This is a genomic window from Aeromonas simiae (assembly GCF_014892695.1).
Taxonomy (GTDB): Bacteria; Pseudomonadota; Gammaproteobacteria; order Enterobacterales; family Aeromonadaceae; genus Aeromonas; species Aeromonas simiae.
Genome location: NZ_CP040449.1, coordinates 303002 through 529537, shown reverse-complemented (window position 1 = coordinate 529537; position 226536 = coordinate 303002). Strand labels below are relative to the sequence as shown.

The window sequence follows — 226536 nt, the reverse complement described above, 5'->3', positions numbered from 1 at the left end:
GAATGATGGCCGAACGCTCTCCTTCACCGTGCAACCCAAACGCTATCGTGAGCAGCACATCAAGCTGGCCAACAAGCGCCAGGTCAATCCGCTGGCTCAGGATCTCGAGCGCATCAACCGCGAACTGGCCGAGCAGAATAAGGCCTATGCCACCTTTACCCCCGGCACACCGAGCAACCTACTGCTCGACAGACCGGTCAGCGGCCCGCTCTCCAGCCCCTTCGGCCTGCGCCGCTTCTTTAACGGTGAGGAGCGCAACCCCCACTCCGGCCTGGATTTTGCCGCCCGCCTCGGCACCCCGATCAAGGCCCCTGCCGCCGGAACCGTCATCTTGGTGGGTGATTACTTCTTCAATGGCCGCACCGTCTTCATCGACCATGGTCAGGGTTTCATCAGCATGTTCTGCCACCTCTCCGCCGTTGATGTGAAGGTGGGTGACACGCTGACGCGCGGCGCCGTACTCGGCAAAGTCGGCATGACCGGACGCGCCACTGGCCCGCACATGCACTGGAACGTCAGCCTCAACGGCAGCCGGGTCGATCCGGCCATCTTCATCGGTGCCTTCACCCTCTGAGTCAGACAAGGGGGGGCATCCCCCTGATGCCCCCGGCCTGCCTCTATCGTGTCAGGCCATATGGCTCCCATGCCGAGCCTCACCCAACTCCGGCACAGGGCCCAACACTCGAAAGGCGTTGAAAAGAGTGCAGCCCTAAGCGCTTGCGTATGTCCCCCACAAACCAAAACGGCGCTTTACCCCCCCCCTCCCCTGGCTTAGGCTAGTGAGCACCTGCCGCCCACGGCCAACCCTCCTCCAGGAATTTGACCGAGACGAATCATGCGCCTTTCTCTTTTTTTGTTGCTGTTCCTCCTCGCCTTCCGCCTCGGCGCCGCCCCCCTGCCTGTCATCCCCCAGATTGAGCAGCAGCTTGCCACCGTCCCCCAGGGGGATGCCCCGGAAAACCTGAAGCTGCGCGAAGCACTGCAACAGGCGTTGCAGGCGGCCCGCGAAGGGGAGCGCTACCGCGGTCAGATCCAGAGTTATCAGGAGGCGCTGGTCAGCTACCCGCAAAGATCGCAAGCCCTCAAGGAGCGGTTGCAGGACTGGCGGCCACCCCAGCGCGGTCAGCTCAATCGTCTCAACGAAGCGGACTTGAGCTTGGCCATGAGCAAGAGCAGCAACCGTCAGCTCGAGCTACGGCGCCAGCGCCAGACCCTGGCAGACGAGCTGAGCCAGATGGAGAGCGGCGGCTTTGACTACCACCAGCGGGTGGACGAGCTGCGCCGTCAACTGTTGCAGGTGCGCCAGCAAAACGAGCGGCTGGCCCTGAGCGCCGAGAGCGGCCGCCTCGACGAGGCCAACCGCCTGTTGAACCAAGTCCGCGAGCAGAGCCTGAGCGATCGCATCATGATGCTCGAGCTCGAACAGCTCTCGTCCCCTCAGCGCACCGATCTGGCCAAGCTGCGCCTACAGGAGGTCAACCTCGCCATCACCGACGAAGACGAGTGGCAAGCCAGTCTGTTGGCCCGGCAGAACCAGTTGCGCCGCGAGAAGACCGAACAGGCGCTGGCCGAGAGTGAACGGCTGCGCCAGCAGCTCACCTCGGATCAGCCGCTGTTGCAAGAGATGCAGCAGTACAACCAGACCCTCTCACTGCGCCTGGGGGCCCTCGAAGACGAAATCGACACGGTGCAGCAGGAGCAAAAGCAGGTGGATCTGCGCCTCGGCGAGTTGGGGGAGCTGGGCAATACCCTGCGCGAGCAGTTGGAGTGGCTGCAAGTGAGCAACGCCTATGGGGAGAACCTACGCAGCAAGCTCGGCGATCTGCCGCCCCCCTATCCGCTTGGCAAACTCGAAAATGGAATCGTCCAGACCCGCATTAGCAAACACCAGTATGAGAACGAGCTGGCGGGGCTCGCCGACTTGACCCAGAGCAAGCGCCAGCTGGAGCATGCGGCAACGCTGGATCGCGCCCAGCAACCCCTGCTCGATACCCTGCTCAAGGCGCGCCGCCAACTGCTGACCCGCCTGACCGATGCCGCCGACAGCCTGTTGCAGGAGCAGACCCGCCTCAAACTGCTCTACAGCCGCCAGAACAGCAAGACGGCCGAGATCCGCGAGCAAGGCACCAGCCACCTCTTCTGGCTGCCGGATGTAAGGCCGATCGGGCTGGAGCAACTCACCTCGCTACCGAGCGCACTGACCCTTGCCTTCGCCCTCGGCAACTGGCAGCAGTTACCGCTGGCACTGGCAGAAAACCCACTGCCGACCTTGGTCTTCTCGCTGCTGGCGCTGGCCCTGCTCGGCTACCTCTGGCTGCGCTTGAGCCGGCATCTGGTGGCCTATACCCAGGAGATAGCGCCCCGCATCGGCAAGGTGACCCAGGACAAATTCAGCCTCAGCACCCGTTTGCTCCTGCGCGCCGTGCTGGCTGCCCTGCCGCTGCCGCTGATGTTGATCCTGCTACAGCGCCTGCTGGCAGGCGACTGGGAGTACCCCTTCGCCAATGCGGTGGCCGGCAGCCTTAGTCAGCTCTGGTTCCTGCTGCTGGCGCTGCTGCTGACACGCCACCTTTGTCTCGATCGTGGGCTGCTCAGCCTGCATTTTCGCTGGTCTGAAGCACGGGTACAGAAGATCTGGCGCCAGTTCCGCACCCTGATGCTGGTGCTCATCCCCAGCCTGTTTATCCAGGGAGTGGCCGATGCCTATCCCGAACACGCCTTCTACGACACCATAGGCCGCCTCGCCTTCGTGGTCGGCTCCCTCTGGCTGCTGCTCTTCTTCACCCGCCTCAACCGGGAGCGATTGCCGCTCACCTGGGGGCAGAGCGACATGAGCAAGCCACACCTGTTGCACCACTTCATCTGGAATCTGCTGATGCTGGCGCCACTGCTGGCGGTGCTGGGAGCCCTGCTCGGCTACTTCTATACGGCGCGCACCCTGCTGCGCCAGCTAGAGCTCTCGCTGCTGTGTGCCCTCCTGTTCCTGCTGGTCTACTACCTGGCACGGCGCTGGATGCTGATCCAGCGTCGCCGCCTGCAATTCGAGCGGGCCAAGGCCAAGCGGGCCGAGAAGGTGGCCCAGCGCGGCCAGCAGGAAGAGAGCCAGGGCGAGCAGCACGATCTGGTCGATGACAATCTGGAGCCGGATCTGGACACCATCAGTGCCCAGTCACTCGGCCTGATCCGCACCCTGCTGACCCTGGGCTATGTGGCGCTGATGCTGGTGCTCTGGTCGGATTTGAACGCCGCCTTCCGCTTCCTCGGCGACATCGAACTGTGGCAGGTGAGCAGCACCATAGGCGGCATAGAGCAGCTCAACGGCATTACGCTGCAAGATATCGCCGTGACCGCTTTCATCTTCATCATCACCATCGTCATGGTGCGTAATCTGCCCGGCCTGCTCGAGCTGACCCTGCTGCAACACTTGAGCCTGACCCCTGGCACCGGCTTTGCCATCACCACGGTGACCAAATACCTGATCCTGGTCGTGGGGGCATTGCTCGGCTTCTCCATGCTTGGCATCGACTGGTCGAAGATCCAGTGGTTGGTAGCGGCCCTCTCGTTCGGCCTCGGTTTCGGCCTGCAAGAGATCTTTGCCAACTTCGTCTCGGGCCTCATCATCTTGTTTGAAAAGCCAATCCGCATCGGTGACACGGTCACCATCCGCGATCTCACCGGCACCGTCACCCGCATCAAGACCCGGGCGACCACCATCGTCGACTGGGATCGCAAGGAGATCATCATGCCCAACAAGGCGTTCATCAACGAGCAGTTCATCAACTGGTCGCTGTCGGACGCCATCACCCGGGTCAAGCTGCGCATCCGCATCGGGCTGAGTGCCAACGTCGACGACCTCGAGCCGCTGCTGCATGAAGCCATCCACGACTGCTCTTTGGTGCTCGATACCCCCACCCCTTCCATCTACTTGGTGGAGTTCACCGATTCGGCCCTCATCTATGAGCTGCGGGTCTACGTCAACAGCCTCGACGATCGCATGCCGATCACCCACGAACTGCACAGCAAGGTGCTCGCTCGCCTGCGTGCTCACGGCATGACACTGCCCCACCAACAAGTCGACATTCGCCTGACCCGGGCCTAAAGGAATCGTTATGCAATTGATTGCCCACCGTGGCGCCAGCGGACTGGCGCCGGAAAATACCCTCAAGGCCTTCGCCCTCGCACTCGAGCTGGGGATGAGCGCCATCGAGCTCGACGTGCAGTGGGCCGACGGCGAGCTGTGGGTGTTCCACGATCGCCGTCTCGAGCGTTGCAGCAACGGACGCGGCGTGCTGACGCGCCAATCGCGGGAATACCTGGCCAGCCTGGATGCCGGCGAGGGGGAACACATCCCGACCCTGTGGCAGGTGCTCCAATTGGTTGCCGGCCAGTGCGAGCTGCACATCGAACTCAAGGGACTGCACACGGCCGCCCCGGTGGCCGCCCTGACCCGGCGTGCCGAAGCCGAGCTGGGCTTTCGACCCGAGCAGTGGCTCATCTCTTCGTTCGATCACAAGGAGCTACTCGCCTTTCAGCATGAACGCCCTGATATCCGTCTTGGCGCGTTAATTGCTGGGCAACCACGTCATCTGGCGCGCTTCGCCGCCGAGATGGGGTGCTGGTCACTCAACTGCGATGTGGACTTCACCACCCCGGTACTGGTGCAGGACGCCCATAACCGGGGGCTCAAGGTGCTGGTCTATACGGTTGACGAGATTGAAGAATGGGCGTGGCTTGAAGCGATGGGGGTGGATGGGATCTTCACCAATCATCCAGAGCAGCGCCGCTCAGACAAGGAGGAAATTGAGCTATAGCTTAATCAGCCGTGTACCGTCAGGTTCGCGGGACAGTGGCCGATAACCAGAAGTCACAACACACAACTCTCGCTGTAGGACTCGTATAAGGAAGTACATCATGAATCTGTCGATCAAGAACAAGCTGGTGCTTGCCATCGGCCTCATCATACTGGTCATCACCGGCTTGCAAGTCTGGTACAACACCTCGCAACTGCGCGAAGAGACCCGCAAGCTTATCTGGAATTCCGTTGATATCGCCTCCGTCTCCAACGTTCAGGGGATATCGCGCTGGCTGGATGCCCGCATCGGCATCATTCAGGCCGCCAAACACGCCTTCGCTCAAGACGCCAATCCCGTTAGCTACTTCTCCATGGATGAGCAAGCGGGGGATTTTGATTTAGTCTACGCCGGCACCTCGGATGGCAAGATGATTCAGAGCCATCAGACCAGTTTGCCCGCCGGCTATGACCCACGCCAGCGCCCCTGGTACAAGGACGCCATGGCCGCCGGTAAGCTGGTGATCACCGCCCCTACGCCGATGCCGCCAGCGGCAACCTGGTGATCACCATAGCCGAACCCTTCACCCAGGGAGAGACTCAGGGGGTCATCGCCGGTGACATTGCCATCGATGCGCTGATCCGCGACATCCTTGCCATGGACATGGAAGGGACCTACGCCATCCTGGTCGACAGCAACGGCACCATCATCGCCCATCCGGACAAGAATCTGGCGATGAAGCAGACCACCGAGATCTCCCCCGACCTGACCCCGGCCAAGATCAAGGAGATCGGCAGCGACAAAACCATTTCCGAGATGGTGGTCGGCGGCAAGATGAGTGTCTTCGATCTGACCCAGATCCCCAATACCAACTGGTATTACGGCATCGTCATCGATCAGGAGGTGGCCTATCAGACCGTCAGCCGCATGGTCACTTCAGCCATCTGGCAAGGACTGCTCACCATACTGATCGTCGCCGGTATCTCCTTCCTCGCCATCAGCGGCTCGCTGGCTCCGCTCAAAACGCTGGGTGACGCCATTGCCGACCTCTCTCGCGGCAATGGGGATCTCACCCGCCGCATCAAGATTGAACGGGACGATGAAGTCGGCACGGTTGCTCAGCACGTCAACGCCTTCATCACTCGGATCCACGAGATGGTCAAGGATATCTCCGATTCGTCGGTCGAGCTCAATCAACAAGCCACCTCCTCCTATCAGATGGCGGAGAAGACCAACCAGGGCCTCTCACGCCAGCAGGGCGAAATCTCCCAAATCGCCACCGCCGTGCACGAGATGTCGGCCACCGCGGTCGAAGTCGCCAGCAATGCCGAGCAGACCGCCGAGGCCGCCCGCGCCTCCGCCGGCAGTTGTGAGCAGGGCAAGCAGGTCATTGCCCGCAACCAGCGCTCCATCACCGAGCTGGCCTCCCAGGTCGAGCATGCCTCCAGCATCATCCAAGAGCTGGAGAAGAACGCGCAGGAGATCAACACCATCCTCTCCACCATCCAAGGGATTGCCGAGCAGACCAACCTGCTGGCCCTCAACGCTGCCATCGAGGCGGCACGCGCCGGTGAGCAGGGGCGCGGCTTTGCCGTCGTTGCAGATGAGGTGCGGGTGCTCTCCCAGCGTACCCACAGCTCCACCGTGGAGATCCGCAGCATGATCGAGACCCTGCAACGCAATACCCAAGGGGCTGTCACCACCATGCACGAGAGCCAGCAACTGGCCCAAAACAGCGTGGATGACGCCAGCAGCGCCACCACGGCACTTGAGCAGATTGCCGGCTCCATCGGCCAGATCTCCGACATGGCCACCCAGATCTCCAGCGCCGCCGAAGAGCAACGCGCGGTCACCGACGAGGTGAGCCGCAACATCCAGGCCGTCAAGGACGTCTCGGATGAGCTAGCCGGAGAGGCCAACAGCAGCCGCAATATCGCCAACCAGCTCAAGAACATATCGGGCGAACTCAACGGACAGGTTGGGATGTTCCGGATCTGATCCGTCACCACCCAAGAGGGGCCGAACGGCCCCTTTTTTTATGCTAGTGTATGCATACAGAATCACATTCGTGCATAAACACGGCAAATAAGTGGTGAGCCCTCTCTGACGAGAACGAGCAAACCCTCAACTATCTCAATAAAAACCTTAAAAAATACAGGCCTATTTACCTAAAAAGAGAGGTGTTTCTCATTTTATTCATTGATATGTGCGTATCATGCGGCCCTTATTGAGAACAACGATGACGCAGCGGACAGTCCTCTTTTGGAAGGTAGGGGAACAGTGCTTTTTCCCAGGGATGTAGGGGAGTGTGAATAAATTCACCAAGCCAACGTGTTAAAACAGGCCTGTTTGACTTGCATCAAGCCTGGATTTTTTTCGTAGAGCAAAATCGTGCCCAGCAAACTTATCCCAAAGGAGGCAGATGTGGATATTATCAAGACCGATGTTGCCATCATCGGTGCTGGTGGTGGTGGCCTTCGTGCCGCGATTGCCGTGGCGGAAGCCCACCCCGATCTGAAGATTGCCCTGATCTCCAAGGTCTATCCGATGCGCAGCCACACCGTCGCCGCCGAAGGCGGTGCAGCCGGTGTAGTGCGTGATGACGACTCCCTCGAAAACCACTTCAATGATACCGTCTCCGGCGGTGACTGGCTGTGCGAGCAGGACGTGGTCGATTACTTCGTCGAGCACGCCACTGAAGAGATGATTCAGCTGGAACACTGGGGTTGCCCCTGGAGCCGTAAGCCCGATGGCAAGGCCAACGTCCGCCGTTTCGGCGGAATGAAGATCCCGCGTACCTGGTTCGCGGCTGACAAATCCGGCTTCCACATCCTGCACACCCTGTTCCAGACCTCCATCAAGTATCCGAGCATCCAACGCTTCGACGAGCACTTCTGCCTCGATCTGGTCGTTGAAGAGGGTCGCGTACAGGGCGTGGTGGTGTTTGATATCCAAAACGGCATCACCCGCTTCATCCAGGCCAAGTCGGTCATCTTCGCCACCGGCGGTGCCGGTCGCGTCTATCGCTTCAATACCAACGGTGGCATCGTCACCGGTGACGGCATGGCCCTGGCCTATCGCCATGGTGTTCCCCTGCGTGATATGGAGTTCGTCCAGTACCACCCGACTGGCCTGCCGGGCAGTGGCATCCTGATGACCGAAGGCTGCCGTGGTGAAGGCGGCATCCTGGTCAACAAGGATGGCTACCGCTATCTGCAAGAGTACGGCCTCGGCCCGGAAACCCCGGTCGGCGAGCCGAAGAACAAGTACATGGAGCTGGGTCCCCGTGACCGTCTCTCCCAAGCCTTCTGGCAAGAGCAGCAGAAAGGCCGCGTGTTCGAGTCCCCGATGGGCGACTACGTGCACCTCGATCTGCGTCACCTCGGTGAGAAGTACCTGAAAGAGCGCCTGCCGTTCATCTGCGAGCTGGCCAAGGCTTATGTGGGTGTGGACCCGGTCAAGGAGCCGATCCCGGTTCGTCCGACCGTGCACTACACCATGGGCGGTATCGAGACCAACGGCCAGTGCGCCACCCGTCTGCCGGGCCTGTTCGCCGTCGGCGAGTGTGCCTCGGTCGGCCTGCACGGCGCTAACCGCCTGGGCTCCAACTCCCTCTCCGAGATCGTGGTGTTCGGCAAGGTAGCCGGTGAGTCCGCCGCCAAGCACGCCCTCGAGACCCAGCACGGCAACACCGACGCCCTCGCCGCCAAGGCCAAGGCGCTGATCGACCAGCATCTCGCCCTGATGGACAACGATGGCACCGAGAACCCGGCCGATATCCGCAACGATCTGGGCCGCACCATGGAAGCCGGCGTTGGTATCTACCGCACCGCCGAGCTGATGCAAGAGACCATCGATAAGATTGCCGAGCTCAAACAGCGCTACAAGAAGGTGAAGATCAACGACAAGTCGTCGGTCTTCAACACCGACCTGCTGTACGCCATCGAACTGGGCTACCTGCTGGACGTGGCTGAGTCCATGGCTCACTCCGCCATCAACCGTAAGGAGTCTCGCGGCTCCCACCAGCGTCTGGACGGCTACGAAGAGCGTGATGACGTGAACTTCCTCAAGCACACCCTGGCGTTCTACAACCCCGAAGGGGCACCGAACCTGGAATACTCCGACGTGAAGATCACCAAATCCCAGCCGGCCAAGCGTGTCTACGGTGCCGAAGCAGAACAACAGGAGGCCAAGAAGAATGGCTGAGATGATGGAAATTGAGATCCTGCGCTATCGTCCCGAGCAGGACAACGAGCCCTGGTTCCAGACCTTCCAGGTGCCGTTCGCCAAAGAGATGTCCCTGCTGGAAGCCCTGAACTACATCAAGGACCACCTGGACTCCACCTTAAGCTTCCGCTGGTCCTGCCGGATGGCGATCTGCGGCTCCTGCGGCATGATGGTCAACGGCGTGCCCAAGCTCGGCTGCAAGACCTTCCTGCGCGACTACACCCCAGGCAAGATGCGCATCGAGCCGCTCAACAACTTCCCGATCGAGCGTGATCTGGTGGTGGACATGTCCGACTTCATCGAGAAGCTCGAGAGCATCAAGCCCTACATCATTCCGAAGGAAGAGAAGAGCCTGTGCGACGGTGAGTACTTGCAGACCCCGGCCGAACTGGAGAAGTATCGTCAGTTCTCCATGTGCATCAACTGTGGCCTGTGCTACGCCGCCTGCCCGCAGTATGGCCTGAACAAGCAGTTCACCGGCCCGGCCGCCCTGGCGCTGCTCTATCGCTACAACGCCGACAGCCGTGATGGCGCGGCCGCCGAGCGCATGAAGATCGTCAACGCCGACTCTGGCGTGTGGAGCTGCACCTTCGTCGGTTACTGCTCTGACGTGTGCCCGAAGGGTGTCGATCCCGCCGCAGCGATCCAGCTCGGCAAGGTCGAGAGCGCCAAGGACTACATGATCGCCATGTTCAAGCCGGAGTGAGACCATGAACAACGAAAACAGCAAACGTAAGCCTTACGTCCGCGAGATGAAGAAGGACTGGTGGTTGAAGAACGCCTTCTACACCGGTTACATGATCCGTGAGGGTACCAGCCTGTTCGTCTCCATCTATGCCGTCGTGCTGATGTGGGGGCTGCTGCGCTTGGTGCAGGGGCCCGATGCCTTCAACGCCTGGCTCGAGTCGCTGCAAAACCCGCTGGCCATCCTGTTCCACGTGATCGCACTGGCCGCCTGCCTGTTCCACGCCAAGACCTGGTTCGCACTGGCACCCAAGGCGATGCGGATCTTCAAGGGTGATCAACTGATCCCCGAGAAGCCCATCGTGCTGGCCCAGTACGTAGCTCTGGCGGTGGTATCCGCGCTTGTTCTGATCATCGTGGCATGAGGAGAGAGACCATGAGACGTTCCGATGAACCTATCTACTGGGGTCTGTTTGGTGCGGGCGGTATGGTGGTTGCCATGCTGCTGCCGATCATCGTCCTCATCACCGGCCTGCTGGTGCCGCTTGGCATCATGGACGTGGAAGCCATGAGCTACGAGCGTGTGCTCGAGTTCGCCAGCTCCTGGTGGGGCGCCGCCATCATCCTGGTGATCATCGCCCTGCCGATCTGGCACGGTATGCACCGGATCTACCACGGCCTGCATGACCTGGGGATCCACACCACCAAGCTGCACCACTACGTGTTCTATGGCTTCGCCTTCCTGGTGTCCGCCATCACGGTGGGGCTACTGATGGTGCTGCTGTTCCAGTAAGCCGTCGATAATGAAAAAACCGGGCCCATGGCCCGGTTTTTTTATCTCTAGACGGCGCCATCCCTCTGGAGAGATGTGGCTCGGACAGCTTCTGACCCGCACCGACCATTCGCCCCCATTCGTTGCGAACAATGGGTCTACAATGACCCGGTCATTAACAGAGGAGAATAGACATGGGTATCCTTTCTTGGATTGTTCTTGGCCTTATCGTCGGCATCCTGGCCAAGTGGATCATGCCGGGCCGCGATGGTGGCGGCTTCATCATGACCGTCGTTCTCGGCATCGCCGGCGCCCTGGTCGGCGGCTTCATCAGCACCAGCCTGGGGCTTGGTAGCGTCAACGGCTTCAACGTGGCCAGTCTTCTTATCTCCATTGCCGGCGCCTTGCTGCTCCTGTTCATCTATCGCCGCATCCGCAGCTAAACAGAGACAAGTTCAGAAATGGACGACATACAGGGGCGCGACCACCCCTTATGCTGACAAACGTGGCTCACCTCGACGTCACGCCAATCACTTTCACCATTGGTCAACATTGATTTAGATTTATCGTGCCCCGCCTCTGCGGGGCTTTTTTATCTCCCGATGTGAGAACACTGGCCTGCACACCCAAAATGAGACAGGATAAGCGTTGATAGGCCCTCACTGGGCCACTCGAATTCTTTCATCAGGGACGATGACCATGCTGGGAGTATCCAATTACAGCGCCTTCGTACTGGCCTTCAGTGTGCGGCTGATCCCATGACAGTCTCCCGTCTTCGGCAACACTTTCAGCTCTTTTCCCACTGGCCCTTCCTCACCCTGCGCGCCACAGAGCAAAGCCACCAGAGCTACCACCGCCACCAACATGAGTGCGTCTCGCTGGGGCTCATCACCGAGGGGGAGACCGATTGCCTCCTTGGCCCCCAATCGCACCGCCTTGAGCAAGGGGATATGGTGCTGATCCCGGCCCACCTTCCCCACGCCTGCAATCCCCCACCCGGTGCGCAGCGCAGCTATCTGATGCTCTTTGTCGAAGAGGCGTGGCTCGTCACGCAACTGGGCGGGGATCCTGCCTGTGACACCTACCGCTGTGATGAGTCGGTATTCAAAGAGGGGGAACAGACTGATGAGATGGCTCGGTGGTTGCGGCGGCTTTGTCAGGGGGAGGAGCATGACCTGGCTGTATTGTTACAGTTTTTCATCCAGCATGGGCGTCTGGGCCTGCGTCCAGCCCACACAGAGCTGCTGACATCCACCGAGCAGATCGCCAAGCTGGCAGCGCGCGAAGGCCTCAGTCGAGAGGGCTTCATCCGTCGTATCCGCCGCGAATACGGCCTACCCCCCCATACCCTTCGCAACAACCAGCGTATCGAGCTGGCCAAACGCCTGATCCAGCAAGGCGATAAGCTGGCTGATGTGGCGCTGGCAGTAGGATTTGGGGATCAGAGCCAGTTGCATCGTCACTTCGTCCACTTCTCGGCCGCAACGCCAGGACAGTACCGCAAGTCACTTTTCGCCAAGAAGTGAGTCGCCCCGATGGCCTACCCTGCTCGTCAGGAGGAACCCATCATGTCCGAGATCATTCCCAACGCATTCTTACTGCTGGCGATAAGCCATGCCCTGGCCCTGCTAACACCGGGGCAGGACTTCATGCTGCTGCTAACCGGCACCCTGCGCCACGGTAGCCGCCATGGCCGTCACACCGTATTGGGCATCGCCATCGGTAACCTGGCCTACATCTCCTTGGTCATCCTGCTCGGGGCAGGCATCCGCGAATATCCCCTGCTATTTGCACTGATCCGCTGGGCCGGGATCGCCTATCTGGCCTGGCTAGGCCTGCTCCTGTTGCGCTCTCACCGAAGCCTGTGCTTGGTTCCACCACCCGAGGCAATACAAGAGAGCAGACACGGCATCTGGCTAGGACTTGGCTCTTCACTGCTCAACCCCAAAAATGCGCTCTTCTACCTCAGCCTGATGAGCGCCATCCTCGGGCCAGGCATCACACTGTCACAGCAGCTCTTTGCCGGTCTCTGGATGGCACTGATTGTGCTGTTGTGGAACCTGTTGCTGGTTCACCTGCTCGTACTGCCTGCGCTGCGCACACGCCTCTACGGCTCACTGCAACGCATTGAACAGGTGGCGGGCGGACTGTTTCTGATATTGGCCGGGGGGCTCGTCATGACGCCATAGGCAGAGGCCCCCGCCCCTCACCCCAACAGAGTGAAAAGCTGGTGCGCCGCCACACCAGCACACAGGCCGCCGATGGAGTGGGCGACGATGGCACGGGAGGTAAGGTGGCGATAGCCGAGGGCATCGAGCATGGCGGTGTGGGTGCTCAAAAAGCCGCTCCAGCACATCCCCATGGCGGTGAAGACGGCAATTTCATTGCCACCAATCCACCCCTTGGCGATAAAGGGCGGCACCAGTGACATGGCCGCCCCCACCGCGCCGAGGGAGGTGACCGGAAAGGCGACCAACTCAGGCTGGGTGAAGCCGAACAACAGCTCAAACAGCCCTCCCACCTTGGCAGCCAGTGCCGGCAGCAGGGCCACCCCCTGGAACGCCTCACCGCTGTAGCCTTTCTCCCCCGGCCCGAAGGTAAGCAGCATCACGAAGGTGCTGATGATGAGCACACCGGGGATCACCGCCATGCCAAGCTCAACCCCTGACTTGCCCCCATCGAGCAGGGCGTTGAGTACCCGCAGCCAGATAGGGGTGCGCTCATGTTGGAGCCCCGCGATCCCCTCTTGCGTTACCGGCGCCTCATTAATAGGGGTATCCCCGACCAAGGGACGGATCATCCGCTGCATCAACCGGGTGGAGACGACCGAGCCCACCAGAGCACCGAGCAGGCCGGTCAGTGCCGCCTTGACGGTTGACCCCCCATCGCCAAGCTGCAAGGTCGCCATAAAGGTGACCACGATGAGCCCCATGCCAAACGCGGTACCGAAGTTGGTGAGCGATACCAGTTGCCAGGGGGTGAAGCCGCGACGAAAACGGCTGTCCTTGGCCAGGCTGATGACGGCCGGATTGTCGGAGAAGAAGGTCATGAGAGCGGCCAACGCGGTGCGCCCCGGCAAACGAAACACCGGCCTCATCAACGGCGCCAGCAGCACCTCCAACAGGCGGATAACGCCAAACTCGCTGAGCAGCTGGCTGAGGGCACCGGAAAGTACGGTGATCCCCATGATAAAGAGCACGGTGTTGAGCAACAGTTGGTGGGCGGTATTGAACAGGGTGTTGACCATGGCCGACAACCCCATGTGACTGCCCAGGTAACCGAAAAGGGAACCCAGAACCAGCAACAGCAGCAAGGGTTCACACCAGAGCAACACAGTGGCCAATGAGGGACGGCGCGGAAGGGTTTGATGATCCATGTTATTCCTGTCATCTGGGGAGTACGACCGGATATAACAGATAATGCGGCATGAAATACGACCAGAGGTCGCCATCACCACAACTTATTCCGCCCGCTCGCACGCAGCAAAGGGGGCGGATTATAACAGGCCGGCGACAGCCATAGAATTGCGGTCAGCTTAAATCCCACCGCAGAGAACGTCTCAGGGATAGGTGATCGTCACCCGCTTCACATTAGCCTGTGACAGCGTTTCGGTCTTAATCTGTGCCTGCCACAGGGTGTTGTCACCGCGCTCCAACTGACGCCACGCTATGCTGTGCGGCTGTAGCTCATGATCGCGCCAGCAAAGCATGGAGAGCGACGTTTCGTCATGCTCAACCGCACAGGGCGCTTCGATGATGGCGCCGCGAAAGTGGATCTCCCCCCCCTCTGCCGCCACGACCGAACCACATAACCCACTCAGTCCGAAGAGAAATACAATGACACGCTTCATATAACCACCTTCATCTTGACATACCGAAATGGTTGCCATGACTTCCTTTTACTGGCGAACCGGCGCGGTATGTCACTCCTGTGTGCCATTCCTTTCCTCTGTGCTCCAGAGGGCCGGGTCTACTGCTCACTACTTGATTCCAGCTTAAGTGAGAGTCACTGAACCCAAGCCTTATATCGACGGCAAGTGGTTAAAATAAAGGCTAATTTCCATTTTTCAGGCAAAAAAATAAGCCCGGTCTTACGACCGGGCTTATTGAAGATGGCTCCTCCGACTGGACTCGAACCAGTGACATACGGATTAACAGTCCGCCGTTCTACCGACTGAACTACGGAGGAATTGTAAGTGGTGCCCAGAGACGGAATCGAACCGCCGACACGGGGATTTTCAATCCCCTGCTCTACCGACTGAGCTATCTGGGCAAATGGTGCCGGCTACCGGAATCGAACTGGTGACCTACTGATTACAAGTCAGTTGCTCTACCTACTGAGCTAAGCCGGCACACTTTAAACCATTGTGCATGAACAAATTTTTATTTCATGGCACCAAAATATGGTGCCCAGAGACGGAATCGAACCGCCGACACGGGGATTTTCAATCCCCTGCTCTACCGACTGAGCTATCTGGGCGTGGGCGCTATTAAACGGATTTTAACTCGGCGGGTCAACGGGAAAATTCAGTTTTCATCTCGTTCGTCTTTTTTTTATCCACCGGGCAGCGTTTTGCTAACTCAGCTTCACTCTTCCGGCTCTGTCTCACGCTTACAACGCCACACCTTGGGCTCTTCACCGCGCATCAGGCGCGCCATGTTCTCATGGTGGCGGATCAGGATGAGGCAGGAGAGCAGCGACACCGGCAGGGTGTATTCGGGCTTGAGCAGGTAGGTAAAAACAGGGGTCAGCAGCACGGTAATAATGGAGGCCAACGAGGAGTAGCCGCTCACCAGCAGCACCACAAACCAGGTGACCATCACCAGCCCGCCCATGGTGAAGCCGATAGGGAGCATGGTGCCAAGAGCGGTGGCGACGCCCTTGCCTCCTCGGAAGCGGAAGAAAACCGGGTACATGTGGCCCAGGCAGGCAGCGACGCCGATAAAGCCGAGAAACACCGGCTTGATGTCAAAAAACCAGGCCAGGTAGACCGGGATCAAGCCTTTAAGGATATCGAGGATCAACACGGCAGCGGCGGCGCCTTTGCCACCCAATCGCATCACGTTGGTGGCCCCCGGGTTGTGGGAGCCGAACTCGCGCGGATCCGGTAACCCCGCCGCCCTGGAGATCAGTACGGCGCTGGAGAGGGAACCTCCCAGATAAGCCAGAACAATCATCAAAAAGGTGAGGGCGGTCATCTTGGTCGTTCTTACCGTGCCATGAATGGAGTATGATGCGGGCGTTTGCGGTGCGGCTCACGCCGTTATCGCCTCCGGCAGAAGGTCTGCCAGTGCCTGCATCCTGTTGCTCGCAACAATACGTCAAGATTAAAGAAGAAGTAGTGCTATGGACAAGGTGTTTATTCGCGGTTTGGAGGTTTTGTCCACCATCGGGGTGTACGAATGGGAAAAGGGGATCCGCCGCAAGCTGCTGCTGGATCTGGAACTCGGTTTCGACAACCGTCCCGCTGCCGCCACTGATGACATTCATCTGGCACTGGATTATGCCACCCTCTCCGAGAAGATCGCCCATCACGTGAGCAACACGGTCGTCGAGCTGGTCGAGACCATGGCCGAACAGGTCGCCACCCTGGCCCTGAGCGATGCACGGGTACAGTGGGTCAAGGTGACCCTGACCAAACCGGGCGCCGTGCCCAACTCGGCCGGCGTCGGCGTCGAGATCCTGCGCCACCGCACACCAAACCCGGCCCAACAGTAATGGCCCGCATCTACATCAGCCTCGGCTCCAATGTCGAGCGCGAGCACCATATCCGTGCCGGGCTGGACAGCCTCTATCGCCTGTTTGGCAACCTCACCGTCTCCCGGGTGTTTGAAAGCGAGGCGGTCGGCTTCATCGGCCGCCCCTTCTACAACTTGGTCGCGGCCGCCGAGACCGAGCAGCCCCTCGACCAACTGGCCCATGCCCTGCGCGAGCTGGAATTTGCCCACGGCCGCGCGCTGGATGCCAAGAAGTTCGCCCCACGCACCCTGGATCTCGACCTGCTGCTCTATGATGACACCGTCTGCGAGCAGCCGGTCAGCCTGCCGCGCGGTGAAATCCTCACCAACGCCTTCGTGCTCTGGCCCCTGGCCGAGCTGGCTCCCGATCTGCGCCACCCCCTCGATGGCCGCACCTATGCCGAGCTGTGGGCTGCCTACGACAAGGGGGCGCAGCAGCTCTGCCCCATTGTGTTCAACTGGCAGCCCTGATCGGCAAAACGGGAGGCTAGGCCTCCCGTTTTTATTGCTCACTGCGCGCTTGCCGCAACGCCACCACTACGGCGCTGACCCATCGCGACGCGGGGTCGGCTCACACTCCTCCTGGCCCAACTGGGCAAAGATCAGCGCTGCCAGCATCGACATCACCCCGACCGCCACATAGGTGATGTGGAAGGTGGGCAACCAGGTCTCCTGCTCGCCGTGAAACAGATTGAGCAGGCTGGCTGCGATGGCGATCCCCATGCTCATGGCCAGTTGCATCACCACCGAGAGCAGGCTGTTGCCGCCACTGGCCTGCTCCGGCCCCAGATCCTTGAGGGTCAGAGTGTTCATCGCCGAGAACTGCAACGAGTTGAACGCCCCAAACAGCCCCAACCAGCAGAGCAGGGCCCAATAGGGCAGCCCGGCATCGATGAAGGCAAAACCGCTCATCATCCCCCCCAACAGCAGGGTATTGCCGATCAGGATGCGACGATAACCGAGCATGGGGATCAGCCGGTTGACCAACGTCTTGGTCAACATGGCCCCAAGTACGGTGGGGATCATGGTCATGCCCGCCACGCTCGGCGAAAACCCCAACCCCAGTTGCAGGAAAAGAGGGGTGAGAAACGGCATGGCCCCGCTGCCGAGGCGGGCAAACAGATTGCCGAGGATACCGATGGCAAAGGTGGAGGAGTGAAACAGCGAGAGGGAGAAGAGCGGCCGGGTGGCGCGCGCCGCATAGAGCCAGTAGCCGGCCATGGCCGCCAGCCCCGCCAGCAACATCAGCAGCGAAATGCCCACCGAGAAGCTGCGCTCCCCCATCCCTTGCAAACCGAGGGAGGCCAGCACCAACCCCAGGCTGAACAGAGCAAATCCCTTCCAGTCAAAACCGCTGGTCGGCTGGTAGAGATCCGGCATGAAGCGCCCGCACACCAGCAGCCCCAGCAGCCCCACCGGCAGGTTGATGAGAAACACCCAGTGCCAGGAGGCCACTTCCACCAGCCAGCCGCCGAGGGCCGGGCCGATGAGCGGCCCCACCAACCCCGGTATGGTGACAAATGACATGGCGCGCAGCAGCTCGCGTCCCTGAAAGATGCGCAGCACGGCGAGCCGCCCAACCGGCACCAGCAAGGCACCGCCAATCCCTTGCAGCACCCGGGCCGCCACCAGCAGCGGCAGGCTCGGTGCCACGGCACAGGCCAGCGAGCCTAGGGTGAACAGCAGGATCGCCAGCAGATAGATGCGGCGGGTGCCAAAGCGATCGGCCAGCCAGCCCGAGGCAGGAATAAGCAGCGCCACCGTCAGCACGTAGGCGATGATCACCGACTGCATGCGCAGCGGGCTCTCGCCGAGCGAGGCCGCCATCGCCGGCAGGGCCGTGTTGAGAATGGTGGCGTCCAGTGCCTGCATAAAAAAACCCACGGCAGCCAGCCAGGGCAAAAGCTTACGCTCGAAAGGGGTCAGCATGGACACCTCCTGAATTTACATATCGGGATGACCCAGCGTGGCCCGCAGCCGCTCTTCCAACGTGGGCTCAGGGGATGAAAGGGTCTGCAAGAACAGGGATTCAATGGCCGCGCGATCGCTGCCGCGCACGATAAACACCAGCCGCGACTGGGCCCGCCCTTCCGGCCAATCCCCCAGCGTCTGCAACGGATAGAGCTGGCCGTGTACCCCGTGGATCACCACAGGCTGGCTCTCCCCCTCCAGTTGCAAGATCCCCTTGAGGCGCAGCATGGCGTCGCCGAAGCGAGCCTGCACCGCGTCGATGGCGGCCAGCAACCGGCCCGCCTTGAGCGGCTCACCGATACGCAGGGAGAAACTCTCGACATCGGCGTGTTGGAAGGGCGGAACACCGGCCGCCCCCACCGGCATCTTGTGCGGCTGTGGACGCAGCGGCGAGGCCAGCCCCTGGCGGGGGGCCTCGCTGCGCAGCCAGGCGAGCAGTTGGCGCACATCGCGCCCGGCCTCGGCATTGTAGGCGCCAAGGCGCTCTAGCTCGCTGGCTGGCAGCGCCCCGTTGACCACCCGACGGATCGGAGCCGCCGGATTGAGGCCCTGCAATCGCGCCTCGACCGCCTGCAAGGTCGGCTCGTCGACCAGATCCCCCTTGCTCACCACCAGCAGATCGGCCAGCACCACCTGTTTCACCGCCTCATACTGGGCCGCCAACTGCGCCTCGATATGGCCGGCATCGACTACGGTGACGGTGCCGTCGAAGCGGTAGCGCTGGGCGATGAACCCCTCCTCGCGCAGGGTGAACAGCACAGGCGCCGGGTCGGCCAGCCCTGTGGTCTCAATGATGAGGCGCTTGAAGGGTTTGATCTTCTTTTGCACCGCCTTCATGAAGAGTCCTTGCAGGGCATCGACCAGCGAGCCCTGCACCGAGCAGCAGATGCAGCCCGAGTCGAGCAGCACCACCTGCTCGTCGATCTGCTGCACCAGGTGGTGATCGAGCCCCACCGAGCCGAACTCGTTGATGAGCACGGCGCACTCGCCCAGCTCCGGCTGTTTCACCCAGTGGTTGAGCAGGGTGGTCTTGCCGCTGCCGAGAAAACCGGTCAGCAGGGTCACGGGAATACGCGGGTCGTTCTGATCGGTCAGCATCAAGGGGTCTCCTCGCCCAGTTGGAACAGGTCGCGGGTCCAGCGATTTAGGAAGCGCCCATGGGGATCAAGCTCGCAGCGCAGGGCCAAGAAATCGTGCCAGCGCGGCAATTGGCGCGGGAAGTCATACAGATCGGTCGCCAGATGCTTGCCAAAATGGGGCAGGCCGCCGAGTGGGGCGAGCAGGCGCTGCAACTCGCGCATCTGCTCAAGGGAGCCGCCGACAAACGAGCCGTCCGCCGCCAAATAGACCAAAAAGCCGATCCAGCAGACGGCGCGGCCATGGGCCGGGCTCAGCCAGGCCGTGGAGGGGCCGCAGCAGCGCAGGATGAAGGGATAGTGCAGCACACCGGGGTTGGCCTGCTGCCACTGCTCGAGCAGGGCCAGCGCCTCGTTCATCCGCTCCAGCGGCACCGCCACCTCGCAGTTGATCTGGGGGGCGGGGATCCCCTTGCAGAGGATCTGATAGACGTTGCCCACCAGATCCGAGGCGTCCTTGAAGCGGCGCACCGTCTCGAAGTGCTCGCCGGCCTGCTGCTCGTCCTTGGTGTCGCGGGCCATCTTGCTGAGGGTGCGCTCTATGGTGGCGTTCATCCGCTCGTCGCGCTCGGCCGAGAGCTCGAGCACAGCGTCACCGTTGGCATGATAGCGCGCTGTCTCCTCCTGGGAGGCGGGGTCGACCACCCACAGGTGGCACTCGCCAGTCCAGGCAAACCACCAGCTCTTGACGAAGGCGTGCTCGCGGTTGACCCGCTCGTTGTGCTCGCGCAGCCAGGCGTAGTCGGTGGTGAACTTGGTGCAGCGCATGATGCGGTTGGGCACGGTGGCAAGGCGCACCTCGAGCAGGATGCCGAGGCAGCCCAGCCCCATCACGAAGGCGCCGAAGCGGGGATCGTCGCGCTCCAGCCCGATCACCTCGCCGCTGGCCAGCATCACCCGCAGCCCCAGCACCGCCTCGCACAAGGAGGATTGCCCCAGTCCCTGGCCATGGGTGCCGGTGCTGAGCGCCCCGCCCAAGGTCTGGATGCCGATGACGCCGGGCGACGCCGGCAGCATCCGCCCCATGGCGACCAGCTCGGCATAGAGGGTATCGACCTGAGTGCCGGCGCGGTAGGTCACGCTCTGCGCATCGCAGGCGACCCGGCCGGTGAAGTGGCACAAGTCCACCAGCAAGGCGGTGGGGTCTTGGTAGACACTGTGGATGGGTTCATAGGAGAGGGAAGAGCCGATGAGACGCAGCCGGCGTCCGGGCTCTTGCTGCAACAGCTGCTGCAATTCATGCTCGCTGCGGGGCCGGAACACCTGTTCGAGGCGGGCCAGCGGATTGGTGCCGGACCAGTTGAGCAGCACCTGGCTCTCGCCCAGCGCCTTGATACTGTGAAATGCCTGGAAGTGAACCGTCATCCCCTCTCCTCGCCAGAGTCAAAACCGGAGGTCGATTCTACCGGAAAGCCCCCGCTGCGGCATGTAAAACCACCTTATCAGAGCATACTTATCCGCATCCTGTGTAACCGGGCCGGGGTTCCTGCCGCACGAACGAGGTCGTGGCGGGCGCAGGCCGCGCCCCCACTGCGTGGCACCGGGCCATCGGCTGGGTTAACCCAAAAGAGCCCTACATAGGCCCTCTCGCCACCTCGGTATGCGCTGACGCGTCACTTGGCCTTTACAAATCAATGTGTTAATAACTCTATGCCCCATCTTAAGGAGATGCTTATGCTCGAATGGCTGGATATCACCCAATGGAAACAGGCCATGCTGCACGGCGTGGAGCTGCTGCAATTTATCCTCGAACTCGTCTCGGTTGCCTGCGTCGCCGTCGGGGTGCTCCAGACCGCCCGGTTGGTGCTGCGCGAGCGGGACACCTCACCCGGTTTTTCCCGCATTCGCCTCTGCTTTGGTAGCTGGCTCATCCTGGCGCTCGAGTTCCAACTGGCCGCCGACATCCTGGCCACCACCATAGCGCCCAGCCAGGAGGAGCTGATCCGGCTGGCGGTGATCGCCATCATCCGCACCTTCCTCAACTACTTTCTGGCCAAGGAGCTGGAAGGGCAGCGCGAGCAACAGATCCCGGGATCCTGATCACTCGCCAGGGTCTGGCAGGGTTGCTAGAGTGGGCCCTCCTCCCTCCTGCTGGAGTCCTTCATGAGCATCCCTTACTCCCTGCTCGATCTGGTTCCCGTCGCCCAAGGCTCGAGTCCGGCCGAGGCGTTTCGCCACTCCCTGGATCTGGCGCAGCATGCCGAAGCGCTCGGTTACACCCGCTACTGGCTGGCCGAACACCACAACATGCCAGGGATCGCCAGTGCCGCCACCGCGGTGCTGCTGTGCCACCTCGGTCACGCCACCTCGCGCATCCGGCTCGGTGCCGGCGGGGTCATGCTGCCCAACCACGCGCCACTGGTGGTGGCCGAGCAGTTTGGTACCCTCGCCTCTCTGTTTGGCGATCGCATCGATCTCGGCCTTGGCCGTGCCCCTGGCACCGATCAGACCACCATGCGCGCTCTGCGTCGCCACAAGGAGCAGGGGGTCGACAGCTTTCCACAGGACGTGGCCGAGCTCATCGGTTACTTCGGTACGCAGCCCGGCCCAGTGCAGGCGGTGCCGGGACGCGGCCTCGACGTGCCGGTCTGGCTGCTCGGCTCCAGCCTCTATGGCGCCCAACTCGCCGCCGCCATGGGGTTGCCGTTTGGCTTTGCCTCCCACTTCGCACCGGCCATGCTGCTGCAAGCGCTGGAGCTATACCGTAGCCAGTACCGCCCCTCGGCGCGCTGGCCAAAACCCCATGCCCTGGTGTGCGTCAATCTGATCGCGGCCGACGACAACGCCACGGCGCACCACCTCTTCACCACGTTGCAACAGCAATTCCTGCGTCTTCTACGCGGCGAGGCCGGGGAGCTACCTCATCCGGTCGCCGAGCTGGAAGGCTATGGTGCCCATGAGCTGCTGGCGATGGAGCGCACCCTCTCCCGCTCCTTGGTCGGCAATCCTGAGCAGATCCGCCACCGCATTCAGGCGCTGCTGGCCGAGACCCAGGCCGACGAGCTGATGTTCAACGGCCCCATCACCGATCACTGCGCTCGCAAACGCTCGTTTTCCATCGCCGCCGAGGTGATGCAGAGCCTGTAACGGGAGCCGACTCACGTCAGGGCCGGTCCATGACCGGCTTTTTTATGTCGATTCAAAAATACTTTCTACACAAAACAACAACCCACTCCGAACCCCCCTCTGAAAAATAAAAAAACCAGTAAAAACAGCAAGCAATCGTATAAACCCACCCCTTTCTCTCGCAATTAATTTTGAAAATGACACTTAAAATAGTTAGAGTAGAAAGCAATGCCCTTCTAGGCATCCCTCTTCATTACCCAAAAGGAACCGAATGACCGCAAAACTGGAAACCCGACATCTCTACAAAATTTTCGGTAAGGAGGACCCCTCCGCCGCCTTTGCCCTGCTTGAACAGGGCGCCGATCGCCAAACCATCCAGGCCCGTACCGGGCTCACTCTCGGAGTACAAGAGGTCAACCTCCGCATCGAGGAGGGGGAGATCTTCGTCATCATGGGCCTCTCCGGCTCCGGTAAATCCACCTTGGTGCGCCTGCTCAACCGCTTAATTGAGCCGACCCGTGGCGAGGTGCTGATCGATGGCGAGAACATCACGGCAATGTCAGATGCGGCATTGAGACAGGTGCGCAGAAGCAAGATCAGCATGGTCTTTCAGTCTTTCGCCCTGATGCCGCATCTGACAGTGCTGGACAACGCGGCCTTCGGCCTCGCACTGGCCGGCGTCCCGGCACAGGAGCGTCACGCCGCCGCCCGTCTCGCCCTGGCCCAGGTAGGGCTGGCCAACTGGGTCGACAGCTACCCCGATGCCCTCTCCGGCGGTATGAAGCAACGGGTCGGTCTGGCCCGCGCCCTGGCCAGCGATCCCGATATCCTGCTGATGGACGAGGCGTTCTCGGCACTCGATCCCCTGATCCGCACCGAGATGCAAGATGAGCTGATCCGCCTACAAGGGGAGCAGCGCCGCACCATCGTCTTCATCTCTCACGATCTGGACGAGGCGATGCGCATCGGCGATCGCATCGCCATCATGCAAGATGGCCAGGTACTACAAGTGGGCACACCGGACGAGATCCTAAGCCAGCCTGCCAACGACTATGTGCGCACCTTCTTTCGCGGGGTCGATCCGGCCCACGTCTTCTGTGCTCGCGATATCGCCAGCCGGCGCCAGCTACCGCTGCTACGCAAGGGCAACGACGGCCCGGCCAACGCATTGCGCCAGTTGCGCGAGCAGGAGCGGGAGTTTGGTTACGTGGTCGAGCGCAATCGCCGCTTCGTCGGGGTTGTCTCGGTCGATTCACTGTGTGATGCGGTACGTGAGAAACGGGGGTTGGAGCAGGCGCTGCTCGGCGATGTACAGCCGATCCCGGCGGACACCCCGCTCGGGGAGCTGATAGGCCAGGTGGCCCAATCCCCGTGCCAGATGCCGGTGGTGGAGCAGGATGGCACCTATGTGGGTCTCATCTCCAAATCCACCCTGCTCAACACCCTCGACAGGAGTAGCCCATCATGCTGAGAACACTGACCCTGCTGACCCTGATCGTGGGGCTGGCTCTGACCCTCTTTCCCCCTTATGTCACGGCGGCGGATGCGCCTTTGGCCGCCACTCAGCACAACGAGGATCCGTGGGGCAGCGCTCCCGAGGCAGCCCCTGTCGCCGAGTGGACCCAGCAGATCGCCGCGCCGGAGCCGGCGAAACCGCTGGATCTGCTGCGCCCCTTCGAGCAGGCCCGCCTGCCGCTGGATCGCTGGGCTGAACAGGGCATCGCCGCCTTGGTCGAGCATGGCCGACCGCTGTTCCTGCTGGTCAGAGCGCCGGTTGAGGCGATCCTCGGTGGCATGATCAAGGGATTGCAGGCGATTCCCGCCACCCTGATGATCGCGACACTCGGCCTGCTGGCCTGGCAGTGGGTGAGCGGCCCCATGGCCATCGGCATCCTGGCCGCCCTGACCGGGATCGGCCTCATCGGTGCCTGGTCCGACGCCATGGTGACCCTGGCCCTGGTGCTCACCTCGCTCTTTTTCTGCCTACTCATCGGGCTGCCGCTCGGCATCCTGCTGGCCAGAAGCGAGCGCGCCGGCCGCTGGGTACAGCCCTTGCTCGACGCGATGCAAACCACGCCGGCCTTCGTCTACCTGATCCCGATCGTGATGCTGTTTGGCATCGGCAACGTGCCGGGCGTGGTGGTGACCATCATCTTCGCCCTGCCGCCCCTGGTGCGCCTGACCATGCTCGGTATCCGCCAGGTGCCGGCCGACTTGGTCGAAGCGGCCCACTCGTTTGGCGCCAACCCACGCCAACTGCTGTTCAAGGTGCAACTGCCGCTCGCCATGCCCACCCTCATGGCCGGGGTGAATCAGTGCCTGATGCTGTCGCTCTCCATGGTGGTGATCGCCTCGATGATCGCCGTCGGCGGACTGGGTCAGCAGGTGCTGCGCGGCATAGGCCGGCTGGATATGGGGATGGCCGCCATCGGCGGAGTCGGCATCGTGCTGCTGGCTATTGTGCTCGATCGCCTCACCCAGGCGCTGGGACGCAACCCGCGCCAGCAAGGGAGCTGGCGCAGCCGAGGCCCGGCCGCCCTGCTGCGCCGACTGAGCCACAAAGCCCATCCCGCTCGACACCAAGGAGTAGAAGTATGAAGAAGATAACCGCGAGCCTGCTGCTGGGCTCCCTGCTGCTGGCCGGCCACGCACTGGCCGACGAGACCTTGCCCGGAGCCGGCGTCAAGGTACAACCCATTCAAAGCTCGCTGCCGGAAGAGAGCTTTCAGACCCAACTGGTGAGCAAGCTGCTGACGCGACTCGGCTATGAGGTCGCCGAGGCCAAAGAGGTGGATTACAACGTGGGCTATACCACGGTCGCCGCCGGTGATGGCAGCTTCCTTGCCTACAACTGGTCACCGCTGCACGACGACAAGTATGAGAAAGCCGGTGGCGATCGGCGCTTCTACCGTCAGGGGACCTATGTGAATGGGGCCGCTCAGGGCTATCTCATCGACAAACCCACCGCCGAGCACTACGGCATTCACAACCTAGCGCAGCTCAAAGATCCCAAGATCGCCGCCCTGTTTGACAGCGACGGGGATGGGCTGGCGGATCTGGCCGGCTGCAACCCCGGCTGGGGCTGTGAGCGAGTGATCAACCACCAGCTCGAGGCCTTTGGTCTGACCCAGACGGTGCACCACAACCAGGGCAACTACGCAGCCATTATCGCCGATACCCTGGCCCGCTATCACAGTGGCAAGCCGGTGCTTTACTACACTTGGACCCCCTACTGGGTCAGCGCCGAAATGGTGCCGGGACGTGATGTGGTGTGGCTGGAGGTGCCCTTCTCGGCACAACCGGATGACGCCGCCATCGATACCCGCCTGCCCAATGGCAAGAACTACGGTTTCCAAGTCAACCAAATGCACATTGTCGCCAATAAGGCCTTTGCCGAGGCCAACCCGGCTGCCGCCGCCTTGTTCGCCCAGATGCAGTTGCCTCTGGCCGACATCAACGCCCAGAACGCCCTGATGCGGCAAGGTCAAAGCGCGCCGGCTGACGTGGCGCGCCACGCCGATGCCTGGCTGGCCGCCCACCAGACCTTAGTCGAGCAGTGGCTGAGCCGGGCACGCAGCGCAGCGCGCCCATGAAGCAAGCAGAATAACAAGAGGAGGCTTATCGCCTCCTCTTGTTATTCTGCAAAGTGCCAGCAATTGCGACCCGCCGCCTTACTACGATAAAGCGCCTCATCGGCCCGCTCGAACTGTTGGCAATTTCCCAGACCATTCATGGCCACCCCCATGCTCAAGGAGACCCGGCACTCTCCCTCTCGCCAGCGCTGGGCGCGGGTCTCCCGTTGCAGTTGGGCCAACTGCTCTTCAATTTTTGAACGCTCGGACAACAGCAAGGCTGCAAATTCGTCCCCCCCGATGCGATAGACATGGGTGAAGCCCAGATTTCGCTCCAGCACACCACCAATGCGGCGCAGCACCATATCGCCAAACTGATGGCCGAAGTTGTCATTGATCTGTTTAAAATGGTCCACATCAATGAGCACCATAGAAAACGGCTCATTGTGCTGGGCCAGCTTAAACCTGTCCTCGTCGAAGGCGCGCCGGTTGAAGATGCCGGTCAGCGCATCGATCCGCAGTGCCTGCTTGTGCTCCTGATAACTGATCTCCAGTTCCTCCAAGGTGCCCAGGCTTTTACCCACAAACCAGTTATCACGGTGAGCATGTTCCCCACGTCGCTCCCCTAAGGTGCACAACCGCTCCTGCACCATACCGATTTCAAGCTGAAAGATTCGCAGCAAAGAGCGCAGCCCCAATCCCACCACTAAGAGCAGTAGCAACGCAGGCAATAGCACCAGAGCCAGCACTTCCATCAACACCTGACGAAACAGGTGAGGAGGTAAATAGATGCCCAGCTCCCAACCGACATAGGAGAGTCGATGGGTCAGCGCTACCCCGTGGTAAAGCCAGCTCAGGGTCTCTTCACAGTCAATTTCATCGCCGGTGAGCCCCCGTAACCACTCGGGATGTACGGCGGCAATCATGCGGTTACGCCCTGTGTCCGTCAGGTAGAGGCTCCCCACCTGACTCCCCAGTGCCCGCTCCAGCGACTGCTGCACCCCATCCAGAGGTAAGTCAGCCATCAATACGCCAAGCGGGTGGCCATTCGAAGCGTCGATCCTTCTTACCAGGGTCAGCACCCTGTTCTCAGAACCATATTGGGTGTATGGCCCCACCCACCCTTGCTGTTTTCCCTCTTCTTTCAGCAACGCATACCAAGGGCGCTGCTCGGGCTCAAAACCCAGGGGAGGCACCCATTGGGGATAACTCTCTAAACGACCGGAGCCGAGATGGTAGAAATAGATGAAGTGCTCGTCCATCTTGATGCGATGAGCAGCCCTCCAGCTTGAACTGATGGCCGAGCCGCCTCTGACCAGGGCCTCCCTGTCCAGCGTGTTACCCAACACCTCCAGTTGGCGCTCATTTTCATGAACCAGCTTATACAGGTACGTGGCATCCAGCGTTTGCAGCATCTGCCTGAAACCGTCCAGTTTTACCTGCACATTATTGCGATAGTTAATCAGAGTTATACCGAGGCTGACCAAGGGGATAACAACAGCCAAGACCATAAATATTTTTGTCAATAAATAGTGCGAACTAGGCCGTTTATTTTCATGCATGTCCGAGCCTCCTTCCTAAGGAGAATCACATTAATCACAAAAACCTTAATAAGGCATTAATGCACACATACTTACTAAAAAAAACGAATGCGGCGACATTTTCTGTCACAGAAAGACGATATTGATAGAATATTATGATCCCCCCTCACTGATTATTACATATGAAAATATAAGTAAGATTATGTTTTTAAAGGGATGTCGGCATACCATCAGGACTTAAGTCGTCCCCCTGACGTTAGTTACCTTTGCCCCAGTCATTTGACCCAAAGAGCCTTGAGTGCTTGCCAAGAAATTGAGATGGCAGCGCGGCTGATCGCAAGAGCTGCTCCGACCCTAAGCGGCCTGGACGTACTCACTGTGCAATACATCGAGCGAGGTCTGGCGCTGGGGCTCGAGTCCCTCCAAGCCCTGGCGGCCATATGTGAGATCGCATTCAAGCAACGGCAGGGGAACACCATGCCATCCACATCGGAACAAGGAAGCACGACTGGCATCAGCCATGAAGAGGGGGGCGATGGAGTATGTCCAGGCGCTGCGGGATTTCTGTGGCCATCTCATCACCCATGTAGTGGTGATTGCCGCCCTCTTTGGCATCAATCTGCTCAGCAGCTCGCTGCGATATCTGGGCCGTCGAGCCCATGCTGGGCTGGGGAATCGGGTTGGCGGTACGGCCTTTACTCTGTTCTGGTTGCCACGCCTGTGTGGGCCACCGCGGGCGCGCAACCAAATTGAAACGCGGTTCGACCGCAAGCGGTGATGAAAAAGGGGCCTTATGGCCCCTGTTGTGACTCAGATCCCCGAGCCATCCTGTTCATTACCCTCTTCATGCAGGCCACACTCACGCTTGAGGCCAAAAAAGCGGGTCTGCTCCTCACTCATGCCCGGCTCCCACTTGGTGGTGGTGTGAGTATCCCCCACCGAGAGATACCCCTGCTCCCACAAGGGGTGATAAGGAAGATCGAACTCCTTGAGGTAGTAGTGTACGTCCTTGTTGCTCCAGTCGATGACCGGCAGGAACTTGAAGCGGCCACGCTGGATGGCCAACACCGGCAGCCCCTGACGACTGCCCGACTGCTCCCGGCGCAGACCCGAAAACCAAGAGCAGGCACCGAGATCATGCAGGGCGCGCTCCATCGGCTCAACCTTGTTGAGCTGGTTGTAGCGGGTGATCCCCTCCACCCCTTGCTCCCACAGTTTGCCAAAGCGCGCCTCCTGCCAAGCGGGGCTGAGTTCGGCCCGATAGATTTTCAGGTTGAGGTCGAGGCGCTCGGTCAGCTCATCGATGAAGCGATAGGTTTCCGGGAACAAATAACCGGTATCGGTGAGCACCACTGGGATATCGGGGCGCTCACGGCTCACCAAATGCAGCATCAGGGCTGCCTGGATGCCAAAGCTCGACGACAGGATAGGGGTCCCCGGCAAGTGTGCCAGTGCCCAGCGCACCCGCTCGGGGGCGCTCATCTGATCCAGCTCCCGGTTGTGGGGAGCCAGGGCCTCAATCTGCTCATCCCGAGTCAGGGTGAGCAGGTGGTCGAGATCGAGTGTCATGCTTCTCTCCTGCCTCAAGCGGCGTAGAAATCGACGGCCGAGTTGATGACGGGGGCCACAACCGCAGCGCGGATAACAAAATCACCGAAGCCTTCGCCCGGCTCCCGCTCGCGGGCCCAGCGGCCGATGAGACCATCAAGTTCGCTTAAGATCTGCGCCTCAGTGATGTTCTCCCGGTACATACGCGGGATGCGCGTCCCCTCGAGATTCCCCCCCAGGTGCAGGTTGTAGCGACCCGGCGCCTTACCCACCAGCCCCACTTCCGCCAGCATGGCGCGGCCGCAGCCGTTGGGGCAGCCGGTAACCCGGAAGATGATGGCGTCCTCGGCCAGACCGTGCTTGGCCAGCAACCCCTCGATCTCGCTGACAAAGGCCGGCAGCATGCGCTCGGCCTCGGCCATCGCCAGCGGGCAGGTGGGCAGGGAGACACATGCCATCGACTGCTTGCGCTGCTCGCTCACCCCATCGTCGATGAGGCCATACTGGCGCGCCAGCGCCTCGATGCGGGCCTTCTCGCTGGCCGGAACGCCGGCGATGATCAGGTTCTGGTTGGCGGTGAGGCGAAAATCCCCCTGATGTACCTTGGCGATCTCGCGCATCCCGCTCTTGAGCGGCTTGCCCGGGAAGTCGAGCAGGCGGCCGTTCTCGATAAACAGGGTGAGGTGGTGCTTGCCATCCACCCCTTCCACCCAGCCGAAGCGATCGCCGCGGCTGGTGAACTCATAGGGGCGCACCTCGCCAAATTGAATTCCAGCGCGGCGCTCCACCTCGGCCTTGAAGGCGTCGACGCCAACACGTTCGAGCGTGTACTTGGTCTTGGCATTCTTGCGATTGACCCGGTTGCCCCAGTCGCGCTGGGTGGTCACCACGGCTGCCGCCACCTCCAGCACGTGGGAGAGCGGGATGAAACCAAAGTCGCTCGCCTTGCGTGGGTAGGTGCTGGTGTCGCCGTGGGTCATGGCGAGCCCACCGCCCACCAATACGTTGAAGCCCACCAGCTTGCCGTTTTCTGCAATTGCCACGAAGTTCAGATCGTTGGCGTGAATATCCACATCGTTGTGGGGCGGGATCACGACCGTGGTCTTGAATTTACGCGGCAGGTAGGTCGAGCCCAGGATCGGCTCCTCATCTTGCCCCTGCTTCTCGCCATCGAGCCAAATCTCCACGTAGGCGCGGGTCTTAGGCAGCAGGTGCTCGGAGATTTTCTTGGCCCACTCGTAGGCCTCCTGATGCAGCTCGGACTCCACCGGGTTGCTGGTGCACAGCACGTTGCGGTTCACATCGCCGGCGGTGGCGATGCTGTCGATGCCGGTGCTGTTGAGCAGCTGATGCATCCCTTTAATGTCGCGCTTGAGCACCCCGTGAAACTGGAAGGTCTGACGGGTGGTGAGGCGGATGCTGCCATAGAGGGAGCTCTGCTCGGCGAACTGATCGATCACCAGCCACTGGGCCGGGGTGATGATCCCCCCCGGCAGACGGGCGCGCAACATGACGTTGTGCAGCGGCTCCAGTTTCTGGGCGGCGCGCTCGGGACGGATGTCGCGGTCATCCTGCTGGTACATGCCGTGAAAGCGGATCAGCTGGAAGTTGTCGCCGTTGAAGCCGCCAGTCAGGGGATCTTGCAGATCCTGCTCTATGGTGCCGCGCAGGAAGTGGCTCTCGCGCTTGAGGCGCTCGTTGTCGGAGAGCGGCCCTTCCACCGGGCCGGGAACGGTTTGCTTGCTCATCAGTAGACATCCCTTTGATAACGTTTGGCACGACGCAGTTCGCTCAAATACTCTTCTGCTTCCTCACGGCTCTTGTGACCGTGCTTGGCAATCACCTCCAGCAGGGCCTCCTGCACATCCTTGGCCATCTTGTTAGCATCGCCGCAGACGTAGAAGTGAGCGCCCGCTTCCAGCCACTGATAGATCTCCTGGCCCGCCTCGCGCAGCCGATCCTGCACGTAGATCTTCTCGGCCTGATCGCGGCTGAAGGCCAGCGAGATCTGGCTGAGCAGCCCGCTCTTCACATAGCGCTGCCACTCCACCTGATAGAGGAAGTCCTGAGTAAAGTGGGGGTTGCCGAAAAAGAGCCAGTTCTTGCCCTGTGCCCCTTGGGCCTCCCGCTCCTGCATAAAGGCGCGAAACGGAGCGATACCTGTGCCCGGCCCCACCATGATGATCGGGGTGTCGGGGTTCGCCGGCAGGCGGAAGTTGTCGTTGTGCTCGACGAACACCCGCACCTCGGCCCCCTCCTCCAGTCGGTCGGCCAAATAGGAAGAGGCCGCGCCAGAGCGCAGCGTGCCATCTTGCTGCGGGTAGCGCACCACGCCGACGGTGAGGTGCACTTCATCCTCCACCTCGCTCTGGGCGGAGGCGATGGAATAGAGGCGCGGAGTAAGCGGGCGCAGCAGCCCGATCAGCTGCTCGGCCGTGAGTGCGGTAGGGAAGCGCTTGAGTACATCCACCACTTGGGCAGAGGCCACCAGGGCGTTGATCTGGGCCTTGTCGCCCGCCAGATCTTGGAGCGCCGCATTGCCCGATATATCAGCAAGCCCTGTGATAAAGCCGCCGTGCAGCCGGGTCAGCTCAAAGTGGCGGGTCAGTGCGGCGCGCAAGGTGCCGTGGGCCGTGGCTTCGTCACCGGAAAGCGCGGCCAGGGCCAGCACTTCATCCACTAGCGCCGTGTCGTTGTCAAACCAGACCCCGAGGGCATCGCCCGGCTGATAGTGGAGGCCGGACGCCTCCAGACTGATCTCGATGTGGCGGATATCCTTGGTGGAATCCCGGCCGGTGATTTTCTGATTCACCGACAGCCTGGCCGGGAAGGGGTTCTCCTTGCCGAACTGGCTGTGGCCGACTGCCTGAGCGACGCTGCCCGCCACGCAGGCTGTGGCCGCCCCCCCCAAAGTTGCCGCCAGTGAAGTGAGCGCCTGCTCGCCCCAGCTCGCAGCTGCCGCCTGATAATCCACGTCGAGCAGGGCACTTTCCACCACTCGCTCCCCGCCGGCCTTGGCGAGGAAGGTGTCGAAGTCCTTGGCCGTCTGGCAGAAGAATTCATAGGAGCTATCCCCCAGCCCGAGTACGGCGAACTTGAGGCCGTCGAGCTTGCCGAGCTTGCCCTTTTTCAGCTGCTCGTGCAGATCCACCGCGCTCTCGGGCGGCTCGCCCTCGCCATAGGTGCTCACCACCACCAGCAGGTGGCTCTCCTTCTTGAGCTGCTTAGGCTTGTAGTCGGACATGGCGGTCACGCTGACCGAGATCCCCTTGTCGGCCGCCAGCTTGCGTAAGCTCTCGGCGACGCCTTTAGCGTTACCGGTCTGGGAGCCGTAGAGGATGGTCAGGGAGCCGGACGCGGCAGCCGGGGCCGCCGCTGCGGGTGCGACGCCGCCCTGAGAGAGGCCGTAGAGGTAGCCACTAACCCAGGCCAGCTGCTGGACGTTGAGGCCGGATAGCACCTGGGAGAGCTGCTGCTGCTGCTCATCCGACAGGGGAGAGATACCCTTCAAAGACATAGCTCACTTCTTCCATGGACAGGTTTTTGGGCAGCCTACCCCTCGCTATGAATAACAACAAAGAATAAAAAAGCATTCTTTAGATCTGAAAATGGATATTGGCAGGCTCACCACAGGGCAGCCGACCCAGCAGCTTTCTGCTATGGTAGGGCCCTCAATCACCCCAGTGAGGATTTGCCGTGTTGGAGCAGTACGACGCCCTGATTTTCGATCTCGATGGCACCCTGGTGGACTCCATGCCCCTGCATCTGGATGCCTGGGAGCAGACCGCCGCCGAATTTGGCCTCCCCTTCGATCGCGCCCGCCTCAATGCCATGGGCGGCATTCCGACCCGCAAAATCGTCGCCCTGCTGGCCGCCGAGCACGGCCTCGACATCGATCTGGACGCCTTTACCCGCCGCAAGGTGGCGCTCTATGTGGCCAACATCGACCAGGTGCAGGTCTATCCCCAGATGTGGGAGCTGGTCAAGAGCCAGCATGGCAAACGCCCCATGGGGGTTGGCACCGGCTCGTCACGCCAGCACGCCGAGCAGATCCTGCGCCAGACGGGTCTGGCCGACTACATGGGGGCCTTGGTGAGCGCCGATGACGTGGAGCACCACAAGCCCAATCCCGACACCTTTCTTCAGGTGGCCGAGCAGCTCGGCGCCAACCCGGCGCGCTGCCTGGTCTTCGAAGATACCGAGATAGGTCTGCAAGCCGGCCGCGCCGCTGGCATGGCCACCGTGCTGGCCTGCCAGGGTGAGCTGCAATTCCCGGCTTAAGCTTCCGTCCTATCGACAAAAAAGGAGCGGCCTCGCCGCTCCTTTTCACTCCACCGACTCGCCGGCCCCCGCCTGGTTCTCGTCGGCCGGCGGCTCGCCCCGCCCCTCTGGCTTGGCAAATCCCTTGCTCGCCATGCAGCTGTCAAAGTCCTCACCGCCCGGTCTGCCGCTCTCCTTGCAAGCGTTGAAGGCCGCCTTCATCTCGGCCGATATTTGGGGCAGATCGTCCGGTGGCGTGGGGCGCGTCGCCTCAGCGGCAACCGCACCAAAGGCGCAGAGGGACATGAGCAGGGGCAATGCAATCTTCATGATGCGACTCCTCGCAGAGAGTGAATGGTTCTGAATCCTGGTGCACTTTGTCTAGGCCATCTGGGTGGCGTCGCCATGGTAGCGAAAGGCGCACAGCGGCACCGTCAAGGAGGCGTAAAGATTGTGGCGTGAACGAGCAAAGAGGGGCGCCCCGCGACGGGGCACCCGGCATCACATGACGTTGGTGGATTCGAAAATCTTGTCGGCCGAGGCTTCAACGAAGCCCGGATAGAGGGTGCCGTCGGCCTGCGGGTAGCGCAGGGCGAACTCGTAGAAACAGCTCGGGATGCGCCTTACCCCATCACTGAAGGCCACCTCGGCCTTGTCAGCCATGGTGGCGGACTGCTCCAGCATCACTTGGGGGTCCCCCTTCACCTCGCCGCCGACCGTGTTAAGCACGAAACCGGCCTGCTTCAGGGCGGCATTGACCGCCTGGATGGTGTCAAAACCGGGCAACCGGTTGATGCTGACGGTGAAGTGGTTGGCACGGTAGCCCCAGGCCGCCAGCCAGGCGGCATACTCACTCTCGGCAAGCAGGGTCTGGTAGTCGCCATGGGAGATAAGCCAGGGGGCGCCGGTGTAGAGAAACACCGGGGAGTCGGTCAGGTGATCCGGCATCTGCGCCACCAGGGAGTGAATGATGGCCTGCGCCTGAGGCGACAGCTCCTCCACCTTCAGTTCGCTGATAAATACCTTGGGGGCATCTGGATCGCGGTGTTCGAAGTGCTTGGCATAAAGCTTCTTGGCCTTGAACACATACTGCCCCTTCTCCTCATAGCCCAGCGCCCGGAAGTGGGCGGCCAGCTTCTCCAGCCCCACCTTGGGCAGGTTGAAGGTGCGAAATGCCACGTGATCATTGACGATGGGCTCACCGCCACCGAGCAGGGCGTGTACCTGATGGGCGCTCGGTGTCACCTTGATGTAGCTCTCCCACAGATGGCCGAACAGGCTCTCGATATCCTTTTGCATCTCTCTCTTCCTTTGCTTGCGGGGTACAAACCGGGGCGCCGGCTTGGGGCGCCCCTGATCATCTTCAGAAATGCAGGCCGGGGGACAGCTGATCCGGCAAGGTGGCCTTGCCGTCCTCGACCGAGGCGACCGGATAGGCGCAGTAATCCGCCGCATAGTAGGCGCTGGCGCGGTGGTTGCCCGACGCACCGATGCCGCCAAACGGGGCGGCGCTGGAGGCCCCGGTGATCGGCTTGTTCCAGTTGACGATGCCGGCCCGGATGCGCTTGAAAAAGTGCTGCCAGTCCGCTTCGCTATCCCCCAGCAACCCAGCCGAGAGGCCGAAGCTGGTGGCGTTGCCCATATCGATGGCGGCATCGAAGTCGGTGTAGCGGATCACTTGAAGCAGCGGGCCGAAATACTCCTCATCCGGCAGGGATGCCACCGTCGTCACGTCGATGAGGCCGGGGGAGACAAAGCCGGTGCCCGCTTCCAGATGCTTGAGTTCGAGCAGGGGCACGCCGCCCAAACTCTTGAGATGCTGCTGGGCCGCCACCATGCCAAGCGCCGCCTTCTCGCTGATCATGGCGCCCATAAAGGGCTGCGCCTCATCATCGTAATGGCCGACCTTGATCTGGGCGACCACCTCCAGCAGCCGCTTGAGCAGGGCATCGCCCCGCGCCCCCTCCTCGATGAACAGACGGCGCGAGCAGGTGCAGCGCTGGCCCGAGGTGACAAAGGCCGACTGCACGATGGCATGCACGGCGCCGTCGATGTCGCTCACCCCCTTGACGATAAGCGGGTTGTTGCCGCCCATCTCGAGGGCCAGGATCTTGCCCGGCTGGCCGGCGTACTGCTGGTGCAGCAGATGGCCGGTGCGCGACGAGCCGGTGAAGAACAGCCCGTCGATGCCGGGGTGGCCGGCCAGCGCCTTGCCGGTGTCGACCTCCCCCTGCACCAGGTTGATGACGCCGGCCGGCAGGCCGGCCTCCTGCCAGATCTTGAGGGTCGCCTCGGCCACCAGCGGGGTCAGCTCGGAGGGCTTGAACACGACCGTGTTGCCGGCAATCAGAGCCGGCACTATGTGGCCGTTGGGCAGATGGCCGGGGAAGTTATAGGGGCCGAACACCGCCACCACCCCGTGGGGCTTGTGGCGGACAAAGGCCCTGGCGCCCGGCATGGGGTTTTCGACGGTGCCGGTGCGCTCGTCGTGGGCGCGGATGGAGATGGCCACCTTGCCCTGCATGGCCGCCACCTCGGTGCGGGTCTCCCACAGGGGCTTGCCGGTCTCGCTGGCGATGGTCATGGCCAACGCCTCCTTGTGCTCACCGAGCAGCTCGGCGAAACGGGTGGCAATCGCCACCCGCTCCTCGAGCGGACGATCGCCCCAGTGGTAGAAGGCGGCGCGCGCCGCCTTAACCGCAGCGTCCACCTGGGCGGCACTGGCGGCCTGACCGCGCCAGATCACCCGATTCTTGGCCGGATCGACCGAGACGAATTCTGTTCCTTCACCGGCCAGCCACTGGCCATCGATCAACTGTACGTTCATTCCATGTCTCCTGAGGGAAGGCGGGGCCTGCGGCCCCGCCCATCGCAGTCACTCGAGCTCAACAGCCCGCACCGTGTCACCGTCTTGCACCTTGAGGGCGGCGGCCATCTTGGCCGGTAGGATCGCCTCATGGGTCTCTGGGTTGACGCCGATGGAGCCATAACAGGCGCGGTACTGGCCGAAACGGGTATTGCAGATGAGGAAGGTATGCCCACCGATGGGATCGCCCACCTGGACCGTCAGCCGCCGGCTGCGGCGCACGCTGCGGATATTGTGCAGCTCGCACTCGACGGCGGGGCCGGCGTCAAAGATGTCGACGTAGCCACGATTCACGAATCCCTCGTTGTGCAGCATCCTGATGGCGGGCCGGGTCTTCTCGTGGGTCTTGCCGATGACGGCGCGCGCCGCGTCGGAGAGCAGGTTCACGTAGATGGGGTACTTGGGCATCAACTCGGCGATGAAGCGCTTCTTGCCGATCCCGGTCAAATAATCCACGGTCGGAAAGTCGAGGGAGAAGAAGTGGGTCTGCAACCACTCGTAGAAAGGGCTGTGGCCGTTCTGATCCGAGACGCCGCGCATCTCGGCAAAAATGGTGTTATCAAACAGCTCAGGGTGCTCGGCCAGGAACAGGAAACGGTGCTTGGAGAGCAGCCGGCCATTGAGCCCCTCGCGGGCGCACTCACGTAGAAACAGGGTGCAGATCTCGGTGCTCCCCGTGTAGTCGTTGGAGAGGGTCAGGGTCTCGACCACGTTATAGATGCCGAGTTTGGGCGAGGAGTGCACCACCTTGCCGATGTGGTAGTTGTAAAAGGGTTGAGAGAGGCCGACTGCCGCGTCGATGGCGCTGGTGCCCACCATCTCTCCGGTTTCGAGATCCTCGGCGACGAAGAAGTAGAGGCACTCTCCCTTGCCGGCGGGCTTATCGGAAAAAGTCTGGGTGGAGGCGTCTATCTTGCGCTGTAGCAGCTCGTCGTTGACCGGTAACGAGGTCATGCCGGTGCCGGATTCAATGGCGCAGGTTTTGAGTCCTGCGAAGTCGCGCTGCTCGATGGGACGAATAACCAACATGAATGACAACTCCCTTGATTGACGACAGGCGGGGCTCCCGGCTCCTGCCAGGAGTGGCTCCCCGCCTCAATTCAGGATCAGGCGCCGACGACCTGGGCTACCGCCTTCTCGAAGCGGGCCAACCCTTCACGGATATCCTCTTCAGGCACGATAAGCGAAGGCGCAAAGCGCACTACGCTGGCTCCCGCCACCAGAACCAGCAAGCCTTGATCGATGGCGGCCAGCAGGAAGTCGCGAGAGCGGCCCTTGAAATCTTCGTTGAGCACGGCGCCGAGCAACAGCCCCTTGCCACGCACCTCGCTAAAGCAGTGATACTTGGCGTTGATCGCCTCCAGCCCTTGCCGTATCAGTTGTTCGCGCTGCTTGACGCCGGCCAACACCTGGGGGGTATTGATGATGTCGAGCACGGCCTCGGCCACGGCGCAAGCGAGCGGGTTACCGCCATAGGTGGAGCCATGGGTTCCCACCTTGAAGTGGGCGGCGATGGCGGTGGTGGTCAGCATGGCGCCGATTGGGAAGCCGCCCCCGAGCGCCTTGGCGCTGGTGAGGATGTCAGGGGTGACACCGAGCCCCATATAGGCAAACAGCTCGCCGGTACGCCCCATGCCGGACTGCACTTCGTCAAACACCAGCAGCGCCTTGTGTTTGTCACACAGGGCACGAACCCCCTTGGCGAACTCGTCGGTCGGGCTGATGATGCCCCCCTCCCCTTGCAGCGGCTCCATCACCACGGCGCAGGTGTTGTCGGAGATCACCGCCTCAAGCGCGGCCAGATCGTTATAGGGCACATGGGTAATGTCGCCCGGCTTGGGGCCGAAACCATCGGAATAACACGCCTGCCCCCCCACGCTGACGGTGAAGAAGGTACGACCGTGGAACGCCTGGGTGAAGGCGATGATCTGGGTCTTGTGGGCACCGTAGGTGTCGATGGCGTAGCGACGAGCCAGTTTGAGGGCCGCCTCGTTGGCTTCGGCGCCGGAGTTGCAGAAGTAGATCTTCTCGGCGAAGGTGGCGGCCACCAGCTTCTTGGCCAGGCGCAGCGCCGGCTCGTTGGTCATCACATTGGAGAGATGCCAAAGCTGCTCGCCCTGAGTCTTGAGGGCTTCCACCAGCTTGGGATGGCAATGGCCGAGGCCGCTGACGGCGATACCGGCGGCGAAATCCACATATTCGCGACCTTCCTGATCCCAGACACGTGAGCCTGCACCACGCACCGGGATGATCTTGGCCGGTGCATAGTTGGGAACCATCACTTCATCAAACACTTCACGTGTCACCTGCACTGACATAGCGTTCTCCTTGTCGTTGACAAACAGAATAATTGTTCGCCAAAAAAGTTAAATCCGTGTAAACACGGCGGAATTATCACAAAAAAAAAGTAAAATGTCTGCAACCTAACGGGTTAGGGCACACAATGTTCGATACGCCCTGACAAAATAGGCACCTCCATTGCATAACGGAGCATGCCATCTTGGCAAGGGTCAATTTGGCTGGTGTGATAAGTGAATAAAACGTCAGGAGAAGAAATTTCGTCTAGGTGCTTGATTTGTGGCATAGATCACGGAAATCGCCTATCTGGACAGGAAATTTGCTAACAATTCATGCCCCTGCTGGCTGAGTATGCTTTCCGGATGGAACTGAACCCCTTCGACATCGAGAACTCGGTGGCGCAGCCCCATGATCTCGTCAAAACGGCCCTGCTCGTCGACGCTCCAGGCCGTGACCTCTAGGCAGTCTGGCAGTGAATCCCGCTCCACCACCAGCGAGTGATAGCGGGTGACCGTCAGCGGATCGGCCAGTCCACGGAACACACCGCCACCGTTGTGGCGAATCGCCGAGGTTTTGCCATGCATCACCTGACGCGCCCGCACCACCTTGGCACCAAATACCTGGGCCAGCGACTGGTGGCCAAGGCACACCCCGAGGATCGGCAACCGCCCGGCCAAGTGTTCGATGGCGGCAAGTGAGATGCCGGCCTCATTAGGAGTGCATGGACCAGGGGAGATCACCAGATGGTCCGGCCCCATGGCCTCGATCTCAGCCAGGGTGATGGCATCATTGCGGCGCACCGCCACTTCGGCACCAAGGGCACCGAAGTACTGCACCAGATTCCAGGTAAAGGAGTCGTAGTTATCGATGAGCAGCAACATGAAAGGAAACCACCTGATGACAAGATGACGAGGAAGCGCAAGCGCCATTGTGCTCAGACCATATAAGCCGAGACTGGCGCAACGAGGCGGGAATTCTCGCATAATCGCTTCCTGCTGCGCCATCGTGTGTCGACTAGAGGTATATATTCGATTCGTGAACAACGGCCTAATGCAACCATTCTATCCCCTGACCTCACAGTGAGCGGACACAGGGAATACGCATTAATCCATTCGAATAATGGCAGTTATTATTTTCATCAATAGGGTTATATAACGACTAGCCACCATTAAAACAATAATGCCTCATATGAGAGTTTCATATTTATTATGACTCAAAGCGACACTCTCATATTAGGTAAAGACCCCCAGCGCCCCATCCTATGGCAATAGGGCGTGGATAAAGCAACCGGTAACGATTCAGCGATCCAGCAGACGCCCTTGCTCTAATTCGCGCTCACGCTGACACTCAGCCAGGTAGATAGCGGCTGCGATACTCGGTGCCGTATGATGGCGGTCAATGGCGTTGGACACCATCAATTGCAACGTATTGAGATTCTTGGCTCTGCGAAACTTACGCAACCAGTGTCCCTTATCTTCCAGCTCTTGGACTGGCACATCAATTTGAACTGTCATATTACTCAGTCAGTGAATAAAAATAATTAAATATGTAATTAAAGTGCTCAGGACAGTGCACTTAAATACTGGGGGAAATATAAAAACATAAAAAGAAAGCCGGCTATCTACCCGGCTATCTTCGACTACACCTTCCCAGTATGTCAGGCTCGAGGAACGAAGCCGATCACATCATATACCTTGGTCAGGGTTTTTTCAGCCCTTTCACGCGCCTTTTGTGCTCCGTTGGCGAGGATGGAGAGCAGCAGCGGCTCATCTTGACGCAATTCATGGAAACGCGCCTGCATCGGCTCAAGCAGGGCCACCACCGCATCGGCACACTCGCCTTTGAGATGACCATACATCTTGCCATCGAAGTGTTCGACCAGCTCAGGGATGGAGCGACCGGTGGCACCGGACATCAAGGTCAGCAGGTTCGACACCCCCGGCTTGTTCTCCACATCGAAGCGCACCACGGGCGGGTTATCGGAGTCGGTCACCGCACGCTTGATCTTCTTGGCAATCTGCTTGGGATCTTCCAGCAAGCCGATGAAGTTGGCCTCGTTGTCGTCAGACTTGGACATCTTCTTGGTCGGCTCTTGCAGGCTCATCACCCGCGCCCCTTCGGTCGGAATGAAAGGCTCGGGCATGGTGAAGACATCGCCATACAGGTTGTTGAACCGGTACGCCACATCGCGGGTCAGCTCCAGATGCTGTTTCTGGTCATTGCCGACCGGCACCTGATTGGCCTGATAGAGCAGGATATCGGCCGCCATCAGCACCGGATAACCAAACAGGCCGACGTTGACGTTGTTCTCGTAGCGGGCCGACTTGTCCTTGAACTGGGTCATGCGCGACAGCTCGCCCATCTGGGTGTAGCAGTTGAGGATCCAGCCCAGCTCGGCATGCTGCGGCACATGGGATTGAATGAAAACCGTGCTCTTCTCGGGATCGACGCCGACCGCCAGATAGAGGGCGGCGGCATCCAAGCAGGCCTTGCGCAGCGCCTGCGGATCCTGGCGCACAGTGACGGCGTGCAGATCGACGATGCAGTACAGGCAGTCATAGTCATCCTGCATGTTGACCCACTGGCGCAGGGCGCCCATGTAGTTGCCGATGGTCAGCTGGCCCGAGGGCTGGGCGCCGCTCAGTACGATTGGTTTAGCCATAGTGAATGCGTTCCTGTATCAGCCCGGCAGAAGGGTATCCAGCCCGGCGAAGTGTTCAAAGACCCAGTCAGGGTCGGAGTCCGCGATGGGACGTCCGTAGTTATAGCCATAGGTGAGCCCCACCACCTTCATGCCGGCCGCCTTGGCCGCCAGCACGTCATTCTCGGAGTCCCCCACCATCAAGGTTCGCTCGGTCGCCACCTGCAACTCATGGCAGGCATGCAGCAGCGGGGCCGGGTGGGGCTTTTTCTCGGGCAGGCAGTTGCCACCGAGCCAGAGGGCAAAGTGGCGGGCGATACCGAGGGCCTCCAGAATCGGTGCCACGAAGGCACTCGGCTTGTTGGTCACCACGGCGAGGTGGTAACCGGCTGCGTCGAGGCGGGCCAGCGTCGAGGCAACGCCATCATACATACCCAACCCTTCCAGCAGACAAGCCTGGTAGTGGCGACCAAACGCGGCGCGGGCGGTGGCAAATTGATCCTCTTTCGCCCCCGCATTGGCCAGGGCGCGCTGCACCAGCTTGTCGGCACCGTTGCCAACCCAGGTGCGCACCAAGCCTTCTGGCACCTCGGCAAAGCCACATTCGACCAGCATACGGTTGACGGCCAGCGCCAGCTGCGGGGCGCTGTCGATCAAGGTGCCATCCAAATCGAACAGCACCAGATCAAACGGGCGCTCAGCGGCGGACATGAGCCAGCTCCGCGCGCATCTGATCGATCACCGCCTTGTAGTCCGGCTTGCCGAAGATGGCGGAGCCCGCCACAAACATGTCGGCGCCGGCCTCGGCGATCTCGCGGATGTTGTCGACCTTGACGCCGCCATCGATCTCGAGACGAATGTCACGGCCACTCTCGTCGATGAGACGGCGCACTTGGCGCAGCTTGTCGAGGGTGCCGGGAATGAAGCTCTGACCGCCAAAGCCCGGGTTGACCGACATCAGCAGGATCACATCCAGCTTGTCCATCACGTACTCGAGGCAATGGAGCGGGGTCGCCGGATTCAGCACCAAGCCGGCCTGGCAGCCCTGCTCCTTGATGAGACCGAGAGTACGGTCAACGTGCTCGGAGGCTTCCGGGTGGAAGGTGATGAGGGAGGCTCCGGCCTTGGCAAAATCGGGGACAATGCGATCGACCGGCTTGACCATGAGGTGGACATCGATGGGCGCCTCAATGCCGTAGCTGCGCAGCGCCTGGCACACCATGGGACCGATGGTCAGGTTGGGGACGTAGTGGTTATCCATCACGTCGAAATGGACCACGTCGGCACCGGCAGAGAGCACCTTGGCCACATCCTCACCCAGACGGGCGAAGTCGGCAGAGAGGATTGAGGGGGCAATCAGAAAATCGTTCATCGGCGTCATCCATTGGCAGCTAGGCAAAAAAGCGGCGCAATTTTACCGCAAACCCGCTGGCGAAACGAGGCCGAATCACAGGACCTGGATCACGTCCGCCTGCGGTTCTTCAGGGTACCAGCCCTGCTCTGGCGAAATGCCGGGAGGATAGAGCGCCAACAGCTCGGCCACCTTGTTGCGTCCGTTGCCATTGCGACTGATGGTGCGCTTGACCTGCACCTCATCGAGACGGGCCCCACGATAGAGCTCACGGGTCAGCTCGATGTCATGGTTGCTGATGAGTACAGGGACCCCCTTCTCGGCCGCCGTGTGACGGGCCAGACGAGCCAGCACCGCCTGATCATCCAGGGTGAAGCCACCGGCCGCGTAGCTGGTGAAGCTGGCCGTGGTGGAGAGCGGTGCATAGGGAGGATCGCAATAGATGACCCAGTCCGATTCGGCGCGCCCAATGGCCTCGGCATAGCTCTCGCAGATGAAGGTGGCTTTCTGGGATTTCTCGGCAAACAGCCACAGCTCTTTCTCGGGAAAGTAGGGCTTTTTGTAAGAGCCGAAGGGCACATTGAAGCCCCCCTTCTTGTTGTAGCGGCACAGGCCGTTGAAGCCGTGCCGGTTCAGATAGAGAAACAACTGGGCACGCTCGAAACTGTCGCGCGTGGCATTGAACTGGGTTCGCAGCCGGTAGTAGGCCACCTTGTTGTTGAACTCAGGATCAAACCAGCGGCGCGCCTCCGCAATCAGGCGATCTGGCGTCAGCTTGAGGTGGTTGTAGAAACCGATGAGATCCGGATTGATGTCGTTGAGAACGTACTCGTCAAAATCGGTGTTGAGAAACACCGAGCCGGCGCCGACAAACGGCTCGAGTAACACGCGCCCCTCGGGCAGACGTTCGGCGATCGCTTCGACCAAGGAGAACTTGCCTCCGGCCCATTTCAGGAAGGCGCGTGTTTTTTTCATGGAGATCCGATGCGTGGAGTGAGGCCAGAAAGGGGGCGAAGTTTACCCCCTTTTCCGGGCTATTTCTTCAATTCTTTCTTCACTTGGGCGAATGACTTGGGCCACGGTTGCTCCTTGAGCAGTGCCGGCGGTAACATGCGGATGGCCGCTCGCGCCTGCTCCAGCGAGGCGTGATCCCCTTGCAGCACCACATACCATGGGCTGCCGCGGAACTGGGTCTGGTAAACCCAGACCTTGCCGCCAAGCTGATGGGTAGACACAAATGCCTCAACCGCCTTTAGATTGCTGGCCCCCATCAGTTGCACACTGAAATGGCGGCTGCTTTTCTGGTTGAGGGTGCTCGCCGGCGTCAACGCAACTCGAGTGGCCGCAGTCGGCGTGGCAACCGCAGTGGCCGCCGGCTTGTTGGCCTTCACCACCGGCTTGGGGGCCTCTTGGACAGCGGGCTTGCTCTCGCGGTGCTCTGCGGGCGGCGTCACCGCCTGCTTGCTCGGCACCACCGCCTGCTCGACCTCGGCCGGCAGCGCGCCGCTAGCCGGACGCGTTTTCATCAGCTGTTGCACCACCTCGTCACCGATGACGACGCGGCGCCCTTCATAGTTCTGGCTTTGCGCCGTGATGGTGTCACCTTCGACCTGGTTCGGCAGCGCCGGCTGCTCACTCTTCCACGCACCGGCAGGAGCAGCGGCAGAGCCACCCTCAAGGGTCGGCTGACCTTCGCCTTGCACCGGGGTCTCGGGAACAGGAGGCGGCAAAGTGCCAGCAGGCTGCTCCACCTTGGGCTCCACCGGCTCGTCGGTGCCCATGATGCCGGGAACCAAGTAGGTGAGCGCCAGTAAACCAAGGGCAACACCGGCCAGTACGAGGGCGGCCTTGCGAATAGGAAAGGGTTCTGGGCGTTTACGCGGGCGTCTGTCAGTCATCAGATCCTCCAAAAACGTCATGATGGTTCCGGGATGACCGCCGGCTCGGGCCAGGATCTCCGTCACCTTCTCCTTGGTCAGCAGCAGGGAAGGTACCTTGAGCTGATTACCCTTTTCGTAGAGAAATATTTTCTGTTCGGGGGCGCTCAGAGGCGCCACCTCCAGTTCCAGGGCCGGTATGGTGCGCCCCTTGAGCCGGGTGATCTGCTGTCGGCACCAAGTGTCTCGCCCCGTCACCACAATGGCAAGACGATGCGGCACCGCCAGCGCATCATTGGTCAGCATCAATGCCCACAGCTCCCCCAGCAACTCTTGCGGCAGGAGGTCGATGTTATCGAGCAGGATCACGCAGTGCTGCGTCGTTCCCTGCATCATGCGCAGGAAACTATCAGCAAGGGCATCGGCCGGATTGAAAAGCGGGGTGGGCACAACTTGCCGCAGCAAGACCTCACGAACCTGCTCCATCTTCATGGAGGGGTTCGCAACGAGGGTGATGAGACGCAGTGACTCAGGCAACTGCTCATGCAGTCGCTCGAGCAAGGTGGAACGGCCGGAACCTGCACGCCCACAGAGGAGAACAAAGGGATTATTAAATTCAATCAGATGCTGCAACCGCTCCACCAGCTGACGCTGGCTCGGCAGCTGTAGCTGCTTATGGTCAGCCACGGGAACCTTCGATCACTTGCATCAACTGATCCTCTGTTACGCTAGCGACAACCTCGGCACGGCCAAGACCTGCGGGCAGTACGAGTCGCAAACGCCCCTCCAGCACCTTTTTGTCACGACGCATGTGATGGATGAACTCATTAAATCCCATCTCCTGCGGTGCATGCACCGGAAGGTGTGCAGCTAGCAGCAGACGGCGCACCTGTTCACGCTCGGACTCCGTCATCATGCCACACAGCACCGCAGTATCCGCAGCCAGCATGGTACCGGCAGCGACGGCTTCACCGTGCAGCCAGTTGCCATACCCCATCTCGGCTTCAATGGCATGACCAAAGGTGTGACCCAGATTGAGCAGAGCACGAACCCCGGACTCGGTCTCATCTTCGGCCACGACTTCCGCCTTGATAGCACAGCAACGCAGGATAGCCTGGGTCAGGGCCGGGCCATCCAAGCTCTGCAACCGGGCCATGTTCTGTTCCAGCCAAGAGAAGAAATCGCGATCCCAGATGATGCCATATTTGATCACCTCGGCCATGCCTGCGGCGAATTCACGCTCAGGTAAGGTGGCGAGGCAGTGGGTATCGATAATGACAGCCTTGGGCTGATAGAAGGCGCCAATCATGTTCTTGCCAAGCGGATGATTGACGGCCGTTTTGCCTCCCACGGAGGAGTCAACCTGGGAGAGCAGAGTGGTTGGCACCTGGATGAAGGGCACACCGCGCTGATAACAGGCAGCCGCAAACCCCACCAGATCACCGATGACCCCGCCCCCTAACGCGATCAACGTGGTATCGCGACCATGATTGCCCTCCAGCAGGGCCGCCATGACACGTTCAAAGGTGGCGAGGCTCTTGTGAGCCTCACCATCGGGCAGAATCAGGGTATCCACACGGTAGTCGCCAAGCTGGGCTAGCACCGTCTCCAGATAGAGAGGGGCCACGGTCTCGTTAGTCACGACCATGACTCGCTTACCCTTGATGACCTGACGATAGAGTTCCGGCTGCGTCAGCAGGCCGGCACCTATTGATATGGGGTAGGAACGCTCACCCAGTTCAACGACCAACCTTTCCATGGTATATCCCCGATTACATGCCTATCAGTTTGACGATTTGGTTAGCAACGATCTTGGCGCTTTGCTCGTCGGTTTGTACCACAAAGTCCGCCACCTCTTCATAAAGAGGGTTACGCTCCTCGGCCAGACGCTCGAGCACCTCACGCGGGGGCTCTTCGGTTTGCAGCAGAGGCCGCCGCTTGTCGCGCTGGGTTCGTGCCAGTTGCTTCTCAATGGGGGTCTCGAGATAGACAACGATACCGCGCGCAGAGAGACGATTACGCGTCTCACGGCTCTTGATGGCACCGCCACCCGTCGCCATCACTATGCCCTGTAACTCGGAGAGCTCGCCAATCACGCGCTCTTCGCGTACTCGAAAACCCTCTTCGCCTTCTACATCAAACACCCAGCTGATATCGGCACCACTGCGGCGCTCGATCTCCTGATCAGAGTCGTAAAACTCCATGTGCAGCTGTTCAGCCAGATGTCTGCCGATGGTGCTCTTGCCCGCACCCATGGGCCCTACCAGGAAGATATTGCGTTTCTCAGCCATGTTTTTTCGTTAGTTATTACACACTGTAAGACCCCGGAAAACAGAGCTCCGGGATACCGATGAACCTCATCTTGCGATGGATCAGACGCGGGATTATCTCAGGTGAGCGGGGGACTGGCAACCGGACAACCTAACGCCCCGTCTGCGTTGGGGCGTTAGGTTATAAGTCATTCGTATTCAGGTAGCAAAGGAATTAAAGATTATCGGCCACGATTCTCGGGGTCACGAAGATGAGCAGCTCGCGCTTTTTGTTTTCGCTGACGGTCTTCTTGAACAGGATACCGAGCCCTGGAATATCCCCCAACAGAGGCACTTTGCTGATGTCATTTTTGATAGTCTGCTGATAGATCCCCCCCAGTACCAATGTCTCGCCGTTGTCCACCAGCACCTGGGTCGTGATCGACTGGGCATTGATGGATACCGCGTCCCCCGTTCCCGTCGGCACCGTTTCACCCTTGGTATCCTGCGTCACGGTCAGATCGAGGATAACCCGATTATCGGGGGTAATTTGCGGCGTCACTTTGAGACTCAACACGGCTTTCTTAAACGTCACCGATGTCGCCCCACTGGAGGAGGACTCCACGTAAGGGATCTCGGTTCCCTGCTCAATCAGGGCCGGTTTCTGGTTGGCCGTGGTGACCCGCGGGCTGGCGATGATCTCAGCCTTGCTCTCCTTTTCCAGTGCGGAGAGTTCCAGATCAAGCAGGGTGCCATCGGCAAGCCGGGCGACCTGGAAGGCAATCGTACCCGCCGCGTTGGCCACGGGCAGATTCACGTTGAGGCGATCATCTGCATTGGGGCGGGTAATGGTGCTGCCGCCATCGTTGTTGCCGGAGCCATCGTTACCTTCAATCGAGCCAGAGGTACTGTTGCCATGACCGTCGTTCTTGGTGACCCCCCAACGAACACCAAGCTGCTCATCAAAGCCGTCATCAATGGTCACCATCCGAGCCTCGATCACTACTTGCTTGACCGGAATATCGAGCATATCGAGCATGCGCCGTACATTGGCCAGCACTTCAGCCGTATCCTTGATGACCATGATATTGGTGCGTTCATCCACGCTCACCGCCCCCCGATTCGACAGCAACTTGGTCTTCTCGGACGAGAGCAGTGCTGCCACCTCGCTGGCCTTGGCGTAGTTCACCTGCAAGTATTCAGTTTCAAGCGGTGCTAGATCAGCCACCTGAGTGCGATTTTCCAATTGCTGCTTTTCACGAGCTGCAATCTCTTCAGCCGGAGCAACCAGCAGGATGTTGTTGTCGAGTCGCTTATCGAGCCCCTTAACCTTGAGGATCACATCCAGTGCCTGCTCCCATGGCACCCCATCTAGGCGTAGTGTGATGTTGCCGTTAACAGTATCCGTCGTCACCAGATTGAAATTATTAAAATCGGCGATCAGTTGCAGCACTGTCCTCACAGGGATATTTTGAAAATTCAATGAGATTGGCTTACCACCATACTTCTTGGCCACCTGGGTGCTAGGAAGCTTCTTGTCGACCTGAATAATGAAGAGGTTCTCGGCCTGATCGTAGCGATAGTCAAAAGCCCCGTTAATGCTCAGCTCAAAGCGCGTATCCTTCCCCTGACGAAATGCCTCTATCCGAGTCACCGGTGTCGCAAAATCGGCGACCTCCATAATATTTAGCCACTCGTCCGGTAACTGGGTACCAAAAAACTTCGCGATCACCTTCTGTCCCTGGGCGCTGATGTCCATGGCCGAGGCGCTATTTTCAAGGCGCACCAGAAACTCACCCCGGCCATCCTTGCCGCGACGAAAATCCAAATTGCGTACCGCATTGAAAAATCCCTGAGCCCCGCTGGCAGCGGCCGTTCGCGAGGGATGGCTGGGCATGGCATCAACAGATGGCATGGTCGCGCGTGCAGGCAATGGCTTAGCCAAAGAGGCCGTAGCCACACTCGGGGAAGCCGCGGGCACAGGCTGCGCTGGCTCAGAGCTCCCCATGGAGATACGCACCAGTGACCCCTGTAGATTGGCCCCTTGAAGATCCAGACACTTCGCCCCTCTTAACTTAAGAGGTAGTCTTGGAGCTATGTTCAGTACTAGTCACAACGAGAAGATGGTCGAAGTGTTAACAGGGGCCGAGCGCCGTCGACGCCGGACTCCACAAGAAAAGATCGCCATCGTGCAGCAGACCTTTGAGCCCGGGATGACCGTCTCTCATGTTGCTCGCTTGCACGACGTCAACGCAAACCAGCTTTTCAAATGGCGTAAGCAATTCCAAGAAGGGTCTCTCACGGCGATCACCGCCGGTGAGGATGTTGTTCCTGCTTCCGAGTTGGCTGCTGCCATCAAGCAGATCCGAGAGCTTCAGCGTCTGCTCGGGAAGAAGACCATGGAGAACGAGATCCTCAAAGAAGCCGTGGAGTATGGTCGAGCAAAAAAATGGATTGCGCATGCGCCCTTGTTGCCGGGGGACGACGATTAAGTGCTGTGAGCCAGGCTCTTAATGTATCGCGTGCGCAGCTATCCGTTCGTGTTCATCGAAAACCGGGTTGGCAAGATGGTCGTCATCATCGCCAGCGTGATGATGCAGCCTTACTTGGCCGTATCATGGAGGCGATGGCAGAGCTTCCCTCCTATGGCTATCGCCGGGTCTGGGCGCTGTTACGGCGTCAGTCTGAGGCAACAGAACAACCTGTGGTAAACGCTAAGCGGGTATATCGCGTCATGCGCGAACATGGCTTGCTGCTGGAAAGAAAACCAGCTGCACCATTGGCCCAGCAGGCACATAAGGGGCGTGTTGCCGTCAAGGAGAGCAATCGACGGTGGTGCTCAGATGGCTTCGAGTTTCGCTGCGATAACGGTGAAAAACTACGTGTCACGTTCGCCATGGATTGCTGCGATAGGGAAGCGTTGGACTGGGCGGCCAGTACTGGGGGTTACGATAGTGACACTGTGCAAGATGTCATGCTGAGGTCTGTCGAACATCGCTTTGGGGATTCGTTGCCGGCATCACCGGTGGAGTGGCTGACTGATAATGGCTCGGCGTATCGAGCCCATGAGACCCGCGCGTTTGCACGAGAAATCGGGTTGGAGCCCAGAACGACAGCAGTGAGAAGCCCACAGAGTAACGGTATAGCGGAGAGCTTCGTGAAGACGATGAAGCGAGACTATATCGAGATGATGCCAAAACCGGATAGCCGAACAGCGGTAGGCAATTTGGCTATCGCGTTTGAGCATTATAACGAGCACCACCCGCACAGCGCCTTGGGATACCGTTCACCACGGGAATTTCTGCGCAGTCGGGTATCACAACCCTAAGCGGGAAAAAGTGTCTGGACCTATGGGGTCAAATCCACAGAGAGTGAGCATGAGGAATTGGTAAATATCACCTCATATTCTTCTCCATCGTAGCTGATGGTCATACCTTCCTTTTGGGCTACCCCATCCGCGCCGTGGTTAACCGTCAGCGTACCGCTCGCGACGACTCTATCCTCACCCTCCACGCGGTTCGCAACAGAAGATGTGACCTCGGTGACATCAATCGTCGGTACGTCGTCCACTATGGTGATCACCAAGTCTCCCGACGCCGAGTCGCCAGTCTGATCCGCCACCGTGATGGTGATCGACTCTGTCAGCGTGTTATTACCCTCACCCTCCGCATGCGTCTGTGCCCCGCTGAGCGTGTAGGTATAGTTGATGTCGCCACCCTGGATCCCGGTGATCTGCAGCGTCCCCCGCTCGGTGTCGATGCTCACCCCCCCCTCCGGTAGCGTGGCGTTGCCATCGCTATCCAGCGTGAAGGTCTTGTCGCCGATGGTGACGCTCCCCGCCTCCCCATTCAACGTCACCGTGATGGTGCCACTGATGCTCTCGCGATCACCACTCGGGGAACTCCCTTCATCCAGATCGGATTCATAGACGAGGGCGCCCTCTTCACCCACCCCGGGGAACGTGATGGTGGGCACTTGATTGTCCCCCTGCACACTCACCGTGATGGTGGTGGTCGAGGTGTCACCATCCCCATCCTTCAAGGTGTAGGTGAACTGCTCTTCCACCGCCTCGCCGGCCGGAACATCGGCGGTCAGCACATAGTGGTAACTGCCGTCGGCATTGAGGATCAGGGTGCCGTATTGGCCTTGCAGCTCACTCCCCACATTACCAATGACGGGCCCATCCTGCACACCGACCGCCACGCCCATGATCGTCCCGCCGTCGGCACCAAAGCTGTCGTTGTCCAGCACATTGCCGCGACCCTGCCCATCGATTTCCTGTAGGGCTATCGTATCGGCCATCGCCGTCGGCATATCGTCCACTATGGTGATCACCAAGTCTCCCGACGCCGAGTCGCCAGTCTGATCCGCCACCGTGATGGTGATCGACTCTGTCAGCGTGTTATTACCCTCACCCTCCGCATGCGTCTGTGCCCCGCTGAGCGTGTAGGTATAGTTGATGTCGCCACCCTGGATCCCGGTGATCTGCAGCGTCCCCCTCTCGGTGTCGATGCTCACCCCCCCCTCCGGCAGCGTGGCGTTGCCATCGCTATCCAGCATGAAGGTCTTGTCGCCGATGGTGACGCTCCCCGCCTCCCCATTCAACGTCACCGTGACGGTGCCACTGGTGCTCTCGCGATCACCACTCGGGGAACTCCCTTCATCCAGATCGGATTCATAGACGAGGGCGCCCTCTTCACCCACCCCGGGGAACGTGATGGTGGGCACTTGATTGTCCCCCTGCACACTCACCGTGATGGTGGTGGTCGAGGTGTCGCCATCCCCATCCTTCAAGGTGTAGGTGAACTGCTCTTCCACCGCCTCGCCGGCCGGAACATCGGCGGTCAGCATATAGTGGTAACTGCCGTCGGCATTGAGGATCAGGGTGCCGTATTGGCCTTGCAGCTCACTCCCCACATTACCAATGACGGGCCCATCCTGCACACCGACCGCCACGCCCATGATCGTCCCGCCGTCGGCACCAAATCTGTCGTTGTCCAGCACATTGCCGCGACCCTGCCCATCGATTTCCTGTAGGGCTATCGTATCGGCCATCGCCGTCGGCATATCGTCCACTATGGTGATCACCAAGTCTCCCGACGCCGAGTCGCCAGTCTGATCCGCCACCGTGATGGTGATCGACTCTGTCAGCGTGTTATTACCCTCACCCTCCGCATGCGTCTGTGCCCCGCTGAGCGTGTAGGTATAGTTGATGTCGCCACCCTGGATCCCGGTGATCTGCAGCGTCCCCCGCTCGGTGTCGATGCTCACCCCCCCCCTCCGGTAGCGTGGCGTTGCCATCGCTATCCAGCGTGAAGGTCTTGTCGCCGATGGTGACGCTCCCCGCCTCCCCATTCAACGTCACCGTGATGGTGCCACTGGTGCTCTCGCGATCACCACTCGGGGAACTCCCTTCATCCAGATCGGATTCATAGACGAGGGCGCCCTCTTCACCCACCCCGGGGAACGTGATGGTGGGCACCTGATTGTCCCCCTGCACACTCACCGTGATGGTGGTGGTCGAGGTGTCACCATCCCCATCCTTCAAGGTGTAGGTGAACTGCTCTTCCACCGCCTCGCCGGCCGGAACATCGGCGGTCAGCACATAGTGGTAACTGCCGTCGGCATTGAGGATCAGGGTGCCGTATTGGCCTTGCAGCTCACTCCCCACATTACCAATGACGGGCCCATCCTGCACACCGACCGCCACGCCCATGATCGTCCCGCCGTCGGCACCAAAGCTGTCGTTGTCCAGCACATTGCCGCGACCCTGCCCATCGATTTCCTGTAGGGCTATCGTATCGGCCATCGCCGTCGGCACGTCGTCCATCACCATCACCGGCACTTCCAGGGTATGCTCGTTGCCCTGCCCATCCTTGACCACCACCGTCAGCACGTCGCCCTCAAGCTGGTCATCCCAGTCCTTGCTGTGCGTCAGGCTCCCCTTGAGGGTGTAGACCCACTCCCCCTGTGCGTTCTGACTCAGGGTGCCATTGACCGCCCCGCTCACGCTGACCACCGTGTAGCCATCCGGCACGGCGATGATCGCGCTCTCCGAGCCATCTTGCGCCGAGGTCAGCCCCTTCTCATCCACCAGGATGGGGGCGATCTCGGGTGCCTCGCTCTGGCCTATCACTATGGTGACCGACCCCTTGGCCACGTCGCCGTCACCGTCGGTCACCACCAGGACGATCTCCTGCTTCGCCCCTTGCGGCGCGTTCGGCTTGGCCGTGAAGGTAAAGGTGCCCTGCGCGGGATCGAGGGTGACGAACCCGTGCGCTAGCTCCCAGCGTCCGTCTGACAGTAATGTCCCCCCCTCCACCGTCAGGGTCGCCCCGACCGCATCGGCCCCCAGCTCGTGGCTGAAGCTACCATCGACCGCATAGCCCTCGTTCACGCTCAGCTCTGCGTCCGTCACCGTGATGCTCGGTACGTCGTCGACTATGGTGACATCCAGACTGCCGCTGGCGGACTCGCCACGGCTGTCGGTGACGGTCAGTGGGATCGCTTCTAGCAGGGTGTTGTTACCCTCGCCGGGGGCATGACTCTGGGCTTCTTTGAGTTGGTAGGAGTAGGTGATGACGCCATCGCGAATGGCGGTGATATGCAAGGTTCCGGCCCCGGTCTCGATCTGGAGCCCCCCCTCAGGCAGGGTGGCATTACCATCGGCATCCAGGGTGAAGCGCTGATCCCCGATCTGCACCTCACCGCTCAACCCATGGAGTTCGACGCTAAAAGCCCCTTGGATGACCGCCCCTTGTCCGGGTTGATGCGCACTCCCCCCCGCCAGTTCGGCCTCATAAACGGAGTGAACGGCACTGCCGATGCTGGGGGCCCCCATTTCAGGGGCCGGATCTTCCCCGGTCAGGATATCCCGTAGCCCCAGCCAGTCGGGCCTCTCTTCTTCAGTCCCCTTAGCGTAAGCCGTATCAAACCCGGCTTCTGCTAAGGTGGCTCCCCCGTCACGCGCCAATTCGACATAACCACTGTTAGAGGTACCGGCGCCACCGGTTCCCTCGCCAGCCCCCGCCGCCGGGGCATCGAAATTCAAGGTCGGGTCCTCACCTTGGGCAATGGCCTGCTGGAGCTCGGCGATCTCAGGGTCAAGCACTCCCGGCTCACTAGGTTCCCCCCACTCGCCGCTGGATGTCAGCATGACACTCTGATGAGCCACCAACTCGACCAACTGACCAGCTCCATCTCGAGCTTGTAGCAAGCCATCCGCCCCGGTTTCAATCATGCTTCCCGCAGGGAGGCGATCGCCACTGGTCAGCGGTATTCGCTTGCCATCAAGCAGTAGAGAAACCTCGCCATGGGCCGCCGTGACAACCGCCCCCTGCAACTGAGTTACCGTATCCATCATGCTGTTTCCTTGTTGTTAGCTACATACCAACAAAAATATCAAAAACAGCATTTAATACCATGTACCTTTCCTGCCTTAGACCCAAAAAGAAACGTGACACCTTTCAACTAAATCGAAATATTAAACATGAGTTGAAAATCGATATTTTTAACTAGAGTTTCATTCAGGTTCTGTACTGGTTATCGCCAAACGGATTCACGGCGGGCGATGACCACTATGCTCAAAGCGGGCATCCAGCCCAACCATAGGGTGACAGGAGTTGTGATGAAGAAAATCGTGAGTCTGCTGGCATGGCTGCTAGCCGCCCCGGCCTTGGCATTCCACTGCCCGGCCAACATGAAGCAGATCGATGATCTGCTGGCGCAAAAACCGGCGCTGAGCCAGGCCGATCTCGCCAAGGTGCAGGCCCTGCGGGCCGAAGGGGAGAAGTTGCACAAGGCCGGGGAGCATCAAGCCTCGGTCGACAAGTTGGCCGCAGCGCTCAAATTGCTGGGGCAATAAGCCAAAAAAGGGGCCACACGGCCCCTTTTCTCATCCTCGGCGCATCCCGATATGGGGAATGTCATCCTCGATATAGCCCTCACCCTCAGTCACGAAGCCGTGCTGGCCATAAAAGCCTTGCAGATGTGCCTGGGCCCCCAACCAGATGGAGTGATCCGGCCAGCGCGCCCGACAGTGGCGCACCGCCTCCTCCAGCAATTGGTGGCCAAGGCCTGCGCCACGCCGGGCAGGCGAAGTGACGACCCGGCCGATGGCACTCCCCTGCTCGTCGCTGATGCCGGGGGCCATGAGCCTGGCATAGGCCGCCAATTTCCCCTCCTGCCATCCCAGCAGGTGCCACACGCCCTCTTGGCGATCCAGGCCATCCAGATCCTGGAAGGGACAGGTCTGCTCGACCACGAACACCTCGGCGCGCAGCGCCAGCAACTCATACAGTTCGTCCGTGCTCAGTTCGCTCCAGGGTTTCAGGCTCCAGTTCATCAACGACTCCTTCTTAACGTGAAGGGGCCAGCATACCCGCCATGGCCCCCGGCTTCATTAACCTTGGTTAACGGTACGCAACCGCCTGCGGATGCGACTCAGGCTGATAGGGGTGATGCCAAGATAGGCCGCCACCTGATGATCGGGCAGGCGGGCATCGAGGGCGGGAAAGTGAGTGAGGAAGTGGCGATAGCGCGCCTCGGGGCCGGCGGTGAGCAGCAGCAGCTCTTTTTCCTCCTTGATGCGCAGCTGCACCTCAAGCAGGTGACAGTACCAGCGCGGCCAGAGCGGATCGGCGGTGAGCCTGGCCAGAGGAAACAGCCGCAAGGTGCAGGGCTCCAGCGCTTCCACATGGTAGCGGGCAGGCGCCCCCGAGAGCAGATGGTGGAAGTCGAGAAACTCATCCCCCTCCCAGTAGAACTCCTTGATGTACTCGCGCCCCTCGGCCGCCGTGATGCGGGCGCGCAGCAGGCCGGCACACACCTGCGCCAAGGCGGCTGGGGCGTCACCGACGCGCCACAGACTCTGGCGTGGGGCCAAGGTCACGGTGCGGGAAAACGAGAGGAGGCGCGCGGCCTCCTCGTCGGTACATGCAAAGGGCGGGCGATCCACCGCAAGGCCTCAGGCGCGGCGCTGACGCACCGCCTCAAACAGGCAGACGCCGGTCGCCACCGAGACGTTGAGGCTAGAGACGGCGCCGGCCATCGGAATACTGACCAGCTCATCGCAGTGCTCGCGAGTGAGGCGGCGCATCCCCTTGCCCTCGGCCCCCATCACCAGCGCCATGGGGCCGGTCAGCTTGGCCTGATAGAGATCGTGATCCGCCTCGCCGGCGGTGCCGACGATCCAGACGCCGCGCTCTTGCAGCTCACGCAGGGTGCGCGCCAGGTTGGTCACCTGGATGAGCGGCACCACTTCAGCGGCGCCACAGGCCACCTTGCGCACGATCGGGGTGAGACCGGTCGCCTTATCCTTGGGCACCACCACTGCGTGCACACCGGCGGCATCGGCGCTGCGCAGGCAGGCCCCCAGATTGTGGGGGTCAGTGACCCCATCGAGCACCAGCAGGAAAGGGGCCTCATCCTTGCCACCTAGGGTATCGAGCAAGCTGGCAAGATCGTGTTCGGAAAGGCGCGGCGCCTCGATCACCCGGGCCATGATCCCTTGGTGATTGTTGCCCTCGCTCTTGTCGTCGAGCGCCTTGCGCCCGACCGCCTGCACCCGGATACCGAGGCCTTCCAGCTCGGTCAGCAGGGGCAGCAGGCGCTCATCCTCCCGTCCCTTGAGGGCCCACACCTCGATGAAACGCTCCGGCGCCCGCTCCAGCAGGGAGGCGACCGCGTGAATGCCGTAAATCAGTTCACTGCTCATTGACTGGAAATCCTATCGTGCCCGCATGTGCGTGGCGACATTGATGATGACCGCCCACCGCGGCCACGCTTGCCCGCCAGTATACCGGAACTGGCCGGTGGATTAAGGGGGCGCAATAAAACGGGGGCACGGCCCGTTGCCGAGCCATGCCCCCTTCTTTCACTCAAGATCAGGCCTTGCTGCTACCGCGCGGCTTCTGGCTCGGACGACGGCTGGACGAACGCTCGCCCCCCTTCGACTCCTTGCTGGCGCTGCGCTGGCCACGGCGACGCTCGGTCTTGGCCTTCTCCTTTTTGATCTGGTTGATCTTCTTCACCGCCTGCTTGGTGCCCTTGCCACTGATGTTGAGGGGCTCCTCCACCATGATGAAGTCAATCTTGCGCTCATCGAGGCTGACCGCCATCACTTTGACCCGCACCTTGTCGCCGAGGCGATAGCGGCGGCGGAAGTTCTCACCGATCAGCTGTTGGTGAATGGCGTCAAACTGGTAGTAGTCGTTGGTCAGCGAGCTGACGTGCACCAGACCGTCGATGTGGATCTCGGCAAGGCGCACGAAGAAGCCAAAGCCGGTGACGCTGGCGATGACGCCATCAAACTCGTCGCCCACGTGATCGAGCATGTACTCGCACTTGAGCCAGTCCGCTACGTCACGGGTGGCGTCGTCGGCACGGCGCTCGGTCATGGAGCAGTGCTCGCCCATCGGATCCACTTCGTCGAGGTTGTAGTGGTAGCCCCCACTCGGCGTCCACTTGTGGCGCACATTGCCCTGCTGCTCCTTGGCCACCAGGTACTTGATGGCACGGTGCAAGATGAGATCCGGATAGCGGCGGATCGGCGAGGTGAAGTGGGCGTAGGATTTCAGCGCCAATCCGAAGTGGCCGATGTTGTCGGCCTGATAGATGGCCTGACGCATGGAGCGCAGCAGCATGGTCGAGAGCAGCTCGGCATCCGGACGCCCTTCAAATTTGGCCGCCAGCTCGGCGAAATCCTTCGGCTCGGGCTCAAGGCCGCCGCCCAGCTCCAGCCCCAGCTCGGCGAGGAACTGGCGAAAACCGGTCAGGCGCTCTTCGCCCGGACGGTCGTGCACCCGGAACAGGGCCGCCGCCTCGTGCTTCTCGATGAAGCGAGCCGAGGCTACGTTGGCCAGGATCATGCACTCTTCGATAATCTTGTGGGCGTCGTTACGCACCAGCGGCACGATGCGGTCGATCTTGCGCTCGGCGTTGAAGATGAAGCGGGTCTCTTCGCTTTCGAACTCCACCGCGCCGCGCTGATGACGGGAGTGCTTGAGGGTCTTGTAGAGGTTGTTGAGCTCCTCGATGTGACCGACGATCGGGGCATACTGCTCGCGCAGCTTGGGGTCCCCTTCCAGGATGGCCGCCACCTTGGTGTAGGTCATGCGGGCGTGGGAGTTCATCACCGCCTCATAGAAGGTGAAGCCGGAGAGACGGCCGCTGGCGGAGATGGTCATCTGGCACACCATGCACAGACGATCAACCTGGGGGTTGAGCGAGCACAGGCCGTTGGAGAGCACCTCGGGCAGCATGGGCACCACGAACTCGGGGAAATAGACCGAGTTACCGCGCTGGTAGGCTTCCTTGTCGAGGGCGGTGCCCGGCTTCACATAGGTTGAGACGTCGGCGATGGCCACCCACAGGCGCCAGCCGCCGCCCTTTTTCTTCTCACAGAAGACGGCGTCGTCGAAGTCGCGGGCATCTTCCCCATCGATGGTGATGAGCGGCAGGGAGCGCAGGTCAAAACGCCCTTCCTTGGCCTTCTCGGGTACCTCTTCGGTCAGATTGGCGATCTCCTTGCTGACCTCTTCCGGCCAGGTGTGCGGGATGCCGTGGTTGCGCAGGGCAATCTCGATCTCCATGCCCGGCGCCATGTTCTCGCCCAGCACCTCGATGACAGTACCAAGAGCGTTAAGACGGCCGGTCGGGCGCTGGGTCAGACGCACCACCACCACCTGGCTCTGGCGCGCCCCCTTGTTCTCCCCTTCCGGGATCAGGATGTCTTGGCCGATACGGCTGTCATCCGGCACCACGAAGCCCACCCCATTCTCGATGAAGTAGCGGCCGACGATGTCCATCTCGCGCGGCTTGAGCACCCGCACCAGACGCGCCTCCTGGCGCCCCTTGCGGTCAATCTCGGTCGGCTGCACCAAGGCATAGTCGCCGTGCATCAGGCGCTGCATCTCGCGGTTGTTGAGATAGAGATCCTGACCGCCACCATCCGGGCGCAGGAAACCAAAACCATCGCGATGGCCAAGCACGTAACCCTTGATCAGGTTGAGACGGTCCGGCAGGGCATAGGTTTGATTGCGGGTGAATACCAGTTGGCCATCGCGCTCCATGGCACGCAGACGACGGCGCAAGGCCTCCAAATGATCCTCATCGGTCAGCTTCAGCTCGCGGGCAATCTCCTCGCGTGACATGGGACGCACATGGTCCTCAATGACCTGCAGCAGCAGTTCGCGGCTGGCGATGGGATTTTCGTATTTTTCGGCCTCGCGTTCGAGGAAGGGATCTTGATGAGACATAGGCAGGCCTTCTTGTAGGGTTCCGCCCCATTATATCCCCACAATCAACCACAATGGCAGCCTGCCTTTCCCTATCTGACCGCAACCGAGCGGGAAAATGACCGTTTTTGCCCGGCATCTGACAAAAAGGGGAGCGCCATGCGCTCCCCTGGGTTCCCGAATCACCCTTTACTTGAGACGATTTTTCAGCTCACTGGCCACCTGAGAGAGCGCGGTACGCACTGCCGGCTCCTGGCTCAGGGCATTGAGCAGGCCGTAATCATGGATAAGGCCGTTATAGCGAGTCACCGTGACCTTGACCCCGGCTTCATCGAGCTTGCGACCGAAGGCCTCCCCTTCGTCACGCAGCACGTCGAGCTCGGCGGTCTGGATCAGGGTCGGCGCCAGGCCGGCCAGTTGCTCGTGGCTGGCGCGCAGCGGCGAGGCGAGGATGCTGGCACGATCCTGTTCACTGGTGGTGTAGTTATCCCAGAACCAGCGCATCATTCCCTGGGTCAGGAAGTGCCCTTGCGCATAGCGCTGGTAGGAGTCGGTGCCAAAGTCAGCATTGGTCACCGGCCAGAACATCACGTTGTAGCGGATGGCCGGCGTGCCGTGCTGCTTGGCTTGCAGCGCCACGGCAGCCACCATGTTGCCCCCCACACTGTTGCCCACCAGCGCCAGCCGGCTGCCATCCACCCCGATCTCGGCACCGTGCTCGGCGACCCACTTGGTGGCCTCATAGGATTGAGTGATGGCGACGGGGAAGTGCGACTCGGGCGAAGGATCGTAGTTGACGAATACTGCCGCCATGCCGGACTCCACCACCAGATCCCGCACAAAACGCTCGTGGGTCGGGAAATCCCCCAGTACCCAGCCGCCGCCATGGAAGAACATGAAGGCAGGCAGTACACCGGTGGCCCCCACCGGCTTGATGATGGTCAGGGTCAGCGGTTTACCAAGCGCGGTGATCTGCTTCTCGCTCACGTCGGCGGGGGGCAGTTCGGCCCCCTGCTGGGCACCGATCAACACCTGACGAGCTTCTGCTGGCGTCATCTGCTCCATCGGCTTGCCACCCGCGCCATTTAGGGCAGCAAGAAAAGCGGCCACCCCGGCGGTCGGTAGTGGTTGGTTGGCGATGGTGTGAGAGGTCTGCGACTTGTTCATGATGGTTATCCCGTGTAGTGGTGAAGGTACCGACAGTTACAAGGCCGGCCCGGGAGATGTTGGCAGAGATCATTCAGCAGACAAGCGGCAAAACAGCGATTAACGGGATAGAAAAAAAGCCAAAAAACGATACTGAATTTAATAAATATTTTTGCTTTAAAACCTATTTCTTATAAATATAACGCTCTCATAGATTTTTATTTACTGAGTAAGGATCGTATTCACGATCCCTTTTTCACCGAGTCGCCTTCAATGCACTCCCCCTCTGCCGGTTGACGACAGCCTCTGTCATACTAGGTGCGTCCGTCAGTTATGAGACAGGGTCTCCATGAGCAAGGATTCATTCGCCCAGTCGGCCTCCTACCTGAAACAGGCTGTGCCGCTGATGATCAAATACCAGATCCCGACCACCCCTCCCCACTATGCGGTCTGGTACCACTATGTCGCCGCCACCCTTCCCCCCCTCAATCAGGCCATTGAAGAAACACTGCGCCAGCAAGGCACTTGCTCCCAGGTCACTAGCGAACGCCTCTACCATCAGTTTCTGGCCAGTCAGCAGGAAAAAGATCTAGAGAGCGCCAAGCAAAACCTGGCTAGCGTGGCCAATGAGTTTGCCCACTCGGTGCAAGATGCGCTGGCCGACACCGGCCTGTTTCAGGACATGCTGGATCGTAACTTCAGCAAGCTCGGCCAGATCGAGGAAGAGGGGCTGAGTCTGGAAGAGACCATGGGCGTGCTGCGCGAACTGGTGCGGGAATCACGCGATATCCGCATGGCAACGCTGCACTTTCGCAGCCAGATCAGCAATGCCGAGAAGGAGATCCGCGACCTACGCCAGGCCCTCGACGAGACCCGCCGTCAAGCCAATGAGGACCCCCTCACCGGCCTGCTCAACCGGCGGGCCTTTGAGCTGGAGCTTGATGCCCTGAGCCGCACCGGCAAGCCGTTCTGCCTCATTCTGGCCGACATCGATCGCTTCAAGGCCTTCAATGACGAGTACGGCCACCTGCTCGGGGATCAGGTGCTGCGTGCCTTCGCCCGCCGCTTGCGCGATGCCGCCAAGGAGGGGGTACAGGTTTTTCGTTTCGGCGGCGAAGAGTTCGCCATCCTAGTACCGGGCAAAAATTTACAGCTCTCACGCCAGTTGGCCGAGAGCCTGCGCCGTGCCACTGAAAAACTCTCGGTGCTGGATCGCAAGAGCGGCCGCCGGGTCGACAGCATCACCGCCTCGTTCGGGGTGGCTGAGCACAATGGCCGTGAACATGGGGACGATCTGGTCGAGCGCACCGATCAGCAGCTCTACAAGGCGAAAGAACTCGGCCGCAACCGGGTGATGCCGATGGCCATCTGAGCGCCGAAAAACAAGAAGGGCCGGTCAATGACCGGCCCTTCGCTTATCCGTCAGGCTTACAGCGACTGGAGCTTTTCGGGCGGCAGGGCCAGCTCGTCATTGTGATTGACGCCGATGCCACGGGTCACCACGTTGCCCGCAATGGCCTTGGCCTCATCGAGGGAGTGCATGGCATAGGTGCCGCACTGGTACTCGTTCAGCTCGGGGATCTGCTTTTGATCCTGCACCTTGAGCACATCCTCCATCGCCGCCTGCCAGGCCGCAGCAACGCGCGCCTCACTCGGGGCACCGATAAGGCTCATGTAAAAACCGGTACGGCAACCCATGGGGGAGATGTCGATGATCTCAACATCACTGCCGTTGAGGTGATCGCGCATGAAACCGGCGAACAGGTGCTCAAGGGTATGGATACCGCGCTCGGAGAGGATCTCCTTGTTCGGCTGACAGAAGCGCAGGTCGAACACGGTAATGGTGTCCTTGTGCGGGGTCTGCATGGTCTTGGCGACCCGCACCGCCGGAGCCTCCATGCGGGTGTGATCAACGGTAAAACTGTCCAAAAGCGGCATGTATGACTCCTGAGTGGTGACTAGAACCAGCTTCCGGTGGAGAGCTGGCCCTTGCATTGTCGATATTGGGCACCGTAACGCTGGGCACGGGCCTCTACCTTACGGGCGGCCTGCATCAGCCACCCCTTGCTGCGGTAGCTGCCACGTCGGTAGCCCCCCCAGCCTTCGTGATAATTGAGGTACTGGCCATAGGCATCCCACTTGGAAGTGCCATTGACCCGCTGCGCCTTGTGGGTGTACCACCCCATGAAGTCGATGGCGTCAGCAAAGTCGTCGCGACTGCTCCAGCCATTGCCGGTCTCGCGCTGGTAGTCGTCCCAGGTCTCGTCCTTCACCTGGGCATAACCGTAGGCCGAGCTGGCCCGCCCGGTCGGGATGAACAGGAAGTACTGCATCGGCGGCCTGGCGTCATGCACGAAGGAGGACTCCTGATACATCATCGCCATCACCACCTGCACCGGGGTGCCCCAGCGCTCATTCATCTTGAGCGCCGCCTCGTGCCACTTCGGTTTCTCGCGAAAGATCTGGCACAGGTTCTCCGGCTGGGCTGGCGGCGTGGTACTACAGGCGGTGAGGCCAAACAACAGGCCGCCGGCCAGGGCAAAGCGGGCTCTCATCAGATGGCGTCTTCGTTCTCTTCCCCGGTGCGGATGCGGATCACTCGCTCCACCTCACAGACGAAGATCTTACCGTCACCTATCTTGCCGGTGCGGGCGGTGTTCTGGATAGCCTCGATGCAGGCGTCGAGATCTTCGTCCTGCACCACCAGCTCCACCTTCACCTTGGGCAGAAAGTCGACCATGTACTCGGCACCGCGATAGAGCTCGGTGTGCCCCTTCTGGCGACCAAACCCCTTGACCTCGGAAACGGTCATGCCGTTGATGCCGATGTCGGCGAGGGCCTCGCGCACGTCGTCGAGCTTAAAGGGTTTGATGATGGCTTCGATCTTCTTCATGACTTCTCCTTACCAGTTCTGTCTGCCAAACCCAGAGGTGATGGGGTAGCGGCGATCCTTACCAAAGTTGCGCGCCGAGATGCGCGGCCCGACGGCCGCCTGACGGCGCTTGTACTCGTTGATGTCGACCAGACGGATGACCTTGCGCACCACCGCCTCTTCAAACCCTTCGGCCACCATGTCGGCCACCGAGGCATCCTGCTCCACATAGCGCTGCAAGATGGCATCGAGAATGTCGTAGGGGGGCAGGCTGTCCTGATCCAGTTGATCCGGCGCCAATTCTGCCGAAGGAGGGCGATCGATGACCCGCTGCGGGATCACGTATTCCACCGAATTGCGGTATTCGCACAACTGGAACACCAGCGTCTTGGGCACATCCTTGAGCACGTCGAAGCCACCGGCCATGTCGCCATAGAGGGTGGCATAACCCACCGCCATCTCGCTCTTGTTGCCAGTGGTGAGCACGATGCGCCGGCGCTTGTTAGAGAGCGCCATCAAAATCACGCCGCGGCAACGCGCTTGCAGGTTCTCTTCCGTGGTGTCGCGGGCGGTGCCCTCGAACATGGGGGTGAGCTGGCCCATGAAGGCCTCGTACATGGGCTCGATAGAGACGATATCAAACTCGACCCCCATCCGCTCGGCCTGCTCCTTGGCATCTTCCACGCTCATCTGGGCGGTGTAGCGAAACGGCATCATCACCGCCTGCACCCGCTCCTTGCCCAGCGCATCGCCGGCAATGGCCAGGGTCAGCGCCGAGTCGATGCCACCGGAGAGGCCAAGCACCGCCCCCTGGAAGCCGTTCTTGTTGACGTAATCGCGCACCGCCAGCACCAGCGCCTGATACACCTCGCCAAGAGGGGGCAGACTCTGCTCCGCCTCCCCTTCCGCTTGCGGCTCGGCATCGACAAAGCGCACCAGCGCCTCCTCCTCGGCAAAGGCCGCCAGCCGCTGGGTCAGCGCGCCCGCCCCGTTGAACACCTTGGAGCAGCCGTCGAACACCAGCTCATCCTGACCACCGACCTGATTGAGGTAGACCAGCGGCAAGCCGGTCGCCGCGCAGCGCTCGCTAAACAGCTCGCGGCGCAGCCAGGGCTTGTGCATGTCATAGGGAGAGGCGTTGATGGTCACCAGGATCTCGGCCCCCGCCATCTTGGCGGCCAGGGCCGGGCCCGGTTGCCACAGGTCCTCGCAGATGAGTAGGCCAAGCAGGTGGCCGCGAAAGGGCACCACGCAGGAGTCATCACCAGCGCTGAAATAACGCTTCTCGTCGAACACCCCGTAGTTGGGCAGCTCACGCTTGTAGTAGCGGGCCAGCAGTTGGCCGTTCTCGTAAAGGGAGGCGGCGTTATAGAGCGTCTCCCCCTCGCGCCAGGGGTGGCCGACCAGAATACCGGCCTTGCCACCCCAGGCGGCGAGGCGGTTCAGCGCCGCCTCGACCCGGGTCATCAGATCCGGGCGCAGCAGCAGATCCTCGGGTGGATAGCCGGTGATGGCCAGCTCGGAGCAGACCAGCAGATCGGCACCCAGCTCGTCGCTGCGGCGGGCCGCCGCGATGATCCGGTCACAGTTGTCTTCAATCGCGCCTACCGTAAGATTCAACTGGGCAAGCTGCATAGAGAGGGCTCGAGCCATGGCGATGCGTCTTTAAAGCGAAATGATGGGGAATGATAAAGAAAAGGGGCGCCCTGTACCAGCCGGCAGGGCCCCCCTTCGATGCAGGCGCGGGATCAGCGGTCGACCCTGGCGACCTTGGGCAGGGAGAGGGAGGCCGCCAGCCCCCCCAACTCGGAACGCCCCATGATGAGATTGCCCCGATAAGCCCCCACCAGCTCCGAGACGATGTTGAGCCCCAGACCGGAGCCCGGCACCTTCTCATCAAGGCGCACTCCCCGCTCGATGGCGCGATGCATCTCGTCCTCACTCATGCCGGGGCCGTCGTCTTCAATGCGAAGGCTGATCCAGTCGCCCAGCTCGGCGGTGGAGACGCGGATGTACTGACTCGACCACTTGTAGGCATTCTCTAGCAGGTTGCCCACCATCTCGTCGAAATCCTGCTCCTCAACCCCCACCGCCAGACTGGCCGGAACGTCGATAATGAGCTCCTTGCCGTGATAAAGGCGGGAGAAGGCCCTTCCTATGTACTCGATGCGCGCCTTGAGCGGTGTCGAGACCCCGAGCACCTTGGCCGCGCCGGTCACCCGCGCCTTGCCGAGGTGGTAATCGATATGGCGCTGGATCTGGTCGAGCTGCTCGGTTACCCCGGAGCGCGCCGATTCAGGCAACGACTCCACCTGATTGCGCAGTATGGAGAGCGGCGTCTTGAGGGCATGGGCCAGATTACCGGTATGGGCGCGGGCCCGTGAGAGCAGTTCGCCGTAGTGATGCAGCAGGCGGTTGATGTCCTCGACCAGCGGTTGCACCTCAAGTGGGTAGTGCAGCTCAAACTGCTCTTGATGCCCATTGTGCACACGCACCAGCTCGCGGCGCAGCAGCTTGAGCGGGCGCAATCCGTAGAGGATCTGGAACAGAAAACCGAGGATGAGGCCGGTGGCCGCAAACCCCAACCCGAGGAAAAGGCTGATGCGGGTCTTTTGCAGGGTCTGGTTTAGCACAGTGCTGTCTTTGGCGATCACCAGCCGAAAGGTCTGATCCGAGCCTGGCAACAGCACGCTGCGGGTCATCAGCAGCAGCGGCTCATCACCCGGCCCCTTACCGAGGAACAGATCCTTGTCGCCAAAGGCGGGTTTAAGGCGGCGACTCACCAGCTGGGTATCCCACAGTGAGCGCGACTTCACCACCACGTCTTGCGCCTCGAGCTGCCAATAAAACCCCGAGTAGGGCTGGCGAAAACGGGGATCAGACATGGGCTCGCTCAGCAGTGGCAGGCCATCTTCCCCCAGTTCGAGACGCGAGAGGAGATCAAACAGTTGCAGGCGCAGGCCATCGGCCTCCGCCTCCTGCCAGTAGTTACGCAACATCAGTTGCAGACTGAACCCGGTGGCGGAGAGAAACAGGCCGCACCAGATGAGCGCGATCACCAGCAGGCGACCGCGCAGGGTGCGCACTACCCTCATTCGTTGATCCGATAGCCGAGGCCGCGCACCGTCTCGATGAGGTCAGCGTGGGTCTTCTTACGGATACGGCCGATGAACACCTCGACCGTGTTGGAGTCGCGGTCAAAATCCTGGGCGTAGATGTGATCGATGAGTTCACTGCGTGACACCACCTTGCCCCTGTGCTGCATCAGGTAAGCCAGTACCCGGAACTCGTGGGCAGTGAGCTTAATGGGGGTGCCTTCGTACCACACCTGGGAGGCGGAGAGATCCAGGCGCACTCCCTTCAACTCCAGTACTGGGCTGGCATTGCCGGCAGCGCGGCGCACCAGGGCATGTACCCGAGCCACCAGCTCGGCCATCTGGAACGGCTTGGTGAGATAGTCATCGGCCCCGGCGTTGAGCCCCTCTATCTTCTCGTGCAGTTGGTTGCGGGCAGTGAGAATAAGGACGGGGCAATCGACCCCCTGGCTGCGCCACTCTTTGAGCACACTCAGGCCATCGCGGCCGGGCAGGCCGAGATCGAGGATAATGGCGTCATAAGGCTCGGTGGCCCCGAGGAAGGCCGCATCGCTGCCGTCATGGCAGAGATCGGCGACAAAGCCGGCCTGGCGTAATTGCTCTGCCAGTTGGCCAGCCAGGGTCTGTTCATCTTCAACAATCAGAATTCGCATAGTTCAGGCCATCGCAAAAGATTAGGGAGTGTCGGGCTGAGCCGGCGTATCAAACAGGTGCTCGAGGTGGTGACCCCTGAGGTAGACCATCCGCAGCGTGTCGGCTCGGTAACCCACCTTGATGACATTCTGGGTTCGATCCAGCATCTTGAGCTCGTAGATCCATCGTCCCTGATCCTCTTGCAGATCCACCCGCAGCAGTTCGCCTGGCAGCGTCCGCGCCTGCTTCATCACCTCATTGAACGGCCGCACCGCTCCCTCGCGAATGGCGCGTTGCAGCTCCTGATCGCTCGGCGTTCTAAGCTCGGCCATGGCCAAGCAGGGGAGCAAACAGGTCAGCAGGGAGAAGGCCCTGTTCATGGGTGATTAATCTCCAGGTTCATAACATAATGCCGGTTATAGTGTGCCAGCCATGAATCAGCCATGAATATGATCTCTCGCATTTTTTTACCCCTTTGGGGCCTACTGCCCGGGCTGGCGCTCGGTAATCCGCAGATCCTCGAGATTGAGGCGGTGATCCAGTTGCTGCTCAATCAGGGTTACCACGATATCCGCGAGATCGAGCTGGAAGGGGGTCGTTATCAGGTACAGGCTCTCAATGCCCATGACCGGAAGGTCACCCTCTACCTTGATGCTGACAGCGGCGAACACCTCAAGGAGGTGTCTGCTAACGCCGCCAGTAGCGCAGCAGCCGCGCCCTCCGCCCCCCCAGTAACACCAGCGCCAGCAGCAGATAGATGAACGGCTCGCGCCAGCCGCTCTTAACCGACCACCAGTAGTGGACAGGCACCAGCAGCGCCACCAGATAGACCCAGTTGTGCAGCTGCTGCCAGCGCCGCCCCATGCGGCGAACCAGCGCAGGCAGCGAGGTAATGCCAAGCGCTAGCAGGACAAAGAGCGCCACCATCCCCACCACGATATAGTTCCGCTTCACCAGCTCGGCCCCGATGAGGCGCCACTCCAGTTGCAGATCGAGCAGCATCCAGCTCCCAAGATGCAGGCAGGCCCAGGCCAATGCCCACAGGCCAAGCGGACGACGCAGCCGCATCAGGGCGCTGGTCTTGAGGAATCTGGCCAGTGGCGAGACACACAGGCAGAGCAGCAGCAGGTTGAGCGCCCCCTTGCCCAGCCAGTGAATGATGCCGGGCACAGGGTCACCCCCGAGGAGCCCCTGCGGGATGGCCCAACCCAGCCACAACAGACCGGCCATGGCCCCCATATGTACCAGCAGGTGCAAGGCGCGGGGCAGCCAGCCCGGTAATCTCAGAACCATTGGCGCAGATCCATGCCTTGATAGAGCGAGGCCACCTCATCACCGTAGCCATTGAACGGCAGGGTGGGCTGACGCTTGGCATCGAACGCTCCGCCTGCCCCGATGAAGCGCTCGCTCCCCTGGCTCCAGCGCGGATGATCCACCGCCGGGTTGACGTTGGCGTAGAAGCCATATTCATCCGGCGCTAGCCGATTCCAGGTCGTGGGCGGCATGGATTCCACCAAGCGGATGCTCACTATGCTCTTGATGCTCTTGAAGCCGTACTTCCAGGGCACCACCAGCCGGATCGGCGCCCCGTTTTGCGGTGGCAGCGTCTTGCCGTAAAGCCCCACCGCCAGCATGGCCAGCGGATGCATCGCCTCGTCGATGCGCAGCCCCTCCACATAAGGCAGTGCGATGCCACTTGCCGCGGCATCCGGCATCTGCTGCGGATCGTAGAGGGTCTCGAAGGCCACAAACCTGGCGCGACTAGTGGGCGCTGCCTCACGCAGCAGATCGCCAAGGCCAAACCCGAGCCAGGGGATCACCATGGACCAGGCCTCAACACAGCGGAAGCGATAGATACGCTCCTCAAGCGGGCGGCGGTGGATCAGCGCCCAGACGTCGATGGTACGCGGTTTTTCCACTTCACCTTCGATGCGCAATGTCCATGGCTCGGTGCGCAGGGTACTGGCATTGCGGGCCGGATCGCTCTTGTCAGTGCCAAATTCGTAGTAGTTGTTGTAACTGATGATCTTGCTCTCGGGGGTCGGCACCAGAGTGCTGGGCGAGGCGGGGGTAGCCTTGAGCGGCTTGCCGGGGTTTTCTATCTCGCGTGGAGAGAGCAGATCGAGCAGCCCGGCGCGGGCGGGCAGCGCCAGCGCGGCGGCCCCCAGACCGAGGCCCATGAGAATGCGGCGGCGATCGCGATAGACAGATTCTGGGGTGACGTGCTGCTCGGTGAGGCGCGGTGTGCGTGACATGCATTCATCCTCCGGTGGCGTACACCTCAGATTATCGCACCTAGGGCACCCGCGTCAGTCGCCCTCAGGGGGTAACCAGCGCCGCAGAGACAAACAAGATCGCCAGGATCAGCAGAGGGGGCAGGATCAGGCTCTTGAGCATGAGGTTCACTCCTCGTGGGTTGGGCTGCTAACTATGGTCAACAGCCTCGCACTCTTCCATGAAACTTTTTCGCGAGCGCAAGCGTATTCCATCGCAAGCAAAGGTGAGCCAGATCACGCCACGTTTTTCCTGCGATTGCACCCCATGGCGGGGGGAGTAGGCTTGCCGCCTTTCGTGCACCAGACGGAGTCATACCATGTCACCGCTTATCGCGATCGCCCTCACCACAGGCCTGCTCTCGGCCATATGGGGCTGGTTGGCCACCCTGCTCGGCCTCATCGCCTGGGTCGGCTTTCTCGGCTGCACCAGCTATTTCGCCTCGGAAGGGGGCTATCGGGCCCTGCTCAAGACCCTGCTGTGTAACAGCAGCGGCATGCTGTGGGCGCTGCTGCTGATCCACGGCGACGCCTGGTGGGGCCACGGCACCGCCGGCTACCTGATGACCGGGGTGGTGGCCACCTTGATGTGTGTGCAGGGTCGCCAGCAGTGGCTCTCCTACATTCCCGGCACCTTTGCCGGCTGCTGCGCCACCTTCGGCGCGGCCGGCGACTGGCAGCTCATCCTTCCCTCTCTGGTACTAGGCGCCCTGTTCGGCTGGGCCATGAAGGCCTCCGGCCTGTGGCTGCACCAGCGAACCCAGCCGCGCGAGGCGTTGCCCGACGCAGCCTGACGGATACAAGAAGGGGTGACCATGGTCACCCCTTCTCTATTGCCCCCTACCCCTTCAGCTTGAAGTGGGCCGCCTCGATATCGTGGCGGCTGAGCAGCTTGTAAAAATCGGTGCGATTTCGCCCCGCCATGCTGGCAGCCAAGGTGACGTTCCCCTCCGTGATGCGCAGCAGGCGGATCAGGTACTCCTTCTCAAACTCGGCCCGCGCCTCGTTAAACGAGGGCACCGCCACCTCCACCCCGGAGAGGGCCGACTCTACCATGGCGGCCCCAATCACCGGGCTCGGGCAAAGCGCTGCGAGTCGCTCCACCAGATTAAACAACTGGCGGATATTGCCAGGCCAAGAGGCCTTGGCCAGCATGGCCAGCGCCTCAGGGGCAAACCCCACGGCGGCGCAGCCGTGGCGCAGCTTTACCTCGTCGAGGGCGTGGCGCGCCAGCATGGGGATATCTTCACTGCGCTCCTGCAAGGCCGGCAGAGTAATGTTGGCGACGTTGAGGCGATAGTAGAGATCCTCACGAAACGTCCCCTCCTCCATGGCGGCCACCAGATCCCTGTGGGTGGTGCTGATGACCCGCACCGGCGCCGCATCCTGGCCCGGCGAGAGCACCTCCATCACCTTGAGCAACTTGGCTTGCAGTGACGCGGAAATATCGCCGATCTCGTCAAGAAACAGGATGCCGCCACGCGCTTGCTCGAACAGGCCGGGCTGCGCCTTGCTGCCGAGCAACTGTTTTTCCAGCTCGGCAAACGGAGTGGCGGCGCAATTAACCACCACGAAGGGGTGATCGCGCCGTGGGCTGGAGTGATGCAGCGCCGCAGCCAGCCGGCTCTTACCTGAGCCCGAAGGGCCGCGGATCAGGACGTTGACCTCCATCGCCGCCACACTGCGCGCCTGTTGCAGTGTCTGCTGCAAGCGCGGGCTGCGGGTCGGAAATTTGGCCTCCAGCTCATCGAGCATGGCGGGCCGAGTCAGGTGCAATGCCTGCTCCAGGGTTTGCAGCAGCGTGGTCTTGTCAATCGGTTTGGTGAGGAAGCTAAACACCCCAGAGCGGGTGGCTTCGATGGCATCGGGTATGGTGCCATGCGCCGTCATGATGATGACCGGCATACCGAGCCACTCCCCTTGGATGCGCTCAAACAGGCTGAGCCCATCCATGCCGTCCATACGCAGGTCGGTCAGCACCAGATCTGGCCGCTGCTGGCGCAGGCGGGCCAGCGCCACCTCGCCGCTGTCGGCCGTGTCGACCTCATACCCTTCGCTGCGCAGCCGCATACTCAGCAGTTTGAGCAGGCTCTGATCGTCATCGACCAGCAGGATTCTTCCCTTCATGAGCCCTCCATCAGGGTGAGGTCAGCTTGCGCTGGTTGATCTGTTCATCGATGACCGAGAGTTGCTCGATTTTGGCCTCCAGCGTCTTCACCCTCGCCTTGAGGCGGGTTACCTCACCGCTCTGGCTCGAAGATCGCTTGAGATGGGCCCTGCCCAGAGCAATCCAGGTGCGCAGATAGGCCTGTTCATCAAGCCCGACCTCGGGCAGCAGCAGCTCCAGTTCATCCAGGGCCGCGACACGGCGCTCCCTGGCTTCATCCGGATGGCTGTTGACCATGGCTAGATTGATTTTATTTGCCACATCACGCTGTCCCCGCAAGCGTTGCCGCTCCTGCTTACGCTGCTGTTCACGGCTGTCGAGCAGCCAGTTGCTGTATTGCATGCGCAGTTGTAACTGGTGCATGGCATCCACCTGACGCTGCTCCATCACGGCGGGGGTGGGCGTCGTATCGATGGTCGGCAGCAGCGCACAGCCCCCGAGCAGGAGCCCGGCCCCCAAGATTGCATACTTCATTATCACGTCAGGCATCCAAAATCAGACGAAAACAGACATCTGCATGGGCATCTTCCGCCCATGTCAGCTCCCCGCCCAGGCTACGCGCCGATTCACGGGCAATCGAGAGGCCAATGCCAGACCCCTTGAGCAATCCCTGGCGCCGGCTGTTCCCTTGCTCGAACGGCTCGAAGATGCGCTCCCGGTCGGCCGCAGGGATCGGCGTCCCTTCATTGGCCACTTCGACGACGACCCTAGCCCCCTCCCGGCGGCAACGCAGCCAGATGGTACCCTGCTCAGCCCCATAGCTCACGGCATTGGAAAAGAGGTTATCGAGAATAAGCCCCAGACGATAGGGCTCGCCCAGCACCAGTAGATCCTCTGTGGGCAGCTCGACTCGCATCCCTTTGGCATCGAGATGCAGACGATAGGTCTCGAGCAATGCCATGAATTGCTGCAACAACGACTGTGGGGTACGTTCGAAGCTCTCTTGCTGGCTCAGCCGGTTGAAATCGAGCAGGCGCTCAATCAGGCTCTGCAAGCGCCGGCTGTTGTCGGTCAGCATACCGCAGATCTCGTATTGATCCGATGTCAGAGGGCCGGCCACCCGCTCACTGAGTAGATCGGCCCCCTCCCTCAGACAGGCGAGGGGGGTCTTGAGTTCATGGGAGACGTGTCGCAAGAAGCGGTATTTCTGCTGCTCCAGCTCCTGCAACCGGTCGTGCAGCCAACTCAGCCGCTCCCCCAGCTCCACCAGTTCGGCCGGCCCGTCCACCGGTTCACGCTCCGGCTCGATGCCTGCCCCTAGGCTCAAAATACGGCTCTCTATCTGACGAATCGGGCGCACTGTCAGATAGATAAAGAGCAAGGAGAACAGGGTGGTCGAGATCCCGACCACCCCCGACATCCACCACAGCTCGTGCTGCAAGGTGTTAATGCGTACCTTGGCGCCGGAGACCAGGGTATCCACCCAGGCGTTGGTCGCCTCTTCCAACTGCTGGTGGTGTTCGTTCAGTGAAGCAAAGTGATCGCTGTCCGCCCGCTCCTTGGCGCCCTTGAGATCCTGCGTCCCCTCCAACCAACTGAGATCCTGCTCAATGGCATGGTAGAGCCCGGTCACCGGCACCGAGTTTCGGTGCAGCACCAGCAGCTCCCGGTAGCTGGCCAGCTGCTGATGAAAACGGGTGAGTAAGGTGGCATCCTCTAACACTGCATAGCGGCGCAAGGTGCGCTCCAGCTCTTCGCTTAAGTTGGTCAGTTGGATCGCACGGCGGGTATCCTCAACCACCTTGGTCGACCCCTCCTCCACCATGTTGCTGAAACGGCTGAGGGTGGAGTAGTCATGCCAGATGAGCAGCAGCAACGGCAGCAGCGCCAGCAGATAGCCGGTCGCCACCAGAGTCAGCAATGAGCGGGGATGGAGCTTGCGGCCCACCTTCAGCATGGTCATTCACCTCTTGCAATAGGCCGCCCAGCATAGCGGGCGGCGTCATGAAAGCAAGCCCGGATGGGGCCTCGTGCGCATCTTGCAGTGAGGTGAGCACTCCATCACAGACCCCTGGCGTCCCCTGATATAGGCTGTCGCCAAATCCGGACGAAAAGAGGCGTTCCGGGCGCATGTTTCAGGGAGGAGGCATGTATTACCTGTGCAGCATCGGCTCCAACATCGAGCCGATCCACCACGTCAATCGCGTCATCGGCGAACTGCTCGAGCAGTTCGGGCGGCTCACTCTGAGTTCGGCCATCCGTACCCAACCCGTCGGCATGGTGTCGCAAAACGACTTCATCAACTGCCTGTTCGTCATTCATAGCCCGCACCCCAGAGAGGAGCTCAAACGCCGCTTCATCCAGCTCGAACTGGCCCACGGGCGCGATCGTGGGGATCCGGCCTGCAAGATCCGGGATCGGCCGCTCGACATCGACATCCTGGCCAGTGACGAGGCAGGCCACTTCTTGCATGTCGAGGTCGACGAGTATCTGCGAGATCTGTTGGCCGAGCTGCATGGCATGCCGGTCGAGATAGCGGGCAAAATAGCGCTGAGCCCACAGGGGCGGCGGCTCGATACCCGCCCCCAGATGCTGGAGCGCTCCTAGCCTCAGAAGGTGGCCAGGGCGCGGCCGCCATCGACACGCAGGCTGGCACCGGTCATGTAGTCGTTCTCCATCAACAACTGTACGGCCTGCCAAATGGGGGCCAACCCACCTTCTCGTCCCAGCGGGGTGCGGGCCAGCACCTGCTGGCGCCATGCCTCACCATGCTCGTCGAGAAACAGGATGGGGCCAGGCTCAATCGTATTGACCCGCACTCGTGGCGCCAGCTCACGCGCCGCACTCATGGCCAGGCTGTGCAGCCCGGCCTTGGTGGCCACATAGGCGGCCAGATCAGGGGGGGGGGCGTGAATATAGATGTCGGTGAGATGGATGATGCTGCCACGACCGCTCGCGGCCAGCCGCTCGGCCAGCAGGCGATTGAGCAGAAAGGGGGCCTGCATATGCACCCGGAAGAAGCGTTCAAACTGGGCCAGCTCCCCCGCTAGGGTCGGGGCTCCCGGTTCAAAGGCCGAGGCATTGTGGATCAGCAGATCAAGTGGCCCGGCAACCACCTGCTCGGCCAGGGCTCGCACTTCCTCTTCCCGTTCGAAGTCAGCCTGGATCAGGGTGGCCCCCGCTGCCCTCAGGCTTGCCAAACCTTCGTGCTCACGGCGATATTGCCCCACCACCTGCCAGCCAAGCGCCAGTAACTGCTGGCACAGGTAAAAACCAAGGCGCCTGCCGGCACCGGTTACCAGAGCTCTCATGATTGCACCTCCCTTTACCGGCGAAGCCCTCGCCTCATCAGATTTCTTTCAGCCCAAAACAATCGCTCGGGTCACAACCGTCGCCCCCCGCTTCGGATATGCTGGGCACTACGTGATCCCACAACGTAAGGAGCGTTTCATGAGTACTGAAATCAAACTGGCCATCCTGACCGTGACCGGCGCCTTGCTGCTCATCGCCGTCATCTGTGCCCTGATCATGCTCTGAGATCAGCGCTCCAGCTGATCCAGCGCCTCCTCCAGACACTGCTGTTCCAGCTCGTTGTCCCTGTGTTGTGTCTCCAGCCACGCCCGCTCGTCCTCATCGGCGAAGCGGGCCACCAGCTCGGCGTGCTCTTTGATGAGCGCCTCTTGCTGCTGCGCCGATAGGGGGGGCTGTTGACTGGCCGGCAGGCGCTGCTGCACGCAGATCTCCAGCATCCTGGCCAAGTCAGCGTCCCGATCCGGCCCTGGGGTACATCCGGCCAACAGGCCAACTATCACCATCATGCCGATGCGCATCACCGTCTCTCCTTTGCGAATGTCGCGTTTACAACCGCCGCCAGCGTAGCACGCCGCCACGCCGAGATCAGCGACCCTTCACGTCGCCTTGCGCCAGCGGCTAACGTAGCTCGACATGAGATAAGCCTTTGACGCAACAGGCCATGCTATAGTCTTGCCCGATCCTTTATTCCGCACGGAGCGAATCATGAAGAAGCTGCTCTTGATTGCCTGCGGCCTGATAGTGGCCGTCATCCTCGGGATCGCCACCCTGATCCTCACCATCGACCCCAACCAGTTCAAACCCTTGCTGGCCAGCCAGGTACACAAGAGTACCGGCCGCGAGCTCGTCATCGAAGGGCCCATCGGTTGGACACTCTGGCCCCGTTTTGGCCTCACCCTCGAACGTGCCGCCCTGCGCAACCTCCCTGGCTTTGCCGAGCCGGATCTGCTGCGTGTTGAGGGGGCCACCGCCTCGGTTGCGGTGCTCCCTCTGCTCTCCCACCGCCTTGAGGTGGGTGAAGTGCGCCTAAGCGGAGCCCACTTGCTGCTGCAAACTCGTCCGGATGGCAGCAGTAACCTCGACGCTCTGGCCGGCAGCACATCGGCGCCGCCACACACACAGAGCGACCCCCCAGCCGCGACCTCCACATCGCCCAAGCCAGAGAGCGCCAACTGGCAGATCGATATCGAAGGGATCACCTTGGAGCAGGCCAGCGCCCTGCTGCTTGATGAGCGCAACGGGCAGCGCATTGAGATAGAGAGCCTCAACCTCGAGATCGGGGCGCTGGCCCCCCATAGCTGGTTACCTATCACGCTTGAGCTGTCAGGCCGTGACGACGCGCAGCGCTTCACCCTGCAAGGCAGCGCCGAGCTGCTGCCCGCCGCCGAGCCATTGGCCAGCCAGCTGCGCAACCTGGAGCTGGGGGGCTCGCTGCACAGCCCGTCACTGCGTCTCGACGACTTCCGTCTCAAGGCCGCCGCCTTCGCCCTCGACAAGGCGTCGCCACTGACCCTGAATGCCAAGGGACAGCAGGCCGATCGAGCCTTCGACCTACAACTTGCCACCACCGTCACCTTGGGGCGGACATTGGCGGGGGTCACCCTCCAACAGAGCGATCTCAAAGGCACCCTCAGTGGCCAAGGCGTACCGCGCACACCGCTTGAACTGGGAGCCATGGGCGATCTGAAAATCGCGTTCACGCCATTTAAACTCGATGCCGAGCGCCTCACATTGCAGGCCGCAGATCTGGCGCTGAGCGGCCGCGCAGATGTCACGCTTGGCACAGTTCCGCACCTTCGTTTCGATCTGCAAGGTAAGACGCTCAATCTCGATAGCTGGCTTGGTAGCGCCGGTGCCGCACCGGCCAAGACCACAGCCCCCCCCATCCAGAGCCCTGCCCCTGTCGCCGCCGCAGGCAAACCGGCGACCAGCCAAGGGAGTGGGGAGCCAGATCTCTCCGCCCTCAAGGGACTCGAGCTGGCTGGCAGCCTCAAACTCGAGCGCCTCGAGCATGACACTCTGGTGCTGAGCCGCCCCGCACTCACGCTCGCGCTCAAGGGGGGCGTCCTTGACGTTCAGCACTTCAGCGCAGATGTTGATCAGGGCACCTTGCAAGGTAGCGGCCGTCTCGATGCCAACCCGGCTCAGGCCACTTACCAACTGAACGCCAAAGCAACCGGCCTGCAAGTGCTGCCGCTGCTGCAACGCTTCGCAAAGACCGATCTGCTGTCAGGGCGCGCCAATCTGGATCTGGCCGTCAATGGTCGCGGCCTCTCGGCCCAAGCCCTTCGCAGCGCGATTGAGGGTAAGGCGGCGCTGAAGATCGAGGATGGCGCCCTCCATGGCGTCAACCTGCCGGAGATGGTGCGTGAGGCGCGCGCCACCCTCAAAGGCCAGCGCGCCGACTATGTCAAAGAGAGTCGCAAAACCGACTTCAGTGCCCTCACTGCCGACTTCACCCTGGGAGGGGGCAAAGCCCGCAGCCAGAATATCCAACTGTTCGCCCCGGCGCTGCGGGTGCATGGCAGCGGTGAGACCCATCTGGTCAGCGAGCAGCTCGATTTTCTGTTCAACACCTCGGTGGTCGGCACCAGCAAGGGCCAAGGTGGCCGTGACATCGATGCCCTCAAAGACGTGACCATTCCGGTACGGATCGGTGGCAACTGGAGCCAGCCTACCTATGCGCTCGACATCAAGTCGCTATTGCAGGGTAACAAGGTGCTCGAGGATAAGGCCCGCAAGGAGGCCGAGCGTGGGCTCAACAAGCTGCTCGGCGATAAAGCCGACGATCCCGCCCTCAAGGGGGCGGCCGACAAGCTGCTCAAGGGACTGTTCAGATAATCCCCACCGCCGGCCTCGCCGGCGGTACTTTTTTATGCCGCCCGATAACCACGACGCGCCCCGAGGGGGAATGGCAATGCGCGGTGCGCATGTCACCTCATCAATCAGAAGGCGGGCTCAGGGGGTGACTCCCCAAGGTGGAGCGATCAAGGGCTGACCGAGCCTTCGCGCCAGGCCGGATGCTGCCGCTGCCGATAGTGGCTCGGCGCTAATCCGTAGCGGCGCTTGAAGGCGGTAGAGAAGTGGTACTCATTGGCAAACCCACAGCGGGCAGCCACCACCTTGAGTGGCAGCCGGGTGGAGGCCAGCAGCAGCGCCGCCTCGCGCAGGCGTAGCTGGCCGAGTAGCCCCATCGGCGTCGTCTTTCCCTGCTCACGGCACAGGCGATGCAACTGGCGCGCCGAGAGATGCAGTATCTGCGCCATTTGCGCCACACTCCAGGCTCGGCCCAGTTCGGCACTCAGGGCCGCGGCCAGTGTCTGCCACTGAAGCTCGCCGGGACGGGCTCGTTCCCCCTTGTCGATAAGGCGATGCAGATAGAGACCAAACTGCTGCACCAGCAGGGAGGAGAGCGCCGGATCGGCAAAACGCTCCTGCTCGGCAAAGAGGTTTTCGAAAGTGTGTAGCAACTGCGGATGCTGCGAAGTGCAGCCGTGACGCCAACCATGGGCTGCGCCATCCCAAACAGGGCCAGATTGCATCAACACCCAGAACAGCCGCCAGCGGGGAGAATCCGATGGCAGATAATAATGGAGTGCATGGCCGGCAGGGATAAGCGCCCACTGGCCCGCAGACAAGGTCACGGCCCCTTCTGGGCCGAAGACAGTCCCCTCCCCCTCCAGGGTCAGCAAGAGAGTGTGCACTCGCGAAAAGCGGCGTTCTATCACGTAATGACCGGCCAATTCTGAGCAGCCAACCAGCCAAAGCCCCCCCTCGCCAAGGGCCGGTAGCAGGGCATCGCAACAGATCCTTTCACGGCACTGCTCGTCGACTTCGATGCGCTCAACAACGGCAGTTTCAGACATCATATTGGCGGCGTGGTTCATGGTGGCAACAGAATTGCGAGCATAACATGAAGCCATCGACAGCCAAGGAGAGAGCCATGCACATTACCCACGTAGCCATCTGGGCCCGCGATCTCGAGGCGCTGGCGCACTTTTACTGCAATACCTTTGCCGCCCGCGCCGGTGAGCCCTACCACAACCCGGCCAAGCAGTTCAGTTCTCGTTTCATCTATTTCGAGCAAGGCGCCACGCTGGAGCTGATGCACCGACCCGGCCAGGTCGAGCCGGCCACGGCTTCCGCCTACGGGCTGGCACACCTTGCCTTTGCCCTCGGCTCAGAAGCGGCGGTCAATACCATGACGCAGCGCCTCAAGGGGATGGGATTACCCCATCTGGACGGGCCGCGTCACACCGGCGACGGCTACTACGAGAGTGTTTTCCTCGATCCTGAAGGAAACACCATCGAAATCACCGTCTGAGAAGCACGGCAACACAGGGCCGCCCCAAGCCCCAGCTTTCAGGCATAGACCTTGTCGAGCCCCTCCAGCCGCGCCATCTCCGACAGCCACCAGAGAAGCGGCTCACAACCGCGCTCACTGTTCCACCCCAGATAGGCGGTCTCGCTAACATGACGCCCTTCGATCTCCCGGCTCACCAGCTCTCCCCGTTCGATAAAGGGATGGGCCAGATGACGCGGCAAATACCCACATCCCACCCCGGAGAGCAGCAGTTGTAGTTTGGCATCGAAGTGATCGACCGTGATGGTCTCCTGCCCCGACAGCAAGAACAATCCATTGCGCAGTTTGTTCTTGGCACTGTCTGCCACGACGACGGCTCGGTGCCGCTTGACCTGACGTGAAGAGAGCTTACCCGTCAGCACCGCTAGCGGGTGGTTAGGAGCATGCACAAACAGATGTTCAAGCTGACCTAGCGCTCGACACGCAAATTGAGCATGAGCCGGCGGCAGGCTGAACGCCCCCAGAATCATGTCGGTGCGTCCCTCGACGAGCCCCTCCCAGGCGCCACCAAGAACCTCATGGCTAAAACTGAGTCGCACATGGGGAAACGTACGGTAGAAGCGCTCAAGCAGGGGCATCAGCAGTGTAAAAGGGAACGCACTATCGACCCCGATAGCCAGCGAAAGATTCTGCTCCCCCCCGAAGCTACCCGACTGTAGTTCGAGATCTCGCGCTGCATGCAGGATCTCACGCCCCTTCTCGAGCATCAGTCGACCGGCCTGGGTGAAAGCGATTTTATGTCCAGAGCGATCGAGCAGGGTGATACCAAGATCTCCCTCAAGTTTTTGCACCATGTAGCTCAATGCCGAGGGGGTCTTGTAGAGCTTGGCCGCAGCAGCAGAGAGGCTGCCGTGCTGCTCAATGGCATCAAGAATGGCGAGGACTTCCAGGTTCAGCTTCATCGCAAAATCGCTCTCTTTTATAAATTTTCTGAAAGGGTCACCCAAATAATTGCGATATCTGTATCGGGCTCGCTGGCATAGCATTTCTCTCGAATCAAGAGCCACAGAGCCCAACAACCACTCAATGCCCGAGGTGAATATCATGTCTATTCGTGAACTGATCAATCCGCAGAATTCAGCCCTCATCTTCATCGATCACCAGCCACAAATGGCCTTTGGTGTCACCAACATCGATCGCCAGCAACTGAAGAACAACACGGTTGCGCTGGCCAAGGCCGGCAAGATCTTTAAGGTGCCGACTATCTACACCTCGGTCGAGACCGAAAGCTTCAGCGGCTACATCTGGCCGGAACTGCTGGCCGTTAACCCCGAGAGCAAGCCCATCGAGCGCAGTTCCATGAACTCCTGGGAAGACGAAGCCTTCGTCGCCGCCGTCAAGGCCACCGGCCGTAAGAAACTGATCATCTCCGCCCTGTGGACCGAAGTGTGCCTCACCTTCCCAGCCCTGATGGCACTCGATGCCGGCTACGAAGTCTACGTGGTCACCGACACCTCCGGCGGTACCAGTGTTGATGCTCACGAGCGCGCCATCGATCGCATGGTGCAAGCCGGCGCCGTTCCTGTGACCTGGCAACAAGTCCTGCTCGAGTACCAGCGTGACTGGTCACGCAAGGAAACCTACGACGACGTCATGAGCCTGGTGCGCGAGCACAGCGGTGCCTACGGTATGGGCGTCGACTATGCCTATACCATGGTGCACAAAGCTCCCCAGCGCGAAGTTAAGTAAGCTCTGGCTGGCGGCATCATCAGATGCCGCCAGCACATGAGGATAAACCATGGAAAATGCTGCTACTCTGGTGATCCGCCACCGCATCGCCATTGACGATCGCCCCCGCTACGAGGCCTGGCTGAATCGCATTGTCCCCATTGCTGCCGCCTTCGAGGGACATCAAGGCGTCAACGTAATCCGACCCGCAGATGGAGAAGAAACTTACACCATCTCATTGCATTTTCGTAACCTCGACACCCTCTACGGTTGGAGCCGTTCCGCACAGCGCCAGGCGCTGGTGGAGGAGATCCGCCCGTTGCTTGTCGGCGATGACGATAGACTTGAGGTGCAACAGAGCAGTCAGTTCTGGTTTACCCCAGAAGGCACAAGTACAGCTCCACCACCGGCCTGGAAACAGTTTATCGTCACCCTAGCGGTCATCTTCCCCAGCACCAACCTAGTGCCCTGGATATGGCATCAACTGCTGCCCTCTTTGGATGGCACCTTGCTCGGACATTTCCTGACGGATGCTACCGTTGTCGCCTTAGTGGTCTATCTTTGGATGCCACTGATCACTCGCGCCCTCGCCGGCTGGTTGGCGCCTGCCGACCGACACTGAGAGAATCAATCATGTCTAATCACGCAAGCCTGATCCTGATGAATGGTGATCTGCATACAGTGGATCCCGCCAACCCCCTGGCCACCGCCGTCGCCATCCGCGATGGCAAGTTTGTCGCCGTTGGCAGTGATGCCGAGGTGATGACCCACGCCGGCCCCGAGACCCGTGTTGTCGATCTCAAGGGACACACCGTCATCCCCGGCCTCAATGACTCCCACCTGCACCTGATCCGTGGCGGGCTGAACTACAACCTCGAACTGCGCTGGGAAGGGGTGCCTTCTGTGGCCGAAGCGCTGCGCATGCTCAAGGTTCAGGCCGAACGCACTCCGCACCCCCAATGGGTTCGGGTCGTGGGCGGCTGGTCCGAATTCCAGTTTGCCGAACGCCGCATGCCGACGCTCGACGAGCTCAACCAAGCCGCACCGGATACCCCGGTGTTCGTACTGCACCTCTATGATCGCGCCCTACTCAACCGCGCCGCTCTGCGCGCCGTGGGCTACACCCGCGATACCCCGAATCCGCCGGGTGGTGAAATCCAGCGAGATGCTCAGGGCAACCCGACCGGCATGCTGATTGCCCGTCCCAACGCCATGATCCTCTACGCCACCCTGGCCAAGGGCCCCAAGCTGCCCTACGAAGCCCAAATCAACTCGACCCGCCGCTTCATGCGTGAACTCAACCGGCTTGGTGTCACCAGCGCCATCGATGCCGGTGGCGGATTCCAGAACTACCCCGAGGATTACCAGATCATCGAGGAGCTGGAAAAAGAGGATCAACTCACCATCCGTATCGCCTACAACCTCTTCACTCAGCGTCCCAAGCAGGAGTTGGAAGACTTCCAGCGTTGGACCGACATGCTGGAGCCAGGCAGCGGCAGTGACTTCTATCGCCACAACGGGGCTGGCGAGATGCTGGTCTTCTCCGCCGCCGACTTCGAGGACTTCCTCGAGCCGCGCCCGGATCTCCCTCCCGGCATGGAAGACGAGCTGGAGCGGGTGGTGCGCCATCTGGTCGAGCATCGTTGGCCGTTCCGCCTGCATGCTACCTATGACGAGTCCATCTCGCGCATGCTCGACGTGTTTGAGAAGGTCAACCGCGACATCCCCTTCAACGGGCTGCACTGGATGTTCGACCACGCCGAAACCATCAGCGAACGCAACATTGAGCGGGTTAAGGCGCTCGGCGGCGGCCTCGCCATCCAGCACCGCATGGCCTTCCAGGGCGAGTACTTCGCCGAGCGCTACGGCCAAGAGGCGCTCTCGCATACGCCCCCCGTCGCCCGCATGCTGGAAGCCGGTGTGCCGGTCGGCCTCGGAACCGACGCCACCCGTGTTGCCAGCTACAACCCCTGGACCGCGCTCTACTGGCTGGTCTCCGGCCGCACCGTCGGTGGCTTGCAGATGTATGACGAGCGCAACCGCCTGCCGCGCGAGACCGCCCTCTCCCTGTGGACCAACGGCAGTGCCTGGTTCTCCAGCGAGCAGGGCAAGAAGGGGATGATCAAGGTCGGTCAGCTCGCCGATCTGGCGGTGCTCTCCGAAGATTTCTTCCAGGTACCGGAAGAGTCCATCAAGGGGATCGAGTCCGTGCTGACCCTGGTCGGTGGCAAGATTGTGTTCGCCCAGGGTACCTTCGGCCCGCTGGCCCCGCCCGAGCTGCCGATCCTGCCCGACTGGTCGCCGACCAAGTTGGTGCCCGGCCACTACCGCCCGGCCTCAGCGCAGCAGGCTCTGGTCGGCACTCAACCCCAGGCCCACCAGTGCTGCGGCCCCTGTGGCGTGCACCAACACCAGCATGAGAAGGCCCGCAACGCCTTCATGCCGGTCTCCGATGACCGCGCCTTCTGGGGTGCTCTCGGCTGCTCCTGCTTCGCCTTCTAACCCTCACCCGGGCGCCGCACTGGCGGCGCCCTCTTAACCGGAGCATTACATGACTCAATTCATCAAGCGCCCGGCCGACCAGCTTCACTATTTGCCGGCCAGTGAATATCACCCTGCCAACACCTACTTTCACTTCTCGTTTGCCAACTACTACGACCCGGAAAACATCCACTATGGTGCGCTGCGGGTGGTCAATGACGATGACGTACAGCCACACAGCGGCTTCGACCAGCACCCGCACCGTGACATGGAGATCGTCAGCTACCTGCTGCACGGCAAGCTGACCCATTGGGACAGCGTCACCGACGAAGAAGAGGTGCTTGAGCGTGGCCATATCCAGGCCATCACCGCCGGCACCGGCTTGACCCACTCCGAGCTCAACAAGCACGATGAGTGGACCCGTTTCATGCAGATCTGGATCCTGCCGCCGGCCCAGGGGCTGGAGATCCGCTACGGCAGCGCCAAGCCTGCCGCCAGCGAGCGGGAGAACCGTCTGCTGCACTTGGTCAGCCCACTGCACGGCGGCCTGGATACCCCGCTGCACCTCAACCAAGACGTCAACTTCCATGTCACCGAGCTGACCCGCAGCGATGCCGAGGTGGTGTTCGAGCTGGCCGAGGGGCGTCAGGCCTATGTCAGTTGCATGGAGGGAGGCGTGGAGCTGGAAGGGATGACCTCCCTAGCCGAACGCGACTCGCTGGAGGTGACCGGCCCGGCCACCCTGCGCATGAAGGCCCCCAATGGCCATGGCCATGTCATCATCATCGAGATGCAACGCATGGATGAACGCTACCGTGGCTAACCAGACCGTCTCCCCCTGGGCGCCGTTTCGGCAGCGCGCCTTTCTGGTGCTCTGGCTGGCGACCCTGTTTTCCAATGTCGGCACCTGGATGCACGACGTGGGTGCCGGCTGGCTGATGACCAGCCTGGACCCCAATCCGGGCATGATCGCCGCCGTACAGGCCATGACTACCCTGCCGGTGTTCCTGCTGGCACTGCCGGCCGGCGCCATGGCCGACATTCTCGACCGACGCCGCCTGCTACTGGTGGTAAACGCCATGATGCTGCTGGCGGCAGCCTTCCTGGCCTTCCAGGTACAAAGTGGTAATGCCAGCAGCCACGGCCTGCTGCTCATCACCTTCCTGCTCGGCTGCGGCGCCGCCTTCCTGGCGCCGGCCTGGCAAGCGATTGTGCCAAGCCTGCTGGAGCGTAAAGAGCTGCAAGCCGGTATTGCCCTCAACAGCATGGGGATCAACATCAGCCGTGCCATCGGCCCAGCGCTGGCTGGCCTGCTGATCGCCCAGATCGGCATGGCGATGCCCTTCCTGCTCAATGCGGTCAGCTTCCTGGCCATCCTGGCTGCCCTTTGGTGGTGGCGGGGTGAAAGTGGTACGAGCAATCGGCTACCGGCCGAACGGGTGTTGCCCGCCGTCGTGGCGGGGCTGCGCTATGCCCGCCGCAGCCCGGCACTGATCGGCGTGCTGCTGCGTTCCGCCGCCTTCTTCCTGTTCGCCAGCGCCTACTGGGCCATGCTGCCACTGGTCGCACGTCTGCAACTCAACGGGGATGCCACCCTCTATGGCGCCCTGACCGCCAGCGTCGGTATCGGCGCCGTGCTCGGAGCCCTGTTGCTGCCACGCCTGCGCCGCCGCCTCTCGGGCCACTACATAGTAATGCTGGGCTCCGTCGGTACTGCCCTGGTGCTGTTGGTATTGGCGACCTCCAAGTCTGCGCCACTGGCCCTGCTGGCAGGACTGCTGGCGGGCGCCAGCTGGATTGCCACTTTGTCGAGCCTGATGATCGCCGCCCAGGGGGCACTGCCTGACTGGGTGCGCGCCCGCGGTCTCTCGCTCTACCTGACCGTCTTCTCCGGTGCCATGGCGCTGGGCTCCCTCAGTTGGGGTCAGGTAGCCAGCCATTTTGGGGTGACCACCGCCCTACTGGCGGCGGCCGTCGGCATGCTGCTGCTGATCCCTTTCACCACCCGGATACATCTGGATGCGGGCGAGCGGTCATTGCAGCCAAGCCGCCACTGGCCCGAGCCGGCAGAGGTGGATCCGGCTCACCAGCAGGATGGCCCCGTGATGATCCAGGTTCGCTATCAAGTCATGAGCGATCAGGAAGAGGCCTTCCGGAAATTGCTGCACCAGCTCGGCGAAACCCGTCGCCGTGATGGGGGCCGTGAGTGGCATCTGTTCCGCGATCAGGAGAGCCGAGATTTCATCGAAACCTTCGTGCTCCCCTCCTGGCTCGATCACCTGCGCCAGCATGAGCGGGTCACCGACGAAGAGGCACAGTTGCAGGCGCAGATCCGCGCCCTGTGCCACGACAGCCGGGTAGAGCACTATCTCTCCAGCTAACTGAGAAATATAAAGAGGGCCCGCACTGCGGGCCCTCTTTTTTTGCGCAGATGAAGGGGATGCCTCAGCGGCAAGGCAGGCTCAAGGTCACCACCAATCCCCCCTGAGTCCGGTTCTCGGCCTTGATCTGCCCCCCCTGGCAAATCAAGGCGCGCCGGGCGATCGCCAGCCCCAGTCCATAGCCCTTGCCGACGGCGCCGATGCGCACGAAGGGATCAAACATGCTGGCGAGCTTCTCCTCCTCGATCCCCGGCCCCTCGTCACAGACGCAGATCAGCGCCTGCCCCTCGGCTTCGGCCAGACTGAGGGTGACGCTTTGGCCGGCTCGGCTAAAGCGCAGAGCGTTGCGCACCACGTTCTCCAGCGCCCGCCGCACCAGCTCGGCATTACCGCTGAGAGTGCGGCGGCACTCCCCTTCCAGCCGCACCGCGACGTGGGCGCGCTCCCCTTCAAAACGGGCGTCGGCCACCACCGCCTCGACCAACCCCTGCAAGTCAAAATACCCCAGCTCGGGGGCATGCTCCTGCTCGGCGCGGGCCAGCTCGAGCAGCTCGCCAATCAGCCGATCCATCCGCTCGGTCTCCTGCTCGATGCGTTGCAATGAGGCTGGCACCTTGTCAGCACTCTGCTCGGCCAGCCCCAACGCCAGGCGCACCCGCGCCAGCGGCGAGCGCAGCTCGTGGGAGACATCGTGCAGCAACTGTTCCCGGCCATGCACCAACTGCTGGAGCCGCTCCACCATCAGATCAAAATCGTGGGCCAGGGCGCTTAGCTCGTCGTGACGATGGCGCAGTTGCGGCAGCAGACGCACCGCGAGATCCCCCTGAGCCACCTGGCCGCACCCCTGACGCAGCAGACGCACCGGCCTAGTCAGGTGCCAAGCGAAAAAGATGCTAAACAGCAGCCCCCCCAGCCCGCCTATCCACAGCATGGGAGGCGGGATCTTGAGCCACTGCAAGGGGCGCGAGGGGGGCGTCATTCGCTCACGCAGCTCGCCGACGTGATAGACAAGCTGATAAGTTTGCCCCTGTGGCGACACAACCTGACGGGTCAGCACGGGGGCCGGTGGCCGTGCACCATCCGGTTTCAGTGATGCGGTGGCGCTCGGGGTGGCGATAAGCCGTAGCAGATCGCGCTCATCGATGGGCCAGCTTGCCAACCAGCGTGTCAACGCCGCTTCCCCGCCCACCTCGAACAGGCTCACGGCGGCGGCCAACTGCTGACTGGCGACACGGCGGGCCATCCGCTCTTCCGGGGGCTCCCTGTCATGCAGGCTAAAGCCTATCCACAACAGTTGGCTCACCACTATGATGGCGAGCCAGAAGCCGAGCAGGATCTTCCAGAACAGGCGGCTGGTCAGCAGCATACGAGCTTGTACCCTATGCTGCGGATGGTCTCGATGCTGAGGCTGTCGCCAGCGCGCTGATGCAGCTTCTGGCGCAGGTTGCAGATGTGCACGTCGACGCTGCGATCATACGCCTCGCGTGGGCGACCGATGCCCTGCAACGAGAGCACATCCTTGGTCACCACCTGCTCGGGCGTGCGCAGCAGCAGCTCGAGCATGTTGAACTCGGTGGCGGTCAGATCGAGCGGCAGGGCGCGCCAGGCGCAGGTGCGGTTGGCTGGGCTCAACATCAGTCCCCCTAAGGTCAACACCTCGGGGAGATGGCCCTGAGACTCCTCCCCCACCCGGCGCAGCACGGCGCGCAGCCGGGCCACCAGCTCGCGCGGATAGCAGGGCTTAGGCATGTAGTCATCGGCCCCCATCTCGAGCCCCACCACCCGGTCGATGTTGTCCCCCTTGGCGGTCAGCATGATGATGGGCAGCCGGCTCTGACGGCGCACCTCGCGCAGCACCTCGGTGCCACTCAGATCGGGCAGCATGACGTCGAGCACCAGCGCCGCATAGCGGCCCGAAAGCGCCGCCTCGACCCCTTCTCGGCCGGTGGCCACATGGGTGGTGGCAAACCCCTCTGCACGCAGGTACTCCCCCAGCATGGCACCCAGTTCGAGATCATCGTCGACCAGCAGAATCTTCATCTTTCCTCCTCTTCGGCGAAGGGCGCATTGTCTCCGCTTCCCCTTGCCGTCACAGCAGCCTTTACGCAATCCTTACGCTTCTGGAAGAGAGCCTTAACCGGTAAATGGGATAGAGTCCCACCCTGTCTAGCAAGAGGATACCCGAGCTCATGCCCCGTCTGCACCCACGTCTGCTGTGGTGGCTGTTGCCACTGTTTGCCCTGTTCATCTGGTTCGCGTTTGGCCGCCAAGGCGATGCCGAGAGCGGCGCCCAGTACATCACCGCCAGCGCCGAGCGCCGCGATCTGGAGCAGTCGGTGCTGGCCGACGGCACCTTAGAAGCGCGCAAGCAGGTGTCGGTCGGTGCCCAGGTTTCGGGCCAAATCAAGGCCCTCCATGTCGCCCTCGGCGATAAGGTCAAGGCCGGTGATCTGCTGGCCGAGATCGACGATCTGACCCAGCAGAACAGCCTCAAAGACGCCGAGGCCCAGCGCACCAATCTGGATGCCCAGATCGCCGCCAAGCAGGCGGCACTGCGCAATGCCGAGCTGACCTTCACCCGCCAGCAGAACCTGCTGGCCCGCCGGCTGGTGAGCCAGGCCGACTATGACACGGCCAAGGCCACCTTGGATCAGACCCGCGCCGAGATCCGCGCCCTGCAAGCGCAGCGGGTACAGGCCGAGATCGCCCTCGATACCGCCCGGGTCAATCTCGGCTACACCCAGATCCGGGCGCCACTCGATGGCACCGTGGTCGCCATTCCGGTCGAAGTGGGGCAGACCGTCAATGCGGTGCAAAGCGCCCCAACCCTGATGAAGATCGCCCAGCTCGATACCATGACGGTGGAGGCCCAGATCTCCGAGGCCGACGTGATCAAGGCCAAGGTTGGCATGCCGGTCTATTTCACCATCCTCGGCGCCCCCGAGACCCGCAATGAGGCCACCCTGCGCGCCATCGAGCCGGCCCCCGACAGCATCAACAGCGACACCAGCTCAAGCTCGACGAGCAGCACCAGCACTAGCAGCAGCGCCATCTATTACAACGGCCTGTTCGACGTGCCCAACCCCGACGGCGTGCTGCGCATCAGCATGACGGCCCAGGTCTATCTGGTGCTCGACCGCGTCAGCCAGGCCCTGGTGATCCCGGCGCCAGCACTGCAAGGGGATCAGGTGCAGGTGGTCGACGAGCAAGGACGTGTCAGCGTGCGCCGGGTCAAGGTGGGACTCAACAACAAGGTGCATGCCCAGATCCTGGAGGGGCTCAAGGAGGGGGAAAAGGTGATCGTCAGCACCACGGGCGAGGGGGCCAGCAGCGCTAGCCGTCCACGCATGCGCGGCCCGATGGGATTCTGATATGAGCGTGCTCCTGCAACTGAGCGGCATCGGCCGCACCTTCGGTGAGGGCGAGCAGGCCGCCACCGTGCTCCACGACATCAATCTCTCCATCGAGAAGGGGGAGATGGTGGCCATCGTCGGGGCCTCGGGCTCGGGCAAGTCAACCCTGATGAACCTGCTCGGCTGCCTGGATCGGCCCAGCACGGGTCACTACCGCATCGCCGGCCAGGATACCGCCGACCTCGATGGTGACCAGCTCGCCGCCCTGCGCCGCGAACGCTTCGGTTTCATCTTCCAGCGCTACCACCTGCTCTCTCACCTCAATGCCCGTGGCAACGTCGAGGTGCCGGCCCTCTACGCCGGCATTGCGGCAACCGAGCGCCACCACCGTGCCGATACCCTGCTGACCCGGCTCGGGCTCGGCGACAAGCTCGAGCACAGGCCGAGCCAGCTCTCCGGCGGCCAGCAGCAGCGGGTCAGTATCGCGCGCGCCCTCATCAACGGCGGCGAGGTGATCCTGGCCGACGAGCCGACCGGCGCCCTCGACAGCCACAGCGGCGCCGAGGTGCTGGCGATCCTCAAGGAGCTGCATGCTCAGGGCCACACCATCATCATCGTCACCCACGACATGGGGATCGCCGAGCACGCCGAGCGGATCATCGAACTCAAAGATGGCCGGGTGGTCGACGACCGTCGCCGCGCCCCTTCCACTCCAACAGAGGGCAAGGTGGCCCCGAAGCGCAGCCAGGCGCGCCCCTGGGCCGGTTTTGGCGATGCCCTGCACATGGCCTGGCTCTCCATGGTGACCCAGCGACTGCGCACCTTCCTCACCATGCTCGGCATCATCATCGGCATCGCCTCTGTGGTGACCACGGTGGCGCTCGGCCAGGGGTCGCAGCAGAAGGTGCTGGAGAACATCAACGCCATGGGCACCAGCACCCTGGAGGTGTTCCCCGGGCGCGGCTTTGGCGACATGCGCTCGACCGCCATCCAGACCCTACGCAGCGGCGATGCCGATGCGCTGGCCCAGCTCCCCTACATCCACAGCGTCACCCCCAGCCTCTCCACCAGCACCACCTTGCGCCTTGGTAACGTCTCGGTCAGCGGCAGCGTCAACGGGGTGGGCGAGCAGTTCTTCACGGTGCGCGGCTATCGGTTGATCGCCGGCATGAGCTTCGATGCCGCCAGCGTGACCAGCCTGGCCCAAGAGGTGGTGATCGACGAGAACACCCGCAGCAAGCTGTTTGGCGAAGGGGTCGATCCGCTTGGCCAGGTGATCCTGCTCGGCCCGCTGCCGTGCCGGGTGATCGGCATCGCCGCCAAGAATCAGAGCGGCTTTGGCAGCGACGAGAACCTCAACGTCTGGATCCCCTACACCACCGCCATGAAGCGGATGCTCGGCCAGACCTACCTGCGCAGCATCAGCGTGCGGGTGGCCGATGCGGTACCGCTGGCCGCCGCCGAAGAGGGGATCACCCAACTGCTCGACAGCCGCCACGGCACCCGCGACTTTTTCGTGCTCAACACCGACAGCATCCGCCAGACCATCACCCAGACCAGCGCCACCCTGACCCTGCTGATCGCCATGATCGCCCTCATCTCGCTACTGGTGGGGGGGATAGGGGTGATGAACATCATGCTGGTGTCGGTAACCGAGCGCACCCGCGAGATCGGCCTGCGCATGGCGGTGGGGGCGCGCACTCGCGATATCTTGCAGCAGTTTCTCATCGAGGCGGTGCTGGTCTGCCTGCTCGGCGGGGTGCTCGGCATCCTGCTCTCCCTGCTAGCAGGGCAGTTGTTTGACTACTTCAGCAGCGACTTTCGGATGATCTACTCCCTGCCTGCCATGGGGGCCGCCTGCCTCTGCTCGACCCTGATCGGCCTGCTGTTTGGCTTCGCTCCGGCGCGACGCGCCGCACGCATGGACCCCATCCACGCGCTGGAGCGGGAGTAACCCCAGTCCATCGCGCCGGAAGGACCCGGCGCGAGCGACGACCGGCCCACCCCCACCTGGGCCGGAGCCTGAACACCCGCGCCATGCGGGATTTTCAACCGGGCCACTGGCCCGGTTTTTTTATACGGCGCGCCTGTGTAAAGGGAGTGCAAAAGGGGCGTAAAGTCGATTGAGGGAGGACTGAGTCAGGGCTCTAATGAGCGCGAACCGACCCATTTTGAGGAAAATTGTCATGATCCGAGCCTCCCTGCTGCTGACCCTGCTGATCGCCCCCCTGAGCCAAGCCATGGAGCCCATGCCCAAGGGGCCACACGGCCAACCCCCCCTGCTCCCCCCGGCCGCCCTCTATCAGGCAAGCAAGCAGGGCGGTGACCCTCAGGCAACCGCGGCCGAGTTGACGCAGCTAATCCCGCCCGCCGAGAAGGGCAAACGCTATGAGGTGCAGGTGAGCGTGCGCGAAGTGCGTGAACTCCCCACCCCGCCGGCCCAGACTCAGACCAACAACCGGGAGCGCTGAGATGCGCCGCGCCTGCCTGCTGCTGCTGGCCACCACTCTGGCGCTACCGGCTGCCGCCCGCCCTGGGCGGGGGCCGGATCTGCCGGCTCATCATCACGGCGTGAGTGGCCCCGGAATGAGCGGTACTGGGATGGGTGTGCCCTTCTCGCCGCTGCCTCGCCCCGGTCACCGAGTTGACCACCTACCGACCGGGGTGGCTACCGTGCTCATCGCCGGACTGACCTACTACGTGCTCAACGACATCTTCTACCGCCCTGAAGAACGCGGCTATGTGGTGGTCGAGCGCCCGGCGGCAAGTGTGGTTGAGCCAGCCCTCACCACGGTCGATGTGGACGGGCGGCGCTACTACGTGAAAGAGGGGCGCTACTACCAGCGCGACATCGACGGCCACTACAGCGAGGTGCCACCGCCGGCCGCCTTGCGCTGATCCTGTCACACTCTGTCACACAACCTTCCCCCTACGGCACACTTTGGCTACAAAGCGAGTGTTCAATGGAAGCTCAGAACAAGGAGACGGTATGAACACTCCATCCCTACGCTGGCCCCTCCCCCTCGGGCTCACCCTCATCTGGCTGGCCGGTCTCGATAGCTGGCCCGCCAGCTTCTGGCCGTGGCGCCATGAGTTGTTGATCCTGACCGGTCTCATCGGCCTCGCGGCCATGACCCTCTCCCTGCTGCTGGCGCTGCGTCTGCCACGCCTTGAGGCTTGGTGTGGCGGGCTCGATCGCATGCTGCACTTGCACCGCAGCAGCGCCCTCTGGGCCACCACCACTCTGATCGCCCACTGGCTGCTGGTCGAGGCGCCCAAATGGGCCGTCGGTGCCGGCTGGCTGACCCGCCCTGCCCGCCGCGGCGCAGGGGCCAGAAGCGGCAGCGACGCCCTGCTCCATGACCTTGGCAACACCTTGGGCGAGTGGGGCTTCTACCTGCTGCTGATACTGGTGGTGATCGGCCTGCTGGCCATGGTGCGCTACGAGCGCTTCAAGCTGGTGCACAAGCTCGCCCCCGTCATCTACCTGATGGGGTGGGTGCATGCCCTGTGCCTGCTGCCGCGCATCGGCCCGTTCACTCCGGTTGGCCTGACCCTGCTCATCGGCGGCGGGGTGGGAGCCATCGGCGCGCTCTACTCCCTGTTTGGCCGGGTGGGTAAGGGCGAGCACTACCAAGGGAAGGTGAGCGCCATCATCCCCCTCGATCCTCGCACCCACGAGATCCGCGTCCAGCTCGATACGCCGCTGCGCCACTACCAGCCGGGGCAGTTCGCCTTCTTCGATTTCGCCGAGAGTGGCGAGCCCCACCCCTACACCCTGGTCGATGTGTCGGCGGATGGCCGCACCCTGACCCTGGCGGTGCGTGCCCTTGGCGATCACACCCGCTGGCTGCACCAGCACCTCAAGGCCGGGGATGTGGTCAGTGTGACCGGCCCTTACGGCGCCTTCGTCCTGCCGGGCAAGGGGCAGGCCATGTGGCTGGGCGCTGGCATCGGCGTCACCCCCTTCGTGGCCTGGCTCGAAGCGCTGGCGCGCCGCGGCGAGACCCGCCCCGGCACCACCTTGCTGCAATGCGCGCCGGATCAGGCCAATGCCCCCTACCACGCGCGCATCGCCGAGCTGTGCCGCCAGACCGGGATCGAGTACTGGCTGCACCTGGAGAGCGAGGCGGGCCAACTGGATCTGGCCGAATTCGGCCGCCATCAGCGCGCCCCGGTCTGGTTCTGCGGCCCCGAGCCCATGGCCAACACCCTGGCCGACCACCTGGCGGCGCCACTGCACCGGGAGCTGTTTCGCTTTCGCTGATCCCCTCACCGAGCCCCGCCAGATAGGGGGGCTCTCTGTGCGCCCTGCCCCGCCGCCCTTGTCCGAGGCTTAGGGCCGCCATAGAGTGCTTGACCTAGAGCGCGCTCTAACTTCTAGGATGACCCCATGGCACCGCACCTCACCATCAACGCCGTCGCCAAGCAGACCGGCCTGTCCGCCCACACCCTGCGCTATTACGAGCGTATCGGGCTCATCGCCCCGGTCGGCCGCGCCCCCGGCGGGCAGCGCCGCTATGACGCGGCAGATCTGGCCTGGCTCGATTTCCTGCTGCGCCTGCGCAGCACCGGCATGCCCATCAGCCAGATGCAGGCCTTTGCCCGGCTGCGCGCTGCTGGGGCGGCCACGGTGCCGGCGCGGCGGCAGATGCTGGAGAGCCACCTCGACGAGGTGCTCGCCCATCTGGCGGCGCTGCAACGCAACGCCGACGTCTTGCAGGCCAAGATCGCGCACTACCGCGCGCTGGAGGCCGGTGTGGTGCCCGCGTCATCCACCTAAACAGAGGAGAATCCCTATGAGTTCCACCGATCGCTATCAACGGGGATGGGAGAAGCTGCGCGAGATCGACGGCGAGGTGGGGGAGCAGGTGGTGCAGAGCCTGCACGACATCGCCCCCGACTTCGCCCGTTACCTGATCGAGTTTCCGTTCGGCGATATCTATGCACGCCCTGGGCTCGATTTGAAAAGCCGCGAAATTGCTGTGGTGGCCGCCCTCACCGCCCTCGGCAACGCCGCCCCCCAGCTCAAGGTGCATATCCAGGGGGCGCTCAACGTCGGGGTCAGCCGCGACGAGATCGTCGAAACCATCATGCAGATGGCGGTCTACGCCGGTTTTCCCGCCGCCCTCAATGGCCTCGCCGCCGCCAAGGAGGTGTTCGCCCGCCAGCCATGACGCCCTGAGCGGCAGCAGGGTATGAAGCGGGCGGGCAGAGCTGCTACCATCTCGCCACTTTTGCCATGTTGCCGTTATCTTGCGTTGGCGGCCCCGCCCTGCGGGGCCGCCAACGCCTTGCAGGAACCCCTATGCCGACCACCTTTGCCGACCTTGCCCTCTCCCCCCGCCTGCAACAGACCCTCAGCGGGCTCGGTTATGAGGCGCCGACCCCGATCCAGGAGCGCGCCATCCCCCTTATTCTGGCCGGCCGCGATCTGCTGGCGGGCGCCCAAACCGGCACCGGCAAGACCGCCGCCTTCGTGCTGCCACTGATTGAACTGCTGCAAAAAATGCCTGCCGGCGCCCCTCGCCCGGTGCGCGCCTTGGTGCTGGTGCCGACCCGCGAGCTGGCGGTGCAGGTGCAGGCCAGCGTCGAGCGCTATGCCAAGGGCGGCGATCTCACCAGTACCCTGGTCTACGGCGGGGTCAGCATCGCAGCCCAGGTGGAGGCGCTGCAAAACGGGGTGGATATCCTGATCGCCACGCCGGGGCGATTGCTCGATCACCTGCGCCACGGGGCGGTGAGCCTCAGTGCCGTGGCCCACCTAGTGTTTGATGAAGCCGACCGGATGCTCGACATGGGCTTTATGGACGAGATCACCGCGCTGCTGACCTTCCTGCCACAGGATCGCCAGACCCTGCTCTTCTCGGCCACTTGCGATGACAACCTGTTCGCCTTGAGCAAGGTATTGCTGCGCGAGCCTGAGCTTATCGAAGTGGCAACCCGCAACACCACGGCGGCCGAGGTGGAGCAGCGGGTCTATGCGGTGGACGTTGAGCGCAAAGTAGAGCTGGTGCAGCATCTTATCCAGGTGAAGGGGTGGGCGCCGGCGCTCATCTTTAGCCGCACCCGCCAGGGGGCCGACCAGCTAGCCCAGCGCCTTGGCAAGGCGGGCATCAATGCGCTGGCCCTGCACGGGGATTTGTCCCAGAGCGCGCGCGAAAACGTGCTGGTTGAGTTTCGCGCCGGCACCTTGCAGGCGCTGGTGGCCACCGACGTGGCGGCGCGCGGGCTCGATATCAGCGATCTCAACTACGTGATCAATATGGAGTTTCCACATCAGCCAGAGGACTACGTGCACCGCATCGGCCGCACCGGCCGCGCCGGCAACCAGGGACTCGCCATCACCCTGTTCAGCCTGGAAGATGCGGCGCTGCTGGAGAAGGTCGAGGCGCTGCTCGACACCCGCTTGCCCCAGCAGTGGTACCCAGGCTTTGAGCCCGATCTCACCCGCGATGTTCCCACCCCGCGCCGGGGTAGCAAGGGGGCCCAGAAGCAGCGCGCCAGAAAGCAGGCATTGGGTCACAAGACAGGAAAGAGCCGGCGTTAAGCCGCTCTTGCCCCCTTTCGGCGACGTCCCTTTTGCGAACGTTCAAATACGCGGTCAACGTTGGCAAATTGCGGGCTTGTTTGGGACACCCACCTTTCTACCTGGGCTTGTTTGGGACACCCACCTTTCTACCTCTCGCTGGGCTTGTTTGGGAGGGGCTTGTTTGGGACACCCACCTTTCTACCTCTCGCTGTGGCTTGTTTGGGACACCCATCTTTCTGGCTTGTTTGGGAAGCTTATTTGGGACACCCACCTTTCTACCTATCGCTGTAGTGAAGACCGAGCTAATCGGCTGGTGGTGTGGTTTCAGCAGGATACAGCCAGAATCGTCACCATTTCAGGGCTAGATATGGAAGGTGCCGAAAGAAGAGCCTGATAACGGCCAGCCAATGACGCTGGTGTCATGGGACATACCAAGTTGCAGGTGAGTTTGGAGTGAAATCAGTGAATGGGCTGATGACATCGCCGCTGCCCACAGTGGTGGGCATAGCGCTCTCGAGCTTCACCGTGGCCGATAGCCCGGATGCCGCTTCGTTTGAACAATGTCACCTGCTTGAACCAGCCGTCGCCGTCGAGTTGCAGCCGTTGTAGGATGGGAGAAAGCGCTTCGGGAATATGGCCCCGCTTATCATCGCGAATGGCGCGGCCAGTCCAGTCAACCAGAGTCAGATAATCGATAAAGGTGTAGGGAAGTGACTTGGGTTCACCTCTCTGAGCAAACGGGAGCAACAAGGGTGGCAATTCAGTGGTTTGAGCACGCCCAAGGCGCTGGCTAATGCTGGTGTAGTCGCTCTCCTCCGGTGTCTCAGCCAATTTTGCTCGCACCGGGTTGAGCTCCACATAGGTCATGCAGGCGAGCAAAGCAGACTCCGTCAGCAAGGCTTGGCTCTTGAAACGCCCCTCCCAGAAGTGGCCCTTGCAGCCATCTTCCTGATTAGCCTGACGAGCCAGCCCCTCGTTGAGCAGGCGTACAAACCAGCTGATGGAGTAGAGCCGCTCCCGCCACTGCGCTATCAGCTCTTGCACCACAGCGAGCTCTGGCTCAATTAGGGTATCCCCCTGATACCAGCGGCGCACCAGCAACGGCCATTGAAACAACCCGGCCCAGCGCTCGGCCACCTCCCGCTCACTCCAGCCCTGCGCCTGCTCTGGGTCAACTTTCAGCACCAGATGGTAGTGGTTACTCATCACTGCGTAGGCGCAAATACCGATGGCAAAGAGCCGTGACAACTGGCCCAGCCTGTCGACCACCCACTGGCGGCGATGCTCGTAACTCTGGCCCGAGTGGGCATCTTCACCACATAGGAATGCCCGCCGCACACAGCGACTCACCACATGGTAATAAGGCGTATCCTGCAAGCTGATTTGACGTGAACGGGCGATGGTCATAGCAAACTCCCTCTTCGCTGTCGCTTAAGCCAAGCAGACCGCTACACCCCTGTCAAAATGATGGGTGTCCCAGTATCACTGATGGCAAAGAGCCGCGACAACTGGCCCAGCCTGTCAACCACCCACTGGCGGCGATGCTCGTAGCTCTGGCCCGAGTGGGCATCTTCACCACATAGGAATGCCCGCCGCACACAGCGACTCACCACATGGTAATAAGGCGTATCCTGCAAGCTGATTTGACGTGAACGGGCGATGGTCATGACGAGTTCCCTCTGCGCTGTCGCTTAAGCCAAGCAGACCGCTACACCCCTGTCAAAATGGTGGGTGTCCCAGAATTCCAACAGCCAGCTCTGGCTCAATCAAGGCATCCCCCTGATACCAGCGGCGCACCAGCAACGGCCATTGAAACAACCCGGCCCAGCGCTCGGCCACCTCCCGCTCGCTCCATCCTTGTGCCTGCTCAGCATCCACTTTCAGCACCAGATGGTAGTGGTTACTCATCACCGCGTAAGCGCAGATGCCGATGGCAAAGAGCCGTGACAACTGGCCCAGCCTGTCAACCACCCACTGGCGGCGATGCTCGTAGCTCTGGCCCGAGTGGACATCTTCACCACATAGGAATGCCCGCCGCACACAGCGACTCACCACATGGTAATAAGGCGTATCCTGCAAGCTGATTTGACGTGAACGGGCGATGGTCATAGCGAGCTCCCTCTGCGCTGTCGCTTAAGCCAAGCAGACCGCTACCCCCCTGTCAAAATGATGGGTGTCCCAGAATTCCCTTCTTAAGCCAAGCAGACCGCTACACCTCTGTCAAAATGGTGGGTGTCCCAGTATCAGGTGCTACACCCCTGTCAAAATGGTGGGTGTCCCAGAATTCTGCAAACTCCCTCTGCGCTGTCGCTTAAGCCAAGCAGACCACTACACCCCTGTCAAAATGGTGGGTGTCCCAGTATCATACGGCCACCTCCCGCTCGCTCCATCCTTGTGCCTGCTCAGCATCCACTTTCAGCACCAGATGGTAGTGGTTACTCATCACCGCGTAGGCGCAGATACCGATGGCAAAGAGCCGTGACAACTGGCCCAGCCTGTCAACCACCCACTGGCGGCGATGCTCGTAGCTCTGGCCCGAGTGGGCATCTTCACCACATAGGAATGCCCGCCGCACACAGCGACTCACCACATGGTAATAAGGCGTATCCTGCAAGCTGATTTGACGTGAACGGGCAATGGTCATAGCAAACTCCCTCTTCGCTGTCGCTTAAGCCAAGCAGACCGCTACCCCCCTGTCAAAATAGTGGGTGTCCCAGTATCACTTCGAACACCCGCGCCAACGAAACCTCACCGCTGGTCGAAGAGCACACTGGCTCATCGGACGGGGAGAACGTCGCCGCCAAGATGAAGAAAAGCGTGCGCTTTAACGACAATCCGGTGAGCAATGTCCGGATGTTCGAGCAGGAAGAGGGCCGAGCACTCAATATCAAGGTGTAACCCTTGCCATGAATATGGATGACGACCCAGCCCGCTCGGTGGCGGGCCGTCTCTTTGTGATCTTGCCCTGCCCCTTCGAAGACGACCGGGCAACCGGACTGGAGTGTTGTGTTGGATATCTATCAGAAAATCGTGGCCGAGCTGTCGGTCGAGCCGCTGGCCTTCGATGAAAACGGCGTCTGCACGTTCGAGATCCAGCGAGCAGCAGAGGAAGCGAGCGCCCCCTTTGTGGTCAATATCGTGGCTCAGCCCGACGAGATGGCGCTGGTGCTCTCGGTGACCACGGCGAGCGATCTTCCCGAGCGCCTGTCTCGCGAATTGTTCCTGCGTTTTGGCGAGCATGCCCTCGCCCCCTTGCGCCATGGCTACTGGGTCGGCATCTATCCCGGCACCGAGCGGGTATCGTTTTTCTCCCAGATCGCGTTGGGGAACTATCGTCCGCAGCAGATCAGGGAGAGCCTCGCCGATCTGCTGGAGAAGGCCCACGAGTGGGAGGCCAGCTTGTCCCAGGATGAGCAAACCCCGCATGTGACAAAAAGCGAAATGGGCGTGGGCCAGAACATCCGGGTATGATGGCCAAAGCGAGAAAATGGACGAAAAAAAAGAGGGCGGCATGATGCCTCCCTCTCTCTTTGTCCCTGACCTAACAACAATCAGGCCAGCTGTGGCGATCAAGCCAACGGCGGCGTCCTTGGCGGCACCCTGCGCTTGCTGCCGGTGGACTCGAAGGCCGAGGCGACGCGCAGCAGGTTGTTGTCGTCATAGGCGCGGCCGGCGAAGGTCAGGCCCACCGGCATACCGATATCGGCCATGATGCCCATGGGGACGGTGACGGTCGGCACGCCGAGGTGGCGAATGGCGAGGTTGCCGTTGGCAACCCAGATGCCGTTGCTCCAGGCGATATCGGCGGAGGCCGGATTCACATCCGCGTCAGCCGGGGCGACGTCGGCGACGGTGGGGAACAGCACGGCGTCGAGCTTGAGCCCGTCCATCCAATCTTCCAAGTCCAGCTTGCGGGTCTGCTCCAGAGCGCGCAGGCCGTCCGGCACCGAGGCAATCTCGTCCCAGGATTTCAGGCCGCGCTTGGCCATGTTGACGTACTCGTCCATGCCCGCCGCCAGATCCCCCTCGCGGTTTGGCAAGGTGCCCGGATCGTGGGGGAAGATCTTCGGGCCATCCACATCGGCCAGCTTATTGAGCTTGGGATCGCCGTTGGCGCGCAGGAAGTCGTCGAACGCCCAGCCGGAGAGCTCCCACAGCTCGTCGTTGAGAAACTCCGGGCTCACGATGCCGCGATTGAACACGGTCGGCGCGCCCGGTCTGTCCCCTTCGCAGTTAGAAACGAGCGGGAAGTCCACCTCGATGACTTCGGCGCCCGCGGCTTCCAGCGCCTTGCGCGCTTCTTCCCAGAGGGCAATCACGGCCTCGCGGGTATGGATGCGCTGACCGGTCGGGCCGCCGATACCGGGGTTTTCGCTGGTGCCGGCCAGTTCATCCTTGTTGATAAACATGCGCGGCACGCCGAGGCGCTTGCCCTTGAGGGCGTCGGGCTTGGCAGCCAGATCCAGATAGGAAGCCGGACGCACTTCAGAGGCCTTGGGCAGCTGCACCCAGGGCTGCATGCGCCACAGATCGCCACGGGTTTCGCTGTCGTCAGCCACCACCACGTCGAGCACTTCCAGCAGATCATTCATGGTGCGGGCATAGGGCACGACGACGTCCATGGTCGGAGTCAGCGGCCAGTTGCCACGCACCGAGATGACGCCACGGGAGGGGGTGTAGGCACACAGGCCGTTGTTGGAGGCAGGGCCTCGGCCGCTCGACCAGGTCTCTTCGGCCAGACCGAAGGCGGCGAAGCTCGCGGCGGTGGCAGTACCGGCGCCGTTGGAGGAGCCGGAGGCAAACGGCGCGGTCAGGTAGTCGGCGTTGTAGGGGCTCTCAGCACGGCCATAAACGCCGCGCTGCATGCCGCCATTGGCCATGGGGGGCATATTGGTTTTGCCAAGGCAGATGGCACCGGCGGCGCGCAGGCGCTCGACGGTAAAGGCATCGCGCTGGGCCACCAGATCTTTAAACGCCGGGCTGCCGGAGGCGGCGGTCAGCCCCTTGACCAGATAGCTGTCTTTGGCGGTGTAGGGGATGCCGTCGAGCGGCCCCAGAGTTTCGCCACGGGCGCGGCGCGCATCAGACGCTTGCGCCTCTTTCAGGGCATCGGGGTTGCGCACCACCACGGCGTTGAGGCGGGTTTGTGTCTCGGGGCCATCATAGGCCTCGATACGGGCCAGATAGGCCTGAACCAGTTCGACCGCAGTAGTGCGGCCTGATTCGAGCGCACCGCGCAGCTCGGCAATGGAAACCTCGGTCACTTCGATCATGGGGATCTCCTGTAAAAGGGTGACGGTTTGTCATGATGATCGCCGCATCGGCGCCTGCGACCATCACGTCATCAAGGGATAAAACCCCACTGAGTGGGGTTTTGAATACCAACCTCAGCTGGCTGAGAACCGGTTTACGACCCGTCGCAAGCGGCCGTCAACAAGGTGAAGAGCAGCGCAGAAACCGGTGCGTATAAACATACGTGAGCCCACGGTTTCACATAAGTGAGCAGCACATGAGCCTTGATCACGGCCTCGCAGCAGGATCGTCATCCGGTTCTTATTTGCCGGAGGGGATCTGTTGTGTAATGCAGTGAATATTGCCGCCCCCCAGCAGGATCTCGCGGGCCGGCACGCCGACCACAGTGTACTCGGGGAAGATCTCTTCCAAAATGCGCTGGGCTTCGCCGTCGGTGGCGGCATCGAGCAGCGGGTAGACGATGCTGCCGTTGGTGATAAGGAAGTTCACATAAGAGCCGGCCAGACGACCTTGCGCCTCGCGCGGCACACCGGTGCCGCTCTCGACGCCGGCAGACTCCTCTTCAGTGCAGAACAGCGGGCCCGGCTGGGGCAGCTTCCACACTTTGAGCTTGCGACCCTTGGCATCGACCGCAGCCTCGAGCACCTTGAGGGCAGCCACGGAGCGGGCGTACTGGGGATCGCTCTGATCGTCAGTCCAGTGCAGGGCCACTTCACCCGGACGCACGAAGCAGCACATGTTGTCGATGTGGCCGTCGGTCTCGTCCATGTAGACCCCTTCGTCCAGCCAAATAAAGCTCTTCACCCCCAGATAGTCGCGTAAGTAAGCTTCGATCTGCTCCTTGGTCAGGTGCGGGTTGCGGTTTTCGTTGAGCAGGCACTCGGCGGTGGTCAGGCAGGTGCCCTCGCCATCGACGTGGATGGAGCCCCCTTCCAGAATGAGCGGCGCGTCGTAGCGAGCCATGCCGTGCTGGGCCAGCATCTGGGCAGCAACCTCTTCATCCTGATTCCACGGGTAGTAAAGACCGCCCTTGTGGCCACCCCAAGCGTTAAAGCCCCAATCCACCCCACGGCACTCGCCGGCAGCGTTGGTAACGATGGTCGGGCCGGTATCGCGGGCCCAGCAGTCATCGCTGTTCATTTCAACCAGGGTGACATGAGCGGGCATGATGGCGCGGGCCTGCGCCATAAACTGGGCCGGTACCCCCATAAAGACCGGGGTGGCTTGCCCGATGGCATCGGCGACCTTGGCGAAGGTCTCTTGCGCGAAGCGACCGGCGACACGCCAGTTGTCCGGGCGAAACGGCCAGATCATCCAGACAGCTTGCTGATGCGCCCACTCGGCGGGCATGGCGAAGCCGTCGGCGGCCGGAGTTGACTCAATGAGAGCGGAGTTGATGGTCTTGATGCTCATCGCAATATCCTTGCGGGCGGCATGATGGCCTACGAGGCGATCATGCGGCCGGTAATAGGGAAACGGGCAGGGCTTGGCCCACCGGCTTACCATCGACGACGCAACCGTCACTCGATGGGGCTATCTGAAAACGGGAACCGGCACAGTGTAAGAAGTTGCGCCTTCATCCATCAAATGAATACGATAGATTGCCCCATCAATAAGACAAATAACAGCGATGAAACTACACCAGCTCGACCTCAATCTGCTGCTCGCCCTCGACGCCCTGATGACACAGGGCAGCGTCACCCGCGCCGCCGAATCCCTCTATATCAGCCAGCCGGCCATGAGCCATGCGCTCGGGCGGCTGCGCAGCGCCTTTGGCGACCCCCTGCTGGTGCGCACTCCGCAGGGGATGGTGCCGACGCCGCGCGCCCAGCATCTGCACAGCGGCGTGCGTCAGGCGCTGCGCCTGCTTGAGCAGCAGCTCAGCGACGAGGAGCAGTTCGACCCGGCCAGCTCGCAGCGGCGCTTCGTGCTCTGCACCACCGACTACGTGGAGTGCGTGCTGGTGCCGCCGCTCATCGCCAGGCTCAAGGATCTGGCGCCGGGGGTGAGCATCGAGATCCGCATCCTGCGCGACAGGCTGCCGGAGGCAGAGCTGGCGAGCGGCGAGATCGATCTGGTGCTGGGGTTTGACGAGTACATGCAGGTGCCGGGGTATCTGGGCAAAGAGACCTGGCTCACCGAGCCGCTGGCCGGGCTGGTGCGCCAAGGGCTGGCGGTGGACGAGGTCATTGGGCGAGAGCAACTCATCGGCATGTCTCACGTGTTTCACTCGCCGCTTGGCACCTCGGAGGCCAGCCTGGATCGCTGGCTGGAGGGACAGGGGCTGTCACGGCGCATCTCGGTCAACAGTCAGAGTTACATGTCGGCAGCGGCCATCGTCTGCCAGACCGACCACCTGCTGGTGTTGCCGAGCAAGGTGGCCGATCTCTTGGCCAGCCACTGGCCGCTGCGCCGCCTCACCCTGCCGGAGGATGTGCCTGGGTATCACCTCAACTGCGTCTGGCACCCGGCCCAAGGGCAGCACCCGGCCTTGTGCTGGCTGCGTGCGCTGATGAAGGGGCTGGTCGCCCCAGAGAGAGAGGAAGGAGCCCGCGCCTAACGGGTGGCGGTTAGGCCGACCAGCAACTGCTCGACCACCGCTAGGGAGAGCGCCGGATCGCGCCGGCATTGGGAGAAGGCGACCAGCCCCTGCACCCCCACCAGCAGATAGGCGGTGAGGGTCTCCACATTGGCATCGGCCGGGATCGCCCCCTGCTCGACGGCAGCCCGCAGTGCCTGACGAAAATCATCTTCCAGCGAGCGGTGAATGAGGGCGAGCCGCTGGTGCAGCTCCTCGTCCTGATCCAGCTCCATCGCGGCCCGGGTCACCAGACAGGTGCAGCGAGTCATCTCCTCCACCAGATTGAGCAGATAGGCGCGAATACCGGCCAGCGGCGGCAGGTCGGCCATCAGGGCGGCGCGGCTTTCACTCTTGCGGGCGACATAGTGATCGACCGCCGCCAGCAACAGGCCGCGCTTGTTGCCAAAGGCGGCGTAGAGGCTGCCGGGATGCAGGCCGGTGGCAGCCACCAGCTCCTGCATGGTGGTCTTGGCATAACCCTTGTCACGAAACGCCTCCATGGCACGGGTCAGGACATGATCGCGGTCGAATACGGCGCTGCGCATGGGGCCTCCGGGGATTGAAGTGTGGCGCCAGTTTATCGCAAACGGGGGGAAGCGGCCAAATCGACTTGAACGTCCATTCAAAAAAGAATTGCATCCCGGACGAAAAACGTCTTGAATGCTCATTCAAGATAGTCCCGGAGATCCCCCATGAACACATCGCTGCTGCAACCTTTCGCCCTCAACGACACCCTGACCCTGGCCAACCGCTTCGTCATGGCCCCCCTCACCCGCTGCATGGCCGGCCCCGGTCTGGTGCCGACCGAGCAGATGGCCGCCTACTACGGCCGCCGCGCCGACGTGGGGCTGATCGTCTCCGAGGCGGTGATCATCCGCCCGGACGGCCAGGGTTACCCCAACACGCCCGGTCTCTATAGCCCCGAGCAGATCCAGGGCTGGCGCAAGGTGACCGACGCGGTACACGCCGGTGGTGGCAAGATCTTCGCCCAGCTATGGCACGTGGGTCGTCTCTCCCACCCCTTCTTCCACCATGCTGAGGTGCTCGCCCCCTCCGCCGTCGCCTTCGAAGGAACGGTGCCGCGGATGCGCGAGCTGAGCTACCAAACCCCGCGCGCCTTGACCAGCGCCGAGATCGCCCAGCTGGTGCGTGACTACGCCCAGGCGGCCGCCAACGCCATCGACGCCGGCTTTGACGGGGTCGAGATCCACGGGGCCAACGGCTACCTCATCGACCAGTTCCTGCACCACGATACCAACCTGCGCACCGATGAGTACGGCGGCAGCCCGACCAACATGGCCCGCTTCGCCCTTGAGGTAGTCGATGCCATCGCGGCACGCATCGGTGGCGAGCGCACCGGCCTGCGCCTCTCGCCCGGCGCCTATGTGCACCTCAATGGGGATGCGCGCGATCGCGCCGTGTTCGACCACCTAGTGGGTGAACTCGACCGCCGCACCCTGGCCTACCTGCACGTGGGCATCTTCGATGACACCCTCAGCTTCGATTATCTGGGGGGCCGCGCCAGCGATTACCTCCGTGCCCACTACCACGGCACCCTGATCGGCGTCGGCCAGCTGAGCGCCGAGAGCGCCGCCGAGGCCATCCATGCTGGCCGCTTCGATCTGGCCGCCATCGGCCGCCCGCTGATCGCCAACCCGGACTATATCCGCCGGGTGCGTGACGGCGCCGAGCTGGTGCCCTACAGCGAAGCCATGCTGGCCGAGCTGATCTAACTCCCTCTTTCTGTTAGCCAGAGTTGGCGGGCCAGGATGGCCCGCCTTTTTTATGGGACTTGCACCGACACGCCGGCCCTGACATATTGTTGCGAACAGCAACCAAAATGGACACCCGAGATGGATACTCGTCCCCTGCGCGCCCTGTCGCGCGAACTGGTGCGCGAGCTGGGCATGCTCTCTCAGCAGTGCGGCAGCCTCACCCTGACCCCGGTCGAAGCCCACTTGCTCATCGAGCTGGAGGCCGAGCCCGCCACCAACCAGCAGCTAGCCGACAAGCTGCGTATCGATAAGTCCAATACCAGCCGCCCCTTGGCGCGCCTGGCCGAACGCGGCCTCATCGAATGGCAGGCACACCCTTCGGACGGGCGCAGCAAGCAGGCGGTGCTGACCGAGAGCGGTCGGCGTGAGCTGGAAGCCCTGCACGGCGAGATGGACGAGCAGATGAACCTGGCGCTGGCCCAGCTCAGCCCAGAGGAGCGCGAGCTATTGTGGCGCGGCGCCACCCTCTATCGCAGCGCCCTCTCACGGGCCCGGCGCCAACAAGGCTACTGGCTGCGCCCCATCGAGCCGACCGACAACGGCGCCATCGCGGCGGTGATCCGCGCCGTCTCGGCTGAGTACGGCCTCACCGCCGATAAGGGCTACGGCGTCTCAGACCCCAACCTGGATCGGCTGTATGAGACCTATCAGCAGCCGAAGAGCCGCTACTGGGTCATTGAAGGGCCAGGCGGCGAGATCCTCGGCGGTGGAGGTTTGGCGCCGCTGGCGGGGGGAGATGGCAGTGTCTGCGAGCTGCAAAAGATGTATTTCAGCCCGGCGCTACGCGGGCTGGGGCTGGGGCGAAGGCTGGTGCTGCACGCCCTCGATACGGCGCGCGATCTCGGTTTTGCACGCTGTTACCTCGAGACCACGGCGGTGCTGCGCGAGGCGACCGCGCTCTATGAGTCGCTCGGCTTTGAGCACCTGCCGGGGCCCCTTGGCTGCACCGGCCACGGGGATTGCGAGATCTGCATGGTCAAGACATTGATGCCGTGACGCTTATCCCTTGGCTGCCGGCGGCACGAAGCCAAAGCCGATACCGAGGCGGTTCCAGGCGTTGATGGTGGCGATCGCGGTCGACAGGGCCGCTATGGTGCGGGCATCAAAGTGATGCTCCAACTCGCCATAGAGGGCTGCCGGGGAGTCACCTTGGGGCAGGCGGGTGAGCCACTCGGCCCAAGCCAGGGCGGCGCGCTCGGCGTCGCTGAACACGGTGGCGTCGCGCCAAGCTGGCAGTAAATCGAGCTTGCCCTGCGCCACCCCAAGACGGCGTGACTGGTTGATGTGAAATTGCAGGCAGAAACTGCACCCATTGAGCTGGGAGGCCCGCAGTTGCACCAGCTCGGCCAGTTCGGGGTCGAGACCGGCCTGCTTGAGGGCCACCCCCACCGATGCCAGTGCGTCGTGGGCGGCTGGCTGAAGGTGGCGAAAATCAGGGTAATCGATACGGGCTGTCATGGTGGCCTCCGGGGCGATGGAAAGCCTCCACCCTAGCAAGCCTGTCCTGTTGGTCAATAGTCCCAAATGGGCAGCTAAAAAAGAACCCCGCCGGATGGCGGGGTTCTTTGTATCAGTGCTCGCGGGTCTGACGGAACTGGACGTCCGGGTGACGCTCCTGAGCCAGGCGCAGGTTGACCATGGTCGGCGCGATATAGGTGAGGTTGTCACCGCCATCCAGCGCCAGGTTCGGCTCGTTCTTGCGTTTGAACTCCTCGAACTTCTTGGCGTCGCTGCCTTCCACCCAGCGGGCGGTGGCGACGTTGACCGCCTCGTAGATGGCCTCGACGTTGTACTCGCTCTTAAGGCGCGAGACCACCACGTCGAACTGCAACACACCGACCGCGCCAACGATGAGATCGTTGTTCATCAGCGGACGGAACACCTGCACGGCGCCCTCTTCGGAGAGCTGCACCAGCCCCTTGAGCAGCTGCTTTTGCTTGAGCGGGTCACGCAGGCGGATGCGGCGGAACAGCTCGGGGGCGAAGTTCGGGATGCCGGTGAATTTCAGATCCTCACCTTGGGTGAAGGTGTCGCCGATCTGAATGGTGCCGTGGTTGTGCAGGCCTATGATGTCGCCGGCGCAGGCTTCGACCGCCTGCTCCCGATCGCCAGCCATGAAGGTCACGGCGTCAGAGATGTTGACGTCTTTACCCAAGCGCACGTGGCGCATCTTCATGCCCTTGGAGTAGGTGCCGGAGACGATACGCATAAAGGCGATACGGTCGCGGTGTTTCGGATCCATGTTTGCCTGGATCTTGAACACGAAGCCGGAGAACTTCTCCTCGGTCGCCTCGACCACCCGGGTCTCGGCCTTGCGCGGCATGGGAGTCGGCGCCCACTCGGTCAAGCCGTCGAGCATATGGTTAACGCCGAAGTTGCCGAGCGCGGTCCCGAAGAAGACCGGGGTCAGTTCACCGGCACGAAACGCCTCGTGATCAAACTCGTGAGAGGCCCCCTGCACCAGCTCCAGCTCATCGCGTAGCTGGGCGGCAAGATCCTCGCCGACTGCGGCATCCAGCTCGGGGTTATCGAGCCCCTTGACGATGCGCAGCTCCTGAATGGTGTGACCCTGACCGCTCTGGTAGAGGTAGACCTCATCCTTGTAGAGGTGATAGACCCCCTTGAACTGCTTGCCGCAGCCGATGGGCCAGGTGATGGGGGCGCACATGATGTTGAGTTCGCTCTCCACCTCGTCGAGCAGCTCCATTGGATCGCGGATCTCGCGGTCGAGCTTGTTCATGAAGGTGAGGATCGGGGTGTCGCGCAGACGGGTGACTTCCATCAGCTTGCGGGTACGGTCTTCAACGCCCTTGGCAGCGTCGATCACCATCAGGCAGCAGTCGACCGCGGTCAGGGTGCGATAGGTATCTTCCGAGAAGTCCTCGTGGCCCGGGGTATCGAGCAGGTTGACCAAGCAGTCGCCATAGGGGAACTGCATCACAGAGGTGGTGATGGAGATACCGCGCTGCTTTTCCATCTCCATCCAGTCGGACTTGGCATGCTGGCCCGAGCCACGGCCCTTAACGGTACCGGCGCGCTGGATGGCCTGTCCGAACAGCAGCACCTTCTCGGTGATGGTGGTCTTACCGGCGTCGGGGTGCGAGATGATCGCGAAAGTGCGTCTCTTAGAGACTTCACTCAGAAATTCAGATGACATGATTCTATGTTCTTCAGTTGGGCGGCCCACTGGCCGCGACCTGGAATCGAGATGGACGCACGACCTGCGCTCCGGCGCAGCGTGACAAGAGACCATGGCAAGCATGGAGGGAGTCGTGGCGTCTTACATCGGATCTCGATTCCGGTTGGCGGATAAATCGCGGCGCATTATACCTGCGCGGGTGAAAAATACCCAGTCCGTCAATCGGCCCGCTCCACCCGGTTACGCCCGTTCTCCTTGGCGCGGTAGAGCGCGGCGTCGGCACGCTGGATCAGGGCATTGAGATCCCCGTCCTCCTCCTTGAGCTGCGCCACCCCGATGCTGATGGTGACCGGCGCCGGCATGTTGGGAAAGACCCGCGCCGCCACGAACTGGCAAATGCGCCGCGCCACCCGATCGGCCTCCGTCAGGTTGGTGTGCGGCAAGAGCACCAGAAACTCCTCACCCCCGGTGCGCCCCAGGGCGTCATCATGACGCAGCAGGCAGCGCACACACTTGACCACCCACTGCAACACCCGATCCCCCTGGTGGTGACCAAAGGAGTCGTTGATGCGCTTGAAGCGGTCGATGTCGAACAACAGCACCGAGAAGGGCTGCTGCTGGCGGCGGGCCTTGGACAGCATACCGGCGCCACGCGCCATGATACGACGGCGATTCTTGATGCCGGTCAGTTCATCGGTAAACGCCAGCGCCCGCAACTGGCGCGAATGCGCCGCCAGCCAGGCCACGGCCAGCAGGGCCAGCACCAGACCGAGGGCATACACCAGGTTACGCCAGAAGCGCACCTCCACCAGCCGCTCCAGCTTCTGCTGTTGCAAGGCGTGGGCCGCCTTGAGTCGATCGTGCTTGGCCTGCTCGCGGGCCAGAGTGAACTCATTGCGCATCCAGATCTGCTGCTGCTCTAGCAACTGCTCGTCGATGCGATGCTCCAGCGCTAGGTAAAGTTGCAGTGCCGCATAGGCCTCCTCATAGCGCTGTAAGCTGGCCATGGCCTCGCTGCGCGCACGCTGTATCCACATCAGGAAACGCTGGTTCTCTTCATGGGCGAAGAAGAGCTCGGCCTGCTCTAGCAGCGGCAGCGCCTGCTGCGCCTGACCCAGCGCCGTCAGCATCTTGGCCTGAATCAACTCCCAGTAGGCATACAGGGAGGGATCGCTCTGGCGATTCATCCGGGGGGCACTCTCTTGCAAGAGAGCCTGCGCCAGCTCCGGTTGCCGTAAACCCAGCCGCGCCTCGGCCTCACCGATGCGGATGAGATCGATATCCTGGACGCTGTCCCCCTCCCCGAAGGCATGGCGAGCCGCGATGAAGCTGTCGATCGCCATCTGATAGCGCCCTGAATCCAAATGCAGCAGGGCATATTCGAGTTGCAGACGGGCTAGTTCGTCGTGGCGCTCCTGCTGTACCAGCCGGGCATGAATCCTGTTGAGGTGGGACAGCGCCTCGCTGTAATACTCCATGCGCCGGTAGGTGCGCGCCATCGCCAACTGTACGACTCGGGCATGACCTATGGCGCCAGTTTGGTGCAACAACCGGTAAGCCTGCTGCTGATCTTTAATGCCCTCACCGAGCCGCCCTATGTAGGAGAGCATGTCGCCGCGCTTGGCCAGTGCCAGCCCCTCTTCACGAATGGCATGCAGACGCTGCGCCTCGTGCAGGGCCGCATCGAAATCACGGCGGGCAGCCTCCACATCACCCAATAACTGGTAATAACCACCACGGCAAATAGTGAGATCGGCCACCGCGACCGCATCCTGCTCTTGGCGGGCCAGTTCAATCAGGCGATTGGCCTCGCGCACCGCCGCCTGCATCAACTCGATGCGGTCAGCACTCTGGTTATAACAGTCGAGACGGCGGATCCGGGCCTGGGCGGCGGGCGGGTAGTGGGACAGATCCGCCGACAATGCATGGGTGCGGCGGTGTAGCGAGCCAAACAGGGGCGGGCCTTGCTCCAGGGAGGTCAGTTCCTGCTCAAGTTGTTCGGGAGGGAGCGGTGCAGCAGCCCCCATCAGACTGACCCCGCATAATAACCAGACTGCTCGTTTCACCATGATTCCTCGGTACTACTTACTGCCGATGGCAGAGTATAGGGTGAAAGCCTACCCCAATAAGCCCCCTTCCCACCATCTTGCATAAAAACAGAGTTAATGTAGCCAGCGCCGCAGCAGACGGCCGCGCAGGCCGCAATCGAGCAGCCAACTGCGATCAAATACCCGCAGCAGAGCCCGCTTGGCGTGGCGTGAGAGTGCAACCGCGTGAAAACGGGTCTGCAACCGACGCTGTGCATCCATTCTGGCCAGCAGGGCATGGGGCAGGTTTTGGGCGATGAAATCGGAGATGATCAACACATCGGCGCGACGAAATTCGGGCACATCGAGCTGAGTCAACGCCCGTTCAAGGCAAGGAACCAGATCGGTGCCGCCATGAAAGCTCATGGAGAGGAAGCGCTCCGCCTGCTCCAAGCCGGTCTCAGCGGTGATTTCAAGGGTCGCCACCTCAGTGGAAAAGAGCATCAGGTAACAGGGGCGCCGCTCCTCCATCGCCAGTCCGAGCAAGGCCAGAAACAGCGCCTTGGCGCACTCCTCCGGATAGCCCCCCATGGAGCCCGAGGTGTCGATGCAGACGATAAAGGGGCCACGGCGCTGCTCCTGCTCCCCCCCCTGACGCGGCGTCTGCAACACCACGGCGTGGCGTGGCAGGGTGCCACGCGACTGGTAACTGAGCAGGCGCCGCTCCAGATAGCGGCGATAGAATTCGAATTCAAGATCCGCATCCCCTAGCATGGCGGCCTCACTAGGCAGCATGCGCAGCAGATCTCCCGCCGGATGCAGGCCGACCAGATCGTCCGGCACCTCGTCGCTCTGCACCGGTTGCAGCTCGCGCACCTCCTGCGGCGGCAACGGGCTCTGCTCACGCTCCTTGGCGTGCTGACTGCGCCCGAGCAGATTGGCTATCTCGCGCAGCAATGGCTCTTTTTCCAATAACCGGGCGTACTGCTTGACCAACTCTAGGCTGCGTCTGTGCCAGTGCCCCTGCGCCAGATCCCACAGGCCGCCGGCCGAGACCTGATGCGGATCGAGCGCATCGGCCAAAGTGCGGTTGGCCAGCAACTGATCCTCTATCTCGCAGCGCAGCTTCTCACGTTCCGCCTCGGCAATGGCCTGCTGCAACGTGAGCAGCTCCCCCACCAGACTGGCGCGCCAGCGCTCCAGCAGCAGGCGCCGGCGGCTGTCGGTGGGCTGCTCGAGCAGTTGCCGGATCAGGGCGTGCGCCTCACCGGCAAAGGCGCTGCCCCGCTCCAGCTCGAGTTGTAGCGCCGGCAGCCGGGTCACCAGCGTCCCCAGCGCCATGGCGCGGCACTCCTGATAGGCCAGGTATTCACGCTCCAGCGCCGGCGGCACCGGCTTATGGCGGATCTCGTCGCCCAACTGCTCGCCCCAGCGGGCGATGCGCTGGCGCAGGGCCGCCCCCTGCTTGGGCGAGCGGTTGATAAAGCGGGCTATCTTGGGCGCAGAGATAAGTGCCAGCGCCATCTCGCCGGCCACTTCGCTCTCGCTGAGCAGCAGGCCAAGATCCATGGCGCCGATCTCGAGCATGATCGCTACTCCGCCAGCCGAGCCAGCCGTACCGGCCAGCCATCGAGACGGGTGGCGAACAACTCCAGATCGCGCGCCAACACGAAGAAGCTGCTCTCAACTTTTTGCAGCCACTCATGGCCGACAAACAGGTGCTGCTGATGCAGCTCGAACAAGAGCCGCTGGCGGCGTAGGCTCTGTTGCAATACCTGGGTCTGACGCAGCAGCTCAGCGACCCGCTCCTGCCAAGGGGCGAGCACACTCAGTGCGACGGGCGCCTCCACCAACAGCAGTGGCACCGGGGCGCGCTGCCCGTCGAGCACCTGCAACTCGTGCTCGTCGTTGAGGGTAAGTTCAAAATGCCCCTCCTTGGGACTGCCCAGCCGCCAGCCCAGCGTGTGTTCCCCCACCGGGTGCCAGTGGGCCAAGGTGGCGCGCTCAAATACCAGGGTTTCGGTCAGCAGGGCCGGCTCCTCGGCCTCGAGCGCCGCCGGATGCAGCAGGTGCAGATGCACCTGCTTGCCAAAATAGCGGGCGCGGGAGAGATCGAGCGCCAGGCCACGACCACGACGGCCAAACCACTGCTTACGCTGCTGGGCGCGGCAGGCAAAACGGCGGGCCACCTCTTTTTCAAGCTGGCCGAGCTGCTCTTGCAACCCGTGCAGTTGGCGGGTCATGGCCAACTGGCCATAGCCATGCAGACGGGCCGACTCGTCGACGATATCGAGCAGCGCCTGGCGCGACTCACCGTCATGCCACAGGCACTCTTTGAACAGCAGCAGATCGAGGGGGGCCACTTCGGCTCGCCCGTTGAAAAAGGCACTCGCTTTAGCCAGCCGCACCGCCTTCTTCCAGCGCCGATCCGAGACATAGCAGCGCCCCTCAAGCTGGCTCTCGATGCGCTGACGCAACTGATAGATAAGATCGAAACAGCTATCGGGCAGCACCACCGCATCGATGGCCGACTGCCACGCGTCATACTCCTCGCTCGTGATGGCCAGCCCAGGCGCCAGTTTCACCTCGGCCTGTCCCTCGCTGGCCAGCAGGGCGCGGAAGTTGGACTTCTCCTGCACCCGATCCAGCCACAGCCGCAGCAGCATGCGGTCATAGAGCGCCTCAAGGCCGCTGTCCGGGGCCGGCAGCTCGTTGGAGGCAGTCACCAGCAGCCGCAGCGGGATGGAGTGCTGGGCATCGCCGTTGCGAAACTGCCGCTCATTGATGGCGGTGAGCAGGGTGTTGAGGATGGCCGGGCCCGCCTTCCAGATCTCGTCGAGGAACACCACCTCAGACTCGGGCAGATAGCCGCGGGTCAGACGCAGATACTTGCCCTCCTCTTTCAACGCCTGGATCGAGAGAGGGCCAAACACCTCCTCGGGGGTCGAGAAGCGGGTCATCAGGTATTCGAAATGGCGCGCCTCGTGAAACGCCTGCTTGAGGCGCCGGGCAATCAGGCTCTTGGCGATGCCAGGGGGGCCGAGCAGGAAGACGCTCTCGCCGCTGAGGGCCGCTAGCAGGCACAGGCGTAACACCTCCTGACGCTCGTAGAGTCCTTCGCCAAGGGCCGAGACTAGGCGGTTGATGCGTTCGGGGAGAGCGCCGTGGGAGTGTGGCCGCATAAGGATACCGTTTCAGAAAGTCGCGATGGCATGGTGCAGAAAAAGAGGTTCGAGTGTACTCTGCACCACGTATTTTTCACCAACCCAGATCAAGAGTGAGACTGCCACGATGCAAGATTCTGACCCCCTTGACCTGCGCCCCGCCATGCTGGCCCGCATGGGGATCCCAACCTGGCAGTCGCGACACTCGGCCGAGGTCACGCCGGCTCCCACCGAGGAGGCGCCAGCGCCTGCCGGCCGACTCTGGCTGCGGGCCGAACGGCTGCCCGCCCCTGCCTTTCTGGGGGATCTCTGCACCCTGCTCGGCCTCTCGACCGACGAGGTGAGCCTGCTGCCCCCCGGCCCCCTGCCGGCCGGGCAACCCGAGTGGCTGCTGCTGACCGAGCCCGATGCGGCCCATCCGGCGGCACTCGTCTGCCCGCTCAACCCCGACGCGGCCGCTAAGCGCGCCCTGTGGCATCAGTTACGGAGTCTTCATGCTTGAGTTTCTCCCCCTGACCGAGGCCGATTTTGCGCTCATCTATCCCATCGAGCAGGCCGCCCACCGCTGGCCATGGAGCAAAGCTAACCTGCTCTCCTGCTTCGGGCCGCGCTACCTCAACGGCCTGCTGCTGCAATCAGGACAGCCGGTCGGCTTCTACATCTCGGATCTGGTGGCAGGCGACAGCTCGCTGATGAACATCTGCGTCCACCCCGACTGGCAGGGCAAGGGGCTGGGACGCGCCCTGCTGCTGGATTATCTGGAGCGCAGCAAGGGGAAGGGGGCCGAGGCCTGGTTTCTCGAAGTGCGCGCCAGTAACCAGCCCGCCATCGCCCTCTATGAGAGCACCGGATTTGCCGAATACTGCCGGCGCGAGGACTATTACGGCACCGGCAACGATCGGGAAGACGCCATCTTGATGTCACGCCTGTTCGCCTTCAACTAAGCCTCACGGCCTCAGCAGCCGACGGGTGTTCTCCAGCGCCATGTCGAGGCTGGCCGGCGAAAGCGGCATGTGGTTTCCCTGCTGGAAGTCGTCGCGAGGCACCCAAATCTGGGAGGCCTCTATCACGACCTTGATGGGTAAAACCGGGCCGCTGGGTGCTAGCTGCAAGAAAATCTCGGGGTAGCGCTCCACCTTGGGTAACTGCGCCATCGCCCGTTGGCTCTCATTGCCGAGATCGGGATTGAGCCGCACCCGGATGAAGGGGGCCAGCGCGGTAGCCATCTCGGGATTGTCGAACAATTGTTCGTGCAGCAGCACACAGCGCCGGCAGTGACCGGGGTTGCGCTCCACCAGATAGAGCAGCGGACGCCCCTGACTGAGCGCTTGCTGCTGCGCCTGCGCCGCCCCGGCGGCGCCACTCAGCCAGATAGGCTCAGGTGCCTTCACTGGCGCAGCACGCTGCCACCAGAACCAGCCCCCCAGCAGAGCGGCCAGCAGCCCCGCCAGCAACAACACGATTTCCCTTCGTCTCCTTGCCACCATTCTCATGCTCCCAGCCTTGTCCGACACCATTTAATCACCGTTTGGTTGCCCACCCAATAGTACCTGAATCGGGCCTGTTTCATCAGCATGACAACATAGCGAACACTTGTAAGCTGGATGGGTAGTGTTTAAACTCTAGACCGCTATAAGCCTCACTTTGTGGCGTACAACTGTTTTATTGAGGAACACTTTTGATGCAGCAGCTTCACCTGATTCGACTGTTTCGCGAGCGGATTGCCCAGCTCGGCAACAAAGCCGCCCTGCGGGTTCAACAGGATGGGCAGTGGCGTGCCATCGGTTGGCGAACCCTTGGCCAGGCCATGGACTACTGCGCCCAGGCACTGATCCGTGCCGGCCATCAGGAGTGTGAGATGGTGGGGATCTATTCGCGCAACATGCCGGAATGGACCCAGGCCGACCTCGGCATCTTGGCCGCCCGCGGCGTCAGCGTGCCCATCTACCCCACCAGCACGCTAGAGCAGGCGCGCTACATAGTGCGCGATGCTGGCATCAAGACCCTGTTCGTCGGCGAACAGCCCCAGTTTGACCAAGCGCTGCAACTGCTTGAAAGCGGTGATATTCGCGCCATCGTGGCCCTCGACTCCGCCGTCGATCTGCGCGGCTGCGAGCAGGCCTGCCACTTCCAGACCTTCCTCATCAGCGGCAACCACCATCCGAGCGAGTTGGAGCTGCGTCGCCGCGAACAGCACTACGCCATGGATGATCTGTTCACCCTCATCTACACCTCGGGCACCACGGGTGAACCCAAGGGGGTGATGCTGGACTTCGCCAACCTCTCCGCCTGCTTGCAAATGCACGATGACCGCCTTGAGGTGGGAGAGGACGACGTCTCCATCTGCATGCTGCCGCTCAGCCATGTATTCGAGCGCGGCTGGAGCTTCTACGTGCTCTATCGCGGCGCCGAGAACGTCTATATCCGCGATCCACAGCAGGTGATGAACGTCATCGGCGAAGTGAAGCCGACCCTGATGTGCTCGGTGCCGCGCCTCTACGAGAAGGCCTATGCCCTGATCCAGGCCAAGGTGGCCGAGGCCCCGGCCCTGCGCCGCGCCCTGTTTGGCTGGGCAACCCGAGTCGGCACCCAGGTGGTCGAGCGCCGCCAGCAAGAGAAGCGCGTCTCTCCCCTGCTCTACGTCCAGCTGGCGCTGGCCGAGCGGTTGGTGTTTCGCAAGCTGCGTGCCCGCTTTGGCGGCCGTACCCGCTTCCTGCCGGTGGCCGGCGCCCGCCTGGCCGACGACGTGAACCTCTTCTTCCAGGCGATGGGGCTCAACCTCAAGTACGGCTACGGCATGACCGAGACCATGGCCACCGTTTGCTGCTACGAAGACAGCCGCTTCCAGCTCGGCTCTATCGGCACACCGCTCAGCGGTATCGAGGTCAAACTTGGCGAGAGCAAGGAGCTGCTGGTGCGCGCCCCGACCGTGATGCGCGGCTACTACAAGAAGCCAGACGCCACCGCCGAGGTCATGACCGAGGATGGCTTCCTGCGTACCGGTGATGCTGGCGACATCGACGCCAAGGGCAACATCTACTTCACCGAGCGTCTGAAAGAGCTGATGAAGACCTCCAACGGCAAATACGTGGCCCCTCAGGTCGTGGAAGGGGCGATCGGCAAGGATCGCTTCATCGAGCAGATCGCCATCATCGCCGATGCCCGTCACTTCGTGTCGGCCCTGATCGTGCCCTGCTACGAGTCGCTTGAGGAGTACGCCCGCTCCATCAACCTGCAATACCAGTGCAAGAGCGAGCTGCTGCGCCACTCCAAGGTGGTGGAGTTCTTCGAATCTCGCATCAACGAGCTGCAAAAGGAGCTGGCTAAGTTCGAGCAGGTCAAGAAGTTCACCCTGCTGCCGCGCGCCTTCTCGATGGAACTCGGCGAGATCACCCCAACCATGAAGCTGCGTCGCCGCATCATAGAGGCAACCTACAAGCAGGAGATAGAGCAGATGTACGGCATCTCCTGATACCGCTGCCCGATAACAGAAGCCCCGCCATTGGCGGGGCTTCTTCGTTGGTGCGTCGTTGCCAACTCAGTGGGGCAGCTGAACCAGCGGGTCGCGGCGCAGCTCGGTGGGCTGACTGCCCTGCACCGCCTTGACCCGGTCGAGGGCGGCCTGCACCTCGCCCTTATCGCGCAGCAGCTGGTAGCGCAGGGTGAAGTGCTTGCTCTCACCCGCCTTGATGGTCGGCACCAGACCGAGCGGGCGCTGGTACTTGGTGCTGTAGGCATAGCTGGTGCCGGGCTCGATGCCGGTCACGTAGCCCTGTTGGAGGGTGTCGGTGTTCTTCCACAGGGTCAGAACCGGTAACTGCTTCACGTTGAAGTCGACCGCCACCCCGGCATTGCCAGCCCGGTTCTCAAGTACCGCCAGCGTGTTGCCCTTGGCATCGCTGTAGGGGACGATGTTGAACACCATCTCGTCAAAGCCCTTGGTCGGGCCGAGGTAGGTCTGCCAACTGTCGAGCCCCTTGCGGGCATAGTCGTTGAACGGGGAGATCTGCTTGACCGGGGCGCTGATCCGGGCCCCCTCCTCCAGGAGCGGCGCCCCGAAGTTGCCGTGATAGATGATCTGGTACTCGTTGTCGTAATCGGCCTGGTTGGTGAGCTTATCCTCTACCGTAAAGGCCGCCTCGCCCGGCACCAGGGTGACGCCGGTCCAGGTACTGAGATCGCTGAATTTGAAGGTCTTCTCATCGACCCGACCGCGCACGTGAATGGCATAGGGCGGGGTCTCGTCCACCGTCACCCGCACCACGGAGGCGGGGGTATTCTGCACCCGGCCATGCAGGCTCTTGAGGCGGCCATCGTCGTCTACCCCCGGATGACCGGTCCACTCATAACCGCAGCGCACCAGCATCTCGTTGAAGCCGTCGAGCCAGCCCAAGCCGCCACGGCTCTCGAGATCGATAAAGGCCGGGTTGACTATCTCTTTCACCGGCGACTCCCAGCCCAGGCGCAGATCGCCGCCGCGCACCTCGTAGATCCCCATGCCACGGGTCGGCACCAGGGTCATCTGCAAGGTGCCATTGTCGACGACGATGACATCCACCCCCTCCTGACGGCCGCCGTGCAGCCGCTTCTTCTCGATGCTAAAGGGGATCTTGCTCTTGATGCCGAGGCTGTCACTGCTCACCTTCCAGTTCCCCACATCCAACCCCTGCGCGGTGTCGACCAACACAAACTCGGCCGCCTGCAACGGCAGCGCACAGCACAGCAGCAACCCCATCCCAATGCGTACTTTCATCTTATTATGCTCCCTATGACTAACTGAATCGTTTCAGCTTGAGGGAAAATTAGGGCGATGAACGAAGGGACGCAAGAGTGCCCCGGCGCAAACTGTGAGCAAACCGACAGACAGGGGAGGCTTTCGACACCGACTTGAAGGCTGAATCACGCTTCAGCAAAAAGAGGTTCGGCCCTCACGGGCCGAACGATTTAGACGGGGGTATCGGCATAGCCGAAGTAATCGGCGAGGAACTCATCGAAGCTCTGGCTGTCGCCGCGCTCGATCTCCTTTTGCTTTTGCAGTGAGTCGCGCGCCTCGCCGCTGAAGTACTCCTCATCCCAGTACTCAAGCGGGCTGGCCAGCAGCTCGTCACGATAGCGGGCCGCCAGCTCGCGACCGAAGCAGCCGTTATCCTTGTTACCGGCTTTCAGCTCGCGCAGCAGCCGCGCCGACAGGGTCAGCTCCGGATCGAGCAGACGCTCGCGCAGCGCGGCCAAGGTCGCGCCATAGCGGTTGCGGCCGCCACAACTGGCATCGAGCAAGGCCGCCACCTTGCCCAGCTCGTCGAACAGGGAGAGCCCCAGCTCCTTGAGCCCCAGCTCGCCGCCGTCGGTCTCCAGTTGCAGGCCGGGGCGACGCCCCTCCAACACCACCTTGGTCTGGTTGCGGCGATTGCGGGCGATCTCCTCCTCGCTCAGCAGCGGCGAGGGACGCAGCAGACACCACACCAAGAAGAGATCGAAGAAGCGGATCTGGTCAGCGGTGATGCCGATCGGGCTGAAGGGGTTGATGTCGACGGTGCGCAGCTCGATGTAGTCGATACCGCGGCGCGCCAGTGCATCGGAGGGTTTCTCCCCCCGGCGCGGGGTGTTCTTGGGCCGGATCGGGGCATACAGCTCGTTCTCCAACTGCAACACGTTGTCGTTGAGCTGGCGATACTCGCCATCCACCTTGACCCCCAGCTTGGCGAAATCGGGATCATGGGTCTGAATGGCGCGGCGCAAGGAGGCCACGTAAGCCGGCAGGTTGTCGTGGCTGATCTTGAGACCGGCCTGGGCACTGTTGGTGTAGCCGAGATCGGAAAGGCGCAGCGAGGTGGCGTAGGGCAGATAGAGAGTGCCCTTGCCGAGCTGCTCGAACGGCAATGTCGTCTGGCGCCCCTTGAGGAAGGAGCCGCAGATGGCCGGCGAAGCACCAAACAGATAGGGCACCAGCCAACCGAAGCGATAGACGTTGCGAATCAGCCCCATGTACTTTTCCGAGATGAAGCGCTGGCTACAGCAGTTCTTGCAGGCCAGAGCCTGCCACTCGCACCAGAAGCTCTCGGGCATGGAGAAGTTGAAGTGCACCCCGGCGATCACCTGCATCAGGCTGCCGTAACGGTGCTTGAGACCGCGCCGGTAAAGGTGCTTCATCCGGCCAATGTTGGAGCTGCCGTACTCGGCCAGACGGATGCTCTCCTCACCGCCGACGAAACAAGGCATAGAGAGGGGCCAGAGGCGCTCGTCACCGATGTGGTGGACGGCGGTACGGTGGATGTCGCCCAGTTGCTCGAGCAGCGTCTCGATAGAGTCGGTGGCCGGGGTGATGAACTCCAGCAGCGACTCGGCATAGTCGGTGGTGATGTTGGCGTGGGTCAGGGCTGCGCCGAGGGCCAGCGGATGATCTTGCTGCGACAGCTCACCATTCGGGGTAATACGCAAGGTTTCACGCTCGATGCCACGGCGCATCCCCTTGAGGGCAGGCAGGCGCTCGGGGGCGCCCAGTGCGGTCAGCAGCTCATCGAGAGAGAGGGTCTGGGAGGTCATATTCACGGCTCACTCCGGGCTCCCCCCAAAGGAGGGAGCCGGTGGTTGTTATGGCTGTCTCAGGGTGCAGGCAGCGGATAGACAGGAAGATGTAGCTCCTGCAACGGTTTTTCAAGTGCCTGGCGATCACCGACCACCACGATCACCATCTGGGATGGGTCGAGCCAACGCTCGGCCTGGGCCTTGAGGGCCTGGGGCGTGATGCCCTTGATGATCTCGCTCTGACGGGCGACATAATCGGGCCCCAACTGATACATGATCATCTGCAACAGGAAGCCAGCCTTCTGATCCAGAGTCTCGTAGGCCAGGGCATCCTGCTGGGTCACGGCGCTGCGCAGGTAATCCATCTCCTTGGCCGACGGCCCCGCCTTGCGGTACTGCTCCAGCTCCTTGAGCACCTGGCGGATGGCATCGACGGTGGCATCGGCCCGCACGTCGGCGCCAACGGCAAACACGCCGGCGTCGCGGTTAGCTGAGAAGCCCGAGCTGGCGCCGTAGGTGTAGCCCTTATCCTCGCGCAGGTTGAGGTTGATGCGGCTGTTGAAGTTGCCGCCCAGGTTGAAGTTCATCAAGCCGGCCGCGAAATAGTCGCCGGTGGCGTCATAGGGGAGCGCACGGCGACCGATGCGGATCACCGACTGGGGCGCCCCCGGCTTGTCGATGAGATAGATGCCGGGTTTGGCCTGAGGCTCAGTCGGTTTGAGGCTGCCAAGTTCCGGCGCCTTGCCCTGCCAGCGGGTGAGGAAGGCCAGCCCCTGCTCGATGGTGGCCTGATCCACATCGCCAGCCACCACGATGCGGGCGTTGGCCGGGTTGTAGTAGTGCTGCCAAAAGCGCTTCACATCGGCCAGGGTCAGGGTCTCCACATCCTTGAGCGAGCCGTCATTGGGCTGGCCAAGGCGGGCCTGCTGACCGTAGATAAGCTCGCGGAAGGCCTGACCCGCCATCCAGGCCGGTTGCTGGCGGCTCTGCTGCATCCCTTGCAGGATCTGGTTCTTGGTGCGGGCAAAATCCTCGTCACGGAAACCGGGCTGGAACAAAAGCTCCTGCACCAGGGCCAGCGTCTGGGGCAGCTTGTCGGTCAGGCTGCTGACGGTGATGAGGTTGTTGTACTGGGCGCTCGAGAAGCTGATGTCGGAGCCGAGCTTTTGCAGCTCGTCGCTGAGCTTGGCCTCGTTTAAGCGCTCGCTACCCTGTTCGAGCATGGCCGCGGTCAGGTTGGCCAACCCCAGCTCCCCCTTGCCCTCGGCGCGAATACCGCCCGGCAGGGCGATGGTGATGGAGACCGCCGGGATCTCGTCGCTGCGGGTGCCGAGGATCTCGATCTCCTGATCGAGCTTGCCCTTCCAGGTGGCCGGCACAGTGACGCTGACGGCAGGGCCGGCGGCAGGCTGTTTGCTGCGATCAAAGCTGTCCTTGACCGTGCGGGCCGCCAGGTGGCTGTCGTGTTGGCTGTAATCGGGCAGCTCGCGCGCCGCCGGGGTGAAGTTGGGGGTAGCCGCCTGCCACTGACGCTTGCCCTTGGGCACCACGCTCAGCACCACGGCCGGCTTGTCTGCGATGAACTGCTCATAGGCCTGCTTGACCTCGGCCGGGGTCACCTTGCCGATGGCGGCGAGGCTCTTGAAGACGTAGTTGGGGTCCTGCATGAAGACCTGCCCCATCGCCAGCTGGCTCACCTTGCCCTGCACACTGCCCATGCCCCAGATGGCCGAGGCGCGGTACTTGTTGATCGCCTTCTCGAGATCATCTTGCTGCACGCCGCGCTGGGCGAACTGGGCCACCACCTTGTCGACCTCGGCCTTGAGGCTCTTGAGGCTGCCGTCGGCCGCAGGGTTGGGGTAGGCATAGATGGCCAGAGAGCAGGCCAGCTCTTCACAGTAGTGCGAGGCGCCGGCGTCCACTGCCTTGCCACTTTTGACCAGCGCCTGATAAAGCATGGAGCTGGCCGAGCCCCCCAGCACGTCGGCAAACATGTCGAGCGCCGGCTCGCGCGGATCGCCGAGCGCCACCGTCGGGTAGCTGATGTAGAGCAGCGGCAGGTGAACCTTGTCTTCCAGCGTCAGATAGCGGGTCGCCGGCAGTGTTACCGGCTGCGCAACCGGCTCAGCCACCTCGGGCCCGCGCGGGATGGAGCCGAAGTACTGTTCAATCCAGGCCAGCGCCTGCTTGGGCTCGAAGTCCCCCCCGAGCGTCAGGGTGGCGTTATTGGGGCCATACCAACGCAGGAAGAACTGCTTGAGATCACTCACGTCGACCCGGTCGAGATCCTCCACATAGCCGATCGGCTGCCAGGAGTAGGGGTGGGTACGCGGATAGAGCGCCTCCCCCACCTTCTCGCCCACCAGACCGTAGGGCTGGTTGTCGACCCGCTGGGCGCGCTCGTTTTTCACCGTGGCGCGCTGAATTTCGAACTTCTTCTGGCTCACCGCGTCGAGCAAAAAGCCCATGCGATCGGCCTCCAGCCACAGCACCTTCTCAAGCTGGTTGGCCGGCACCGTCTCGTAGTAGTTGGTGCGATCCCGATTGGTGGTGCCATTCATGGTGCCACCGGCCTCGTTGATGATGCGCATGTGCTCCTGATCGCCCACGTGCTTGGAGCCTTGGAACATCATGTGCTCGAAGAAGTGGGCAAAGCCCGACTTGCCGACGCTCTCGCGCGACGACCCCACATGGTAGGTCACATCGAGGTGCACCAGGGGGTCTGACTTGTCCGGTGCCAGGATCACGGTCAGGCCATTGTCGAGCCGGTACATCTGATAGGGGATGGAGAGCTTGCCGGGCTCCTTGGTCTGCTCGGCCACCAGGGTGGGCGCCGCCAGCACCGGCGTAGCCAACAGGGCCAGTGTCAGTACACAGAGGGATCGATTCACACAGTCCTCACGATACGAAGAGTCAGAAGATCTGGCCGGCGAGCAGCGCAATCACGCCGTAGCGGGCCAGTTTGCCGAGGCCAATCAGAAAGCAGGCGCGCCAAGGCGCCATCTTGAGCCAGCCTGCCAGAAGACAGAGGCCGTCCCCGATCAGCGGGGTCCAGGCCAGCAGCAGGGCCCAATGGCCATGAAGTTGGAGCCACGAAAGGGCCGTTTGTTCCCCACGACCGGTGAAATCCTCCGGCCGCTTGCGCCGCCGGGCCCACCAGCCCAGGGCGAAGGTTGTCATGGAGCCCAAGGTATTGCCAAGGGTGGCCCACAGCAGCAGGGAGAAAAGGCTCCACTGCTGCTGGGCCACCATGGCGCCGAGCAGCACTTCCGAGCCGCCGGGCAGCAGGGTCGCCGAGGTGAAGGCGCTGACAAACAGGGCGGTCAGCCCATGTGTGCCAAGCAGGGCCGCCAGATCAGGCATGACCATCCATGCGCAGCAGCAATTTGCCACGGGTGTGGCCGACCTCGATGGCCTGATGGGCCAACGCCCCCTCGGCCAAGGGGAAGGTGTGGGCAATCTCGATGCGCGCCCCCCCCTGCTCGAGCAGGGCCACCATGCGGGCTAGGGCGGGCTTGTCGGGGTGAACCAGCATGCCACGCACCTCGATGCCACGCTCGGCCCCCGCCGCCTTGATCGCCTCGGCGGTAAGGGTGGGCACAGTGATAAGACGCCCGCCCGGTTTGACGCAGGCCAGTGCCTGCTTGCCGCTCTCGCCCCCCACCAGATCCAGCACCAGATCGACTGCGCCGACCTGTGCCGGCCAGTCGGGTGCGTGGTAATCCAGCACAGCCTTGGCCCCCAGCCCCAGTACGAAGTCATGGTTGGCAGGGCTGGCCAGCGCCACCACCTCGGCACCGGCGTCGCATGCCCACTGCACCGCCAGATGACCCACGCCACCGGCCGCCGCCAGGATCAGCACCCGCTGGCCCGCCAGCAGCTCGCCGTGCTCGAACAATCCCTGCCAGCCGGTCAGCCCCGCCAGCGGCAACGCCGCCCCTTGCGCAAGATCGAGTCGCTCCAGCTTGACCAGCTCGGTCTCGCCGACCACCACTGACTCGCCATAACCACCGGCACTGAGGGGAAAGCCGACCATACCGCACACCCGATCGCCCACCGCCAGCTCGCAGACACCGGGCCCCCGCGCCTCGACAATGCCGGCCACGTCATAGCCGGGCGTCCACGGTAACTTGTCTTTGTTCTGGGCGGCCGCCCAGCCGAGTCCGGCCCGGGTCTTGGCATCGATGGGATTGACGCCGGCGTAGTGTATCCGCACCCGCACCTGCCCCTCGGCAGGCTCGCCATCGGGCACATTGGCCAGACGCAGCACGCTCGGATCGCCAAAGGCGGTGATCTGCAATTGATTCATTGTTACAGTCCCTCTCGTAAGCAACGAAGAGGTGACAGGATAACAGTGAGGACGCGATGGCTCGAATGTTTCTTATTCCCCTGATTCTGGCTATCGGCTGGTCTCTGTTCCTGATGTGGTTTCGTATCCCGTTCCGGCAGGGGCTCAAGGGGTTTTACTGGATCATCGGCCTTGGCAGTGCCATGGCGGGTTTCTTTAGCTTGATGATCTGGCTGACCCACTGAGCGCCCCCCGCACCTACCGCAGAACGCGGTGACGACGGGAAACACGTGGAGCGACGCACTCTGACATTCACCGCCAAGAGGTGACATGGGCTGGCAAGCCAAAGGGAGGGAGCATAGAAGTGCCCCTCGGCAGCACCAAAGCAATCATATGGATAAAAGAAAAGAGGCAGGCCTTCGTACCGCTAACGATACGCAGACCCGCCTCCTGAGGCGTTTTTATGGAAAACGCGAATGTCAGCTGGCAGCCAGCTCTTTGCGATAATCCCTCACCTTGGCGAGGAACAGCCGCTTGGCTTTGCCAGAGAGAGGTTCAGCCATCGGCAATTTGACCCGCATGGCATCCACCGGACGGTTGTTGATACGCACTTCGTAATGCAGGTGTGCACCGGTTGAGCGCCCCGTGTTACCAGAGAGGGCAATCTTGTCGCCCATCTTCACCTTCTGTCCCGGCTTGACCAGCAGCTTGCTCAGGTGCAGGTAGCGGGTGGAGACGGTACGGCTATGGCGAATCACCACATAAGTCCCTGCCAACGGGTGACTGGTGGCCTTGAGCACGACCCCATCGCCAGTCGCCAGTACCGGGGCCCCGATCGGCATCGCAAAGTCAGTGCCCTCATGGGGGCGCACCATACCGGTAATCGGGTGCTTACGCGCCGGGTTAAAATTGGAGCTGATACGATAGCGGCTGTGAGTCGGATAACGGCGGAATCCCCTCTCTAGACTCATCCCCTGACCGTCATAGTAGTTACCATCGTCAGAGAGCCAAGCGGAAACACTCTTGCCACCACTTTTAAACTCAATCCCCAGCAACTGGCTGTTGCCGGTGCGCTGATCGTTAACCATTTCGTGCTGAAGCAGAACTCGGAAGGTATCGCCCTGTTTGAGCTCCTTGGCCAGGTTCATGCGCCACTGGAACAGGTTGGCGATCTTCTGGATCTGAGCCGCGGACAGGCCGGCATTGCGAGCGCTCTGATAGAAGCTACCGCGCACGGTTCCCTCCACCGGTGCGCGTCGCCACTCCACCGCCTCAGTGATCAGCTCGGCAAGGTATTGCTCATCCTTGCGCTCCAACACCAACGTTTCTTTGATGTTGAGGCGCAGGCGCATCTGCTGTAGCAGGTTGTCCTCGTCGATCTTCAGCTCGAGCACCTGGCCCGGCTTGAGGCGGGCCAGTCGGCGCTTGTTGTCCGCGTCGAGCACCTTGTAGAGGGTGGTCGTAGAGAGACCCAAGGTATTAAAAATGGACGTCAGATTCTCACCATTGCGGATCCGGTATTCCATCCACTGCGGCTCGGGAGCCACAGGAATGTCATCACCTTCATCGGAGGCCGCATCCGGCTCAACCAGCTCGTGATCGGGGATGGAGTTAAATTCCGTATTGTCTTCATTCGTTGCCGTTCCATGGGCAGCAATGGGCAGCTCCAAACGGATTGGCTGCTCAAGAATATCGCCCGGAGCCGGAAGCAGTGCCACTGTCGACAGCGTCAGCGCGGTCAATGCCAAAATGGCGTAAAAATGTTTGCGGGGAACCGGCGGCTCCCAGTTGGCAGCATGAGCTACCAAGGGACGGAGACGTTTCATCCGTAGTCCTGCTTCTGGAAAGTAATGCGGGGCCCGAAGGCCAGATTAAAAGGGTGCTAAACTGCTAGTTCGACAACAGCTAATGAAAAGAGTTCACTAAAATAAAAAACTCTCGAAATGACATTTTATGCATAAACATCTGAACAGTGCATAAATGCATGCCATCTTTAAACCAGTTTTTTCACAGTTTCCGAGCCAGTTCCCTATTCACGGGATTGAATGTTTACCACATGTTAAGTGACAGTTCTCATGGAGCGAGCATGTCGTTAGCCAAATTGTTAAATCTGATCATTTTGGTTCTGTTCCTGATCGGCGCTCTTTTACTGGTCTCACTGGAGACCAGTACTGTTCGACGCTCCGTATTGGATCAGATGCAAGCCAATCTGGAAACCTCCACCACCGCGATGGGACTCGTGCTGCAAGGTTCTCTGCTAGGGGGCGACAAGGTGCTGGCTGAAACCATCGTCAATGCCATGTTCGATGGTGGCTTCGTCCGTTCCGCCACGCTGACAGATCCTGATGGCAAGGTGCTCTTTCGGCGCGAATTCTCTGTAGGCCAACAAAATGTACCGGCCTGGTTCCAGCAGCTAGTCAGCATGCCCCCCGTGATACAAGAGCAGGAGATGACCGATGGTTGGAACATTCTGGGTACAATTCGTTTGGAAGGGCACAGCGGTTATGCCTATCAGCATCTTTGGCAGGCTCTTCGTTCAGAAATCGGTTTGCTGCTGATCGGCCTTGCGGTGATGCTGCTACTGATCCAATGGAGCTGCCATCGTCTGCTGGCGCCACTACGCCAGATCAGTAGCGAACTCGATTTGATCAGCCAAAGACGCAGCAGCCGTACCTTACCGACGCCCTGGCTGCAAGAAGTTAAGGGGGTGGTCAATGCCGTCAACCGTCTGATCAGTGAACGCCAGCGCGATCTCACCCAACAGCGCCTCAAGCTGCAACAGTTAGCCCAGCAGTTCCCGCCCTCCCCCTTCCCGCACCACCATCACACCACGGCACGGATGATTCATTTCATCTCAACCCAGGGAGACATCACCCTCTACCGCGCCTTCATCCCCGCCGAAGCGGTGGAGGCCAACTGGCACCAACAACAGTTCGAGCAACTGCTAACCCAATGGTATCAAGGAGATATCCAGGGTCTGCGCCTCCCCATGAGTCTGCTGCAACATCCACAATGGTATTGGCTGGAGCAAAAAATTCGCCCGCAAAAGGGCAAGATATTGGACTGGCGCTATGAAGGCCCCCCAACCTCCTCCATGCTGGCGCGCCTCAAGAGCCTGCAAACCAGTGGCATTGAACTGGCATTTCACGACTGGCCCTTGAGTAAAGAATCCCTGGTTCTGCTAGAGCTGCATCCCCGCCTAGTGGCGACACACCTTAGCGATGCCCCCCTGCTATGGAACATGGCGGCACAGTGCGTACACGCTCATGGCACCACGCTGCTGGAAGAGGGGGAGCACGCACTCTCTGTCGATACCCTGCGCAACTGGGGGATCGATGGTTATCGCAAGGAGCAGACATCATGAGAAACGTATTACTCCTGCTACTCCTCCCCTCCCTCTGGAGTCAGGCAACAGAACGTTTCTATCTGGGCACCGGGGATATCAGCGGCATCTACTACCAGATCGGTGGCGAGTTCTGCCGGCTGGCCACCCAAGCCAATCATCAGAACCGCTGCGCTGTCGTACCGAGCTCAGGCTCTATCGAAAACCTGGCTCTGCTAAAAAGCGGCAAGGTCAATATCGCCATGGTGCAATCGGACTGGGCTTATCAGGCGTTCAGAGGGAGCGGGGTCTATCATGCCAATCCTCAGCCACAACTGAGGGCGCTGTTTGCCACTCATGCGGAGCCTTTTGCTCTGGTGGTCAGAGCCGATGCCAAGCTACGCCAGCTTGGCGATTTGGCAGGGCAGCGTCTCTATCTTGGCCCGGCAGGCTCAGGCACACGCCAAACCGCGCTAACGCTGCTAAGGCTCAGTGGTCTGACGCCGAAGGCGATTCAAGAGGTAAAGACGGACGATCCGGGAGAGGCGCTATGTCGCGGCCAGATAGCGATGTTTGCCATGGTCAGCGGACACCCAAATCGAACCCTGGTGGACACGGCCAAACAGTGTGACATTCGATTCTTACCCATCCCTCCTGACATCATCACAAAACTGCTGGTCGATGCCCCCTATTATCAACGCAGCCAGATCCCTGCTCGCCTGTATCCCGGCAACCTGCAACCGACTCCGACCTTCGCCGTGGCAGCCATTCTGCTGACCACTGCCGAGGCGCCAGATGCCGGGGTGTATCAGATGGTGAAGGGGATGTTGGGCGAGGGGGCCCACTTCAACCAGCAGACCTTCGCCTATGCCAACCTGTTTCGCCTGCCGCGCTATCAAACCGGTAAGGTATTGCCGATCACGCAGCACCCGGGAGCGCTGCGTTTCTTTCAAGAGCTCAAGCAAGCCGGCAAGTTATAACGCTCGCCGTGGAGAGCGGAGGTGCTCGGTCGAGAAACGGGTCTGCATCGACTTCCATTGGGCCAGACGATCGGCTGAGCCGGCTAGGGTGCCCTCCCGCCGTGACTTCATGATCCAAAGGCTCTTGGCATCAAAGCTGTAAACCGGCAGCAGATCGGTGCGCTTCGAGCCGGGCTGGATGGTGGCCTTGATGTTGTCGAGCACCAGCGGCTCCGACTTGGGGGTGGCAAAATAGAGCACCACCATGTGGAACTGGTTGTAGGCCAGCGCCTTGACGTAAGCCATGCGCAACTTCTTCTCATCCACCCCCAGCTCCATCAGGGTGTAGTACTTGGCGATGCTGTAATCCTCGCAGTCACCACCGCGCGCCCCAATAAACTCGAGCGGGTTGGCCCAGTAGTCCTGCTCGCCCCACAGCTTGGGATCCTCGCTGTAGGTGAGGTTGTTGAAGTAGTTGTTCACCAGGGACAGCTTTTGCTGATCGCTGATGCCTGCGCGGGGAGCCATCAACTGGGCCAGCGCCTTGGCGCGCTGTACCGAGCCTTTGCCGTACACCTCTTCCATCTTCTGCTGCAAGGCTGGCTGGGCAAGATAGTCGGACATTCGGGAAGCCTGAGCTGTGCCGGCAAGCAGCAGGCACAGCATGGCGAGGGGAAGCGATCTCATGAACAACACTCCTTGTCGATACACGAGACCAGTATAGAAGGGCTCTCTTAGCGGCAGGCGCTAAATGCCTGAGCCATGCTCTCCATCCACTCAAGATAGGCATCGGGGCCCACGTCGATCGTTCCTCCGGCTTCGTCAAGCAACAGAACCTTGGCGCCAGTATTGCGGGCGACCGAGTCGATGACATCGGGTCTGAACTGGGGCTCGGCAAAAACGCACTGGGCCTGGTGTTGCTCCAGCGCCTTGCGGATAGTCACCAGGGTCTTGGCGCCAGGACGGCGCTCGGGATTGACAGTGAAGTGCCCCTTGGCCTGCATGCCATAATGGCGCTCCCAATAACCATACGCATCGTGGAACACAAAGTAGCCCTTCTGCTGCACCGGCTTCATTTGCTTGGCAACCTGCTCATCCTTGCTCGCCAACGCCTGCTCAAAACGCACCAGGTTCGCCTGATAGCGCGCCTTGTTAGCCGGGTCCAGCTCGCTTAAGCGCCACACGATCGCCTGAGCGATGGGAAGGGCCAGGTTGGGGCCAAGCCAGATGTGAGGATCGACATTACCATGCTCATGGTGGTGCCCTTCATGTTCATCATGATCGTGCCCCTCCCCTTCGGCGTAATGGTGCACCGGCAGACCGGGCAGGGTTAGCAGAGTGAGTACATTCTGCTTGCCCGCCAGCGGCTTGGCCATGAAGCCCTCCAGCTCTGGGCCAACCCAGATAACCAGATCGGCCGCGTCGATGCGGCGCAGATCCGAAGGTCGCAGGGAAAAATCGTGGGGCGAGGCTCCGGCTGGGAGCAAAACCTCAGGCGTGGAGATATCCCGGGTCATGGCGGCGGCAATAAAACCGATCGGTTTGATGGTAGTCAGCACCGAGGCGGCGGTGGCAGGCAAGGCAGCCCCGGCCAGCAACAGGGTCAAAAAAAGACGTTTCATGGGATCTCAATGGCTCAGAAGGCGTGGTAACATAACCACAACTGAGTGTTATAGTATAACAAAACTCACCGCAGTAAACCCCCGGAGTCATTCATGAACCAGTTGGTGGTGCTCAGCGACGTCTGTCTCGCTTTCGACGGCCGTCCTGTGCTCGACAAGGTCTCCTTCAGCCTGGAAAAAGGGCGGATCACCACCCTTGTGGGCCCCAATGGCGCGGGCAAGAGCACCCTAAGCAAATTGGTATTGGGGCTGTTGACCCCTGATAGCGGCCAAATTCGTCGCCAGAAACGCCTGCGCATCGGCTATGTGCCGCAGAAGATCCACCTCGATCCTACCCTGCCCATCACGGTTGAGCGTTTTCTGCGGCTGGCTCGTGGTGGCCGCCGTCCCATTACCGAAGCGCTTGGCCGGGTCGGAGCCGAGGCTCTGCTCAGCAGCCGCATGCAGCAACTCTCTGGAGGTGAGCTACAGCGGGTGCTGCTGGCCCGCGCCCTGCTGGTTGAGCCCGAGCTGCTGGTGCTCGACGAGCCGGTACAGGGGGTCGATATCAGCGGTCAGATCGAGCTTTATGCCCTCATCAGCGAGCTGGCCCGCGAGCTCGACTGCGCCGTGCTGATGGTCTCCCACGACCTGCATCTGGTGATGGCCAGCACCCACGAGGTGATCTGCCTCAACGGCCACGTCTGCTGCCACGGAGCCCCCGAGAGCGTGGCCCGCCACCCCGAGTTTGCCCGCCTGTTCGGCCGCCCCGAGCAAGAGCAGTTGGCAGTCTATACCCACCACCACCACTGCGATGGCGAACATCATCACCATCACGGGGCTCCGGTCATCCGCCTGCCTTCCCGCCCCTGAGGAGTATTTCGTGGACAGCTTCCTTCTCTACGCCCTGGCCGCTGGCCTTGGCATCGCCGTGTTGGCCGGCCCCCTCGGCAGTTTTGTCGTGTGGCGCAAAATGGCCTACTTCGGTGACACCCTCTCCCACTCCTGCCTGTTTGGTATCGCCCTCGGCATTTTGCTACAGGTGAACCTGACCCTGGCCGTGGTGTTCTGCTGCCTGGCCATGGCCATCTTGCTGTTCGTGATGAGCCGCAGCCAACTGGTCGCCACCGACACCCTACTCGGGATCCTGGCCCACAGCGCTCTCTCGCTCGGTCTGGTCACCTTGAGCTTCATGGATAACGTGCGGGTCGATCTGATGGCCTACCTGTTTGGCGATCTGCTCTCGGTGCAGCCGGCCGATCTGCTCTGGATCTATGGCGGAGGCAGCCTGGTGTTGCTGCTGCTGTGGCGGCTGTGGGATCCGCTGCTCTCCATGACGGTATCGGAGGAGCTGGCCCGGGTCGAAGGGGTACGCGTTGATCTGCTGCGCGCCCTGCTGATGCTGCTGATCGGCTTGGTGATCGCGGTGGCCATGAAGTTTGTCGGCGCCCTCATCATCACCTCACTGCTGATCATCCCCGCCGCCACCGCCCGCCGTTTCAGCCGCACCCCGGAGCAGATGGCCCTGCTCGCCTCCCTCACCGGCTGCCTCGCCGTGGTCGGTGGCCTGCTGCTCTCCTGGTATCAAGACACCCCGGCCGGCCCCTCGGTCGTGGTGTGCGCCACCAGCCTCTTCATCCTGAGCCAGCTCAAACGCGCGTAAGTGGCTCACGCTCGCCGGGACGCAGGCTGGCCTGCGTCTCCTCCCACAGCCACTGGCGCAGCCGGCTGATGGCCGGTTCATGGGCACGCGAGCGCTTGCAGACAAAATAGAAGTTATCCCCGGTCTCGAGCGCATGCAGCGGCAGGCGCGCCAGCGTGGGATCGTCCGCTTGCAACATGTAGTCGTTAATGAGCGCCACCCCCTGATCCCAACTGGCTGCCTCCAGCGCCAGCAGGATGTGGCTAAAGTGGTGCATCCGTGCCACAGGGGGAATGGCCAGCGCCCCCGCCTCGGCCCAGCGCCGCCAGTCCTCCCCCTTCTCCTTGTAGATGGCTTGGATAGAGAGCAGCGGTAGCTGCCACAACGCCGTTGGCCACTCCCCTTCCACCTGCTGGAGCAGGCGCCGGCTGCACACCGGTATCAGCCGCTCCCGATAGAGCAGATCGTGCATGTAGCCGCGCCCCTCAGGGGAGACAGTGATGAAACAGTCGGCCACCCGATCGGAGAGCTGAGGATCCTCGGCCACCATCTCAAGCGAAAGATCCAGCTCGGGGTGGCGCTGGCGCAGACCCGAGAGGCGCGGGATCAACCATTTGACCGCAAACGAGCTGTACACAGCGAGACGCAGCCGCAGCTCGCCGCTGCCGCGTAGCTGTTCGCTGGCCTGGGCGATCTGGGCTAGGCCAGAGGCGATCGCCTCGAGATAGCTCTCCCCCTGCGGGGTCAGCGAGACCCGCCGCCCCTGACGCAGCAGCAGCACCTCGCCCAGATAGTCCTCCAGCAGACGAACCTGGTGGCTCACCGCACTCTGGCTAACCGCCAGCTCAGCGGCGGCGCGGGAGAAACTCTGTAAGCGGGCCACCGCCTCGAAGTAGTGGACGGCACGCAAGGGGGGTAGCTTCATTATCTAAATATCTCATCCATGTTGGCTTTATATCATTTTACGAGATAACAGTGTCCGGGCTAGCCTTCCCGTAAACGTAGGGAGGGATCAATGAGATCGAATGCGGTGGCGATGGGCATCTTCTATCTGGTGCTCGGCAATCTGGTGGCGGTGTTTTCCGACGCCCTGGTGAAGGTGCTTGACCCGGATCAGCCGGTGTTCCAGTTTGTCTTCTTCCGCCAGGTGTCGGCCGCCCTGATGCTGCTGCCCCTGCTGCTCTGGTCGCTGCGCCGTCACCCGCCCGAGGCCCTGCGCTGGCATCTGCTGCGCTCCCACATCTGGGCTGTCGGGGTCGTGATGATGGTGATCGCGCTAACCCGGCTGCCGCTCGCCACCGCCAACGCCTTGTTCTACGCTGCGCCACTTCTGATGGTGCCGCTCGCGGTCTGGCTGGCAGGTGAGGCCCTGTCGCGCCAGAAGGTAGTCACCGCCCTGCTCGGTTTTGCCGGCGTGCTCATCGTGCTGCGCCCGACCGAGGTCAACTGGGCGGCGCTGGCGGCCCTCGGGGTGGCGCTGACCATGGCCCTCAACAACTTGCTGATCAAACGTCTGCCGAGCCACCAGCCGGTGGTGCAGACCCTCTTTTTCACCAACGTGTTGAGCATGCCGCTGGTATTGGCGCTGGCCTGGTGGGAAGGGGAGCCATGGCAGTGGCAGATGCTGGGGCCCGCCTTCGGCTCGTCGGCCCTCATCGTGGTCTATGCGGGGCTGTGCGTGCTGGCTTACCGCCAGGCGGAGGCAAGCCGCATCGCCTCGGCCGAGTACACCGGCCTGCTGGTAGCGGTCGGGCTCGGCGTCTGGTTATTTGGCGAGCAGCCAGATCTGCCGCTGCTTATCGGCAGCCTCTGCATCGTGCTGCCGCTCATCGCCATGGCGCGCAGCGGCAGCAAACCGGATGAGGCCCCCAAGAAGGCTCAGGTCACGAGCAACTGAGCCACCCGCTCGCGCAGTGAAGGGATCACCTCGGCCTCGAACCAGGGGTTCTTCTTGAGCCAGAGGGTGTTGCGCGGTGAGGGGTGCGGCAGGGGAAGAAAACGCGGGCCGACGTCGCGCCAATGGCGCACCGTCTCGGTCAGGGTGCCGCGATAATTCGCCCCGAGATAGTGTTGCTGGGCATACTGCCCGACCAGCAGCACCAGCTCGACGCGCGGCATCAGCTCCAGCACTTGGGGATGCCAGAGCGGGGCACACTCGGGGCGCGGCGGTAGATCGCCGGAGCGGCCACGGCCCGGATAGCAGAGCCCCATCGGCATGATGGCGATGTGGCGCTCGTCGTAGAACATCCCCTTGTCCAGCGCCAGCCAGTCGCGCAGGCGCGCCCCCGAGGCGTCATCCCAGGGGATACCGCTGGCGTGCACCTTGGTGCCGGGGGCTTGGCCGATGATGAGCAAACGGGAGTGCTCGCTGCCACGGATCACCGGGCGCGGGCCGAGCGGAAGGTGAGCCTCGCACAGGCGGCAGGCGCGGATGCGGGCAAACAGATCGGGAATGGTGTTCATGGGGCCATATGCTAACCGATTTTTTCTGGCGGGGCTGCTTGCCGAAAGGGGGGCCCCTCTCTACACTGCGCCCACTTTGTTTAATTTAATAGACACATGACACCCTTGCTGTTGGGCCCCGGCGTGGTGGCCCTCTCCTTTATCCTGTGGGGTCTGCTGCCCCTCTACTATCAGTTCATGCCACAGCTCAGCATGTGGGAGCTGCTCTCTCACCGTGTCATCTGGTCGGTGCTGCTGCTCGCCCTGCTGCTGCGCCTGACGGCGCGCCCCCTCCCCTGGCACCAGCTTCGGGCCGAGCCGCGCCAGCTACTGTTGATCCTGTGCGCCGGCCCTGTCATGTCCATCAGTTGGAGCATGTTTACCTGGTGCCTCATCACCGGCCAGGTGCTGGCCACCAGCCTCGCCTTCTTCATGACCCCCCTGTTCAATATCGTGTTCGCGGTGCTCTTTCTCAAAGAGCGGCTGACCCCGCAAAAGCACCTCGCCGTGGCCCTGGCTCTGGCGGGGCTGGCCTACATGTTGTTCCAGTACGGCGAGCTGCCCTGGTTCTCCCTCATCATGGGGGCCAACTTCGCCTGCTATGGCCTGTTGAAAAAACAGGTGCGCTACGGCGCCGACCACAGCCTCTATATCGAGGCACTGGTACAGTTGCCACTGGCGCTGGCCTTCGTGGCCTGGCTAACCCTGAGCGGCCAACCCAGCCTGCTGCTGGAAGGCAGTTGGGGCGAACGACTGCTGCTTATTGGCAGCGCCCCGGCCACCCTGATCCCGGTCGGGCTGTTTTGCTACGGCATGATGCGCACTCGCCTCAGCACCGTCGGCTTGCTTCAGTACATAGAGCCGAGCCTTGCCTTTCTGCTCGCCCTCTTCTGGTTTGGCGAGCGGCCCGATCCGGTCAAGGAGGTGGGCTTCATGTTTGTCTGGGCCGGCCTGCTGGTCAGCCTGTTGCCACTGCACCGGCTGCGCCGCCAGCCACGGGGCGCCCCGTGAGCTGGCACCTCTATCTGGTGCGCACCGCGCGCGGCCACCTCTATGCCGGGATCAGCACCGATCCGCTGCGCCGTCTGGCCGAGCACCAGAGCGGGCGTGGGGCCCGCAGCCTGCGTGGCAAGGGGCCGCTGGCCCTGGTCTGGCAGGCCGAGGTGGGCGAGCACGGCGAGGCGCTGCGCCTCGAGTATCGCCTCAAGCGCCTGACCAAGGCCGCCAAGGAGCAGTTGGTGGCGGCGCCGCAGCAATGGCCCGAGCTCAGGGCCCGCCTGTTGCCCGAGGCATCCGAACCATAAAAAAAGACCGGCCTACTGGCCGGTCTTTTTATTGGCTGCACTCGCATCAATTGCGCTCGCGGATGGTCTTGATGATGTCGGTAGTGGAGCAGCCGTCCTCGAAGTTCAGCACCTTCACCTCGCCGCCGTTAGCGGTCACCTCGGCGTAGCCGGCAATCTCCTCGGGCTGGTAGTCGCCCCCCTTGACCAGCAGGTCGGGCAGGATCTCGCCGATCAGGCGCTGCGGCGTATCCTCGCCAAACGGCACCACCCAATCCACCGCCCCCAGCGCGGCCAGCACCGTCATGCGCCGCTCGGTCGGGTTAACCGGTCGGCCCGGCCCCTTGAGGCGGCGCACCGACTCGTCGGTATTGACCGCCACGATCAGGCGATCCCCCAGCTTGCGGGCATTGGAGAGGTAGGAGACGTGGCCGGCATGCAGGATGTCGAAGCAGCCGTTGGTCATCACTATCTTTTCGCCGCGGCTGCGGGCGGCTTCGACGGCCACCTTGAGCTGAGACTCGGAGAGCACGCCAAAGCCGCTCTCCTGCTCGGAGTAGAGGGCGTTGGCCAACTCGATCGGGCTGGCGGTGGAGGTACCCAACTTGCCGACCACGATGCCGGCGGCGGTGTTGGCCAGGGCGCACGCCTCATCCAGGCTGCAACCGGCGGCCAGCGAGCTGGCCAGGGTCGAGATCACGGTGTCACCGGCACCGGTCACGTCATACACCTCCTGGGCCTGGGTCGGCAGGTGCAGCTCGCGCTGGCCGTCGCGGATCAGGGTCATGCCATTTTCGGAGCGGGTCACCAGCAGGGCATCGAGATCAAAGCGGCGCACCAGCTCGATGCCGCGCTCGACCAGCTCTTGCTCGCTTTTGACCTTGCCCACCACGGCCTCGAACTCGGACATGTTGGGGGTAAGCAGGGTCGCCCCGCGATACTTCTCGAACTCGGTTCCCTTGGGGTCGATCAGCACCGGCACGCCGGCGGCGCGGGCACGCTGGATCATGCCGGGCACGTCGTTAAGAGCCCCCTTGGCGTAGTCGGAGAGCACCATCACACCACTGTGCGGCAGGGCGGCTTCAATCTTTTGCATCAGCAGCGAGGCATCAACCGAGTGGAACGCCTCCTCGAAATCCAGCCGCAGCAACTGCTGGTTGCGCGACAGAACGCGCAGCTTGGTGATGGTCGGGTAGTCGGCCAGACGCACGAAGTCGCAGTCCACCTTGACCCCGGCCATCTGGTTGGCCAGGGCATCGGCCGCCTCATCCTGACCGGTCAGGCCGAGCAGGGTGGCATGGGCGCCAAGGGCCGCGGCGTTGAGGGCCACGTTGGCAGCACCACCTGGGCGCTCCTCGATGTGTTCCACCTTGACCACCGGCACCGGCGCCTCGGGCGAGATGCGATTGCTCGGTCCATGCCAGTAACGATCCAGCATGATGTCGCCAACGACCAGGACGCGGGCCTTGTCAAAATCGGGCAGGGTGATCTTCATCTGTATGGACTCTCGATGGGAAAAATCTGGCACGGATTCTACCATGGCCTCCCCGCTCCTGGCACCTCTGCCACCGGCCAGCAACAAATGCACTGCCCTCCGCAGGGGCTTTTCGGCTAGAATCCGCCCTCTGAGATCCTACAAGGAGCGCCCATGTCCGCCGAACGCCTTCCCCGTCTGGAGCCCCGCCTGCTCCACCCCCGCTACTGGCCGCAGTGGTTCGGCCTCGGAGTGCTGTGGCTGCTGGTGTTGCTGCCCTGGCGCTGGCAGATGTGGCTCGGCCGCCGGCTCGGTCGCCTCGCCATGCGCCTGCTGAAATCCCGGGAACGTATTGCCCGCCGTTCCCTCGAGCTGGCCTTCCCCGAACTCTCCTCCACCGAGCGGGAACAACTGCTGGTACGCAACTTCGAGAGCGTTGGCTGCGCCATCTTCGAGGTGGGCATGGCCTGGTTCTGGCCTGACTGGCGGATGCGCGCCTTGATGCGTATCGAAGGGGAGGAGCATGTGCACGCCGCGGCCGAACAGGGTCAGGGCATGCTGCTGCTCTCCTGCCATTTTCTGACGCTGGAACTCAATGCCCGCTGCTTTGGACTGGTGCGCCCCGGAGTCGGCGTCTATCGCCCCAACACCAACCCGGTGCTTGAGTACGCTCAATACCATGGCCGCTGCAAGTCCAATAAATACCTGGTCGATCGCACCGACGTGAAGGGGATGATCAAGGCGCTGCGTAACGGTGACGCCCTCTGGTACGCCCCGGATCACGACTACGGTCGCCACGCCAGCGTCTTCGTCCCCTTCTTCGGGGTCGAGCAGGCCGCCACCATCACCGGCACGGCGACCCTGGCGCGGGTGAAAAACACCGTCACCCTGCCCTGCTACAACATCCGCGACGAGCACGGCTATGTACTGCACATCGGCGCCCCGCTGGAAGGCTACCCGACCGGGGATGACGTGGCCGATGCCACCCGCAGCAACCAGGTGGTCGAAGCCGCGGTACGCCGCGCCCCCGAGCAGTACATGTGGCTACACCGCCGCTTCAAGACGGTGCCGGAGGGGATGCCTCCCCGCTATTGATGCGTATTGATGCGTGCAGCAAAAAGCCCCTCATTGAGGGGCTTTTTTGTCACCAGAGCCAGCGCTTAAGAGCCGTGTAACTGGCGCGAAATGGCCAGCAGGAAGGCGCCGTAGTCGGGTTGGTACAGGCGCGTGGCATCAGGTGAAGCCTCCCAATCGGCCAACCAGCGCCGCAGTGGCGCTTGCCAAGCGAGCCCTTGCGCCTGCGCCAGCAAGGCATGGGCCGCCGCCGTGATGCGCGGCGCGGCGCCGTCGACCTGTGCCAGCAGGCAGGCTTCATGATGTTGCAGATCATCGACTAGACCGGCCAAATCGCGTGGCAACGGGGTGCCACGCAATGCCCATGGCGTACCCTGACCGGCCAGCAGATAACCGCGCTGCGCCTTGGATTGATGGCCGGGACGCAGCCCCCCGAGCGCCAACAGCCGCGCCGCCAGCTCGAACAGGGCAACAGCCGAGCCGGATTTCAGCTCCAACTCCAGCTCATCGATTGGCTCACGCCCAAGCCGCCCCTCTATCTCGCCACGGTCATGGGCCAGCTCTATCTCGGCCCCCTGATACACCACCTGCCATGTGGTGCGCGCAAAATCGGTGCGAAACAGCGGGCTCAAGGCCTGCTGCAAGGCCGCGACATCACACCCTTGTGGCCAGATGGTGGCGGGAAAGAGTGTCAGATCCGGCGTGTCGCCACTCACCGGCGCATTATATTCAGGACGGCTGTGCAGCCCGCCCACCCCCTGCCCACGACACTTGATGGTCTGCTCTGCCTGATCACCCCAGCGGCGGATCCGCAACCCCATGTCGAGCCGACGCAATGCCAGATCGGGGGTATCAAAATAACTGTTACCCAAATTATTGATTTTTTGCTCTTTAGCACAGATTTCTTCAATAAAACCAGCGATATCAGCATAAAAATCCGGGTTTAAACAGAATTTAATTTCAATTTCTTGGGTCATGACGCATTCCGGGAGGAGAGAGGCGGGGATGGAGCGGTAAGCATATAATGGCCAGTACGCGATGGCGGGGAATTCACGGTTTTATTGGAACAATAGTTCGGTTACCATGCGCCCCTCACAATAACGTATCGCGTGTTTTTTCACCGACACAGGTTTGGCTATGCCAGTAAATACTATCCTGGGGCTCTTTGCCAAGTCCCCCATCAAGCCGCTGCAGAAGCATATCGCCAAGGTACACACCTGCTGCGAACAGCTCGTCCCCTTCTTCGATGCCGTCGCCGAAGGCAAGTGGGAAGAGGCCGCACAAATCCGCGCCCGTATCTCCCAACTTGAAAAAGAAGCCGACGTGCTCAAGCGTGAGATCCGCCTCAAGCTGCCGCGCGGTCTGTTCATGCCGGTCGCGCGTACCGACCTGCTGGAGCTATTGACCCAGCAAGACAAAATCGCCAACCGTGCCAAGGACATTTCCGGCCGCATGCTTGGCCGTAACATGGAATTCCCCCCCGAGATGCGGGCCGACTTCATGGCCTATCTCAAACGCTGTATCGATGCGACCGCCCAGGCCGAGAAGGCCATCGATGAACTCGATGAACTGCTCGAAACTGGCTTCAAGGGACGTGAAGTCGAACTGGTTGCCGAAATGATCCATCAGCTGGATTTGATCGAGGACGATACGGACACCATGCAGATCGGTCTGCGTCAGAAGCTCCAATCCGTGGAGCAGCAGTACAACCCGATCGATGTCATGTTCCTGTACAAGATCCTTGAATGGGTAGGAGATCTGGCAGATCAGGCCGAGCGCGTCGGCGCCCGCCTCGAACTCATGCTGGCTCGTTCTTAATCCACTGACTGGTAGACACGAATGGATATTATTGCGAACTATGGCACCACCCTGGTGCTCATCGCGGCCGTGTTCGGCTTCCTGATGGCTTGGGGTATTGGTGCCAATGATGTGGCCAACGCCATGGGTACCTCGGTCGGGACCAAGTCACTGACCATCCGTCAGGCCATCATCATCGCCATGATCTTCGAATTCGCCGGCGCTTATCTGGCCGGGGGCGAGGTCACCGCCACCATCCGCAACGGCATCATCGATCCCGGCTCCTTCGTCGATACACCGGATCTACTGGTGCTCGGCATGATCTCCTCCCTGCTGGCCGCCGGTGCCTGGCTCATCGTCGCCTCCTACTTTGGCTGGCCTGTCTCCACCACCCACTCCATCGTCGGCGCCATTGTCGGTTTCGGCGTGGTCAGCATCGGGCCGGAATCGGTGCAGTGGAGCAAGTTCGGCGGCATCGTCGGCTCCTGGGTCGTGACACCGGCCCTCTCCGGTCTCATCGCCTACTTCATGTTCATCAGCGTGCAGAAGCTCATCTTCAACACCGAAGATCCGCTCAGCAACGCCAAGCGCTACGTCCCCTTCTACATGTTCCTCACCTCCCTGGTGATCTGCTTGGTGACCATCAAGAAGGGGCTGACCCATGTCGGTCTGCACCTGACCGATGTGGAAGGGGCCATGCTCTCGGTGCTCATCTCGGTACTGGTGGCGATCGCCGGCTGGCTCTACATCCGCGGTCAACGCTACAACCCGCAGGATGACAGCAAGATGCACTATGCCAACGTCGAGAAGGTGTTCGGCATCCTGATGATCATCACCGCCTGTGCCATGGCCTTTGCCCACGGCTCCAACGACGTGGCCAACGCCATCGGCCCGCTCTCCGCCGTGGCGTCCATCGTGGCGGCCGGCGGCGAGATTGGCGGCAGCTCCCACATCGCATGGTGGATCCTGCCCCTCGGCGGCATCGGCATCGTCATCGGTCTGGCCACCATGGGCGAGAAGGTGATGGCCACCGTCGGCACCGGCATCACCCACCTCACCCCGAGCCGCGGCTTCGCTGCTCAACTGGCGACCGCCGCCACCGTGGTGATCGCCTCTGGCACCGGCCTGCCCATCTCCACCACCCAGACCCTGGTGGGCGCGGTCATGGGGGTCGGTCTGGCCCGCGGTATCGCGGCACTGAACCTCGGCGTGCTGCGCAACATCGTGGTCTCCTGGATCATCACCCTGCCGGCAGGAGCCATCCTCGCCATCATCATCTTCTACGTGCTGCGCTTTTTCTTCTCTTAAGCTTCACGTAGCAAAAAGCCCGGGCACTGCCCGGGCTTTTTTATCTTCAGCGGCGCGTCACGGCAGATCGTAGGTCCACTCGTCGCGCACCCGGCTGATGGCATCCACCCGGCGCTTGGCCAACTGCTCGCGGATCGCCTCCCCCTTGAAACCGGCATCGACGATAGCCTTGACCGGCACCGCCGCCGCGGCCGCCAGCGCCTCGGCTACGTAGTCAGGCTGGCTGTAGACCTTCTCCTCAAAGCCGGTGCGCCCGTAAAAATCGGCGCGGCAAGCATCGAGCAACTCGGCAAAACGCTCCGGCCGGCGCCAGGCATCGGCCTTGTCGAACACCTTCAGCAGGGTCGATGGCTTGAGCTCGAAAGCGATGTGGATGTGGGTGTGCAGATCGCTCACCAGCAGCGCCAGATCGCGACAATCGTTGGGCACCCGCAATCGCTCGCACAGGGCGCGGATCAGCGGCAATCCCTTCTGACCATGACCGTGATGGCTCGGCCAAAAGGCTGGCGGCGTCAGCCCCTTGCCAAGATCGTGGCAGAGCGCGGCAAAGCGCACCGTAAGCGCCGGCGAGAGAAGGCAGGCCTGATCGAGCACCAGCATGGTGTGCAGGCCAGTGTCGACCTCCGGGTGCCACTTGGCCGGTGCCGGCACCCCATAGAGGGCATCGACCTCGGGCAGCAGCACCTTGAGGGCGCCGCACTCACGCAGCACCTCGAAGAAGACTCGCGGGCTGGGGCCAAGCAGCACCTTCTCCATCTCCTTCCACACTCGCTCCGGGGTCAGGTGGGCCAGCTCACCGGCCGCCGTCATCTGCCGCATCAATGCCTGCGTCTCAGGGGCAATGGTAAAGCCCTGGGCATGGAAGCGGGCGGCAAAACGCGCCACCCGCAGCACCCGCAGCGGATCTTCACAAAACGCAGGCGAGACGTGGCGCAGCACCCTGGCCTCGAGATCGGCCTGACCGCCATAGGGGTCGTGCAGCTGGCCATGCTCATCCTCGGCGATGGCGTTGACGGTAAGATCGCGCCGCAGCAGATCTTGCTGCAAGGTCACGTCGGGCGCCGCATGGCAGACAAAGCCGGTGTAGCCGTGGCCCTGCTTGCGCTCGGTGCGGGCCAGGGCATACTCCTCCTGGGTCTTGGGATGCAGAAATACCGGAAAATCGCGGCCCACCTGCTGGTAGCCCAGATCCAGCATCTGCTGCACCGTTGCCCCCACCACCACATGATCCCGATCCCCGCCGGGCAGACCGAGCAAACGGTCGCGGACCGCCCCCCCCACCAGATAGACTTGCAAATCACTCTCCTTCTCGCTTGATGGTGCGATTATACCGATTCTACGGCCAGCGTGACCCGGGTCTTTGACATCCCGAGGCGCGCGTTTTAACCTGCCGGCCAACACAACGGAATGATCCCCTATGTACACCCACTTCTTCGGCCTAGTGGAGGCACCGTTCTCCATCTCGCCCAATCCCAAGTACCTCTATATGAGCGAGCGTCATGGAGAGGCACTCGCCCATCTGGTCTACGGCCTGCAAGATGGCGGTGGCTTTGTGCTGCTGACCGGCGAGGTGGGCACCGGCAAGACCACGGTTTCGCGCTGCCTGCTGCAACAGTTGCCGGAAGGCACCGAGATCGCCTACATCCTCAACCCCTCGCTGACCGAGCGGGATCTGCTGGCCGCCATCTGCGACGAGTACCACCTCTCTTATGCGCCGGATGCCGGCCTCAAGGTGTTGTTCGATCTCATCCGTGACCATCTGCTGGCCAATCTGGCCAACGGCAAGCGCAGCGTGGTGTTGATCGATGAGGCGCAGCACCTGATGCCAGACGTGCTCGAACAGTTGCGGCTGCTCACCAACCTCGAAACCGACGAGAAAAAGCTGTTGCAGGTGGTGCTCATCGGCCAGCCCGAATTGCAGCAGATGCTGCGCCAGCCCCTGCTGCGCCAGCTCGCCCAACGCATCACGGCCCGCTACCACCTGCTGCCGCTGACCCGCAGCGACGTCGATGCCTATGTGCGTTTCCGCCTGCAAATCGCCGGCTGTGTGCAACCTATCTTCAGCGCCAAGGCCGTGACGGTACTGCACCGCCTGAGCGGCGGTATTCCGCGCCTCATCAACCTCATCTGCGATCGCGCCATGCTGGCGGCCTACGCCAGAGGGGAGCACAGGGTCAGTGGCCGCGATATCAGCCAAGCCTCGTTCGAGGTGACCGGCCAGCGCGATGACGGCAGCTGGCTCGGCGGCCTGGCCGTGACCGCCGCCGGCGCCCTGCTGGTGGCCGCCGGCTGGTTCGGCTGGCAGCACTTCGGCGTGTTGCCAGTGCGCCCCGTGGTCAAGGTCGAGGTGCCGGTCACGGTCGATGAAACCCCGGAGCAGCAAGAGCAACTGAGTGAAGCCATCGGTCAGGCCTACGACCCATCGCTGGCACTACAAAATCTCTATCGGGTCTGGGGCTTTGAGCCCGAGCCGGAAGAGGCCAGTTGCAGCGAAGCCGAGCGGGCCGGGCTGCGCTGCCTAAGTGGCAACGCCTCGCTCGATGAGATGGCCAAGATGCAACACCCGGCCCAAATCACCCTCAAGGGGGAGAAGGGAAGCCGCTACTACGCCACCTTGGTCAACCTCAGTGCCGAGCAGGCTTACCTGCTCATCGGCGAACAGAGCTGGAACGTGGAGCGCGACTGGCTCAACCAACACTGGGATGGGGAGTACACCCTGCTGTGGCGCCTGCCCAAGGGCAGCGCCGTCATCGGTAACGGAGCCGGCCAGCCCCAGGCGCAGTGGCTCGAGAACGCGGTCAGCAAGGCCCTCAAGCAGGCCCCGCGCAAGGTGAGCCGTTTCGACGCCGAGCTCAAGCGCAAGGTGGAACAGTTCCAAAAGCGCGCGGGCCTCTCTGCCGACGGCATTGCCGGAGCCAACACCCTGCTGCGCCTCAACATCATCGCCGGTGAGCCGATGCCCACACTCGAGGAGGCCTCCTGATGTCGACCCTGCTCAACGCACTGCGCCGTGCCGAGGCCCCGGCCCAAGCGCCCTTCATCCCGGCCATGGGGCTGTCCAGCCGCCCCGAGCCGACCACGCCACGCTGGATCTGGCCCCTGCTGGCACTGCTGGCCCCGCTGCTCGGCGCCGGCGCCAACTACGGCTGGCATTGGTTCAACAACAAGCCGATCGAGAAGAAGGTGGAGGTCACCCACAAGGTGACGCCGCCCTTCGTGCGGGTCGAGCCCCGCGAGATGGAGACCGAGCCGCTGCCACCGCCCCTGCCCAAGCCGGAGCCGCGCCAGCGCCCGGCGGCGACGGCCCAAACCCCTTCTCTGCCTGGCTTTGATCTGAGTGGCGTCTCACCCGAGCTGGCACGGCGCTTCGCCCAGGCGGTGGGCAATACGCCGCAGGGGGAGCCGGCTCCCCGCAGCGCCCCGCAGCTAGACGGCACACCACCGCTGGCCGCCCTGCCCATGGCGCAGCTGCAACAGGTGCCGCGCCTGAGCTACGGCTCGCACGTCTACTCCTCCAATCCTGCCAAGCGCAGCGTCATCCTCAATGGCCGCGAGCTGCATCAGGGGAGCCAGATCGCCCCCGGCGTTACCATAGTCGCCATCGAGCAGGAGCGGCTAATCCTCGATATAAGTGGTCAGCGGGCCAGCCTCAAGGCCTTGCAGGACTGGAACGGTTAAACCATCTGGGGCCCCGAGCGGGCCCCCACGCCTTTATCACCCCGACAAGATGGACGGTTTCGTGAATCAAGCGACCTTCGCCAGCCGTGTGCTGGAGTGGTACGAACACTCGGGTCGTAAGACCCTCCCCTGGCAGCAGAACAAGACCCCCTACCGGGTCTGGGTGTCAGAGATCATGCTGCAACAGACCCAGGTGGCCACGGTCATTCCCTATTACGAGCGCTTCATGGCCCGCTTTCCTGACGTGCTGGCCCTGGCCGATGCCCCGCTCGATGAGGTGCTGCATCACTGGACCGGCCTTGGCTACTACGCCCGCGCCCGCAACCTGCACAAAGCGGCGCAGCAGATCCGCGACCAGCACGACGGCCTCTTCCCCGAGCGCATCGAGCAGGTGATGGCGCTGCCCGGCATCGGACGCTCCACCGCCGGCGCGATTCTCTCTTTCTCCCTCGGCCAACCTCACGCCATCCTCGACGGCAACGTGAAGCGGGTGCTCACCCGCTGGCTGGCCCTAGGGGGTTGGCCCGGCCAGAAAGCGGTGGAAAACGCCCTGTGGGAGGTGGCCATCCGCCTCACCCCCTCCCAAGGGGTGCAGCAGTACAACCAGGCCATGATGGACATAGGCGCCACCCTCTGCACCCGCAGCAAGCCAAAGTGCGAACTCTGCCCGGTTCAGGCAGACTGCCAGGGGCGCCAGGAGGGGAATCCCACCCGCTACCCCCAAGGTAAGCCGAAGAAGACCACGCCGGAGCGTACCGGCTTCTTCCTGTTGCTACGCCATGGCGACAGGGTCTGGCTCGAGCAGCGCCCACCCCAGGGGATCTGGGGCGGCCTCTACTGCTTTCCCCAGTTTGACAACACGCGCCAGCTCGAGGAGCGGGTGAGTGAGCTCGGGCTGGCCCCGCAGCAACTGCGTGAGCTGGATGGCTTTCGTCACACGTTCAGCCACTTTCATCTCGATATCCGCCCTTTTATGCTGACACTCACCACACTCCCCCCTGTCGGCATCATGGAAGGGGATAGCGCTCTCTGGTATAACTTACGCCACCCCGACGAGGTGGGACTGGCAGCCGCGACCCAGCGTCTGCTCGCCTACCCTGAACTAGCCATACAGAGGTCCGCATGAGTCGTATCATTTTCTGCCAGCGCCTGAAGAAAGAGGCCCCCGGCCTCGATTTCCAGCTCTATCCGGGTGAGCTCGGCAAGCGCATCTTCGACAACATCAGCAAAGAAGCCTGGGCCGACTGGCAGAAGAAGCAGGTGATGCTGATCAATGAGAAGAAGCTCAACATGATGAACCTCGAACACCGCCAGCTGTTGGAAAAGGAGATGGTGAACTACCTGTTCGAGGGCGCTGACGTCCAGATCGACGGTTACACACCGCCCAGCCAGTGAGTAACGGCCCATCATGATTCGCCTCTTCTGGCTGCTGGCGGCGGCAATGCTGCTGGGAGCCTGCTCCTCCGCCCCGAAGAAACCGGCCAACGATGACGATCTGGTCAATGGCAAGGATGTGCGCGGCTTCGAGCACATGATCAGCGCCTTGGCCCACAACGTGAACGAGATCTGGGGCCGCGAGGCCCTGTTCGCCGGTAAGTTCGACTACGTCAAGTACACGGATCAGTATCAGAGCCGCGCCCACATCGACTTCAACGGCGGTCTGGTGCAGATAGAGACCGTCTCGACACTGGAGCCGCGCCAGCACCTGCGCCGCGCCATCATCGAGACCCTGCTCACCCCGGACGATCCGGCCGAGGTCGATCTCTACTCGGATCGCGAGATAATCCCGGGCAGCGATCCCTTCCTCTACGGTCAGGTGCTCGACAACCAGCGCCAGCCGATCCGCTTCAAGTGGCGGGCCGAGCGCTATGCCGATCACCTGCTCAACACCGCACTGAAAAAGCGCACCCTGGGGATCCGCTCCATCTACTACGTCGACATCCCCATGGTGGCCAACCACGTCGATCGACGCGGCTACAAGTACGCCAATCTGATCCGTCAGGCATCGAGCAAATACGGCGTCCCCGAGAGCCTCATCTATGCGGTGATCAAGACCGAGAGCAGCTTCAACCCCTACGCGGTGAGCAGCTCCAACGCCTATGGCCTGATGCAGGTGATCCCGGCCACCGCCGGTCGCGATGTCTATGTGCGCGTCAAGGGCAAGTATGGCCAGCCGACCCGCGAGGATCTCTTCAACCCGGCCTACAACATCGATATCGGTACCGCCTATCTGCACCTGTTGCAGAGCGTCTACCTGGCCGACATTCAGGATCCAGTATCGCGCCGCTACTCGGTGATCTCCGCCTACAACGGTGGGGCTGGCAGCGTGCTGCGCACCTTTGCCAGCGATCGCAACGCCGCGCCGAGCATCATCAACCAGCTTTCACCGCAGCAGGTCTATCAAGTGCTGACCGAGCAGCACCCCTCGGCCGAGTCGCGCCGCTATCTCTACAAGGTCAGCCAGGCGGAACGCAGCTTCAAGATGACCCGGTTGCGAGCAGGTTGAGTCACCCATACGCATGCATAAAAGAGGCGCCAAAGGCGCCTCTTTTTTATCCACAGGGCCCAGTGGAAGCCGCGACCTAGAAAAATTGCAACTACACTTTTTCGGCCCCCCGATCATGGTCGTGGGCATGCGCCCTCACCCGGCGCAGACAGCAACCAGATGCAATGCAGAGGCAACCTATGAAAAAGACAGTAGTGGCAATCCTGTTGTCGGGTATCTGCGCCGCCTCGGTACAGGCCGCCGGTCAAGACAACACCTGGTATGCCGGCGCCAAAGCCGGCTGGTCCAACTTCTACGGCGTCGATTACGCCAACACGGTGAAGAACAACTTCAGCGTCACCGACGAGAAGAACGATGACTTCGGTGCCGGCGCCTTCGTCGGTTATCAACTAAACCAGAACGTCGGCTTCGAGCTGGGCTATGACTGGCTCGGCCAGTTCAAGTACCAGCTCGATAATGTGAGCGATGACTATCGCGTTCGCTCTCAACTGGCACAGCTCACCATGAAACTCGGCCTACCGGTCAGCCCGAGTTGGGATCTCTACACCCGCCTGGGTGGCGCTTATGCCTGGACCGCCAACCGCGATATCCACCAGCACTACAACGGTGGGGCCTTCGTCGCGGCACTGGGGGCCGAGTACGCCATCGACCGCGACTGGGCCGCCCGCCTCGAGTATCAGTACACCACGCCGCTTGGTAAGGATCACGACGATGATACTCATGTACAGTTCGACAACGGCCTGCTCTCGCTCGGTATTCTCTATCGTTTCGGGCAAGCCGCCCCCATGGTCGCAGCCCCCCTGCCAGCACCAGCGCCGGCACCCGAGGTCGTCGACAAGCAGTTCACCCTGAGCGCCGACGTGCTGTTTGATTTCAACAAGCACACCCTCAAGCCGGAAGGGTATACCGCCCTCGATTCGCTGTATGAACAGCTCAAGGCGGAACGGCCGAAAGATGGCACCGCCACCGTGATCGGTTATACCGACCGTCTCGGCGCCGATGCCTACAACCAGAGCCTGTCTGAGAAGCGAGCCCAGAGCGTGGCCAGCTACCTCGTGAGCAAGGGGCTGCCGGCCGACAAGGTCGCCGTCGAAGGACGGGGCAAGGCCTCGCCGGTCACAGGGGAGAGCTGCACCAGCCGCAACCGTAAGGAGCTGATCGTCTGCCTGGCTCCGGATCGCCGGGTCGAGGTACACGTGCAAGGTGTGGCAGAAGCCCAGCCGTAATCCATTGGCGACAAAAAAGCCGGGCTTTCGCCCGGCTTTTTCATGCACAACCTTAGCGTCAGTGGCGAGCCACCTCATGGGCGATCCCATCTAGCACCTTACCCCAGCCGAGCGAAAGCTCACTCACCAAGGCGCTGTAACCATCGGCAGGCAGTGCTCGCTCTTCACGGAAAGGGCGTTCCAGCAGCACCTTGCCATCGGGCGCGGTCAGGCGCCAGCGCCCGCTCACCACTGCCTTGCCATCAAAGCGGCCGCCAAACTGCTGGATCCGGATGGCAAGACGGTTCCCCTCGCCACCCTCTTCGCGCACCACCCAGCCCGGCAGGCGGGCACTGAGCCCCTCCAGGGTGAACTGTTCGAGCTGGTTATCCAGGGTGCCCGCCCAGCGATGACGCTCGGCAAACTGCAACTCCTGCCCTTGCAGCTCATAGACCAGATTAATGCTGTCAATTTGGTCGGAGAGCACCAGCGGGGCAAACCGCAATTCATGCTGCGGCACGCCACCACTGGCGGTCGTGCCGGCCCCCTGAGTCAGGCTGTAGTAGTGGATGGCCGGCGGCGTGCTACTACAGGCCATCAGCCCAAGGGCCAGCAACAGGATGAAGGGGCGACGGATCATTGGGCACCTCGCTTGGGCTCGGGGTCAGGACGATAGTTGCGATCGAAGATCAGTGCGCTCGGCTGTTCGTTGAGTGAACGCACCAGAGGCTGTAGCTCGCGCATCATCTGATTCAGACTCTGAATCGATTTTTGCAATTCACGATGGGTGCGTGAGTCGCCGTCATAGCCCTGCAACGTCTGCTGCAACTGCTGCAAACTCTGGTTGAGCGAGGCCGGGATCTGCTGGGTCTGGGGCTCGCCAGTCAGCTTGTCCAGATTGTTGCTCACCGCCCGCACGCTGCCGAGAGTCTTCTCTAGGGTGACCAGGGTCTGATTGACCTGGGTCAGAGTCGTCTCGATATCCATGTCGGCAAACTTGTCGAGGATCTTGTTCACCTTGCGCTCTATCTGATCCAGCCCGGCGCTGACGCTCGGGAAGACCGGCGTTTTCTTGATGGTCTTGGCCACGTAGCTTGGCACCTCGTTATAGAAGTTGAGATCGATGATCTTGCCGCCGGTCAGCAGGTTGGAGGTTTTCAGGCTGGCTCGCAGCCCCTGCTTGAACTGCTCTTCGAAAACACTCTTCCACTTGTCGTGATCGGCATCGGCGTAACGCTGGCTCAGCCGCTGCACCTCGATACGGGCCAGTACGGGAATGGAACGCTGGTTGAAGGTGCTGTAGATCTTGTCGTCCAGGATATAGGGGGCCGAAATGACGGTACCCACCCGAACGCCGCGATACTCCACCGCCGAGCCTGGATGCAGACCGGCTAGGCTGTCTTCAAACAGGAACACATAGTTGATGTACTGATCGAAGTTCCCCTCCAGCACGCTGGCCTGATCCTTAAATAGGGTGAAGCTGCTGTTGTCCGCCACCGGTTCACCAACACTCCAGCCATCGGGCAGCCCCATGGTGATGCCCCCATCGAGCAGAGTCTCCAGCGAGTCCATCTTCACTTTCATTCCGTCGCTGTTGAGGGAAACCTCGAAGCCTGGGGTCATCCAGAAACGGCTGTTGCTGCTCACCAGGGTGTCATAGGGCGCTTTGACGAAGATCTGATACTCCATCATGGCCTTCTCCGGCAGGAAGTTGACCTTCTCCACCTGACCGATGCCAAAGCCCTGATATTGGATGGGAGAGCCCACCCCAAGCGCTCGGGTCTCGCGGCTGGTCAGCGTCAGGTGCAACCCTTTCTGACCGAGCGAAGAGAGCGGCGGCGTCTCCTGGATCTGGTAGTGATCCTGGGCGCGCCCCTTCTTACCCGGCGAGAGTTCGATGTAGGAGCCGGAGAGCAGGGTACCGAGGCCCGAAATCCCCTCACGCCCCACCCGCGGCTTGACGACCCAGAACAGGCTGTCTTCGCGCAGCATATCGGCGGCCTGCTTGTTGATCCGGGCCCGTAGGATGGCGTGACTGAAGTCCTCGCTCAGCTCAACGCTCTCCACCCGCCCCACATCCACCTCACGCGAGCGGATCGGCGTCTTGCCCGCTACGATGCCCTCGGCCCGCTCCACGGTCAGGGTGACCAAGGGCCCCTGCTGATACCAGTGCTGCAACAGCATCCAGCCCCCGATCAGCAGCGCCGCCAGTGGCACCATCCAGATGGCGGCGGCCGAGCTCATGAAATCGGAGCCGGCTTTCCAGCGCAACTTGCGTTCACTCAAGTTTTTGTTCTCCTTCTTGAAGATCCCAGATCAGACGCGGATCGAACGTCATCGCCGCCACCATGGTGATGATCACCACACCAGCGAAGGAGACGGCGGCCGGTCCCGGATAGATGGTCATCAGATTATCGAGGCGGATGAGGCCGGCCAGGATGGCCACCACAAACACATCGATCATCGACCAGCGCCCGACAAATTCGGTAAGACGATAAAGCTTGAGCTTGGCCAACGGTGAATGGGCCTTGCCAGCCCCCACCTGCCAGCACAGCCAGAACAGGGCGATCAGCTTAGCCAGCGGCACCATGACGCTGGCGATGAAGATCACCGCTGCGATCGGATAGGAGCCGAGCGCCCACAGCAACACCACCCCGCCAAGAATGGTCGAAGGGCTGTCATCGCCGAGGAACACAGTGTCCATGATGGGGTAGATATTGGCCGGAATATAGAGAATGGCGGAGGTGATGAGCAGCGCCAGGGTGCGCTGTAACCCACCCGGCTTGCGACTGTGCAGGTGATCGCCGCAGCGCTGGCACCGATTTTCCCCTTCCTGATTGAGCGCTCCACAGATATGGCAGCCAACCAACCCCGCCTCCCGAGCGGTCACGGCACCTTGCTCGGGCAGGGCCACCTCAACGTGGCCAAACAACTGCTGCCACAACCAATGGGTATCGAGGCTGGAGATGGTCAGCACCAGCATGATGGAGTAGCCCACAAAGGCCCAGAAACCGAGCCCCATGGAGACATCCGCCATCCCCATCAGCTTGACCAGCGAGATGAGCACTCCGATGAGGAACACATCCACCATCAACCAAGGGCGGATCCGGCACAGCAGGCGCCCGAGTGAACGCATGGCGTGGGGATGCAGTGACTTGTCCAGCCGCCACACCACCAGCATGACTGAGCCAATGTAGACCAGAGGAAAACCAATCAGGGTGACACTCAGCACCACGGCCAGAAACAGGTAGCCCGCATCCACCAAGGTCGTGATGGTTTGCAGGAAGGTCATCTCCCGACCCAGCCCGTGACTGGAAAACGCCATGAAGGTGAAGCTGTTGCACAGCACAAACATCACTAGGGTGGCGAGGCCGAAGGCCAGCGGACGAACCCGGGAGTGAGGCAGATGACGGGACTGCAGATGCCCGCAACGTGAACACGCAAGCGACTCCCCCTCAGCCAGCTCGGTCGCCGGGATCAGCAGATCACATTCGCCACAGGCGCAGGCATCGTGCCGATAGGAGGTCGGGGAAACGGATCGATCAACAGACAAGGAGAGCCTCTGCATTCAGGCACAATTCAAGAGAGAGGATTATTGCAGTCCTGCGCCCGCCAGACTAGCCCACCGAGAATGGCTTTGACAAGGCACAGGCCATTTTGCACAATCAGACGCCACCTCATTTTTCCGCGGGACAATAACTTATGACAACTGAATCCCCCAGCTACGCCACGATCGAGCAGGCTTTCTCGCTCGGCAACGGTCAGGACTCCGCCCTCAACTGGCTGCGCAAGAACCGCAGTCAAGTCGCTATCTTCCTGGTCAGTGGTATCAAGCTGGAAGGCACCATCAGCGGATTTGACCAATACAGCGTGCTGCTCACCGACGCCCACGGCAACCAGCAGCTGGTCTACAAGGCCAAGATTTCGACCATCGCCATGCACACCGGTCGCCCGCAAGTGAACATCCAACGCGCCCGTAAGCCGCGCGTCTCGATGGGCCAGCGCCCGTACGGCGGCCCCTCCCGCAACGACGACAACAACGAACAGTAAGTCACGCCAGCCTCGACCACCCGATTGTCCCGCTGGTCGTCTGCGACACTAACTGTCTGCCATCGGGTGACCGCCTGATGGTAATGCAACAAGGGCCGCTTGCGCGGCCCTTGTGCTATCTGCATCAGTCAATCAGCGCCAGCGCCTGCATGGCCTGACGGATGCGGGTGCGGGTGGCCTCCGAGAGCGGCATCACCGGCAGACGACACTCTTCGGTACAGAAACCAAGCAGAGAAGCGGCATACTTGGCGCCGGCCGGGCTCGGCTCGGCAAACATGGCCTGATGCAGCGGGATCAGGCGATCTTGCAGCTCACGCGCTTCGTCCCAACGACCGGCCAGGGTCAGATTCTGCACTTCGGCCACCAGCTTGGGGGCCACGTTGGCCGTGACCGAGATGCAACCGGTGCCGCCACCAATGTTGTAGGCCACCGCGGTCGCATCCTCACCGGAAAGCCAGGTAAACGGCTTTTTGATCAGCTGGCGCTCAGTCCAGGGGCGGGAGAGATCACCGGTGGCATCCTTCACACCGACGATACGCGGCAACTCGGCCAGCCTAGCCATGGTCTGCGGCTGGATGTCGACGATGGCGCGCGGCGGAATGTTGTAGAGGATGATGGGCAGCTCGGTGGCATCGTGCACCGCCTTGAAGTGGTGGTAGAGCCCCTCTTGATTCGGCCGGTTGTAGTAACCCGCCACATGCAGGGTACCATCGGCCCCCGCCTGCTGGGCGTGGCGGGTGTATTCGATCGCCTCAACCGGGTTATTCGAGCCAGCACCGGCAATCACCGGGATACGGCCGGCGACTTGCTTGACCACCAGTTCGATGAGCCGGCAGTGCTCGTCATGACTCAGGGTCGGACTCTCCCCCGTGGTGCCCACCGGCACAATGCCATGGGTTCCCTGCTCCACATGCCACTCGACCAGGCGCTGCAACGCCTCTTCATCCAGCCGGCCGTCCCGAAACGGGGTGATCAGGGCAACAATCGATCCTTGAAACATGAAGACTCCTCGCTCTGTCTGCATTTTGAAATACAAAACAAAACCCCGGTTCACCTGAGGCGCAACCGGGGTCTATTAAAAAACGGGACTCGGGGATTACGCGCAGACGAAAGCTGGCCCGAATTTCTTCGGTGCCTGGGCAGATTTTCGTTTCAGCGCTTTGCCGTACATCACCCGATCCTGCATAAAAATGTCTCATCGCATCTTTTGGGAAGCGGCCTTAAATGTCAATAGCGGCGGGACATGTATAATACGAGCCCCACCGATTTCAGGAGAGAGCCCATGTCCAGACTCAGCAACGTCAGCGAAATGCTGCTGCGTAACCTGGAACTGTTTGCCGGAAAACGCCTGCTGGTCTGCGGCCTGCTGGAAGATAGCCTGCCCCAGCTATTGCTGGCGCATGTTGAGCAGCTCACTGTTTTTACCACCGATTACGCCTATTACCGCCAGTACAGCGCCACGCTCGGCGGGCGCCTGCAATTTGGCCACTGCCTGGAAAGTGATGTGCAGCATGACGCCCTGCTGCTGCTGCTGCCCAAGGCCAAGCAGGAGGCGCAGTACCTGCTGGCCATGTGCGCGCCTAAGCTGCTTCCAAACGCCGATCTATTACTGGCCGGCGACAATCGCGGCGGGATCAACGGGGCCGACAAGCTGCTCGCCCCTTATGGCAACAAGCCGCTCAAACGCGATTCGGCGCGGCGCGCCTCGCTCTATCACGGGGTGCTGGAACGCGACGTGCCCCCCTTTACGCTCCAGCAGTGGGTCGGTCACTACCAATATGAACTGGGCGGGGAGGTGTTGCATGTTCATGCACTTCCTGGTGTGTTCAGCGCCGCCGAACTCGATCAAGGTTCGCGGTTACTGATCGATCATCTGCCATCGCTTACCGGACGCACCCTAGACTTTGGCTGTGGCGCCGGCGTACTCAGCGCCGCCATCGCCAAACGCTATCCAAACGTGAATATGGAGCTGGTCGATATTAACGCGCTGGCCCTCGAGTCCAGCCGATTGACCCTGGCGGCCAATGGGGTGAAAGGAGAGGTCTATCCTTCCGACGTCTACTCCGATATCAGCGGCCCATTTGCTCATATTATCTCCAACCCCCCTTTCCATGCGGGGCTCAACACCTTCTACGCCGCCACCGAGCAGTTTCTTGACGCAGCCCCCGCCCACCTCGTCAAGGGAGGAGATCTCACCATTGTGGCCAACGCCTTCTTGCGTTATCAACCTATACTGGAACGTGGTTTTGGACGGGTGGAGACGGTCGCCGACGATCGCAAATTTCGGGTATACCGCTGCCGCCGACAATAATGACAACACAATCACTGATTGATTTTGGTTCAGTTCAGGTCAGTACAGTTACAGTCCAAACCATCCTAAATTGCCCCGAGAGGGGTAATTTTTGCACTTCCAATGAAACCCTTTTCAACGAAATGAAAACTTAAATGGAGTGAATAGATATGGCCGGACTACTCGCCATGGTATTGGCTGGCGGCGAAGGAACTCGCTTGCAGCCGCTGACCACCACCCGCAGCAAACCTTCTGTTCCGTTCGGTGGCAGTTACCGGCTCATCGATTTCGTGCTCAACAACTTCGTCAATGCCGATTTCCTGCGCATCTATGTGCTGACCCAGTTCAAATCCCAGTCCCTCTATCTGCACATGAAGAAAGGCTGGAATATCGCCGGCATCACGGATCGCTTCATCGATCCGATCCCAGCCCAGATGCGCATGGGCAAACGCTGGTATGACGGCACCGCCGACGCCATCTATCAGAACCTGCGCTTCATCGAGATGTCCGACCCCGACCATGTCGCCATCTTTGGCTCCGATCACATCTACAAGATGGACGTGAGCCAGATGGTGGCCTTCCACAAGCAGAAGCAGGCTGCCATGACGGTCGCCGCCATCCGCATGCCGATCCACGAAGCCTGCGCCTTCGGCGTCATCGAGGTCGACACCGAAGGGCGCATGGTGGGCTTTGAAGAAAAACCCAAGCACCCCAAGAGCATTCCCGGTGAACCGGAGTGGGCACTGGTCTCGATGGGCAACTACATCTTCGAGACCCAGACGCTCTACCGCGAACTCAAGGTGGATGCCGCCAACGATCACTCCAGCCATGACTTTGGTAAAGACATCATTCCGGCCCTGTTCCCCCGCGCCCCTGTCTATGTGTACGACTACAGCACCAACATCATTCCCGGCGAGTCCTCCAACGTCTACTGGCGCGACGTGGGCACCCTGGATGCCTACTGGCAGGCACACATGGATCTGGTGGCCGATGAGCCCCCCTTCTCGCTCTACAACCGCAAGTGGCCGCTGCACACCTATTACCCGCCGCTGCCGCCTGCCACCTTCATCGACACCGAGCACTGCAAGGTCAAGATTGCCAACGCGCTCATCGCAGGAGGAAGCCTGATCCAGGGCAGCAATATCCAGCGCAGCGTGCTCGGCTTTCACTGCAATGTCGGGCCTTGCAGCCACATCAGTGAGTCGGTGCTGATCGGTGATGTGAAGATCGGTGAGGGGTGCACCATTCGGCGCGCGATCATAGACCGGAATGTCGAAATTGCACCCGGCACCGTGATCGGGGAGAATCTGGAACATGACAGAGAACGTTTTACCGTTTCCGAAGGCGGTATTGTCGTGGTCCCCAAAGGAGCAAGAGTTGGTTACTGACCCCCTGAAGATCCTGTTTGTTGCATCGGAAGTGGAAGGGTTTGCCAAGACGGGAGGGCTGGCCGACGTCGCGCGGGCCCTACCATTGAGTCTTGCTGAACGTGGGCATGAAGTGATTGTGGTCATGCCCTATTACAAGACCATGAAGCACAGGGAGAAAGCGACACTGATCGCCTCCTCCCAGCTGCCCGCCGCCGCCAGCGAGCCCTTGCCCTACAACATTTTCAGCCTGCAAAGTGAAGGGCTCACACTCTATCTTATCGACTGCCCACGCTATTTCGAGCGCGAGCAACTCTATGCCGAGAACAACCACGCCTACGACGATAACGGTGCTCGCTTCGCCTTCTTCTGTGCCGCTGCCCTGCATGCCTGCGAGGTGACCGATTTTCGACCCGATATCGTGCACTGCAATGACTGGCATACGGGGCTCGTCCCCATGCTGCTGCGCACCCGTTATGCGGCCAGCCCGACCTTTGCCGGCACCCGCAGCGTGCTCAGCATTCACAACGCGGCCTTTCAGGGGATTTTTGACCGTCAGCAGTTGTGGGCAGTTCCCGAGGTGCTCGAGCAGATCCACCGCCTCGGGTTGCTGGATCTCTCCACCATCAACTTCCTCAAGTGCGGTGTGGCCTTTGCCGACAAGATCAACGCGGTCAGTCCCAACTATGCCCAAGAGTTGCTGACCCACCTAGGTGCTCACGGCATGGCCCAAGTCTTCCAGACCCGGCAGGCCGATCTGTGTGGCATTCTCAACGGCTGCGACTACCGCGACTGGGATCCGGTCAATGACCACTATCTGCCCGCCACCTACAGCGTCGATGACCTCGCCGGTAAGGCGGTGTGCCGCCGTCAGTTGCAACAGGAGCTGGGACTGCCGGAAGAGCCAGTCGCCATCTATGGCATGGTCTGCCGCCTCACCGAGCAGAAAGGGGTTCCCCTGCTGCTGCCCGCACTCGAGAAATTCCTGCACCACCGCGTACAAGTCGTGGTCGTGGGTACCGGCGATCCCCTGCTGGCCCAACAACTGACCCAGCTAGCAGCCCGCTATCCGCAGCGACTGGTGTTTCTCAACACCTACGACAACCGCTTGGCCCACCTGGTCGAGGCGGGCGCAGACTTTTTCCTGATGCCCTCCCTGTTCGAGCCATGCGGCCTGAACCAGATGTACAGCCTGGCCTACGGCACGCTGCCGCTGGTGCGGGCGGTCGGTGGCCTCAAAGATACCGTGATCGATCTCGATAAAGACCCGCAGCGGGCCACCGGCTTCAGTTTTGTCGAGCCCAACTCGGGAGCCCTGCTTGACGCGATGCGCCGCAGCTTGCTGTTTTTCCTGCAAGAACCCGAGGACTTTGCCCGCGTGCAACGCAATGCCATGCAGACCCGTTTCTGCTGGGAAACATCGGTCAAAGAGTACGAGTCCATGTATCACACTGCGCTGGCCGAACCGTCCTGAACGTGGATCGGGCAAGTTTTGAACCATTGAGGCAAAACTTGCCCTGCGTTCGCATAAAGTCGCCTCTTTGCTGTTGACGGCAAAGCAAAACTCTATAGAATGCCCCTCCGCAGCGATGCGAAGGTGGCGGAATTGGTAGACGCGCTAGCTTCAGGTGTTAGTGTCCCACGGACGTGAGGGTTCAAGTCCCTCTCTTCGCACCATGACTGCCATGCCAGGTCGAGGCATGTGAATAAAACGACAACACAATGTGCGAAGGTGGCGGAATTGGTAGACGCGCTAGCTTCAGGTGTTAGTGCCCCCCGGGCGTGAGGGTTCAAGTCCCTCTCTTCGCACCATGCTTATCCAGAGCATGTTAATCAAACTGGAAACACAATGTGCGAAGGTGGCGGAATTGGTAGACGCGCTAGCTTCAGGTGTTAGTGTCCCCCGGACGTGAGGGTTCAAGTCCCTCTCTTCGCACCATGCTTCTCCAGAGCATGTTAATCAAACTGGAAACACAATGTGCGAAGGTGGCGGAATTGGTAGACGCGCTAGCTTCAGGTGTTAGTGTCCCACGGACGTGAGGGTTCAAGTCCCTCTCTTCGCACCATGCTTCTCCAGAGCATGTTAATCAAACTGGAAACACAATGTGCGAAGGTGGCGGAATTGGTAGACGCGCTAGCTTCAGGTGTTAGTGTCCCACGGACGTGAGGGTTCAAGTCCCTCTCTTCGCACCATGCTTCTCCAGAGCATGTTAATCAAACTGGAAACACAACGTGCGAAGGTGGCGGAATTGGTAGACGCGCTAGCTTCAGGTGTTAGTGCCCCCCGGGCGTGAGGGTTCAAGTCCCTCTCTTCGCACCATCATTCCAGAAAAGCCCGCAGCCTCAGGTTGCGGGCTTTTCGTTTTGGCTATGCTTGTTGTTGATTCAAGAGGAGAAACACCATGGCCATAGACACCGACATTCACAACTTCTACGAACATCTGGTGCTGGAATCGATCCGCGAACAGGAGCTGTTCACCCACCTCACCCAGGAGCAACTGGCCGATCTTTGCTGCCTCACCCTCAACCAGCTACCCGCTCACTACATTCGTCACGACGTGGACATGGTCTATTTCCTCACCGACGAAGAGCGCAAGGCCATGCAGCTCAAGGTTCATCAGGCGCTCTCTCAGGCCTACAGCCGACTGCTCAAGAACGACGAACGAGACGAAGCGTAGATTGAGATAAAACGCTACAACCTATCGGTAAAGTAGGCGAATAAGCCAATCCTGATCAAAAAACTGTATATTGTTTGGTTACTCACCGCACATCTTCACGTTTTTTTGGCTTTATAAAGTAATTTTTATGCTAGATTGCGCCCTCATTTCAAAGGTCGGCCCCTGAGGTGAACTGCCCGTCAGCGACGAGAGCAGGGGCCCCTGGCGCGCAAGAGTGAGGACGTATCCATGCAACACCCTATCACGCTGCCGAAAATGCATCAGGTGGTGGCCTGTCTGGCCATCTTTCTGGCCCTCGCATTTTCCTTCACCAGCCTGCTTGACCTGCCAATCCAACTGGCTCTCTTCATCGCCTGGTTTGTCATCATGGGTCTCGGTATCAAGCTGGGCCATGACTACAAATCTCTGGAGCAGGCCGCTATCGATGGTGTCTCTAAAGGCATGGGGGCCATTCTGATCCTGGTCTCCGTCGGTGCCCTGGTCGGCACCTGGATCGCCGGCGGTATCGTCCCCAGCATCATCTATTTCGGCCTCAAGGTGATCCATCCCTCCATCTTCCTGCTGGCCACCCTGATCATCTGCTCGCTCACCTCTCTGGCGACCGGAACCTCATGGGGCTCGGCAGCCACCGCCGGCATCGCCATGATGGGCATTGGCCACAGCCTCGGCGTCCCCGCCCCTCTCGTGGCTGGCGCCGTGCTCTCCGGAGTCTACTTCGGTGACAAGCTCTCCCCGCTTTCCGACTCGGTGGTGCTGGCCTCGACCATGTCCAACGTCGACGTGGTAGAACACATCAAGGGGATGCTGCCCATCAGCCTGTTCTCCTACATCATCACCGCCGCCCTGTTTTCCGCCGTCGGCATGCGCTACGCGGGGAACGTCAGTCTGGAGCAGGTCGAGCTGGTGATGCAGGCACTGGATCAGCAGTTCAACATCACACCACTTGCCGTGATTCCCGTGGTGCTGGTGCTGGGGCTGCTGGCCAACCGCAAGCCCGCCTTCCCGGTGATCAGCTTTGGTGCCCTGCTCGGTCTGGTGTGGGCCATCCTGTTCCAGGACATGGACCCGGTGCGAGCCCTGCATTCGGCTTACAGCCCGTTTGCCATCACCTCTGGCGTCGAGTTCATCGACAACATCCTTGGCCGTGGCGGTATGGAGTCCATGCTGGGCTCGGTGGCAGTCATCATCTTCGGCCTCGGTTTCGGTGGCCTGCTCGAGAAGGTCGGTGTGCTGGAGGTGATCGCCAACGCCTTCGAAAAGCGCATCAACAACATCGGCAGCCTGACCAGCTACACCATAAGCACCGCCTTCTTGGCCAACGTGTTCGGCTCGGCCATGTACGTCTCCTTGATCCTGACCCCCAAGATCATGGGCAAGAACTACGACCGCCTCGGCCTGCAACGCAAGAACCTCTCACGCAACGCCGAGTTCGGCGGTACTCTCACCTGCGGCATGGTGCCCTGGAGCGACAACGGCATCTTCATGGCTGGCGTGTTGGGAGTGGCCACCCTCGACTACCTCCCCTACATGTGGTTGAGCTTCACCTGCATCATCGTCACCATCACCCTCGCCTACTGCGGCAAGGCGGTGAACCGGGTGCCGGTCATCGAAGCCGCCAGCTCACGCTAAACGAAAAAGGCGCCCTTAGGCGCCTTTTTTATCTCCGACCGAGATGGGTCACAGCGCCTCCAGCGCATCGGCCAACTTCTTGACTGGCACCACCTCCATCCCCTCGATGGGGGATTTGGGGGCATTGGCCCAAGGCACGATGGCGCGACGAAAGCCATGTTTGGCCGCCTCTTGCAGCCGCTCCTGGCCGGAGGGTACAGGCCGGATCTCCCCTGATAACCCCACCTCGCCAAACACCACCAAATCGCGGGCCAGCGGCTGATCGCGAAAGCTCGATACCATGGCGAGCAGCAACCCCAGATCCGCACTGGTCTCTTCGACCTTGACCCCGCCCACCACGTTGACGAAGACGTCCTGATCGGCCATTTGCAGCCCACCGTGGCGATGCAGCACCGCCAGCAGCATGGCCAGACGGTTGTGATCCATCCCCACCGCCACCCGGCGCGGGTTGGAGAGCTGGGAGTAGTCCACCAGCGCCTGCAACTCCACCAGCAAGGGGCGGGTTCCCTCCCAGATCACCATGACCACAGAGCCGGGAGACTGCTCCTCGCCGCGACTTAAGAAGATGGCCGATGGGTTGCTCACCTCGCGCATCCCCTGCCCCGTCATGGCAAACACGCCGAGCTCGTTGACCGCCCCGAAGCGGTTCTTGTGGGAGCGCAGGGTACGAAAGCGCGAGTCATGGCCGCCATCGAGCAGCACAGAGCAGTCGATGCAATGTTCGAGCACCTTGGGGCCGGCCAGAGTGCCATCCTTGGTGACGTGGCCCACCATGAAGATGGCCACGTTGTTTTGCTTGGCGTAGCGGGTCAGCAGGGCGGCGGCCTCGCGAACCTGAGAGACCGACCCCGGCGCCGACTGCACGTCGGCCACGTGCATCACCTGGATCGAGTCGATGACCATGATCTGCGGCTGCTCCTGCTGAGCAATCACGCAGATCTGCTCGACGCTGGTCTCTGAGAGCATGCGCAGCTTGTCGGTGGGTAGGCCAAGGCGCGAGGCGCGCATCGCCACCTGCTGCAACGACTCCTCCCCGGTCACATACAGGGTCTTCATCCGCTCGGCCAGGCCGCACATAGTCTGCAACAGCAACGTCGACTTGCCCGCCCCTGGGTTGCCGCCAATCAGGATGGCCGAGCCAGGCACCACGCCGCCGCCCAGCACCCGGTCGAGCTCCTTGAAGCCGGAGCTAAAGCGCGGGATCTCGGTGGTGGCGATCTCCGCCAGGGTCTGCACCCGGCTGCCGGCGGCACCGGCGTAGCCGCTCAGGCGGGCGGCCGAGGCGCCGCGCGGTGTGCTCACCCCGAGGCGCACCTCGGTGATGGTGTTCCACTCTTTACACTCGCTGCACTGGCCCTGCCAGCGGCTGAAGTCTGCCCCACATTCGGAGCAGACGTATGCGGTCTTGTTCTTAGCCATCTCACAACTCGTAGGACAGAATAATTTGATGCTTGGTATACTTGGTTGCACTCGGCAAATCAAATTGCCTTTCAGATTCATAGACTTCTTCACGACGGGCTTGCATGGAACGCACCTCTCACCACCCCACCATCGATCAGCTCATCCCCCTGCTGCGCGAACGGGACTTCGACGATCTGTTTGAGCGCCTCACCCAGGGCGAGAGCAGCAACGGACGCTTTCTGCTCAAAATGGAGATCAAGCGCCTGTGCACGCCGTGCCGCCGGGTCATCGACATGAGGGCCTACCTCGGCGACGAGTGCCAACTGTTCGAGTATCAGGGTATTCAGCACGCCATGCCGCCGGAGGCCATCGCCCTGTTCCACTCCCAGTGCTACCTCTATCGTGACGGCTATACCCTGGGGGTGTACGAGGCTCTGCAACAGTGGCTCAAGCGCCAGGGGCACAGGGCCGGCCAGCAGCAACCAGAGCCCTCACCCCGCGCTCAACTGGAAGCCAAACGGGTGCCCTTTGCCAGCTACTACAGCCGCAGCGACGAGCGGATGCACTACAGCTCCCAGGTGTTGCTCAAGTTCAACGATGGCCAGCGCCTGTTTGCCAAGACCTCCGATATCTCGTTGAGCGGCACCCGGGTGCAGATCCCTTTTCCCCTCGAGCACCCGCCGGGAGAGATCATCGAGGTCTACTTCACCGGCCTAGAGCACGACCATCCGCAAGAGGCGTTGCACCACCCGGTGCACTACCAGTTGCTTGGCCACGATGAGCGCAACGGCCGCCACTGGCTACGCCTGCTCAAGGTGGCGAGCACGCCCGAATTTGACGCCTTCTTGCAACAGTTCATCGACAGCAACAAAAGCCGCTACCGGATCAGCGTGGACTACCTGCTGTCTGCGGCACTGACCAAGGGTTACGAGCAGTACTTCCTGCCGCGCATGAGTGGCCTGCCCCTGTTCTTTCGCGGCCACGCCAACCCGCGGCTCGACACGGTGCTGCGCACCGAGAACAACCAAGGGATCTTGAGCGACTGGCGCGATGAAAAGAACCGCGACATGCTGGCCGGCCTGTTCCCGCCGGCGCGCATGGCCGCGCTGCTGGCCCAGCCGGATAACCAGAAAGAGACCCTCATCTACAGCTTCACTCACTCGGTACGCAGCCACATCTACTTCTTCTCCGCCACCCGGGAAGAGCTCGACCGCAGCGGCCTGCGCGCCCTGTTTTTCCAGGTGGGGGCCCGCCGCTCCAGTTGGCGCGTCTACCGCCTCTTGCTGGAGCCCTGTCGCCCACAGGAGGCCGAGATCGCCAGCCTGCTGCCCCACAGGGAACCCCATCCGCAGGATCATCTGCTGCACGAGCGGGTGAGCCAGATCAGCCATGTCGGCTTGCTGCAACCGGTCGACAACGAGCTAATCCGCGACGATTACCTGCAATATGGCGCAACAGGGCACAACGCCAACGAGTTGCAATGCTTCGGCCACCCCGTGGAGGTCGAGCCGTTTGAGATTGAAACCCTCTATTACCTGCAACTACGCAGCGAGCCGCGTTACAGCCATCGCACTGCGGTGGCGGTCCAGCAGGGGGAGAAAAGCTACCTGGGGTGGTCGCGCGACATCTCGGTGCAAGGGCTCTGTCTGGAGATGGAGCAGGGGGTGCCCTGCCAGCGGGGAGAGGTGCTGCACATTGCGCTGCCGCGCTTACAGGCACTGTCGAAAAACATGGAGCTGCGCCAGCTCCCTTATCGGGTGGTCGGCCTCAACAGCAATGGCACCGTGCTGCACTTGTGCATAGAGGGGGCAGCGGAGACCCACGTCGGGCGTCAGTTCTTCGCCCTGCTCATCGAAAGCAACCTCAACAAGCTCAAGGAGGTTCGGGAGGGACGGCGCTATCGCGGTTATGCCAAGGCGCTGCGCAACCTCTACGCCCATCACCTGTTTACCCACCCCTTCTATATCAACCGCCTCAAACAGGGGCCGCGCGTGACCGCCATCGCCCATGCCGGGGCGCCGCGCTCTCTCGATGCCCTGCTGGCCGCCCAGGCCGAGCAAGAGGGCAACGACAACCTAACCCCGCTGCTGGCCGGGGAGCGTTTCAAACTGCTGGTACAAGAGCCGCTTCGCGATCGCCAGCGCGAGGATACCCCTCTTGAGCAGGAACTCTACGTAGCGCTGTGGCAAGAGAAAACGGGCGGCTGGGAGAGCGATGCCATGCTGCTCACCGCCTTCCCCGATGCGGCGGCGCGCCGAGCCTTCGTCACCCAGGCGCTGACACGGGGGCGCTTCTTCTCGGTGCGGATGATGCTCTCACGCACCGGGCGCCCTGATATCCACTTCATCGGCAACGAACTCGACTACATTGCCAAGTTCGCCATCCACAAAGCCAAGCAACTGGAAGAGGAGCTGTGGAGCGTGATCGGCCTCGGCGAACTCATCGACACCACGGCCGCCACCCTGGCCGCCCTCGGGCTCAGCGCGCCGGCGGCGCCTTGAGCCACTCGGCGATGGCCGGGAAGTGATCCTCTTGGGCCTGGGGGGCGGTCAGCATGTTGATGTGGTCGTAGTCGAGCCGGTTGCCGTTGGCCTGAGCCAGCAAAGTGAAACGCCCCTTGGCCCCCATCTCATCGAGAAAACGCTGCACGTCGATAGGATGGCCGAGCACCTTGTCACGCCGGGCGGCAATCATCCAGACCGGCGGCCACGGCACTGCGGCGGCGGCGCTGTCGTAGGCAAAACCGTCATGGGGATCGACCCAAGGCTCACCCTTGACCCAGGGGATGCTCTCCTCGAGGTAGCGCAGCGGCTCGTCGTCAGCCCCCACCTTGTAGCGGCGGGCGGCAAAAAAGCCCTGACGGCGTGCCAGCCAAGGGGCCAGCCGGTTCCACACCAGATCCACCTTGAACCAGCGCTCCGGCCCCTGCACCGAGACGCTGCGCTTGGTGCCAAAGAAGAGCAGGCTCGCCACCTGTGCGGCCAGCTCGGGGTAGCGCACCAGCGTTGATGCCATCAGCACCCCGCCCCATGAGTGGGCCAGCCAGTGCACGCTCGCTCCCCCGTGACGCTCACGCACCCAGCGATGCAGGGCGGGGATGTCCTCGGTAATGAGCTCAAACTGGCCGTGCTCCGCCTGCTCGGCAATGGCCGGCTGGCTGGCTCCGCGCCCGCGCAGATCGGCCACATAGACCTGATAACCGTGACGGGCCAGGAAGCAAGCGAGCCCCTTGCCAGACTCGGTATAGAAGATGCGGCCGTTCTCGATAGCGCCGTGCACCATCAGCAGCGGCTCGCCATGAACAGGCACGGCGGGCCCGATGGCCCGCACATGCAGGGTATGGCCGCCGACGGCGACGTAATGAGATTTCTGCTCCAGTGACATCTCCCCTCCTTGGGAATCTGGCCTCAGCGCGTCCAGCGCAGGGTGGCGGCGCGACTTGCCTGTAGCAGACAGAGCACCCCATCGAGATCGTGATGCTCGATGCTGGCCGCCGCCTGGGCCCGCACCACCGGCTTGGCGTGGATGGCGATGCCAAGGCCCGCGGCCGCCATCATCTTGAGGTCGTTGGCCCCATCCCCCACCGCCACCCGCTGGGTGAGCGCAATACCATACTGCTCGCCAAGCGCGGTCAGCTCTTCGGCCTTGACGGCGGCATCGACGATGCGCCCCGTCACCTTGCCGGTCAGGCGCCCCTCCTCCACCGCCAACTCATTGGCGTGAATGGCATCGAGCCCCAGCGCGCGCTGCAACTCGCCGGCGAAGCGGGTAAAGCCCCCGGAGGCGATAGCCACCTTCCATCCTGCCCCCTTGAGGGTCTCCACCAGCTCGGGCAGGCCCGGCATCCAGGGCATGTTGGCCGCCACCTCGTCGAGAATGGAGACCGGCGCCCCCTCCAGCAGGGCCACCCGGTTGCGCAGGCTGTCGGCGAACTCCAGCTTGCCCTGCATGGCGGCGGCGGTGACGGCGGCCACCTGCTCCCCCACCCCGGCCAGACGGGCAATCTCGTCGATGCACTCGATGCGGATCGCGGTCGAGTCCATGTCCATCACCAGCAGACCCGGCTGCGCCAAGGTCGGCAAGGTGCGCAGATGGCAGACATCGAAGGCAAAGGCGTGTTCGCGCAGGGCCGCCACCAGCTCGGGAGAGAAGCGATCGCACCCCAGCAGCAGGGTGGGGCGGGCCGCCTCGGGCAGCGGATAGAGCACGGCGCTCACCCGCTGTTCACCGAGCAGTTTGCCCAACCGGCTCAGGGCCGCCGGGTTGAGCGCCTCACCGACCGCCACCAGCCAGGCCGAGTCCTGAGCGTGCTCGGTCGCCACCAGCGTGTCATCGGCCAATTGCCAGAGAGGAGCAGTACAGAGCGTCCGCTGCCACTCGGAGAGGGCCTCGGGAAGGGTCGAAATCCATATCACGGCACAGGTTTCCTATTAACGAAATGGGGTCAGGGTAGCGTATTGCTTTTTGCCGAGGCAAGGGCGAAGATCCCGCCACCTCAGCCGATGGAGCCACCCCTTGCGTTACCTGCCTCTCAAACGAGCCCTCAGTCTTGCCGCCGGCGCCCTGCTCTGTGCCTGGGTACTGGTCATGCTGCTGCGGCTGCAATCCGAGAGCCAGCAGGCGATGCACGTTCAAGCGCGCGAGCAGGCGCAGGCGTTGGTCAGCTATGCCGCCCGCAACATGAGCCGCTGGTTGCAAGAGAAAAACAAGAGCGAGCTGGCGCTGCTGGCCGACAATCTGGCCAAAGATCCGCTCATCACCGACGTCACCCTCTACGATCAACGTGGGGTACCGATCGCCCAGTCTGGCAATGCCCTGCCACTGGAATCCCTGCTCCCCATCGGCAGCGAGAATGCCACCAAGCCTAAGCAGGGTGAAGGACGCCAGCCGTTCATCGAAGAGATCAATCTGGAGGGCAAGACCCTCGGCTACCTGCGCATCACCCTAGAGGAACAGCAACTGCTCGAGCCATTGCAGACCAAGCTGCGCAGCGATTTGGAGCGACTGCGATTAATGCTACTGGTGATGCTGCTGGCCGGGTTGTTCATCTCGTTCGGGGTGCGCCGCAACTATGTCCGGGTACGCAAGCACCGTAAAAAGGAGACCGCGCCCACGCCGAAAGAGGAGGCGTGACGCTGGATTGCCCCTCGCGACTTGTATATAACTCTGGCTAGCCTACTGCACGGAGCCCTGCATGCACGTCGCCCCACTGCCCCTGGACGAAGCGGACCGCTTGCAGCGGTTGCGCCTCCTCGGCCTGTTTGACCATGAGCCCATCGCCGCCCTGGATCGCCTCACCCGGTTGCTGACCCGCCATTTTGATCTCCCCATCGCTCTGGTCTCCCTGGCCGACAGCGAGCGCCAATGGTTCCTCTCTCATGCTGGCACGTCGCTTTGTGAAATCCCCCGTGCGCTCTCCTTCTGCGGCCATGCCATGCTGCACCCCGACATCATGCAGGTGGAAGACGCCCGCCTGGATGCGCGTTTTGCCGACAACCCGCTGGTGACCGGTGCACCCCATGTGGTCTTCTACGCCGGGCGGCCGCTGCACGCCAGCGACGGCACCGTGCTCGGCACCCTCTGCCTGGTCGATCACCTGCCGCGCCGCCTTGATGCGCAGCAGTGCCAGGATCTGGATGACTTCGGCCATCTGGTGGAGAACACCCTGCACGATATGGAGCGACGCATTCAGCTCGACTGCCTGAGCCGGGAGCTCGACGACAAGACCAACCTGTTTGCTCGCATCTTCACCCACAGCTCGGTCGGCATGGCCCTCACCGCCCTCGACGGTAGCTGGCTGCGGGTCAACCCAGGACTGCAACAGTTGCTCGGTTACAGCGAGACCGAGCTACTGACCCGCACCTGGCAGTCGATGACCCATCCAGACGATCTGCCGATCGAAGCGCCGCTCTTTCACTCCCTGCTCGCCGGCGAGCGTGGTCACTACCGGTTAGAGAAGCGGCTGCGCCGCGCCGATGGGGGATACTGCTGGGTGCAACTGAGCGTGGCCCTCTGCCAGGGGGGTAGCGAGCCTCCCTACTTGGCGGCGGTGTTTGCCGACTTAAGTGAGCGCAAGCAGATAGAGGCCGAGTTGCGCACCCTGCAAGGGGAGCTGGAGCAGCAGGTTACCGCGCGCACCCGAGATCTCACCGACACCATCTCCCGTCTTGATGAGGAGCGTATCCAGCGCGAAGCGATGCAGACCCATCTCTGGCAGCAGCAGCGACGCCTTGAGCACATGCTGCGCCACACCAGCAACGCCTTCCTCGAAATCGATGACCAGGAGCGCCTGACCGGCTGGAACCCGGCCGCCAGCCGCCTGTTTGGCTACACCCAAGAGCAGGCCATCGGCCAGCCACTGCGCGCCCTGCTGGGCGACGATAGCCCGCTGGCCGACTTGCTCTGCTCACCGCTGACCGAGCCGCAGCGACTCGAGAGCCACATCACCACCCGCCATCACGAGCGACTCTGTGTCGAGGTGGTGGCCGAACGCCACGACTTCGGCGGCGCGGCCCGCCGCATCGCCTTCTTGCACGATATCTCGGAGCGGGTACAGGCCAACGAGGAGCTGGCCCGCAGCCGGGCACGACTGCGCGAGATCACCGACAACCTGCCGGTGCTCATCAGCATGATCACGCCAGACGAGCGCTACCTGTTCGTTAACCGGGCCTACTACGACTATTACCGGATTGAGCCTGACCGCATCCTCGGCATGCATGTCCGCGATGTACTGGGCGAGGAGGCCTACGCCGAATCGGCCCCCCTGATCGCCAACGCCAGATCGGGCAAGCGAGCGGTGCTGGAGCGCAGGGTCACCCGCTACGGCGAGCCGCGCATCATCCGGGTCGAGTTCATCCCGGCCGGCGGTACCGAGCCCGGCACCTATGTGCTGGCCACCGACATCACAGAGTACCGTCTGCTGCAACATCAGCTCGAGCACGAGGCCACCCACGATCCGCTCACCGGCCTCCCCAACCGGCGCGCCTTCACCCTGCGGCTGACCCGGGAGCTGGAGCGGGTACAGCGCGGCGAGACCGCGCTCGGCCTGCTGTTTATCGATCTGGATGGCTTCAAGCAGATCAACGATCACTTCGGCCACGACATGGGGGATCTGATGCTGCGCCACGTCGCCCAGTTGCTGGGGGAGGCGGTGCGCGGCGACGACATGGTGGCCCGTCTGGCCGGGGATGAGTTCACCGTGCTGCTGCCAGGGCTGGAGCTACAGGAGCTGGGGTTGTCGCAGTTGAGCCAGCGCCTGCTCGAGGCGATGGCCAAGCCACTTCAGTGTGGTAAGCAGACATTGCAGACAGCGGGAAGCATAGGGGGGGGTACTGTGTCGCCCGGGCAAGGAGTACGACCTTGACCACCTGCTACATCAGGCCGATGAGGCCATGTATCGGGCCAAGGCAGCCGGCAAGGGGCGCTACCAGTTGCTAAAAGAGGAATAAAAAACGGCGGCCCAAGGGCCGCCGTCTCATGGGTGCGAAGGCATTACTGGTCGCCCAACAGCACCGATTCCAGCGCGATCTCGATCATGTCGTTGAAGGTCAGCTGGCGCTCTTCGGCGGAGGTCTGCTCACCGGTACGGATGTGATCGGAAACGGTGCAGATGGTCAGCGCCTTGGCGCCGAATTCTGCGGCCACCCCATAGATGCCGGCCGCTTCCATCTCGACCCCCAGAATGCCGTACTTCTCCATCACGTCGAACATGGAGGGGTCCGGGGTGTAGAAGAGATCGGCAGAGAACAGGTTACCCACCCGCACCGGGGTGCCCTTGTTCTTGGCTGCCTGCACCGCGTTGGCGACCAGATCGAAGTCGGCAATGGCGGCGAAGTCGTGATCCTTAAAGCGCAGACGGTTCACCTTGGAGTCGGTGCAGGCGCCCATGCCGATGACCACATCACGCAGCTTGACGTCTTCACGTACCGCACCGCAAGAGCCGACGCGGATGATGGTCTTGACGCCGTAGTCGGTGATCAGCTCCTTGGTGTAGATGGAGCAGGAGGGGATGCCCATGCCATGGCCCATCACGGAGATGCGGCGGCCCTTGTAGGTGCCGGTGAAGCCCAGCATGTTACGCACGTCGCACACCTGCTCGACGTTCTCAAGGAAAGACTCGGCGATGTACTTAGCGCGCAGGGGATCGCCCGGCATCAGCACCACGTCAGCAAAGGCGCCATCTTTCGCATTGATATGAGGAGTTGCCATTCTCTTGATTCCTTCACACTTGATTGGATTATTTTGTTGTTGTCTACCTGCCCCGCCAGAGGCGGGGCGGCTAAGTTACAGGAAGCTGGTGCCGTACTGCAACTTGGGCAGGCCGTGATAGGCCGCGATGCTCTGACCAATATCGGCAAAGGTGTCGCGACCGCCCACACTGCCCGCCTTAACCGGTTTACCGTAGAAGATCACCGGAATGTGCTCACGGGTGTGATCGGTGCCACCCCAGGTCGGATCACAGCCGTGGTCGGCGGTGATGACGACCACATCCCCCTCTTGGAGCAGGGCAAACAGCTCCGGCAAGCGGGAATCGAAATACTCCAGCGCGTCGGCGTAGCCTTTCACGTCACGGCGATGGCCATAGGCCGAGTCAAAATCGACGAAGTTGGTAAAGACGATGGTGTTGTCACCGGCGGCGTTCACCTCTTCCAGGGTGCGATCCCACAACTCTTCAAGACCGGTGCCCTTCACCTGCTTGGTGATGCCTTGATGGGCATAGATGTCGGCAATCTTGCCGATGGAGACCACGTTACCGCCCGCCTCCTTCATGTAATCGAGCACAGTCGGCGCCGGCGGCAGCACCGAGTAGTCGTGACGGTTGCCGGTGCGCTTGAACTCCCCCTTATGAGCCCCCACGAACGGACGAGCAATCACGCGGCCGATGTTGTAGGGCTCGAGCAGCTCGCGCACGATGTGGCACAGCTCATAGAGCTTCTCGAGACCATAGGTCTCTTCGTGGCAGGCAATCTGAAACACCGAGTCAGCCGAGGTGTAGAAGATAGGCTTGCCGGTGCGCATGTGCTCCTCGCCCAGATCGTCGAGCACCTGGGTGCCGGAGGCGTGGCAGTTACCGAGGTAACCCGGCAGGCCGGCTTTCGCCACGATGGCGTCGAGCAGCTCGGGCGGGAAGCTGTTGGTGGTGTTGGTGAAGTAGCCCCAGTCAAACAGCACAGGCACGCCGGCGATCTCCCAGTGGCCGGACGGGGTGTCCTTGCCGGAGGAGAGCTCCTTGGCATAGCCGTAGGCCGCCACCACCTCGGTCTGCTTGTCGAGACCGGCGGGGAACAGACCGGAAGAGAGCTCGCAGGCATGCCCCAGCCCCAGCTTGGTCAGGTTAGGCAGCGAGAGCGGGCCGCGCCCCGCCACCTTGCCCTCGGCACATGCCTTGGCAATGTGGCCGAGGGTATTGGCACCGACGTCACCGAACTTGTCAGCATCGGCGGCAGCGCCGATACCGAAAGAGTCCATCATCAGGATAAAGGTACGTTTCATGGGAGTCCCCTTGTTACAAATCGGCCAGAGCGATGCGGCGATAGACCTCGGGCAGGGCCTCGGGCTGCGCGTCATCAATCCGGATGGCGGCGCGCACCATGGCGGCCGCCTGACTGAACTGTTCCTCGTTCTGAGCATGGATGAAGGCGAGCGGTTTATCCGCGCCGACCTCCTGCCCCAGACGAATAAAATCGGTCAGGCCCACGGCGTAGTCGAGCCGGTCGGCCGGGGCACGGCGCCCGCCGCCCATGGCCACCACCGCCAGACCCAGCTCACGGGTGTCCATGGCGCTCACGAACCCGCTGCGCTCGGCGTAGACAGGGCGGACGATGGCACTCTTGGGCAGGTAGTGGTCATAACGCTCGACGAAATCGGCCGGGCCACCGAGCCCCGTGACCATGCGCCCGAAGATCTCGGCCGCCTTGCCGTTATCGAGCACCGCTTGTAGCTTAGCGCGAGCCCCTTGCTCATCCGCGGCCAGCCCGGCAGAGAGCAGCATCTCGGTGCACAGGGACAGGGTCACCGCATGGATGCGCGGGTTGCGGTACGCACCGGTCAGGTAGCGCACCGCTTCGCGCACTTCCACCGCGTTGCCGGCGCTGGAGGCCAGCACCTGGTTCATGTCGGTGAGCAGGGCCGTGGTGCGGCATCCCGCCCCGTTGGCCACCGCGACGATGCTGTTGGCCAGCGCTTCCGAATCCTCGAAGGTGGGCATGAAGGCGCCAGATCCCACCTTGACGTCCATCACCAAGGCGTCCAGCCCGGAGGCGAGCTTTTTAGAGAGGATCGAGCCGGTGATCATGGCAATGGATTCAACGGTGGCGGTTACGTCGCGCACCGCATAGATGCGTTTGTCGGCCGGGGCGAGATCGCCGGTCTGACCTATGATGGCGACGCCGGCCTCACGCACCACTTGGATGAAGGTGTCGTTATCGACCGAGGTCTGATAGCCGGGAATGGCATCGAGCTTGTCCAGGGTGCCGCCGGTATGGCCGAGACCACGGCCGGAGATCATCGGCACGAAGCCGCCACAGGCGGCGACCATGGGGCCGAGCATGAGAGAGACCACATCGCCCACCCCGCCGGTGGAGTGCTTGTCGACGATGGGGCCGCCGAGGTTAAGGGGAGCCCAGTCGAGCACCATGCCGGAGTCACGCATGGCGCAGGTCAGCGCAACACGCTCGTCCATGGTCATGTCGCGGAAGTAGACGGCCATGGCCAGCGCCGCAATCTGCCCTTCCCCTATGGTGCCCCGGGTGATCCCCTCCACGAAGAATTGGATTTCCTGAGTCGTCAGCGCGTCACCATTGCGCTTCTTACGAATAATTTCCTGAGGCAAAAACATCTTAGATTCCTTTCGCGCCAAGGCGCGCAATGCAAGCCAGATAGGAGTCCTGAAGCGGGGCGGCACGCCGCCCCGGTAATGCGCTTAATAACCGCTGGTGTCGGCCGGCTTGTCGCCGTAACCCAGGGTCGCCAACAGGCTGGCCAGCAGACTGGAGGCACCGAAGCGGAAGGTGCGGGCGCTGACCCACTCCTTGCCCAGGATCTCCTCGGCCATGGCCAGATACTGACCAGCGACGGCCGCATCCTTCACGCCACCGGCTGGCTTGAAGCCCACTTTCGGGTTCTTGGCCTTGATCACTTCCATCATGATGCGGGCCGCGTTCGGGGTGGCATTGACCGGCACCTTGCCGGTAGAGGTCTTGATGAAGTCAGCCCCGGCGTCGATGGAAATCTCGGAGGCGCGGCGGATCAGGGCTTCCTCTTTCAGCTCACCGGTCTCGATGATTACCTTGAGCAGTACCTTGTCACCGCAGGCAGCCTTGCAGGCCTTGACCAGATCGAAGCCGATCTGCTCATTGCCCGCCATGAAGGCGCGGTAGGGGAAGACCACGTCCACTTCGTCGGCGCCATAGGCAACGGCGGCGCGGGTCTCGGCGACGGCGATCTCGATGTCGTCGTTACCGTGTGGGAAGTTGGTGACGGTGGCGATGCGCACCTGTTCGGCGCCGATCTCGCGCAGGGTCTTGCGGGCGATGGGGATGAAACGGGGATAGATGCAAACGGCGGCGGTCAGGCCGGCCGGGGACTTGGCCTTGTGGCACAGAGCGATGACCTTCTGATCGGTATCGTCATCGTTCAGGGTGGTCAGGTCCATCAGGTTCAGGGCACGCTGTGCCGCCATCTTCAGATCACTCATCTTGATTCTCCACTCGTTAAGTCTTGCGCCGCGACGGGATGGGTACCGTGTACCATCCAGCCGGGCACGCATTGTTTACAGCAAAACTGCACAGGCAATCCGACTGCAAATAAGGCATGGGCCCTGTCACTTTCTTACAAAAGTGCGGACTTGGTTCCATGAAGACTTGAGAAGAGATCCCAGTGATCCCAAACCCAATCAATTCCATTTGACCGCCAATACCCGGTTGTCACCGGATATTAGTCACTGTCAGCACCCTGCTGACTCTGCCTATTTGAGCCGAGATACCCCTGCTTTGCAAGCCGGAATTTCTCGTTTGGCGAGGGGGCTTCACCATGCTGTGACGCAGGCCCCACGCCGCTTTCAGGAGAAAAAGCGGGCTACGATCCAGGCGTAGCCAAGCCCTCCCAGATAGACCCCGATTATGCCCATCACACCGGAGAGCACAGGCGGAGCAGGGATCGGTAGCTTGAGGATGGAAAACAGCACCCCAACAATGAATCCGGCGACCAGCGCCAGCATGACCTCATTCATGGAACCTCCGATTGACGCTTTGATATTGTTGTTTTTGTAAGGAAAACGGTTGTCACCGCTTCAAATGCGAACGCCACAGCATCTGCTGTGGCGTTCGTCGTTATTGGGCACTCTAACCTGTGTGCTGCTTACATCCCGGAGAGGGCCAGGAAGAAGCCCGCGATGGTGGCCGACATCAGGTTGGACAAGGAGCCAGCCAGCACGGCCTTGAGGCCGAAGCGGGCGATGTCGCCACGACGGTTCGGCGCCATCGACCCCAGACCGCCGAGCAGGATGGCGACGGAAGAGAGGTTGGCAAAACCGCACAGGGCAAAGGAGATGATCGCCTTGGTATGGTCAGACATGGCCACGCCATTGATCAGCACCTCATCTTTCAGATAGGGAGCGAAGTTCAGGTAGGCCACGAACTCGTTGACCACCAGCTTCTGGCCGATGAAGGAGCCGGCCACGGTCGCTTCACTCCAGGGCACGCCGATGAGGAAGGCGAGCGGAGAGAAGAACCAGCCGAGCAGCAGCTCAAGGGAGAGTTCGGGCATGCCGAACCAGCCACCCACGCCGGAGAAGATGCCGTTGATCATGGCGATGAGGCCGATGAAGGCGAGCAGCATGGCGCCCACGTTCAGGGCCAGTTGCAGACCAGCCGAGGCACCGGCGGCGGCGGCATCGATCACGTTAGCCGGCTTGTCGTCCAGCTCGGCATCGGCGTTATCTTCCTTATAGCTGGGGGCCTGGGTCTCCGGCACCAGCAGCTTGGCGAACAGCAGACCACCCGGGGCGGCCATGAAGGAGGCGGCAATCAGGTATTCCATCTTGACGCCCATGGCGGCATAGCCAGCCAGCACAGAGCCCGCCACAGAGGCCAGACCACCACACATGACGGCAAACAGCTCGGAGTCAGTCATCTTAGCGATGAAGGGACGCACCACCAGCGGAGCCTCGGTCTGACCCACAAAGATGTTGGCCGTTGCAGAGAGGGACTCGGTGCGCGAGGTGCCCAGCACCTTCTGCAGGCCACCGCCCAGCAGCTTGATGACCCACTGCATGATGCCGAGGTAGTAGAGTACGGCGATCAGAGAGGAGAAGAAGATGATGACCGGCAGCACGCGGAAGGCAAAGATGAAGCCACCGCCACCAAACACGTCGAACATCTTGTTGCTGACCAGGCCACCGAACAGGAAGTCGATACCATTCTGGCCATAACCGATAACGCTGGAAACCGCACCGGAGGCGCCGCCCAGAATATCCTTGCCAACCGGGACATAGAGCACGAACGCACCCAGGCTAGCCTGGATGGCAAACGCACCGGCCACGGTACGTATGTTGATAGCCTTGCGGTTGCTCGAGAAACACACCGCGATGAGGATGAGCGTTGCCATCCCCACCAGACCCATGATCAAGTTCATTTGTTATTTTCCTCTAGTAGCACCTTGCCCCTGGTTAACGAGTTGTATCAACAAACCCGCTCCCGAGGCGGCGCATTATACTGAATGAACGCTGACAAAGTATTGGTTAGGTCACATTTTGTGTTCGTAAAATTGGTATGACGGCCGCTTTTTAGACCGCAAACGATTTTTGTGCACGAATTTTGTCACGCCCCCCACCGCCTTGGTTAATTCCTTGTGAATTATCGCAACAGACGAGAAAACAGCGCTTCACTCGAGTCACGTAACAGTTCGGCAACCTTAGATGGCGCCTCCCCTTTCAATTTGGCCAGACACGCCAGTACCTCGGGCAGATACTCCGGGCTGTTGCGCATCCCCTGCCGGCCCGCCAAGGGCATGTCGGGCGCATCGGTCTCCAGCACCAAGGCTTCCCATGGCATGGCGGCTACCGCCTCACGGGTCTTGCTGGCTCGCTCATAGGTAATGGTGCCGCCGATGCCAAGGCGAAATCCCAGCGCCCAGAAGCGCTCGGCCTGGTGCCGCGAACCAGAGAAGGCATGGATCACCCCCCCCGCCGCCGGGCGGTAACGCTTGAGCAGCGTGGCCACCGTGTCATTGGCGCGCACCGAGTGCACCAGCAGCGGTAACTGAAACTGATGAGCCAGCTCGAGCTGCCCCTCAAACAGCTCAAGCTGGCCCGCTTGGGAGACCGTCGAGCGCCCATCCAGCCCGCACTCGCCGATGGCCACCAGGGCGCTGGGGCGGGCCGCCAAGCGGGAAGCGAGCCGGGTCAGTACGCCGCTTGTCTGCCGCGAGGCCCACATGGGGTGCACGCCCAGCGCATAAAAAATCCCGGTCTCCTGCGCCGCCAATCCCTCCAGTGCCGCCCAGTTCTCCTCACCGACGGCAGGAACGATATAGCGCGCAACCCCGAGCGCCCGGCTCGCCGCCAGCACGGCGGCGCGATCGTCGTCAAAGTCGGCAAAGTCGAGATGGCAGTGGGTATCGATGAGGTGCATGAGCGCTCCTTGACATGATGCTCTGGTGACAGAGGTGCGGAGTCTGCACTGGGTCGCAGAGGCGCCAGATGGCCGGCCTGCCCCCCTCACCGCACATGAGGGCGACCGGCATCAGATAGGGAGCGCAGCATCGAGCATCACCCCTTATCAAGGCCAGTCACGGCGTCGCCCCTTTCTTTTCTATGAAAAAGGCTTCCCGCAGGAAGCCTTTATGACACGATGCCGATCGGCTCTCAAGCACGGCGTAGCCGGGCTACCGCCTCTACGTGCAGGGTGTGGGGGAACATGTCGACCGGCTGCACGGCCTCCAGCACGAAGCCGCGAGCGGTGAGCCAGGCCAGATCCCGCGCCAGACTCTGGGGATGACAGGAGACATAGACCAGCCGTTCCGGCGCCATGGCGACCAAGGTGTCGAGCAAGGCCTTATCACATCCCTTGCGCGGCGGATCGATCACCACCACGTCGGCACGCTCACCGGCATGATAGAGCTCAGCAACCTTCTCTTCGGCCTTCCCCACGTGGAATTCGGTATTGCCGATGCCGTTGCGCTCGGCGTTACGGCGGGCATCTTCGATAGCCTCAGGCACCAACTCGATGCCGACCACCCGAGCCGCCTGACGCGCCAAAAACAGAGAGATGGTGCCGATGCCGCAGTAGAGATCAAACACGGTCTCGCTGCCGGTGAGGCCCGCAAACTCCAGCGCCTTGCCGTACAGCGTGTCGGTCTGAACCGGGTTCACCTGATAAAACGAGAGTGGCGAGATGACAAACTCGAGGTCATGCAGCCGATCCGTGATGATCCCCTCCCCACTCAGCACCCGGTTAGTCAGCCCCAGTACCCGGTTGCCCGGCTCGGGGTGAATATTGTGTACCACTGTGGTGATGGGCAGCCCTTCCAGGGCGGCCAGCAGCTCGGCCTCGGCCGGCAACTGCTCGGTGCGGGTCACCAGCACCAGCATCCACTCCCCGCTGGCAAACCCCTTGCGGGTCATCACGTGGCGCAGATCGCCCTCATGATTGGCCTCATCATAGGGACGCACTTCGTGCTCGCGCATCCAGTGGCGCAGACGGGCCAACAGTTCACCGTGCAGGGGATCTTGCACTGCACAGTCGTCACAGGCGACCAGGTCATGGGAGTGCTTGCGATAAAAACCGATCTCGGCCCCTTCGTCGGTGGCACGCACCGCGAACTGCGCCTTGTTACGCCAAGCAAACGGGCTCTGCATGCCGAGCACCGGCTCAACCTCCACCACCAGCCCCTGCTGGGTCAGGGCGCGGCGTACCAGCTCTCGCTTATATTCGAGCTGGGCCGGGTAGGCCAGCGGGCGCACCTGACAGCCGCCACACTCGCTATGGGCGCAGAAATCGGCAACCCGATCCGGGCTCGCGGTCACCACCTTGTCGAGACGCCCATGCAGGTAGTTGGGCTTGACCAGAGTGAGCGTCACCTCCACCTCTTCACCGGGGAGCGCGCCTTCAACATAGAGCGGCACTGCATCAAGCCGGCCTATGCCATCCCCCTTGTCGGTCAACTCGAGGATCTGGATGCGCTGCTGCTCTCCGACTGCGGACATGATGTTCTCCACTGGCGTAATGGGGGGGTGTTGGCAAGGGTGGCAGAGTGTAGCGAAGATAGGGGCAAAATGCAGGCATAAAAAAACCGCCGGACAAGCCGGCGGTTCGCGCGGTGACGCACTCATTACATGCTATAGGCCTTCTCGCCATGAGAGGTGACATCCAGCCCTTCGCGCTCGGCATCCTCCTTCACGCGCAGGCCGATCAGCATATCGACCAGCTTATAGGCAACCGCCGACACCACACCGGTCCACAGCACGGTCACCAGCACGCCGATCACCTGAGCCTTGACCTGAGCCAGAATCGAGTACTCCGCTGCCACACTGTTGGTGACATAGTCCCACACGCCGATCCCCCCCAGATCCGGGCTGGCAAACACCCCGGTCAGCACGGCCCCGAGGATACCGCACACCCCGTGCACACCGAACACATCCAGGCTGTCATCGGCCCCCAGCAGACGCTTGAGGCCGTGCACCCCCCACAGACCGGCAACCCCACTCAGCAGACCGATGATGAGGGCACCGCCCACACCGACGAAACCGGCCGCGGGAGTAATGGCCACCAGACCAGAGACTGCGCCGGAGACCGCACCCAGCAGGGAGGGGCGCCCCTTCATCAGCCATTCGGCCATGGTCCATGAGAGCGCAGCGGCGGCCGGGGCAGCCCAGGTGTTGGCAAAGGCCAGAGCCGCACCACCGTTGGCCTCCAGTGCCGAGCCGGCGTTGAAGCCAAACCAGCCGAACCACAGCAGGGAGCCCCCGATCATGGTCATGGTCAGGCTGTGCGGCGTCATGGGGTCACGGCCATAACCGATGCGTTTGCCCACCATGTAGGCTCCCACCAGCCCCGCCACGGCGGCGTTGATGTGCACCACGGTGCCGCCGGCAAAGTCGAGTGCCCCATGCTGGAACAGATAGCCAGCGGTGGCTCCGGCCGCCTCAGCCGCAGCAGCATCGGTATAGGCATCGGGGCCGGCCCAGTACCACACCATGTGCGCCATCGGTATGTAGGCAAACGTGAACCAGATGACGGCAAACAGCAGCAGGGCCGAGAATTTCATCCGCTCGGCAAACGCGCCGACGATGAGGCAGCAGGTGATCGCGGCAAAGGCCCCTTGGAACACCACATAGATGAGTTCGCTGATGCCCACCCCCTTGCTGAAGGTGGCGGCGATAGAGTCGGGCGTGACCCCCATCAGCAGCACCTTGTCGAAGGAGCCGTAGAAAGCGCCCCCCTCGGTGAAGGCCAGCGAGTAGCCATAGACCACCCACAGCACCGTCATGAGGCAGAACAGGGTAAACACCTGCATCAGCACACTGAGCATGTTCTTGGCGCGCACCAATCCACCATAGAAGAGAGCCAAGCCGGGGATGGACATCAGGATCACCAGGGCGGAAGCCACCAGCAGCCAGGTGTTGTCCCCCTTGTTGATCACCAAGGTAGCCGCAGGGGCTGCGGCAGCCTGCACCTGTGTCGCGGCCTCTTCTGCCCAGGCGGGCAGTGCCAGTGTGGCCAACAGACCTGACAGAACGACGGGTTTGAGCATAAAACTCTCCTTCCTTAGTTATCCCGGTGGTGCCGGGCCGGTTCCTGGTATTCGGAACGGTGCCGCGCAGGCACCGTACTGAACTCTCTCTTTGCAGAAACCGTTCCAACAAGGAAAACACAATAAAAATCAGAGAGTAAAATCACTACGGAAGCGATGACGCACCATTTTGGTGCTACCACTGCGCCAGCCTGGATCGGGATGCCCGCAGAAAGTGCACATTTTTTATGCTGCACCATGAAGGCGCAATTGGGGTCATGGCTCTACGGAACGAGAATGGGAAAACAGAAGCAAAGAGAGGTCACCACACGCGAGATGCGTGCGCCCTTTGCTGATGAGGACAAGAAGTGGAGCTGGCTGGCAGAAAAAGCAAAGCCGCCCCCACATCACGATGGAAATCGAGCAGGGCTATCGCCATTTTGTCGCCAGAAAAACATAAGGCCACCCGCTTGGGTGGCCTTATGTCATTGAATTTGATGTGGTGCCGGGGTCTCTATCGAATTTAGAGCATAACGCAATGATTTATAAAGTTTAAATTCAACAAAAAGATAGCATATACCCCCATAAGTACCCCCAGATATAAAATTCATATGAACTCCGCAACGCCAAGTGCAAACACGGCATAACCCTCAAGACAGATACAACCATGCTCAAAATTGCGGTTTTGGCCTCGTTTTGCATGACCGTGCCCAAACCACCTGTTTAGAGTGACGGAAAGTGAAAGATTTTGAAGGATTCTGAAGGATTCCCAGTCCCCGTAAAATGCCATTAAGACATTGATTTAAATTAGAAAAAACACTTTACAAAGTGAATGGAAATGAGTGCGCAAAGCGCAAAGCGTGCAGGCGCGGGGTGGTGCGCGCGAACGGGGCTGGCTGGTGCGGCCCCTAACTCCACCTGCCACTCTCTGAGCAAGTTCATTTGGAAGTCTCAAGAACCAACAGCCCCTGAACCGCAAAGCAACAGCGAGCTACCCAAGCGCTCAGGTGCTGTCAAACGCCCCCCCCTCATGTGGCGAGCTGGACGGCAATAAGTGCTGGGTCAGATCAGGAGGTCTACATCCAGTAAATTGATCCCGAAGAAGTACTACGTGTTTTGGTAACCAAAGAGGCACTGCTCGGCGAAAAAAAGCCCGCGCAGGGCGGGCTCAATGCACACTGTGTGCGAAAACCGGAGTCATGCCTCTCGCAAATTATTACTGCGGGCCAACATTGCATCCGGTGACCAGTTATCACGGCTTGCCTGCACTGCAGATTTGGGTTCTTCCGTTTGCTCCATGCGCACGGCCTGTTTTGCACTAGCACTACTTTTGGCTGCTGGGCTGCCGACCAAATCAAGACGGATCAGATTGCTCGGCGGAATACGCTTAATCTCTTCCATGACCACCGGATCCAGTTCCGGGTCAGTATCTCTCCAGATTGGCTCAAGCAACTCAACTACCAATGATTTCACCATATCGAGCGGGTGGACTTCTGCTGGCTCTATCAGGCCGGGGGTAGTGAATACAGTACTGGTGTCATCTTGCAAGAATGAACCGATGCCCGCCTTCTGTCTGCCTCTGGATACTAATCTGGCCAGCATTGGCAAGAGTGGAGCCAAGGCTTCGCGGGCTTCATCCAAATCACTGGCGATCAATTCATCCAGATAGGTTTGTGCAAGAGCGAAACGTTGCTTAAGGTGCTGGCGCCACAACGCCTGCCCAGAACATGAGCGCTCAAATGCACCGCCTTCTAACTCTTCGGCAACGACCTCCATGTCAGCCAACTCACTCTCAAGTGACGAGATATGAGTAGACAGCTGGCGATACTCTTTTTTGTTCGTGTTTCCCTGGGCGATCGCTGCTCGCCGGAGCTCACGCCCCCTCTGGATATCCTGTTTGATTTCATCGATACGTGTGGTGCTGATACAGGTCAGCAACCGATGCTCGCCTTCATGCCACCCCATATATTCACGATGCGCTTGTTGGGCTACTTGTACTAAATCGGTGATGTTATTCATTTCCGGTCTCCAAATCGGGGTCAATTCAGCAATCTGTTTCGGTCAGGTGTTTCAGGTCACTAGTTAGGCGTTCCACGTTTTCAGCCGTGAAGTTCATAACGCCAGCCAGGCCAGTGGATACAGACCCCAACTGCTGCGACAAACTGAGCAACATCTTTTCGTCACGCAGTTGAAGCGGGGTCTTTGCCAACTCGCTAGCATTGGAGGCATATTCGCGTAGTTCGCTGTTGGTCATGCCATCCAGGTTATCCAGCAACACTGCCTCCTGTTGCAGAGTCAGCTTGGGCATAGCGACAAAAATACGACCGCAAATGGCGCCATGATTAAGCGGCTTGGTCATGATTTTCTCTCCAGTGGTTGATGGTGTTCTTGACGAGGGTTTGGGCGGTTCGATTAGGCTGCTGTCGCAAGATGTTTTGACCTGAAGCACTCAAGACGACCACCCCACAGGTGTGTTCGGTAAGGTAGTGCCAAGGGTCTAACTTAGCCTCGGATTGAGCCGGTAGGGCGGCTTTCGCCAGTTCATTGCGGAAGATCGTCAGTAGCAGTCCTGCCTGTTCAGGAGAAAGCGGTCCTGCTATGTGCAATACACCACACACAGCCTGGCAAATCGTTAACCAGGTCGAGCCGGGCTGGAAGATCCCGCCTCGGTCATATGTCGTGGTGATTGGCATGATCAGGCAGCACTTCCAGCATGGGCGGCTTCCAACTTTGCCAGATCGATCCCATGCAGCTTTAACGCGGGTTCAATCTCGGCACGAATGAAGCGGTGTCGGCCATTGCGCCCGAGGCGAATTGGGCGCGGTAATTCGCCGCGTTCAACCATGCGGTCAATCGTGTCGTGACGGCATCCAATAAGGACCGTTAGCCTTTTTCGTTCGATAAATACGGAATCTGACATTTTGCATCCCTCAATGTTTTTAACGCCTTTGAATGTTGCAACGACTCTGGTGCATACAGCGACCTTGCCCGGGTGTGTGGAGGCGCTACACACCCACGGATGATCCTGTTGATTGCTTTACGAAGGTTGCAATGGTTTAGGCAGGGAAGCGATCAAGTGCTGTTGTAAAACCGCCGTATACAACGGCGGTTTTCACTATCCCGGCTATAAGCGATGATGCGGTGGTATCAAACGAAATGTGAGCGACAGCCAGTGTATCCACTGTCAGATACACTGGCTGGGTCAGAGATTGCGGCGGGACTGGGGAGGTGGGCAGCCAAATCGGGTTATCGGTGATCGGATCACTATGGATGCAGGTCAAGCCCGAGTGCTTGGTTAACTTTGTTGGCTTTTTTGACTGCCTTTGCAACCGGATAGAGGGCTTGCTGGATCTCGGTGGCGAGCGGGCGCAGTTCCGCCAACGCCGCAATCGCGGTATCTGCTTCAGCCTTTGGCTCTATCGCCCTGGGATCTCGAAGAATCGCAGCAAATGCGGCCAAGATAGGTGACAAGATCCCTCTCATCCGCACTTCAGCCGCTGTGACAGTCTGCTTGGCCCAGTGTTCAGCTCGAATGGCTATTGCCTCGGCCTGCTTAACCTTCAGCAAAGACACCTCTATGCGTGCCTGAGCCTGTTCCTCGGCCTCCTTAACCCTCTCGGTTGCCTCAACTATCCGGTGCGCTATCGTTGCCTCATGGGCAGCCAGTTCGGCCAATCTGGTCTCGGCAGCGTCGATCTCGGGAGTACGAAGGAGCACTGTTTCAAGCATGGCTTGACGCTGGGAGGCATTGTGCCTGGCACCATACAGCGCAGCAGCCTTCGTCGCGGCCAGTAGCTGATCTTTTGTGTAGAGCGGCTCGCCCCGTCCAAACAACCCGGTTCGGTGCTCAACCTCTTGCATAGCGATGATCTGATTGATGTTCCCCATGGCTGGCCCTTTCGGCTGCGTTGCCCCGATGAGTGCAGCATGGGCAGACAACGCCCTCTGTTCGGCGTTCCACACCTCCCTCGGCAGTCGCCGCCGACCCGGTCCGAGACGGGCAAGCCCAAAGTCTGCGGACACGGTGTGGATCTCGTCCTGCCAAGCTCTCATGGCCTGATTGAACGCGAGACGTTGCAGACCCTTTCGCTCCCCTCGCGAAGCTGAAGCACGCGCAGCTGCCACACCAGGATGTACTGCACCGAACGATTCACCTGGTAGTGGTACCAGATAAAAATGGATGTGCCGATGCCGTTCATCACTATGCTCGACCACCGATTTTAGCCTGTCACCATGCTTGGTTTTCAGATACCCGATCATTGCGTCACGATACCCTGGCCAGAGCGCATCTGGCAGGTTCTCCGGGACACTGACCACACCAGCACCTAAACACAGTCCGTCAATCCTCAGCTTACGCCCTCGCGGGTCTACGGCCTGCTCCGCCCATGCGGTGGCCTGCTGTACGGCCTCCGATGGCGTTACCCCAAACCGTTGGATCGGCGGCTTAGGGTCTTTGACATGTGGATGGGCGCCAGGTCTGCGCTCAGCTTCATCCGCTATCTGCTGGGCTGACAGTACCCGCCCCGTCTTTGTCTTCCCGCCTTGTCGTGCATACCCGTCAATGTGTGCAAACTGATATCCCGCCATACCTGACCAGCCTCCCCCTGCTTGTTCTCATTCCACGCTACTCCAAAAGCGAAAATGAGTGGGCGAAAACTTACGCATAGTGACCGACTTGGCTTATGCGCTTGAGTCCTTCGTCCTCTTCGGCATAAACGTCGGCCCTGCGGGGCACGGGCACGGCTGGAAATAGCAGAACTTGGGAGGGAAACAGCGAGCCCTAAACACGGCCAGCCAGAGAAGGGATCGACCATGATTACCCCGTTCCCAGGGTTGGAACTATTGCCAGTCAGCAGGGAGGAAGCGGATTTCTGTCTGATGCACCGGCGACTAACGTTACAAATTAGCAACCTTTCCGACAAAAATCACGGCCAAGCGCAGCGTGCGGATGGAAGTCAGAAAAATAGTTCCGACCATTCCAAATCGCTACAGCCCAGTAGCTGCAAGGCTTGCGGAGATGGAATCTATTTTCTCCCACATTCCAATAGGTCCATTTCTTCCGGAATTCGTCCAAATTGGTCTGCCATAAAACCCATAATCTCATCTGACCATCAATAAATTAGAAACACTCTTCCTTGGTGGCAGTCCTGCTTAAAGGTGGAACTATTGGAATTATTTGGAAGTATCTAAAAAAATAGTTCCGGATCTCTACCCCTTATTTAGCAAGGCTTTCAGAGCAATTGGAACGAATGGAACTATTTTTAGCGGTATTTATGATTGCAAGCACCTACCCATGCCCACAGATACAAAAAGGGGCCGCACTATGGCGACCCCCTGCTTCTCTCTGGCTGGCCTGCTATGGCGTAAACATCACCGGCTTTGGCATGAACTCCTCAACCTCATCGGTTAGTACGATGTTGGTGATAACGCCGTCGCTGCGGCGTGTCTTGTACTCGCTCCCCAGCTCCTTAGCCATCTGCTTGAGTGAGCGGCTGACCGCATTAACCGAATGCGGGCGCTCTAGGCCGTGGTACTCCATGTATGCCAGGTAGGCGTGATAAAAGTAGCGGCGCGGATTGCGTATCACATCAGTCTTGCCACCCATGCGCAGCCCGTTGGGCGCCGCGATAAACTCCACCATGGCGCACAGGTCGAACAGGGGATCCGTTGCCCGCTTGACGGCGATTGCGTCGGTAGAGTTCCGCTGCTCCAATAACAGCTCCTTCGCCACCAAAGGATCGGCGAACCGGTCCAGCAGGTGACGGATGATCACCGGCAGCTCGGCGGCGATTTTCTCTCCGAGCTGCGGATCCTTGTCAGCCTCGGCCACCACGTTGTTGAAGGTGAAGATCACCCTTCGTCGTGACATGCCACCATTACGCTCGGTGATCACCATCGGCTCGTTGTTGGTCGCCAGCACTACGGCACGCACCTTGGCGCTGAACATCGGCTTTCCTTTCTGGTTGATGGAGACCTCATCACCACCCGTGATCGCCTTGAGCGTCGCACCGTCACCGATATATTTGGGCTGATCTGGCAACAGGATCAGCCGCTTGTCCCACACGCTCTCCAGGCCAAAATCACTCTCCAGGCGTTTCATGGAGCTGCTGCCCACGTTGCGGCTACCGACCAACAGCTCACACAGGTTTGCCATCACCGACTTTCCGCTTCCCCCTTCACCGGTCACCTCAAGGAATAGCTGCCAGTCGTAGCGGTTCGCCAGCACCATAAACAGCGCGGCCTTGATGCGCTCCATCTTGGCGACGTCGCTCTCGGCGGCATGAGCCAACCACTTGCTAAAGTAGGGGGCGCTGGTTTCCAGCGTCTCACCGGGGAGCGGCTCCCCATAGGTGAGCCCATTGTGGCTTAACAGGCCATCGGCGGGCGAGTGCGGTCTAAATGCGCGGACAGCCATGTCATAGACCCCGTTCGCAAAACCGATCAGGTCGTCGCGGGGCACCGCCATCAGCGGGATCATCTCCTTCATGGTATCGACTACCCCACTCAACATCTTGCTACTGAACGGCACACCATGATCGGCATAGATCGCAGCCATCTCCCGGCGCTGTATGGCATCTGATACATGTTCCCACAGGCTTCCGGTGTATCGGTACACGGTCGCGGCCACTATGTTCACCGCCACCTCGCCAAGCCGTTCCCGCAGAAGCTCAGCCCGTTGGCTAGGTGCCATCTTACCGATTTCCACGCCCTGGTTGCTCAAGCCGGGGCGCAATGTGATCACCTCCGCTGCCTTGGGCTCTTTTTTGGCGGCCTCGGCTCGCGGCCCTTCCTTCTGGCTGGCGCCTTGCTCTTGTTGGTCATTGCTTGCTTCAATCTGGCGCATGATCTCGTCTCTTACTGCGGGCAGCCCGTGAGCTTGGTGGTAGTCGTTCCAATCGCCGACGGTGGGCGGTAGTGCAACCACTGCTCCCACAGCCACGGCAGCCTGCTCGGCCTTGGTCTTGCCGGGGTTGCCCGGGGTGTTGGCATCGTTGTCGGCGGCAACCAATAACCGGCACGGTTGCAAGGGGTCATCCACCCCCCTCACCACCCGAGCGATGGCCAGCAAGTTACCCGCATCCATAGCGCAATAGACGGTCGCCCCGGTCGCCAGGTGCACCGATAGCCCGGTGGCATAGCCCTCGCAAACCGCCACCAGGGCACTGCCCGAGATCCGGTGGCAAGCCGCTTGTTTCTGACCACCGGCCAGGTAGTGCCTCACCCCGTCATGGCGGATCAGCTGTACGTTCACCAGTTCGCCGGTCTCGTTGTAGAGCGGTACCACCAAGGAGCCAGCGGGGAACGCCTCTTCCCCCACTCGGATCAGGGTGCTATTCAACAGCCCACTGGGCCAGCTCAAGTGTTTATGTGCCAGATAAGGAGATTGGCCAGGCTTGCAGTCGCGCAGGATATCAGCGGCGCGTCTGGCGGCTTTCTGGCGCTTAATCTGCTGCTGTTGTTGCTCTGCATCAGCCTGCGCCCGCTGTTGTTGCTGCAATTGCTCTCGGTCAGCGTCTGATATGACAACATGGGAAAAGCCAAGTACCCCTGCAACCAGTTCCGCAGCATCCTTCGGCAACTTACCGGTTACACGGCGGATCAGATCCAGCCCGTCACCCGCGCCACACTGGCTACAGATCCAGGTACCACGCCCGCCCTTGTCATCGAGCCGAAAGCGGTCTTTCCCACCACAAGCCGGACAAGGCCCATGCTGCTTACGTGGCGGTACCGTCACCCCCAGATTTGCCAGCAGTTCGGGCCAGTGGCCACAGGCCGCGGCAGCCACGTCAGAAACGAATGTTGCCTGGCTCATGTATCACCCCCCACCAGAACGGTCACCAGCTCATTGAAAGTACGTTCATCCAACCCAGCCTTCAGCTGGCGGGCCTGTTTGGCGGTGACGGCCTCCGCCATACCGCCGGTACTGGCAATGAATTCATCGCGTTGCCTACGGCTGGCAAAGGCGCTCAGGCTGCCCGCTCGTGAGCGTTTGCCGGTTTTTTGGTTGGCTGGACCAGTGAATGTTGGTTGTTGAGCCGCTGGAGCCCATGCGTAATAGGTCATACACCCTCCCTGATCTTGGCCAGCTCAACGGCTTCAAACTCGGCAATGACTGGGGCGAGCAACACACTGATCACGCACGGCTCGATATGGGACTGATTGCCATTGAGAACCTTGAGCAGGACGGAGGCGTAACGATTGATTCGTTCAGCTGGCTCCGCCAATGGCGTCCCGGCACAACCAGTCTCCAATTCATCAAGTTGGGTCTGCAATGGATGCAACAGGTCGGAGAGCTCCAAATAGAGCATCCTCTCTGTATTGGACTCACAGATGCAGCTCAGGGCAGAAGCAAGCATTGCAGACTGCTCAAACAGAGCTTCAGCTTGGATAACCTGGCGAGTTCGAATGGTGCGTTTCATGCTGCAACCCCCTTGCTCGGGGTGCGGGACAAAAACACCAGGGGTAGACCGGCCAGCGCAGAACGAGCTTGTGCTTCGTTGTTGGCAACGGCGGAAATGGTCCGGATACGGCGTAGGTCTGCCAAACGGCAGGTACGGGAATGCTGGATCAAGAAGGTGTAGATCATGGCCTGTACTCTCTCGTGGTTTAGTGAGTCGGCCATGCTGCAAATGGGGATGCGGCATGGCGTCAACTACCTCCACGAGAAGGCGGGCCTTATTCACCCTTGCGGGCTTATTGGGGCCTCTCAACCATACCGCAAAAGCGGATACACTCCCGCCGCGTTGGGCGTGAATGTGAAGTTCATCTGTGCGACAGCCTGGGGTAGTAGCCCAAATGGCAGGCACAAAAAAACCGCTAATTGTCGGTTGCGGGTAACCGCTCGTGGAAGTAGTACTGTTGGGGTTAGTAGCCCCAACGGATAAGATCGTACCGTGTCGGATCGTGTCACGCAATATCATTTTGCACGCCCTGACGGGGAATTTGGGCAAGGCTTCGCCCTGGGAGTTGAGCCCATATGGTGAAAAGTTCATAACGGAGTTATCCTAACGTCGGTGGTTGGCTGGCTTGCCGAGCATGTGATGATGCGATGAAGCGCCAGCGGATTGGTCAGGGCTGTACTGTATTTCAGGCAGCCCTTTCTTTTGCTGCTATGTTCACGTCCTAGGCCGCTTTACCTTTGGCGTTCATCCAATTCCGAATGTCTTCAGCCCGCCAAGCTGTCACCCGCTCGGACAATTTCACCGGCTGGGGGAGTATTCCCTTCGCTGACCAACGCCAGACAGTGACTACTGCGATCCCTAAAACCTTTGCCAACGTTCCCGCCCGAACAAAGCCTTCTTGTGGTAATTCCGATACTGATTTCAAAGACATGGCTTGCCGCTCCTTTACGTGTCTTGTCGTGCGTGAGCAATCAAACCATGGTCGCGAATGGAAGTGGCTGAGTTATGGAAAACTCAGCGGAGTTATGAATAACTCATGAAGTTGACTTACCTGACTCCAGCCTTTCTCAGCCAGTCTATGAGGGTGTTGTCGTCCACGTCTAGAGACCCTATGGAGGGGATTTTGTTCGCAATCTTCTGGCGTAGTTCGCCAATACTGCCCTTAAAATCGGTATCCGTCAGACCGTGAGCCCTGAGTAAATCAACAATGAAGCAACACTGCTTACGAGTCACCCTCCCACTATTACTGACCATCTTGCCAGAGTTTTCATTAGTTGAATGAGCTTTGTCTGTACGGGGGGTAAGGCTCTGCATACTCATGACCTCACCAGAATTAATATGTCGCTGTATCTTTAATAAATCATCTCGCTTGATACGTAGACGTGCTGGCATATCAGATACCAATACATCATATAATGTAAGGCTTGGTTTAAAACCACTCGATTTTTTAAATGGTTCAAAAAACGCCGTTAGAATGCATCTTCTTTCACCGTCCATTCTTGAAAGAACATGCAGTGAAAATTCGGAATCATAATCGACATGCCAAAGCCCAGATATTCTAAGCTCATGTTCACGTGAAGGGTCATACGGTTCAAGATAGTGCAGGCTAGGTCTGTAATTACTCCCATTATTTACATCTGGACCATAATAACTACTAATCACCCCCTCGGAATTAGAGTCTTCGAACCAATCACAATCAGAGAGAAGTTCAATGTGATCAGAATCAATTTTATAACCACTAAATTCTGCAAATAAATTTATTGCACCAGTAGCAACCCAATGAAATATATCCTCAACCTCACACCCAAATAACCTAGAGGCCCGTTCTGGACTGCAATATTCCAGTGGTATCAACGGGCGAATGTTTGGTTCAGTTTCTGCTATGGCGGCTTTCGTCATGGTGTTGCCTCTGCACACTCGCCTTGAATTGGTTGCCAAGTCAGGCGGGCAAGGCTTCCCGCTTTTCTCTCCGTCGAGATAGACCCGGCAAAGTCGTTAACCCACTCGGTTGAAATTCACTGGTAGCACATTGCTACCCCGTTGCGAGTCATAGAAATCAGCAAGCCACTGCAACAGCTTGCGCCGATCGTCCAGATACTCAGCCCGGTGATAGGCTGCCCGCACCTTGTTGCGTTCGGCGTGGGCAAGCTGACGCTCTATCACGTCCGGATCAAAGCCTTCCTCGTTCAAGGTGGTAGAGGCCAACGCCCTGAATCCGTGCGGGCAAGCAATCCCTTTGTAGCCCATCCGCCCCATGGCGTAGCTCAAGGTATTCTCACTCATGGGATTGGTCAGTTTGCGCTCGCTCGGGAACAGCAACTCACAATGGCCTGTCAGCTGGCGCAGCTCATCGAGCACGGCCAACGCCTGACGAGAAAGGGGGACAAGGTGCTCGGTTCGCATCTTCATCCGCGCAGCAGGGATCCGCCATTCTGCCCGTTCCATATCGAACTCATCCCAACGCGCAAAGCGCACTTCACCAGGGCGGGTCATGGTCAACATCAGCAGATGGAGGGCAAGACGAGTCGCCGGATTAAGTGGCTCAGCTTCCAAACGTCGGAAGAACTCTGGCAGCTCAGAACGGGGCAAAGCGGGTCTGTGCTCCTGCTTGGTGGCCTTGAGTGCCCCTTTCAGGTCTTGGGCCGGGTTGTAGCTGGCTCGTCCAGTCTGAATGGCGTAGCGCATGATCGCACTGATCCGTTGCAGTATCCGTCCTGCTGTTTCAGTTGCGCCCCGTTTCTCCACTTTCCGTAAGGCCTCCAGAATCATGGGGGCTGTGAGTTCGGTAACAGGGACAAGCCCGAGGTCAGGGAAGGCATCGACTTCCAGAGATTCGATTACCCGAGTGGCGTGGCCAGGACTCCACAGGGCAAGCTGGCTCTGGTGCCACTCCCGCGCCAGTGCTTCGAAGTTATTCTCGCTAGCCAGCTTGTTGGCGATCTTGCTCTGCTTTTTGACTAAGCCCGGATCCACACCTTCAGCAATCAGTCGACGAGCCTCATCTCGTTTGGCTCGCACCTCTTTCAGTGACACCTCAGGATAGACCCCTAAAGCCAGCGTCTTCTCTTTGCCGCCGTGGCGATACTTGAGCCGCCAATATTTACCGGACTGGTTGACCAGCAGGAACAACCCCTTCTCATCAGAGAGCTTCTGAGGCTTGCCAGTGTATTTGGCCTGCCGGGCGGTGATATCGGATAGCGGCATGGGGGTGTCTCCCGTCTCAACTTGGGGGTACTTATCACATGCTGGGGACAAAAGATGGACACTCGGCGGGCCAGGAACGGCACGGGATGGTGACCTGTGGGGGTACTTTTTACCCCCATCTGGACTGATACCCCCAGATGTACCCCCAACAATGGGGGTATGTTATGAGGCTATATGATACGACAGGACATAACAAAAAACCCGCACAGCCTTAAGCTATGCGGGTTCTAGCCATGTCATGATACGACATGAAATTCAGAAATGGTGCCCGGGGTCGGACTCGAACCGACACGTATTGCTACGGCGGATTTTGAATCCGCTGCGTCTACCGATTTCGCCACCCGGGCAGTGGGAGCGATTATACGAACGGCAAGGGAGCTGGCAAGCAATTTATCTAATTCATCTGGGCGTTTGTCTATTTATTCAACGCCTTGCCGTAGCAGAGCCGGCTCCCTACAATGCCCCGCACCACTACAAGGAAGAAAATCATGGCCAAACGTCCCCCCATTTCCCCTGCCAAACCGCAGACCGCCCCCCATCCTCAGGCCAACTTCTGGCGCCGCCTGGGCGCCTGGCTGTATGACGCCCTCATCGTCCTAGCACTGCTGATGGTGGGTGGCGCCCTCGGCCTGGGTGTCGCCAACCTGCTGGTCGCCACCGGCCTGGCCACCCTCAAAGAGGGTGAAGACGCGGCTCACCTGTTGCAGCATCCTCTCTACAGCGCCTGGCTGGCGGCCATCATGATCGGTTTCTATGGCTGGTTCTGGGTACGGGGTGGCCAGACCATCGGCATGCGCGCCTGGCGTCTGCGCATCCAGAACCAGGACGGCAGCAACATCCGCTTCACCCAGGCGCTGATCCGCATGGCCACCTCGGCCTTTGGCCTCGGTAATCTGCTGGCGCTGTTCGGAAAACGCGCCTTTCAGGATATTTGGGCCGAGTGTGAGGTCGTGGTGCTGAGCAAAGAAGAGAACCGGGCCCTGCTCAATCGAGAGTGATGATGCCTACATACAAGAAGGGCGCCCGAGAGGCGCCCTTCTTCATGGTCAGCGTTTGCGATTGAGGATGTAAAGAGCCCCACCACCAAACAGCAGGCTGGGGGCGATGGCACCAATGATGGGCGGCACCGCATAGACCAGACTGACCGGGCCAAACAACCGATCGCTCACATAAACCAGGAAACCGGTCACGATCCCCATCAGCATCCGCGCCCCCATGCTCACCGAGCGCAGCGGGCCGAAGATGAAGGAGGAGGCCAGCAGGATCATGGCCACCACGGTGAGCGGTGACAACACCTTACGCCACATCTCAAGCTGATAACGTCCCGCATCCTGCTGGTTTGACTTGAGATAACCGATGTAATCGCGCAGGCCGCTCACCGAGAGGTTCTCGGGATCGATGCTCACCACCCCCAGCTCCTTGGGCGTCAGCTCCGACTGCCAAGTCATGGTCGGCACCCGGCTCTGGGTAACCTGCTGTTCATTATCGACGCGGGTGATCAGAACATTCTTGAGCTGCCAGTGCTGCTCCTGATAGCTCCCTTCGCTGGCCATCACCACATCGGCCAAGCGCCGCTGCGGGTTGAAACGATAGAGTGCAATCCCGACCAGCGTGCCGTCGTTACGAACGCCCGAGATGTTGACATAGTTGTTGCCATCGCGGGCCCACACCCCGTCCGCCACCAGAGTCAGACGCCCCCCCGAGATGGCCCCCGCCCGGATATCCTCACCGGTGCGCTTGGCGATGGGGGCCACGTACTCCCCCACCAAGGTGAAGACGATCATCAAGGGGATGGCGGTCTTGAGCGCCGCCATGACGATGCTGAGCTTGGAGCGCCCCGCCGCCTGCATCACCACCAGCTCGGAGCTGGTCGCCAGCTGCCCAAGGCCGATGAGACCACCGAGCAGGGCCGCCAGCGGGAAGAAGAGCACCGCCTCCTTGGGCATGGAGAGGGCCACATAGAAAAATGCCTTGAGCAGGGTGTACTCGCCGTCCCCTACTGACTTGAGCTGCTCGACATACTTGATGAGGCCAGCCAGCCCCACCAGCGTCAGCTCAGAGAGCAGGATCGACATGAAAATGACCCGCCCTATGTATCGGTCGAGAATACCAAACATACAAATACCTCTTGGGTCATCACGCCTTGGATTTCAGCCACTTGGCCTTGTGCTGGTTCCACCATGCCGTTCCCTGCAAGTTCAGGGGCAGGCCGATAAACAGCAGATAGCCGAGCGGGATAAGGAACATGCCCGGCCAGTGCGGCAAGGCACCGCTGGCAATCGCCGAGCGACCGGCACTGAGCAGCAGGAAGTAGGAGAGATAGAGCAAAATCGCCGGCAGCAGCTTGGCATAGCGCCCTTGACGCGGGTTGACCCGGGCCAGCGGCACCACCAGGAAGGTGAGCACCAGGATGGAAAGCGGCAGCGAGATGCGCCACTGCAACTCGGCCATCAGCTCATCGTCGATGTCGGCATGGAGCAACTCCGTCGTCGGCTTGGCCGTCGACTTGCGGTTGGATTGCTCCAGATCGCGCTGCTGGATCACCACGCCGTAGCGCGCAAACTCGGAGATCCGAAACTCTTTGCCGGCAAAGTGCCCCTCGAAACGCTGACCATTTTTCAGGGTCAGCCACTGCAACCCCTCCTTGTCCATGGTCACTTCCCCCTCGTCGGCCACCACCAGTGAGGGAGGAACCTTGCCCTCGGCGCGCTGCACCACGAAGACCCTGTGCAGCTGGGTGCCCCGGTTGTCGAGATCCTGGATGTAGGCGATGGTGCGCCCCTTATCGAGCACCATGAACCGCCCCTCCTGCAACAAAGAGATGCCGGGGTCGGCCTTGAACTCGTCCATCACCTGATACTCGCGCTCCTTGGCCGCCGGGGCGATCCACAGGGTGTTGACCACGGCTACGCTCGCCGTGAGCAGTGCAAGCACCATGGCGTTATTCATCACGAAGCGATGGCTAAACCCCACGGCATGCATCACCGTCATCTCACTTTCGGCATACAGACGACCGTGCGCGAACAAGATGGCCAAAAACAGGCTAATCGGCAGCATCAACAACGCCATGTTGGGCAAGTTAAGCCATAGCAGCGTCGACACCAGCCGGGTCGGGACATCCCCTTCGGCCGCCTCGGCGATGATCTTGATGAACTGCTGGCTGATGAAGATAAGCAGCAGCACAAACAGTACAGCCAACTGAGTCTTGAGTGTTTCTTTGAACAGATATCGGAAAACGATCACAGTCATTCCCACGTAAACTTGTGTTTTTGGTCGAATGCCTGAAAAATAGGGCTTTGCTTTGAATTTTTGCCTATTTTGGACAGCGGGGCACGAGCTGTTCGCTCCGCCGGGTCGACCCTCGACGAGCGCCTCATTATTCATGAAAAGCCGTGGCTTGTCTTTAGATCTAGGAGATTGCATGGAGTTCAGTGTTAAGAGTGGCAGTCCCGAGAAACAGCGCAGCGCCTGCGTTGTCGTCGGCGTCTTCGAGCCGCGTCGCCTCTCGCCAGTAGCCGAGCAACTGGACAAGATCAGCGACGGCTACATCAGCTCGCTGCTGCGCCGTGGCGACCTGGAAGGCAAGCCAGGCCAGATGCTGCTGCTGCACCAAGTACCCGGCGTACTGAGCGAGCGGGTGCTGCTGGTGGGCTGCGGCAAAGAGCGCGAGCTCGACGAACGCCAGTACAAACAGATCATCAACAAGACCATCACCACCCTTAACGAAACCGGCTCCATGGAGGCGGTCTGCTTCCTCACCGAGCTGCACGTTAAGGGCCGCGACACCTATTGGAAGGTGCGCCAGGCCGTCGAAGCCACCAAGGCTGGCCTCTACTCCTTCGATCAGTTCAAGACCAACAAAGCCGAGCCACGCCGTCCCCTGCGCAAGCTGGTGTTCAACGTGCCGACGCGTCGTGAACTGACGGTAGGCGAGAAGGCGATCGCCCACGGGCTGGCCGTGGCGCGCGGCGTCAAGGTGTGCCGTGACGTGGCCAACATGCCGCCTAACGTGTGCAACCCGGCCTACTTGGCCTCCCAAGCCCGCCGACTGGCCGATGCCTACGACAACATCACCACCAAGGTGATCGGTGAGCAGGAGATGGCCGAGCTCGGCATGAACTCCTACCTGGCAGTGGCGCGCGGCTCCGAGAACGAAGCCATGATGGCGGTGATCGAGTACAAGGGCCACCCGGATGCCAAGCCGGTCGTGCTGGTGGGCAAGGGGCTGACCTTCGACTCGGGCGGCATCTCCATCAAGCCGGCCGATGGCATGGACGAGATGAAGTACGACATGGGGGGCGCTGCCGCCGTGCTCGGCACCCTGCACGCCCTGGCCGAACTGCAACTGCCGATCAATGTGGTCGGCGTGCTGGCCGGTTGTGAGAACATGCCCGGTGGTAACGCCTACCGCCCCGGCGACATCCTCACCTCCATGTCCGGCCAGACCATCGAGGTGCTCAACACCGACGCCGAGGGGCGCCTGGTGCTGTGCGACGCCCTCACCTATGTCGACCGCTTCGAGCCCGATACGGTGATCGACGTGGCGACCCTGACCGGCGCCTGTGTCATCGCCCTGGGTCACCACACCTCGGGCCTGCTGGCCAACCACAATCCGCTGGCCTCTGAGCTGCTCGGCGCCTCGGAGCAGGCCGGCGATCGCGCCTGGCGTCTGCCCCTGTTCGACGAGTACCAGGAGCAACTGGAGAGCCCGTTCGCCGACATGACCAACGTCGGTGGCCGCCCGGCCGGCACCATCACCGCCGCCGCGTTCCTTTCCCGCTTCACCAAGAAGTACAACTGGGCGCACCTCGACATCGCAGGCACCGCCTGGAAGAGCGGCAAGGAGAAGGGCGCCACCGGGCGACCTGTGCCCCTGCTGACCCAGTTCCTGCTGAACCGGGCCGGCGTGGACATCGAAGTCAAGGATTGAGGAATCCACCGCGATTCCCACTCACGCAAGGAAGAGGCGCCCCCTCTTCCTTGTTTCATTGATGGGCCCGCAGGAGAGAACATGAGCCACGTCACCTTCTACCTGATGCAGGACGACGACCGCGAAGCCCTGGTATGCCGGCTGATCGCCGAAACCTGGAGCGGCGGGCACATCTATTGCCTGTGCCGTGACGAGGGCGAGTCACTCGCCCTCGACGAGCGCCTGTGGCAACTGCCGGCCGATCGTTTCGTGCCGCACCAGTTGCAAGGCGAAAGTGGTCAGGCACCGGTCGAAATTGGCCATCAACCGCCACGCCGACGCTATGCCCGCCTCATCAACCTCACCGATGAGGCACCTTTGTTTGCAGGAGAGTTCGCTCAAGTGGTAGATTTTGTCCCCACTAACGAGCGCGACAAGCAGCAGGCCCGCGAGCGATACAAGGCCTATCGTCAGGCCGGGCATACGCTCGAGATGCTCGAGCCGCCTCCGGCGCCCGCCCCCTGACTGTCACCCCTTTTAGATTCTTCGGAAAACAGCGACACCATGGAAAAAACCTTCAACCACAACGCCATCGAACAGGCGCTCTACCAGCACTGGGAATCTCAGGGCTACTTCAAGCCGCACGGCGACACCAGCCAGGAATCGTTCTGCATCATGATTCCGCCGCCCAACGTCACCGGCAGCCTGCACATGGGTCATGCCTTCCAGCAGACCCTGATGGATACCCTGATCCGCTACAACCGCATGCTGGGCAAGAACACCCTGTGGCAGGCCGGTACCGACCACGCCGGTATCGCCACCCAGATGGTGGTGGAGCGCAAGATCGCCGCCGAAGAGGGCAAGACCCGTCACGACTACGGCCGTGATGCCTTCATCGACAAGATCTGGCAGTGGAAGGAGGAGTCCGGCGGCACCATCACCCGCCAGATGCGTCGTCTTGGCGACTCCGTGGACTGGGAGCGCGAGCGCTTCACCATGGATCCGGGCCTCTCCAAGGCCGTGCAGGAGGTGTTTGTGCGCCTCCACGAAGATGGCCTGATGTACCGCGGCAAGCGCTTGGTGAACTGGGATCCCAAGCTCGGCACCGCCATCTCCGATCTGGAAGTGGAAAACAAGGAAGTGAAGGGCCACATGTGGCACCTGCGCTACCCGCTGGCCAACGGCGCCAAGACCGCCGAGGGCAAGGAGTACCTGATTGTCGCCACCACCCGTCCGGAAACCATGCTCGGTGACACCGCCGTCGCCGTTAACCCGAACGACCCGCGCTATCAGGCCCTGATCGGTCAGCACATTCAACTGCCGCTGGTTAACCGCCTGATCCCCATCGTCGCCGACGAGCACGCCGACATGGAGAAGGGCACCGGCTGCGTGAAGATCACCCCGGCCCACGACTTCAACGATAACCAGGTGGGCAAGCGCCACAGCCTGCCGATGATCAACATCTTCACCCTCGACGCCCATGTGCGCGCCGAGGCCGAGGTGTTCGACAGCGAAGGCAATGCCGCCGACGTCTATGACGCCGCCCTGCCGAGCGAGTTCGCCGGTCTAGAGCGCTTCGCTGCCCGTAAGGCGATCCTGGCCAAGCTGGACGAGCTGGGCCTGCTCGAAGAGACCAAGGATCACGTGTTGCAACAGCCGTACGGCGATCGCGGCGGCGTGCCCATCGAGCCGATGCTGACCGACCAGTGGTACGTGCGCGTGGCCCCGCTGGCCAAGACCGCCATCGAGGCGGTGGAAGATGGCCGCATCCAGTTCGTGCCCAAGCAATACGAAAACATGTACTTCTCCTGGATGCGCGACATTCAGGACTGGTGTGTCTCCCGTCAACTGTGGTGGGGTCACCGCATCCCGGCCTGGTATGACGAAGCCGGCAACGTGTTTGTTGGCCGCAGCGAAGACGAAGTGCGCGCCAAGCACAATATCCCGGCAGTGACCGTGCTGCGTCAGGACGAAGACGTGCTCGATACCTGGTTCAGCTCCGCCCTGTGGACCTTCTCCACACTGGGCTGGCCGGAGAAGACCGACGCGCTCAAGACCTTCCACCCGACCGACGTGCTGATGAGCGGCTTTGACATCATCTTCTTCTGGATTGCCCGGATGATCATGATGACCATGTACTTCATCAAGGACGAAGACGGCCAGCCGCAGGTGCCGTTCAAGACGGTCTACATCACGGGCCTTATCCGCGATGAGGAAGGGCAGAAGATGTCCAAGTCCAAGGGCAACGTGCTCGATCCCCTCGACATGATCGACGGCATCTCTCTGGACGATCTGCTCGAGAAGCGCACCGGCAACATGATGCAGCCGCAGATGGCCGAGAAGATCGGCAAGCGCACCGCCAAGCAGTTCCCGGAAGGGATCGAGGCCCACGGCACCGACGCCCTGCGCTTCACCCTGGCGGCGCTGGCCTCTACCGGCCGCGACATCAACTGGGACATGAAGCGTCTCGATGGCTATCGCAACTTCTGCAACAAGCTGTGGAACGCCTCGCGCTACGTGCTGATGAACACCGAGGATCAAGACTGCGGCCTCAATGGTGGCGAGATGCAGTTCAGCCTGGCGGATCGCTGGATCCAGTCCCAGCTGCAACTGGCCGTGCGCGATTTGCGTGCCGCCCTCGATACCTACCGCTTCGATATCGCGGCCGGCGTGCTCTATGAGTTCATCTGGAACCAGTTCTGCGACTGGTATCTGGAGCTGACCAAGCCGGTGCTGTGGAACGGCTCCGAGGCCGAGCAGCGTGCCACCCGTCACACCCTGGTCAACGTCCTCGAGACCTTGCTGCGTCTGGCCCACCCCATCATCCCCTTCATCACCGAGACCATCTGGAAATCGGTGGCCCCGCTGGCCGGCATCAACGCCGACACCATCATGGTGCAGGCGTTCCCGGCGTTCGATGCCGCCAAGGTGGATGAGGCCGCACTGGCGGACCAAGAGTGGGTGAAGCAGTTCATCGTCAGCATCCGCAACATCCGCGCCGAGATGAACGTGGCCCCGAGCGTCCCGCTCGAGGTGCTGCTCGCCTGCAACGAGGTCGATGCCCAGCGCGCCGTGGCAAACGAGACCTTCCTCAAGACCCTGGCCAAGCTCGCCTCCATCCGCGTGCTGGCAGAGGGCGAAGCCGTGCCTCTTTCCGTCAAGAAGCTGGTCGGTGACACCGAGCTGATGATCCCCATGGCCGGTCTCATCGACAAAGAGGCCGAGCTGGCCCGTCTGGCCAAGGAGATCGCCAAGCTCTCCGGCGAATGCGGCCGCATCGAAGGCAAGCTCGGCAACGAGGCCTTCGTGGCCAAGGCGCCGGAAGCGGTCATCGCCAAGGAGCGCGAGAAGCTCGCCGACTATCGTGGCCAACTGACCAAGCTGGAGGCCCAGCAGCGCGATATCGCCGCGCTTTAAGCTGAACCTCGAGTGAATAAGACCCCCTATCACAGGGGGTCTTTTCATTTGGCGGAGCCGATCACACTTGCTCACCGCTACCGACGCCACAAACTCAGGTTTTACAAGCGCAACGCGGGTAAATTCATTAGAATGCGAGCGCACTGTCTTACCGGAACCATCACACCTCTATGGAATTATTGATCCTCATCGGATTGATTCTGCTCAACGGCATCTTCGCCATGTCTGAAATCGCCATCGTTACCGCCCGCAAAGCCCGACTCAGTCGACTGGCCGAAGAGGGGAGCAAGGGGGCACGCATCGCCCTGCGACTGGCAGAAGAGCCGACCAATTTTCTCTCTGCCGTGCAGATCGGCATCACCAGCATCGGCCTGCTCAACGGTATCTACGGCGAGTCGGTGCTGGCCCAGCCGTTTGCCCTCTGGCTACAGGAGTGGGGCCTCACCCCGCGCGCCAGCTCCCTGCTCGCCACCGTCTCTGTGGTGGTCGTGGTGACCTATCTCTCCATCGTCATCGGTGAGCTGGTGCCCAAGCGGCTCGGCCAGATCAGCGCCGAGCGCATCGCCTGCCTGGTGGCCCGCCCTATGTTGTGGCTGGCCATGCTGACCCGCCCCTTCGTCTGGCTGCTTTCCGCCTCGACCAATGCCAGCCTGCGCCTGCTGCGGGTGAGCCAGGATGGGGCCAACAACGTCACCGAGGAGGAGATCCACGCCATGCTGGTGGAGGGCTCCCAGGCCGGGGTGATTGAAGATCAAGAGCACGCCATGCTGCGCAACGTGTTTCGCCTGGACGAGCGTTCCCTCTCCTCGCTGATGGTGCCGCGCAGCGACATCCACTTCATCGACCTCGATCAGCCGCTCGAGGAGAACCTCCAGCGCATCACCGCCCACCAGCACAGCTACTACCCGGTGTGCGCCGGCTCGCTCTCCAACGTCATCGGCATCCTGCACGCCACCCGGGTGCTGGAGGCCTTCGTGCGCGGCGAGCCGGTCAACCTGCGCGCCATGGTACAAAGCGGCAGCCTGCTGCCCGAGACCCTGCACGGCTTTGAGCTGCTCAATCACTTTCGTACCCACCCCGAGCCGCTGGCCCTGGTGGTGGACGAATATGGCGAGTTGCAGGGGCTGGTGACCCAGCGTGACCTGCTGGAAGCCTTGGCTGGCGACTTCCCGGTCGATGCCTCCGACGAGAACTGGGTGGTGGAACGCGCCGACGGCAGCCTGCTGCTCGACGGCCTGATCCCGCTGCCCGAGCTCAAAGACAGCCTGGCCCTCGCCCGCCTGCCGGAAGAGGACAAACACCACTACCATACTCTGAGCGGTCTCATCATGTTCCTGCTGGGCCGTATTCCCAAAACCGGCGAGCAACTGACTCTTGAGCAGTGGCGGCTGGAAATCGTCGACATGGATGGCCTGCGTATCGACAAGGTACTGGCCAACCGAGCCCCCGAACACACCGAGCGGAGCGAGCAATGATCGAGCAGTTTTATCACCTGGCTCATGCGTTCATGAATCTGGATCTGGTCGCCCTTTCCGATCCCAAGCTGTCTATCATGCTGTGCGTCATGCTGGCGCTGTTCATGGTCCTGGAAAATGGTTTTCTGCCCACCGCCTTTCTGCCGGGGGACAGCCTGCTGGTGCTGACCGGCGTACTCATCTATCAGGACGTGGTCTCCTGGCTGGTGCTGCCGATGTTGATCGCCTGCTCCTTCTTCGGCACCTGGCTCGGCTACATGCAGGGGCGCTTCTTCGGCCACACTCAGCTCTACCATCGCCTGCTCTCCCACATCGACAAGCCGCACCAAGAGAAGGCCTACTACCTGCTCAACAAGTACGGCATCCTGACCCTGATCACCGCCCGCTACATCGCCTTCGTGCGCACCGTCTACCCCTGCATCGTGGGGGCGGCCGAGATCCCGCAGGGGCGCTTTCTCATCATCAATCTCATCAGCGCCATCATGTGGTGCACCCCCCTGGTGTCTTTCGGCTACTACATCAGCCACACCAAACTGGCCGAGACCTACCAAAGCCAGTTTCTGAGCTTCATCCTCTACCTGCCCATCGTGCTGCTGGTGCTGGGTCTGGGGGCCATTATCTGGCGCCAGATACGCAAGCGCGGCGACAAATAACTCAATGACGGCAGCGCGCCGGCGAGCAGAAAAAAAAGCCGCCGGCGCTCTTGTTTTCCCCCTGCAAAAATGAGTGAATCTAGCGCCCTTTTTCGATGGGCAAGCGCCCGTCGTGCTGTCAGGAGTCGTTGTATGGGGTTCTCGTTGCGTGTCTTTGGTGTGTTGGGGCTGTTGACCGGCGCCCTCCTGTTTACCCCGGCCTCCCAGGCCAAGTCTGCCAGCCCCGGCGTCATGTCCGGCAACGCCCTGGTGATCGATGTCGCCACCGGGCGCACCCTGTACCAGAAGAATCCCAACCAAGTGCGTCCCATCGCCTCCATCACCAAGCTGATGACGGCCGTCGTGGTGCTTGAAGCGCGCCAGAGCCTGGGGCAGACCCTGACCATCGACGACAACGATCGCGATCGCATCAAGAGCACCCACTCCCGTATCCAGATGGGCACCAAGGTGAGTCGCCGCGATGCGCTGCATCTGGCACTGATGTCCTCCGAGAATCGCATGGCCTCGGCACTGGCCCGCCACTATCCGGGCGGCAAGGCAGCCTTCGTGCGCGCCATGAACCAGAAGGCGCGCCAGCTCGGCATGCGCAACACCCGCTTCGTCGATTCGACCGGGCTCTCTACCCGCAACGTCTCCACCGCCCGCGATCTCGCCAAGCTGGTGGCCGTCGCCTATCGCCAGCCGCTGATCCGCCAGTTCACCCAGGATCCGAACCGCGAGATGCGCTTCGCCAAGCCGAGCTACAGCCTGATGTTCAACAACACCAACCCGCTGGTGAAGAACCCTGACTGGAGCGTTCGTCTCTCCAAGACCGGTTACACCAACGAAGCGGGCCGTTGCCTGGTGATGCGCGCCAAACCCGGCAGCCGTGAGCTGGCCATCATACTGCTCAACGCCCAAGGCAAGCGCACCCCGGTGGGGGATGCGAACCGCATTCGCAAGTGGCTCAGTAGCTGATGCCAAATAAAGAAGGGCCCCATCGGGGCCCTTCTTTATTGCACGCCGTCACTCAGTGATGACGGTGTTTCTTGTTCTTCTTATGTTTCTTGTGCTTATTGTGGTGGTAATGATGGTTATCACCGCGACTGTCATGACCATCACCGGTCTTGGCACCGATCGCCGCCCCGGTCGCACCACCGACCCCGGCACCGATCAGCTGACCATTGTCGCCCCCCACGCTCTTACCGAGGGCAGCACCACTCAACGCCCCCACGGCGCCACCGATGGCCGCTTCATTCTTGTTGCCGCGATCGGCCCCGACACTGCCCCCGGCAGCCCCACCAACGGCAGCACCGATCAGGGCGCCAGTATCACCACCCAGCTCTTTGCCGATGACCGCCCCAGCGGCACCACCGGCCCCCCCTCCAAGCACAGTTCCCAGAGTTTCCGACGCCATCGCCGGTACGCTACCAAGCAGCATGGTCAGGGCAAGGCAAGTGAATCTACGCATATCTCTTCCATTGGGTTGATATCTCGCATGTCACTATACAAAGGCCCCTTAGTTTAGGAATGGCCACTATGATGCCAAGCGAGGCCGAGACGGTGTGGTTTTATATATAAATTTGATTTAATTGAATTTTTTGTTTATCAATGGTGGGACTTTTCCGACAACTCTTGTCGGTTATTGCTCCTTTCGGGTCTGACGGTGGTATGCCGGGCATCCCGGAAGGTGTAGTCTGAACGCCGTGCCGACCCTTCGGCACCACCCTAGCCACCAACTTGCAAGGAGTTGTCATGAGCAATGCGTTTATCGACCAGATCACTCATCGTCGTACCATCTATGCACTGGGTGATAAGGTCTCCCACACTCCGGAGCAGCTCACTGCGCTGATCCAGGAAGCCGTCCGCCAGAGCCCTTCCGCATTCAACTCCCAGAGCTCCCGCGTCGTCATCCTGTTTGGTGAGCACCACCACAAGCTGTGGGATATCGTCAAGGCCGAGCTCAAGAAGCTCGTACCGGCCGAGGCCTATGCGCAGAGTGAAAACAAGGTTAACGGCTGTTTCCGTGCCGGTTTTGCCACCGTTCTCTTCTTCGAAGATCAGGACGTCGTCAAGGATCTGCAAGCCAAGTTCGCCTCCTATGCAGACAACTTCCCGATCTGGAGTGAGCACTCCACCGGGATCGCCCAGTTCGCGGTCTGGACTGCCCTGGCTCAAGAGCAGCTCGGCGCCTCCTTGCAGCACTACAACCCCATCATCGACGAGGCGGTTCGCCAGGCCTGGAATCTGCCGGAAAGCTGGCGTCTGCGCGCCCAGATGCCGTTTGGCAGCATCGAGCAGCCGGCTGGCGAGAAACCCTTCATGGATGACGCCGCACGTTTTCGCGTCTTCAAGTAATGCCCGTGCCCCGTACCGGGGCCGGTCATGCAGCAACGGCCGCGCACCTGCGCGGCCGTTTTCTTCCCCTGCCTTGCCGCCCCTTCGCCATCGGCGTAGGGTAAACATCGACGATCCCGCCCGAGGAGCTCCCCATGAAACACGTGTTGCCACTGCTGCCCTTGCTGCTCGCCGGATGCAGCAGCGCCCCGGATGAGGCAGGCAAGCCCACGCCCTCACTGGGTATGGCCAATCCGGCCTCGGTCTACTGCTTCGATATCGGGGGCAAGCTGGAGCTGCGCGATGAGCCGGCTGGCGTCACCGGCTACTGCCACCTCTCCGATGGCCGGGTGGTGGAGGAGTGGACCCTCTACCACGCCGAGCACGGCAGCCCGCAGTAACCCTGCAAGGCGGTAACCACAGAGCGGGAGTCCATGGGCTCCCACTCTTCTTGCTGAGGTATCGGCTCAATCGGCCAGAGCGGCCGCCAGATCGGCGATAAGATCGTCGGCATCCTCCACCCCGATGCTAAGGCGGATGAGATCGTCGCTGACGCCGGCCGCGCCACGGCTGGCCGCATCCATGGCGGCATGGGTGGTGCTGGCCGGGTGGCAAGCCAGACTCTCGAGATCGCCGAGGCTCACCGCCTGGGTAAACAGGCTCAGCCGATCGAGAAAGCGCGCCGCGCGATCAAAGCCCCCCTCAAGCTCGATGCTCACCATGCCGCCGAAGCCGCTCGCCACCGCGCCCAGCGTCTCGTGGCCGGGATGACCAGAAAGACCGGGGTAGATGACGCGCTGCACGACCGGGTGCTCCGCGAGAAACGCCGCCACCTTGCCGGCATTGTGCAGATGGGCATCCATGCGCAGGGGCAGGGTTTTGACCCCCCGTTGCAGCAGGTAGGCCTCCTGCGGGCCGATGGGGGAGCCGATGTGCTTGAGCGCCACGGTGCGCACCTGGCTCATCAGGGCCGCGCCCCCCGCCACCACCCCGGCGATGATGTCGCCGTGGCCGCCCAAGTACTTGGTGCCGCTGTGCATCACCAGATCGACCCCCAGCTCGAGCGGTCGCAGCAGATAGGGCGTCAGGAAGGTGTTGTCGCACACCGTGATGGCCCCAACCCGCCGGGCCGCCTCCACCACCAGCCGCGGATCGATCACCTTGAGGGTCGGGTTGGTGAGCGTCTCGAACAGCACCAGCTTGGTGCCGGGCTTGAGGTTGGCATGCAGCTCCCGATCGCTCTCGTAACCGGTCACCGTGACCCCAGCGCGGCTGAAGGTCTGCTTGAGGAAGGCCTCAGTGCCGCCGTAGAGCGGGCCTATGTAGGCGATCTCATCCCCCTGGCTGGTCAGGGCATAGAGAATGGCGCTCACCGCCGCCATGCCGCTCGCCACCACCAGCGCCTCGTCAGCCCCCTCCAGCGCTGCCAGTTTCTGCTCCAGCTCGGCGGTGGTCGGGTTGGCAAAGCGACTGTAGATGAAACCCGGGTTCTGGCCGCTAAAGCGGGCACGCCCCTCTTCGGCGGTGAAGTAGCTGAAGGTGCTGCTCTGGTAGAGCGGGGTGGTCAGTGCCCCGGTCTGGGGATCGAGGCGCTGACCGCTGTGTACGCTCATGGTCTTGAATTTCATGGTGTGGCTCCGAGGCTGACTGCCCCAAGCGGGGCCCGTTCTGATTGGGTGATATTACGATTCGAAATAAGAACCAGGAAACAACAAAAAATTCTTGGTTATAAGGCGTTAAAAAATTAAATTTCGTTCATTCAGCAAACTGCCGTTCATTAACGTCTCCTAAAAAGCATGATTCGCTCCCCCTCTCCCGTCCCCAGATCTGACGCGATAGTGCCAAAGAACAAACGTGGGTCCGAGGAGCAAGAAAGACAAAGAGCCCGTGATACACGGGCTCTTTGTTGCATCGAGATCCTGTTCTCACATCAGGATCCATCGCTGTGCAATTGGGATTGCTGATAGTTCTCCAGACCGATGCGATCGATGAGATCGAGCTGGGTCTCGAGCCAGTCGACATGCTCCTCTTCATCTTCGAGGATCTCCCGCAGCAGATCCCGGCTGATGTAATCTTGGATCGACTCGGCATAGTGGATCCCAGCCTTGAGATCCGGAATCGCCGCCAACTCGAGTTCGAGATCGCAGCGCAGCATCTCCTCCACATTCTCGCCGATACACAGCTTGCCGAGATCCTGCAGATTCGGCAGCCCCTCGAGAAACAGGATCCGCTTGACCAGCTCGTCGGCGTGCTTCATCTCGTCGATCGACTCGTGGTACTCCTTGTGACCAAGGCGCTTGAGCCCCCAGTCATCGAACATGCGGGCGTGCAGGAAATACTGGTTGATGGCGATCAGCTCGTTGCCAAGCGCCTTGTTGAGGTGAGTAATGATCTTGGTGTCGCCTTTCATGGATAACCCTCCCTGTCCATCCGACAAAGGATAGACAAGAAAGATGACCGCAGCGGATCAGGCGACTTCGTAATAGCGCGGCGGCTGGTCGAGTTCGCTGCGGATGATCTCTTGGGCCATGCGCACACACTTGCCACACTGGGAGCCGACCTCAAGCGCCTGCTTCAACTGGCGAAAATCATCCTTACCCGACTGAACGGCTTGGCGGATCTGGGTATCGGTGATGCCACGGCAAAGGCAGACGTACATGCTGGATGACCTCGATGGGGATGGAACAGCAAAAATGTAAATGAGAATGGTTAGCCACTCAAATAACGTTTAGGCATAAGTTGCTTGTCTCCCCCCTTCCCCTTGGGGAGAATGCGCTCAACACGGAGGATCCCATGCTGAAGAAACTGTTCACCGCCTTGTTTGGCTCCACAGCCAGCCCCCAAGCCCCGCAGGTAACCCCGACCGAGTACCAAGGCTACCTCATCTATCCCGAGCCCATGCCCGAGGGGGGACAGTTCCGTCTGGCTGGCCGCATCACCCGCGAGATCGAAGGTGAACTCAAGGAGCACCGCTTCATCCGCTCCGATCTCTTCGCCAACCCGAACGATGCCAGCGACTTCATGCTACGCAAGGCACAGACCTTTATCGACCAGACCGGGGACAAGATGTTCGAGCCGCGCCCAGGTCGCGGTGCATGACCCTGCGCCAGCAGCTGCGCCAAAGTGGTGAACGCCGCCTCGTCTGGCTCGAGGGGGATGAGCCGGAGTGCATCGCCCGCACCGAGTCGTGGTTGTGGGGCGAGATCTTCTGGCTGGGGGAAGGGCCTGCCTGCCATGGGCCGCTGCCGGCGGCCAAGGCGCTGCGTCGCCTCGGCCAGGAGTGCGACACCCTGGTGTTCAACGCCTTCAGCGGCTTTCATCCCGATGCCTTCGGCGCTCTGGCCGGCACTCTGCGCGCAGGTGGCCTGCTGATCCTGCTCTCGCCGCCACGGGAGCGCTGGCCGGCCTTCGCCGATCCGGATCGACTGCGTCTCGTGGCCGATCCAATTGATCTGCCGCGCTGCGGTCGCGGCTTTGTACAGCGACTTGCTGCATTGCTACCGGGGGATCCGGCTCTGGATCTACAACCCGCGCCGGCCGGCGATCCTTGGTTGCCGCTTGGCGATCAACACCGCTATACGGCGGATCAGGCCGCCGCCATCGCGGCGATCCGACAGGTGCTGCGCGGCCACCGCAAGCGGCCGCTGGTCTTGAGCGCCGATCGCGGCAGAGGCAAGAGCAGCGCATTGGGGCTGGCGGCACGGGCGCTGTTGGATGAGGATCCGTCGCTGCGGATCGGGGTGACGGCCCCCGCGCGCGCCACGGTTGATCCGCTCTTTGCCCACGCCGAGGCGGATCCCCGCCTATCGTTCTTCAGTCCGGATCACCTGCTCGACGAGCCCCGCGAGCTGGATCTGCTGCTGGTGGATGAGGCTGCCGCCATCCCTGCCGCCCTGCTGGAGGGGCTGCTCGGCCACTACCACCGCATCGTCTTTGCCACCACAGAGCATGGATATGAAGGCACCGGGCGCGGCTTTCACCTGCGCTTCAAACGCACCCTGGAGCGGCGTACCCCGGGCTGGCGCGAGCTGCACATGGACGACCCCGTGCGCTGGAGCCGGCGCGATCCGCTAGAGCCCCTGGTGCACCGCCTGCTGGCGCTCGACGCCACCCCAGCCGAGCCGACCCTAAGCACCGCCCCTGCGTGGCGCCGCATCAGTGCCACGGCACTGGCCGGTGACGAGCCCCTGCTCAACCAGGTATTCGGCCTGCTGGTGCTGGCCCACTACCAAACCAAACCGAGCGACCTGCGCACCCTGCTGGAAGCGCCGGATCTCGACATCCACCTGCTCGAGTCGGGCAGCAGCCTGCTCGGTGTGGCCCTGGTGGCCCATGAGGGGCCCATCGAGGGGGAGCTGGCCCAGGCCATCTGGGCCGGCCGACGCCGGCCTCGCGGCCAACTGTTGCCCCAGTCGCTGCTCGCCCACGCCGGATTTAGAAGCGCCGGAGAGCGCCGCTATGCCCGTATCATGCGCATCGCCATCCACCCCGTGCTGCACCGCCGCGGTCTGGGCCATACCCTGCTTGGTGCCCTGCGCGCTCACTACCACGCCGAGGGATTTGACTACCTCGGCACTGCCTTCTCAGCCGGTGAGGATCTGCTGCCGTTCTGGCGCGCCGCCGGTTTCTCGACCGTGCGCATCGGCTTGCAGCGGGACGCCGCGAGCGGCAGCCACGCGGTATTGATGCTGAACCCACTGTGGGAAGGGGTGGCCACTGAGCTGAACGAATGGCAGCGCCGCTTCCTGCTCACCCTGCCGGCCCAACTGGCCGGTGAGCTGCGCGCCATGGCGCCAAGTCAGCTCGCCTGGTGCCTGCCCGAGCACGTTAACGTGCCCGCCCTCGAGCCATGGGAGTGTGATGAACTGACCTGCTTTGCCCACCACCACAAACCCTTCGAGCTGTGTCAGGAAGCGCTACAGCGCTGGCTGCTCATCCATGCCGGTGAGCTGCATCGCTGGCCACCGGAGCAGCAGGCTCTGCTGATCGGTGCCATCTGGCAATACACCCCGTGGGAGACCTTGGCCCGGCGCCACCGCCTCGCCGGCAAGCCGGCACTGCTGACCCGGCTGCGCCAAATCATCGCGATGAGACTGGCTTGAATCCATCCCTTTAGCTCGGCTATCACATTGTTAAAAAAGCCTTTTTCTGACCCGAATCACAACTTACCGATACTCCGCTGGTCGAATCTCACCCGCTGCCGATAATCCGGTAAGTAGCGAAGCGACCGTCCACGGCGGTCGTGTAGTCAAGGATATGGTTGTTAGGGAGTGAGCATGAGTGAGAAAGGGAGCGGGATGCAGAGCGCGATCCTGACCGAAAGCGGCACCAATGAACTCGAGATCATCGAGTTCCACCTGCACAAACAGATGCCGGATGGCAGCAGCAAGACCGCCTACTACGGTATCAACGTCGCCAAGGTGCGCGAGGTGATCCGGGTGCCGGAGACCACCGATTACCCCAATGCCCAACCCCACATGGTGGGGGTCTTCTCCTTGCGTGATCGCCTGATCCCCATGGTGGATCTGGCCGGCTGGCTGCGGGTCAAGACCCGGCCGGATCAAGCCGGCAAGGTGGTGATCGTCACCGACTTCAACAACATGGCCAACGGCTTTCTGGTCGATAGCGTGAGCCGGATCCACCGAGTATCGTGGGAGGACGTGGAGTCCCCCAGCCAGTTTCTGGAGGCCGGAGAGAACGACTGTGTGGTGGCGGTGGTGCGCCGTGACGGCAACATCATCATGATCCTCGACTTCGAGAAGATCGTCGCCACCATCAACCCCGAACTCAGCATGGAGAAGTACGACGTCACCCAGGATCGGCGAGTCGCCTTCAACGATCGCATCGTGGCCCAGCGCGAGTCCAGAACCATACTGGTGGTCGATGACTCGGCCTTCATCCGCAAGTTGATCGAAAACACCCTGAGCACCGCCGGCTATCACGTCATCACCGCCAAGGACGGGGGCGACGCCCTGGAGATGCTGACCGACATCGAGGAGCATTCGCGGGCCGAGAACCAGCCGGTCAACACCTTCCTCAACGCCCTAGTGAGCGACGTGGAGATGCCGCGCATGGATGGCATGCACCTGCTCAAACGCCTGCGCGACAACCCGCTTTTCACCGCGCTGCCGATCGTGATGTTCTCGTCGCTGATGAGCGATGATAACCGCGCCAAGGCGCTGCAACTGGGGGCCAATGACACCATCACCAAGCCCGAACTGGGGCGCATGGTGGGGATGATCGACAGGATGGTAGGAATAGCCGAATGAAACCCTGAACGAATTCAGGTTATTAGAGCGACGATACCATATCCAGCGTTGCATTATCAGTCTTGCCGGGCGCGGTTTTCTGGCTAGACTGTGGTAAACCGGAGGCCATGAAAAACCGCCGGTTTTTTTGTGCCTGCCAACTACCAAACAGTTGAAAGGACCACGCAATGCGTATCGAAGAAGACCTGAAGCTCGGTTTCAAGGACGTTCTGTTCCGCCCCAAGCGCTCCACCCTCAAGAGTCGCTCTCAGGTCAATCTGACCCGCCAGTTCACCTTTAAACACTCCGGTACCCAGTGGCAGGGGGTGCCCGTGATCGCCGCCAACATGGACACGGTCGGCAGCTTCGCCATGGCCCGCGCCCTGGCCGGTTTCGAGATGTTGACCGCAGTGCACAAGCACTACAGCCTGGAGCAGTGGCAGCAGTTCGTGGCCCACAGCGACGAGTCGGTGCTGCGCCACGTCATGGTCTCTACCGGCACCTCGGAGGGGGATTTCACCAAGACCCGCGAAATCCTGGCCCTCTCCCCGGCGCTGCGCTTTATCTGCATCGACGTGGCCAACGGCTATGCCGAGCCCTTCGTCGCCTTCGTGAGCAAGATGCGCGAGGCCTGCCCTAACCACGTTATCGTGGCTGGCAACGTGGTGACCGGCGAGATGGTCGAGGAGCTGATCCTGGAGGGGGCCGACATCGTCAAGGTGGGCATAGGCCCCGGCTCGGTCTGCACCACCCGAGTCAAGACCGGGGTCGGCTACCCGCAGCTCTCCGCCATCATAGAGTGCGCCGACGCAGCCCACGGCCTCGGCGGCCAGATCATCGGCGACGGTGGCTGCACCTGCCCGGGCGATGTAGCCAAAGCCTTCGGTGGCGGCGCTGACTTCGTGATGCTGGGGGGCATGTTGGCCGCCCATGAGGAGTGCGGCGGCGAGCTGGTCGAGGTGGAAGGGGCCCCCTTCATGAAGTTCTACGGCATGAGCTCGTCGAGCGCGATGGACAAGCATGCCGGCGGCGTCGCCGGCTACCGCGCCTCCGAGGGGAAGACTGTGCTGCTCCCTTACCGTGGCCCAGTCGAGAACACGGTGCGCGACATCCTGGGTGGGGTGCGCTCCACCTGCACCTATGTGGGGGCGGCCCAGCTCAAGGAGCTGACCAAGCGCACCACCTTCATCCGGGTGCGCGAGCAAGAGAACAACGTCTACGGCAAGGAGTAACCCCGTAGAGTGACCCTGACCGGCGTGCTACCCTGCACGCCGGTTTTTTATTACCCGGGAGAGCCCATGCCCTTTGCCTTCGACATCTTCTGTACCGTGGTCGACAACTTCGGCGATATCGGCGTCACCTGGCGGCTGGCGCGCCAGTTGCACGACGAGGGGCATGGCCCGGTGCGCCTGTGGGTCGACGATCTGACGAGTTTTTCCCGCATCTGCCCGGCCATCGATCCGGCGCGCGAGACCCAGTGCGAGCAGGGGATCACCATACAGCACTGGCACGCCGAGGCCGATCGCGAGCCGGCCCGCGTGGTCATCGAGGCATTCGCCTGCGAGCTGCCCGCCCCCTACAAGGCGCGCATGCAGGCCATGAGCCCTCCACCAGCCTGGATCAACCTCGAATACCTCTCGGCTGAGGCCTGGGTCGAGGGGTGCCATGCCCTCCCCTCGCCCCAGGGGCGGCTCAACAAATACTTCTTCTTTCCGGGCTTTACCGAGCGCACAGGGGGCCTGCTCTGCGAGCGGGATCTACTGGCGCAGCGCGCTGCCTGGCAGGCGGATCAGGCGGGCCTTGCCGCCTACTGGGCGAGCCTGGGTCTTGCGCCCTCCGCGCCGGGGGAGCTTCGCATCAGCCTGTTTGCCTACGAAAGCGCGGCCGTGGCGTCACTGATCGATGCATGGCGACAGGGCCCACACCAGGTCACCCTGCTGGTTCCGGTCGGACGCGCCCTGCCCCAAGTGCTGGCCGCACTCGGGATCGAGGCGGCCCAACCGGGCGATCGCATCCAAGATGGGGCGCTCACGGTCGCCGTGCTGCCGATGACCGATCAGGCCGGCTACGATCGCCTGCTCTGGTCGTGCGATCTCAATATCGTGCGCGGCGAAGACTCCTTCGTGCGCGCCCAGTGGGCCGCCCGCCCCTTCCTCTGGCACATCTACCCGCAGGAGGAGGATTACCACCTGGTCAAGCTGGAGGCCTTCCTCGCGCGCTATCTGGCTCCGCTGCCGGCGCCCCAAGCCAGCTGGGTGCAGGCCATGATGCTGGCTCTTAACCAGGGGGAATCGTGCAAGGATCTCTGGCAAAAATGGGAGCAATACCGGGAAATCTGGGGCGAACATGCCACACAATGGCCCCGAGACCTGATCGCCGGCGGCGATCTCGTCACTCGGTTAGTGAAATTTTTGGAAACGAAGATATAATCTGGCAGTTTTTATCCGTCCGTTTCACGAACAGGAAATTTTTTACATGAAAACCGCACAGGAAATCCGCGCTGGTAACGTGGTCATGGTCGGCACCGAGCCCATGGTGGTTCAGAAGACCGAGTTCAACAAATCCGGCCGTAACGCCGCCGTGGTTAAGATGAAGCTGAAGGGTCTGCTGACCGGCAGCGCCGCCGAGCCCGTCTTCAAGGCTGACGAGAAGATGGAAGTGGTCATGCTGGAGCGCAAGGAGTGCACCTACTCCTACTTCGCCGATCCCATGTATGTCTTCATGGACACTGACTACAACCAGTACGACGTGGAGAAGGACAACCTGGGCGACGTGCTGAACTACCTGGTAGACGGCATGGAAGACCCCTGCGAAGTGACCTTCTACAACGAGAAGGCCATCTCCGTCGAACTGCCGACCACCATCGTACGTGAAGTTGAGTACACCGAGCCGGCCGCCCGTGGCGACACCTCCGGCAAGGTCACCAAGCCGGCCCGTCTGGTTGGTACTGGCTTCGAGCTGTCTGTTGCCGCCTTCGTGGAAATCGGTGACAAGATCGAAATCGACACCCGTACCGGTGAGTTCAAGCGTCGCATCTCCTGATGCGGGTTTGACCCCAGTCGATAAAAAAGCGAGCCACCGGCTCGCTTTTTTGTTGCCCGTTGAGTGCCCACGCCAAACCTTCTCCCCCTCCTCCCCGCAGCCCGAATCGATAACCCCGGTAGCAAGAGAAGCCCGGGGCAATAAAAGCATCGCGCTATCGGGCCAAGCTCAAGAAGATCGGATCATGGCCGCTATAGGATGCGCTGGAGGACCCCATGCCCTTTCATCTCTTTCTGCTTCTGACTCTGTTGCTCAACACGGCGCAGGCCGCCGATACGCCCTCCGACGCCGAGAGCACGGCCCCCGCCGCCCCTTCCGCCGCCAGCGGCAGCGAACCTGCGCCGACCAATGCCCCCTCCGGCGCCGAGAGCACGGCCCCTGCCACGCCTTCCGCCGCCAGCGGCAGCGAACCTGCGCCGGCCAATGCCCCCTCCGGCGCCGAGAACACGGCCCCTGCCCCCCCTTCTGCCGCCAGCGGCAGCGAACCTGCGCTGGCCAATGCCCCCTCCGGCGCCGAGAACACGGCCCCTGCCTCCCCTTCCGCCGCCAGCGGCAGCGAACCCGCGCCAACCAATGCCCCCTCCGGCGCCGAGAGCACAGCCCCTGCCGATGACGAAGAGGGCGACGCCGCAGGGAACGAAGCGGCCCCTCCCAGCGCCCCGGTGCCCCCTTTGCCAGCCACTCCGGATGATCGCACGCTGCGCCAGGACTGGCTGCGCACCCCGGTCAGCAAGCAGCTTGAGCAAGATCAGGTGCTGTTTGCCGAGCACAGGGGGGAGCACTACCTGGGCCTGGTGCTACTGCTGCCCGAGTGGCAGGGCAGTGCCACCCTGTGGCAACTCTCCCCCGCCCTCACCACCATGGGGTTCGACACCCTGCTGCTGCTGCCCCACTCCAAGCAGGGGGCCCTCAATCCGGCCGACGAGAAAAAGAGCAAGCTGCGCGATGATTTCCGCCACTACCTGAGCGATCGGATCACCCGCCTGAGCGAGGCCAAGCTGCAAGAGGGGGGCTTTCGCCTGATCCTGGCCCAGGGCTCGGCCGCCGCCTGGGTCAGTAACCTCATCGCCAGCGAGCAGCTACCGGCCCCCGACGCCTTGGTGCTGCTCGATGCCGCCTTCCCCGACTCCGCCGCCAACCTGGTGCTGGCACGCGATGTGGTTCGGGCCCCTACCCCCGTACTGGATCTCTACCGGGAGGAGGGCTCACTCTGGTCACGCTCGGCCGCCGAGGCCCGCCGCATCGAGAGCAAGCGCAGCAGCAAGCTCGATTATCGCCCCTACGCCCTAGCCGACACGGAGGAGATCCCGGGCCAGTTGCAGGGGTGGCTGCATCACCTCGGCTGGCTCTGAGGCCCCCTCCTTGGCATGATGGAGCCTCACCCCAAGGAGGCTCCATGCAGATCGTCTTTCTCGACCGCGACACCCTGGCACCCTCGGTGCGGCTCGGCCGCCCCGCCTGCGCCCACACCTGGATCGAATACCCGACCACGACGCCGGCTCAGGTGGTCGAACGGCTGCAAGGGGCCAGCGTGGCCATCGTCAACAAGGTGCGGCTCGGCGCCGCCGAACTGGCCGCCTTGCCTGCGCTACGGCTGATCGTGCTGGCCGCCACGGGATCTGACAATGTCGATCTGGCGGCCTGCCGCGAGCGCGGCATCCGGGTCTGTAACGTGCAGGGTTACGCCGGCCCCTCGGTACCCGAGCATGCCCTGGCCCTGATGCTGGCGCTGGCGCGCAACCTCAAGGGATGGCAGCTTTCGCTGGCCGCCGGCCGCTGGCAGGAGAGCGGCCGCTTCTGCTTCTTCGATCACGGCATCATGGATCTGGCAGGACGCCAGCTCGGCATCATAGGGCGCGGTACCATAGGCCGGGATCTGGGTCGCCGAGCCGAGGCGCTCGGCCTAACCGTGCGCTACGCCACCAGCTTGCGTGGCGGCGAGCCGACCCCGGATCGCCTGCCGCTTGGCGAACTGCTGCAAAGCTCGGACATCCTCAGCCTGCACTGCCCGCTCACCGAGCAGACCCGCCACCTCATCGGCGCCGCCGAGTTGGCCGCCATGAAGCCGGGCGCCCTGCTGATCAACGTGGGGCGAGGCGGGCTGGTCGACGAGCAGGCGCTGCTGGCGGCACTGCGCAGTGGCCACCTCGGCGGTGCCGGCTTCGATGTGGCCAGCCAGGAGCCGCCCCCGGCGGATCACCCGCTGATGCAGGCGCTCGCCCTGCCCAACTTCATCCTCACCCCTCATGTGGCCTGGGCCAGCGCCGGCGCCATGCAGCGCCTCGCCGATCAGGTCATCGAGAACATCGACGCCTTCACCGCCGGCACGCCACTGCGCCAGCTAGTGTGAAGGGATAAAAAAAGACCACCCTGGGGTGGTCTTTTTCGTGGTGGACGGGCGTCTAGCGAATACCGCGCACCTCGCGGATCATCTCCCATGCGCTCTGGATCTCCTGAGCCTTCTGCTTGGCCATCTCCATCATCTCGGGGGGCAGCCCCTTCGCGGCCAGCTTGTCCGGGTGGTGTTTGGCCATCTCCTTGCGGTAGGCCTTCTTGACCTCCTGATCCGAATCGCCCTCACTCACCCCGAGCAACTGGTAGGCATCTTTGAGCCGATCGCGCGGCGGCTCGCGGCTGGCCTGTTGGCCGCCCCACCCCTGCTGCTGGCTACCGCTACGGGATCCACCGTCCCGGTAGAAGTGCATCTGCGCCTCCGCCATGGCCAGGATCCGCTCCAGCTCGAAGCGGCTAAAGCCGAGCTCTTCGGCCACGATCTGCAAGATCTGGCGCTCCTCAGGCGGCACCTTGCCGTCGGCGAAGGCGGCCTGCAACTGCACCTCGAGGAAGAAGCGCAGGATGTCGCGCTGCCCCATGCAGGCCTCGCGAAACTCAGCCAGGGTGGCGCGCAGGGGGAAGTCCCCCGCCTTGCCCTGACGAAAGGAGTCCTGGGCGCGGGCGCGCAGATCACCGGTCAGGCGCATCCGATCCATCAGGTTGGAGGCGACCCGGATCTCGCTCTCGGTCACCTGGCCGCTCGCCTTGGCGATGTGCCCCATCACCGCGAAAGTGGCGTGGAAGAAGATGGCCTGTTGCTGCTCGGAAGGGCGGCGGCGAAAGCCCGCCTGCAACCCCATGCCGGTGTCGAAGCGATGGCCGATCCACAGGCCGATCACCAGACCGAAGACATTGCCGAGCAGAAAACCAAAGAAGGCGCCGAGCACCTTGCCCCAGATACGCATGAGAAGTTACCTCGCGGCCCCACGGGCCCGCAGTTCGCTGTCGAGTTGGGCCAGCCGCTCGGGCGTGCCAATATCGCGCCAATCCCCTTTCAGGTGGCTGCCACCGACCCGGCCATCCGCCATCCATTCGCGCAGCAGCGGCGCCAGCTTGCGCGCCCCCGGCGCCAGACCGGCAAAGGCGGCCGGGTGATAGAGTGCAACTCCGCTGAAGGTAAGACCGGGTCGGTCAATGACCCGCTCTCCCAACAACGAGAAGTCGCCGTGCGGATGTTGGGGCGGGTTGTCCACCAGCCAGAGGTGGGCCAAATCCTCACCCAGCGGCTGGTGGATGAGGGGGGCATAATCCAGATCGAGCCAGGTATCGCCGTTGAGCACCAGAAACGGCGCGTCGCCAAGCAGGGGCAGGGCCTGCACTATGCCGCCGGCAGTTTCCAGCGCGCTTGGCTCTGCCGACCATGCAATGCGAACCCCGAGGGCTGCGCCATCCCCAAGCGCCTCGACCAGCTTGTGGCCAAGCCAAGCGTGGTTGATGACCAGCTCAGTGATGCCGGCCGAGCGCAGCCGTTCGATGTGGTGCACGATGAGGGGTTTGCCGCCCACCGCCAGCAGCGGCTTGGGCAGGCTATCGGTGAGCGGGCGCATCCGCTCGCCGCGCCCGGCCGCCAGGATCATCGCCTTCATGGGCGCGCCTCCGGCAAGGCCGGCAACACGCGGCGCGTGAGCCAGTGACCGAACTCGACCAGCTCGCCATAGCGCTCACACACCTCGACCACATAATCGAGGGTGCGCGGGATGTCCTTGAGGTAGCCGGACTTGCCGTCTCTGTGGTGCAGCCTGGCGAAGATGCCGGCCGCCTTGAGGTGGCGCTGCATGCCGGTGAGATCGGCTTGGCGGCGGAAGGTAGCGTAGTCGGTCGCCCCGAGCAGACCGGCCTGCCCCAATACCGAGAAGCCTTGCTGCATCCCCTCTTCGATCACCGCATCCGGCCAGCGCACGTAGCAGTCTTTAAGCAGGGAGACCAGATCGTAGGTAACCGGCCCCAGCACCATGTCCTGAAAGTCGATCACCGCCAGCTCGCCCTGCGCCGACTCGCCATACACCATCAGGTTGCGGCTGTGAAAGTCGCGGTGCATGACCCCTTGCACCTGCGCCAGGTTGTTGGCGGTGAGCTGCGCAAAGGTGCGGGCCAGCAGGGCCTGCTCCTCCTCCGACAGCGTCAACCCCAGGTGATGGCCGAGCAACCACTCCGGCAAAATGGCGTTCTCACGAGCCATGAAGGGCCCATCGAAGGGCTCGAGTTCGAGATCGACCTGCGCCAGGGCCGGCAGCAGGTCGATGGCGCGCCCATACCAGCTCCCCACGTTCTCTTCATTCAGCACACTGAGCAGCGCGGTGTCGCCAAGATCTGTCACGCACAGCAAGCCCTGCTCGTAGTCGACCCCCTTCACCTCGGGCGCCCGCACGCCGGCGGCCGCCAATGCCGCGGCATTGCGGACAAATTCACGGTTTTTTTCGGTACTTGGCGGGGCATCCACCCAGATGAGGCCGGCGCCGCGATAGTAGCGGCGAAAGCTGGCATCGCCAGAGATGAGGGTGAGCGTCAGGGCATCATCCGCCACCTGTTGGCGGGCCCATAAGGTGAGCAAAACTGCGCGATCATGCATGGGAACTAGAACCAGAATGGGCGGCCTCAGCGGGAGGTTAGCCCTGGCCGTCGGAATGCTTTATGATTGCCGGCTAACATAAAGCAATGACATGCAATGTCAACTCAGCCAATCCTGTCGTAAAATGCGTGTCTTGTTTAGGCTGTCACCATTCGAATTTCGAGTCTTCATCTCATGACCAAACGGACTGCGGGCATCACCGGCCCCCTTGCACTGACTCTGGGATTGGTTCCCGTGCTTGCCCCGACTGCGGGATGGGCCGCCTCCCTGCCGACCCCGCCGGCCACCGGTATGCTGGACGGCCTCTGCTACGACTATGTGCCCAAGGTCGAGAAGACACCGACCGGGGTGGACGCCAACGCGCTACCAGTCGAGGTCGATGCCGACCGACTGGAGGCCAAACAGGGCGGCACCGCCGTCTATCAAGGCGACGTCAAGGTGCGCCAGGGCGTGCGCAAGTTTGACTCTGACTATGCCCAGCTCGACCAGCAGACCAAAGACGTGATTGCCATCGGCAACATCTATTACAACGATGGCCAGATCACCGTCACCAGCGACAAGACGCTGAAGTCCAACCTGGACACCAAGAACTCCGAGCTGGAAGAGGGCAAGTACCAGGTACACGGCTCGCCAGTGCGTGGCTCTGCCCAGCGGGTCACCATGACCAACAACAACCAGAACATCACCTTGGAAGGGGCCCAGTACACCACCTGCCCACCGGGCCAGGAGGTGTGGACCCTCAAGGCGGGCAGCATCGATATCGACCAGAACGAGGTGTTCGGCGAGGCGTGGAACGCCAGCCTCTGGCTGTATGACTACCCGGTCTTCTACTTCCCCTATATCAACTTCCCGATCAAGGACCAGCGCAAGACCGGTCTGCTCTACCCCGGTTATACCCAGAGTTCGGGTAACGGGATGGAGCTCATCCAGCCCTTCTACTGGAACATCGCGCCCAACTACGACGCCACCATCACCCAGCGCTTCATGGATCGCCGTGGTCTGATGGAGCAGGTGGAGTTTCGCTACATGCTGGACCCGCGCCACAGCGGCTCGCTGTATGCGGAGAACCTGGCCAGCGACAAGCAGTACGACGATCTGGACAGCCTGAATCGTTATCTGGATGACGGCCACCGCTACCTGTTCAATACGCGCCACAGCTCCAGCTTCATGGACGGCGCCTTGCGCATGAACCTGGATTACACCAAGGTTCGCGATCACGACTTCAACTATTTCAACGACTTCAGCCCCAAGGTCGGGGTTCAGGTCGACAACCAGTTGCAGCAGTCGTTCCGCGCCGGCTACTACCAGGACAACTGGAACCTCACCACCGAGGCGCGCAGCTACCAGATCTTGCTGCCCACCGCCCGGCTGCCCCACTCCATGCTGCCGCGCATCAACCACAACTATTACCATCAGGGCAGCTGGTATGACTTTGCCCTCAACAACGAGCTGACCAAGTTCGATTACAGCGGCAATCAGGCCACCGCAGCCCAGACCGGCGAGCGCTACACCGCCACCCGTCTGCACCTGGCTCCGACCCTGACCATGCCGCTGGTGGATGCCCCCGGCTACTACCTCACCAGCCAGTATCGGCTGATGTATACCAGCTACAACCAGGATGTCCCGGACTCCGGCCAGCTCTATGCCTATGACCGCAACCTGTTCACCAAAGACGGTCAGTTGACCCTCAAGGACGGCACCATCAGCCGTACCCTGCCCTCACTGCGTCTCAAGGGCGGCTTCAACTTCGATCGCACCCTGACCTGGTTTGACGGCAAGGGCACCCAGACCATGGAGCCCGAGGTACAGTACCTCTACGTCCCGTACAAAAATCAGGACGAGATCGGTATCTATGACTCGACCGACATGCGTCAGGACTACTACAGTCTGTTCAGCGATCGCCGCTTCGCCGGCCTCGACCGTATCAGCGACGCCAACCGCATCACCACCGGCTTGACCAGCCGGGTCTACGACAACGTGGGGGATGAGCGACTGCGTCTGGCGGTGGCTCAGGCCTTTGAGATGACGCCGCCCAAGGTTCGCCTCTACCCGTCCGACTCGTCGAGCAGCAGCTCGCGCTCCCTGCTCTCCTTCGAAGGGGATGCCCGTGTCACCGACAACTGGTTTGCCCACGCCGGCACCCAGTACGACACCGAGCACGGCGAGTTCAACGCCGGTAACGCCGCGGTCGAGTTCCGCGCCGATGCCGATCGTCTGGTCAGCCAACTCAACTACCGCTTCATCAAGGACGGCAACTACGACCTGGAAGACCCCTTCAATCGCAACATGGCCAAAGACCTGAACCAGGTTGGCCTGGTCATGATGGCCCCCATCGATCGCCAGTGGCAGGCTTACGGCGGTTACTACCGCGACGTGGAGCAGGACATCAACATCGACCGCAAGCTCGGCATCAAGTACGACTCCTGCTGCTGGAGTATCAACCTGAGCATGGAGTGGCATAACAAGCCGGATAACGTGACCATGATGCCCACCTCCGAGCGCACCATCGGTCTGCAATTTGAAATGAAGGGGCTTGGCAGCGTGGGTACCGGTGGCCGCAGCGTCACTCTGGATACCGAGTTGCTCCCCTATGTTCGCCCGTTCAATCTGAAAGACCAGCAGTGATGCTGGTTCAGCCCTGAGAGATGGATATGAAAAAGACCCTGATCGCCCTGCTGACCGCAGGTACCCTTGGCGCCCTGAGCTCGTCGGCACTGGCAGCCCCCGAGCTCATCGATCGCGTCCTCGCCGTGGTCAACAAGGACGTGGTGCTGGCCAGCCAGCAGGATGCACTGGTGCGCAAGGTGAAGATCTCCGCCCAAGAGCAGGGCCAGTCCCTGCCCGATGACGCCACCCTGCGCCGCCAGGCGCTGGATCGCCTGATCCAAGAGAGCCTGGTGCTGCAACTGGCCGACCGCCAAGGCCTGCGGGTGAGCGATACCCAGCTCGAGCAGGCTATCGCCGGCATCGCCGCCGACAACCGCATGAGCATGGAGCAGATGCGTGCCCAGCTGGATCGCGAGGGGATGAGCTATGCCCAGTACCGCGAAGAGGTGCGCCGCGAGATCCTGATGAGCGAAGTGCGCCGCAACCAGGTGCGCCGCCGCATCAACATCTCCGATCAAGAGGTGAAGCAGGTGGTGGATGTCATCAAGCAGCAGGGGCAACAGCAGAGCGAGTACCACATCGGTCATATCCAGATCGCCCTGCCGGACAACCCCAGCGCCGAACAGCTCGATGCGGCCAAATCCAAGGCGCTGCGCCTGCTCAACGCCCTCAAGGAGGGTGCCGACTTCCGCAAGCTGGCAATCGCCGAGAGTAACGGTCCCAAGGCCCTGGAAGGGGGTGACTGGGGCTGGATGAGCCCGCAGGAGATGCCGACCCTGATGGCCGAAGCCGTCCAAGGGACCAGCAAGGGTGACATCATTGGCCCGCTGCGCTCCGGCGCCGGCCTGCACATCATCAAGGTGTTCGACACCAAGGGCCAGCAGCAGGTCAACCTGACCGAGGTGAAGGCCCGCCACATCCTGATCAAGCCCTCCATCATCCTGAGTGAGGACAAGGCCAAGGGGATGCTCGACGGCTTCCTCAACGACCTCAAGACCGGCAAGGCGACCTTCGCCCAACTGGCTGAGAAATACTCCGAAGATCCGGGCTCTGCCGTCCAAGGCGGCGAGCTGGGCTGGGCCTCTCCCGACATGTATGCACCGGAATTTCGCGACATGGTCAACCGTCTGCAACCGGGCCAGATCAGCCAGCCGTTCCGCACCAGCTTCGGTTGGCACATAGTTCAGGTTGAGGATCGCCGCAGCCAGGACGCCACCGACAAGGCCATGGAGCAGCGCGCTTACCAGCTCATCTACAACCGCCGCTTCTCCGAAGAGGTGCAGAGCTGGATGGACGAGCTGCGTGACAGCGCCTACATCCGCATCGAGGATGGTCGCAGCTGATGACTTGCCGTATCGCCCTGACCCCCGGCGAACCGGCCGGGGTGGGCCCCGACCTCATGTTGCAGATCGCCGAACAAGGCTGGCCGCACCAACTGGTGGCGGTGGCTGACCCTGCCCTGCTGGCCGAACGGGCCGAGCGGCTCGGGCTTAAGATCGCGCTGCTACCCTATGACCCGGCAGAGCCGCCCAAGGCGCAAGCTCCCGGCACCCTCACCGTCTGTCCGGTGCCGCTCGGCGTGCCGAGCGAGCCGGGCCAGCTCGATGCGGGCAACGGCGCCTATGTGCTGGAAACCCTGCGCCGCGCCGCCGAGGGCAACCTGAGCGGCGAGTTCGCTGCCCTGGTGACGGGCCCGGTACACAAGGGCATCATCAATCAGGCTGGGGTCGCCTTCAGCGGCCACACCGAGTTTTTTGCCGAGCAGTCCGCCACCGCCGAGGTGGTGATGATGCTGGCCACCGAGGGGCTGCGCGTCGCGCTGGTCACCACCCACCTGCCGCTGGCCAGCGTCGCCAAGGCCATCACCCCGGACAAACTCACTCGCATCGTGCGGATCCTCAACCAGGATCTGCGCAGCAAGTTCGGTATTGCCCGGCCGCGCATCTATGTGTGCGGCCTCAATCCCCACGCCGGCGAGGGGGGCCACCTCGGCCGCGAAGAGATCGAGGTGATCGAGCCCACGCTGGCACAACTTCGTGACGAAGGGATGGATCTGGTCGGCCCGCTGCCGGCCGACACCCTGTTCCAGGAGAAATACCTCAAGGATGCGGATGCGGTACTCGCCATGTACCACGACCAGGGACTGCCGGTGCTCAAGTACAAGGGCTTCGGTAAGGCGGTCAACATCACCCTGGGTCTCCCCTTTATCCGCACATCGGTGGATCACGGCACCGCCCTCGACCTGGCCGGCACCGGCCGCGCCGACACGGGCAGTCTACTGACCGCCATCCACCACGCCATCAAGATGGTAGAAAAGAGAACATGAACAGTAAGGTGCACATGGGCCACACGGCCCGCAAGCGTTTCGGTCAGAACTTCCTGCACGATCGCTACGTCATCGGCCAGATCGTCGATGCCATTTATCCCCAATCGGGTGAAAACCTAGTGGAAATCGGCCCGGGTCTGGCCGCGTTGACCGAGCCGGTCTGCGAGCGGATCGACCACATGACCGTGGTCGAGCTCGACCGCGATCTGGCGGCTCGCCTGCGCGAACACCCGGTGCTCTCCAAGAAGCTGACGGTGATCGAGGCCGACGCCATGCGCTTCGACTTCAGCACCCTGATGCAGCCGGGCCGCCCCCTGCGCATCTTCGGCAACCTGCCCTACAACATCTCGACCCCGCTGATCTTCCACCTGTGCGAGTACGCCGAGCAGGTGCAAGACATGCACTTCATGCTGCAAAAGGAAGTGGTGCTGCGTCTGGCGGCCGGCCCCGGTAGCAAGGCCTATGGGCGCCTGAGCGTGATGACCCAGTACTACTGTCAGGTCATCCCGGTGCTGGAAGTGGGCCCCGGCGCCTTCAAGCCGGCCCCCAAGGTCGACTCCGCCGTAGTACGCCTGATGCCCCACAAGCAGAAACCCTTCGTGGCCAAGGACGTGCGCCTGCTGAGCCGGGTCTGCACCGAGGGCTTCGGCCAACGCCGCAAGACCATCCGCAACTGCTTCTCTAACTTCATCACCGCCGAACAACTGGCCGGACTGGGCATTGATGGCAACCTGCGCCCGGAGAACCTCTCGGTGGAGCAGTTCGTCATGATCGCCAACTGGCTGGCAGATCAACAGGCGGCCTGATGGAAAAGCACGATGTCAGGGTATACGCCTTCCCCTCCTACGTGGAGGGGAGCCAATCTCCGTGGCAGTTTAACTACCGCATCGAGATCGAGAATCACGGCAGCCTGTCGGTGCAACTGCTGCGCCGCCGCTGGCTCATCACCGATGGTGAAGGACGGCACATCGAGGTGGAAGGCCCCGGCGTGGTTGGCGAGGAGCCCATCATCGCACCGGGCCAGGTCTTCAGCTACCAGAGCGGTGTCCCACTGGATACCCCACTGGGGGTCATGGAAGGCAGTTATCTGATGCAGGATGAAGAGGGTGAGGAGTTTGAAGCTCCCATCGCCCCCTTCACCCTGGCAGTACCCCACATCATCAACTGAGGCTTCATGGCTAACTGTTTTGTCGGCGATGTCCAGGGTTGCTATGACGATCTGCGCCGTCTGCTGGACCTTGCCAAGTTCGATCCGACCGAGGATACCCTCTGGCTGTGCGGTGATCTGGTCGCCCGCGGCCCCGATTCACTCGGCGTACTGCGCTTCGTCAAATCCCTCGGCGAGCGGGCCGTCACCGTGCTCGGCAATCACGATCTGCATCTGCTTGCGGTGGCGGGCGGCCATGCCCCGCTCAAAAAGAAAGACAAGATCGAGCCCATCATCAAGGCGCCCGATGCCGCCGAGCTGCTCGACTGGCTGCGCTTCCAACCGCTGCTGGCCGAACACCCCGAGCATCCGCTGCTGATGGTGCACGCCGGTCTCTCACCGGCCTGGGACGTAACCCTAGCCCGCCAGTGCGCCCGTGAAGTCGAAAGCCTGTTGCAAGGAGAGCACTACCAGTGGCTGCTCAAGCACATGTACGGGGATCACCCCGACAGTTGGAGCAACGAGCTGACCGGGATCGAGCGCTACCGCTACATCATCAACGTCTTCACCCGGATGCGTTTTTGCTACTTCGACGGCCGTCTCGACTTCAAGTGCAAGCTGGGGCCGAAGGAGTCAACCCCCGGCCTGCGCCCTTGGTTCGAGCAGCGCGAGCACCATGTCGATGACCCCATCATCGTCTTCGGCCACTGGGCGGCGTTGATGGGTCAGTGCTCCGTGGCCGACATCAAGGCGCTCGACACCGGCTGTGTCTGGGGCAACAGCCTGACTCTGTGGCGCTACGAGGATGATGCCCTCATCGCCACCCCCTGCCCTGTTCACGCCAAGTGACAGGCACGACATGACAAAGAGGCCACCCTAGGGTGGCCTCTTTGCTTTTTACGCTTCTCAGCGCAACCGCTCCAATGTCTCGAAGCGGTAGGCATAGGGATTGCGCTCATCGGGCTGGTGCGCCTCTTCAGCCACCTGGCGCCATGAGAGCTGGTGGTAATCGGGGAAGCGGGTGTCCCCCTCCACGGTCAGCTCGATGTGGGTCAGGTAGAGGGTATCGGCCAGCTCGAGCAACTGGCCATAGAGCCGACCCCCGCCGATCACCATCACTTCCGGCGACCCCGCCAGAGCGGCAAAGGCGGCCTCAATGGAATCCACCACCTCAACCCCTGCAGGGGCATAGCTCGGATTGGAGCTGATCACCAGATTGCGGCGACCCGGCAGCGGACGTCCGATGGATTCGAAGGTGCGCCGCCCCATCAGGATCGGCTTGCCCATGGTCACTTGCTTGAAATGGGCTAGATCCGCCGGCAGATGCCAGGGCATGGCGTTGTCGCGGCCGATCACCCGATCCCGGGCCATGGCGGCAATCATGGCTATCTTCATCGCATCTCCCTCACACTATGGGCCGGTTACGGTACACGACCAATGAGGGGATCGCCAGACCGAAGCTCAATGCTGCGACGATGAACAGTGCCTTGAGGCCGTTCTCCAGCGCATTTTCGAGCAAGGTCAGGGAGAAGCCGTTGATGTTGAGCTCGACGATGGAGATCATCGCCTTGAAGGCGAAGCTGCCGGGGATCATCGGAATGATGCTGGCCACGCTGAACACCGGGCGCGGCACCAGCAGACGACGCGCCCAATAGACGCAGACAAAGCCGACCGTGGTGGCCGCCGCCAGGGTGGCCCACTCGATCGGCACCCCGGAGTGGATGAGCAGGGTGCGCAGACTGTGGGCCAGCGCTCCGCCCATGGCGCAATACTTGAGCAGGCGCGGCGGCACGTTGAAAATCATGGCAAACCCCACCGCAGGGATGGCCGACCAGAAGGCGTCCTTGGCCAGGAGCCAGAGCAGATCCATCATACCTTCCACCCCCAGATCCCGGTCACCGACATGGCCAACAAGATACCGAGCGCGGCGCTCATGGTGAGCAGGGTTGCCGTACCCCAGCGGGCCAGACCCATGTTGAAGTAGCCCTTCACCATGTCGGAGACCGCATTGATGAGTGGGAAGCCCGGCACCAGCAGCAGCACGCTGGCCGCCATCGCCAGATAGGGTTGCTCACCCCAGCCGAAGAAGGTGGCACTCGAGGCGAGCAGGGTGGCGATGAAACCGGTGACGGCGAAATTGATCAGCGGGCTGTGGTGATGGCGCGCCATCAGCTGGCGTACCCGCATGGCCACCGCCGCCGCCAGCGAGGTGATGAGAAAGACCGGCCAGTCACCGCCAAACAACAGGCTGAAAGCGCCGCAGGAGAGACCGACCATGGGCACCACCAGCCAGGGATGATAGTGGAAGGGCACGATGGCCTCGAGCCGCTGCCGCACCTCGATAGCGCCGATAAGTTCCTTCTCGACCAGGATGCAGATCCGCTGGATCTCGCACACCACCTGCATGTTGATGCCATGTTCGCGCACCCGTCGGGTGGTGGTGACGCAACTGCCCGCATAGAGGCTGGTGACTACGATGGCGCTCGACGAGATGGCCATCTCGACGCTCTCAAGGCCGAGGGCCAGCCCGATGCGAACCGTGGTTTGTTCGATGATGCGACTCTCTGCCCCGAACTGGGCCAGCATCTGAGCCACCTTGACGATGATGCGGGTCACTTCTGTCTGCTGCTCCCGCGACAGTACCCGCCTTGGACTAACCT

The 226536-nt window shown here is 61.6% G+C and carries 209 protein-coding genes, 11 tRNA genes and 3 pseudogenes (2 of these 223 only partly in view); 104 read left to right on the top strand and 119 right to left on the bottom strand.

Annotation, left to right across the window (positions count from 1 at the left end; genetic code table 11):
• The 11 genes and pseudogenes from FE240_RS02540 to FE240_RS02490 all read left to right on the top strand — a co-directional run.
• A protein-coding gene (locus tag FE240_RS02540; RefSeq protein WP_193004415.1) for a M23 family metallopeptidase crosses the window boundary here: on the top strand, window positions 1-574 show its 3' portion. 251 nt of this gene lie to the left of the window's left edge; 574 of the gene's 825 nt are visible here — the last part of the coding sequence; the start codon falls outside the window, past its left edge; the stop codon is at window positions 572-574.
• 261 nt (window positions 575-835) lie between these two features.
• Complete coding sequence (gene mscM, locus FE240_RS02535; protein WP_193003263.1) at window positions 836-4099, top strand: miniconductance mechanosensitive channel MscM; 3264 nt, start codon at window positions 836-838, stop codon at window positions 4097-4099.
• 10 nt (window positions 4100-4109) lie between these two features.
• The gene (locus FE240_RS02530) at window positions 4110-4811 is read left to right on the top strand and encodes a glycerophosphodiester phosphodiesterase (protein WP_193003262.1); all 702 of its coding nucleotides are present in this window, start codon (window positions 4110-4112) and stop codon (window positions 4809-4811) included.
• A 100-nt stretch (window positions 4812-4911) separates the two neighbouring features.
• Window positions 4912-6788: pseudogene (locus FE240_RS02525) on the top strand (methyl-accepting chemotaxis protein).
• Between the two features lie 426 nt (window positions 6789-7214).
• A complete protein-coding gene (gene frdA, locus FE240_RS02520) occupies window positions 7215-8996 on the top strand; it encodes a fumarate reductase (quinol) flavoprotein subunit (protein ID WP_193003261.1) in 1782 nt (593 codons plus the stop codon).
• Window positions 8989-9723 (top strand): succinate dehydrogenase/fumarate reductase iron-sulfur subunit, encoded by a 735-nt coding sequence (locus FE240_RS02515; protein WP_042048743.1) that lies wholly within the window; start codon window positions 8989-8991, stop codon window positions 9721-9723. Before frdA ends, FE240_RS02515 begins: the two co-directional genes overlap by 8 nt.
• A 4-nt stretch (window positions 9724-9727) precedes the next feature.
• A complete protein-coding gene (locus FE240_RS02510; protein ID WP_193003260.1) occupies window positions 9728-10126 on the top strand; it encodes a fumarate reductase subunit C in 399 nt (132 codons plus the stop codon).
• Between the two features lie 11 nt (window positions 10127-10137).
• Window positions 10138-10494 carry a fumarate reductase subunit FrdD gene (gene frdD / locus FE240_RS02505; protein ID WP_042048741.1) on the top strand — a complete coding sequence of 119 codons (357 nt, stop codon included), beginning with the start codon at window positions 10138-10140 and terminating at the stop codon, window positions 10492-10494.
• 173 nt (window positions 10495-10667) lie between these two features.
• A complete protein-coding gene (locus tag FE240_RS02500) occupies window positions 10668-10916 on the top strand; it encodes a GlsB/YeaQ/YmgE family stress response membrane protein (protein WP_042048740.1) in 249 nt (82 codons plus the stop codon).
• 315 nt (window positions 10917-11231) lie between these two features.
• Window positions 11232-11999 carry a helix-turn-helix domain-containing protein gene (locus FE240_RS02495; protein ID WP_193003259.1) on the top strand — a complete coding sequence of 256 codons (768 nt, stop codon included), beginning with the start codon at window positions 11232-11234 and terminating at the stop codon, window positions 11997-11999.
• 42 nt (window positions 12000-12041) lie between these two features.
• Window positions 12042-12662, top strand: coding sequence for a LysE family translocator (locus FE240_RS02490; protein WP_193003258.1), 621 nt, complete (start codon window positions 12042-12044; stop codon window positions 12660-12662).
• A 17-nt stretch (window positions 12663-12679) separates the two neighbouring features.
• Here FE240_RS02490 and FE240_RS02485 read toward each other — a convergent pair whose 3' ends face one another.
• The 7 genes from FE240_RS02485 to plsY all read right to left on the bottom strand — a co-directional run bounded on the left by FE240_RS02485 (window position 12680) and on the right by plsY (window position 15671).
• Window positions 12680-13849, bottom strand: a complete 1170-nt coding sequence (locus tag FE240_RS02485) for a CD0519/CD1768 family membrane protein (protein ID WP_193003257.1) — start codon at window positions 13847-13849, stop codon at window positions 12680-12682.
• A gap of 183 nt (window positions 13850-14032) precedes the next feature.
• Window positions 14033-14323 (bottom strand): fimbrial protein, encoded by a 291-nt coding sequence (locus FE240_RS02480; protein ID WP_193003256.1) that lies wholly within the window; start codon window positions 14321-14323, stop codon window positions 14033-14035.
• 262 nt (window positions 14324-14585) lie between these two features.
• Window positions 14586-14661: transfer RNA gene (locus tag FE240_RS02475), tRNA-Asn, on the bottom strand.
• Between the two features lie 8 nt (window positions 14662-14669).
• Window positions 14670-14745, bottom strand: a tRNA-Phe gene (locus FE240_RS02470).
• A 3-nt stretch (window positions 14746-14748) separates the two neighbouring features.
• Window positions 14749-14824 (bottom strand) — tRNA-Thr (locus FE240_RS02465).
• 52 nt (window positions 14825-14876) lie between these two features.
• Window positions 14877-14952: transfer RNA gene (locus FE240_RS02460), tRNA-Phe, on the bottom strand.
• A 107-nt stretch (window positions 14953-15059) separates the two neighbouring features.
• Window positions 15060-15671: a glycerol-3-phosphate 1-O-acyltransferase PlsY gene (plsY, locus tag FE240_RS02455; RefSeq protein WP_084214860.1), complete on the bottom strand. Its 612-nt coding sequence runs from the start codon at window positions 15669-15671 to the stop codon at window positions 15060-15062.
• A gap of 148 nt (window positions 15672-15819) precedes the next feature.
• On the opposite strand from plsY, the gene folB reads away from it, so the two are divergent.
• Together folB and folK are read left to right on the top strand one after the other, a co-directional pair.
• Complete coding sequence (folB, locus tag FE240_RS02450) at window positions 15820-16191, top strand: dihydroneopterin aldolase (protein WP_193003255.1); 372 nt, start codon at window positions 15820-15822, stop codon at window positions 16189-16191.
• Window positions 16191-16682: a 2-amino-4-hydroxy-6-hydroxymethyldihydropteridine diphosphokinase gene (folK, locus tag FE240_RS02445; RefSeq protein ID WP_193003254.1), complete on the top strand. Its 492-nt coding sequence runs from the start codon at window positions 16191-16193 to the stop codon at window positions 16680-16682. Before folB ends, folK begins: the two co-directional genes overlap by 1 nt.
• A gap of 66 nt (window positions 16683-16748) precedes the next feature.
• Here folK and mdtD read toward each other — a convergent pair whose 3' ends face one another.
• Genes mdtD through FE240_RS02430 form a run of 3 tightly spaced genes read right to left on the bottom strand, consistent with a single transcriptional unit; the run spans window position 16749 to window position 20683 of the window.
• Window positions 16749-18140, bottom strand: a complete 1392-nt coding sequence (gene mdtD, locus FE240_RS02440; protein ID WP_193003253.1) for a multidrug transporter subunit MdtD — start codon at window positions 18138-18140, stop codon at window positions 16749-16751.
• Window positions 18141-18155: 15 nt separating this feature from the next.
• Entirely contained in the window at window positions 18156-19277 is a 1122-nt protein-coding gene (locus FE240_RS02435) for a CobW family GTP-binding protein (RefSeq protein WP_193004413.1), read from the bottom strand.
• 2 nt (window positions 19278-19279) lie between these two features.
• Window positions 19280-20683 (bottom strand): D-arabinono-1,4-lactone oxidase, encoded by a 1404-nt coding sequence (locus FE240_RS02430; RefSeq protein WP_193003252.1) that lies wholly within the window; start codon window positions 20681-20683, stop codon window positions 19280-19282.
• A gap of 309 nt (window positions 20684-20992) precedes the next feature.
• On the opposite strand from FE240_RS02430, the gene FE240_RS02425 reads away from it, so the two are divergent.
• The 5 genes from FE240_RS02425 to proX all read left to right on the top strand — a co-directional run bounded on the left by FE240_RS02425 (window position 20993) and on the right by proX (window position 25977).
• Window positions 20993-21358, top strand: coding sequence for a DUF1622 domain-containing protein (locus FE240_RS02425; RefSeq protein WP_193003251.1), 366 nt, complete (start codon window positions 20993-20995; stop codon window positions 21356-21358).
• 63 nt (window positions 21359-21421) lie between these two features.
• A complete protein-coding gene (locus FE240_RS02420; protein WP_193003250.1) occupies window positions 21422-22405 on the top strand; it encodes an LLM class flavin-dependent oxidoreductase in 984 nt (327 codons plus the stop codon).
• Between the two features lie 250 nt (window positions 22406-22655).
• The gene (gene proV, locus FE240_RS02415; protein WP_193003249.1) at window positions 22656-23855 is read left to right on the top strand and encodes a glycine betaine/L-proline ABC transporter ATP-binding protein ProV; all 1200 of its coding nucleotides are present in this window, start codon (window positions 22656-22658) and stop codon (window positions 23853-23855) included.
• Window positions 23849-24982 (top strand): glycine betaine/L-proline ABC transporter permease ProW, encoded by a 1134-nt coding sequence (proW, locus tag FE240_RS02410; RefSeq protein ID WP_193003248.1) that lies wholly within the window; start codon window positions 23849-23851, stop codon window positions 24980-24982. The genes proV and proW overlap by 7 nt, the downstream gene beginning before the upstream one ends.
• The gene (gene proX, locus FE240_RS02405; protein ID WP_193003247.1) at window positions 24979-25977 is read left to right on the top strand and encodes a glycine betaine/L-proline ABC transporter substrate-binding protein ProX; all 999 of its coding nucleotides are present in this window, start codon (window positions 24979-24981) and stop codon (window positions 25975-25977) included. Before proW ends, proX begins: the two co-directional genes overlap by 4 nt.
• 41 nt (window positions 25978-26018) lie before the next feature.
• Here proX and FE240_RS02400 read toward each other — a convergent pair whose 3' ends face one another.
• Entirely contained in the window at window positions 26019-27371 is a 1353-nt protein-coding gene (locus tag FE240_RS02400) for a sensor domain-containing diguanylate cyclase (protein ID WP_226798951.1), read from the bottom strand.
• A gap of 661 nt (window positions 27372-28032) precedes the next feature.
• Here FE240_RS02400 and FE240_RS02395 point away from each other — a divergent pair.
• Window positions 28033-28275: a 2TM domain-containing protein gene (locus FE240_RS02395; protein ID WP_193003245.1), complete on the top strand. Its 243-nt coding sequence runs from the start codon at window positions 28033-28035 to the stop codon at window positions 28273-28275.
• Window positions 28276-28307: 32 nt separating this feature from the next.
• On the opposite strand, the gene FE240_RS02390 is transcribed toward FE240_RS02395, so the two are convergent.
• Genes FE240_RS02390 through FE240_RS02380 form a run of 3 tightly spaced genes read right to left on the bottom strand, consistent with a single transcriptional unit; the run spans window position 28308 to window position 32562 of the window.
• Window positions 28308-29066 carry a phosphoadenylyl-sulfate reductase gene (locus FE240_RS02390; RefSeq protein WP_193003244.1) on the bottom strand — a complete coding sequence of 253 codons (759 nt, stop codon included), beginning with the start codon at window positions 29064-29066 and terminating at the stop codon, window positions 28308-28310.
• A 14-nt stretch (window positions 29067-29080) separates the two neighbouring features.
• Complete coding sequence (gene cysI, locus FE240_RS02385; protein WP_193003243.1) at window positions 29081-30793, bottom strand: assimilatory sulfite reductase (NADPH) hemoprotein subunit; 1713 nt, start codon at window positions 30791-30793, stop codon at window positions 29081-29083.
• Window positions 30793-32562, bottom strand: a complete 1770-nt coding sequence (locus FE240_RS02380; protein ID WP_193003242.1) for an assimilatory sulfite reductase (NADPH) flavoprotein subunit — start codon at window positions 32560-32562, stop codon at window positions 30793-30795. The genes cysI and FE240_RS02380 overlap by 1 nt, the downstream gene beginning before the upstream one ends.
• A 236-nt stretch (window positions 32563-32798) precedes the next feature.
• Here FE240_RS02380 and FE240_RS02375 point away from each other — a divergent pair, with 236 nt between their 5' ends.
• Window positions 32799-33326 (top strand): HAD family hydrolase, encoded by a 528-nt coding sequence (locus FE240_RS02375; protein WP_264293196.1) that lies wholly within the window; start codon window positions 32799-32801, stop codon window positions 33324-33326.
• Window positions 33327-33371: 45 nt separating this feature from the next.
• On the opposite strand, the gene FE240_RS02370 is transcribed toward FE240_RS02375, so the two are convergent.
• The 15 genes from FE240_RS02370 to FE240_RS02300 form a co-directional block, all read right to left on the bottom strand.
• On the bottom strand, window positions 33372-33635 hold the full coding sequence (locus FE240_RS02370) for a hypothetical protein (RefSeq protein WP_193003240.1): 264 nt from the start codon (window positions 33633-33635) through the stop codon (window positions 33372-33374).
• 171 nt (window positions 33636-33806) lie between these two features.
• Entirely contained in the window at window positions 33807-34604 is a 798-nt protein-coding gene (locus FE240_RS02365) for a DUF1338 domain-containing protein (RefSeq protein ID WP_193003239.1), read from the bottom strand.
• A gap of 64 nt (window positions 34605-34668) precedes the next feature.
• Window positions 34669-36132 carry a succinylglutamate-semialdehyde dehydrogenase gene (gene astD, locus FE240_RS02360; protein WP_193003238.1) on the bottom strand — a complete coding sequence of 488 codons (1464 nt, stop codon included), beginning with the start codon at window positions 36130-36132 and terminating at the stop codon, window positions 34669-34671.
• Window positions 36133-36180: 48 nt separating this feature from the next.
• Window positions 36181-37200: an arginine N-succinyltransferase gene (gene astA / locus FE240_RS02355; protein ID WP_193003237.1), complete on the bottom strand. Its 1020-nt coding sequence runs from the start codon at window positions 37198-37200 to the stop codon at window positions 36181-36183.
• Window positions 37201-37277: 77 nt separating this feature from the next.
• On the bottom strand, window positions 37278-38489 hold the full coding sequence (locus FE240_RS02350) for an aspartate aminotransferase family protein (protein WP_193003236.1): 1212 nt from the start codon (window positions 38487-38489) through the stop codon (window positions 37278-37280).
• Between the two features lie 282 nt (window positions 38490-38771).
• Window positions 38772-39350, bottom strand: a complete 579-nt coding sequence (locus FE240_RS02345; RefSeq protein ID WP_193003235.1) for an aminodeoxychorismate synthase component II — start codon at window positions 39348-39350, stop codon at window positions 38772-38774.
• A gap of 417 nt (window positions 39351-39767) precedes the next feature.
• Window positions 39768-39983 carry a hypothetical protein gene (locus FE240_RS02340; RefSeq protein ID WP_193003234.1) on the bottom strand — a complete coding sequence of 72 codons (216 nt, stop codon included), beginning with the start codon at window positions 39981-39983 and terminating at the stop codon, window positions 39768-39770.
• A 143-nt stretch (window positions 39984-40126) separates the two neighbouring features.
• The gene (gene trpS, locus FE240_RS02335; RefSeq protein ID WP_042048709.1) at window positions 40127-41131 is read right to left on the bottom strand and encodes a tryptophan--tRNA ligase; all 1005 of its coding nucleotides are present in this window, start codon (window positions 41129-41131) and stop codon (window positions 40127-40129) included.
• Window positions 41132-41149: 18 nt separating this feature from the next.
• Entirely contained in the window at window positions 41150-41821 is a 672-nt protein-coding gene (locus FE240_RS02330) for a phosphoglycolate phosphatase (protein ID WP_193003233.1), read from the bottom strand.
• On the bottom strand, window positions 41808-42482 hold the full coding sequence (rpe, locus tag FE240_RS02325) for a ribulose-phosphate 3-epimerase (RefSeq protein WP_042048707.1): 675 nt from the start codon (window positions 42480-42482) through the stop codon (window positions 41808-41810). Before rpe ends, FE240_RS02330 begins: the two co-directional genes overlap by 14 nt.
• Window positions 42483-42557: 75 nt before the next feature.
• On the bottom strand, window positions 42558-43436 hold the full coding sequence (locus FE240_RS02320) for a Dam family site-specific DNA-(adenine-N6)-methyltransferase (protein WP_193003232.1): 879 nt from the start codon (window positions 43434-43436) through the stop codon (window positions 42558-42560).
• Window positions 43437-43495: 59 nt separating this feature from the next.
• A complete protein-coding gene (locus tag FE240_RS02315; RefSeq protein WP_193003231.1) occupies window positions 43496-45025 on the bottom strand; it encodes an SPOR domain-containing protein in 1530 nt (509 codons plus the stop codon).
• A complete protein-coding gene (gene aroB, locus FE240_RS02310; protein WP_193003230.1) occupies window positions 45018-46097 on the bottom strand; it encodes a 3-dehydroquinate synthase in 1080 nt (359 codons plus the stop codon). Before aroB ends, FE240_RS02315 begins: the two co-directional genes overlap by 8 nt.
• 13 nt (window positions 46098-46110) lie before the next feature.
• The gene (gene aroK, locus FE240_RS02305) at window positions 46111-46629 is read right to left on the bottom strand and encodes a shikimate kinase AroK (protein WP_042048704.1); all 519 of its coding nucleotides are present in this window, start codon (window positions 46627-46629) and stop codon (window positions 46111-46113) included.
• Window positions 46630-46822: 193 nt separating this feature from the next.
• Window positions 46823-48607 (bottom strand): type IV pilus secretin PilQ, encoded by a 1785-nt coding sequence (locus FE240_RS02300; RefSeq protein ID WP_226798949.1) that lies wholly within the window; start codon window positions 48605-48607, stop codon window positions 46823-46825.
• 103 nt (window positions 48608-48710) lie between these two features.
• Here FE240_RS02300 and FE240_RS02295 point away from each other — a divergent pair.
• A protein-coding gene (locus tag FE240_RS02295) for an IS3 family transposase (protein WP_102948393.1) occupies window positions 48711-49915 on the top strand; the annotation gives its coding sequence in 2 pieces (ribosomal slippage) (window positions 48711-49029 and window positions 49029-49915; 1206 coding nt in all).
• Window positions 49916-49935: 20 nt separating this feature from the next.
• Here FE240_RS02295 and FE240_RS02290 read toward each other — a convergent pair.
• Both FE240_RS02290 and FE240_RS02285 read right to left on the bottom strand, forming a co-directional pair.
• Window positions 49936-51858, bottom strand: a complete 1923-nt coding sequence (locus FE240_RS02290) for an Ig-like domain-containing protein (RefSeq protein ID WP_193003229.1) — start codon at window positions 51856-51858, stop codon at window positions 49936-49938.
• On the bottom strand, window positions 51752-53950 hold the full coding sequence (locus tag FE240_RS02285) for a retention module-containing protein (RefSeq protein WP_193003228.1): 2199 nt from the start codon (window positions 53948-53950) through the stop codon (window positions 51752-51754). The genes FE240_RS02290 and FE240_RS02285 overlap by 107 nt, the downstream gene beginning before the upstream one ends.
• Window positions 53951-54214: 264 nt before the next feature.
• Between FE240_RS02285 and FE240_RS02280 the strand changes: the two genes are divergently transcribed.
• Window positions 54215-54451 carry a hypothetical protein gene (locus FE240_RS02280; protein WP_193003227.1) on the top strand — a complete coding sequence of 79 codons (237 nt, stop codon included), beginning with the start codon at window positions 54215-54217 and terminating at the stop codon, window positions 54449-54451.
• Window positions 54452-54481: 30 nt separating this feature from the next.
• On the opposite strand, the gene FE240_RS02275 is transcribed toward FE240_RS02280, so the two are convergent.
• The 5 genes from FE240_RS02275 to FE240_RS02255 form a co-directional block, all read right to left on the bottom strand.
• The gene (locus tag FE240_RS02275; protein ID WP_193003226.1) at window positions 54482-54931 is read right to left on the bottom strand and encodes a GNAT family N-acetyltransferase; all 450 of its coding nucleotides are present in this window, start codon (window positions 54929-54931) and stop codon (window positions 54482-54484) included.
• A 57-nt stretch (window positions 54932-54988) separates the two neighbouring features.
• Window positions 54989-55543, bottom strand: a complete 555-nt coding sequence (locus FE240_RS02270; protein ID WP_193003225.1) for a Crp/Fnr family transcriptional regulator — start codon at window positions 55541-55543, stop codon at window positions 54989-54991.
• Between the two features lie 9 nt (window positions 55544-55552).
• A complete protein-coding gene (rlmB, locus tag FE240_RS02265) occupies window positions 55553-56302 on the bottom strand; it encodes a 23S rRNA (guanosine(2251)-2'-O)-methyltransferase RlmB (protein ID WP_042045403.1) in 750 nt (249 codons plus the stop codon).
• 169 nt (window positions 56303-56471) lie between these two features.
• Window positions 56472-58844 carry a ribonuclease R gene (gene rnr, locus FE240_RS02260; protein WP_193003224.1) on the bottom strand — a complete coding sequence of 791 codons (2373 nt, stop codon included), beginning with the start codon at window positions 58842-58844 and terminating at the stop codon, window positions 56472-56474.
• 168 nt (window positions 58845-59012) lie between these two features.
• Window positions 59013-59990 carry an alpha/beta hydrolase gene (locus tag FE240_RS02255; RefSeq protein WP_193003223.1) on the bottom strand — a complete coding sequence of 326 codons (978 nt, stop codon included), beginning with the start codon at window positions 59988-59990 and terminating at the stop codon, window positions 59013-59015.
• 328 nt (window positions 59991-60318) lie between these two features.
• Between FE240_RS02255 and FE240_RS02250 the strand changes: the two genes are divergently transcribed.
• Window positions 60319-61341 (top strand): GGDEF domain-containing protein, encoded by a 1023-nt coding sequence (locus FE240_RS02250; RefSeq protein WP_193003222.1) that lies wholly within the window; start codon window positions 60319-60321, stop codon window positions 61339-61341.
• Window positions 61342-61397: 56 nt separating this feature from the next.
• On the opposite strand, the gene luxS is transcribed toward FE240_RS02250, so the two are convergent.
• From luxS to FE240_RS02215, 7 genes are all read right to left on the bottom strand, one after another.
• Window positions 61398-61907 (bottom strand): S-ribosylhomocysteine lyase, encoded by a 510-nt coding sequence (gene luxS / locus FE240_RS02245; protein WP_193003221.1) that lies wholly within the window; start codon window positions 61905-61907, stop codon window positions 61398-61400.
• A 20-nt stretch (window positions 61908-61927) separates the two neighbouring features.
• The gene (locus FE240_RS02240; protein WP_193003220.1) at window positions 61928-62524 is read right to left on the bottom strand and encodes a transglycosylase SLT domain-containing protein; all 597 of its coding nucleotides are present in this window, start codon (window positions 62522-62524) and stop codon (window positions 61928-61930) included.
• Complete coding sequence (gene glnB, locus FE240_RS02235) at window positions 62524-62862, bottom strand: nitrogen regulatory protein P-II (RefSeq protein WP_193003219.1); 339 nt, start codon at window positions 62860-62862, stop codon at window positions 62524-62526. Before glnB ends, FE240_RS02240 begins: the two co-directional genes overlap by 1 nt.
• A gap of 9 nt (window positions 62863-62871) precedes the next feature.
• Window positions 62872-64494 carry an NAD+ synthase gene (locus tag FE240_RS02230; RefSeq protein WP_193003218.1) on the bottom strand — a complete coding sequence of 541 codons (1623 nt, stop codon included), beginning with the start codon at window positions 64492-64494 and terminating at the stop codon, window positions 62872-62874.
• Between the two features lie 95 nt (window positions 64495-64589).
• Window positions 64590-65936, bottom strand: a complete 1347-nt coding sequence (locus tag FE240_RS02225; RefSeq protein WP_193003217.1) for an ATP-binding protein — start codon at window positions 65934-65936, stop codon at window positions 64590-64592.
• A complete protein-coding gene (locus tag FE240_RS02220) occupies window positions 65933-66589 on the bottom strand; it encodes a response regulator transcription factor (protein WP_193003216.1) in 657 nt (218 codons plus the stop codon). The genes FE240_RS02225 and FE240_RS02220 overlap by 4 nt, the downstream gene beginning before the upstream one ends.
• A gap of 21 nt (window positions 66590-66610) precedes the next feature.
• Window positions 66611-66949: a PepSY domain-containing protein gene (locus FE240_RS02215; RefSeq protein ID WP_193003215.1), complete on the bottom strand. Its 339-nt coding sequence runs from the start codon at window positions 66947-66949 to the stop codon at window positions 66611-66613.
• A 63-nt stretch (window positions 66950-67012) separates the two neighbouring features.
• On the opposite strand from FE240_RS02215, the gene FE240_RS02210 reads away from it, so the two are divergent.
• Window positions 67013-67330 carry a PepSY domain-containing protein gene (locus FE240_RS02210; protein ID WP_193003214.1) on the top strand — a complete coding sequence of 106 codons (318 nt, stop codon included), beginning with the start codon at window positions 67013-67015 and terminating at the stop codon, window positions 67328-67330.
• Here FE240_RS02210 and FE240_RS02205 read toward each other — a convergent pair.
• Both FE240_RS02205 and msrP read right to left on the bottom strand, forming a co-directional pair.
• Window positions 67257-67862 (bottom strand): protein-methionine-sulfoxide reductase heme-binding subunit MsrQ, encoded by a 606-nt coding sequence (locus tag FE240_RS02205; RefSeq protein WP_193003213.1) that lies wholly within the window; start codon window positions 67860-67862, stop codon window positions 67257-67259. The genes FE240_RS02210 and FE240_RS02205 overlap by 74 nt on opposite strands.
• Complete coding sequence (gene msrP, locus FE240_RS02200) at window positions 67853-68824, bottom strand: protein-methionine-sulfoxide reductase catalytic subunit MsrP (RefSeq protein WP_193003212.1); 972 nt, start codon at window positions 68822-68824, stop codon at window positions 67853-67855. Before msrP ends, FE240_RS02205 begins: the two co-directional genes overlap by 10 nt.
• Before the next feature lie 338 nt (window positions 68825-69162).
• Here msrP and FE240_RS02195 point away from each other — a divergent pair, with 338 nt between their 5' ends.
• Window positions 69163-69636, top strand: coding sequence for a DUF1097 domain-containing protein (locus FE240_RS02195; protein ID WP_193003211.1), 474 nt, complete (start codon window positions 69163-69165; stop codon window positions 69634-69636).
• Between the two features lie 46 nt (window positions 69637-69682).
• Here FE240_RS02195 and FE240_RS02190 read toward each other — a convergent pair whose 3' ends face one another.
• Genes FE240_RS02190 through FE240_RS02180 form a run of 3 tightly spaced genes read right to left on the bottom strand, consistent with a single transcriptional unit; the run spans window position 69683 to window position 72906 of the window.
• Entirely contained in the window at window positions 69683-70969 is a 1287-nt protein-coding gene (locus tag FE240_RS02190; RefSeq protein ID WP_193003210.1) for a sigma 54-interacting transcriptional regulator, read from the bottom strand.
• 10 nt (window positions 70970-70979) lie between these two features.
• On the bottom strand, window positions 70980-71483 hold the full coding sequence (locus tag FE240_RS02185; RefSeq protein WP_193003209.1) for a hypothetical protein: 504 nt from the start codon (window positions 71481-71483) through the stop codon (window positions 70980-70982).
• 7 nt (window positions 71484-71490) lie between these two features.
• A complete protein-coding gene (locus FE240_RS02180; RefSeq protein WP_193004411.1) occupies window positions 71491-72906 on the bottom strand; it encodes a sensor histidine kinase in 1416 nt (471 codons plus the stop codon).
• A gap of 191 nt (window positions 72907-73097) precedes the next feature.
• On the opposite strand from FE240_RS02180, the gene FE240_RS02175 reads away from it, so the two are divergent.
• Window positions 73098-73556, top strand: coding sequence for a 2-amino-4-hydroxy-6-hydroxymethyldihydropteridine diphosphokinase (locus FE240_RS02175; protein ID WP_193003208.1), 459 nt, complete (start codon window positions 73098-73100; stop codon window positions 73554-73556).
• Between the two features lie 2 nt (window positions 73557-73558).
• On the opposite strand, the gene FE240_RS02170 is transcribed toward FE240_RS02175, so the two are convergent.
• Window positions 73559-74260, bottom strand: coding sequence for an SDR family oxidoreductase (locus FE240_RS02170; protein ID WP_193003207.1), 702 nt, complete (start codon window positions 74258-74260; stop codon window positions 73559-73561).
• Between FE240_RS02170 and FE240_RS02165 the strand changes: the two genes are divergently transcribed.
• On the top strand, window positions 74259-74486 hold the full coding sequence (locus FE240_RS02165; RefSeq protein WP_193003206.1) for a hypothetical protein: 228 nt from the start codon (window positions 74259-74261) through the stop codon (window positions 74484-74486). The genes FE240_RS02170 and FE240_RS02165 overlap by 2 nt on opposite strands.
• Window positions 74487-74488: 2 nt before the next feature.
• Here FE240_RS02165 and FE240_RS02160 read toward each other — a convergent pair whose 3' ends face one another.
• Window positions 74489-74779, bottom strand: a complete 291-nt coding sequence (locus tag FE240_RS02160; protein WP_193003205.1) for a hypothetical protein — start codon at window positions 74777-74779, stop codon at window positions 74489-74491.
• Window positions 74780-74966: 187 nt separating this feature from the next.
• Between FE240_RS02160 and FE240_RS02155 the strand changes: the two genes are divergently transcribed.
• Complete coding sequence (locus FE240_RS02155) at window positions 74967-77102, top strand: AsmA family protein (protein ID WP_193003204.1); 2136 nt, start codon at window positions 74967-74969, stop codon at window positions 77100-77102.
• 146 nt (window positions 77103-77248) lie between these two features.
• Here FE240_RS02155 and FE240_RS02150 read toward each other — a convergent pair whose 3' ends face one another.
• The gene (locus FE240_RS02150) at window positions 77249-78130 is read right to left on the bottom strand and encodes a helix-turn-helix transcriptional regulator (RefSeq protein ID WP_193003203.1); all 882 of its coding nucleotides are present in this window, start codon (window positions 78128-78130) and stop codon (window positions 77249-77251) included.
• Between the two features lie 74 nt (window positions 78131-78204).
• Here FE240_RS02150 and FE240_RS02145 point away from each other — a divergent pair, with 74 nt between their 5' ends.
• Window positions 78205-78585, top strand: a complete 381-nt coding sequence (locus tag FE240_RS02145) for a VOC family protein (RefSeq protein WP_193003202.1) — start codon at window positions 78205-78207, stop codon at window positions 78583-78585.
• A gap of 38 nt (window positions 78586-78623) precedes the next feature.
• Here the strand turns inward: FE240_RS02145 and FE240_RS02140 are convergent, their stop codons facing one another.
• Window positions 78624-79526 carry a LysR substrate-binding domain-containing protein gene (locus FE240_RS02140; protein WP_193003201.1) on the bottom strand — a complete coding sequence of 301 codons (903 nt, stop codon included), beginning with the start codon at window positions 79524-79526 and terminating at the stop codon, window positions 78624-78626.
• 142 nt (window positions 79527-79668) lie between these two features.
• Between FE240_RS02140 and FE240_RS02135 the strand changes: the two genes are divergently transcribed.
• The 5 genes from FE240_RS02135 to FE240_RS02115 are packed head-to-tail and all read left to right on the top strand — an operon-like array spanning window position 79669 to window position 85154.
• On the top strand, window positions 79669-80313 hold the full coding sequence (locus tag FE240_RS02135) for a hydrolase (protein ID WP_193003200.1): 645 nt from the start codon (window positions 79669-79671) through the stop codon (window positions 80311-80313).
• Between the two features lie 49 nt (window positions 80314-80362).
• Window positions 80363-80914 (top strand): antibiotic biosynthesis monooxygenase, encoded by a 552-nt coding sequence (locus tag FE240_RS02130; RefSeq protein WP_193003199.1) that lies wholly within the window; start codon window positions 80363-80365, stop codon window positions 80912-80914.
• A gap of 11 nt (window positions 80915-80925) precedes the next feature.
• Window positions 80926-82794: an amidohydrolase gene (locus FE240_RS02125; RefSeq protein ID WP_193003198.1), complete on the top strand. Its 1869-nt coding sequence runs from the start codon at window positions 80926-80928 to the stop codon at window positions 82792-82794.
• Between the two features lie 49 nt (window positions 82795-82843).
• Entirely contained in the window at window positions 82844-83596 is a 753-nt protein-coding gene (locus FE240_RS02120) for a pirin family protein (RefSeq protein ID WP_193003197.1), read from the top strand.
• Complete coding sequence (locus FE240_RS02115; RefSeq protein ID WP_193003196.1) at window positions 83577-85154, top strand: MFS transporter; 1578 nt, start codon at window positions 83577-83579, stop codon at window positions 85152-85154. The genes FE240_RS02120 and FE240_RS02115 overlap by 20 nt, the downstream gene beginning before the upstream one ends.
• Window positions 85155-85218: 64 nt before the next feature.
• Here FE240_RS02115 and FE240_RS02110 read toward each other — a convergent pair whose 3' ends face one another.
• Window positions 85219-86520: a HAMP domain-containing sensor histidine kinase gene (locus tag FE240_RS02110; RefSeq protein ID WP_193003195.1), complete on the bottom strand. Its 1302-nt coding sequence runs from the start codon at window positions 86518-86520 to the stop codon at window positions 85219-85221.
• Window positions 86511-87194: a response regulator transcription factor gene (locus FE240_RS02105; protein ID WP_193003194.1), complete on the bottom strand. Its 684-nt coding sequence runs from the start codon at window positions 87192-87194 to the stop codon at window positions 86511-86513. The genes FE240_RS02110 and FE240_RS02105 overlap by 10 nt, the downstream gene beginning before the upstream one ends.
• A 149-nt stretch (window positions 87195-87343) precedes the next feature.
• Between FE240_RS02105 and FE240_RS02100 the strand changes: the two genes are divergently transcribed.
• The 8 genes from FE240_RS02100 (at window position 87344) to FE240_RS02065 (ending at window position 95057) form a co-directional block, all read left to right on the top strand.
• On the top strand, window positions 87344-88525 hold the full coding sequence (locus tag FE240_RS02100; RefSeq protein WP_193003193.1) for an efflux RND transporter periplasmic adaptor subunit: 1182 nt from the start codon (window positions 87344-87346) through the stop codon (window positions 88523-88525).
• 1 nt (window position 88526) lies between these two features.
• A complete protein-coding gene (locus FE240_RS02095; protein WP_193003192.1) occupies window positions 88527-90461 on the top strand; it encodes a MacB family efflux pump subunit in 1935 nt (644 codons plus the stop codon).
• Window positions 90462-90693: 232 nt separating this feature from the next.
• On the top strand, window positions 90694-90978 hold the full coding sequence (locus FE240_RS02090; RefSeq protein WP_193003191.1) for a hypothetical protein: 285 nt from the start codon (window positions 90694-90696) through the stop codon (window positions 90976-90978).
• Window position 90979: 1 nt separating this feature from the next.
• Window positions 90980-91405 carry a DUF6515 family protein gene (locus FE240_RS02085; protein ID WP_193003190.1) on the top strand — a complete coding sequence of 142 codons (426 nt, stop codon included), beginning with the start codon at window positions 90980-90982 and terminating at the stop codon, window positions 91403-91405.
• A 91-nt stretch (window positions 91406-91496) separates the two neighbouring features.
• Window positions 91497-92774, top strand: coding sequence for a ferredoxin reductase family protein (locus FE240_RS02080; protein ID WP_193003189.1), 1278 nt, complete (start codon window positions 91497-91499; stop codon window positions 92772-92774).
• Between the two features lie 126 nt (window positions 92775-92900).
• Window positions 92901-93290: a MerR family transcriptional regulator gene (locus FE240_RS02075; protein ID WP_193003188.1), complete on the top strand. Its 390-nt coding sequence runs from the start codon at window positions 92901-92903 to the stop codon at window positions 93288-93290.
• A 16-nt stretch (window positions 93291-93306) separates the two neighbouring features.
• Window positions 93307-93684: a carboxymuconolactone decarboxylase family protein gene (locus FE240_RS02070; protein ID WP_042045500.1), complete on the top strand. Its 378-nt coding sequence runs from the start codon at window positions 93307-93309 to the stop codon at window positions 93682-93684.
• A 131-nt stretch (window positions 93685-93815) separates the two neighbouring features.
• Window positions 93816-95057, top strand: coding sequence for a DEAD/DEAH box helicase (locus tag FE240_RS02065; RefSeq protein ID WP_193003187.1), 1242 nt, complete (start codon window positions 93816-93818; stop codon window positions 95055-95057).
• A gap of 441 nt (window positions 95058-95498) precedes the next feature.
• Here the strand turns inward: FE240_RS02065 and FE240_RS02060 are convergent, their stop codons facing one another.
• From FE240_RS02060 to FE240_RS02045, 4 genes and pseudogenes are all read right to left on the bottom strand, one after another.
• Window positions 95499-96446: a transposase gene (locus FE240_RS02060; RefSeq protein ID WP_193003186.1), complete on the bottom strand. Its 948-nt coding sequence runs from the start codon at window positions 96444-96446 to the stop codon at window positions 95499-95501.
• 41 nt (window positions 96447-96487) lie between these two features.
• Complete coding sequence (locus tag FE240_RS02055; protein ID WP_404800044.1) at window positions 96488-96706, bottom strand: hypothetical protein; 219 nt, start codon at window positions 96704-96706, stop codon at window positions 96488-96490.
• 79 nt (window positions 96707-96785) lie between these two features.
• Window positions 96786-97148: pseudogene (locus FE240_RS02050) on the bottom strand (alpha-amylase family glycosyl hydrolase); the annotation flags it as partial.
• 259 nt (window positions 97149-97407) lie between these two features.
• Window positions 97408-97683, bottom strand: a pseudogene (locus FE240_RS02045) (alpha-amylase family glycosyl hydrolase); the annotation flags it as partial.
• 365 nt (window positions 97684-98048) lie between these two features.
• Between FE240_RS02045 and FE240_RS02035 the strand changes: the two are divergent.
• The gene (locus tag FE240_RS02035) at window positions 98049-98510 is read left to right on the top strand and encodes a CesT family type III secretion system chaperone (RefSeq protein WP_193003185.1); all 462 of its coding nucleotides are present in this window, start codon (window positions 98049-98051) and stop codon (window positions 98508-98510) included.
• Window positions 98511-98608: 98 nt separating this feature from the next.
• Here FE240_RS02035 and FE240_RS02030 read toward each other — a convergent pair whose 3' ends face one another.
• Both FE240_RS02030 and aguA read right to left on the bottom strand, forming a co-directional pair.
• Window positions 98609-100312, bottom strand: coding sequence for an amidase (locus tag FE240_RS02030; RefSeq protein WP_193003184.1), 1704 nt, complete (start codon window positions 100310-100312; stop codon window positions 98609-98611).
• Between the two features lie 280 nt (window positions 100313-100592).
• On the bottom strand, window positions 100593-101705 hold the full coding sequence (aguA, locus tag FE240_RS02025) for an agmatine deiminase (protein ID WP_193003183.1): 1113 nt from the start codon (window positions 101703-101705) through the stop codon (window positions 100593-100595).
• 217 nt (window positions 101706-101922) lie between these two features.
• Between aguA and FE240_RS02020 the strand changes: the two genes are divergently transcribed.
• A complete protein-coding gene (locus FE240_RS02020; protein ID WP_193003182.1) occupies window positions 101923-102852 on the top strand; it encodes a LysR family transcriptional regulator in 930 nt (309 codons plus the stop codon).
• Here the strand turns inward: FE240_RS02020 and FE240_RS02015 are convergent.
• A complete protein-coding gene (locus FE240_RS02015; RefSeq protein ID WP_193003181.1) occupies window positions 102849-103418 on the bottom strand; it encodes a TetR/AcrR family transcriptional regulator in 570 nt (189 codons plus the stop codon). The two genes, FE240_RS02020 and FE240_RS02015, sit on opposite strands and share 4 nt — an antisense overlap.
• Window positions 103419-103565: 147 nt before the next feature.
• Here FE240_RS02015 and FE240_RS02010 point away from each other — a divergent pair, with 147 nt between their 5' ends.
• Both FE240_RS02010 and FE240_RS02005 read left to right on the top strand, forming a co-directional pair.
• The gene (locus tag FE240_RS02010; RefSeq protein ID WP_193003180.1) at window positions 103566-104606 is read left to right on the top strand and encodes an alkene reductase; all 1041 of its coding nucleotides are present in this window, start codon (window positions 103566-103568) and stop codon (window positions 104604-104606) included.
• A 120-nt stretch (window positions 104607-104726) separates the two neighbouring features.
• A complete protein-coding gene (locus FE240_RS02005) occupies window positions 104727-105644 on the top strand; it encodes a bifunctional helix-turn-helix transcriptional regulator/GNAT family N-acetyltransferase (protein ID WP_193003179.1) in 918 nt (305 codons plus the stop codon).
• Window positions 105645-105647: 3 nt separating this feature from the next.
• On the opposite strand, the gene FE240_RS02000 is transcribed toward FE240_RS02005, so the two are convergent.
• From FE240_RS02000 to FE240_RS01980, 5 genes are all read right to left on the bottom strand, one after another.
• Window positions 105648-106106, bottom strand: coding sequence for a carboxymuconolactone decarboxylase family protein (locus tag FE240_RS02000; protein WP_193003178.1), 459 nt, complete (start codon window positions 106104-106106; stop codon window positions 105648-105650).
• Window positions 106107-106218: 112 nt separating this feature from the next.
• Window positions 106219-107805: a peptide chain release factor 3 gene (gene prfC, locus FE240_RS01995; RefSeq protein ID WP_226798945.1), complete on the bottom strand. Its 1587-nt coding sequence runs from the start codon at window positions 107803-107805 to the stop codon at window positions 106219-106221.
• A gap of 200 nt (window positions 107806-108005) precedes the next feature.
• Complete coding sequence (locus tag FE240_RS01990; protein ID WP_193003177.1) at window positions 108006-109856, bottom strand: diguanylate cyclase; 1851 nt, start codon at window positions 109854-109856, stop codon at window positions 108006-108008.
• A gap of 93 nt (window positions 109857-109949) precedes the next feature.
• Window positions 109950-111401 carry an ATPase RavA stimulator ViaA gene (gene viaA / locus FE240_RS01985; protein WP_193003176.1) on the bottom strand — a complete coding sequence of 484 codons (1452 nt, stop codon included), beginning with the start codon at window positions 111399-111401 and terminating at the stop codon, window positions 109950-109952.
• A 5-nt stretch (window positions 111402-111406) separates the two neighbouring features.
• Window positions 111407-112996 (bottom strand): ATPase RavA domain-containing protein, encoded by a 1590-nt coding sequence (locus tag FE240_RS01980; RefSeq protein ID WP_193003175.1) that lies wholly within the window; start codon window positions 112994-112996, stop codon window positions 111407-111409.
• A gap of 109 nt (window positions 112997-113105) precedes the next feature.
• On the opposite strand from FE240_RS01980, the gene FE240_RS01975 reads away from it, so the two are divergent.
• Together FE240_RS01975 and rimI are read left to right on the top strand one after the other, a co-directional pair.
• Window positions 113106-113480: a hypothetical protein gene (locus FE240_RS01975; protein ID WP_193003174.1), complete on the top strand. Its 375-nt coding sequence runs from the start codon at window positions 113106-113108 to the stop codon at window positions 113478-113480.
• Entirely contained in the window at window positions 113473-113922 is a 450-nt protein-coding gene (gene rimI, locus FE240_RS01970) for a ribosomal protein S18-alanine N-acetyltransferase (RefSeq protein ID WP_193003173.1), read from the top strand. The genes FE240_RS01975 and rimI overlap by 8 nt, the downstream gene beginning before the upstream one ends.
• A 3-nt stretch (window positions 113923-113925) precedes the next feature.
• Here rimI and FE240_RS01965 read toward each other — a convergent pair whose 3' ends face one another.
• Entirely contained in the window at window positions 113926-114438 is a 513-nt protein-coding gene (locus FE240_RS01965; protein WP_193003172.1) for a hypothetical protein, read from the bottom strand.
• A 221-nt stretch (window positions 114439-114659) separates the two neighbouring features.
• Here FE240_RS01965 and FE240_RS01960 point away from each other — a divergent pair, with 221 nt between their 5' ends.
• Window positions 114660-116450 carry an AMP-dependent synthetase/ligase gene (locus FE240_RS01960; protein WP_193003171.1) on the top strand — a complete coding sequence of 597 codons (1791 nt, stop codon included), beginning with the start codon at window positions 114660-114662 and terminating at the stop codon, window positions 116448-116450.
• A 66-nt stretch (window positions 116451-116516) separates the two neighbouring features.
• Here FE240_RS01960 and FE240_RS01955 read toward each other — a convergent pair whose 3' ends face one another.
• The 5 genes from FE240_RS01955 to FE240_RS01935 form a co-directional block, all read right to left on the bottom strand.
• Window positions 116517-117731, bottom strand: coding sequence for an aldose 1-epimerase family protein (locus FE240_RS01955; protein WP_193003170.1), 1215 nt, complete (start codon window positions 117729-117731; stop codon window positions 116517-116519).
• 191 nt (window positions 117732-117922) lie between these two features.
• Window positions 117923-119521, bottom strand: coding sequence for a glutamate--cysteine ligase (gshA, locus tag FE240_RS01950; protein ID WP_193004407.1), 1599 nt, complete (start codon window positions 119519-119521; stop codon window positions 117923-117925).
• A 59-nt stretch (window positions 119522-119580) separates the two neighbouring features.
• Entirely contained in the window at window positions 119581-122394 is a 2814-nt protein-coding gene (locus FE240_RS01945) for a M16 family metallopeptidase (RefSeq protein ID WP_226798943.1), read from the bottom strand.
• 22 nt (window positions 122395-122416) lie between these two features.
• Window positions 122417-122866 (bottom strand): YqaA family protein, encoded by a 450-nt coding sequence (locus FE240_RS01940; protein ID WP_193003169.1) that lies wholly within the window; start codon window positions 122864-122866, stop codon window positions 122417-122419.
• A complete protein-coding gene (locus tag FE240_RS01935; protein WP_193003168.1) occupies window positions 122859-123812 on the bottom strand; it encodes an NADP-dependent oxidoreductase in 954 nt (317 codons plus the stop codon). The genes FE240_RS01940 and FE240_RS01935 overlap by 8 nt, the downstream gene beginning before the upstream one ends.
• A 56-nt stretch (window positions 123813-123868) precedes the next feature.
• Between FE240_RS01935 and FE240_RS01930 the strand changes: the two genes are divergently transcribed.
• A complete protein-coding gene (locus FE240_RS01930; protein WP_193004605.1) occupies window positions 123869-124036 on the top strand; it encodes a hypothetical protein in 168 nt (55 codons plus the stop codon).
• Between the two features lie 234 nt (window positions 124037-124270).
• Here the strand turns inward: FE240_RS01930 and mepM are convergent, their stop codons facing one another.
• Window positions 124271-125617 (bottom strand): murein DD-endopeptidase MepM, encoded by a 1347-nt coding sequence (gene mepM, locus FE240_RS01925; RefSeq protein ID WP_193003167.1) that lies wholly within the window; start codon window positions 125615-125617, stop codon window positions 124271-124273.
• A gap of 260 nt (window positions 125618-125877) precedes the next feature.
• Here mepM and FE240_RS01920 point away from each other — a divergent pair, with 260 nt between their 5' ends.
• Together FE240_RS01920 and FE240_RS01915 are read left to right on the top strand one after the other, a co-directional pair.
• Entirely contained in the window at window positions 125878-127155 is a 1278-nt protein-coding gene (locus FE240_RS01920) for a LapD/MoxY N-terminal periplasmic domain-containing protein (protein ID WP_193003166.1), read from the top strand.
• Window positions 127152-128093 (top strand): TAXI family TRAP transporter solute-binding subunit, encoded by a 942-nt coding sequence (locus FE240_RS01915; RefSeq protein WP_193003165.1) that lies wholly within the window; start codon window positions 127152-127154, stop codon window positions 128091-128093. Before FE240_RS01920 ends, FE240_RS01915 begins: the two co-directional genes overlap by 4 nt.
• Here FE240_RS01915 and FE240_RS01910 read toward each other — a convergent pair.
• Window positions 128088-128759 (bottom strand): transglutaminase-like cysteine peptidase, encoded by a 672-nt coding sequence (locus FE240_RS01910; RefSeq protein WP_193003164.1) that lies wholly within the window; start codon window positions 128757-128759, stop codon window positions 128088-128090. The genes FE240_RS01915 and FE240_RS01910 overlap by 6 nt on opposite strands.
• Before the next feature lie 47 nt (window positions 128760-128806).
• Window positions 128807-129694 (bottom strand): zinc ABC transporter substrate-binding protein ZnuA, encoded by an 888-nt coding sequence (znuA, locus tag FE240_RS01905; protein ID WP_193003163.1) that lies wholly within the window; start codon window positions 129692-129694, stop codon window positions 128807-128809.
• A 93-nt stretch (window positions 129695-129787) separates the two neighbouring features.
• On the opposite strand from znuA, the gene znuC reads away from it, so the two are divergent.
• Both znuC and znuB read left to right on the top strand, forming a co-directional pair.
• Window positions 129788-130546, top strand: a complete 759-nt coding sequence (znuC, locus tag FE240_RS01900; RefSeq protein ID WP_193003162.1) for a zinc ABC transporter ATP-binding protein ZnuC — start codon at window positions 129788-129790, stop codon at window positions 130544-130546.
• A 10-nt stretch (window positions 130547-130556) separates the two neighbouring features.
• The gene (gene znuB / locus FE240_RS01895; protein ID WP_193003161.1) at window positions 130557-131336 is read left to right on the top strand and encodes a zinc ABC transporter permease subunit ZnuB; all 780 of its coding nucleotides are present in this window, start codon (window positions 130557-130559) and stop codon (window positions 131334-131336) included.
• On the opposite strand, the gene FE240_RS01890 is transcribed toward znuB, so the two are convergent.
• A complete protein-coding gene (locus FE240_RS01890; protein WP_193003160.1) occupies window positions 131323-132240 on the bottom strand; it encodes a LysR family transcriptional regulator in 918 nt (305 codons plus the stop codon). The genes znuB and FE240_RS01890 overlap by 14 nt on opposite strands.
• Window positions 132241-132330: 90 nt before the next feature.
• Between FE240_RS01890 and FE240_RS01885 the strand changes: the two genes are divergently transcribed.
• The gene (locus FE240_RS01885; RefSeq protein ID WP_193003159.1) at window positions 132331-133212 is read left to right on the top strand and encodes a DMT family transporter; all 882 of its coding nucleotides are present in this window, start codon (window positions 132331-132333) and stop codon (window positions 133210-133212) included.
• Here FE240_RS01885 and FE240_RS01880 read toward each other — a convergent pair.
• Window positions 133194-133778 carry a uracil-DNA glycosylase family protein gene (locus FE240_RS01880; protein WP_193003158.1) on the bottom strand — a complete coding sequence of 195 codons (585 nt, stop codon included), beginning with the start codon at window positions 133776-133778 and terminating at the stop codon, window positions 133194-133196. The genes FE240_RS01885 and FE240_RS01880 overlap by 19 nt on opposite strands.
• Window positions 133779-133874: 96 nt before the next feature.
• Between FE240_RS01880 and rarD the strand changes: the two genes are divergently transcribed.
• Window positions 133875-134768 (top strand): EamA family transporter RarD, encoded by an 894-nt coding sequence (gene rarD, locus FE240_RS01875; protein ID WP_193003157.1) that lies wholly within the window; start codon window positions 133875-133877, stop codon window positions 134766-134768.
• On the top strand, window positions 134699-135061 hold the full coding sequence (locus FE240_RS01870; protein WP_404800073.1) for a GIY-YIG nuclease family protein: 363 nt from the start codon (window positions 134699-134701) through the stop codon (window positions 135059-135061). Before rarD ends, FE240_RS01870 begins: the two co-directional genes overlap by 70 nt.
• A gap of 46 nt (window positions 135062-135107) precedes the next feature.
• On the opposite strand, the gene hldE is transcribed toward FE240_RS01870, so the two are convergent.
• Window positions 135108-136535 carry a bifunctional D-glycero-beta-D-manno-heptose-7-phosphate kinase/D-glycero-beta-D-manno-heptose 1-phosphate adenylyltransferase HldE gene (hldE, locus tag FE240_RS01865; protein WP_193003155.1) on the bottom strand — a complete coding sequence of 476 codons (1428 nt, stop codon included), beginning with the start codon at window positions 136533-136535 and terminating at the stop codon, window positions 135108-135110.
• Window positions 136536-136688: 153 nt separating this feature from the next.
• Here hldE and lpxL point away from each other — a divergent pair, with 153 nt between their 5' ends.
• Window positions 136689-137609, top strand: a complete 921-nt coding sequence (lpxL, locus tag FE240_RS01860) for an LpxL/LpxP family Kdo(2)-lipid IV(A) lauroyl/palmitoleoyl acyltransferase (RefSeq protein ID WP_193003154.1) — start codon at window positions 136689-136691, stop codon at window positions 137607-137609.
• Between the two features lie 65 nt (window positions 137610-137674).
• Here lpxL and FE240_RS01855 read toward each other — a convergent pair whose 3' ends face one another.
• Window positions 137675-138565, bottom strand: a complete 891-nt coding sequence (locus FE240_RS01855) for a CYTH domain-containing protein (protein ID WP_193003153.1) — start codon at window positions 138563-138565, stop codon at window positions 137675-137677.
• A 160-nt stretch (window positions 138566-138725) separates the two neighbouring features.
• Here FE240_RS01855 and FE240_RS01850 point away from each other — a divergent pair, with 160 nt between their 5' ends.
• Window positions 138726-139406: a TIGR00153 family protein gene (locus tag FE240_RS01850; protein ID WP_042045548.1), complete on the top strand. Its 681-nt coding sequence runs from the start codon at window positions 138726-138728 to the stop codon at window positions 139404-139406.
• Window positions 139407-139427: 21 nt separating this feature from the next.
• A complete protein-coding gene (locus FE240_RS01845) occupies window positions 139428-140693 on the top strand; it encodes an inorganic phosphate transporter (RefSeq protein WP_193003151.1) in 1266 nt (421 codons plus the stop codon).
• Window positions 140694-140750: 57 nt separating this feature from the next.
• On the opposite strand, the gene FE240_RS01840 is transcribed toward FE240_RS01845, so the two are convergent.
• Window positions 140751-141989, bottom strand: a complete 1239-nt coding sequence (locus FE240_RS01840; protein WP_193003150.1) for a multifunctional CCA addition/repair protein — start codon at window positions 141987-141989, stop codon at window positions 140751-140753.
• A 121-nt stretch (window positions 141990-142110) separates the two neighbouring features.
• Here FE240_RS01840 and FE240_RS01835 point away from each other — a divergent pair, with 121 nt between their 5' ends.
• The 6 genes from FE240_RS01835 (at window position 142111) to ompA (ending at window position 148103) form a co-directional block, all read left to right on the top strand.
• Window positions 142111-143676 carry an ExeA family protein gene (locus FE240_RS01835; protein WP_193003149.1) on the top strand — a complete coding sequence of 522 codons (1566 nt, stop codon included), beginning with the start codon at window positions 142111-142113 and terminating at the stop codon, window positions 143674-143676.
• Entirely contained in the window at window positions 143676-144371 is a 696-nt protein-coding gene (gene gspB, locus FE240_RS01830; protein WP_193003148.1) for a type II secretion system assembly factor GspB, read from the top strand. Before FE240_RS01835 ends, gspB begins: the two co-directional genes overlap by 1 nt.
• Window positions 144372-144432: 61 nt before the next feature.
• Window positions 144433-145497, top strand: coding sequence for an A/G-specific adenine glycosylase (mutY, locus tag FE240_RS01825; protein WP_226798941.1), 1065 nt, complete (start codon window positions 144433-144435; stop codon window positions 145495-145497).
• The gene (locus FE240_RS01820; RefSeq protein ID WP_042045557.1) at window positions 145494-145766 is read left to right on the top strand and encodes an oxidative damage protection protein; all 273 of its coding nucleotides are present in this window, start codon (window positions 145494-145496) and stop codon (window positions 145764-145766) included. The genes mutY and FE240_RS01820 overlap by 4 nt, the downstream gene beginning before the upstream one ends.
• 13 nt (window positions 145767-145779) lie before the next feature.
• Window positions 145780-146877: a membrane-bound lytic murein transglycosylase MltC gene (gene mltC, locus FE240_RS01815; protein ID WP_193003146.1), complete on the top strand. Its 1098-nt coding sequence runs from the start codon at window positions 145780-145782 to the stop codon at window positions 146875-146877.
• 179 nt (window positions 146878-147056) lie between these two features.
• A complete protein-coding gene (gene ompA, locus FE240_RS01810; RefSeq protein WP_193003145.1) occupies window positions 147057-148103 on the top strand; it encodes a porin OmpA in 1047 nt (348 codons plus the stop codon).
• A gap of 58 nt (window positions 148104-148161) precedes the next feature.
• Here ompA and FE240_RS01805 read toward each other — a convergent pair whose 3' ends face one another.
• The 3 genes from FE240_RS01805 to FE240_RS01795 are packed head-to-tail and all read right to left on the bottom strand — an operon-like array spanning window position 148162 to window position 151635.
• Window positions 148162-148722, bottom strand: coding sequence for a PqiC family protein (locus FE240_RS01805; protein ID WP_193003144.1), 561 nt, complete (start codon window positions 148720-148722; stop codon window positions 148162-148164).
• Window positions 148719-150368 (bottom strand): intermembrane transport protein PqiB, encoded by a 1650-nt coding sequence (gene pqiB / locus FE240_RS01800; RefSeq protein ID WP_193003143.1) that lies wholly within the window; start codon window positions 150366-150368, stop codon window positions 148719-148721. The genes FE240_RS01805 and pqiB overlap by 4 nt, the downstream gene beginning before the upstream one ends.
• A complete protein-coding gene (locus tag FE240_RS01795) occupies window positions 150361-151635 on the bottom strand; it encodes a paraquat-inducible protein A (RefSeq protein ID WP_226798939.1) in 1275 nt (424 codons plus the stop codon). The genes pqiB and FE240_RS01795 overlap by 8 nt, the downstream gene beginning before the upstream one ends.
• Window positions 151636-151784: 149 nt before the next feature.
• Between FE240_RS01795 and hfq the strand changes: the two genes are divergently transcribed.
• Window positions 151785-152132: an RNA chaperone Hfq gene (gene hfq, locus FE240_RS01790; RefSeq protein ID WP_193003141.1), complete on the top strand. Its 348-nt coding sequence runs from the start codon at window positions 151785-151787 to the stop codon at window positions 152130-152132.
• Window positions 152133-152256: 124 nt separating this feature from the next.
• Here hfq and dapA read toward each other — a convergent pair whose 3' ends face one another.
• On the bottom strand, window positions 152257-153132 hold the full coding sequence (gene dapA, locus FE240_RS01785; RefSeq protein WP_193003140.1) for a 4-hydroxy-tetrahydrodipicolinate synthase: 876 nt from the start codon (window positions 153130-153132) through the stop codon (window positions 152257-152259).
• Window positions 153133-153414: 282 nt separating this feature from the next.
• On the opposite strand from dapA, the gene rsmC reads away from it, so the two are divergent.
• From rsmC to nhaC, 11 genes are all read left to right on the top strand, one after another.
• Window positions 153415-154443, top strand: coding sequence for a 16S rRNA (guanine(1207)-N(2))-methyltransferase RsmC (rsmC, locus tag FE240_RS01780; RefSeq protein WP_193003139.1), 1029 nt, complete (start codon window positions 153415-153417; stop codon window positions 154441-154443).
• Between the two features lie 149 nt (window positions 154444-154592).
• Window positions 154593-155810 carry a glucose-1-phosphate adenylyltransferase gene (gene glgC, locus FE240_RS01775; protein WP_193003138.1) on the top strand — a complete coding sequence of 406 codons (1218 nt, stop codon included), beginning with the start codon at window positions 154593-154595 and terminating at the stop codon, window positions 155808-155810.
• Window positions 155800-157263, top strand: coding sequence for a glycogen synthase GlgA (glgA, locus tag FE240_RS01770; protein WP_226798938.1), 1464 nt, complete (start codon window positions 155800-155802; stop codon window positions 157261-157263). The genes glgC and glgA overlap by 11 nt, the downstream gene beginning before the upstream one ends.
• Window positions 157264-157380: 117 nt before the next feature.
• Window positions 157381-157466, top strand: a tRNA-Leu gene (locus FE240_RS01765).
• 49 nt (window positions 157467-157515) lie between these two features.
• Window positions 157516-157601 (top strand) — tRNA-Leu (locus FE240_RS01760).
• 41 nt (window positions 157602-157642) lie between these two features.
• Window positions 157643-157728: transfer RNA gene (locus tag FE240_RS01755), tRNA-Leu, on the top strand.
• Window positions 157729-157769: 41 nt separating this feature from the next.
• Window positions 157770-157855 (top strand) — tRNA-Leu (locus tag FE240_RS01750).
• Between the two features lie 41 nt (window positions 157856-157896).
• Window positions 157897-157982, top strand: a tRNA-Leu gene (locus tag FE240_RS01745).
• Between the two features lie 41 nt (window positions 157983-158023).
• Window positions 158024-158109 (top strand) — tRNA-Leu (locus FE240_RS01740).
• An 82-nt stretch (window positions 158110-158191) separates the two neighbouring features.
• The gene (locus FE240_RS01735) at window positions 158192-158467 is read left to right on the top strand and encodes a late competence development ComFB family protein (protein WP_193003136.1); all 276 of its coding nucleotides are present in this window, start codon (window positions 158192-158194) and stop codon (window positions 158465-158467) included.
• Window positions 158468-158668: 201 nt separating this feature from the next.
• The gene (gene nhaC / locus FE240_RS01730; RefSeq protein ID WP_226799103.1) at window positions 158669-160096 is read left to right on the top strand and encodes a Na+/H+ antiporter NhaC; all 1428 of its coding nucleotides are present in this window, start codon (window positions 158669-158671) and stop codon (window positions 160094-160096) included.
• 48 nt (window positions 160097-160144) lie between these two features.
• Here nhaC and radA read toward each other — a convergent pair whose 3' ends face one another.
• Window positions 160145-161515 (bottom strand): DNA repair protein RadA, encoded by a 1371-nt coding sequence (gene radA, locus FE240_RS01725; protein ID WP_193003134.1) that lies wholly within the window; start codon window positions 161513-161515, stop codon window positions 160145-160147.
• Between the two features lie 104 nt (window positions 161516-161619).
• Between radA and FE240_RS01720 the strand changes: the two genes are divergently transcribed.
• The gene (locus tag FE240_RS01720) at window positions 161620-163998 is read left to right on the top strand and encodes a PilZ domain-containing protein (RefSeq protein ID WP_193003133.1); all 2379 of its coding nucleotides are present in this window, start codon (window positions 161620-161622) and stop codon (window positions 163996-163998) included.
• Here FE240_RS01720 and FE240_RS01715 read toward each other — a convergent pair.
• Together FE240_RS01715 and serB are read right to left on the bottom strand one after the other, a co-directional pair.
• Entirely contained in the window at window positions 163976-164881 is a 906-nt protein-coding gene (locus tag FE240_RS01715) for an alpha/beta fold hydrolase (protein ID WP_193003132.1), read from the bottom strand. The two genes, FE240_RS01720 and FE240_RS01715, sit on opposite strands and share 23 nt — an antisense overlap.
• Before the next feature lie 23 nt (window positions 164882-164904).
• Entirely contained in the window at window positions 164905-165909 is a 1005-nt protein-coding gene (serB, locus tag FE240_RS01710; RefSeq protein WP_193004403.1) for a phosphoserine phosphatase SerB, read from the bottom strand.
• A gap of 103 nt (window positions 165910-166012) precedes the next feature.
• On the opposite strand from serB, the gene FE240_RS01705 reads away from it, so the two are divergent.
• Together FE240_RS01705 and FE240_RS01700 are read left to right on the top strand one after the other, a co-directional pair.
• Entirely contained in the window at window positions 166013-166630 is a 618-nt protein-coding gene (locus FE240_RS01705) for an AhpA/YtjB family protein (protein ID WP_193003131.1), read from the top strand.
• Window positions 166631-166691: 61 nt separating this feature from the next.
• A complete protein-coding gene (locus FE240_RS01700) occupies window positions 166692-168860 on the top strand; it encodes a PAS domain S-box protein (RefSeq protein WP_226798936.1) in 2169 nt (722 codons plus the stop codon).
• 128 nt (window positions 168861-168988) lie between these two features.
• On the opposite strand, the gene deoD is transcribed toward FE240_RS01700, so the two are convergent.
• From deoD to FE240_RS01600, 20 genes are all read right to left on the bottom strand, one after another.
• Window positions 168989-169705, bottom strand: a complete 717-nt coding sequence (deoD, locus tag FE240_RS01695; RefSeq protein WP_193003130.1) for a purine-nucleoside phosphorylase — start codon at window positions 169703-169705, stop codon at window positions 168989-168991.
• 75 nt (window positions 169706-169780) lie between these two features.
• Window positions 169781-170989, bottom strand: coding sequence for a phosphopentomutase (locus tag FE240_RS01690; RefSeq protein WP_193003129.1), 1209 nt, complete (start codon window positions 170987-170989; stop codon window positions 169781-169783).
• A 13-nt stretch (window positions 170990-171002) separates the two neighbouring features.
• Window positions 171003-172334, bottom strand: coding sequence for a thymidine phosphorylase (gene deoA / locus FE240_RS01685; RefSeq protein ID WP_193003128.1), 1332 nt, complete (start codon window positions 172332-172334; stop codon window positions 171003-171005).
• A gap of 84 nt (window positions 172335-172418) precedes the next feature.
• Complete coding sequence (gene deoC, locus FE240_RS01680; RefSeq protein ID WP_193003127.1) at window positions 172419-173192, bottom strand: deoxyribose-phosphate aldolase; 774 nt, start codon at window positions 173190-173192, stop codon at window positions 172419-172421.
• Between the two features lie 363 nt (window positions 173193-173555).
• Window positions 173556-173726, bottom strand: coding sequence for a XapX domain-containing protein (locus FE240_RS01675; RefSeq protein ID WP_193003126.1), 171 nt, complete (start codon window positions 173724-173726; stop codon window positions 173556-173558).
• Window positions 173727-173854: 128 nt separating this feature from the next.
• Complete coding sequence (locus tag FE240_RS01670; protein ID WP_042046166.1) at window positions 173855-175129, bottom strand: NupC/NupG family nucleoside CNT transporter; 1275 nt, start codon at window positions 175127-175129, stop codon at window positions 173855-173857.
• A 221-nt stretch (window positions 175130-175350) separates the two neighbouring features.
• Window positions 175351-176127, bottom strand: coding sequence for a TatD family hydrolase (locus FE240_RS01665; protein ID WP_193003125.1), 777 nt, complete (start codon window positions 176125-176127; stop codon window positions 175351-175353).
• Between the two features lie 233 nt (window positions 176128-176360).
• Window positions 176361-177701 (bottom strand): 23S rRNA (uracil(1939)-C(5))-methyltransferase RlmD, encoded by a 1341-nt coding sequence (rlmD, locus tag FE240_RS01660; protein ID WP_193003124.1) that lies wholly within the window; start codon window positions 177699-177701, stop codon window positions 176361-176363.
• Between the two features lie 125 nt (window positions 177702-177826).
• The gene (amt, locus tag FE240_RS01655; RefSeq protein WP_193003123.1) at window positions 177827-179248 is read right to left on the bottom strand and encodes an ammonium transporter; all 1422 of its coding nucleotides are present in this window, start codon (window positions 179246-179248) and stop codon (window positions 177827-177829) included.
• Window positions 179249-180424: 1176 nt separating this feature from the next.
• Window positions 180425-181246 (bottom strand): hypothetical protein, encoded by an 822-nt coding sequence (locus tag FE240_RS01650; protein WP_193003122.1) that lies wholly within the window; start codon window positions 181244-181246, stop codon window positions 180425-180427.
• 25 nt (window positions 181247-181271) lie between these two features.
• Window positions 181272-181586 carry a hypothetical protein gene (locus tag FE240_RS01645; protein ID WP_193003121.1) on the bottom strand — a complete coding sequence of 105 codons (315 nt, stop codon included), beginning with the start codon at window positions 181584-181586 and terminating at the stop codon, window positions 181272-181274.
• A 336-nt stretch (window positions 181587-181922) separates the two neighbouring features.
• Window positions 181923-182147 carry a helix-turn-helix transcriptional regulator gene (locus FE240_RS01640; RefSeq protein ID WP_084214740.1) on the bottom strand — a complete coding sequence of 75 codons (225 nt, stop codon included), beginning with the start codon at window positions 182145-182147 and terminating at the stop codon, window positions 181923-181925.
• A gap of 344 nt (window positions 182148-182491) precedes the next feature.
• Window positions 182492-183487 (bottom strand): hypothetical protein, encoded by a 996-nt coding sequence (locus tag FE240_RS01635; protein WP_226798934.1) that lies wholly within the window; start codon window positions 183485-183487, stop codon window positions 182492-182494.
• Between the two features lie 1096 nt (window positions 183488-184583).
• A complete protein-coding gene (locus FE240_RS01630; RefSeq protein WP_193003120.1) occupies window positions 184584-187040 on the bottom strand; it encodes a primase-helicase zinc-binding domain-containing protein in 2457 nt (818 codons plus the stop codon).
• On the bottom strand, window positions 187037-187291 hold the full coding sequence (locus tag FE240_RS01625) for a hypothetical protein (protein ID WP_193003119.1): 255 nt from the start codon (window positions 187289-187291) through the stop codon (window positions 187037-187039). Before FE240_RS01625 ends, FE240_RS01630 begins: the two co-directional genes overlap by 4 nt.
• The gene (locus FE240_RS01620; RefSeq protein WP_163127780.1) at window positions 187288-187647 is read right to left on the bottom strand and encodes a hypothetical protein; all 360 of its coding nucleotides are present in this window, start codon (window positions 187645-187647) and stop codon (window positions 187288-187290) included. The genes FE240_RS01625 and FE240_RS01620 overlap by 4 nt, the downstream gene beginning before the upstream one ends.
• A gap of 703 nt (window positions 187648-188350) precedes the next feature.
• Window positions 188351-188560 (bottom strand): helix-turn-helix transcriptional regulator, encoded by a 210-nt coding sequence (locus FE240_RS01615; RefSeq protein WP_193003118.1) that lies wholly within the window; start codon window positions 188558-188560, stop codon window positions 188351-188353.
• Between the two features lie 116 nt (window positions 188561-188676).
• The gene (locus FE240_RS01610) at window positions 188677-189528 is read right to left on the bottom strand and encodes a hypothetical protein (RefSeq protein WP_193003117.1); all 852 of its coding nucleotides are present in this window, start codon (window positions 189526-189528) and stop codon (window positions 188677-188679) included.
• A gap of 96 nt (window positions 189529-189624) precedes the next feature.
• Window positions 189625-190833 (bottom strand): tyrosine-type recombinase/integrase, encoded by a 1209-nt coding sequence (locus FE240_RS01605; RefSeq protein WP_193003116.1) that lies wholly within the window; start codon window positions 190831-190833, stop codon window positions 189625-189627.
• 262 nt (window positions 190834-191095) lie between these two features.
• A tRNA-Leu gene (locus FE240_RS01600) sits at window positions 191096-191180 on the bottom strand.
• A 141-nt stretch (window positions 191181-191321) separates the two neighbouring features.
• Here FE240_RS01600 and FE240_RS01595 point away from each other — a divergent pair.
• A complete protein-coding gene (locus tag FE240_RS01595) occupies window positions 191322-191831 on the top strand; it encodes an RDD family protein (protein ID WP_193003115.1) in 510 nt (169 codons plus the stop codon).
• A 48-nt stretch (window positions 191832-191879) separates the two neighbouring features.
• On the opposite strand, the gene lptG is transcribed toward FE240_RS01595, so the two are convergent.
• Window positions 191880-192950 (bottom strand): LPS export ABC transporter permease LptG, encoded by a 1071-nt coding sequence (lptG, locus tag FE240_RS01590; protein WP_193003114.1) that lies wholly within the window; start codon window positions 192948-192950, stop codon window positions 191880-191882.
• Between the two features lie 19 nt (window positions 192951-192969).
• Window positions 192970-194082, bottom strand: a complete 1113-nt coding sequence (gene lptF, locus FE240_RS01585; RefSeq protein WP_042046151.1) for an LPS export ABC transporter permease LptF — start codon at window positions 194080-194082, stop codon at window positions 192970-192972.
• A 172-nt stretch (window positions 194083-194254) separates the two neighbouring features.
• On the opposite strand from lptF, the gene pepA reads away from it, so the two are divergent.
• The 6 genes from pepA to pbpG all read left to right on the top strand — a co-directional run bounded on the left by pepA (window position 194255) and on the right by pbpG (window position 202244).
• Complete coding sequence (pepA, locus tag FE240_RS01580; RefSeq protein WP_042046150.1) at window positions 194255-195763, top strand: leucyl aminopeptidase; 1509 nt, start codon at window positions 194255-194257, stop codon at window positions 195761-195763.
• 81 nt (window positions 195764-195844) lie between these two features.
• Window positions 195845-196267 (top strand): DNA polymerase III subunit chi, encoded by a 423-nt coding sequence (locus FE240_RS01575; protein WP_193003113.1) that lies wholly within the window; start codon window positions 195845-195847, stop codon window positions 196265-196267.
• A gap of 39 nt (window positions 196268-196306) precedes the next feature.
• Entirely contained in the window at window positions 196307-199159 is a 2853-nt protein-coding gene (locus FE240_RS01570) for a valine--tRNA ligase (RefSeq protein ID WP_193003112.1), read from the top strand.
• A 170-nt stretch (window positions 199160-199329) separates the two neighbouring features.
• Entirely contained in the window at window positions 199330-200634 is a 1305-nt protein-coding gene (locus tag FE240_RS01565) for a hemolysin family protein (protein WP_193003111.1), read from the top strand.
• Entirely contained in the window at window positions 200634-201287 is a 654-nt protein-coding gene (locus FE240_RS01560; protein WP_193004401.1) for a DedA family protein, read from the top strand. The genes FE240_RS01565 and FE240_RS01560 overlap by 1 nt, the downstream gene beginning before the upstream one ends.
• Window positions 201288-201419: 132 nt before the next feature.
• Window positions 201420-202244 carry a D-alanyl-D-alanine endopeptidase gene (gene pbpG / locus FE240_RS01555; protein ID WP_193003110.1) on the top strand — a complete coding sequence of 275 codons (825 nt, stop codon included), beginning with the start codon at window positions 201420-201422 and terminating at the stop codon, window positions 202242-202244.
• 52 nt (window positions 202245-202296) lie between these two features.
• Here the strand turns inward: pbpG and FE240_RS01550 are convergent, their stop codons facing one another.
• The gene (locus tag FE240_RS01550; RefSeq protein WP_193003109.1) at window positions 202297-202737 is read right to left on the bottom strand and encodes a YMGG-like glycine zipper-containing protein; all 441 of its coding nucleotides are present in this window, start codon (window positions 202735-202737) and stop codon (window positions 202297-202299) included.
• A 284-nt stretch (window positions 202738-203021) separates the two neighbouring features.
• Between FE240_RS01550 and FE240_RS01545 the strand changes: the two genes are divergently transcribed.
• Together FE240_RS01545 and FE240_RS19030 are read left to right on the top strand one after the other, a co-directional pair.
• Window positions 203022-203624: a nitroreductase family protein gene (locus FE240_RS01545; protein ID WP_193003108.1), complete on the top strand. Its 603-nt coding sequence runs from the start codon at window positions 203022-203024 to the stop codon at window positions 203622-203624.
• A 134-nt stretch (window positions 203625-203758) separates the two neighbouring features.
• Entirely contained in the window at window positions 203759-204004 is a 246-nt protein-coding gene (locus FE240_RS19030) for a putative hemolysin (protein WP_193003107.1), read from the top strand.
• A gap of 66 nt (window positions 204005-204070) precedes the next feature.
• Here FE240_RS19030 and FE240_RS01535 read toward each other — a convergent pair whose 3' ends face one another.
• The 3 genes from FE240_RS01535 to bfd form a co-directional block, all read right to left on the bottom strand.
• Window positions 204071-205231: a trans-sulfuration enzyme family protein gene (locus FE240_RS01535; RefSeq protein WP_193003106.1), complete on the bottom strand. Its 1161-nt coding sequence runs from the start codon at window positions 205229-205231 to the stop codon at window positions 204071-204073.
• A gap of 302 nt (window positions 205232-205533) precedes the next feature.
• A complete protein-coding gene (gene bfr, locus FE240_RS01530) occupies window positions 205534-206013 on the bottom strand; it encodes a bacterioferritin (RefSeq protein WP_193003105.1) in 480 nt (159 codons plus the stop codon).
• A gap of 57 nt (window positions 206014-206070) precedes the next feature.
• The gene (gene bfd, locus FE240_RS01525; protein ID WP_193003104.1) at window positions 206071-206262 is read right to left on the bottom strand and encodes a bacterioferritin-associated ferredoxin; all 192 of its coding nucleotides are present in this window, start codon (window positions 206260-206262) and stop codon (window positions 206071-206073) included.
• Window positions 206263-206396: 134 nt separating this feature from the next.
• Between bfd and FE240_RS01520 the strand changes: the two genes are divergently transcribed.
• From FE240_RS01520 to FE240_RS01485, 8 genes are all read left to right on the top strand, one after another.
• Window positions 206397-206702, top strand: coding sequence for an HlyU family transcriptional regulator (locus tag FE240_RS01520; RefSeq protein ID WP_193003103.1), 306 nt, complete (start codon window positions 206397-206399; stop codon window positions 206700-206702).
• Window positions 206699-208705, top strand: coding sequence for a tRNA(Met) cytidine acetyltransferase TmcA (locus FE240_RS01515; RefSeq protein ID WP_193003102.1), 2007 nt, complete (start codon window positions 206699-206701; stop codon window positions 208703-208705). The genes FE240_RS01520 and FE240_RS01515 overlap by 4 nt, the downstream gene beginning before the upstream one ends.
• Before the next feature lie 174 nt (window positions 208706-208879).
• Window positions 208880-209872 (top strand): chemotaxis protein, encoded by a 993-nt coding sequence (locus FE240_RS01510; protein WP_193003101.1) that lies wholly within the window; start codon window positions 208880-208882, stop codon window positions 209870-209872.
• Window positions 209873-210039: 167 nt separating this feature from the next.
• The gene (locus FE240_RS01505) at window positions 210040-211083 is read left to right on the top strand and encodes a GMP reductase (RefSeq protein WP_193003100.1); all 1044 of its coding nucleotides are present in this window, start codon (window positions 210040-210042) and stop codon (window positions 211081-211083) included.
• Window positions 211084-211149: 66 nt separating this feature from the next.
• Entirely contained in the window at window positions 211150-212280 is a 1131-nt protein-coding gene (gene earP / locus FE240_RS01500; RefSeq protein ID WP_193003099.1) for an elongation factor P maturation arginine rhamnosyltransferase EarP, read from the top strand.
• A gap of 46 nt (window positions 212281-212326) precedes the next feature.
• Window positions 212327-212893 (top strand): elongation factor P, encoded by a 567-nt coding sequence (gene efp, locus FE240_RS01495; protein ID WP_042046127.1) that lies wholly within the window; start codon window positions 212327-212329, stop codon window positions 212891-212893.
• Window positions 212894-213108: 215 nt separating this feature from the next.
• A complete protein-coding gene (locus FE240_RS01490; protein ID WP_226798932.1) occupies window positions 213109-214245 on the top strand; it encodes an alpha/beta hydrolase family protein in 1137 nt (378 codons plus the stop codon).
• 44 nt (window positions 214246-214289) lie between these two features.
• Window positions 214290-215243, top strand: coding sequence for a D-2-hydroxyacid dehydrogenase (locus tag FE240_RS01485; protein WP_193003098.1), 954 nt, complete (start codon window positions 214290-214292; stop codon window positions 215241-215243).
• Between the two features lie 52 nt (window positions 215244-215295).
• Here FE240_RS01485 and djlA read toward each other — a convergent pair whose 3' ends face one another.
• From djlA to FE240_RS01470, 3 genes are read right to left on the bottom strand one after another with little or no spacing between them, the layout of a single operon-like run.
• The gene (djlA, locus tag FE240_RS01480; protein WP_193003097.1) at window positions 215296-216132 is read right to left on the bottom strand and encodes a co-chaperone DjlA; all 837 of its coding nucleotides are present in this window, start codon (window positions 216130-216132) and stop codon (window positions 215296-215298) included.
• A 6-nt stretch (window positions 216133-216138) separates the two neighbouring features.
• Entirely contained in the window at window positions 216139-216813 is a 675-nt protein-coding gene (gene murU / locus FE240_RS01475; protein WP_193003096.1) for an N-acetylmuramate alpha-1-phosphate uridylyltransferase MurU, read from the bottom strand.
• Window positions 216810-217796 (bottom strand): aminoglycoside phosphotransferase family protein, encoded by a 987-nt coding sequence (locus tag FE240_RS01470; protein WP_193003095.1) that lies wholly within the window; start codon window positions 217794-217796, stop codon window positions 216810-216812. Before FE240_RS01470 ends, murU begins: the two co-directional genes overlap by 4 nt.
• A 174-nt stretch (window positions 217797-217970) precedes the next feature.
• Between FE240_RS01470 and lptD the strand changes: the two genes are divergently transcribed.
• The 6 genes from lptD to FE240_RS01440 are packed head-to-tail and all read left to right on the top strand — an operon-like array spanning window position 217971 to window position 224725.
• Entirely contained in the window at window positions 217971-220421 is a 2451-nt protein-coding gene (lptD, locus tag FE240_RS01465; RefSeq protein WP_193003094.1) for an LPS assembly protein LptD, read from the top strand.
• Window positions 220422-220447: 26 nt separating this feature from the next.
• Complete coding sequence (gene surA / locus FE240_RS01460; protein WP_193003093.1) at window positions 220448-221746, top strand: peptidylprolyl isomerase SurA; 1299 nt, start codon at window positions 220448-220450, stop codon at window positions 221744-221746.
• A complete protein-coding gene (gene pdxA, locus FE240_RS01455) occupies window positions 221746-222729 on the top strand; it encodes a 4-hydroxythreonine-4-phosphate dehydrogenase PdxA (RefSeq protein WP_193003092.1) in 984 nt (327 codons plus the stop codon). Before surA ends, pdxA begins: the two co-directional genes overlap by 1 nt.
• Window positions 222726-223535 (top strand): 16S rRNA (adenine(1518)-N(6)/adenine(1519)-N(6))-dimethyltransferase RsmA, encoded by an 810-nt coding sequence (gene rsmA / locus FE240_RS01450; protein ID WP_042044993.1) that lies wholly within the window; start codon window positions 222726-222728, stop codon window positions 223533-223535. Before pdxA ends, rsmA begins: the two co-directional genes overlap by 4 nt.
• Window positions 223535-223897 (top strand): Co2+/Mg2+ efflux protein ApaG, encoded by a 363-nt coding sequence (gene apaG / locus FE240_RS01445; protein WP_042044992.1) that lies wholly within the window; start codon window positions 223535-223537, stop codon window positions 223895-223897. Before rsmA ends, apaG begins: the two co-directional genes overlap by 1 nt.
• Before the next feature lie 6 nt (window positions 223898-223903).
• Entirely contained in the window at window positions 223904-224725 is an 822-nt protein-coding gene (locus FE240_RS01440) for a symmetrical bis(5'-nucleosyl)-tetraphosphatase (protein WP_193003091.1), read from the top strand.
• Window positions 224726-224782: 57 nt separating this feature from the next.
• Here the strand turns inward: FE240_RS01440 and folA are convergent, their stop codons facing one another.
• The 3 genes in view from folA to FE240_RS01425 are tightly spaced (at most 10 nt apart) and all read right to left on the bottom strand, a layout consistent with a single transcriptional unit that may run on beyond the window.
• Window positions 224783-225271 (bottom strand): type 3 dihydrofolate reductase, encoded by a 489-nt coding sequence (gene folA / locus FE240_RS01435; protein WP_193003090.1) that lies wholly within the window; start codon window positions 225269-225271, stop codon window positions 224783-224785.
• Window positions 225272-225281: 10 nt separating this feature from the next.
• A complete protein-coding gene (locus FE240_RS01430) occupies window positions 225282-225749 on the bottom strand; it encodes a threonine/serine exporter family protein (protein WP_193003089.1) in 468 nt (155 codons plus the stop codon).
• A protein-coding gene (locus FE240_RS01425; RefSeq protein WP_042044988.1) for a threonine/serine exporter family protein crosses the window boundary here: on the bottom strand, window positions 225746-226536 show its 3' portion. 7 nt of this gene lie beyond the right edge of the window; 791 of the gene's 798 nt are visible here — the last part of the coding sequence; its start codon lies beyond the right edge, outside the window — the gene reads right to left on this strand; the stop codon is at window positions 225746-225748. The genes FE240_RS01430 and FE240_RS01425 overlap by 4 nt, the downstream gene beginning before the upstream one ends.

Excerpts from the sequence above, each read along its gene's own strand:
- mscM (WP_193003263.1), top strand. The coding sequence starts at position 836 with ATGCGCCTTTCTCTTTTTTTGTTGCTGTTCCTCCTCGCCTTCCGCCTC.
- FE240_RS02530 (WP_193003262.1), top strand. The coding sequence starts at position 4,110 with ATGCAATTGATTGCCCACCGTGGCGCCAGCGGACTGGCGCCGGAAAAT.
- FE240_RS02515 (WP_042048743.1), top strand. The coding sequence starts at position 8,989 with ATGGCTGAGATGATGGAAATTGAGATCCTGCGCTATCGTCCCGAGCAG.
- FE240_RS02510 (WP_193003260.1), top strand. The coding sequence starts at position 9,728 with ATGAACAACGAAAACAGCAAACGTAAGCCTTACGTCCGCGAGATGAAG.
- frdD (WP_042048741.1), top strand. The coding sequence starts at position 10,138 with ATGAGACGTTCCGATGAACCTATCTACTGGGGTCTGTTTGGTGCGGGC.
- FE240_RS02500 (WP_042048740.1), top strand. The coding sequence starts at position 10,668 with ATGGGTATCCTTTCTTGGATTGTTCTTGGCCTTATCGTCGGCATCCTG.
- FE240_RS02495 (WP_193003259.1), top strand. The coding sequence starts at position 11,232 with ATGACAGTCTCCCGTCTTCGGCAACACTTTCAGCTCTTTTCCCACTGG.
- FE240_RS02490 (WP_193003258.1), top strand. The coding sequence starts at position 12,042 with ATGTCCGAGATCATTCCCAACGCATTCTTACTGCTGGCGATAAGCCAT.
- FE240_RS02485 (WP_193003257.1), bottom strand. The coding sequence starts at position 13,849 with ATGGATCATCAAACCCTTCCGCGCCGTCCCTCATTGGCCACTGTGTTG.
- FE240_RS02480 (WP_193003256.1), bottom strand. The coding sequence starts at position 14,323 with ATGAAGCGTGTCATTGTATTTCTCTTCGGACTGAGTGGGTTATGTGGT.
- plsY (WP_084214860.1), bottom strand. The coding sequence starts at position 15,671 with ATGACCGCCCTCACCTTTTTGATGATTGTTCTGGCTTATCTGGGAGGT.
- folB (WP_193003255.1), top strand. The coding sequence starts at position 15,820 with ATGGACAAGGTGTTTATTCGCGGTTTGGAGGTTTTGTCCACCATCGGG.
- folK (WP_193003254.1), top strand. The coding sequence starts at position 16,191 with ATGGCCCGCATCTACATCAGCCTCGGCTCCAATGTCGAGCGCGAGCAC.
- mdtD (WP_193003253.1), bottom strand. The coding sequence starts at position 18,140 with ATGCTGACCCCTTTCGAGCGTAAGCTTTTGCCCTGGCTGGCTGCCGTG.
- FE240_RS02430 (WP_193003252.1), bottom strand. The coding sequence starts at position 20,683 with ATGACGGTTCACTTCCAGGCATTTCACAGTATCAAGGCGCTGGGCGAG.
- FE240_RS02425 (WP_193003251.1), top strand. The coding sequence starts at position 20,993 with ATGCTCGAATGGCTGGATATCACCCAATGGAAACAGGCCATGCTGCAC.
- FE240_RS02420 (WP_193003250.1), top strand. The coding sequence starts at position 21,422 with ATGAGCATCCCTTACTCCCTGCTCGATCTGGTTCCCGTCGCCCAAGGC.
- proV (WP_193003249.1), top strand. The coding sequence starts at position 22,656 with ATGACCGCAAAACTGGAAACCCGACATCTCTACAAAATTTTCGGTAAG.
- proW (WP_193003248.1), top strand. The coding sequence starts at position 23,849 with ATGCTGAGAACACTGACCCTGCTGACCCTGATCGTGGGGCTGGCTCTG.
- proX (WP_193003247.1), top strand. The coding sequence starts at position 24,979 with ATGAAGAAGATAACCGCGAGCCTGCTGCTGGGCTCCCTGCTGCTGGCC.
- FE240_RS02400 (WP_226798951.1), bottom strand. The coding sequence starts at position 27,371 with ATGCTGCAAACGCTGGATGCCACGTACCTGTATAAGCTGGTTCATGAA.
- FE240_RS02395 (WP_193003245.1), top strand. The coding sequence starts at position 28,033 with ATGGAGTATGTCCAGGCGCTGCGGGATTTCTGTGGCCATCTCATCACC.
- FE240_RS02390 (WP_193003244.1), bottom strand. The coding sequence starts at position 29,066 with ATGACACTCGATCTCGACCACCTGCTCACCCTGACTCGGGATGAGCAG.
- cysI (WP_193003243.1), bottom strand. The coding sequence starts at position 30,793 with ATGAGCAAGCAAACCGTTCCCGGCCCGGTGGAAGGGCCGCTCTCCGAC.
- FE240_RS02380 (WP_193003242.1), bottom strand. The coding sequence starts at position 32,562 with ATGTCTTTGAAGGGTATCTCTCCCCTGTCGGATGAGCAGCAGCAGCAG.
- FE240_RS02375 (WP_264293196.1), top strand. The coding sequence starts at position 32,799 with ATGCCCCTGCATCTGGATGCCTGGGAGCAGACCGCCGCCGAATTTGGC.
- FE240_RS02370 (WP_193003240.1), bottom strand. The coding sequence starts at position 33,635 with ATGAAGATTGCATTGCCCCTGCTCATGTCCCTCTGCGCCTTTGGTGCG.
- FE240_RS02365 (WP_193003239.1), bottom strand. The coding sequence starts at position 34,604 with ATGCAAAAGGATATCGAGAGCCTGTTCGGCCATCTGTGGGAGAGCTAC.
- astD (WP_193003238.1), bottom strand. The coding sequence starts at position 36,132 with ATGAACGTACAGTTGATCGATGGCCAGTGGCTGGCCGGTGAAGGAACA.
- astA (WP_193003237.1), bottom strand. The coding sequence starts at position 37,200 with ATGTTGGTTATTCGTCCCATCGAGCAGCGCGACTTCGCAGGACTCAAA.
- FE240_RS02350 (WP_193003236.1), bottom strand. The coding sequence starts at position 38,489 with ATGTCAGTGCAGGTGACACGTGAAGTGTTTGATGAAGTGATGGTTCCC.
- FE240_RS02345 (WP_193003235.1), bottom strand. The coding sequence starts at position 39,350 with ATGTTGCTGCTCATCGATAACTACGACTCCTTTACCTGGAATCTGGTG.
- FE240_RS02340 (WP_193003234.1), bottom strand. The coding sequence starts at position 39,983 with ATGACAGTTCAAATTGATGTGCCAGTCCAAGAGCTGGAAGATAAGGGA.
- trpS (WP_042048709.1), bottom strand. The coding sequence starts at position 41,131 with ATGGCTAAACCAATCGTACTGAGCGGCGCCCAGCCCTCGGGCCAGCTG.
- FE240_RS02330 (WP_193003233.1), bottom strand. The coding sequence starts at position 41,821 with ATGTCCGCCGCTGAGCGCCCGTTTGATCTGGTGCTGTTCGATTTGGAT.
- rpe (WP_042048707.1), bottom strand. The coding sequence starts at position 42,482 with ATGAACGATTTTCTGATTGCCCCCTCAATCCTCTCTGCCGACTTCGCC.
- FE240_RS02320 (WP_193003232.1), bottom strand. The coding sequence starts at position 43,436 with ATGAAAAAAACACGCGCCTTCCTGAAATGGGCCGGAGGCAAGTTCTCC.
- aroB (WP_193003230.1), bottom strand. The coding sequence starts at position 46,097 with ATGGAAAGGTTGGTCGTTGAACTGGGTGAGCGTTCCTACCCCATATCA.
- aroK (WP_042048704.1), bottom strand. The coding sequence starts at position 46,629 with ATGGCTGAGAAACGCAATATCTTCCTGGTAGGGCCCATGGGTGCGGGC.
- FE240_RS02285 (WP_193003228.1), bottom strand. The coding sequence starts at position 53,950 with ATGATGGATACGGTAACTCAGTTGCAGGGGGCGGTTGTCACGGCGGCC.
- FE240_RS02280 (WP_193003227.1), top strand. The coding sequence starts at position 54,215 with ATGAAGAAAATCGTGAGTCTGCTGGCATGGCTGCTAGCCGCCCCGGCC.
- FE240_RS02275 (WP_193003226.1), bottom strand. The coding sequence starts at position 54,931 with ATGAACTGGAGCCTGAAACCCTGGAGCGAACTGAGCACGGACGAACTG.
- rlmB (WP_042045403.1), bottom strand. The coding sequence starts at position 56,302 with ATGAGCAGTGAACTGATTTACGGCATTCACGCGGTCGCCTCCCTGCTG.
- rnr (WP_193003224.1), bottom strand. The coding sequence starts at position 58,844 with ATGTCTCATCAAGATCCCTTCCTCGAACGCGAGGCCGAAAAATACGAA.
- FE240_RS02255 (WP_193003223.1), bottom strand. The coding sequence starts at position 59,990 with ATGAACAAGTCGCAGACCTCTCACACCATCGCCAACCAACCACTACCG.
- FE240_RS02250 (WP_193003222.1), top strand. The coding sequence starts at position 60,319 with ATGAGCAAGGATTCATTCGCCCAGTCGGCCTCCTACCTGAAACAGGCT.
- luxS (WP_193003221.1), bottom strand. The coding sequence starts at position 61,907 with ATGCCGCTTTTGGACAGTTTTACCGTTGATCACACCCGCATGGAGGCT.
- FE240_RS02240 (WP_193003220.1), bottom strand. The coding sequence starts at position 62,524 with ATGAGAGCCCGCTTTGCCCTGGCCGGCGGCCTGTTGTTTGGCCTCACC.
- glnB (WP_193003219.1), bottom strand. The coding sequence starts at position 62,862 with ATGAAGAAGATCGAAGCCATCATCAAACCCTTTAAGCTCGACGACGTG.
- FE240_RS02230 (WP_193003218.1), bottom strand. The coding sequence starts at position 64,494 with ATGGCTCGAGCCCTCTCTATGCAGCTTGCCCAGTTGAATCTTACGGTA.
- FE240_RS02225 (WP_193003217.1), bottom strand. The coding sequence starts at position 65,936 with ATGAGGGTAGTGCGCACCCTGCGCGGTCGCCTGCTGGTGATCGCGCTC.
- FE240_RS02220 (WP_193003216.1), bottom strand. The coding sequence starts at position 66,589 with ATGCGAATTCTGATTGTTGAAGATGAACAGACCCTGGCTGGCCAACTG.
- FE240_RS02215 (WP_193003215.1), bottom strand. The coding sequence starts at position 66,949 with ATGAACAGGGCCTTCTCCCTGCTGACCTGTTTGCTCCCCTGCTTGGCC.
- FE240_RS02210 (WP_193003214.1), top strand. The coding sequence starts at position 67,013 with ATGAATATGATCTCTCGCATTTTTTTACCCCTTTGGGGCCTACTGCCC.
- FE240_RS02205 (WP_193003213.1), bottom strand. The coding sequence starts at position 67,862 with ATGGTTCTGAGATTACCGGGCTGGCTGCCCCGCGCCTTGCACCTGCTG.
- msrP (WP_193003212.1), bottom strand. The coding sequence starts at position 68,824 with ATGTCACGCACACCGCGCCTCACCGAGCAGCACGTCACCCCAGAATCT.
- FE240_RS02195 (WP_193003211.1), top strand. The coding sequence starts at position 69,163 with ATGTCACCGCTTATCGCGATCGCCCTCACCACAGGCCTGCTCTCGGCC.
- FE240_RS02190 (WP_193003210.1), bottom strand. The coding sequence starts at position 70,969 with ATGAAGGGAAGAATCCTGCTGGTCGATGACGATCAGAGCCTGCTCAAA.
- FE240_RS02185 (WP_193003209.1), bottom strand. The coding sequence starts at position 71,483 with ATGAAGTATGCAATCTTGGGGGCCGGGCTCCTGCTCGGGGGCTGTGCG.
- FE240_RS02180 (WP_193004411.1), bottom strand. The coding sequence starts at position 72,906 with ATGCTGAAGGTGGGCCGCAAGCTCCATCCCCGCTCATTGCTGACTCTG.
- FE240_RS02175 (WP_193003208.1), top strand. The coding sequence starts at position 73,098 with ATGTATTACCTGTGCAGCATCGGCTCCAACATCGAGCCGATCCACCAC.
- FE240_RS02165 (WP_193003206.1), top strand. The coding sequence starts at position 74,259 with ATGATTGCACCTCCCTTTACCGGCGAAGCCCTCGCCTCATCAGATTTC.
- FE240_RS02170 (WP_193003207.1), bottom strand. The coding sequence starts at position 74,260 with ATGAGAGCTCTGGTAACCGGTGCCGGCAGGCGCCTTGGTTTTTACCTG.
- FE240_RS02160 (WP_193003205.1), bottom strand. The coding sequence starts at position 74,779 with ATGCGCATCGGCATGATGGTGATAGTTGGCCTGTTGGCCGGATGTACC.
- FE240_RS02155 (WP_193003204.1), top strand. The coding sequence starts at position 74,967 with ATGAAGAAGCTGCTCTTGATTGCCTGCGGCCTGATAGTGGCCGTCATC.
- FE240_RS02150 (WP_193003203.1), bottom strand. The coding sequence starts at position 78,130 with ATGATGTCTGAAACTGCCGTTGTTGAGCGCATCGAAGTCGACGAGCAG.
- FE240_RS02145 (WP_193003202.1), top strand. The coding sequence starts at position 78,205 with ATGCACATTACCCACGTAGCCATCTGGGCCCGCGATCTCGAGGCGCTG.
- FE240_RS02140 (WP_193003201.1), bottom strand. The coding sequence starts at position 79,526 with ATGAAGCTGAACCTGGAAGTCCTCGCCATTCTTGATGCCATTGAGCAG.
- FE240_RS02135 (WP_193003200.1), top strand. The coding sequence starts at position 79,669 with ATGTCTATTCGTGAACTGATCAATCCGCAGAATTCAGCCCTCATCTTC.
- FE240_RS02130 (WP_193003199.1), top strand. The coding sequence starts at position 80,363 with ATGGAAAATGCTGCTACTCTGGTGATCCGCCACCGCATCGCCATTGAC.
- FE240_RS02125 (WP_193003198.1), top strand. The coding sequence starts at position 80,926 with ATGTCTAATCACGCAAGCCTGATCCTGATGAATGGTGATCTGCATACA.
- FE240_RS02120 (WP_193003197.1), top strand. The coding sequence starts at position 82,844 with ATGACTCAATTCATCAAGCGCCCGGCCGACCAGCTTCACTATTTGCCG.
- FE240_RS02115 (WP_193003196.1), top strand. The coding sequence starts at position 83,577 with ATGAACGCTACCGTGGCTAACCAGACCGTCTCCCCCTGGGCGCCGTTT.
- FE240_RS02110 (WP_193003195.1), bottom strand. The coding sequence starts at position 86,520 with ATGCTGCTGACCAGCCGCCTGTTCTGGAAGATCCTGCTCGGCTTCTGG.
- FE240_RS02105 (WP_193003194.1), bottom strand. The coding sequence starts at position 87,194 with ATGAAGATTCTGCTGGTCGACGATGATCTCGAACTGGGTGCCATGCTG.
- FE240_RS02100 (WP_193003193.1), top strand. The coding sequence starts at position 87,344 with ATGCCCCGTCTGCACCCACGTCTGCTGTGGTGGCTGTTGCCACTGTTT.
- FE240_RS02095 (WP_193003192.1), top strand. The coding sequence starts at position 88,527 with ATGAGCGTGCTCCTGCAACTGAGCGGCATCGGCCGCACCTTCGGTGAG.
- FE240_RS02090 (WP_193003191.1), top strand. The coding sequence starts at position 90,694 with ATGATCCGAGCCTCCCTGCTGCTGACCCTGCTGATCGCCCCCCTGAGC.
- FE240_RS02085 (WP_193003190.1), top strand. The coding sequence starts at position 90,980 with ATGCGCCGCGCCTGCCTGCTGCTGCTGGCCACCACTCTGGCGCTACCG.
- FE240_RS02080 (WP_193003189.1), top strand. The coding sequence starts at position 91,497 with ATGAACACTCCATCCCTACGCTGGCCCCTCCCCCTCGGGCTCACCCTC.
- FE240_RS02075 (WP_193003188.1), top strand. The coding sequence starts at position 92,901 with ATGGCACCGCACCTCACCATCAACGCCGTCGCCAAGCAGACCGGCCTG.
- FE240_RS02070 (WP_042045500.1), top strand. The coding sequence starts at position 93,307 with ATGAGTTCCACCGATCGCTATCAACGGGGATGGGAGAAGCTGCGCGAG.
- FE240_RS02065 (WP_193003187.1), top strand. The coding sequence starts at position 93,816 with ATGCCGACCACCTTTGCCGACCTTGCCCTCTCCCCCCGCCTGCAACAG.
- FE240_RS02060 (WP_193003186.1), bottom strand. The coding sequence starts at position 96,446 with ATGACCATCGCCCGTTCACGTCAAATCAGCTTGCAGGATACGCCTTAT.
- FE240_RS02055 (WP_404800044.1), bottom strand. The coding sequence starts at position 96,706 with ATGACCATCGCCCGTTCACGTCAAATCAGCTTGCAGGATACGCCTTAT.
- FE240_RS02030 (WP_193003184.1), bottom strand. The coding sequence starts at position 100,312 with ATGATCGAAGTGACCGAGGTTTCCATTGCCGAGCTGCGCGGTGCGCTC.
- aguA (WP_193003183.1), bottom strand. The coding sequence starts at position 101,705 with ATGAGCATCAAGACCATCAACTCCGCTCTCATTGAGTCAACTCCGGCC.
- FE240_RS02020 (WP_193003182.1), top strand. The coding sequence starts at position 101,923 with ATGAAACTACACCAGCTCGACCTCAATCTGCTGCTCGCCCTCGACGCC.
- FE240_RS02015 (WP_193003181.1), bottom strand. The coding sequence starts at position 103,418 with ATGCGCAGCGCCGTATTCGACCGCGATCATGTCCTGACCCGTGCCATG.
- FE240_RS02010 (WP_193003180.1), top strand. The coding sequence starts at position 103,566 with ATGAACACATCGCTGCTGCAACCTTTCGCCCTCAACGACACCCTGACC.
- FE240_RS02005 (WP_193003179.1), top strand. The coding sequence starts at position 104,727 with ATGGATACTCGTCCCCTGCGCGCCCTGTCGCGCGAACTGGTGCGCGAG.
- FE240_RS02000 (WP_193003178.1), bottom strand. The coding sequence starts at position 106,106 with ATGACAGCCCGTATCGATTACCCTGATTTTCGCCACCTTCAGCCAGCC.
- prfC (WP_226798945.1), bottom strand. The coding sequence starts at position 107,805 with ATGTCATCTGAATTTCTGAGTGAAGTCTCTAAGAGACGCACTTTCGCG.
- FE240_RS01990 (WP_193003177.1), bottom strand. The coding sequence starts at position 109,856 with ATGGTGAAACGAGCAGTCTGGTTATTATGCGGGGTCAGTCTGATGGGG.
- viaA (WP_193003176.1), bottom strand. The coding sequence starts at position 111,401 with ATGCTCGAGATCGGCGCCATGGATCTTGGCCTGCTGCTCAGCGAGAGC.
- FE240_RS01980 (WP_193003175.1), bottom strand. The coding sequence starts at position 112,996 with ATGCGGCCACACTCCCACGGCGCTCTCCCCGAACGCATCAACCGCCTA.
- FE240_RS01975 (WP_193003174.1), top strand. The coding sequence starts at position 113,106 with ATGCAAGATTCTGACCCCCTTGACCTGCGCCCCGCCATGCTGGCCCGC.
- rimI (WP_193003173.1), top strand. The coding sequence starts at position 113,473 with ATGCTTGAGTTTCTCCCCCTGACCGAGGCCGATTTTGCGCTCATCTAT.
- FE240_RS01960 (WP_193003171.1), top strand. The coding sequence starts at position 114,660 with ATGCAGCAGCTTCACCTGATTCGACTGTTTCGCGAGCGGATTGCCCAG.
- FE240_RS01955 (WP_193003170.1), bottom strand. The coding sequence starts at position 117,731 with ATGAAAGTACGCATTGGGATGGGGTTGCTGCTGTGCTGTGCGCTGCCG.
- gshA (WP_193004407.1), bottom strand. The coding sequence starts at position 119,521 with ATGACCTCCCAGACCCTCTCTCTCGATGAGCTGCTGACCGCACTGGGC.
- FE240_RS01940 (WP_193003169.1), bottom strand. The coding sequence starts at position 122,866 with ATGCCTGATCTGGCGGCCCTGCTTGGCACACATGGGCTGACCGCCCTG.
- FE240_RS01935 (WP_193003168.1), bottom strand. The coding sequence starts at position 123,812 with ATGAATCAATTGCAGATCACCGCCTTTGGCGATCCGAGCGTGCTGCGT.
- FE240_RS01930 (WP_193004605.1), top strand. The coding sequence starts at position 123,869 with ATGGCTCGAATGTTTCTTATTCCCCTGATTCTGGCTATCGGCTGGTCT.
- mepM (WP_193003167.1), bottom strand. The coding sequence starts at position 125,617 with ATGAAACGTCTCCGTCCCTTGGTAGCTCATGCTGCCAACTGGGAGCCG.
- FE240_RS01920 (WP_193003166.1), top strand. The coding sequence starts at position 125,878 with ATGTCGTTAGCCAAATTGTTAAATCTGATCATTTTGGTTCTGTTCCTG.
- FE240_RS01915 (WP_193003165.1), top strand. The coding sequence starts at position 127,152 with ATGAGAAACGTATTACTCCTGCTACTCCTCCCCTCCCTCTGGAGTCAG.
- FE240_RS01910 (WP_193003164.1), bottom strand. The coding sequence starts at position 128,759 with ATGAGATCGCTTCCCCTCGCCATGCTGTGCCTGCTGCTTGCCGGCACA.
- znuA (WP_193003163.1), bottom strand. The coding sequence starts at position 129,694 with ATGAAACGTCTTTTTTTGACCCTGTTGCTGGCCGGGGCTGCCTTGCCT.
- znuC (WP_193003162.1), top strand. The coding sequence starts at position 129,788 with ATGAACCAGTTGGTGGTGCTCAGCGACGTCTGTCTCGCTTTCGACGGC.
- FE240_RS01890 (WP_193003160.1), bottom strand. The coding sequence starts at position 132,240 with ATGAAGCTACCCCCCTTGCGTGCCGTCCACTACTTCGAGGCGGTGGCC.
- FE240_RS01885 (WP_193003159.1), top strand. The coding sequence starts at position 132,331 with ATGAGATCGAATGCGGTGGCGATGGGCATCTTCTATCTGGTGCTCGGC.
- FE240_RS01880 (WP_193003158.1), bottom strand. The coding sequence starts at position 133,778 with ATGAACACCATTCCCGATCTGTTTGCCCGCATCCGCGCCTGCCGCCTG.
- rarD (WP_193003157.1), top strand. The coding sequence starts at position 133,875 with ATGACACCCTTGCTGTTGGGCCCCGGCGTGGTGGCCCTCTCCTTTATC.
- hldE (WP_193003155.1), bottom strand. The coding sequence starts at position 136,535 with ATGAAGATCACCCTGCCCGATTTTGACAAGGCCCGCGTCCTGGTCGTT.
- lpxL (WP_193003154.1), top strand. The coding sequence starts at position 136,689 with ATGTCCGCCGAACGCCTTCCCCGTCTGGAGCCCCGCCTGCTCCACCCC.
- FE240_RS01855 (WP_193003153.1), bottom strand. The coding sequence starts at position 138,565 with ATGACCCAAGAAATTGAAATTAAATTCTGTTTAAACCCGGATTTTTAT.
- FE240_RS01850 (WP_042045548.1), top strand. The coding sequence starts at position 138,726 with ATGCCAGTAAATACTATCCTGGGGCTCTTTGCCAAGTCCCCCATCAAG.
- FE240_RS01845 (WP_193003151.1), top strand. The coding sequence starts at position 139,428 with ATGGATATTATTGCGAACTATGGCACCACCCTGGTGCTCATCGCGGCC.
- FE240_RS01835 (WP_193003149.1), top strand. The coding sequence starts at position 142,111 with ATGTACACCCACTTCTTCGGCCTAGTGGAGGCACCGTTCTCCATCTCG.
- gspB (WP_193003148.1), top strand. The coding sequence starts at position 143,676 with ATGTCGACCCTGCTCAACGCACTGCGCCGTGCCGAGGCCCCGGCCCAA.
- FE240_RS01820 (WP_042045557.1), top strand. The coding sequence starts at position 145,494 with ATGAGTCGTATCATTTTCTGCCAGCGCCTGAAGAAAGAGGCCCCCGGC.
- mltC (WP_193003146.1), top strand. The coding sequence starts at position 145,780 with ATGATTCGCCTCTTCTGGCTGCTGGCGGCGGCAATGCTGCTGGGAGCC.
- ompA (WP_193003145.1), top strand. The coding sequence starts at position 147,057 with ATGAAAAAGACAGTAGTGGCAATCCTGTTGTCGGGTATCTGCGCCGCC.
- FE240_RS01805 (WP_193003144.1), bottom strand. The coding sequence starts at position 148,722 with ATGATCCGTCGCCCCTTCATCCTGTTGCTGGCCCTTGGGCTGATGGCC.
- hfq (WP_193003141.1), top strand. The coding sequence starts at position 151,785 with ATGACAACTGAATCCCCCAGCTACGCCACGATCGAGCAGGCTTTCTCG.
- dapA (WP_193003140.1), bottom strand. The coding sequence starts at position 153,132 with ATGTTTCAAGGATCGATTGTTGCCCTGATCACCCCGTTTCGGGACGGC.
- rsmC (WP_193003139.1), top strand. The coding sequence starts at position 153,415 with ATGTCCAGACTCAGCAACGTCAGCGAAATGCTGCTGCGTAACCTGGAA.
- glgC (WP_193003138.1), top strand. The coding sequence starts at position 154,593 with ATGGCCGGACTACTCGCCATGGTATTGGCTGGCGGCGAAGGAACTCGC.
- FE240_RS01735 (WP_193003136.1), top strand. The coding sequence starts at position 158,192 with ATGGCCATAGACACCGACATTCACAACTTCTACGAACATCTGGTGCTG.
- radA (WP_193003134.1), bottom strand. The coding sequence starts at position 161,515 with ATGGCTAAGAACAAGACCGCATACGTCTGCTCCGAATGTGGGGCAGAC.
- FE240_RS01720 (WP_193003133.1), top strand. The coding sequence starts at position 161,620 with ATGGAACGCACCTCTCACCACCCCACCATCGATCAGCTCATCCCCCTG.
- FE240_RS01715 (WP_193003132.1), bottom strand. The coding sequence starts at position 164,881 with ATGTCACTGGAGCAGAAATCTCATTACGTCGCCGTCGGCGGCCATACC.
- FE240_RS01700 (WP_226798936.1), top strand. The coding sequence starts at position 166,692 with ATGCACGTCGCCCCACTGCCCCTGGACGAAGCGGACCGCTTGCAGCGG.
- deoD (WP_193003130.1), bottom strand. The coding sequence starts at position 169,705 with ATGGCAACTCCTCATATCAATGCGAAAGATGGCGCCTTTGCTGACGTG.
- FE240_RS01690 (WP_193003129.1), bottom strand. The coding sequence starts at position 170,989 with ATGAAACGTACCTTTATCCTGATGATGGACTCTTTCGGTATCGGCGCT.
- deoA (WP_193003128.1), bottom strand. The coding sequence starts at position 172,334 with ATGTTTTTGCCTCAGGAAATTATTCGTAAGAAGCGCAATGGTGACGCG.
- deoC (WP_193003127.1), bottom strand. The coding sequence starts at position 173,192 with ATGAGTGATCTGAAGATGGCGGCACAGCGTGCCCTGAACCTGATGGAC.
- FE240_RS01675 (WP_193003126.1), bottom strand. The coding sequence starts at position 173,726 with ATGAATGAGGTCATGCTGGCGCTGGTCGCCGGATTCATTGTTGGGGTG.
- FE240_RS01670 (WP_042046166.1), bottom strand. The coding sequence starts at position 175,129 with ATGAACTTGATCATGGGTCTGGTGGGGATGGCAACGCTCATCCTCATC.
- FE240_RS01665 (WP_193003125.1), bottom strand. The coding sequence starts at position 176,127 with ATGCACCTCATCGATACCCACTGCCATCTCGACTTTGCCGACTTTGAC.
- rlmD (WP_193003124.1), bottom strand. The coding sequence starts at position 177,701 with ATGTCCGCAGTCGGAGAGCAGCAGCGCATCCAGATCCTCGAGTTGACC.
- amt (WP_193003123.1), bottom strand. The coding sequence starts at position 179,248 with ATGCTCAAACCCGTCGTTCTGTCAGGTCTGTTGGCCACACTGGCACTG.
- FE240_RS01650 (WP_193003122.1), bottom strand. The coding sequence starts at position 181,246 with ATGAATAACATCACCGATTTAGTACAAGTAGCCCAACAAGCGCATCGT.
- FE240_RS01645 (WP_193003121.1), bottom strand. The coding sequence starts at position 181,586 with ATGACCAAGCCGCTTAATCATGGCGCCATTTGCGGTCGTATTTTTGTC.
- FE240_RS01640 (WP_084214740.1), bottom strand. The coding sequence starts at position 182,147 with ATGTCAGATTCCGTATTTATCGAACGAAAAAGGCTAACGGTCCTTATT.
- FE240_RS01635 (WP_226798934.1), bottom strand. The coding sequence starts at position 183,487 with ATGATCGGGTATCTGAAAACCAAGCATGGTGACAGGCTAAAATCGGTG.
- FE240_RS01630 (WP_193003120.1), bottom strand. The coding sequence starts at position 187,040 with ATGAGCCAGGCAACATTCGTTTCTGACGTGGCTGCCGCGGCCTGTGGC.
- FE240_RS01625 (WP_193003119.1), bottom strand. The coding sequence starts at position 187,291 with ATGACCTATTACGCATGGGCTCCAGCGGCTCAACAACCAACATTCACT.
- FE240_RS01620 (WP_163127780.1), bottom strand. The coding sequence starts at position 187,647 with ATGAAACGCACCATTCGAACTCGCCAGGTTATCCAAGCTGAAGCTCTG.
- FE240_RS01615 (WP_193003118.1), bottom strand. The coding sequence starts at position 188,560 with ATGTCTTTGAAATCAGTATCGGAATTACCACAAGAAGGCTTTGTTCGG.
- FE240_RS01610 (WP_193003117.1), bottom strand. The coding sequence starts at position 189,528 with ATGACGAAAGCCGCCATAGCAGAAACTGAACCAAACATTCGCCCGTTG.
- FE240_RS01605 (WP_193003116.1), bottom strand. The coding sequence starts at position 190,833 with ATGCCGCTATCCGATATCACCGCCCGGCAGGCCAAATACACTGGCAAG.
- FE240_RS01595 (WP_193003115.1), top strand. The coding sequence starts at position 191,322 with ATGGCCAAACGTCCCCCCATTTCCCCTGCCAAACCGCAGACCGCCCCC.
- lptG (WP_193003114.1), bottom strand. The coding sequence starts at position 192,950 with ATGTTTGGTATTCTCGACCGATACATAGGGCGGGTCATTTTCATGTCG.
- lptF (WP_042046151.1), bottom strand. The coding sequence starts at position 194,082 with ATGACTGTGATCGTTTTCCGATATCTGTTCAAAGAAACACTCAAGACT.
- pepA (WP_042046150.1), top strand. The coding sequence starts at position 194,255 with ATGGAGTTCAGTGTTAAGAGTGGCAGTCCCGAGAAACAGCGCAGCGCC.
- FE240_RS01575 (WP_193003113.1), top strand. The coding sequence starts at position 195,845 with ATGAGCCACGTCACCTTCTACCTGATGCAGGACGACGACCGCGAAGCC.
- FE240_RS01570 (WP_193003112.1), top strand. The coding sequence starts at position 196,307 with ATGGAAAAAACCTTCAACCACAACGCCATCGAACAGGCGCTCTACCAG.
- FE240_RS01565 (WP_193003111.1), top strand. The coding sequence starts at position 199,330 with ATGGAATTATTGATCCTCATCGGATTGATTCTGCTCAACGGCATCTTC.
- pbpG (WP_193003110.1), top strand. The coding sequence starts at position 201,420 with ATGGGGTTCTCGTTGCGTGTCTTTGGTGTGTTGGGGCTGTTGACCGGC.
- FE240_RS01550 (WP_193003109.1), bottom strand. The coding sequence starts at position 202,737 with ATGCGTAGATTCACTTGCCTTGCCCTGACCATGCTGCTTGGTAGCGTA.
- FE240_RS01545 (WP_193003108.1), top strand. The coding sequence starts at position 203,022 with ATGAGCAATGCGTTTATCGACCAGATCACTCATCGTCGTACCATCTAT.
- FE240_RS19030 (WP_193003107.1), top strand. The coding sequence starts at position 203,759 with ATGAAACACGTGTTGCCACTGCTGCCCTTGCTGCTCGCCGGATGCAGC.
- FE240_RS01535 (WP_193003106.1), bottom strand. The coding sequence starts at position 205,231 with ATGAAATTCAAGACCATGAGCGTACACAGCGGTCAGCGCCTCGATCCC.
- bfr (WP_193003105.1), bottom strand. The coding sequence starts at position 206,013 with ATGAAAGGCGACACCAAGATCATTACTCACCTCAACAAGGCGCTTGGC.
- bfd (WP_193003104.1), bottom strand. The coding sequence starts at position 206,262 with ATGTACGTCTGCCTTTGCCGTGGCATCACCGATACCCAGATCCGCCAA.
- FE240_RS01520 (WP_193003103.1), top strand. The coding sequence starts at position 206,397 with ATGCTGAAGAAACTGTTCACCGCCTTGTTTGGCTCCACAGCCAGCCCC.
- FE240_RS01515 (WP_193003102.1), top strand. The coding sequence starts at position 206,699 with ATGACCCTGCGCCAGCAGCTGCGCCAAAGTGGTGAACGCCGCCTCGTC.
- FE240_RS01510 (WP_193003101.1), top strand. The coding sequence starts at position 208,880 with ATGAGTGAGAAAGGGAGCGGGATGCAGAGCGCGATCCTGACCGAAAGC.
- FE240_RS01505 (WP_193003100.1), top strand. The coding sequence starts at position 210,040 with ATGCGTATCGAAGAAGACCTGAAGCTCGGTTTCAAGGACGTTCTGTTC.
- earP (WP_193003099.1), top strand. The coding sequence starts at position 211,150 with ATGCCCTTTGCCTTCGACATCTTCTGTACCGTGGTCGACAACTTCGGC.
- efp (WP_042046127.1), top strand. The coding sequence starts at position 212,327 with ATGAAAACCGCACAGGAAATCCGCGCTGGTAACGTGGTCATGGTCGGC.
- FE240_RS01490 (WP_226798932.1), top strand. The coding sequence starts at position 213,109 with ATGCCCTTTCATCTCTTTCTGCTTCTGACTCTGTTGCTCAACACGGCG.
- FE240_RS01485 (WP_193003098.1), top strand. The coding sequence starts at position 214,290 with ATGCAGATCGTCTTTCTCGACCGCGACACCCTGGCACCCTCGGTGCGG.
- djlA (WP_193003097.1), bottom strand. The coding sequence starts at position 216,132 with ATGCGTATCTGGGGCAAGGTGCTCGGCGCCTTCTTTGGTTTTCTGCTC.
- murU (WP_193003096.1), bottom strand. The coding sequence starts at position 216,813 with ATGAAGGCGATGATCCTGGCGGCCGGGCGCGGCGAGCGGATGCGCCCG.
- FE240_RS01470 (WP_193003095.1), bottom strand. The coding sequence starts at position 217,796 with ATGCATGATCGCGCAGTTTTGCTCACCTTATGGGCCCGCCAACAGGTG.
- lptD (WP_193003094.1), top strand. The coding sequence starts at position 217,971 with ATGACCAAACGGACTGCGGGCATCACCGGCCCCCTTGCACTGACTCTG.
- surA (WP_193003093.1), top strand. The coding sequence starts at position 220,448 with ATGAAAAAGACCCTGATCGCCCTGCTGACCGCAGGTACCCTTGGCGCC.
- pdxA (WP_193003092.1), top strand. The coding sequence starts at position 221,746 with ATGACTTGCCGTATCGCCCTGACCCCCGGCGAACCGGCCGGGGTGGGC.
- rsmA (WP_042044993.1), top strand. The coding sequence starts at position 222,726 with ATGAACAGTAAGGTGCACATGGGCCACACGGCCCGCAAGCGTTTCGGT.
- apaG (WP_042044992.1), top strand. The coding sequence starts at position 223,535 with ATGGAAAAGCACGATGTCAGGGTATACGCCTTCCCCTCCTACGTGGAG.
- FE240_RS01440 (WP_193003091.1), top strand. The coding sequence starts at position 223,904 with ATGGCTAACTGTTTTGTCGGCGATGTCCAGGGTTGCTATGACGATCTG.
- folA (WP_193003090.1), bottom strand. The coding sequence starts at position 225,271 with ATGAAGATAGCCATGATTGCCGCCATGGCCCGGGATCGGGTGATCGGC.
- FE240_RS01430 (WP_193003089.1), bottom strand. The coding sequence starts at position 225,749 with ATGATGGATCTGCTCTGGCTCCTGGCCAAGGACGCCTTCTGGTCGGCC.